Origin of the sequence: Asticcacaulis sp. EMRT-3 (assembly GCF_030027245.1) — a bacterium.
GTDB lineage: Bacteria > Pseudomonadota > Alphaproteobacteria > Caulobacterales > Caulobacteraceae > Asticcacaulis.
The window spans coordinates 226,348-452,500 of the sequence record NZ_JASERT010000001.1; the positions used below are offsets into that span (position 1 = coordinate 226,348).

At 59.7% G+C, this 226,153-nt stretch carries 220 protein-coding genes, 1 tRNA gene, 1 pseudogene and 1 riboswitch (1 of these 223 cut by a window edge); of the genes and pseudogenes, 102 read left to right on the forward strand and 120 right to left on the reverse strand.

Annotated elements, in window-relative coordinates; all coding sequences use genetic code 11:
• Window positions 1-1,297, reverse strand: the 5' portion of a protein-coding gene (gene cydD / locus QB905_RS01100; protein ID WP_282972727.1) for a thiol reductant ABC exporter subunit CydD. Its footprint begins 344 nt before the window's first position; only the first 1,297 of its 1,641 coding nucleotides appear in the window; the start codon lies at window positions 1,295-1,297; its stop codon lies off the left edge, out of view.
• 207 nt (window positions 1,298-1,504) lie between these two features.
• Between cydD and QB905_RS01105 the strand changes: the two genes are divergently transcribed.
• Genes QB905_RS01105 through cydX form a run of 3 tightly spaced genes read left to right on the forward strand, consistent with a single transcriptional unit; the run spans window position 1,505 to window position 4,430 of the window.
• Window positions 1,505-3,097: a cytochrome ubiquinol oxidase subunit I gene (locus tag QB905_RS01105; protein ID WP_282972728.1), complete on the forward strand. Its 1,593-nt coding sequence runs from the start codon at window positions 1,505-1,507 to the stop codon at window positions 3,095-3,097.
• A gap of 12 nt (window positions 3,098-3,109) precedes the next feature.
• Window positions 3,110-4,270, forward strand: a complete 1,161-nt coding sequence (gene cydB / locus QB905_RS01110) for a cytochrome d ubiquinol oxidase subunit II (protein WP_282972730.1) — start codon at window positions 3,110-3,112, stop codon at window positions 4,268-4,270.
• A gap of 37 nt (window positions 4,271-4,307) precedes the next feature.
• Window positions 4,308-4,430 carry a cytochrome bd-I oxidase subunit CydX gene (cydX, locus tag QB905_RS01115; RefSeq protein WP_282972731.1) on the forward strand — a complete coding sequence of 41 codons (123 nt, stop codon included), beginning with the start codon at window positions 4,308-4,310 and terminating at the stop codon, window positions 4,428-4,430.
• Window positions 4,431-4,463: 33 nt separating this feature from the next.
• On the opposite strand, the gene QB905_RS01120 is transcribed toward cydX, so the two are convergent.
• On the reverse strand, window positions 4,464-5,660 hold the full coding sequence (locus QB905_RS01120) for an SDR family NAD(P)-dependent oxidoreductase (RefSeq protein WP_282972732.1): 1,197 nt from the start codon (window positions 5,658-5,660) through the stop codon (window positions 4,464-4,466).
• A gap of 151 nt (window positions 5,661-5,811) precedes the next feature.
• Here QB905_RS01120 and QB905_RS01125 point away from each other — a divergent pair, with 151 nt between their 5' ends.
• Genes QB905_RS01125 through moaC form a run of 3 tightly spaced genes read left to right on the forward strand, consistent with a single transcriptional unit; the run spans window position 5,812 to window position 6,993 of the window.
• Window positions 5,812-6,054, forward strand: coding sequence for a MoaD/ThiS family protein (locus tag QB905_RS01125; RefSeq protein ID WP_282972733.1), 243 nt, complete (start codon window positions 5,812-5,814; stop codon window positions 6,052-6,054).
• Window position 6,055: 1 nt separating this feature from the next.
• Window positions 6,056-6,520: a molybdenum cofactor biosynthesis protein MoaE gene (locus QB905_RS01130; RefSeq protein WP_282972734.1), complete on the forward strand. Its 465-nt coding sequence runs from the start codon at window positions 6,056-6,058 to the stop codon at window positions 6,518-6,520.
• Window positions 6,517-6,993 carry a cyclic pyranopterin monophosphate synthase MoaC gene (moaC, locus tag QB905_RS01135; RefSeq protein ID WP_282972735.1) on the forward strand — a complete coding sequence of 159 codons (477 nt, stop codon included), beginning with the start codon at window positions 6,517-6,519 and terminating at the stop codon, window positions 6,991-6,993. The genes QB905_RS01130 and moaC overlap by 4 nt, the downstream gene beginning before the upstream one ends.
• Before the next feature lie 468 nt (window positions 6,994-7,461).
• Here the strand turns inward: moaC and QB905_RS01140 are convergent, their stop codons facing one another.
• The 3 genes from QB905_RS01140 to QB905_RS01150 form a co-directional block, all read right to left on the reverse strand.
• Window positions 7,462-9,324, reverse strand: a complete 1,863-nt coding sequence (locus tag QB905_RS01140; protein WP_282972736.1) for a TonB-dependent receptor plug domain-containing protein — start codon at window positions 9,322-9,324, stop codon at window positions 7,462-7,464.
• Window positions 9,325-9,439: 115 nt separating this feature from the next.
• A riboswitch (cobalamin riboswitch) is annotated at window positions 9,440-9,633 on the reverse strand.
• 245 nt (window positions 9,634-9,878) lie between these two features.
• Window positions 9,879-11,189, reverse strand: a complete 1,311-nt coding sequence (locus QB905_RS01145) for a TadE/TadG family type IV pilus assembly protein (RefSeq protein WP_461781792.1) — start codon at window positions 11,187-11,189, stop codon at window positions 9,879-9,881.
• Between the two features lie 74 nt (window positions 11,190-11,263).
• Entirely contained in the window at window positions 11,264-11,545 is a 282-nt protein-coding gene (locus tag QB905_RS01150; protein ID WP_282972738.1) for a BolA family protein, read from the reverse strand.
• Between the two features lie 68 nt (window positions 11,546-11,613).
• On the opposite strand from QB905_RS01150, the gene QB905_RS01155 reads away from it, so the two are divergent.
• The 4 genes from QB905_RS01155 (at window position 11,614) to cobT (ending at window position 15,921) form a co-directional block, all read left to right on the forward strand.
• Window positions 11,614-12,276, forward strand: a complete 663-nt coding sequence (locus QB905_RS01155) for a J domain-containing protein (protein ID WP_282972739.1) — start codon at window positions 11,614-11,616, stop codon at window positions 12,274-12,276.
• Between the two features lie 122 nt (window positions 12,277-12,398).
• Window positions 12,399-12,848, forward strand: coding sequence for a GFA family protein (locus QB905_RS01160; protein ID WP_282972740.1), 450 nt, complete (start codon window positions 12,399-12,401; stop codon window positions 12,846-12,848).
• 106 nt (window positions 12,849-12,954) lie between these two features.
• Window positions 12,955-13,956 (forward strand): cobaltochelatase subunit CobS, encoded by a 1,002-nt coding sequence (cobS, locus tag QB905_RS01165; protein ID WP_282972741.1) that lies wholly within the window; start codon window positions 12,955-12,957, stop codon window positions 13,954-13,956.
• Between the two features lie 114 nt (window positions 13,957-14,070).
• A complete protein-coding gene (cobT, locus tag QB905_RS01170) occupies window positions 14,071-15,921 on the forward strand; it encodes a cobaltochelatase subunit CobT (RefSeq protein ID WP_282972742.1) in 1,851 nt (616 codons plus the stop codon).
• A 79-nt stretch (window positions 15,922-16,000) separates the two neighbouring features.
• Here cobT and rpmB read toward each other — a convergent pair whose 3' ends face one another.
• From rpmB to QB905_RS01190, 4 genes are all read right to left on the reverse strand, one after another.
• Window positions 16,001-16,294, reverse strand: coding sequence for a 50S ribosomal protein L28 (gene rpmB / locus QB905_RS01175; protein ID WP_282972743.1), 294 nt, complete (start codon window positions 16,292-16,294; stop codon window positions 16,001-16,003).
• Between the two features lie 265 nt (window positions 16,295-16,559).
• Window positions 16,560-17,078 (reverse strand): CarD family transcriptional regulator, encoded by a 519-nt coding sequence (locus QB905_RS01180; protein ID WP_282972744.1) that lies wholly within the window; start codon window positions 17,076-17,078, stop codon window positions 16,560-16,562.
• A gap of 435 nt (window positions 17,079-17,513) precedes the next feature.
• Window positions 17,514-17,852, reverse strand: coding sequence for a ferredoxin FdxA (gene fdxA, locus QB905_RS01185; RefSeq protein WP_282972745.1), 339 nt, complete (start codon window positions 17,850-17,852; stop codon window positions 17,514-17,516).
• Window positions 17,853-17,973: 121 nt separating this feature from the next.
• Window positions 17,974-18,273: an RNA-binding S4 domain-containing protein gene (locus QB905_RS01190; protein ID WP_282972746.1), complete on the reverse strand. Its 300-nt coding sequence runs from the start codon at window positions 18,271-18,273 to the stop codon at window positions 17,974-17,976.
• 126 nt (window positions 18,274-18,399) lie between these two features.
• Between QB905_RS01190 and QB905_RS01195 the strand changes: the two genes are divergently transcribed.
• Window positions 18,400-20,904 (forward strand): glycoside hydrolase family 9 protein, encoded by a 2,505-nt coding sequence (locus QB905_RS01195; RefSeq protein ID WP_282972747.1) that lies wholly within the window; start codon window positions 18,400-18,402, stop codon window positions 20,902-20,904.
• Between the two features lie 27 nt (window positions 20,905-20,931).
• Window positions 20,932-22,446 carry a glucuronyl esterase domain-containing protein gene (locus tag QB905_RS01200; protein ID WP_282972748.1) on the forward strand — a complete coding sequence of 505 codons (1,515 nt, stop codon included), beginning with the start codon at window positions 20,932-20,934 and terminating at the stop codon, window positions 22,444-22,446.
• 137 nt (window positions 22,447-22,583) lie between these two features.
• On the opposite strand, the gene QB905_RS01205 is transcribed toward QB905_RS01200, so the two are convergent.
• Entirely contained in the window at window positions 22,584-22,910 is a 327-nt protein-coding gene (locus tag QB905_RS01205) for a hypothetical protein (RefSeq protein WP_282972749.1), read from the reverse strand.
• A gap of 430 nt (window positions 22,911-23,340) precedes the next feature.
• Here QB905_RS01205 and QB905_RS01210 point away from each other — a divergent pair, with 430 nt between their 5' ends.
• The 5 genes from QB905_RS01210 (at window position 23,341) to QB905_RS01230 (ending at window position 27,653) form a co-directional block, all read left to right on the forward strand.
• Window positions 23,341-23,829 carry a Panacea domain-containing protein gene (locus QB905_RS01210; protein WP_282972750.1) on the forward strand — a complete coding sequence of 163 codons (489 nt, stop codon included), beginning with the start codon at window positions 23,341-23,343 and terminating at the stop codon, window positions 23,827-23,829.
• On the forward strand, window positions 23,829-24,614 hold the full coding sequence (locus tag QB905_RS01215) for a hypothetical protein (protein ID WP_282972751.1): 786 nt from the start codon (window positions 23,829-23,831) through the stop codon (window positions 24,612-24,614). The genes QB905_RS01210 and QB905_RS01215 overlap by 1 nt, the downstream gene beginning before the upstream one ends.
• Before the next feature lie 272 nt (window positions 24,615-24,886).
• Window positions 24,887-26,725 (forward strand): translational GTPase TypA, encoded by a 1,839-nt coding sequence (typA, locus tag QB905_RS01220; protein ID WP_282972752.1) that lies wholly within the window; start codon window positions 24,887-24,889, stop codon window positions 26,723-26,725.
• A 170-nt stretch (window positions 26,726-26,895) separates the two neighbouring features.
• Window positions 26,896-27,261, forward strand: coding sequence for a hypothetical protein (locus tag QB905_RS01225; RefSeq protein WP_282972753.1), 366 nt, complete (start codon window positions 26,896-26,898; stop codon window positions 27,259-27,261).
• Between the two features lie 32 nt (window positions 27,262-27,293).
• On the forward strand, window positions 27,294-27,653 hold the full coding sequence (locus QB905_RS01230; RefSeq protein WP_282972754.1) for a hypothetical protein: 360 nt from the start codon (window positions 27,294-27,296) through the stop codon (window positions 27,651-27,653).
• A gap of 253 nt (window positions 27,654-27,906) precedes the next feature.
• Here the strand turns inward: QB905_RS01230 and sodC are convergent, their stop codons facing one another.
• From sodC to QB905_RS01250, 4 genes are all read right to left on the reverse strand, one after another.
• Window positions 27,907-28,518 (reverse strand): superoxide dismutase[Cu-Zn], encoded by a 612-nt coding sequence (sodC, locus tag QB905_RS01235; RefSeq protein WP_282972755.1) that lies wholly within the window; start codon window positions 28,516-28,518, stop codon window positions 27,907-27,909.
• Window positions 28,519-28,610: 92 nt separating this feature from the next.
• Window positions 28,611-30,032: a hypothetical protein gene (locus QB905_RS01240; protein WP_282972756.1), complete on the reverse strand. Its 1,422-nt coding sequence runs from the start codon at window positions 30,030-30,032 to the stop codon at window positions 28,611-28,613.
• A 273-nt stretch (window positions 30,033-30,305) separates the two neighbouring features.
• On the reverse strand, window positions 30,306-31,046 hold the full coding sequence (locus QB905_RS01245) for an SDR family oxidoreductase (protein WP_282972757.1): 741 nt from the start codon (window positions 31,044-31,046) through the stop codon (window positions 30,306-30,308).
• A 60-nt stretch (window positions 31,047-31,106) separates the two neighbouring features.
• A complete protein-coding gene (locus tag QB905_RS01250) occupies window positions 31,107-32,699 on the reverse strand; it encodes an FMN-binding glutamate synthase family protein (protein WP_282972758.1) in 1,593 nt (530 codons plus the stop codon).
• Between the two features lie 146 nt (window positions 32,700-32,845).
• On the opposite strand from QB905_RS01250, the gene QB905_RS01255 reads away from it, so the two are divergent.
• The 3 genes from QB905_RS01255 to QB905_RS01265 are packed head-to-tail and all read left to right on the forward strand — an operon-like array spanning window position 32,846 to window position 35,935.
• Window positions 32,846-34,807: a DUF885 domain-containing protein gene (locus QB905_RS01255; protein WP_282972759.1), complete on the forward strand. Its 1,962-nt coding sequence runs from the start codon at window positions 32,846-32,848 to the stop codon at window positions 34,805-34,807.
• A 28-nt stretch (window positions 34,808-34,835) separates the two neighbouring features.
• Window positions 34,836-35,054 carry a hypothetical protein gene (locus QB905_RS01260; protein ID WP_282972760.1) on the forward strand — a complete coding sequence of 73 codons (219 nt, stop codon included), beginning with the start codon at window positions 34,836-34,838 and terminating at the stop codon, window positions 35,052-35,054.
• On the forward strand, window positions 35,051-35,935 hold the full coding sequence (locus QB905_RS01265) for an aldose 1-epimerase family protein (protein ID WP_282972761.1): 885 nt from the start codon (window positions 35,051-35,053) through the stop codon (window positions 35,933-35,935). The genes QB905_RS01260 and QB905_RS01265 overlap by 4 nt, the downstream gene beginning before the upstream one ends.
• Before the next feature lie 6 nt (window positions 35,936-35,941).
• Here QB905_RS01265 and QB905_RS01270 read toward each other — a convergent pair whose 3' ends face one another.
• Window positions 35,942-36,898: an NAD(P)H-dependent flavin oxidoreductase gene (locus tag QB905_RS01270; protein ID WP_282972762.1), complete on the reverse strand. Its 957-nt coding sequence runs from the start codon at window positions 36,896-36,898 to the stop codon at window positions 35,942-35,944.
• A 298-nt stretch (window positions 36,899-37,196) separates the two neighbouring features.
• Between QB905_RS01270 and queF the strand changes: the two genes are divergently transcribed.
• Entirely contained in the window at window positions 37,197-37,658 is a 462-nt protein-coding gene (gene queF / locus QB905_RS01275; RefSeq protein ID WP_282972763.1) for a preQ(1) synthase, read from the forward strand.
• Window positions 37,659-37,761: 103 nt separating this feature from the next.
• Here queF and QB905_RS01280 read toward each other — a convergent pair whose 3' ends face one another.
• From QB905_RS01280 to QB905_RS01290, 3 genes are read right to left on the reverse strand one after another with little or no spacing between them, the layout of a single operon-like run.
• Window positions 37,762-38,109 (reverse strand): HepT-like ribonuclease domain-containing protein, encoded by a 348-nt coding sequence (locus QB905_RS01280; protein WP_282972764.1) that lies wholly within the window; start codon window positions 38,107-38,109, stop codon window positions 37,762-37,764.
• Window positions 38,106-38,396 carry a nucleotidyltransferase family protein gene (locus QB905_RS01285; RefSeq protein WP_282972765.1) on the reverse strand — a complete coding sequence of 97 codons (291 nt, stop codon included), beginning with the start codon at window positions 38,394-38,396 and terminating at the stop codon, window positions 38,106-38,108. Before QB905_RS01285 ends, QB905_RS01280 begins: the two co-directional genes overlap by 4 nt.
• 38 nt (window positions 38,397-38,434) lie before the next feature.
• Window positions 38,435-39,049, reverse strand: coding sequence for a nitroreductase family protein (locus QB905_RS01290; RefSeq protein ID WP_282972766.1), 615 nt, complete (start codon window positions 39,047-39,049; stop codon window positions 38,435-38,437).
• Between the two features lie 70 nt (window positions 39,050-39,119).
• On the opposite strand from QB905_RS01290, the gene QB905_RS01295 reads away from it, so the two are divergent.
• The 3 genes from QB905_RS01295 to QB905_RS01305 all read left to right on the forward strand — a co-directional run bounded on the left by QB905_RS01295 (window position 39,120) and on the right by QB905_RS01305 (window position 41,013).
• Window positions 39,120-39,755 carry an NUDIX hydrolase gene (locus tag QB905_RS01295; protein WP_282972767.1) on the forward strand — a complete coding sequence of 212 codons (636 nt, stop codon included), beginning with the start codon at window positions 39,120-39,122 and terminating at the stop codon, window positions 39,753-39,755.
• A 9-nt stretch (window positions 39,756-39,764) separates the two neighbouring features.
• Complete coding sequence (gene cysE, locus QB905_RS01300) at window positions 39,765-40,604, forward strand: serine O-acetyltransferase (RefSeq protein ID WP_282972768.1); 840 nt, start codon at window positions 39,765-39,767, stop codon at window positions 40,602-40,604.
• A 208-nt stretch (window positions 40,605-40,812) separates the two neighbouring features.
• Complete coding sequence (locus QB905_RS01305; RefSeq protein WP_282972769.1) at window positions 40,813-41,013, forward strand: DUF3126 family protein; 201 nt, start codon at window positions 40,813-40,815, stop codon at window positions 41,011-41,013.
• A 246-nt stretch (window positions 41,014-41,259) separates the two neighbouring features.
• Here QB905_RS01305 and QB905_RS01310 read toward each other — a convergent pair whose 3' ends face one another.
• Entirely contained in the window at window positions 41,260-41,820 is a 561-nt protein-coding gene (locus QB905_RS01310; RefSeq protein ID WP_282972770.1) for a hypothetical protein, read from the reverse strand.
• A 142-nt stretch (window positions 41,821-41,962) separates the two neighbouring features.
• On the opposite strand from QB905_RS01310, the gene QB905_RS01315 reads away from it, so the two are divergent.
• Entirely contained in the window at window positions 41,963-42,241 is a 279-nt protein-coding gene (locus QB905_RS01315) for a hypothetical protein (RefSeq protein WP_282972771.1), read from the forward strand.
• Here QB905_RS01315 and aptA read toward each other — a convergent pair.
• Window positions 42,238-43,554 (reverse strand): omega-aminotransferase AptA, encoded by a 1,317-nt coding sequence (gene aptA / locus QB905_RS01320; protein ID WP_282972772.1) that lies wholly within the window; start codon window positions 43,552-43,554, stop codon window positions 42,238-42,240. The genes QB905_RS01315 and aptA overlap by 4 nt on opposite strands.
• A 138-nt stretch (window positions 43,555-43,692) precedes the next feature.
• On the opposite strand from aptA, the gene QB905_RS01325 reads away from it, so the two are divergent.
• From QB905_RS01325 to QB905_RS01375, 11 genes are all read left to right on the forward strand, one after another.
• Entirely contained in the window at window positions 43,693-44,418 is a 726-nt protein-coding gene (locus QB905_RS01325) for a GntR family transcriptional regulator (protein WP_282972773.1), read from the forward strand.
• Between the two features lie 146 nt (window positions 44,419-44,564).
• A complete protein-coding gene (locus QB905_RS01330) occupies window positions 44,565-46,019 on the forward strand; it encodes an aldehyde dehydrogenase (protein WP_282975544.1) in 1,455 nt (484 codons plus the stop codon).
• A gap of 3 nt (window positions 46,020-46,022) precedes the next feature.
• The gene (locus QB905_RS01335) at window positions 46,023-47,474 is read left to right on the forward strand and encodes an NAD-dependent succinate-semialdehyde dehydrogenase (protein WP_282972774.1); all 1,452 of its coding nucleotides are present in this window, start codon (window positions 46,023-46,025) and stop codon (window positions 47,472-47,474) included.
• A 215-nt stretch (window positions 47,475-47,689) separates the two neighbouring features.
• On the forward strand, window positions 47,690-49,051 hold the full coding sequence (locus QB905_RS01340) for an aspartate aminotransferase family protein (protein ID WP_282972775.1): 1,362 nt from the start codon (window positions 47,690-47,692) through the stop codon (window positions 49,049-49,051).
• A complete protein-coding gene (locus tag QB905_RS01345; protein ID WP_461781757.1) occupies window positions 49,048-50,502 on the forward strand; it encodes a glutamine synthetase family protein in 1,455 nt (484 codons plus the stop codon). Before QB905_RS01340 ends, QB905_RS01345 begins: the two co-directional genes overlap by 4 nt.
• Window positions 50,503-50,649: 147 nt before the next feature.
• On the forward strand, window positions 50,650-51,765 hold the full coding sequence (locus QB905_RS01350) for an ABC transporter substrate-binding protein (protein WP_282972776.1): 1,116 nt from the start codon (window positions 50,650-50,652) through the stop codon (window positions 51,763-51,765).
• Window positions 51,766-51,824: 59 nt separating this feature from the next.
• On the forward strand, window positions 51,825-52,721 hold the full coding sequence (locus tag QB905_RS01355; protein ID WP_282972777.1) for an ABC transporter permease: 897 nt from the start codon (window positions 51,825-51,827) through the stop codon (window positions 52,719-52,721).
• On the forward strand, window positions 52,718-53,602 hold the full coding sequence (locus tag QB905_RS01360; protein WP_282972778.1) for an ABC transporter permease: 885 nt from the start codon (window positions 52,718-52,720) through the stop codon (window positions 53,600-53,602). Before QB905_RS01355 ends, QB905_RS01360 begins: the two co-directional genes overlap by 4 nt.
• 4 nt (window positions 53,603-53,606) lie before the next feature.
• A complete protein-coding gene (locus QB905_RS01365) occupies window positions 53,607-54,725 on the forward strand; it encodes an ABC transporter ATP-binding protein (protein WP_282972779.1) in 1,119 nt (372 codons plus the stop codon).
• Between the two features lie 141 nt (window positions 54,726-54,866).
• Complete coding sequence (locus QB905_RS01370; RefSeq protein ID WP_282972780.1) at window positions 54,867-55,682, forward strand: gamma-glutamyl-gamma-aminobutyrate hydrolase family protein; 816 nt, start codon at window positions 54,867-54,869, stop codon at window positions 55,680-55,682.
• Between the two features lie 156 nt (window positions 55,683-55,838).
• Window positions 55,839-57,245, forward strand: coding sequence for an aspartate aminotransferase family protein (locus tag QB905_RS01375; protein ID WP_282972781.1), 1,407 nt, complete (start codon window positions 55,839-55,841; stop codon window positions 57,243-57,245).
• A gap of 337 nt (window positions 57,246-57,582) precedes the next feature.
• Here QB905_RS01375 and QB905_RS01380 read toward each other — a convergent pair whose 3' ends face one another.
• From QB905_RS01380 to QB905_RS01390, 3 genes are all read right to left on the reverse strand, one after another.
• Window positions 57,583-58,659, reverse strand: coding sequence for a methyl-accepting chemotaxis protein (locus tag QB905_RS01380; RefSeq protein WP_282972782.1), 1,077 nt, complete (start codon window positions 58,657-58,659; stop codon window positions 57,583-57,585).
• A 275-nt stretch (window positions 58,660-58,934) separates the two neighbouring features.
• Window positions 58,935-60,212 carry an NAD(P)/FAD-dependent oxidoreductase gene (locus tag QB905_RS01385; RefSeq protein ID WP_282972783.1) on the reverse strand — a complete coding sequence of 426 codons (1,278 nt, stop codon included), beginning with the start codon at window positions 60,210-60,212 and terminating at the stop codon, window positions 58,935-58,937.
• A gap of 141 nt (window positions 60,213-60,353) precedes the next feature.
• Window positions 60,354-61,754 (reverse strand): glutamine synthetase family protein, encoded by a 1,401-nt coding sequence (locus tag QB905_RS01390; RefSeq protein ID WP_282975546.1) that lies wholly within the window; start codon window positions 61,752-61,754, stop codon window positions 60,354-60,356.
• Between the two features lie 325 nt (window positions 61,755-62,079).
• Here QB905_RS01390 and QB905_RS01395 point away from each other — a divergent pair, with 325 nt between their 5' ends.
• From QB905_RS01395 to QB905_RS01405, 4 genes are read left to right on the forward strand one after another with little or no spacing between them, the layout of a single operon-like run.
• Window positions 62,080-63,183 carry a mechanosensitive ion channel family protein gene (locus QB905_RS01395; RefSeq protein ID WP_282972784.1) on the forward strand — a complete coding sequence of 368 codons (1,104 nt, stop codon included), beginning with the start codon at window positions 62,080-62,082 and terminating at the stop codon, window positions 63,181-63,183.
• Window positions 63,170-63,766 (forward strand): TrmH family RNA methyltransferase, encoded by a 597-nt coding sequence (locus QB905_RS01400; RefSeq protein WP_349252553.1) that lies wholly within the window; start codon window positions 63,170-63,172, stop codon window positions 63,764-63,766. Before QB905_RS01395 ends, QB905_RS01400 begins: the two co-directional genes overlap by 14 nt.
• Window positions 63,732-63,938, forward strand: coding sequence for a TrmH family RNA methyltransferase (locus QB905_RS15235; RefSeq protein ID WP_349252554.1), 207 nt, complete (start codon window positions 63,732-63,734; stop codon window positions 63,936-63,938). The genes QB905_RS01400 and QB905_RS15235 overlap by 35 nt, the downstream gene beginning before the upstream one ends.
• A 58-nt stretch (window positions 63,939-63,996) precedes the next feature.
• Window positions 63,997-66,012, forward strand: coding sequence for a M1 family metallopeptidase (locus QB905_RS01405; RefSeq protein WP_282972785.1), 2,016 nt, complete (start codon window positions 63,997-63,999; stop codon window positions 66,010-66,012).
• A 52-nt stretch (window positions 66,013-66,064) separates the two neighbouring features.
• Here the strand turns inward: QB905_RS01405 and QB905_RS01410 are convergent, their stop codons facing one another.
• Both QB905_RS01410 and QB905_RS01415 read right to left on the reverse strand, forming a co-directional pair.
• Window positions 66,065-67,567, reverse strand: a complete 1,503-nt coding sequence (locus QB905_RS01410; protein WP_282972786.1) for a phosphomannomutase/phosphoglucomutase — start codon at window positions 67,565-67,567, stop codon at window positions 66,065-66,067.
• Between the two features lie 76 nt (window positions 67,568-67,643).
• Complete coding sequence (locus tag QB905_RS01415; protein WP_282972787.1) at window positions 67,644-68,516, reverse strand: UTP--glucose-1-phosphate uridylyltransferase; 873 nt, start codon at window positions 68,514-68,516, stop codon at window positions 67,644-67,646.
• A 271-nt stretch (window positions 68,517-68,787) separates the two neighbouring features.
• Here QB905_RS01415 and QB905_RS01420 point away from each other — a divergent pair, with 271 nt between their 5' ends.
• Window positions 68,788-70,005 (forward strand): glycoside hydrolase family 27 protein, encoded by a 1,218-nt coding sequence (locus QB905_RS01420; protein WP_282972788.1) that lies wholly within the window; start codon window positions 68,788-68,790, stop codon window positions 70,003-70,005.
• 91 nt (window positions 70,006-70,096) lie between these two features.
• On the opposite strand, the gene QB905_RS01425 is transcribed toward QB905_RS01420, so the two are convergent.
• Entirely contained in the window at window positions 70,097-70,801 is a 705-nt protein-coding gene (locus QB905_RS01425) for a FadR/GntR family transcriptional regulator (protein ID WP_282972789.1), read from the reverse strand.
• Between the two features lie 200 nt (window positions 70,802-71,001).
• Between QB905_RS01425 and QB905_RS01430 the strand changes: the two genes are divergently transcribed.
• From QB905_RS01430 to QB905_RS01445, 4 genes are all read left to right on the forward strand, one after another.
• Window positions 71,002-72,660, forward strand: a complete 1,659-nt coding sequence (locus QB905_RS01430) for a DUF5597 domain-containing protein (protein ID WP_282972790.1) — start codon at window positions 71,002-71,004, stop codon at window positions 72,658-72,660.
• A 189-nt stretch (window positions 72,661-72,849) separates the two neighbouring features.
• Window positions 72,850-75,723, forward strand: coding sequence for a glycoside hydrolase family 31 protein (locus QB905_RS01435; RefSeq protein WP_282972791.1), 2,874 nt, complete (start codon window positions 72,850-72,852; stop codon window positions 75,721-75,723).
• 279 nt (window positions 75,724-76,002) lie between these two features.
• Window positions 76,003-77,229 (forward strand): cyclopropane-fatty-acyl-phospholipid synthase family protein, encoded by a 1,227-nt coding sequence (locus QB905_RS01440; protein WP_282972792.1) that lies wholly within the window; start codon window positions 76,003-76,005, stop codon window positions 77,227-77,229.
• A 131-nt stretch (window positions 77,230-77,360) separates the two neighbouring features.
• The gene (locus QB905_RS01445; protein ID WP_282972793.1) at window positions 77,361-77,723 is read left to right on the forward strand and encodes a hypothetical protein; all 363 of its coding nucleotides are present in this window, start codon (window positions 77,361-77,363) and stop codon (window positions 77,721-77,723) included.
• Here the strand turns inward: QB905_RS01445 and QB905_RS01450 are convergent.
• Entirely contained in the window at window positions 77,720-77,917 is a 198-nt protein-coding gene (locus QB905_RS01450) for a hypothetical protein (RefSeq protein ID WP_282972794.1), read from the reverse strand. The two genes, QB905_RS01445 and QB905_RS01450, sit on opposite strands and share 4 nt — an antisense overlap.
• 111 nt (window positions 77,918-78,028) lie before the next feature.
• Here QB905_RS01450 and QB905_RS01455 point away from each other — a divergent pair, with 111 nt between their 5' ends.
• Genes QB905_RS01455 through dxs form a run of 4 tightly spaced genes read left to right on the forward strand, consistent with a single transcriptional unit; the run spans window position 78,029 to window position 81,814 of the window.
• The gene (locus tag QB905_RS01455) at window positions 78,029-78,664 is read left to right on the forward strand and encodes a phosphoglycerate mutase family protein (RefSeq protein ID WP_282972795.1); all 636 of its coding nucleotides are present in this window, start codon (window positions 78,029-78,031) and stop codon (window positions 78,662-78,664) included.
• A complete protein-coding gene (locus QB905_RS01460) occupies window positions 78,661-78,906 on the forward strand; it encodes an exodeoxyribonuclease VII small subunit (protein WP_282972796.1) in 246 nt (81 codons plus the stop codon). The genes QB905_RS01455 and QB905_RS01460 overlap by 4 nt, the downstream gene beginning before the upstream one ends.
• Before the next feature lie 17 nt (window positions 78,907-78,923).
• Window positions 78,924-79,835: a polyprenyl synthetase family protein gene (locus QB905_RS01465; protein WP_282972797.1), complete on the forward strand. Its 912-nt coding sequence runs from the start codon at window positions 78,924-78,926 to the stop codon at window positions 79,833-79,835.
• 41 nt (window positions 79,836-79,876) lie between these two features.
• The gene (gene dxs / locus QB905_RS01470; protein WP_282972798.1) at window positions 79,877-81,814 is read left to right on the forward strand and encodes a 1-deoxy-D-xylulose-5-phosphate synthase; all 1,938 of its coding nucleotides are present in this window, start codon (window positions 79,877-79,879) and stop codon (window positions 81,812-81,814) included.
• Between the two features lie 133 nt (window positions 81,815-81,947).
• On the opposite strand, the gene QB905_RS01475 is transcribed toward dxs, so the two are convergent.
• Window positions 81,948-82,376, reverse strand: coding sequence for an RcnB family protein (locus tag QB905_RS01475; protein ID WP_282972799.1), 429 nt, complete (start codon window positions 82,374-82,376; stop codon window positions 81,948-81,950).
• Window positions 82,377-82,512: 136 nt separating this feature from the next.
• Window positions 82,513-83,595, reverse strand: a complete 1,083-nt coding sequence (locus QB905_RS01480; protein WP_282972800.1) for an alpha/beta hydrolase — start codon at window positions 83,593-83,595, stop codon at window positions 82,513-82,515.
• Between the two features lie 364 nt (window positions 83,596-83,959).
• On the opposite strand from QB905_RS01480, the gene QB905_RS01485 reads away from it, so the two are divergent.
• On the forward strand, window positions 83,960-84,163 hold the full coding sequence (locus QB905_RS01485) for a cold-shock protein (protein WP_282972801.1): 204 nt from the start codon (window positions 83,960-83,962) through the stop codon (window positions 84,161-84,163).
• Between the two features lie 66 nt (window positions 84,164-84,229).
• Here the strand turns inward: QB905_RS01485 and gluQRS are convergent, their stop codons facing one another.
• Entirely contained in the window at window positions 84,230-85,033 is an 804-nt protein-coding gene (gene gluQRS / locus QB905_RS01490; RefSeq protein WP_282972802.1) for a tRNA glutamyl-Q(34) synthetase GluQRS, read from the reverse strand.
• A 159-nt stretch (window positions 85,034-85,192) separates the two neighbouring features.
• On the opposite strand from gluQRS, the gene QB905_RS01495 reads away from it, so the two are divergent.
• Together QB905_RS01495 and QB905_RS01500 are read left to right on the forward strand one after the other, a co-directional pair.
• Window positions 85,193-85,753: an HNH endonuclease gene (locus tag QB905_RS01495; RefSeq protein WP_282972804.1), complete on the forward strand. Its 561-nt coding sequence runs from the start codon at window positions 85,193-85,195 to the stop codon at window positions 85,751-85,753.
• Between the two features lie 34 nt (window positions 85,754-85,787).
• A complete protein-coding gene (locus QB905_RS01500) occupies window positions 85,788-86,102 on the forward strand; it encodes a hypothetical protein (protein ID WP_282972805.1) in 315 nt (104 codons plus the stop codon).
• A gap of 22 nt (window positions 86,103-86,124) precedes the next feature.
• Here the strand turns inward: QB905_RS01500 and QB905_RS01505 are convergent, their stop codons facing one another.
• The 5 genes from QB905_RS01505 to QB905_RS01525 all read right to left on the reverse strand — a co-directional run bounded on the left by QB905_RS01505 (window position 86,125) and on the right by QB905_RS01525 (window position 89,551).
• Window positions 86,125-86,481: a nuclear transport factor 2 family protein gene (locus QB905_RS01505; protein WP_282972806.1), complete on the reverse strand. Its 357-nt coding sequence runs from the start codon at window positions 86,479-86,481 to the stop codon at window positions 86,125-86,127.
• 77 nt (window positions 86,482-86,558) lie between these two features.
• On the reverse strand, window positions 86,559-87,827 hold the full coding sequence (locus QB905_RS01510) for an Nramp family divalent metal transporter (protein WP_282972807.1): 1,269 nt from the start codon (window positions 87,825-87,827) through the stop codon (window positions 86,559-86,561).
• 19 nt (window positions 87,828-87,846) lie between these two features.
• Window positions 87,847-88,401: a demethoxyubiquinone hydroxylase family protein gene (locus tag QB905_RS01515; protein ID WP_282972808.1), complete on the reverse strand. Its 555-nt coding sequence runs from the start codon at window positions 88,399-88,401 to the stop codon at window positions 87,847-87,849.
• Window positions 88,398-88,952 (reverse strand): disulfide bond formation protein B, encoded by a 555-nt coding sequence (locus QB905_RS01520; protein WP_282972809.1) that lies wholly within the window; start codon window positions 88,950-88,952, stop codon window positions 88,398-88,400. The genes QB905_RS01515 and QB905_RS01520 overlap by 4 nt, the downstream gene beginning before the upstream one ends.
• Before the next feature lie 17 nt (window positions 88,953-88,969).
• Window positions 88,970-89,551 carry a YqaA family protein gene (locus QB905_RS01525; protein ID WP_282972810.1) on the reverse strand — a complete coding sequence of 194 codons (582 nt, stop codon included), beginning with the start codon at window positions 89,549-89,551 and terminating at the stop codon, window positions 88,970-88,972.
• 251 nt (window positions 89,552-89,802) lie between these two features.
• On the opposite strand from QB905_RS01525, the gene QB905_RS01530 reads away from it, so the two are divergent.
• The 4 genes from QB905_RS01530 to QB905_RS01545 all read left to right on the forward strand — a co-directional run bounded on the left by QB905_RS01530 (window position 89,803) and on the right by QB905_RS01545 (window position 92,647).
• Entirely contained in the window at window positions 89,803-90,264 is a 462-nt protein-coding gene (locus tag QB905_RS01530) for a MarR family winged helix-turn-helix transcriptional regulator (protein ID WP_282972811.1), read from the forward strand.
• 107 nt (window positions 90,265-90,371) lie between these two features.
• Entirely contained in the window at window positions 90,372-91,154 is a 783-nt protein-coding gene (locus QB905_RS01535; RefSeq protein WP_282972812.1) for a hypothetical protein, read from the forward strand.
• Window positions 91,151-91,966: a hypothetical protein gene (locus QB905_RS01540; protein WP_282972813.1), complete on the forward strand. Its 816-nt coding sequence runs from the start codon at window positions 91,151-91,153 to the stop codon at window positions 91,964-91,966. The genes QB905_RS01535 and QB905_RS01540 overlap by 4 nt, the downstream gene beginning before the upstream one ends.
• Window positions 91,967-91,999: 33 nt before the next feature.
• Window positions 92,000-92,647 carry a YoaK family protein gene (locus QB905_RS01545; RefSeq protein WP_282972814.1) on the forward strand — a complete coding sequence of 216 codons (648 nt, stop codon included), beginning with the start codon at window positions 92,000-92,002 and terminating at the stop codon, window positions 92,645-92,647.
• Here QB905_RS01545 and QB905_RS01550 read toward each other — a convergent pair.
• From QB905_RS01550 to QB905_RS01590, 9 genes are all read right to left on the reverse strand, one after another.
• Complete coding sequence (locus QB905_RS01550; RefSeq protein ID WP_282972816.1) at window positions 92,644-94,137, reverse strand: tryptophan halogenase family protein; 1,494 nt, start codon at window positions 94,135-94,137, stop codon at window positions 92,644-92,646. The two genes, QB905_RS01545 and QB905_RS01550, sit on opposite strands and share 4 nt — an antisense overlap.
• 15 nt (window positions 94,138-94,152) lie before the next feature.
• Complete coding sequence (locus tag QB905_RS01555) at window positions 94,153-95,184, reverse strand: cupin-like domain-containing protein (RefSeq protein WP_282972817.1); 1,032 nt, start codon at window positions 95,182-95,184, stop codon at window positions 94,153-94,155.
• Window positions 95,185-95,217: 33 nt separating this feature from the next.
• Window positions 95,218-95,961, reverse strand: a complete 744-nt coding sequence (locus QB905_RS01560; protein ID WP_282972818.1) for a SapC family protein — start codon at window positions 95,959-95,961, stop codon at window positions 95,218-95,220.
• Window positions 95,962-96,174: 213 nt separating this feature from the next.
• On the reverse strand, window positions 96,175-99,372 hold the full coding sequence (locus tag QB905_RS01565) for a TonB-dependent receptor (RefSeq protein ID WP_282972819.1): 3,198 nt from the start codon (window positions 99,370-99,372) through the stop codon (window positions 96,175-96,177).
• An 865-nt stretch (window positions 99,373-100,237) separates the two neighbouring features.
• Entirely contained in the window at window positions 100,238-100,393 is a 156-nt protein-coding gene (locus QB905_RS15255) for a helix-turn-helix domain-containing protein (RefSeq protein WP_461781758.1), read from the reverse strand.
• A 50-nt stretch (window positions 100,394-100,443) separates the two neighbouring features.
• The gene (locus QB905_RS01575) at window positions 100,444-100,857 is read right to left on the reverse strand and encodes a hypothetical protein (protein ID WP_282972820.1); all 414 of its coding nucleotides are present in this window, start codon (window positions 100,855-100,857) and stop codon (window positions 100,444-100,446) included.
• 265 nt (window positions 100,858-101,122) lie between these two features.
• Complete coding sequence (locus QB905_RS01580) at window positions 101,123-101,575, reverse strand: hypothetical protein (RefSeq protein ID WP_282972821.1); 453 nt, start codon at window positions 101,573-101,575, stop codon at window positions 101,123-101,125.
• 171 nt (window positions 101,576-101,746) lie between these two features.
• Entirely contained in the window at window positions 101,747-103,093 is a 1,347-nt protein-coding gene (locus tag QB905_RS01585) for an IS1380 family transposase (protein WP_282972822.1), read from the reverse strand.
• Between the two features lie 77 nt (window positions 103,094-103,170).
• Window positions 103,171-103,404, reverse strand: coding sequence for a hypothetical protein (locus tag QB905_RS01590; RefSeq protein ID WP_282972823.1), 234 nt, complete (start codon window positions 103,402-103,404; stop codon window positions 103,171-103,173).
• 188 nt (window positions 103,405-103,592) lie between these two features.
• Between QB905_RS01590 and QB905_RS01595 the strand changes: the two genes are divergently transcribed.
• Genes QB905_RS01595 through QB905_RS01605 form a run of 3 tightly spaced genes read left to right on the forward strand, consistent with a single transcriptional unit; the run spans window position 103,593 to window position 107,674 of the window.
• The gene (locus tag QB905_RS01595; protein WP_282972824.1) at window positions 103,593-105,866 is read left to right on the forward strand and encodes a sensor histidine kinase; all 2,274 of its coding nucleotides are present in this window, start codon (window positions 103,593-103,595) and stop codon (window positions 105,864-105,866) included.
• A 6-nt stretch (window positions 105,867-105,872) separates the two neighbouring features.
• Window positions 105,873-107,003 (forward strand): hypothetical protein, encoded by a 1,131-nt coding sequence (locus QB905_RS01600; protein WP_282972825.1) that lies wholly within the window; start codon window positions 105,873-105,875, stop codon window positions 107,001-107,003.
• Window positions 107,004-107,026: 23 nt separating this feature from the next.
• On the forward strand, window positions 107,027-107,674 hold the full coding sequence (locus QB905_RS01605) for a hypothetical protein (RefSeq protein ID WP_282972826.1): 648 nt from the start codon (window positions 107,027-107,029) through the stop codon (window positions 107,672-107,674).
• 3 nt (window positions 107,675-107,677) lie between these two features.
• On the opposite strand, the gene QB905_RS01610 is transcribed toward QB905_RS01605, so the two are convergent.
• The 8 genes from QB905_RS01610 to QB905_RS01645 all read right to left on the reverse strand — a co-directional run bounded on the left by QB905_RS01610 (window position 107,678) and on the right by QB905_RS01645 (window position 114,578).
• On the reverse strand, window positions 107,678-109,501 hold the full coding sequence (locus QB905_RS01610) for an N-6 DNA methylase (protein WP_282972827.1): 1,824 nt from the start codon (window positions 109,499-109,501) through the stop codon (window positions 107,678-107,680).
• Window position 109,502: 1 nt separating this feature from the next.
• Window positions 109,503-110,402 carry a nucleotidyltransferase and HEPN domain-containing protein gene (locus QB905_RS01615; protein WP_282972828.1) on the reverse strand — a complete coding sequence of 300 codons (900 nt, stop codon included), beginning with the start codon at window positions 110,400-110,402 and terminating at the stop codon, window positions 109,503-109,505.
• Window positions 110,403-110,490: 88 nt separating this feature from the next.
• Entirely contained in the window at window positions 110,491-110,781 is a 291-nt protein-coding gene (locus QB905_RS01620; RefSeq protein WP_282972829.1) for an excisionase family DNA-binding protein, read from the reverse strand.
• Window positions 110,782-111,247: 466 nt separating this feature from the next.
• A complete protein-coding gene (locus QB905_RS01625) occupies window positions 111,248-112,558 on the reverse strand; it encodes a tyrosine-type recombinase/integrase (protein WP_282972830.1) in 1,311 nt (436 codons plus the stop codon).
• Window positions 112,559-112,739: 181 nt separating this feature from the next.
• Window positions 112,740-112,824: transfer RNA gene (locus QB905_RS01630), tRNA-Leu, on the reverse strand.
• Window positions 112,825-112,873: 49 nt separating this feature from the next.
• The gene (locus tag QB905_RS01635; protein WP_282972831.1) at window positions 112,874-113,305 is read right to left on the reverse strand and encodes a GNAT family N-acetyltransferase; all 432 of its coding nucleotides are present in this window, start codon (window positions 113,303-113,305) and stop codon (window positions 112,874-112,876) included.
• A 209-nt stretch (window positions 113,306-113,514) separates the two neighbouring features.
• A complete protein-coding gene (locus tag QB905_RS01640) occupies window positions 113,515-114,141 on the reverse strand; it encodes a histidine phosphatase family protein (protein ID WP_282972832.1) in 627 nt (208 codons plus the stop codon).
• Window positions 114,138-114,578, reverse strand: coding sequence for an HIT family protein (locus tag QB905_RS01645; RefSeq protein WP_282972833.1), 441 nt, complete (start codon window positions 114,576-114,578; stop codon window positions 114,138-114,140). Before QB905_RS01645 ends, QB905_RS01640 begins: the two co-directional genes overlap by 4 nt.
• Window positions 114,579-114,738: 160 nt before the next feature.
• Between QB905_RS01645 and QB905_RS01650 the strand changes: the two genes are divergently transcribed.
• From QB905_RS01650 to QB905_RS01660, 3 genes are read left to right on the forward strand one after another with little or no spacing between them, the layout of a single operon-like run.
• On the forward strand, window positions 114,739-115,755 hold the full coding sequence (locus tag QB905_RS01650) for an RluA family pseudouridine synthase (RefSeq protein WP_282972834.1): 1,017 nt from the start codon (window positions 114,739-114,741) through the stop codon (window positions 115,753-115,755).
• Complete coding sequence (locus QB905_RS01655) at window positions 115,752-116,450, forward strand: HAD-IA family hydrolase (protein ID WP_282972835.1); 699 nt, start codon at window positions 115,752-115,754, stop codon at window positions 116,448-116,450. The genes QB905_RS01650 and QB905_RS01655 overlap by 4 nt, the downstream gene beginning before the upstream one ends.
• A gap of 24 nt (window positions 116,451-116,474) precedes the next feature.
• Window positions 116,475-117,221 carry an ATP12 family protein gene (locus tag QB905_RS01660; protein ID WP_282972836.1) on the forward strand — a complete coding sequence of 249 codons (747 nt, stop codon included), beginning with the start codon at window positions 116,475-116,477 and terminating at the stop codon, window positions 117,219-117,221.
• Window positions 117,222-117,278: 57 nt separating this feature from the next.
• On the opposite strand, the gene QB905_RS01665 is transcribed toward QB905_RS01660, so the two are convergent.
• From QB905_RS01665 to QB905_RS01695, 7 genes are all read right to left on the reverse strand, one after another.
• Window positions 117,279-117,770, reverse strand: a complete 492-nt coding sequence (locus tag QB905_RS01665; RefSeq protein WP_282972837.1) for a F0F1 ATP synthase subunit B family protein — start codon at window positions 117,768-117,770, stop codon at window positions 117,279-117,281.
• A gap of 4 nt (window positions 117,771-117,774) precedes the next feature.
• Window positions 117,775-118,452 carry a F0F1 ATP synthase subunit B family protein gene (locus QB905_RS01670; RefSeq protein WP_349252555.1) on the reverse strand — a complete coding sequence of 226 codons (678 nt, stop codon included), beginning with the start codon at window positions 118,450-118,452 and terminating at the stop codon, window positions 117,775-117,777.
• A gap of 85 nt (window positions 118,453-118,537) precedes the next feature.
• A complete protein-coding gene (locus QB905_RS01675) occupies window positions 118,538-118,780 on the reverse strand; it encodes a F0F1 ATP synthase subunit C (RefSeq protein WP_282972838.1) in 243 nt (80 codons plus the stop codon).
• Between the two features lie 42 nt (window positions 118,781-118,822).
• Window positions 118,823-119,584, reverse strand: coding sequence for a F0F1 ATP synthase subunit A (locus tag QB905_RS01680; RefSeq protein ID WP_282972839.1), 762 nt, complete (start codon window positions 119,582-119,584; stop codon window positions 118,823-118,825).
• 92 nt (window positions 119,585-119,676) lie between these two features.
• Entirely contained in the window at window positions 119,677-119,973 is a 297-nt protein-coding gene (locus QB905_RS01685; RefSeq protein ID WP_282972840.1) for an AtpZ/AtpI family protein, read from the reverse strand.
• A 294-nt stretch (window positions 119,974-120,267) separates the two neighbouring features.
• A complete protein-coding gene (gene smc / locus QB905_RS01690; protein ID WP_282972841.1) occupies window positions 120,268-123,741 on the reverse strand; it encodes a chromosome segregation protein SMC in 3,474 nt (1,157 codons plus the stop codon).
• A 279-nt stretch (window positions 123,742-124,020) separates the two neighbouring features.
• Window positions 124,021-125,136, reverse strand: a complete 1,116-nt coding sequence (locus QB905_RS01695; RefSeq protein WP_282975550.1) for an A/G-specific adenine glycosylase — start codon at window positions 125,134-125,136, stop codon at window positions 124,021-124,023.
• Window positions 125,137-125,149: 13 nt separating this feature from the next.
• Here QB905_RS01695 and QB905_RS01700 point away from each other — a divergent pair, with 13 nt between their 5' ends.
• The 4 genes from QB905_RS01700 (at window position 125,150) to QB905_RS01715 (ending at window position 127,822) form a co-directional block, all read left to right on the forward strand.
• The gene (locus QB905_RS01700; protein WP_282972842.1) at window positions 125,150-125,701 is read left to right on the forward strand and encodes a DUF721 domain-containing protein; all 552 of its coding nucleotides are present in this window, start codon (window positions 125,150-125,152) and stop codon (window positions 125,699-125,701) included.
• A gap of 125 nt (window positions 125,702-125,826) precedes the next feature.
• Window positions 125,827-126,498 (forward strand): thioredoxin domain-containing protein, encoded by a 672-nt coding sequence (locus tag QB905_RS01705; RefSeq protein WP_282972843.1) that lies wholly within the window; start codon window positions 125,827-125,829, stop codon window positions 126,496-126,498.
• A gap of 9 nt (window positions 126,499-126,507) precedes the next feature.
• Window positions 126,508-127,152 (forward strand): DsbA family protein, encoded by a 645-nt coding sequence (locus QB905_RS01710; RefSeq protein WP_282972844.1) that lies wholly within the window; start codon window positions 126,508-126,510, stop codon window positions 127,150-127,152.
• A 1-nt stretch (window position 127,153) separates the two neighbouring features.
• Window positions 127,154-127,822 (forward strand): thioredoxin domain-containing protein, encoded by a 669-nt coding sequence (locus QB905_RS01715; RefSeq protein ID WP_282972845.1) that lies wholly within the window; start codon window positions 127,154-127,156, stop codon window positions 127,820-127,822.
• A 17-nt stretch (window positions 127,823-127,839) separates the two neighbouring features.
• Here the strand turns inward: QB905_RS01715 and QB905_RS01720 are convergent, their stop codons facing one another.
• The gene (locus QB905_RS01720; protein ID WP_282972846.1) at window positions 127,840-128,232 is read right to left on the reverse strand and encodes a hypothetical protein; all 393 of its coding nucleotides are present in this window, start codon (window positions 128,230-128,232) and stop codon (window positions 127,840-127,842) included.
• 129 nt (window positions 128,233-128,361) lie between these two features.
• Complete coding sequence (locus QB905_RS01725; RefSeq protein ID WP_282972847.1) at window positions 128,362-128,643, reverse strand: hypothetical protein; 282 nt, start codon at window positions 128,641-128,643, stop codon at window positions 128,362-128,364.
• 134 nt (window positions 128,644-128,777) lie between these two features.
• Between QB905_RS01725 and QB905_RS01730 the strand changes: the two genes are divergently transcribed.
• Both QB905_RS01730 and QB905_RS01735 read left to right on the forward strand, forming a co-directional pair.
• Window positions 128,778-129,716 (forward strand): ABC transporter ATP-binding protein, encoded by a 939-nt coding sequence (locus QB905_RS01730; RefSeq protein WP_282972848.1) that lies wholly within the window; start codon window positions 128,778-128,780, stop codon window positions 129,714-129,716.
• A 28-nt stretch (window positions 129,717-129,744) separates the two neighbouring features.
• Window positions 129,745-131,085 carry an ABC transporter permease gene (locus QB905_RS01735; RefSeq protein WP_282972849.1) on the forward strand — a complete coding sequence of 447 codons (1,341 nt, stop codon included), beginning with the start codon at window positions 129,745-129,747 and terminating at the stop codon, window positions 131,083-131,085.
• A 192-nt stretch (window positions 131,086-131,277) separates the two neighbouring features.
• Here the strand turns inward: QB905_RS01735 and QB905_RS01740 are convergent, their stop codons facing one another.
• The 3 genes from QB905_RS01740 to QB905_RS01750 form a co-directional block, all read right to left on the reverse strand.
• Window positions 131,278-131,505, reverse strand: coding sequence for a hypothetical protein (locus tag QB905_RS01740; protein WP_282972850.1), 228 nt, complete (start codon window positions 131,503-131,505; stop codon window positions 131,278-131,280).
• A 315-nt stretch (window positions 131,506-131,820) separates the two neighbouring features.
• Window positions 131,821-132,252, reverse strand: a complete 432-nt coding sequence (locus QB905_RS01745; protein ID WP_282972851.1) for a hypothetical protein — start codon at window positions 132,250-132,252, stop codon at window positions 131,821-131,823.
• 331 nt (window positions 132,253-132,583) lie between these two features.
• Window positions 132,584-133,501 carry an RcnB family protein gene (locus QB905_RS01750; RefSeq protein WP_282972852.1) on the reverse strand — a complete coding sequence of 306 codons (918 nt, stop codon included), beginning with the start codon at window positions 133,499-133,501 and terminating at the stop codon, window positions 132,584-132,586.
• A gap of 661 nt (window positions 133,502-134,162) precedes the next feature.
• On the opposite strand from QB905_RS01750, the gene QB905_RS01755 reads away from it, so the two are divergent.
• Both QB905_RS01755 and QB905_RS01760 read left to right on the forward strand, forming a co-directional pair.
• Complete coding sequence (locus QB905_RS01755) at window positions 134,163-134,447, forward strand: sel1 repeat family protein (protein WP_282972853.1); 285 nt, start codon at window positions 134,163-134,165, stop codon at window positions 134,445-134,447.
• Window positions 134,448-134,579: 132 nt separating this feature from the next.
• Window positions 134,580-134,830 (forward strand): annotated as a pseudogene (locus QB905_RS01760) (Asd/ArgC dimerization domain-containing protein); the annotation flags it as partial.
• Here QB905_RS01760 and QB905_RS01765 read toward each other — a convergent pair.
• Window positions 134,812-135,543: a polysaccharide biosynthesis/export family protein gene (locus QB905_RS01765; protein ID WP_282972854.1), complete on the reverse strand. Its 732-nt coding sequence runs from the start codon at window positions 135,541-135,543 to the stop codon at window positions 134,812-134,814. The pseudogene QB905_RS01760 and the gene QB905_RS01765 overlap by 19 nt on opposite strands.
• 252 nt (window positions 135,544-135,795) lie before the next feature.
• Between QB905_RS01765 and QB905_RS01770 the strand changes: the two genes are divergently transcribed.
• The 3 genes from QB905_RS01770 to QB905_RS01780 all read left to right on the forward strand — a co-directional run bounded on the left by QB905_RS01770 (window position 135,796) and on the right by QB905_RS01780 (window position 139,501).
• Window positions 135,796-137,415 (forward strand): GumC family protein, encoded by a 1,620-nt coding sequence (locus tag QB905_RS01770; protein WP_282972855.1) that lies wholly within the window; start codon window positions 135,796-135,798, stop codon window positions 137,413-137,415.
• Between the two features lie 90 nt (window positions 137,416-137,505).
• Entirely contained in the window at window positions 137,506-138,225 is a 720-nt protein-coding gene (locus QB905_RS01775; protein ID WP_282972856.1) for a P-loop NTPase family protein, read from the forward strand.
• A gap of 7 nt (window positions 138,226-138,232) precedes the next feature.
• Entirely contained in the window at window positions 138,233-139,501 is a 1,269-nt protein-coding gene (locus QB905_RS01780; RefSeq protein ID WP_282972857.1) for an O-antigen ligase family protein, read from the forward strand.
• 3 nt (window positions 139,502-139,504) lie between these two features.
• Here QB905_RS01780 and QB905_RS01785 read toward each other — a convergent pair whose 3' ends face one another.
• Entirely contained in the window at window positions 139,505-141,052 is a 1,548-nt protein-coding gene (locus QB905_RS01785) for a UbiD family decarboxylase (RefSeq protein WP_282972858.1), read from the reverse strand.
• Between the two features lie 297 nt (window positions 141,053-141,349).
• On the opposite strand from QB905_RS01785, the gene QB905_RS01790 reads away from it, so the two are divergent.
• Complete coding sequence (locus tag QB905_RS01790) at window positions 141,350-142,210, forward strand: NAD-dependent epimerase/dehydratase family protein (protein WP_282975551.1); 861 nt, start codon at window positions 141,350-141,352, stop codon at window positions 142,208-142,210.
• 206 nt (window positions 142,211-142,416) lie between these two features.
• Here the strand turns inward: QB905_RS01790 and QB905_RS01795 are convergent, their stop codons facing one another.
• The 7 genes from QB905_RS01795 to QB905_RS01825 all read right to left on the reverse strand — a co-directional run bounded on the left by QB905_RS01795 (window position 142,417) and on the right by QB905_RS01825 (window position 148,474).
• Window positions 142,417-143,637: a tetratricopeptide repeat protein gene (locus QB905_RS01795; protein ID WP_282972859.1), complete on the reverse strand. Its 1,221-nt coding sequence runs from the start codon at window positions 143,635-143,637 to the stop codon at window positions 142,417-142,419.
• A gap of 53 nt (window positions 143,638-143,690) precedes the next feature.
• Window positions 143,691-144,380 carry a class I SAM-dependent methyltransferase gene (locus QB905_RS01800; protein ID WP_282972860.1) on the reverse strand — a complete coding sequence of 230 codons (690 nt, stop codon included), beginning with the start codon at window positions 144,378-144,380 and terminating at the stop codon, window positions 143,691-143,693.
• Window positions 144,381-145,226, reverse strand: coding sequence for a DUF3298 and DUF4163 domain-containing protein (locus QB905_RS01805; protein ID WP_282972861.1), 846 nt, complete (start codon window positions 145,224-145,226; stop codon window positions 144,381-144,383).
• Window positions 145,219-146,238, reverse strand: a complete 1,020-nt coding sequence (ubiA, locus tag QB905_RS01810; protein WP_282972862.1) for a 4-hydroxybenzoate octaprenyltransferase — start codon at window positions 146,236-146,238, stop codon at window positions 145,219-145,221. The genes QB905_RS01805 and ubiA overlap by 8 nt, the downstream gene beginning before the upstream one ends.
• Window positions 146,239-146,287: 49 nt before the next feature.
• Window positions 146,288-146,890: a hypothetical protein gene (locus tag QB905_RS01815; RefSeq protein WP_282972863.1), complete on the reverse strand. Its 603-nt coding sequence runs from the start codon at window positions 146,888-146,890 to the stop codon at window positions 146,288-146,290.
• Between the two features lie 151 nt (window positions 146,891-147,041).
• On the reverse strand, window positions 147,042-147,815 hold the full coding sequence (locus QB905_RS01820; protein WP_282972864.1) for a polyphosphate kinase 2 family protein: 774 nt from the start codon (window positions 147,813-147,815) through the stop codon (window positions 147,042-147,044).
• Window positions 147,816-147,880: 65 nt separating this feature from the next.
• A complete protein-coding gene (locus QB905_RS01825; RefSeq protein WP_282972865.1) occupies window positions 147,881-148,474 on the reverse strand; it encodes a PAS domain-containing protein in 594 nt (197 codons plus the stop codon).
• A 186-nt stretch (window positions 148,475-148,660) separates the two neighbouring features.
• Between QB905_RS01825 and QB905_RS01830 the strand changes: the two genes are divergently transcribed.
• Window positions 148,661-149,479 carry a hypothetical protein gene (locus QB905_RS01830; RefSeq protein ID WP_282972866.1) on the forward strand — a complete coding sequence of 273 codons (819 nt, stop codon included), beginning with the start codon at window positions 148,661-148,663 and terminating at the stop codon, window positions 149,477-149,479.
• A gap of 449 nt (window positions 149,480-149,928) precedes the next feature.
• Here QB905_RS01830 and QB905_RS01835 read toward each other — a convergent pair whose 3' ends face one another.
• From QB905_RS01835 to QB905_RS01855, 5 genes are all read right to left on the reverse strand, one after another.
• Window positions 149,929-151,152, reverse strand: coding sequence for a glycoside hydrolase family 5 protein (locus tag QB905_RS01835; protein ID WP_282972867.1), 1,224 nt, complete (start codon window positions 151,150-151,152; stop codon window positions 149,929-149,931).
• Window positions 151,153-151,336: 184 nt separating this feature from the next.
• Window positions 151,337-152,344, reverse strand: a complete 1,008-nt coding sequence (gene lpxK / locus QB905_RS01840; protein ID WP_282972868.1) for a tetraacyldisaccharide 4'-kinase — start codon at window positions 152,342-152,344, stop codon at window positions 151,337-151,339.
• Window positions 152,344-153,642, reverse strand: coding sequence for a 3-deoxy-D-manno-octulosonic acid transferase (locus QB905_RS01845; protein ID WP_282972869.1), 1,299 nt, complete (start codon window positions 153,640-153,642; stop codon window positions 152,344-152,346). Before QB905_RS01845 ends, lpxK begins: the two co-directional genes overlap by 1 nt.
• Window positions 153,639-154,355: a lysophospholipid acyltransferase family protein gene (locus tag QB905_RS01850; protein WP_282972870.1), complete on the reverse strand. Its 717-nt coding sequence runs from the start codon at window positions 154,353-154,355 to the stop codon at window positions 153,639-153,641. Before QB905_RS01850 ends, QB905_RS01845 begins: the two co-directional genes overlap by 4 nt.
• Window positions 154,352-156,190, reverse strand: coding sequence for an ABC transporter ATP-binding protein (locus QB905_RS01855; RefSeq protein ID WP_282972871.1), 1,839 nt, complete (start codon window positions 156,188-156,190; stop codon window positions 154,352-154,354). Before QB905_RS01855 ends, QB905_RS01850 begins: the two co-directional genes overlap by 4 nt.
• Window positions 156,191-156,325: 135 nt before the next feature.
• On the opposite strand from QB905_RS01855, the gene QB905_RS01860 reads away from it, so the two are divergent.
• Entirely contained in the window at window positions 156,326-157,015 is a 690-nt protein-coding gene (locus tag QB905_RS01860; protein ID WP_282972872.1) for a fused DSP-PTPase phosphatase/NAD kinase-like protein, read from the forward strand.
• A 100-nt stretch (window positions 157,016-157,115) separates the two neighbouring features.
• The gene (locus tag QB905_RS01865) at window positions 157,116-157,373 is read left to right on the forward strand and encodes a hypothetical protein (RefSeq protein WP_282972873.1); all 258 of its coding nucleotides are present in this window, start codon (window positions 157,116-157,118) and stop codon (window positions 157,371-157,373) included.
• Between the two features lie 328 nt (window positions 157,374-157,701).
• Here QB905_RS01865 and QB905_RS01870 read toward each other — a convergent pair whose 3' ends face one another.
• From QB905_RS01870 to QB905_RS01880, 3 genes are read right to left on the reverse strand one after another with little or no spacing between them, the layout of a single operon-like run.
• Window positions 157,702-157,932, reverse strand: a complete 231-nt coding sequence (locus QB905_RS01870) for a DUF4170 domain-containing protein (protein ID WP_282972874.1) — start codon at window positions 157,930-157,932, stop codon at window positions 157,702-157,704.
• A 57-nt stretch (window positions 157,933-157,989) separates the two neighbouring features.
• Window positions 157,990-158,787 carry a 3'(2'),5'-bisphosphate nucleotidase CysQ gene (locus QB905_RS01875; protein WP_282972875.1) on the reverse strand — a complete coding sequence of 266 codons (798 nt, stop codon included), beginning with the start codon at window positions 158,785-158,787 and terminating at the stop codon, window positions 157,990-157,992.
• Complete coding sequence (locus QB905_RS01880; protein ID WP_282972877.1) at window positions 158,784-160,187, reverse strand: TldD/PmbA family protein; 1,404 nt, start codon at window positions 160,185-160,187, stop codon at window positions 158,784-158,786. Before QB905_RS01880 ends, QB905_RS01875 begins: the two co-directional genes overlap by 4 nt.
• Before the next feature lie 236 nt (window positions 160,188-160,423).
• On the opposite strand from QB905_RS01880, the gene QB905_RS01885 reads away from it, so the two are divergent.
• Window positions 160,424-162,271: a putative bifunctional diguanylate cyclase/phosphodiesterase gene (locus tag QB905_RS01885; RefSeq protein ID WP_282972878.1), complete on the forward strand. Its 1,848-nt coding sequence runs from the start codon at window positions 160,424-160,426 to the stop codon at window positions 162,269-162,271.
• Here QB905_RS01885 and QB905_RS01890 read toward each other — a convergent pair.
• Window positions 162,268-163,086: a GGDEF domain-containing protein gene (locus QB905_RS01890; protein WP_282972879.1), complete on the reverse strand. Its 819-nt coding sequence runs from the start codon at window positions 163,084-163,086 to the stop codon at window positions 162,268-162,270. The two genes, QB905_RS01885 and QB905_RS01890, sit on opposite strands and share 4 nt — an antisense overlap.
• A 225-nt stretch (window positions 163,087-163,311) precedes the next feature.
• Between QB905_RS01890 and purE the strand changes: the two genes are divergently transcribed.
• The 3 genes from purE to QB905_RS01905 are packed head-to-tail and all read left to right on the forward strand — an operon-like array spanning window position 163,312 to window position 165,160.
• Window positions 163,312-163,803: a 5-(carboxyamino)imidazole ribonucleotide mutase gene (purE, locus tag QB905_RS01895; protein WP_282972880.1), complete on the forward strand. Its 492-nt coding sequence runs from the start codon at window positions 163,312-163,314 to the stop codon at window positions 163,801-163,803.
• Window positions 163,803-164,876, forward strand: a complete 1,074-nt coding sequence (locus tag QB905_RS01900) for a 5-(carboxyamino)imidazole ribonucleotide synthase (RefSeq protein ID WP_282972881.1) — start codon at window positions 163,803-163,805, stop codon at window positions 164,874-164,876. Before purE ends, QB905_RS01900 begins: the two co-directional genes overlap by 1 nt.
• Window positions 164,876-165,160, forward strand: a complete 285-nt coding sequence (locus QB905_RS01905) for a YciI family protein (RefSeq protein ID WP_282972882.1) — start codon at window positions 164,876-164,878, stop codon at window positions 165,158-165,160. Before QB905_RS01900 ends, QB905_RS01905 begins: the two co-directional genes overlap by 1 nt.
• 20 nt (window positions 165,161-165,180) lie before the next feature.
• On the opposite strand, the gene QB905_RS01910 is transcribed toward QB905_RS01905, so the two are convergent.
• Window positions 165,181-166,854, reverse strand: a complete 1,674-nt coding sequence (locus QB905_RS01910; RefSeq protein ID WP_282972883.1) for a methyl-accepting chemotaxis protein — start codon at window positions 166,852-166,854, stop codon at window positions 165,181-165,183.
• Window positions 166,855-167,015: 161 nt separating this feature from the next.
• On the opposite strand from QB905_RS01910, the gene QB905_RS01915 reads away from it, so the two are divergent.
• The 3 genes from QB905_RS01915 (at window position 167,016) to rpsD (ending at window position 169,925) form a co-directional block, all read left to right on the forward strand.
• Window positions 167,016-168,125 carry an S-(hydroxymethyl)glutathione dehydrogenase/class III alcohol dehydrogenase gene (locus QB905_RS01915; RefSeq protein WP_282972884.1) on the forward strand — a complete coding sequence of 370 codons (1,110 nt, stop codon included), beginning with the start codon at window positions 167,016-167,018 and terminating at the stop codon, window positions 168,123-168,125.
• A 154-nt stretch (window positions 168,126-168,279) separates the two neighbouring features.
• Window positions 168,280-169,143, forward strand: coding sequence for an S-formylglutathione hydrolase (gene fghA, locus QB905_RS01920; RefSeq protein ID WP_282972885.1), 864 nt, complete (start codon window positions 168,280-168,282; stop codon window positions 169,141-169,143).
• A 164-nt stretch (window positions 169,144-169,307) separates the two neighbouring features.
• Entirely contained in the window at window positions 169,308-169,925 is a 618-nt protein-coding gene (rpsD, locus tag QB905_RS01925) for a 30S ribosomal protein S4 (protein ID WP_282972886.1), read from the forward strand.
• 178 nt (window positions 169,926-170,103) lie between these two features.
• On the opposite strand, the gene grxD is transcribed toward rpsD, so the two are convergent.
• The 8 genes from grxD to purC all read right to left on the reverse strand — a co-directional run bounded on the left by grxD (window position 170,104) and on the right by purC (window position 176,695).
• Window positions 170,104-170,439, reverse strand: coding sequence for a Grx4 family monothiol glutaredoxin (grxD, locus tag QB905_RS01930; protein WP_282972887.1), 336 nt, complete (start codon window positions 170,437-170,439; stop codon window positions 170,104-170,106).
• Between the two features lie 84 nt (window positions 170,440-170,523).
• Entirely contained in the window at window positions 170,524-171,420 is an 897-nt protein-coding gene (locus QB905_RS01935) for an aldo/keto reductase (RefSeq protein ID WP_282972888.1), read from the reverse strand.
• A 389-nt stretch (window positions 171,421-171,809) separates the two neighbouring features.
• On the reverse strand, window positions 171,810-174,032 hold the full coding sequence (purL, locus tag QB905_RS01940; RefSeq protein WP_282972889.1) for a phosphoribosylformylglycinamidine synthase subunit PurL: 2,223 nt from the start codon (window positions 174,030-174,032) through the stop codon (window positions 171,810-171,812).
• A 218-nt stretch (window positions 174,033-174,250) separates the two neighbouring features.
• Window positions 174,251-174,535: a BrnA antitoxin family protein gene (locus tag QB905_RS01945; protein ID WP_282972890.1), complete on the reverse strand. Its 285-nt coding sequence runs from the start codon at window positions 174,533-174,535 to the stop codon at window positions 174,251-174,253.
• A complete protein-coding gene (locus QB905_RS01950; protein WP_282972891.1) occupies window positions 174,516-174,797 on the reverse strand; it encodes a BrnT family toxin in 282 nt (93 codons plus the stop codon). The genes QB905_RS01945 and QB905_RS01950 overlap by 20 nt, the downstream gene beginning before the upstream one ends.
• A 165-nt stretch (window positions 174,798-174,962) precedes the next feature.
• Window positions 174,963-175,640 carry a phosphoribosylformylglycinamidine synthase subunit PurQ gene (purQ, locus tag QB905_RS01955; RefSeq protein WP_282972892.1) on the reverse strand — a complete coding sequence of 226 codons (678 nt, stop codon included), beginning with the start codon at window positions 175,638-175,640 and terminating at the stop codon, window positions 174,963-174,965.
• 1 nt (window position 175,641) lies between these two features.
• Window positions 175,642-175,881, reverse strand: coding sequence for a phosphoribosylformylglycinamidine synthase subunit PurS (gene purS / locus QB905_RS01960; RefSeq protein ID WP_282972893.1), 240 nt, complete (start codon window positions 175,879-175,881; stop codon window positions 175,642-175,644).
• Window positions 175,882-175,936: 55 nt separating this feature from the next.
• Entirely contained in the window at window positions 175,937-176,695 is a 759-nt protein-coding gene (gene purC / locus QB905_RS01965; RefSeq protein ID WP_282972894.1) for a phosphoribosylaminoimidazolesuccinocarboxamide synthase, read from the reverse strand.
• Between the two features lie 291 nt (window positions 176,696-176,986).
• Here purC and QB905_RS01970 point away from each other — a divergent pair, with 291 nt between their 5' ends.
• Entirely contained in the window at window positions 176,987-177,313 is a 327-nt protein-coding gene (locus QB905_RS01970) for a DUF1476 domain-containing protein (protein WP_282972895.1), read from the forward strand.
• A gap of 4 nt (window positions 177,314-177,317) precedes the next feature.
• Window positions 177,318-177,530, forward strand: coding sequence for a hypothetical protein (locus tag QB905_RS01975; protein ID WP_282972896.1), 213 nt, complete (start codon window positions 177,318-177,320; stop codon window positions 177,528-177,530).
• On the opposite strand, the gene QB905_RS01980 is transcribed toward QB905_RS01975, so the two are convergent.
• Window positions 177,527-178,207 carry a 2OG-Fe(II) oxygenase family protein gene (locus tag QB905_RS01980; protein ID WP_282972897.1) on the reverse strand — a complete coding sequence of 227 codons (681 nt, stop codon included), beginning with the start codon at window positions 178,205-178,207 and terminating at the stop codon, window positions 177,527-177,529. The two genes, QB905_RS01975 and QB905_RS01980, sit on opposite strands and share 4 nt — an antisense overlap.
• Before the next feature lie 123 nt (window positions 178,208-178,330).
• Window positions 178,331-179,635: an adenylosuccinate lyase gene (gene purB / locus QB905_RS01985; RefSeq protein ID WP_282972898.1), complete on the reverse strand. Its 1,305-nt coding sequence runs from the start codon at window positions 179,633-179,635 to the stop codon at window positions 178,331-178,333.
• Window positions 179,636-179,847: 212 nt separating this feature from the next.
• Between purB and QB905_RS01990 the strand changes: the two genes are divergently transcribed.
• The gene (locus QB905_RS01990) at window positions 179,848-181,167 is read left to right on the forward strand and encodes a peptidoglycan-binding domain-containing protein (RefSeq protein WP_282972899.1); all 1,320 of its coding nucleotides are present in this window, start codon (window positions 179,848-179,850) and stop codon (window positions 181,165-181,167) included.
• Window positions 181,168-181,413: 246 nt separating this feature from the next.
• Window positions 181,414-183,858: a beta-galactosidase GalA gene (gene galA / locus QB905_RS01995; RefSeq protein WP_282972900.1), complete on the forward strand. Its 2,445-nt coding sequence runs from the start codon at window positions 181,414-181,416 to the stop codon at window positions 183,856-183,858.
• On the opposite strand, the gene QB905_RS02000 is transcribed toward galA, so the two are convergent.
• The 4 genes from QB905_RS02000 to QB905_RS02015 form a co-directional block, all read right to left on the reverse strand.
• Complete coding sequence (locus QB905_RS02000) at window positions 183,848-184,201, reverse strand: Mpo1-like protein (RefSeq protein ID WP_282972901.1); 354 nt, start codon at window positions 184,199-184,201, stop codon at window positions 183,848-183,850. The two genes, galA and QB905_RS02000, sit on opposite strands and share 11 nt — an antisense overlap.
• Before the next feature lie 314 nt (window positions 184,202-184,515).
• Complete coding sequence (locus QB905_RS02005; protein WP_282972903.1) at window positions 184,516-185,652, reverse strand: GNAT family N-acetyltransferase; 1,137 nt, start codon at window positions 185,650-185,652, stop codon at window positions 184,516-184,518.
• A gap of 39 nt (window positions 185,653-185,691) precedes the next feature.
• Window positions 185,692-187,080: a peptide MFS transporter gene (locus QB905_RS02010; protein WP_282972904.1), complete on the reverse strand. Its 1,389-nt coding sequence runs from the start codon at window positions 187,078-187,080 to the stop codon at window positions 185,692-185,694.
• Between the two features lie 68 nt (window positions 187,081-187,148).
• A complete protein-coding gene (locus QB905_RS02015; protein WP_282972905.1) occupies window positions 187,149-187,619 on the reverse strand; it encodes a RidA family protein in 471 nt (156 codons plus the stop codon).
• 242 nt (window positions 187,620-187,861) lie between these two features.
• Here QB905_RS02015 and QB905_RS02020 point away from each other — a divergent pair, with 242 nt between their 5' ends.
• Window positions 187,862-188,230 carry a response regulator gene (locus QB905_RS02020; protein WP_282972906.1) on the forward strand — a complete coding sequence of 123 codons (369 nt, stop codon included), beginning with the start codon at window positions 187,862-187,864 and terminating at the stop codon, window positions 188,228-188,230.
• A 66-nt stretch (window positions 188,231-188,296) separates the two neighbouring features.
• A complete protein-coding gene (locus QB905_RS02025; protein WP_282972907.1) occupies window positions 188,297-189,664 on the forward strand; it encodes a PleD family two-component system response regulator in 1,368 nt (455 codons plus the stop codon).
• Here QB905_RS02025 and QB905_RS02030 read toward each other — a convergent pair.
• The 4 genes from QB905_RS02030 to topA form a co-directional block, all read right to left on the reverse strand.
• Window positions 189,661-190,137: a hypothetical protein gene (locus QB905_RS02030; protein ID WP_282972909.1), complete on the reverse strand. Its 477-nt coding sequence runs from the start codon at window positions 190,135-190,137 to the stop codon at window positions 189,661-189,663. The two genes, QB905_RS02025 and QB905_RS02030, sit on opposite strands and share 4 nt — an antisense overlap.
• A gap of 127 nt (window positions 190,138-190,264) precedes the next feature.
• Complete coding sequence (gene rpmG / locus QB905_RS02035; protein WP_282972910.1) at window positions 190,265-190,432, reverse strand: 50S ribosomal protein L33; 168 nt, start codon at window positions 190,430-190,432, stop codon at window positions 190,265-190,267.
• Between the two features lie 251 nt (window positions 190,433-190,683).
• Entirely contained in the window at window positions 190,684-193,122 is a 2,439-nt protein-coding gene (rnr, locus tag QB905_RS02040; RefSeq protein WP_282972911.1) for a ribonuclease R, read from the reverse strand.
• 93 nt (window positions 193,123-193,215) lie between these two features.
• Window positions 193,216-195,852 carry a type I DNA topoisomerase gene (gene topA, locus QB905_RS02045; protein ID WP_282972912.1) on the reverse strand — a complete coding sequence of 879 codons (2,637 nt, stop codon included), beginning with the start codon at window positions 195,850-195,852 and terminating at the stop codon, window positions 193,216-193,218.
• Between the two features lie 240 nt (window positions 195,853-196,092).
• Between topA and QB905_RS02050 the strand changes: the two genes are divergently transcribed.
• A complete protein-coding gene (locus tag QB905_RS02050; protein WP_282972913.1) occupies window positions 196,093-196,311 on the forward strand; it encodes a hypothetical protein in 219 nt (72 codons plus the stop codon).
• Here the strand turns inward: QB905_RS02050 and dprA are convergent.
• The 9 genes from dprA to QB905_RS02095 all read right to left on the reverse strand — a co-directional run bounded on the left by dprA (window position 196,306) and on the right by QB905_RS02095 (window position 204,004).
• Entirely contained in the window at window positions 196,306-197,418 is a 1,113-nt protein-coding gene (gene dprA, locus QB905_RS02055) for a DNA-processing protein DprA (RefSeq protein ID WP_282972914.1), read from the reverse strand. The two genes, QB905_RS02050 and dprA, sit on opposite strands and share 6 nt — an antisense overlap.
• 243 nt (window positions 197,419-197,661) lie before the next feature.
• Window positions 197,662-197,889, reverse strand: coding sequence for a hypothetical protein (locus QB905_RS02060; RefSeq protein ID WP_282972915.1), 228 nt, complete (start codon window positions 197,887-197,889; stop codon window positions 197,662-197,664).
• A 24-nt stretch (window positions 197,890-197,913) separates the two neighbouring features.
• Window positions 197,914-198,546 (reverse strand): glycerol-3-phosphate 1-O-acyltransferase PlsY, encoded by a 633-nt coding sequence (gene plsY / locus QB905_RS02065; RefSeq protein ID WP_282972917.1) that lies wholly within the window; start codon window positions 198,544-198,546, stop codon window positions 197,914-197,916.
• A 208-nt stretch (window positions 198,547-198,754) separates the two neighbouring features.
• Window positions 198,755-200,053 carry a dihydroorotase gene (gene pyrC, locus QB905_RS02070; protein WP_282972918.1) on the reverse strand — a complete coding sequence of 433 codons (1,299 nt, stop codon included), beginning with the start codon at window positions 200,051-200,053 and terminating at the stop codon, window positions 198,755-198,757.
• 181 nt (window positions 200,054-200,234) lie between these two features.
• A complete protein-coding gene (locus QB905_RS02075) occupies window positions 200,235-201,206 on the reverse strand; it encodes an aspartate carbamoyltransferase catalytic subunit (protein WP_282972919.1) in 972 nt (323 codons plus the stop codon).
• A 286-nt stretch (window positions 201,207-201,492) separates the two neighbouring features.
• On the reverse strand, window positions 201,493-202,431 hold the full coding sequence (locus tag QB905_RS02080; RefSeq protein WP_282972920.1) for an AEC family transporter: 939 nt from the start codon (window positions 202,429-202,431) through the stop codon (window positions 201,493-201,495).
• Window positions 202,432-202,781: 350 nt separating this feature from the next.
• Window positions 202,782-203,252: a Holliday junction resolvase RuvX gene (gene ruvX, locus QB905_RS02085; RefSeq protein WP_282972921.1), complete on the reverse strand. Its 471-nt coding sequence runs from the start codon at window positions 203,250-203,252 to the stop codon at window positions 202,782-202,784.
• 49 nt (window positions 203,253-203,301) lie between these two features.
• Window positions 203,302-203,712, reverse strand: a complete 411-nt coding sequence (locus QB905_RS02090; RefSeq protein WP_282972922.1) for a type II toxin-antitoxin system PemK/MazF family toxin — start codon at window positions 203,710-203,712, stop codon at window positions 203,302-203,304.
• Window position 203,713: 1 nt separating this feature from the next.
• Window positions 203,714-204,004, reverse strand: a complete 291-nt coding sequence (locus QB905_RS02095) for a type II toxin-antitoxin system Phd/YefM family antitoxin (protein ID WP_282972923.1) — start codon at window positions 204,002-204,004, stop codon at window positions 203,714-203,716.
• A gap of 212 nt (window positions 204,005-204,216) precedes the next feature.
• Between QB905_RS02095 and gatC the strand changes: the two genes are divergently transcribed.
• The 6 genes from gatC (at window position 204,217) to QB905_RS02125 (ending at window position 209,689) form a co-directional block, all read left to right on the forward strand.
• Complete coding sequence (gene gatC, locus QB905_RS02100; RefSeq protein ID WP_282972924.1) at window positions 204,217-204,504, forward strand: Asp-tRNA(Asn)/Glu-tRNA(Gln) amidotransferase subunit GatC; 288 nt, start codon at window positions 204,217-204,219, stop codon at window positions 204,502-204,504.
• Between the two features lie 2 nt (window positions 204,505-204,506).
• Window positions 204,507-205,991, forward strand: coding sequence for an Asp-tRNA(Asn)/Glu-tRNA(Gln) amidotransferase subunit GatA (gene gatA / locus QB905_RS02105; protein WP_282972925.1), 1,485 nt, complete (start codon window positions 204,507-204,509; stop codon window positions 205,989-205,991).
• 87 nt (window positions 205,992-206,078) lie between these two features.
• A complete protein-coding gene (locus tag QB905_RS02110) occupies window positions 206,079-206,498 on the forward strand; it encodes a hypothetical protein (protein ID WP_282972926.1) in 420 nt (139 codons plus the stop codon).
• Between the two features lie 54 nt (window positions 206,499-206,552).
• Entirely contained in the window at window positions 206,553-208,565 is a 2,013-nt protein-coding gene (locus QB905_RS02115; protein WP_282972927.1) for an OPT family oligopeptide transporter, read from the forward strand.
• A gap of 87 nt (window positions 208,566-208,652) precedes the next feature.
• The gene (locus QB905_RS02120; RefSeq protein WP_282972928.1) at window positions 208,653-209,198 is read left to right on the forward strand and encodes a DUF4405 domain-containing protein; all 546 of its coding nucleotides are present in this window, start codon (window positions 208,653-208,655) and stop codon (window positions 209,196-209,198) included.
• A gap of 65 nt (window positions 209,199-209,263) precedes the next feature.
• Complete coding sequence (locus QB905_RS02125) at window positions 209,264-209,689, forward strand: RidA family protein (RefSeq protein WP_282972929.1); 426 nt, start codon at window positions 209,264-209,266, stop codon at window positions 209,687-209,689.
• Window positions 209,690-209,693: 4 nt separating this feature from the next.
• Here the strand turns inward: QB905_RS02125 and QB905_RS02130 are convergent, their stop codons facing one another.
• Entirely contained in the window at window positions 209,694-210,809 is a 1,116-nt protein-coding gene (locus QB905_RS02130) for a DNA topoisomerase IB (RefSeq protein WP_282972930.1), read from the reverse strand.
• Between the two features lie 132 nt (window positions 210,810-210,941).
• Here QB905_RS02130 and QB905_RS02135 point away from each other — a divergent pair, with 132 nt between their 5' ends.
• Together QB905_RS02135 and QB905_RS02140 are read left to right on the forward strand one after the other, a co-directional pair.
• Complete coding sequence (locus QB905_RS02135) at window positions 210,942-212,108, forward strand: Gfo/Idh/MocA family protein (protein ID WP_282972931.1); 1,167 nt, start codon at window positions 210,942-210,944, stop codon at window positions 212,106-212,108.
• Between the two features lie 68 nt (window positions 212,109-212,176).
• The gene (locus QB905_RS02140) at window positions 212,177-212,626 is read left to right on the forward strand and encodes a glycine zipper domain-containing protein (protein ID WP_282972932.1); all 450 of its coding nucleotides are present in this window, start codon (window positions 212,177-212,179) and stop codon (window positions 212,624-212,626) included.
• Window positions 212,627-212,701: 75 nt separating this feature from the next.
• Here the strand turns inward: QB905_RS02140 and QB905_RS02145 are convergent, their stop codons facing one another.
• From QB905_RS02145 to QB905_RS02165, 5 genes are all read right to left on the reverse strand, one after another.
• The gene (locus QB905_RS02145) at window positions 212,702-213,034 is read right to left on the reverse strand and encodes a hypothetical protein (RefSeq protein ID WP_282972933.1); all 333 of its coding nucleotides are present in this window, start codon (window positions 213,032-213,034) and stop codon (window positions 212,702-212,704) included.
• Between the two features lie 427 nt (window positions 213,035-213,461).
• On the reverse strand, window positions 213,462-213,950 hold the full coding sequence (locus tag QB905_RS02150) for a GNAT family N-acetyltransferase (protein ID WP_282972934.1): 489 nt from the start codon (window positions 213,948-213,950) through the stop codon (window positions 213,462-213,464).
• Between the two features lies 1 nt (window position 213,951).
• A complete protein-coding gene (locus QB905_RS02155) occupies window positions 213,952-214,233 on the reverse strand; it encodes a type II toxin-antitoxin system TacA family antitoxin (protein ID WP_282972935.1) in 282 nt (93 codons plus the stop codon).
• Between the two features lie 317 nt (window positions 214,234-214,550).
• Window positions 214,551-215,264 (reverse strand): GIY-YIG nuclease family protein, encoded by a 714-nt coding sequence (locus QB905_RS02160; protein ID WP_282972936.1) that lies wholly within the window; start codon window positions 215,262-215,264, stop codon window positions 214,551-214,553.
• Between the two features lie 4 nt (window positions 215,265-215,268).
• Entirely contained in the window at window positions 215,269-216,414 is a 1,146-nt protein-coding gene (locus QB905_RS02165) for a DNA cytosine methyltransferase (RefSeq protein WP_282972937.1), read from the reverse strand.
• Between the two features lie 172 nt (window positions 216,415-216,586).
• Here QB905_RS02165 and gatB point away from each other — a divergent pair, with 172 nt between their 5' ends.
• Window positions 216,587-218,089 (forward strand): Asp-tRNA(Asn)/Glu-tRNA(Gln) amidotransferase subunit GatB, encoded by a 1,503-nt coding sequence (gene gatB / locus QB905_RS02170; RefSeq protein ID WP_461781759.1) that lies wholly within the window; start codon window positions 216,587-216,589, stop codon window positions 218,087-218,089.
• A gap of 54 nt (window positions 218,090-218,143) precedes the next feature.
• Here gatB and QB905_RS02175 read toward each other — a convergent pair whose 3' ends face one another.
• The 4 genes from QB905_RS02175 to hfaA all read right to left on the reverse strand — a co-directional run bounded on the left by QB905_RS02175 (window position 218,144) and on the right by hfaA (window position 224,149).
• Window positions 218,144-221,083, reverse strand: a complete 2,940-nt coding sequence (locus QB905_RS02175; RefSeq protein ID WP_282972939.1) for a M16 family metallopeptidase — start codon at window positions 221,081-221,083, stop codon at window positions 218,144-218,146.
• 262 nt (window positions 221,084-221,345) lie between these two features.
• Window positions 221,346-222,587, reverse strand: coding sequence for a holdfast anchor protein HfaD (hfaD, locus tag QB905_RS02180; RefSeq protein ID WP_282972940.1), 1,242 nt, complete (start codon window positions 222,585-222,587; stop codon window positions 221,346-221,348).
• Window positions 222,520-223,551 (reverse strand): holdfast anchoring protein HfaB, encoded by a 1,032-nt coding sequence (hfaB, locus tag QB905_RS02185; protein ID WP_282975552.1) that lies wholly within the window; start codon window positions 223,549-223,551, stop codon window positions 222,520-222,522. The genes hfaD and hfaB overlap by 68 nt, the downstream gene beginning before the upstream one ends.
• 91 nt (window positions 223,552-223,642) lie before the next feature.
• Entirely contained in the window at window positions 223,643-224,149 is a 507-nt protein-coding gene (gene hfaA / locus QB905_RS02190; protein ID WP_282972941.1) for a holdfast anchoring protein HfaA, read from the reverse strand.
• A gap of 251 nt (window positions 224,150-224,400) precedes the next feature.
• Between hfaA and QB905_RS02195 the strand changes: the two genes are divergently transcribed.
• Both QB905_RS02195 and QB905_RS02200 read left to right on the forward strand, forming a co-directional pair.
• Window positions 224,401-225,135, forward strand: coding sequence for a rhomboid family intramembrane serine protease (locus QB905_RS02195; protein WP_282972942.1), 735 nt, complete (start codon window positions 224,401-224,403; stop codon window positions 225,133-225,135).
• A gap of 119 nt (window positions 225,136-225,254) precedes the next feature.
• The gene (locus QB905_RS02200; protein ID WP_282972943.1) at window positions 225,255-225,683 is read left to right on the forward strand and encodes a CBS domain-containing protein; all 429 of its coding nucleotides are present in this window, start codon (window positions 225,255-225,257) and stop codon (window positions 225,681-225,683) included.
• The last annotated feature ends 470 nt before the right edge of the window (window positions 225,684-226,153 follow it).

Sequence of the window (226,153 nt, forward strand, 5' to 3'; positions counted from 1 at the left end):
GATTATCGGCAAGGCTGCCGGCCAGAATCGGCGGGTGCTGCGATACCCAGGCAAGGCTGGCCGCCAGATCGTTCAGCGGCTGGCCGTTGACGGTGATCCGCCCGGACAGGATGTGGCCCTGACCGAGAAACAGCCGCAACAAGGTGGTCTTGCCCGCGCCGGTCGGGCCGGTCAGGGCGGTCACCGAACCGGGGCGCGCCGTGAAGCTGACCGGGCCGATGCGAAACCCGGGATCGTCGGGAAAACCGCACACCACTTCGTCAAACACGATTTCCGGCGCGTCGATCAGCGCTGCGGCGGGCAAGGCTTGCGGTATGAGGCTGATGGCCATCAGGCGCTGGGTGGCGGCCACCGCCGTCTGGCGGTCATGATAGGCGGCGGCGAGACGGCGCATCGGGGCATAGACTTCGGGGGCCAGGGCCAGAACGAAGAAAGCCTTGGCCAGATTGAGATGTTCGGGCACGGAAAACGGCAACTGGCCGAGCAGATAAAAGCCGCAATAGACGGCGATCAGGGCGATGCTGAGGGCGCTGAAAAATTCCAGCACGGCGGAGGTCAGGAAGGCCAGTTTGAGCACGCGCAAGGTGCGCTCGGCCACATCATGCGCCGCCGCATCCACCGCCTTCGCCTGACGCGGCCCGGCGTCGAAGGCGAGAATCAGCGGCAGGCTCTTGATGCGATCGACGAACAGGTTGGACAGACGCGACAGGGCGTCGAGCTGGCGCTTCGATTCCTGACCCGTGCCGATACCGAGCACCGCCATCAGTGCGACAAACGGTAGCAGGGTAAGCAGCAGCAACCCTGCGCCCACAGGGCTGGCGCAGGCGATCAGGGCGATGATGACGAGCGGCAGGAGGCGGGCCTGAACATCGCTCTGCACAAAGCGCGCATAATAGCCTTCTAGCGCTTCGGTATCCTCGAACAGGGCATTGAGACGGTTCTGGTGACGCGCCGTATCGATGCGACCCGCCAGCGCCTTGTCCATCAGGTCGAGCCGGACATCGCGCACGATACGCCGCGCCAGCTTCTGGTTAGTGCGTTGTAAGATAATGAAAATAACAGCGCGCGCCACCACCGCCACCAGTAGGGCAACGATGGGCAGGGCGTCGGCACCCAGCAGGTGGCGGTGGCCTTGCAGATCGCTGACCGCGTGGCTCAGTCCCCAGGCAAACAACACCAGAAAGCCTGCATCGATCAGGCCGAGGCCGTGAGCAAGGCGCAAACCGGAGGCCGCGTTTTTCGACCATATCCGCAATTGCGCGCGCGCCGCCTTGACCGGGATTTCAATGTCAGGCATGCCGGTTTTCTCGGCTACATCCTGGGGTGCGACAGGTGGGTGCGACACTGGCGACGTTGTGCGTTGCAAAACTTAGCCGTACTCTTTCTATGGGTTTTGTGCGTCCGCTTGTCAGGCTGTGCGCCGCATACCCTTGTATAATGCTGCATTCAGGTGTCTAATTCGCGCTCTGCGCCAATTCCGACACCAACTAAAGGGGAGAGTCCGATGGACCTCAGTACCGTAGAACTGTCGAGGCTGCAATTCGCCCTGACAGCGCTGTATCATTTTCTTTTCGTGCCGCTGACCCTGGGCTTGAGTTTCATGCTGGTCATCATGGAAAGCGTCTATGTCCTGACCGGCCGTGAAATCTGGCGCACGATCACGCGCTTCTGGGGCCTTCTGTTCGGTATCAATTTCGTGCTCGGCGTCGCTACCGGCCTGACCATGGAATTCGAATTCGGCATGAACTGGTCGTATTATTCGCACTATGTCGGCGATATTTTTGGTGCCCCCCTGGCCATCGAAGGCCTGATGGCCTTCTTCCTCGAAGCGACCTTTGTGGGGCTGATGTTCTTCGGCTGGGAAAAACTGTCCAGGCCCGCTCACCTGATGGTCACCTTCATGGTGGCGCTCGGCACCAATCTGTCGGCCCTGTGGATCCTGATCGCCAATGGCTGGATGCAGCACCCGGCCGGCGCGGTCTTCAATCCGGCCACCATGCGCATGGAAGTGACCGACTTCATGCAGGTTTTGTTCAATCCGGTGGCTCAGGCCAAGTTCGTCCATACGGTCAGCGCCGGCTATGTGCTGGCGGCGGTGTTTGTGCTCGGCGTGTCGGCCATCTATCTGTTGCAAGGCAAATATATCAGCGTGGCCAAGCGCTCGATGGCGGTGGCGGCGGCCTTTGGTCTGGCCTCTGCCTTATCTGTCGTCGTGCTGGGTGATGAGTCGGGCTACATGCTGACCGACAACCAGAAGATGAAACTGGCCGCGATCGAATCGATGTGGCACACCGAGCCGGCACCCGCCGGGATCGCCATTTTCGGTCTGCCCAATGTCAAAGAACAGCGCACCGATGATGAGGTGAAAATCCCCTATGTGCTGGGCCTGATCGCCACGCGCAGCCTCGATCAGCCGGTGGTGGGCATTCTCGAACTGGTCGATAAGGCCAATGAACGCATCCGTTCCGGCATCATCGCCTATGATGGGGTGGAGCGGCTGAAGGTCAATCCCGATGACATGCAGGGCCGCGCCGAATTCGAGGCGCACAAGGCTGATCTCGGCTACAGCTACCTGCTCAAGAAGTACGTTGCCGATCCGCGTCAGGCCAGCGACGCCCTGATTGCAAAAGCGGCGATGGATACGGTGCCCAATGTGCCGCTGATGTTCTGGGTCTTCCGGCTGATGGCGGCGCTGGGCTTTGCCTTTATCGGCCTGTTCATCACCGCCTTCTTCATGGTGACGTTCAACAGGCACAGGAACCGGCTGTTTCTGTGGGTCTGCGTTCTGGCCATTCCCCTGCCGTGGATCGCCATCGAAGGCGGCTGGATTCTGTCCGAGGTGGGCCGTCAGCCCTGGGCGGTGGATGGCGTCCTGCCCACCTTCATGGGGGCTTCCAGCCTGACCGCGACGCAGATTTGGCTGACCATTGCCGGCTTCACCCTGATGTATGGTGTGATGGCGGTGATCGAGGTGAAGCTGATGATCCGCACGATCAAAAAAGGCCCTTACGAAGCCAAATTAGGCCGGATGCACGACGATCCCGAAGTCAGCCCCACCAGCGATCCGGCCCTGCCCGTCATTGGCCCCGCCGAATAGGAGTATCAGATCATGGAATTACCCCTCGACTATATGACCCTGCGCACGATCTGGTGGCTGCTGGTCGGCGTGCTGCTGGCCGGTTTTGCGCTCACCGACGGTTTTGACATGGGCGTGACGGCGTTACTGCCCTTCGTGGCGCGCACCGATCAAGAACGTCGCGCCGTCATCAATACGGTTTCGGCCACCTGGGAAGGTAATCAGGTGTGGTTTATCCTGGGCGGCGGCGCCATCTTCGCCGCCTGGCCGTTTGTATATGCGGCCAGTTTTTCGGGCTTTTACCTGGCCATGTTTTTGGTGCTGATGGCGATGATCCTGCGTCCGGTCGGTTTCAAATACCGCTCGAAGCGGCCCGGCAAGGCCTGGCGGCGCAACTGGGACTGGGCGCTTTTCACGGGCGGCTTCGTCCCGGCGCTGGTCTTCGGCGTGGCCGTCGGCAATGTGCTGCAAGGCGTGTCGTTCAGCCTCGATTCCGATCTGCGCATCAGCTATCACGCGCCGTTTCTGGGCGGCCTGTGGGCCCTGTTCACACCGTTTACCCTGCTGTGCGGCCTGACCTCGGTGGCCATGCTGGTGCTGCATGGCGCGGGCTGGCTGGCGCTCAAGCTGGAACGTGGCGAGGCGCGCGACCGGGCCATGAATTATGGTTTTGTAGCGGGTGGCCTGCTGATCGTGCTCTTCGCCATCGGCTATGTGTTCGTGCGCTTTTCCGGCATTGGCTTTGCCGTGCTGGGCGATGTGGCGACGAACGGCCCGTCCAATCCGACGCGCGACGAAGTGGTGCCGATGGCCGGTGCGTGGCTGGCCAATTACGGTAAGCATCCGTGGATGCTGGTCGCGCCCGTGCTCGGATTTGTCGGCCCCGTTCTGGCTATGATCGGGCTGAAGCTGCGGCAACATATTGTGGCGTTTGGCGGCTCGTCTCTGGCTGTCCTCGGCATTATAGGCACCGTCGGGTTTTCGATGTTCCCGATCATCCTGCCGTCCAATGCCGACATCCATTCCAGCCTGCTCGTCTGGAATGCGTCAAGCTCGCAGCTCACCCTGTTTATCATGCTGCTGGTGACGGTGGTCTTCCTGCCCCTCATCCTGTTCTACACAAGCTGGGTCTATAAGGTGCTGTTTGGCCGTATCGGCACGGGCCAGGTGGCCTCAAACCCTGATATGTATTGATATATGCGCCGGATAAAACCGGTAAGGAGTTGATGATATGTGGTATTTTTCGTGGATACTGGGCGTAGGTCTGGCCGTGGCCGTCGGCATCCTCAATGGCATCTGGTATGAGTTTCACACGACCGATGACCCCGACGCCGAAGACCCGCATAAGGGTTAGTTAGGCCTTTGGCGACGCGGCTGAGCCTTAGGCTCAGCCGTTGGCGGCCAGAGCCGGTTCGGGCTGGTTGCGCAGCGATTTCACGAGGTTGAACACCATCGTCTTGGCCTGTTCGTCGTGGCCTTCCTGAGCCAGAGCATACAAGGTCTGCATGATTTCAGAAGCAATCGGTGCCACATAGGTCTGATTGGCCACCTCAAAAATACCAGGCAGCAGGGGGTGGCGCATTTCGTTATCGTCAATCAGGGCCTCGGTGATCTTCTCACCGGCGCGCAGGCCCGTAAACGTAATGGCGATGTCCTTTTCAGGGCGCAGGCCATACAGACGGATCATGCGGGTGGCCAGATCAAAAATGCGGATCGGCGCGCCCATTTCGAGGATATACAGGCCGGACTTATGCTCCGGCGTTTCAGCATTATGCATGGCGGCGGTCAGCACCAGTTGCACGGCCTCGAAAATGGTCATGAAATAGCGTTCGGCGTCCTTGTCGGTCAGGGTGATCGGCCCGCCGCGCTCGATCTGCGACTTGAACAAAGGCACCACTGAACCGGTGGAACCCAAAACATTGCCGAAACGCACGACGCAGGCCTGATGTTCCTGGGTAATCTGGGTGCTGATCAGGTGTTCGGCCAGCCGCTTGGTGGCCCCCATCAGCGAAGACGGCGCCACGGCCTTATCGGATGAGATCAGCACGAGCTGGCTGACGCCCGCCGCCTTGGCCGCGTCGATCACATATTGCGTGCCCAGCACATTGGTCAGCACGCTTTCGGACGGGTTCAGCTCCACCATCGGTACGTGCTTGAGCGCCGCCGCATGGAAGATCACGTCGGGCTTGGCCTCAGCCACCACGGCGGCGAAACGCTCCTTGCGACGAACACTGCACAGAACCGGACGGGCGCGCGCCCCTTCAAAACCTTCGCGGATGGCGCGGTCTATCTCGTACAGCGCCAGTTCGGAATGGTCAACCAGGGTGACGTGCGCCGCGCCCAGACCCAGCACCTGCTTGGCGATTTCCGAGCCAATGGACCCACCGGCGCCGGTGACCATGATGCGCTTGCCGGCATAAAAATGGCGCATGCGCTCGGTGTCGAGCCTGACCTGCGGTCGGTGCAGCAGCACCTTGAAGGAGTCGGGATCGCTGGGATCGGGCAGGGGCAGGGCGCTGACCTTGCGGCCTGGGGCGACCAGTCGGGCAAGAAAACGCAGCAGCCGGTAATTGGACAGACTCATGGATGTTCCGAAAATAGTGACCACGGGTTGTGACGCTGCCCCATAGTCGTCATGGCTATCAAGCTTGATCCGCTTTTTTTTAGCAAGGCCTTATGCTCCTCACTATGTATTTTTTTGCAATAACAGAGGTCATCTGATTTAAGATGGTGGCATGATTGAGGTGTTTTTCTTTGGCCGGATCGCCGATGTCGCCGGTGCGCGCAGCCAGACCTATGCGGGCGTGACCACAAGTCTGTATGCCCTGCGCGATGAGATATTCGCTGCCGCCCTGGCGGACGGACGGCTGGACAGGGCCGCCCTCCGCATGAGCGTTAACCGCCAGCAGGTACGCGATGACCGGGTGATTGCGCCCGGTGACGAGGTGGCCTTCTTCCCTGTTTTTTCGGGAGGCTGAGATGACCGTGCGCGACATCCGGGTAGGCGAAGCGGCCATAGATCCGGCAGGGCTTCATGCGGCTTTCCTGAGCGCGCATGGCGCGGCGGGGGCGGTGGTCAGCTTCAGCGGCCTCGTGCGCGGCCAAACAAAAGCCGGCGCGGTCGAGCATCTGTGGCTCGACTGGTATCCCGGCATGACGGAAGATTCGGTAACCGCCATCGTGGCGGCGGCGGCAGACAGATTCGCGGTGACGGCGCTGCTGGTGCATCATCGCTGCGGTGAAATTCATGCAGGGGAGCCGATCGTTTTCGTAGCGGCGGCCAGCGCCCATCGCCGCGCCGCCTTCGAGGCCGCCGATTATCTGATGGACCGGCTGAAATCCGAGGCCGCCTTCTGGAAACGTGAAACAACAGCGGGCGGCGCACACTGGGTCGAGCCGACCGCCGATGACCAGCGCGACCTCGATAGATGGAGCCAGACATGAGCGAACTCTCGCATCTCGACGCCTCAGGTCGGGCCCATATGGTCGATGTATCGGCCAAGCCGGAAACGGCGCGGACGGCAAAGGCGCGCGGACGGCTGGCCTGTGCGCAGGCCACGCTCGATCTGGTGCGCGAAGGCCGCACGCCGAAGGGTGCGGTGATCTCGACCGCCGAACTGGCGGGGATTATGGCGGCCAAACAGACGGCGGGGCTGATCCCGCTCTGTCACCCCTTGCCTTTGTCGCAGGTGGTGGTGCGCATCGCTATGAACACGGACCTGCCCGGTTTCGACATTGAGTCCGAGGTGCGCACCACTGGCCGCACCGGCGTGGAAATGGAGGCGCTGACGGCGGTCAGCGTGGCGGCGCTGACCCTCTATGACATGCTCAAGGCCGTCGATAAGGCGATGCGGATTGAAGGCGTAGAGGTGGTCTTAAAGACTGGCGGCAAGTCCGATTGGGGCGCGGCGGGTTAGGATGGATCACCATTCAGCCACTTGATAAAGAAAGTGACCCCTCCGTCTCGACGCGCTTCGCTTGCTCGACACATCCCCACGCTTACGCGCAGGGAGGAGGGATGTGCCGCCTGCCTACCTCCTGCCTGTTGCGCAGAAATGGGGTTTGGCAAAGCAAAACTATAGCTTTTGCAAAGCCATGAGCATCGATTAGAGCGGTTTGCATTCTGATTGAATCGGTCAAAGGCATGCAACCCGCTCTACATTTTACGTTTTTCCGCATCTCGCATTCAATTTGTAAGTCAAATTAAACGCTCGTTGCTTTAGTCCCAGGAGTCCCGAAGAGAAAATGCGGTGTTCGTTTTAAAAAAGAAACCGCAGAGGACGAACCCCTGCGGCGCTTTGAAAACGGCGGCGAAGCCGTGCTTGAACACAAACCAATATAGGCCGGATGTTGCGCCGCACAATCTCTATCGCTGCGTTTTGAACTCAAAACAGCCGGGTGTGGACGCCAAGCCACAGTCGGCGGCCGAGCTGACCATAGCCAGCGGCGGTCTGATAGCGGGTGTCGCCGGCGTTTTCGATCCGCCCGAACAGGCTGACGCGGTCGGTCAGGGCGTAGTCGGCGCGCAGATCGGCCAGGCTATAGGCCTTGAGCGGGGTTGCATTATAGACATCGTCGAAGCTGGCGCCGACATGGCGGACGCCGAGGCCGAGACTGAGTTTTTGCGTCGCCTGATAGCTCAGATCGGCGCTGCCCATCTGGTCGGGGGTGCGCGGCAGGCGATTGCCCCTGACTCCCGCCGATTCGTTGCGCGTATGCAGGAAGCTGTAATTGGCTTTCAGACGCCATTTTTCGCCGAAGGCTTTCGTCAGTTCCAGTTCAAGGCCGCTGGCGCGGGTGCGGTCGATATTGGCGTAATAGCCGTAGGGCTGGCTGGTGCAGCGATCGCCCGCGCAAGCGACGAAATCGATCTGGTCGCGCACGGTGCGCGAAAACACCGTAGCCCCGACCGTGCCGCTGGCGAAGCTGTAATCAAGGCCGCCGTCAAGCGTCACGCCCTTTTCCGGCACCAGATCGGCGGAGCCGTAGTCGCTGTAAAGCTGGTAAAGACTGGGCACCTTGACGCCAAGCCCGGCACTGGCGTGCAGACGCCAAGCCGTGCCCAGCGGCGCAACGAGACTGGCCTGGGCGATGTCCTGACCGCCGAAACTGGACGAATCGTCGTGGCGTGCGCTGATGGCCATGTCCACGATGCCGAAATCATGGCGCACCTGACCATAGACACTGGCCTGCGTCATGGCTGCCCGCAGCGGCACGGGATCGGGATCATACGAAGACGGCGAGGCATTGCGCATCCAGTCGCGCTCATAGGCCAGACCGCCGAGCAGGCGGGTGCCCGACCAGTCATAGCTGATATGGTAATCGGCGGCTGTAATCTGTCCGCGCGCCAGAAAAGACGGTGTGCCATCGGCATTATAGTCGTCTCTTTTGGTGTCGGTGGCGCTGAGCGATAGAGCCTGTTCGCCGTGCGCCAAAGCTTGCGTCAGGCCAAGCCCTGCGAGATTGGTATCGGTCTTGCCGAAATCGCCCGTGTCGGCGAACACATAATCAGGGGCGGGATAGCCGTCATAATCATTGCGGCTGTGGGTGCGGTCATAGACGGCGTTGAGTTTCAGCGTGTCGCTGAACGCATAGCCAGCGCGCGCGCTGACATCGCTCTGGGCAAACCCGTCCTTTTCGTTGCCACCGGCAAAGGCCGACACACCCTGATCATTCTGACCACCGGCGCTTAAGCGCCAGTTCAGCTTGCCTGCAATGCCGCCAAGGCCAAGCCGCGCTGCACCGTAATGATCAAGACCCTCCAGCGTCAGATCGCCCTCCAGCGGGGCCTGGGCCGTGCGGCTGACAATATTGACCACGCCGCCCAGCGCGCCGGAGCCCCACAGGGTGGACAGCGGGCCGCGCAGCACCTCGATGCGGGCGGCGTCGCCTGTATCGATCAGGCCGAGATTGGTGCCGCCGCCCACTTGAGACGGGTCGTTGAGGCGGATGCCATCGAGAATATAAAGCGTGTGATCGGCGCCCGCGCCGCGGATCGAGGCCGAGGCCGCTTCGCCGGGGCCGCCATTGCGGGTAAGGCTGAGATCGGTGGTGTGGGTGAGCAGATCAGCCACGAACAGCGACTGATAGCTCTGGATGTCGGCGGCGGTCAGCACGTCGAGGCTCTGGCCAATGCGCGAAATCGGCAGGGGCTGGCGCATGATGGTGACAACCGTATCCTGCGCATGGGCAAGGGGGCTGGCCAGTAACAGGGTGAGGGGCAGAAGGGCCGGGCGGAATCCGGGCATAGCTGTGGGCTCTTTCGCTCAAACAGACGAAAACCGCACGCAAAACGCGCACGGCTGACAAAACATCGTCTCTCAGGGTCGAAATTACCTGCTCGTCCGGCACGTCCCGGCCGGGCAAAGGACGACAGCCAAGGCAGGTCTCCTGACTTGCGCCTCAAGGGTCTGGCCGCTGTCTTCTCCCGGTTGCGGAATGACGTCAGTTAGCGGTCAGGCTCGGCGCTTACAGTTGCGGGCACAGTCCGGGATTTTCACCCGGTTCCCTATTCTCCCATCTTTTAAGGACAGGCACCATTGGCACGCGGCGGGCATTAAGGCTTTCCGGCGCTTCCGTCAAGATGCGGATGATAAGACGTGGAATCGCTTTCCTTCCCCTCTCCCCTCCACGAGGGGAGAGGACGGGAGCCGAGCCTTCCGGCGAAGGCGACCGGGTGAGGGGCATTCTTTGTGTAGCTGCCCAGCCCCTCATCCGGCCTTCACTGCGTTCAGGCCACCTTCTCCCCGCAAGCAGAGAGAGGGGAAGAGTCTTGATGCAAGCTCATATCATCAGGCTCTGGCTAGCTGCGGATGCGCACCACCGACACCACCTTGTTGAACAGGGCGGTCATGGCCTCGCTGATACCCTGATCGGGGCCGACAGCGAAGAACAATCCCGGCGAGGCGCAGGCCTGCATACTGGTGGCAATCTGATCCGTTGGGGTCAGATACTTACGCACATTGGAATCAAAGAAGCTGTTTTGATTTTGCGGCAGCAGCAAATAGGTCGTGTAAAGCATGGCTATACGAACACCACGGTTCTTCAGGGCCGTGCACTGGCTGGCATCCAGCGGGGCAATACGGCGGCACCCGCTGGCACTGCAATCATATCCGTCATTAAGGCCGTCAGATACCATGAACAGCACTTTCTGCGTTGAAACTGCGGATGTGCCGTCACCGGAAGCCGGTATGATCGAATTCATACTGGCCAGCATGGACGTGAAATTGGTTTGACGATCAGAATTGTAATTTTGCGCGGGAACCGTCATCAGATCGATCTTGCCGGCATCGCTGGCAGATTGGGTCAGATTGCTGTTCAAGGCGCTGATCATATAAGCGGTTGGAGCCGTTTGACTGATCGCATCGGCGGCTGTGCCGAAATCATACAGCGCCATGCGATACTGACCCGGCAGGGTTTCCGTATTGCTGGCGGTCGTCATCAGGTTTTGCGTAGCTTCGCGGACGACATCGATACGCATGGTGACCCCCAGTGACTTGGCCAGGGTATAATAATCGCTGCTGGCGCCGGGGCCACTCAGGTGGCAGGCGAAGGCGCAATTTTGGTCGCTGCTCTTGTTGGCCGTGGCGGCGACAAGCTTATTAATGTCCGCCGTTGTTGCGCCCAGCCCCATCGAGGGCGTGTTGTCGAGCAGCAGGTAGAAATCGATATAGGGCGGGATGGTCGATGACGATTTTGACGTTACGCTGAGCGGCAGGCTATTAAAGCCGAACAGACCGATAATATAGGGCTTATAATTGGCGCTGACCGTAACGAGCGAGGTGATAACGGTGGCCGCCTTGCTCACCGTCGCATTCAATGTGATGTTGGACAGTTCCGGGGCCGGATGCAGATCGGACTCAAAAATACTGGCGGCCTGCTGCGAGCCCTGGCTGATTTCGCCGTCACCCTGAGTCAGGGCGAGCTTGAAAGCTTTGGAATTGACGGCCACCGAGCCGACACTGGCCACATCGGCGGCGTCCTGCAATTCACCGCGCAATTGCAGCACACGGCTGAAATCAATGGCCCCACCCACGGCAAGGAAGATAACCGGCAGGGCCAGAGCAACCATGATGATGGTGCTGCCCGCGCGATTGCGCAGCAAATTCCGCACTGTTTTGAACACGATGAAGCCCCGACCTTCTGTAGAGTCAGGGCGCATCCTGTCATAACAAGCTTAATTGCTGGCTAACCGGGCGAAAATTCTTCCGGTGCCAGGGTTTTCAGGCTGAGGGCGTGAACCGGCCCGGCCAGATACTCGGCCAGAACCTGATTGACCAGACGTTGACGCGCCACGCGATTCAGCCCCCTGAAGCGTTCTGAAACAATGATGATGGAAAAATGACTTTCTCCCTCTTTCCGAGCGCCCGCGTGTCCACTATGTTTGGCGCTGTCGTCGTGAATCTCCAGATGCTGGGGCTGCAAAGCCTCATCGAGCCTGGATTTCAGGCGGTCGGCCACGATTCCCATAGTTTCGTCTCACTTTGTCTGTCTGGCGTTTTGTCAAAAATTAAACATCGAGGTTCATATCTTAGCATATGAGTGAAGGATTTAAGTACAAGCCCAAATTCATGGATATGCGCATCCGTCCGCCCAAGGAAGGCGAGGAGCAGACGCGCAGGCCCGAAGACGACGTGCTGCACCTGAAGCCGGGTGAGAAGCGCTGTGAATGGCCGGAATGCCATAAGGCCGCCACGGCGCGCGCGCCGAAATCGCGCGAAATGATGAACGAATACTATAATTTCTGCATGGGCCATGCCGCAGAATATAACAAAAACTGGAACTATTTCGCCGGCATGAGCGAAGGCGAGGCGCGCCGTCAGCGCGAATCGATCATCACCGGCGACCGCCCCACCTGGGCCTTCCGCGCCTCGCGCGTCAGCCGTGAAGCCGCCAATTTCGCCGCCAAGGGCACGACCAGCGGCGGGCGCTACGATCCGCACAGCGTCTTTGGTGCAGGTGCAGCCCCCTTGCGTGACAAGAGCGCGCCCGCCCAGCGCACCTTCGGCAAGATCGAAATTCAGGCCTTCGCCGATCTCGATCTCGAAACCGGCGCCACCGCCGAAGAGATCCGTGTCCGCTACACCGAAATGCTCAAGCGCTGCCACCCCGATAATAATGGCGGTGATCGCTCGGCCGAGGACAAGTTGCAGCGCGTGATCAAGGCTTATAAAGTCCTCAAAAAAATGAACCTCGCGTGATGATGAGATATTTGGCCGATTAGGGCGTCAGCATCGCTTGCCCGTATTCATATACGGGCGGCGCTCGCTTCCTGCTACTCGACTCAAATCTCTCATCATCGCTGTGCGTAAGGGCGGCGATCATGCGTAAAATCCACAAAGGCGGTTGCAGTTGCGGGGCGGTGCGGTTTGTGATCACCGGGCCGCTGGGCCGCGCCTCGGTCTGCCATTGCCGCATGTGCCAAAAGGCGTTCGGCAATGTGTTCGCACCGCTGGTCAGTATTATCGACGGCTCTCTGGTCTGGACGAAGGCCGAACCGGCGCGGTTTCAAAGCTCCAATCTGGTCAAACGCGGCTTCTGCCCGGCCTGCGGCACACCTCTGAGCTATGAAGCGCCCGACGGGCTGGCCGTGGCCATCGGCGCCTTTGATCATCCCGCCGACATCGTGCCCGACATCCAGTTCGGCACCGAAGCGCGCATTGGCTGGCTCGACCATCTCAATGACTGGCCCGCCCGCGATACGCTCGACGACATCGAGGCCGCGCCTTTCTTAAGCGACCTGATCAGCTATCAGTACCCGGACGAAGCATAAAAAAACACAACGGAACCTATAATCAGGGTTGTTTCGGCTGCGCTAAAGTCTTAGCTGATCATGAGAAATCCCTATACGCTGCCAGTACGCCGAAAGACTTTTGATCATGTCCGCCGAACTTGAATATGCCGATCCCCTGCTCAACCACACGCCCGACAAAAAGGTCAGTATCCGTGAGGTGTTCGGCGTCGATTCCGACATGATGGTACCGGCCTTTTCAACGCGCGACCAGCATGTGCCGGACATTGATGAGGCCTATCGTTTCGACCCGCAAACCACTCTGGCCATCTGCGCCGGCTTTGCCTATGACCGCCGCGTCATGGTGCAGGGCTTTCACGGCACCGGCAAATCGACCCATATCGAACAGATCGCCGCGCGGCTCAACTGGCCTCTGGTGCGCGTCAATCTCGACAGCCATGTCAGCCGGATCGACCTGATCGGCAAGGACGCCATCGTGCTGAAGGACGGCAAGCAGGTCACCGAATTCCGCGAAGGCATCCTGCCGTGGGCCCTGCAACGCCCGGTGGCCCTGGTGTTCGACGAATATGATGCCGGCCGCCCCGATGTGATGTTCGTCATCCAGCGCGTACTGGAAGCGCAGGGCCGCCTGACCCTGCTAGACCAGAATAAGGTGATCAAGCCCAACCCCTTCTTCCGCCTGTTCTCGACCACCAACACCATCGGTCTGGGCGACACGTCGGGCCTTTACCACGGTACGCAGCAGATCAATCAGGGCCAGATGGACCGCTGGTCACTGGTCACCACGCTCAACTATCTCAGCCATGAGGCCGAGATGGCGATCGTGCTGGCGCGTGTGCCGGAATTTGATACCCCAGAAGGCCGCCCGGTGATCGACGCTATGGTGCGCGTGGCCGATATGTCGCGTTCGGCCTTCGCCAATGGCGATATTTCCACCGTCATGTCGCCGCGCACCGTCATCACCTGGGCGCAGAATACGCTGATCTTCGGCAATGACCCCGAACAGGCCTTCCGCCTCAGCTTCCTCAACAAGTCCGATGAGCTGGAACGTCATACCCTGGCCGAATTTTACCAGCGCGCCTTCGGCACCGATGTGCGTGAAAGCGCGCTCAGAGTGAAAGTGATCTAATACAGGAGAAAAAGTCCTTCGCTGCGCTCAGTGTACTTTTCCCCTGGGCCATCAGGACAGATCGCGGCTCGGGGCGGCCCTTCGCCTTGATCTGGCATTTTTAAGCAGGCAGGCGTGACTCAGAAACCGACCATCCTTTCCGAACCGTTCAAAAGAGCGCTGGTGCATTCCACCCGCGCGCTGGCGGAGGATTCTGAGCTGGAAGTGGTGTTCGGCTCGGATGGCCCGCGCCTTGATGGCAACAAGCTGGTTCTGCCGCATCCGCCGCGCGATCTGGCGCCGAAACTGGCCCAGCGTGTGCGCGGGCAGGCCGACCGGCTGGCCCTGCGCAAGGCCCACCACGACATCGCCCAGCACAACCGCGCCCGTCCGCGTGATGATGAGTCGGGCGATGCCTTCGACGCGATGGAAGCGGCCCGGCTCGACGCTATCGGGGCGCGCGCCATGCAGGGCGTCAGGCGCAATCTGCTGGCGGCGCAGGAAAACGACATCGAGCGCTCCGGCCTGATGCGCAAGGAAGAGCGCGCCGAACTGAACGTGCCCGAAATCCTCGGCCTGATGGCGCGCGAAACCCTGACCGGTGATCCCGTGTCTGCCAGCGTCGAGCGACTGGTTAATATGCTGCGCGCCGAGATTGCGTCCAAAACCGGCGATGGACTGGAAAAACTGGCCGGACTGGTTCACGATCAGAAGGCTTTCGACAAACAGGCCCGCACCATCCTGACGGCGCTCGACCTCAAGGATGATAGCCTTGATGCCGAGCAGGAGGAAAAGGAGCAGGGCGAGGACAGCGAAAGCGAGGGCGACAGCCCGAAAGATCAGGCGCAGGACAAGGAACAGCCCGACGAAGGCGAGCAGAAGCCCGACGAGGCCGATCAGGAGTTGGCCGGCGAGGAACAGGCGCAGGCTTCGGAAGACGACTACACCCAGATGTCCGGTGATCCGCAGGCCGCATCCGATACGGCCACCGACGAAGTGCCGGATGGCGAGGCGGGCGAGGCCGAACGCCGCGAAGACGGTCTGCCCGAAGCCAGCGCCAAAAAGGACTACGAAGTCTTCACCCGCCAGTTCGACGAGGTGATCACCGCCGAGGAATTGTGCGATCCCGAAGAACTGGAGCGCCTGCGCGGCTTCCTCAATGCCCAGCTCGCCAATCTGGCCAATGTGGTGTCGCGCCTCGCCAACCGCCTGCAACGCAAGCTGATGGCCCAGCAAAACCGTTCCTGGTCGTTTGACCTCGAAGAGGGCGTGCTGGATGCGTCGCGGCTGACGCGGGTGATCGTCGATCCCAGTGCGCCTCTGTCCTTCAAGCAGGAAAAGGACACCGAGTTCCGCGACACGGTGGTGACTCTGCTGCTCGATAATTCCGGCTCTATGCGGGGCCGTCCGATCATGGTGGCGGCGATCTGCGCCGATATTCTGGCCCGCACGCTGGAGCGGGTGGGGGTCAAGGTCGAGATCTTAGGCTTCACCACCAAGGCGTGGAAGGGCGGACAATCGCGTGAAGCCTGGGTGCGGGCGGGCAAGCCGGCCAATCCGGGACGGCTCAATGACCTGCGCCACATCATCTACAAGGCTGCCGATAATCCGTGGCGGCGCACTCACCGCAATCTCGGCCTGATGATGCGCGAAGGGCTGCTCAAGGAAAACATCGACGGTGAGGCCCTGGCCTGGGCCAATAGCCGCCTCGTGGCGCGACACGAACAGCGCAAGATTCTGATGGTGATTTCCGATGGCGCGCCGGTCGATGATTCTACACTATCGGTCAATAGCGGGCATTATCTCGAAAACCACCTGCGCCGGGTGATCAGCGATATTGAAAATGCGGGCCATGTCGAGCTGGTGGCCATCGGTATCGGCCATGATGTGACGCGCTACTATAAACACGCGCTCACCCTGATCGATGTCGAGCATCTGGCGGGTGGGCTAATGGAACAGCTCACGGCGCTTTTTGACGTGAAATAGCCCGGCTGCCATACCTCATCCAGACAACAAAAAACCCGGCACGAAGCCGGGCTCTTTGCATCATGGGGCCTGGAAAGGCTTAAGCCTTGGTCTCTTCGAGCTTGGCCTTGATCTGCTTCTTCAGGCGACGGGCGCGCAAGGACAGGTCGTCGTCATTGGCCTTGACGAGGAAGGCATCGAGCCCGCCACGGAAGTCGAGCGTGCGCAGGGCAGCGTTCGAGATTTTCAGGCGGAAAGACTGGCCGAGCGCTTCCGATTGCAGAGCGATCTGGCTCAGGCTCGGCAGGAAGCGGCGCTTCGTCTTGACATTAGAGTGGCTCACGGAATGGCCGACCATGGGGCCGACACCGGTGAGTTCGCAACGACGCGACATGGGATCTACCTTTAATAAGCTGCAATAACGAGGTGCGCGTCCGAACACCTGTCCGTCGCGCGAGAGGTGGGTCTATAGGCAAAGCGGGCGATGAGGTCAAGGGAAAAACGGCATTTTCTGCCGGGATGCGCCACCGGAGGCGGCTATACGGGATGGCTTACCTTAAGATAGGCGGGTTGAATGCACAGGAGGATAGAGGGTTGCACAAAAAAAGCCTTCCGGCGAACCGGAAGGCTTTTTGTCACCGACAAAGCGCGCTTTGTTTTTAAGCGGCCTTGGTCAGGTTCTTGTTGAGAATGGCCACGGCGGCGTCGCGGTCGATCTTTTCGATGGCCGCCACTTCGCGGGCCATGCGGTCCAGCGCCGATTCATAGAGCTGACGCTCCGAATAGGACTGTTCCGGCTGGTTGTCGGCGCGGTGCAGGTCGCGCACCACCTCGGCCAGGGAAACCAGGCAACCGGAGTTGATCTTGGCTTCATATTCCTGGGCGCGTCGTGACCACATGGTGCGCTTGATGCGCGCGCGGCCTTTCAGCGTGACCAGGGCCTGCGACATGACGGCATCGGCGGCCAGATGGCGCAGACCGGCGGTCTTGGCCTTCTTGGTCGGCACGCGCAGGGTCATTTTTTCATGGTCGAAGGTAACGACATAGACTTCCAGACTGTAACCGGCCACTTCCTGTGTTTCGACCCCGGCAACGGCACCGACGCCGTGGGCCGGATAGACGACCTTGTCGCCTACATTGAAGTCATGACGGGAAAGGGTGAGGGTGTCTGCGGACATAGGCGAACCTTTCGCGGGTTGTGACGACGGGCGGCGGTCAGCCTGGCCTGCGGCGTCAGGGTAGCGCTACCAGCGCGCAAGGCGCGGGCAAAACCACAGGGCACACGAAATCCTCAACCCGGAGAGTTTTTCTCAAGGACTGAGGTTTATGTGCCGATTCCTGACTAAGACAAGGCTATCATCCGACCTGCGTCGAGGGGCATAACAGGTTCAAAAAGGGCGAACCCGAACGCTCAAAAACAAACAAAGATATGCGCGCGTCATCGGGTTTTCAGCCCATGCGGAGAAAGTCTCCTATAGGCGTGCGGAACCCCTGCGACTCTTGCAATACATGTACATATATCACAAATTTACGACAAAATAAAGCGGGGATAAGTCGGCGGCCGGACAAATGTTAAAAAATTACAGCCGGGCCGCCTTCGCATGACCGGTCGCCTACTTGCCGTCGCCGGGCTTTTCGGAAAAATACTTCTCGAACTTGCCGGTTTCACGCTCAAACTCTTCGCGGTCGGCAGGCGGCGTACCCTTTTCGGCGATATTCGGCCAGATGGCGGCGTATTTGGTGTTGATTTCCAGCCACTTGGTGCCTTCGTCCTCGGTGTCGGGCTTGATCGCATCGACCGGGCATTCCGGCTCGCAGACGCCGCAATCAATGCACTCGTCGGGATTGATGGCCAGGAAGTTTTCGCCCTCATAGAAGCAATCGACCGGACACACTTCCACGCAGTCCATGAACTTGCACTTCACGCAAGGATCCATAACAATATAGGTCATGTCGGTCTTCCAGTCTCTGTCTTCGGGTTTCGCATCTGCGTCATGCTCAGATAAGGCGCGTGTGTCAAGAGTCTGGCCCGTTTGCGGGCCGCATTTGTTCTAATCACTGGCATTAGCGCTGTTAAGCTGGTGAATTTCCGTAAGCTTTATAAAGGCTTTGCGCCTCGCTGGCCGGGCCGCGCCGCTCACCGGCGGCGCAGATTTCGATGTCGATCAGGCGGGCGCCCAGCGCGAAGATCAGCCGGTCGCCGGGTTTAACCATAGCCGAGGCTTTTTCGACCCGGCCGATCTGACCGAAGCGTTCCAGCCGGATATGGCCCGACTCGCACGTCTTCGCCGCCAGACCGCGCGTCTTGAAAAAACGGGCGCGCCACAGCCAGACATCGAGACGGACAGAGGGCGGAGGGGATGGATCGGGCATGTCTGATGATATTGGAATCGAGTCGGAAAAAGTCAATTCGTCCTTGTGGCGGCGCAGGCTTCGGCTATAAAACTTGTAACCGATTACAATAAGGCCGCTCAAAGGCTGTGCATCAGGGATGATACAATGAGAAGATTGACACTGGCCGCTTCGGCGGTGACGGTTCTGGCGGCGATTTTCGCAACGGCGGCGGGGCCCGCCTTGGCCGAGCCCCTGCTTAAACTGAATGATAAGGGCTATTTCGAAGCGCCGGGGCTCAATGTCACCGTGTTTGCCGACATCTATCCCGATGGCCACCAGACGGGGGTGACGGTCATTCAGCACGGTACGCGCGTCGCCGCCAATGGTGATTTGCGGCTGGAGCCTTCGCCCGGGCAATGGTCGCCCATGCCGGCGGGCGATGGCCCGCCCAGCGTCGATGCCGCCACCGACACGGTCAGCCAGACCCTGCATTACCCGGACGAGTCGAAAAACCGCAAGGGTTTCAACCCGATCGACTATCCCGATCTCAATTTTACCTATCATGTGCGCGTCACCCCGCTGGAGGGCGATTCCTTTCGCGTGACGGTCGATCTCGACAAGCCGCTGCCCGCTGACTGGGAGGGCAAGGTCGGCTTCAATTTCGAACTCTTCCCGACCGATCTGTTCGGCAAGACCTGGCTGATGGATCAGCCCGACGGGCAAGGTAAAGGCGGCATCTTCCCGCGTCAGGCCGATGGCCCGGTGCTTGATGATCACGGTCAGACCATCACCGCGCCGATGGCCGAGGGCAAGACCCTGGTGGTGGCTCCGGAAAGCGATCTGCAACGCCTGAAGATCGTAAGCCAGACCGGCGAGCTGGAACTGCTCGACGGGCGCGGCAATATGAATAATGGCTGGTACATTGTACGCGAAATCACCCGGCCGGGGGCAACCAGCAACGCGATTTCCTGGGTCATCACCCCGCATGTCGATCCCGACTGGCGTTCCGCCCCGGTGGTGCAGGTGTCGCAGGTCGGTTATCGTTCCGATCAGGCCAAGACGGTGGTGATCGAGCAGGATAAGCGCGATGATCGGGTCGATCCGCTGACCCTCTATAAGCTGACCGATGACGGGCCGAAACAGGTCGGGGTCTATACGCCGAAGCCGTGGGGCCAGTTCCTGCGTTATCATTACCTGACTGCCGATCTCAGCGCCGTCCGTGATCCCGGCATGTATGAGCTGAGCTATCGCGGCCAGATGGGTCATGCTTTCAAGATCGGCAATGATGTCTTCGACCGCGGCGTCTGGCAGCCGACGCTCGAATATTTCCTGCCGGTGCAGATGTCGCACATGAAGGTGGTCGAAAACTACCGCACATGGCATGGTCTGGACCATCAGGACGATGCGCGCATGGCCTTTCCCGGCGACCATTTCGACGGTTATGAACAGGGCCCGGACACCCTCACCAAATACAAGCCCGGCGAACATGTGCCCGACCTCAACGCTGGTGGCTGGCACGATGCCGGTGATTATGACCTGCGCGTTGAAAGCCAGATGGGCACGGTATGGCTGCTGGCCAAGATGGTCGAGGAATTCGGCCTGAACTATGACGCCACCACCATCAATGAAACGACGAAAGAAACCGACATCCACAAGCCGGACGGGGTCAATGACGCCATCCAGCAGATGGAACACGGCCTGCTCAGCGTGCTGGGCGGCTATAAGGCGATGGGGCGCACCTATCGCGGCATTATTGTGCCGACACTGAAGCAATATACCCTGCTCGGCGATGTTTCGACCGTCACCGATGGGCTCGATTATGACCCGGCCCTGAAGCCGGGGGAAAAGACCGCCACCACCTCATCCATCCCTGACGACCGCTGGGTGTTCACCGAAGACAATCCCAACCGCGAACTGGGTACGGCGGCGCAACTGGCGACGGCGGCGCGTGTGCTGAAAACGGCCAATCCGCAGATGTCAGCCGATGCGCTGGCCGCCGCCGAGGATCTGTACGGCAAGGCCATCGACCGCGCCGACGATCTGGGGCCTAAGGTCTTTGCCCTGTCGGAACTGGCCAGGACGACCGGCGATCCGGCCTATATCCAGCGTCTGATCGCCATGAAGGCCGACATTGTGGCCCATATCGACAAGACGGGCGCATCGCTGGCCGAGGCCATGCCTTTGATCAGCGATACATCCTTTATAGCTGATGTCGGCGCGGCGGTGAAAACCTATCAGGCGAAGCTGGCCGATGACGCCACCAAAACCCCTTACGGCGTGCCTTACGTGCCCTATATCTGGGGCGCGGGCTGGGACATTCAGAAGTTCGGCGTCGATCAGTATTTCTTCCGCAAGGCCTGGCCGCAATATACGCCCGACACCTTGCAGATGGACGCGCTCAATTTCGTTCTGGGCGTCCATCCCGGCGACAACCCCGAATCGTTCGCGTCGGGCGTCGGCGTGAAATCGGCCACCGTGGCCTATGGCGGCAACCGCGCCGACTGGAGCTACATTCCCGGCGGCGTGATCTCCGGCACCGCCCTGATCCGGCCCGACCTGCCGGAGCTGAAAATATGGCCTTATTTCTGGCAGCAGCGCGAATATGTGATGGGCGGCGGAGCCACCAATTTCATGTTCCTGGCGCTGGCGGCGGAGCACGAAAAGAAATAGGCTGGCGCAAAACACCCGGAGGATGCCATGAAATACCTTCCCGCCGCCCTGCTGGGGCTGGGCATGATCGCGTTGCCCGCCGTGGCGCAGGCCCCCGTCCATTTCACCGCCGAGCAGGACCATCAGAATATGATGGATCAGCTTGGCATCAAGACGCTGAGGCCGGGGCCAAGCGGCGATCCGGCTGCGCCCGACCACGCCAATTATGACGAGGCGAAGGCCAATCCTTACCCCGATTGGCCCCTGCCACTGGTCATGGCGGATGGAACCAGGGTGACCACGGCTGATCAGTGGTGGCACACGCGCCGTCCGCAGATCGCCGCCGATTTCGAGCGCGAGGTGGTGGGGCGCATCCCCGACAATGTGCCTGGCGTCACCTGGCATGAGGTGGCGACGGAAAACGAGTTCTACATGGCGGGCGGCCAGTTTCACCAGATCACCGCCACGCAATTGCAGGGCCATGTCGATAATGCGGCCTACCCGGCCCTGAGCGTTAATATCAACGCCATGCTCATTCTGCCACAGACGGCCAGTGCGGGGGACAAGGTGCCGGTGCTGATCATGTTCGGCCCGGCTGATTTCCCGGTGCCGACCGGGCCTGCGGGGGCTGATCTCGACCGGGTGAATGAGGCGCTGAAGGCCGATCTGGTGGCGCGCGATCCCGGTCTGGCGGCCATATTTGCCCAACATCCCGGCTACCGGATCGCGCCTGCCACGGCCTTTCCGCCAGCGCCGCCCGAACAGCGGGTGCAAGACCTGATAGCTGATGGCTGGGGCGTGGTGCTGCTCGATACCGCCTCCTATCAGGCCGATAATGGGGCAGGCCTGACCGAGGGGATTATCGGCCTGACCAATCACGGTCAGCCGCGCAAACCCGATCAGTGGGGGGCCTTGCGGGCCTGGGGCTGGGGCGCGTCACGGGTGCTGGACTATCTGCAAACCCGCCCCGAAGTCGATGCGAAACATGTGGGGATAGAAGGGGTTTCGCGCTGGGGCAAGGCCGCCCTGATCACCGCCGCCTTCGATCCGCGCTTTTACATGGTGCTGGTGGGGTCTTCGGGTGAGGGCGGGGCCAAACCGCACCGGCGCAATTTCGGCGAGGCGGTGGAGAGCCTGACCGGCAGCGGCGAATATCACTGGATGGCGGGCAATTTTCTCAAATATGGCGGGCCATTGACGGCGAAGGATCTGCCGGTCGAATCGGACGAACTGATCGCCCTGTGTGCGCCGCGTCTGACCTTTATCTCTTATGGCAATCCGGCGGCGGGCGATGCCAGTTGGCTGGACCAGCAGGGCAGCTATATGGCCACTGTGGCGGCCAGCCCGGTCTGGCCCTTGCTGGGCGGCAAGGGGCTTTCTGGGGGCGGCTGGCCCGTGGCGGCGGATTATCGCACCGCCAAAATGCCGCCGATCGGCACGGGGATGCTGGAGGGCGATCTGGCCTGGCGTCAGCATGAGGGCGGCCATACGGATCAACCCAATATGCCGTATTTTATCAAATGGGCCGATGCGAAGATGGGGCGGGCGTCAAAACTGCCTTAAGGTAAGGATACTTCTCCGTCTGTTCGCTGCGCTCACATCCCATGATTTTAGCACAGGAAGGCGGGTGACAGACGGCACATCCCTCCTCCCCATTTATGGGGAGGTGTCGGCGCAGCCGATGGAGGGGTCATGTCGCTTCACGGCGGATCGGTAGGGTCGCCGTCCGGGTCTTCGTCGTCTTCGTCTTCGTCGTCGTCGTCTTCAACTTCCGGCTCTTGCGGGCCGGGACCATAGGGCGGATAGCCCTTGGATTTGGCCAGCTTGTCGAGCTTGGTCATGATGATGTCGATATATTCATCCTTATGGGCCTCGGCATAGGCCTCGTCGTCCTGATCTTCGTCACAGTCGTCGTCATACGGGGTTGAACGTCCGCCGGAACCCCCGCCTGAGCGGCGCTCACGCAGGCGATCCCGGCTTGTCGGGGCCGGGCTTATCGCTTCGTCGTGCGTCGGGTTTGCGTCCATGCCGACAGGATAGACGCGGATGGCGGGGCGGGGGATTATTCCGGCGGCGGTGCGCTCTTATCCTCCCCTGCACAGCGGGGGAGGTGGCGGGCGAAGTCCCGCCGGAGGGGGCATTCCCCTTATCCGGCGGTGGCCCCCTCCGGCTCGACTCAGGCCTTCGGCCTTGCTCGCCACCTCCCCCGCCTTGCAGGGGAGGATTATTTCCTATATCTCCCCGACTTGTCGGGGTTTGGCGTCGGCGAAGGCATGTCCTCGCCAGCCATGGGACCGCGCCCGCAGGGCGTGGTGGGGGGTGCTTACTAAAGTAGTCGCGTCCGAAGCGGGGGCTTGCGTGCGTTAAGACAGCCAGAACCCTATCGCTTGAAGCTTATTAACAGATTTATAACTATTTGAGTTGTGAACAAATCAAGAATGTTCTAGTTTCGCATGTATGTCATTTGATGTAAGAGCAGTTGCCAACTTTGTGCTTGATCTAGCTGACAAGTTAGAGCAACCCGTGACCAATATGCACATCAATAAGATAGTCTATTTTTTACATGCGGATTATCTTGTTGCCTTTGATGCCCCCCTTGTCACAGCTAAAATTGAAGCGTGGACGCATGGGCCAGTATTCCGAGAGCTATATCGAGAATTTAAAGACTCCGGAGAGTCGAAGATCACAAAAAGAGCTACTTATCTCGACCCTATTACGGGTGAAAAGAGGAAGGCTGAATGTAGCTTTCATGAAGAGGAAGAGAAATTTCTAGTAGACTTAGTGAAGAGGTATGTGTTGCTATCGGCTAGCGCATTGCGTTCTCACTCACATATCGAGAATGGCCCTTGGGATAAGGTTTGGAACCACGAGGGACGCGCAAACGCATCGATGCGCATTTCGGATCAATCAATCAAAGATTGGTATGGAAGGACGGTAAGGCACTAATGGACAGAGATTATAATAAGCTGCTCGCTAAACTGGACAGGCCGCCATCGGGCCATAACTGGTCACGTTTTGTGCACGACGGGGATGTCACTCGTACGACAAAAGAGATTGTAGCATTCGTAAAAGGGGTGCCGAAGATCACATATGTCACCGGAAGCTCTGCGATAAGGGATCGCATTCAATTTGGCATTGATCTTGAGACTGCTATCAACGTCACTAGACGCGGTGGTGCTCCCGCCGGACGAATTCAGAACGAAAATTTAGTGCGAGCATTCTTTGAATATGACGCGATAAGGCGATATACCTCTTGCAGTTACATTGAGGCTGAGCGTGAATGGTTCCGTGTTTCGCGTGAGGTGAGTGTGCCCGTGTCTCCGCTCGCTGTCGTTAGAGAAAAGGGGCAATTCGTTCCCGTCTTTTTATGCGGGTGGAGCGAACTAAAGCTCACACATTTTCAAAGAAGGCTGCTGGTGACAATTTATGAAGATGCATTTCTTTCATTGACTGATTTTCAGTCTTCACCTGCGGAATTTCTGTTTTTCCCTAACTTGCTGGAAGCTGGAAAAAAGAAGCGTGTTGCGGAAGTGTGGCAGCGCGGAGACTATCAGCTATTGACAGGTGCTGAACTAAATCGCGCTATCGAGGTTTTTTTAGATGCCAGAGAATTGGCGCGAGTTATTTTGCTTGAGGAGATGGCGAAGGCGAAGCAACCGGAAATGGTTGCAACTTCCACGTCAACATCGTTATCCACGTCACTGGATATTTTTGATAGTAGCGACAAATAACCATAAACATGTTTCTAAACGTACTTTCATGTTTGTTCCCTGCGAAGCAGAAAATCTAATATTTAATTAGATAAACCTGTATAGTTTGTTTTGGATGTGACCTAGCGTCGATATTTTTAGCAAAGCCTCCCATTTCGCACCCGCGAAAAATAATCCACCGGGGGCTATGGCTTTTGTCCCCGGTTTCGGTTATAAGCCGCCCAAATTTCAATGACTGAACATCCCTCGGCCTCTCTGTACCTTGAGAGGCTTTTGTGCGTTTAAGGGCTAAAATGAACCTTCGTAATATCGCCATCATCGCTCACGTTGACCACGGCAAGACCACACTGGTGGACCAGCTTCTGGCGCAGTCGGGCGTTTTCCGGGCCAATGAGGCCACGGTGGAACGCGCCATGGACTCCAATGATCAGGAGCGCGAGCGCGGCATCACCATCCTGGCCAAGTGTACCTCGGTTCTGTGGCACGGCAAGGCGGGCGAAACCCGAATCAATATCATCGACACGCCGGGTCACGCCGACTTCGGCGGCGAAGTGGAACGTATTCTCGGCATGGTGGATGGCTGCGTCATCCTGATCGACGCCGAAGAAGGCGTGATGCCGCAAACCAAGTTCGTGCTGGGCAAGGCGCTGAAGCTGGGCCTGCGTCCGATCCTGTGCATCAACAAGGTGGACCGCCCGCACGCCGATCCCGACCGCGTGCATAACGAAGCCTTCGACCTGTTCGCCATCATGGGCGCGACCGAAGAGCAGCTTGATTTCCCGCACATCTACGCCTCCGGCAAGAACGGCTGGGCGACGATGGACATGAACGAGCCGAACGACACGCTGGCTCCTTTGTTCGACCTGATCGTCGATCACGTTCCGTCGCCGAAGGTGGTGGAAAAGAAGGACGAGCCGTTCCAGATGCTGTCGGTGCTGATCGAATCCGATCCGTTCCTCGGCCGTCTGCTGACCGGGCGCATCGAATCGGGCAAGGCCGTGCCGGGTCTGGCCATCAAGGCGCTGGATCGCAACGGCAATGAAATCGAGCGCGGCCGCATCACCAAGGTGCTGGCTTTCCGCGGACTGAAGCGTCAGCCGGTGGACGAGGGCGCCGAAGCCGGCGACATCGTGGCCATTGCCGGTCTTTCGAAAGCCACCGTGGCCGACACCCTGTGCGCCATGGAACTGACCGAAGCCCTGCCGGCCCAGCCGATCGACCCGCCCACCATCTCGATGACCGTGTCGGTCAACGATTCGCCCCTGGCTGGCCGCGAAGGCACCAAGGTGCAGAGCCGCGTGATCCGCGAACGCCTGCTGAAAGAAGCCGAATCGAACGTGGCCATCCGCGTCACCGAAACCGCCGAGAAGGACGCTTATGAAGTGGCCGGTCGCGGCGAACTGCAACTGGGCGTGCTGATCGAAAACATGCGCCGCGAAGGCTTTGAAGTGGCCATTTCGCGTCCGCGCGTGGTGTACCAGACCGATCCCGAAACCGGCGAGCGTCTGGAGCCGATCGAAGACGTGATGATCGACGTGGACGACGAATATACCGGCGTGGTGATCGAAAAGCTGTCGGCGCGCAAGGCCGAGCTGAAGGATATGGGGCCCTCGGGCGCTGGCAAGACGCGCATCACGCTGAAGGCGCCGTCGCGCTCGCTGATCGGTTATCAGGGCGAGTTCCTGACCGATACGCGCGGTTCGGGCGTGCTGAACCGCGTGTTCTCGCACTATGAGAGCCACAAGGGCATTATCGACCAGAACCGCAAGGGCGTGCTGATCTCGAACGGCGACGGCGAAACCTCGGCCTTTGCTTTGTGGAAGCTGGAAGAACGCGGCACCATGTTCGTGGGCGGCAATGAAAAGACCTATATGGGCATGATCATTGGCGAAAATTCGCGTCTCGATGACCTCGATGTCAATCCGATGAAGACCAAGCAGCTCACCAACATCCGCGCATCGGGCACCGACGAAGCGATTCGCCTGACCCCGCCGCGCCGCCCGACCCTGGAACAGGCCATCGCCTATATCGCCGACGACGAGCTGGTGGAGGTGACGCCGAAGAATATCCGTCTGCGCAAGAAGGAACTGAACCCGTCCTTCCGCAAGAAGCGCGTGCGCGAAGACGCATAGGCTATTCATGGGGGAAACGATCTTGTTTCCTTTTTGGCCTCCATCTACACCCTTTGAGAATAGAAACGGCTCCGGTGACGGGGCCGTTTTTTTTATGGCTCTTGACATTTATCCACAGATGGAACATATGGAGAACAATCGCTGAGGGCGTAACCTTAGAGGAGATTGTCATGACCAGAACCATTCCGCCGCAACTGAAGGATTTGCCGCGTCATATCGTGATCAATGTCACCTGCCGTTCGTGCGCCGCGCAGTGGAGCGAAAGCGTGGGCGACATGGTGGAGCAGCGCGGATTTGGCGCGGAATATGTCGATCTGCTCGAATGGAAGTTCCGCTGCGATTGCGACGGGCTGGTGCGGCTGGAGTTTCCGGCCGAGGCTGGGCTCAACGCGCCCGAAAAACCGGCGGTCAGCTCCTATCTGGCGGCGGCGGAGCGAATGCCCTATCCGGTCAAGGCCGTGGTCAAGCCCAGACTACCGGTAGCGGGCGGCGGGCCGGCCGTGATCCGGCCTCCGATCGCCGCTTTTCCACATTGAGTCTTTAGATGCTGAAGCGATAAAAGTGTCGTATGAAACCTTTGTCCTACATGACGAAACTGGCCGGTTCGCGCAAAGCACGCCATCGCTTCTATATTGCGGCGGCGATTTTCGAAGCCCTGCCCGTGACGGCGATGATCACCTTTACGGGCTGGCTGGCCTATGTCCGACCGGCTGAGGCCAATGGGCTGGCGGGCTATAGCGAACGCCACATGCTGGGCCAGATGGTGCGTTATTTCAGCCTGGGTGACGAAGCCGTCATCAATGGCCTGATGGTGTGGCTGATGCTGGCTTCGATGGCCGTGGTCATCCTTTTGGGCTGGCTGTGGATGCGCCCGCTGGAAAAGGCGCTGCGGCCCGAAGATGAGGCCGGAATCGCGCGACCTAATTAGGCCGTAAACTCATAAATTTTACCACATTGGTGTGAGGGCAGTTGTGCGGATACAAGGCGCATAATCGCAGGAAATGCCTGCATTTTCAAGATTTTGCAACGTCGTATTCCGTGCAACTGAACCACATCCTTCGGACGGCGAACCGACGTTATCCGGCGGCATCTATCGATTTGAACAGGGGCTACCCTGTTCGGCATCGATAGATTGGCCGGATTTAGCCGGTTTCGCCGCCAATGTAGTAAAATTTATGAGTTTAGGGCCTGGCGCTGGCGACGAGCGGGGCCGCCGGGGTGATGACCGCGCAGGCCATGCGCACACCCGCGCCGCCGATCGGCTGGCTGGTATAGTCATCGGGCATGGCATGGATGATCACGGCTGAACCATCATCATCCATGAGATAAGGCTTGTCGCCGGTCTTGGTGGCCGTCACCAGATTGGAGAACAGTTCGACCGTGGCCGTGCCATCGGCGGCAACATAGAGATTGGGCAGGTCGCCCGCATCATTATGGCCGCTGTTGAGAAAGCCGTGGATCACCGGGGTGACATTATGGACATGCCCGCCCGCCGAGGCGAACTTGTCATCGGTGCAGGCACCCTTTTCATGGAAGTGCATACCATGCCAACCGGGCGTCAGGCCATGCGCCTCGATGCGCAGAATCACGCCATCGGGGCCAGGCCTGAGCGTGACGGTGCCGAGATCGGCACCGCTGGGCGATTTGAGATGGCCCTCATAGCTGGTTGGAGTGGCGGGTGCGGCGGCAGGGGCGGCGTCCTGCGCGAAAGCCGGGGCGGCGAAAAGCAGGGCAAGGGCGGAGACGCAAAGCGTATGACGCGGCAAAACACAAGGCGGGACACACAGGCGCATGGCGGAAATCTCCTCGGTTGTGGCAGAACCCTACCTTTCCGCGCGAATGTGACCGTGGCATGGCGAGAAAATAAGGATGCGATAAGGGAGCCTTACTGGCGGTAGCCCCACGTCACCATCCAGCGATCCACAGCGGTCAGCGAGGTCAGATCCTGACCGCGGTCATATTCCAGTCCGAAGGCAAAATGGCTGTTGCTGGTCGGATAATAGGCGGCGCGCGTGGTCAGGCGATTGGCGGTGGCCTGTCCATCGCTGAAATCCTCACGCTCGCTGTATTTGACGTCCAGCCCAAAGGTCGGCTGATCACGGGGACGTTTGAGGCGTAGCCCCCACTGAGCATCAAAGCCGAGACGGGCATATTGTGGCAGGTCGAACAGGGCGGCCTTGTCGCCCGGATTGGCGACATTGACATAATCGGCGACCAAGGTGAGATCGGTTGTCTGACACCACACGCAGGGCGCGGTGGCATCGAAGCGAACCGTGCGTTTCAGCCAGGCATACCACGGCGGCTGCACCGAAGCTTCGAAACGGGTCAGTGACGATAGCCCGCGGTCGTCCGTTTCAAAGGCCGCCGTCAGGCTGCCGATATAGGCTTCGCCGCCATCATTGCGCGCGAAGCGAAAATGGCTGCGCACGCCCAGATCGACATTATTGATCTCGTTGCTTTTTGACAGGCTGGAAATGCGTTCATAACCGACAAACGGACGGATATCGCCATAGCTTTCGGTTTTCACATTCTCATGGCCCCAACTGACGACAGGCGGGGTGACCGCCACGGCCTTGACCGACAAGACCGCATCGCTGTCGGCGGCATTATCGACAAAAGACAACTGCGCCGGATCCCGTTTGGCATAGGAGTCCTTTTCCGTTTCCGACAGGGATGAGGCCACCCGCCATTGGGAAATATAGCCCCACAGGCCATGTTTGGGTGCGGCAGCGAGTTCGGTTTTGCGATGGGCTTCCGCGTGGATTGGCAGCCCTGACCTATCTGCTGTCGCAGCGCTTTCGGGTACGTTCGCCGCCATGACCGGTGCCGGCTTTTCGCCGCCCAGACATTGCACCTGATAGCCGGTCTGATCGAGATTGTAGAAGGCGGCAATCGCGGCAACCCTGTCGTGCGGTTCCGGCCCCTTACCAGCCCAGATCAGGCGAAACCGGGCGTTTGCACGGGCGCTCAGCATCCGGCCTGCCGCCGCATTCAGGGCGCTATAGGCGTCGGCTTTGGCGGCACCGGTTTTTGGGGTACATCCCGTTTCGGCGCAGGCTTTGGCGATACGCTGTGGCAAGGGCACCTGGTTGCCGCCAAACGAAGAGACATCAATCTTCAGCGGATAGGCGTTGAGAAGGCTGGCAATCACCGCCTGCTGCGAAAGGGCAAGGCCCTGCGGCCCAGGCTTGCATTCGCCCGGATCAAGCTCGGCAAAGGCCGCCGGTGCCGTCTGCACCGGGATCGCCTTTGCTTGCGCATCGGCCGCAATCGCTGCCCCCATAACCAGACTTGCTATCAAGCTCAAAACTACAGAGTCTCCGGCTCAGGCTAATGATGTCAACAGCCGTCCGGCAATGACAGGCATGGCCCATGATGGCTTACAGTGACATGCTGCTGGGCATCACGGCAAATCGGGGAATCCGTATCGTCACCGCATGTGTGTAAAAATATCTGCTGTTGGTTTTAAAGACTGTTCTATCCATTTCAAGGCCGTAAAGCGGTTATAATGTATGAAAATTTATCAAAACCGTCCCGGGATGAAAATGCCTCGTCGAAAAGCGCCTCATTTTTGCCAGTCTCAATATTCCTGAACCGTAGGGCGGAAGAGAATTTCATTGATGTCCACCTCGTCTGGCTGACTGATGGCGAAGGCCACGCAGCGTGCGAAGGAATCGGCCGGAATGGCCCAGCGGCTGTAGCGTTCGCGCACATCGGCAGCCACATCGGCTTCGGTGACGCTGGCGGGCAGTTCGGTATCGACCGCGCCGGGCGAGATGATGGTGGAGCGGATATTGTAGGGCTTCACCTCCTGGCGCAGGCCTTCGGAAATGACGCGCACGGCGTGTTTGGTGGCGGCATAGACCGCGCCGCCGGGGCCGACCTTATGGCCCGCGACGGATGATACATTGATGATGTGGCCGCTCATCTGCGCCTGCATATGCGGCAAGGCGGCGGCGATACCATAGAGCACGCCCTTGATATTGACGTCGATCATGCGATCCCAGTCGTCGATTTTCAGGCGTTGCAGCGGCGAATGCGGCATCAGACCGGCATTATTGAGCATGACATCGATGCGACCATGCAGGCTGATGGCGCGATCCACCAGCGACTTGACCTGTAGCGCGTCGGTGACATCGGTTTGCACGACCGCCGTACTGGGCAGGTTCAGTTCGGCGGCCAGCTTTTTCAACCGGTCGAGGCGGCGCGCCCCCAGAACCACCTTCGCACCTTCCCGGCTAAGCCGCCGGGCCGCCGCCTCGCCAAGTCCGCTGGAGGCACCGGTGATGACGACGATCTTGCCCTCGATACCTTGTGTCATGGCTTTTTCCTTCAGAGTTTAACGCTCGACGCGCTCTTGTGCCGACGGAGGCGCTTACCGTTAAAACCGGGGTGCGAAGCTGTGCGGGTCGGCGCGATCCCATTCGCGGGTCAGGCGCGCATCGGCATGGCCGCTCAACAGCGCCCCTTGCGCCACCCGTGGATAGGCGTCGTCGCCGCGCACGATCTCGCCCATCGTATTGCGGATATGGACGTGCCACGGGCGAAGCTGATCCGGGTGGGTCAAGCCCGCCGCGCCGATGACCTGAGCGATGGCCCCCAAGGTGTTGCGGTGGAAACTGGCGACGCGCGGCGCCTTATCTTCGACGACAAGTGCGCGCTGGCGGCCCTTGTCCTGGGTGGTGATGCCGGTCGGGCACTTGTTGGTATGGCAGGCGCGGGCCTGAACGCAGCCGAGCGAAAACATGAAGGCGCGCGCCGCCATGACATAATCGGCCCCCAGCGCATGGATGCGGCAAAAATCGAAGGCCGACACCATCTTGCCCGAAGCGCCGAGCTTAATATCGTCGCGCAGGCCCGCGCCGGTCAGAACCGTATTCATAAAGCTCAGGCCCTCGACCAGCGGCAGGCCGACATGATCGGACAGTTCCATTGGCGCGGCTCCGGTGCCGCCCTCGGCCCCATCGACCACGATGAAATCGGGCAGGATTTCGGTCAGCAGCATGGCCTTGATGATGGCCAGCACCTCAAACCTGTGACCGACGCACAGTTTGAAACCGACCGGCTTGCCGCCGGACAGTTCGCGTAAACTTTGCAGGAACTGCATCATCTCGACCGGCGTGGAAAAGGCTGAATGGCGGGCGGGTGAGATGCAGTCGTGCGTGGTGTCGATCAGGCGTGTGGCGGCGATTTCAGGCGTGATCTTGGCCTTGGGCAGCACGCCGCCATGACCGGGCTTGGCGCCTTGTGACAGCTTGATCTCGATCATCTTGACCTGTTCGGCCTGCGCCATTTTTGTGAAGAGGGCGGGGTCAAATTTGCCGTCGGGCGTGCGGCAGCCGAAATAGCCGGTGGCCACCTGCCAGATGATGTCGCCGCCGCCTTGCAAATGGTAGGGGCTGATCGAGCCTTCGCCGGTATCCTGAGCGAAATTGCCCTGTTTTGCGCCCTGATTGAGCGCCAGAACGGCATGGGCGCCGATGGCGCCGAAGCTCATGCCGGAAATATTGAGCACCGAGGCGCTGTAGGGTTTGGCGCAGGTCGCGCCGCCGATAGTGATGCGAAAATCGGCGTTCTTGATTTCGGCGGGCATGATCGAATGCGACAGCCAGCCATAGCCGATGGCGTCGGGATTGAGCACGGTGCCGAAGGGGCGCATGTCGGAGGCGTTCTTGGCGCGCTGATAGACGATGGCGCGCTGGTCACGCGAAAAGGGCAGGGGATCGCGTTCGTCCTCAAAGAAATACTGGCGGATTTCCGGGCGAATATATTCGAAAATATAACGAAAATGTCCCATCAGCGGATAGTTGCGCAAGATGGCGTGATGCGTCTGGTTCAGATCGTAAACACCGAGCGCAATCAGCGGCACCAGCACGATCAGGGCGAGGTAAAAATCAGGATGCACCCACAGGCCGAGCAAAACAGCCACCGCGGCCAGCAGGATAACGAGGCGGAAGACGAAGAAACGCGACATAGGGTACCTGCTGGATCAAGAGACGAGGCGGGATCGGGACGGGGATTGCCTATCACTTGTGCGTCCATACCGCAATCGGGCTGGAACGGCTTGCAGGCGCTGACGGTTTCGGCCTAGATTTGCGCCACCTGGTAGGGAGTGGGTTTATGTTTGATCGCCGTCATCTTTTGGCTGCCTTGATGTCCGTGCTTGGTCTGGGGGCTTCCGAGGCGCTGGCGGCACCGAAAAAGAAGAAGCGGCCTGTCCATAAAAAGACGGTGAGGAGAAGGAAAACGGTGAAACGCAAGATCACCCACCACAGGGCTGCCGTGCACCACACGCCTGCGCCGCCGCCCGTGCCCGATGAAACCGCACCGGCCACCAGGGCGGCGCTGAAGGCGGCGTTTGCCACCATCCTCAACGACCTGATCGCCCAGTCGCCGACGGCGGCCACCTCGTTCGGCATGGACAAGGGCGATTTCGCCTATCAGAAAAGCCGCCTCGATGACCGCAGCGCCGCCGGTCTGGCGGCCAATCTGGCGCGGCTGAAAAAGGCCGTGGCCCTGCTGGAAGGGATCGACCGCGACGCCATGAATCTGTCTGACCGCGTCAGCTATGATACGGTGGTGTGGGATCTGGAAGCGCAGATGGAGGGGGCGCAAAACTTCCCGTTCGGCGACAACGGCACGGCGATGAATCTCGTCTTCTATGCGGTGACGCCCTATGTGGTCAGCCAGTTGAACGGCTATGCCTGCATGATTCCCGATTTTCTGGCCAGCCAGCACACCATCGCTACGGTCGCCGATGCGCAAAGCTATCTGGCGCGGCTGACGGCCTTCGCCACCGGCCTCGATCAGGAAACCGACCGGCTGAGACAGGATGCGGCGCGCGGTATTGTTCCGCCCGATTTCATCCTGAAGGCGGCAATCACCCAGATCAGCATCTTGCGCGACACGCCTATTGATAACAACAGCCTGATCACCTCACTGACGACGCGGGCGACAGCGGCGGGACTGGCGGGCGACTGGCAGACGCCTGCCGTGACGGTGGTGACGGGGCCGCTGAAGGCTGCGCTTGACCGGCAGATTGACGCGCTGAACGGACTGCTGGCCACGGCGCGGCACGAGGCCGGGGTGCGCGACCTGCCGGGCGGGGCGGCCTATTATGCCTATGCGGCGCGCATCGGCACCTCGACGCGCAAAACGCCGAAGGATATTCATACGCTCGGCCTGCAAAAGGTCAGCGAGATCAATGACGAGCTGAATGCGCGTTTTCAGGCCCTTGGCACGACGCAGGGTACAGCGGGGGCGCGGATGCACGCCCTCTATACCGATCCGGCCCAGCTCTACCCCAATACGGATGCGGGCAAGGCGCAACTGATCGATGATCTGAATAAAAAGGTCGATCAGGTCTATGCCCGCCTGCCGCAATATTTCGGTGTATTGCCCAGGACGAAGGTGGTGATCCGGCGTGTGCCGCCCTCGATCGAAGCCACGCAGGCCGGGGGTTATTACCTGCCGCCAGCGCTCGATGGTTCGCGGCCCGGCATCTATTACATCAATCTGCGCGATACGGCCGAGACGCCGAAATTCCTGCTGCCCACACTGACCTATCATGAATCGGTGCCCGGCCACCATTTGCAGCTTTCCATCCAGCAGGAGGTGGAAGACATGCCGACCTTGCGCAAGGTGGCCAGTTTCAATGCCTATGTCGAGGGCTGGGCGTTGTATGCCGAGCAACTGGCGGGCGAGATGGGGCTGTACGACAATGATCCTTACGGTCGCATCGGCTATCTGCATGATGCTTTGCTGCGCGCCGTGCGGCTGGTGGTCGATACGGGGATGCACCATCTCGGCTGGAGCCGCGAACAGGCGATCAGCTATATGCAGGCCGAACTGGGCGATGTCGAAAACGCCTGCGCCACCGAGATCGAGCGCTACTGCGTCTGGCCCGGTCAGGCGCTGGGCTATATGGTAGGCAAGCTGACCTGGCTCGATCTGCGCGCCGCCATGCAGGCCAAACAGGGGGCGCGTTTCGACATCAAAGCGTTCCACGATAGCGGCCTGACGCACGGCTCGATGCCGCTCGACGTGCTGCAAGGGCTCTATGACGGGCTGGGCCTGACCTGATTACAGCCGGAGTTCCACAGGCTCGACATTGACGCCCGTCAAGCACAAGCCCGATACCGACCAGAACCAGATTGGCAATGAAAGCCTTGCGGGTGTCGCGGAACACCGACAGCAAAGACAGAGCGAGCAGAACGATGACCTCGATCGGGATCAGGGCAATACGGGGCTGCGAACCGGAAAGAAGGCTTTGCGCGCATCAGGATGGGCGGTAAGCTTTGCAACTCCGCAAAAGGAAATGACACCATGACCGGCCTGACCCGCATCGCCAATTCGTATCTGACCCTCGATATTGCCGCGCTCGGCGCGGAAATGCAGAGCCTGACCAGCGCCGATGGCCGGTCATGGCTGTGGGACGGCGATCCGGCCTGGTGGAGCGGACGCGCGCCGATCCTGTTTCCGATGGTCGGCAAGGCGCCTGACGATAAGATCAGCCTGGACGGCCAGACCTATGCGATGGGGCAGCACGGCTTTGCCCGCCGCAGTCTGTTCGGGCTGGCGACGGCGGAGGCGGCCATGTGCCGGTTCGAACTGATGGATTCAGACGCCACGCGCGCCAGCTATCCGTTCGCCTTCCGGCTGGCGATCACCTATGCCCTGAAGGGCCGCACGCTCATCGTCACCGCCGAGGTCGAAAACCGCGACGCCCGGCCCATGCCGTTTGGCTTCGGCTTTCATCCGGCCTTTCTCTGGCCCTTGCCGGGTGCGGATGGATGCGCGCACACCATCCAGCTCGATAACGGGGCCGAACCGGCGCTTGTCCGGCTGAAGGACGGGCTCATAGATCCGCACAAACTGCCTTCACCCTTTGACGCCGGGCGGCTCACCCTCGATCCGGCTCAGTTCGCAGCGGATGCGATGATCTTTCTGCAAGGGGCGGGGACGGGTCTTACCTATTCGGCGCAAGGTGGGGCGGCGCAAGGCGGGCCCGCTCTGAAATTCACCTTTGAGAACCTGCCCAATCTGGCCCTGTGGCAAAAGCCCGGCGCGCCCTATATCTGCATCGAGCCCTGGCACGGCACTGCCGCCGAATGGGGCGGCTCGAACGATCTGGCGCAACGCCCCTATAGCCTGATCCTGGCACCGGGCGGGACGGCGCGTTTTGCCCTGACGGTCGAGGTGCCAGCGTGACCGGGCCTACAGGCCGTAAAGGTCGCTTTTGCTGGTAAAGCGCGTGCGGGCGGCGCTGAATTCGGTCTTCAGCCGCGCCACCAGATCGGCGACAGGCAGCACATCATGGATTGCGCCGACGCCTTGGCCCGCCGACCAGATGGTTTTCCAGGCCTTGGCCTCGGCGTTCAGTTCGTGGGCCATGTCGATCCTGTGCTTCGGGTCTTTAACGGCGTTCGCATCAAGGCCGTTAGCGATCAGCGAAGGCGTCAGGAAGTTGGCATTGATGCCGGAAATGGCGTCGGTATAGGTGATGTCCTTCGCCGCCGTATCGATCAGCATCTGCTTGTAGGCGGGGTCAGCGCGCGATTCTGCCGTGGCGATAAAGCGCGTGCCCATATAGGCGAGGTCGGCCCCGGCCATCAAAGCCGCTGCCACATCCGAGCCGGTGGAGATAGAGCCCGACAAAAGGATGGTGCCGCTGAAAAACTGGCGGATTTCGTTGATCAGGCTGAACGGGTGCTGGGTGCCGGCATGACCGCCTGCGCCCGCCGCCACCAGGATCAGCCCGTCCACCCCGGCCTCGGCGGCTTTTTGGGCATGGCGGGCATTGATGACATCGTGAAACACCACGCCGCCATAGGCATGGACGCCATCGACAATATCTTTTACTGCGCCGAGCGAGGTGATGACCAGCGGCACCTTGTGGGCAGCGGTGACGGCCAGATCGGCCATCAGGCGCGTATTGGTATTGTGGACGATCAGGTTGACGCCATATTGCGCATCATCAGGCCCCAGCGCCGCCTCGATCTGATCGAGCCATTCGCCATAGCCTTCGGTCGTGCGCTGATTCAGCGCCGGAAAGGTGCCGATCACGCCCGACTGGCAGGTGGCGATCACCAGTTCCGGGCCGGAGACGAGGAACATCGGCGCGGCGATGGCCGGAAAGCGCAGATTGCGGCTCAGCGAGGCGGGGATCGGCATGGCGGTTTCCTCTGAGTATTTTCGCGGAGGAGACTAGCGCTAAATTGACGCGCGCGTAAAGTTGAAAAGTGTGCATGAGGCAGGAGGATTGTTCTTTTCCTCCCCTGCGAAGCGGGGGAGGTGGCGCGGCGCTCGCGGCAAAATTTATTTTGGCGCGAAGTCCGTGACGGAGGGGGCACTCATCAGGTCGCCATGCCCCTCCGTCTCGACGCGCTTCGCTTGCTCGACACCTCCCCCGCTTCACAGGGGAGGATGAAGCGGTCTTGCCAAAACCGCGCTTGCGTCTATATCGGAACCTATGAGCCATTATACCGATAATCTGACCCAGCTTGGCGGCCACATCGTGCAAGCCAGCGATCCCGCCGAAGCCGTGCTGGAGCGCGTGGCCAATCCGCACAGCGATGTTGATTATGTCGCGCGCTTCACCGCGCCGGAATTCACTTCGCTATGCCCGGTGACCGGCCAGCCCGATTTCGCCCATCTGGTGATCGACTACGTGCCGGGCGACTGGCTGGTCGAATCGAAATCGCTGAAGCTGTTCCTGACCGCGTTCCGCAATCACGGCGCGTTCCACGAGGACTGCACCATCTATATCGCCAAGCGCCTGAAAGACCTGCTCGCCCCGCGCTGGCTGCGTATTGGCGGCTTCTGGTATCCGCGCGGCGGCATCCCCATCGACGTCTTCTGGCAAACGGGTGAGCCGCCCAAGGGCGTCTATGTGCCGGAGTTTGGCGTGCCGACCTATCGCGGGCGGGGATAGTCCAGAATAGAGCGGTCTGCATTCTGATTGAATCGGTCAAAGGCATGCAACCCGCTCTACATTTTACATTTTTCCGCATCTCGCATTCAATTTGTAAGTCAAATTAAACGCTCGTTGCTCTAGCCAGACTCGTTTCGAGTTCTGGCAAGGCTGTTCTTGCTGTTTCCCAGACCAGGGCCAGATCAATATCGAAATAGCCGTGTGCGATGCGATTGCGCATGCCGCGCATGCTACGCCACGGAATGTCCGGGTGGTTATGGGTAAAGTCGGGGAAATCAGCCATCAGGCGGGTGGCCGCTTCGCCGATAATGATGAGGTTCATAATGACAGCCTGCTGGGTGCGTTTGTCCTCAACAAAGGCCGCATAGTTCATTCTTGCGATATAGGTGGCGACCTGTGCAATGGCTTCGCGCATGTGGCGCACATAGTCATCGCGCTTTTCCACCGTCATATCGGACGCGCTTCGTTCAGCACCTTGGCGCGAAAGGATACTGGCAGGTCGTGCGGCGTCAGAAGATCAACGGGCACGCCCAGTCTCTCTTCCAGTTCGGCCTGTAATCCGCCGAGATCGAACAGGGTTGCGCCGGGCAGAGGATCGACCAGCAGATCAAGATCGCTGCCAACCTTGTCTTCCCCGCGCGCGACTGAGCCAAAGACGCGCAGGTTCTCGACCCGATACTGAGAGAGCAGGGCAGGCAAGGTCAGCTTTTGACGGGCGAGGGCGAGCGAGGGTTTCATGGTGTCAGCTTATCGCAGATTGCGATCATCGAACAGCCCTATCCCTGCCACCAACTGACGCGGCTGTCATAGTCCGGGCGCTCGCGCTCCAGCGGCGGTTCGGTCGGTGTGCCAAGCATGATCCAGCCGGCGACGTTTTCGCCTTCGGTCAGGCCGAGGATCGCTTTGGCCTCATCATCATAGGAATACCAGTCGGTGATCCAGTTGGCACCATAGCCCATCGCGCCCGCCGCAATCAGCAGGTTCTGGCAGATGGCGGCGGCGGAAAGCTGCTGTTCCCACAGCGGCTTTTTATACGGAACCACCGGGCTGGAAATCACCAGCAGGGCTTCGGGCGGGGTCGAGAGTTTGAGCAGGGCCCCGGCTTCTTTTTTGTCACCATGCGAATCCGCCAAAGCCTTTAGCCTGTCCACCAGCGCCGCCTTGGCCTCCGGCGTGAAGCGCACAATCCGCCACGGCCCCAGCTTGCCGTGATCGGGCACGCGAAAGCCGATGCGGATCAAAAGCTCCATCTCGGCGGGCGAAGGGGCGGGCAGGCCGAGCAGGGGTGCCGACGCGCTGCGCCGGTCGAGCAGGGCTTGCAATACCGCATCTGAGCGCTGTTGCGGCAGGGGCTGGCCGAAATCGTGCGGTTTTGGGTCGGGCAGGGGCATGAAAAGGCCTTTCGCGGGGGGAATCATCCTGACTATATAGGGGGCTGGCCACAAAACCAAAGGTGCCCTGATGCGTAAACCCTCCACCAACCTGCCGCCCTGGGATGATGCGGCGCGTGCCGAGCGTCGCCCCAGATGGCAGGGCTTCACCAACCATACGGTGTTTGAAAATCCGTGGATACGGGTAGAGGCGCATGAAGCCCTGGCCCCGACCGGCAAGCCTGCCCATTACGGCATGGTGCGCTTTAAAAACCGCGCCATCGCCGTTTTGCCCCTGCATGATGACGGCACGGTGTCGCTGGTTGGGCAATCGCGCTTCGCCATCGACGCCTATAGCTGGGAACTGCCCGAAGGCGGCGCGCCGCTGGACGAAGACCCGCTGGAGGGGGGCAGGCGCGAACTGCGCGAGGAAACGGGCTTAAGCGCCGAAAACTGGCGGGAAATCCTCAGCTTCGACATGTCCAATTCGGTGACCGATGAGGTGGCGGTCTGCTATCTGGCCACGGGGCTTTCGGGCGGCGAGGTGGCGCCTGATGAGACGGAAGTGTTCGATTATGCGCGTGTTCGCTTCAAAGACCTGCTCGAAGCTGTTATAATGGGGCAGGTTCGTGACGCCTTAACGGTTGCGTGTGTATTGCGCGTGTACCATATGGCAAAGAGCGGCGAACTGGCGGCATCGCTGAACGCCGCGCTCGCACTGGATTAGGAGACTGGCATGGCACAACATGAAGCGAAGGCTTTCGAGGTGATCCACCCCGATGACAAGCCGATCTGGCTGTGCCTGCGTCAGGAAGCGCAGGACGCTTCGGCCAAAGAACCGGCCCTGGCCTCCATGCTGCATTCCACCATCCTGTCGCATGGCGATCTGGCTTCGGCCCTGTCCTATCATATTGCGCGCAAGCTGGGCGACGATTCGATGTCGAGCATCACCCTGCGCGAACTGGCTCAGGCCTGCTTTGCCAGCGATGCTTTGCTGGTCGATTATGCCGAGGCCGATTTGCAGGCGGTATATGAGCGCGATCCGGCGGCCAAGGGCTATATGCAGGCCTTCATGTATTTCAAAGGCTTTTTGTCGCTGCAAATCTATCGCGTGTCGCATTGCCTGTGGACGCAGGGGCGCACCACGATGGCCCATTACCTGCAAAGCCGGGTGTCGGAGCTTTTCCAGATCGACATCAATCCGGCGGCGCGCATCGGCAAGGGCGTCTTCCTTGACCACGGCACCGGCATTGTTATCGGCGAAACGGCCGTGGTCGGCGATGACTGCTCGATTTTGCAAGGCGTGACCCTGGGCGGCACCGGCGCGGAACGCGGCGACCGTCACCCCAAGATTGGCAAGGGTGTTTTGCTGGGGGCCGGGGCCAATGTGCTCGGCAATATCCAGATCGGCGACTATGCCAAGATCGCGTCAGGCTCGGTGGTGCTGCGCCCCGTGCCCGCCCATTGCACGGCGGCGGGCGTACCGGCCAAAATCGTCAACTGCAAGACGTGCGAAGATCCGGCCCGGCAGATGGACCACACCATGCCTGAAATCGATCTCGACTATTCGATCTGAGATAGCTGCCTGAGATAGCTGCCTGAGATACCTGATTGTGGAAAAAGACGCTTTGGGGTTTGCGCTGTCGTGCGGCAGGCCGTAAACGGGCCTCACAACAAAGTTTATCCCCGTCGCCGGTAATTGCGGCTATGTTGGCCGTCCTTTTTGGGGGCTGCGCTGATGAAGGCGGATAGGCACCCTTTTTGCTCATTTGCCGAGGCCAGACATGACACCCGCCGAAATCACCAAGGTTCAGGACTACCTTTTCAACACCTTCAAGACCAAGGGGCTTGAGGTCAAGGCCCGCAAGCAGAAGGATTCCGCCGAAGTGTTTATCGGCGAGGAATTCGTCGGCGTCGTCTATGTCGATGAGGACGAGGCCGGTTCCTACATGTTTGAAATGGCCATTCTCAAGGAAGACCTCTAATGTACTTGCACCACAGTCGGGCGAAGGGCTTGGTGGGTAAATAAGAGCCCCTCACCCGGTCACCTTCGCTACGCTTGGCTCCCGTCCTCTCCCCTTTATTAAGGGGAGAGGGAATAAGCAACGCCTCCGGAAACGGGGGCGTTTTTTTATCAGAGCACGGGTCTGATTCAATCAAACCTGTGCTCTCATTCTTTGTTTTGTCGCTCTTCCTTATCCGAAAAGTGAAGCCACTTTTCGGGGAAACGCTTAGTACATATCAGGGGTTTTGCGGCGGCGCTTATTGACCGGTTCGACATCGGGCGGGCTGGGATTATTGACCGTGCGTTCGTAATCGGCCTTGGCCTGACGGGCCTTCTTTTCGGTGCGGCGCACCTTGTGCAATTGCAGTTCCTCGCCGAAGGCCAGCACGATCTGCGAAAACATCGGCAGGAATTGCGGGAAGCGCGTTGCCACGAAGCCGGCGGCGATGGCCGCCACCGTGGCCAGGACGGGCGAGGTGGCGGACAAGGTATCGATCAGGCGCGAAATGCTGCCGACGGTCGAATTATTGAACGCCTCGTCAATGGCCGATTGTTTGCGCTTGCGTCTGTTCTGCGGCAGCAGGCGCAGGCCGAAATAGATGAGGATCGGCAGGAGGAACAGGCCGCCCAGCGCAATCGGCCCCCAAATCGGCCCGATGGTGTGCACCACCAGGGCGAAAAGGCCGATACTGATCCAGATGAAGCCGAGAATCGTGCTCGCCAAAATCAGCGTAATGCCGATAATGAAGGTTTTCATCGCGTCGATCTGGCTGGAGAAGTTGAACATGATCTTCCCTGATTTGCGGGCCTGATTTGCCCAAGTCTGATCTTTGAGTAACCAGCCCAATATAAAAGCGCAATGATTAAGGCTCTCTTTTTTCAAGATGACTCGCTATGTTAAGCGTTTGTGATTGCCGGGAGGGGTTTGGATGAGCGTGATTTACGGGCTGTGGCATGGATTGAAAGTGCTGGGCGCGGGACTGTATGGCTTGCTGACCCTGGGCCTGGTCTGGGCAGGTCTGGCACAGCTTGGCCGCGCGCCGCGCTGGGGATGGGCCTGTTTTGCCGTGGTGCTGGGCGTGTTTGCCGTGCGCGGCTTGCTGGTCAATCGCGGCGTGGCCAAGGGGGCCAGTTATGTGATCGCCACCGGGCTTTATATAGTGTTTTTCGTAGCTGCGGCCCTGATCACCGGCTATCAGGGCGTTTAAGCCGTCTCGGCCAAGGCCTGACGGATCGTTTCGACCATGCGGTCGATCTGGCTTTTTTCGACGATCAGGGGCGGCGACAGGGCGATGATGTCGCCGGTGACGCGCACCAGCAGCCCCTTGTCGAAGCAGCGGTCGAACACCTCCAGCGCGCGGGCCGTGGGCGCGCCTGCGCGCGGCTCCAGCTCGATGCCGCCGATCAGGCCCAGGTTGCGGATGTCGATGACGTGATGGGCGTCGCGCAAACTGTGCATGGCCTCCTGCCAGTAGGGGGCCAGACCGGCTGCGCGGGCAAACAACCCGTCTTCTTCATAAACCTCCAGCGTGGCGATGCCGGCGGCGCAGGCCAGCGGATGGCCGGAATAGGTATAGCCGTGGAACAGCTCGATCGGCGTTTCCGATGCCTGCATGAAGGTGTCATAGATGCGGTTGGAAACGGCCACGGCCCCCATCGGCACGGCGGCATTGGTCAGCCCCTTGGCCATGCAGATCATATCGGGGCGGACGCCGAAATAATCGGCGGCGAAGGCTGCGCCCAGCCGTCCGAAACCGGTGATCACCTCATCGAAGATCAGCAAAATATCGTGTTTGTCGCAGATGGCGCGCAGGCGTTCGAGATAGCCTTTGGGCGGCACCAGAACACCGGTGGAACCGGCGACCGGCTCAATGATGACGGCGGCGATGGTGGAGGCGTCATGCAGGGCCACGATGCTTTCTAGGTCATTGGCCAGCGCATCGGCGAGGCCCGCCCCAAGCTCCGGCTGGCCCTTGGCGAACAGATTACCGGTATGCGTATGCGGCAGGTGATCGACGCCGGTCAGCAGGCTGCCAAACGTCATGCGGTTGCGCACAATGCCGCCGACGCTGATGCCGCCGAAGCCGACGCCATGATAGGCGCGTTCGCGGCCGATCAGGCGGGTGCGCGTGCCCTGACCGCGCATCCTCTGGTAGGCCAGGGCGATTTTCAGGGCGGTATCGGCCGATTCCGAGCCGGAATTGGTGTAGAAAATGCGCTTGAGATCATAGGGCATGATCGCGGCCAGCTTTTCGGCAAACTGAAACGCCAGCGGGTGGGCCATATTGAAGGTGGGGGCGAAATCCATCTCCGCCGCCTGTTGTTGAATCGCGGCGGTGATGGCTTCGCGGCCATGACCGGCATTGACACACCACAGGCCCGCCGTGCCATCCAGAATCTCGCGGCCATCCACGTCGGTGTAATACATGCCTTTGGCGCGGGTCAGCAGCTTGGGTTTCGCTTTGAAGGCGCGATTGGGCGTGAAGGGCATCCAGAAATTTTCGAGAGACGCTGGTGGCATGGAGGTTCCGGTGGTGCAAAAACCCGCAGTTTGATGAGGACAGGGGCGGGAACTGTGATAAGTTGTCACAGGGCTTTGAGTGAGTGTGATCACAAAATGCGGTTATGCGCAAGCGTGCGCCCGGAAGGTAAGAAAAGAATGGTCGTGGCCAGACTGGAGGCATCAGCGGGCGGCATCGGGGCGGAGGCCCGGATACATGATCAGGTCTATGACCGCTTGGCCGAGGCGCTGATTCAGGGGCAGATTCCGCCGGGCAAGTCGGTCAGCTTGCGCGGGCTGGCTGAAAATCTCGGCGTGTCGCCCATGCCGGTGCGTGAAGCCGTGCGCCGCCTGATTGCCGAAAGGGCGCTGGAGGTGCAGCCGTCGAACAAGCGTTTGCGTGTGCCGGACTTAAGCGAACATCGCCTGATGCAACTGGCCAAGGCGCGCCAGTGGGTGGAACCGGAACTGGCCTTTTTGGCCACCGCCCACGCCACGAAGGACACCACCCGGCGTCTGCGTGACGACGATGCGGCGGTGATGGCGGCGCTGGCCAAGGGCGATGTGTCGGCCTATATGCAGTCCAATCAGGATTTCCACTTTTCGATCTATCGTCTGGCCGGGGCCGAGCTGTTTTTCGACATGGCGCGCACCCTGTGGCTACAGGCAGGGCCCTTCATGCGCGTGGTGTTTGGCCGCATGGGCACGGTGCACCTGCCGCGCGACCACCATCAGGACATGATTGCGGCGCTGGAACGCGGCGATGCCGAGGCCGTGCGGGTGTCGATGGCCGCCGATATTCACGAGGGCATGGATCTGATGATGGAGGCCATCAAGGCGCAGGCGGAGCCGGAACCCAAACGCCGCAAGCGACCATCAAAATAGCGTGCAGCCGGTTGCCCGGCCCTTGACTTTTTATCGGCTCCCGGTGTGTAATTGTGATCACAAAACCGGAGTTTGCCGTCATGAGCCTGCCTGAGCCGATCAAGCCCGCCGACACGTTGCAAGGCATTCTGGCCGCCGTGGAGGCTATGGATAAGCCCGGTACGGCGATCATCGACGGCAAGGCGGTGGCCTCTTTGTCGTGGCGCACCTTCGATAATTACGCATCGCGCGATGGCAGGCTGATCAACAGTATCGCGGCCTGTGATGCCGGGGATGTGGATCGGGCGGTGATCGCGGCGCGAGCGGCTTTTGAGGACGGGCGCTGGCGCGGACTGGCCCCGAAACAGCGCAAGGCGATCCTGTTCCGGCTGGCCGAGTTGATGGGCGAACACGCCGAAACCCTGGCCCTGCTGGAATGTCTCGATACCGGCAAGCCGATTGCTCAGGCGCGCGGTTTCGATATTCCCGCCGCCATCAATACCACGCGCTATTATGGTGAGGCGCTCGACAAGATCTATGGCGAGGTGGCCCCGACGCCGGAAGACCGGCTATCCTATGTGGTGCATGAACCGCTGGGCGTGGTCGGCGCCATCGTGCCGTGGAATTTCCCGCTGCATATGGCGATGTGGAAGGTGGCTCCGGCCCTGGCAATGGGCAATTCGGTGGTGCTGAAACCGGCTGAAAATTCTTCGATGACGGCCATTTTCGCGGCGCAACTGGCGCTGGAGGCCGGTGTGCCGCCGGGGGTATGGAATGTCGTGCCGGGTCTTGGCGCAGAGGCCGGTGACGCTTTGGCCAGGCATATGGATGTCGATATGATCACCTTTACCGGCTCCGGGCCGGTGGGGCGACAACTGATGCGCGCCTCGGCGGATTCGAACCTGAAGCGCGTGTCGCTCGAACTGGGCGGCAAGTCACCGCAGATTGTCTTTGCCGATTGCGATGATCTGGATGCGGCGGCGGAAGCCGCGGCCTGGGGTGTGTTTTACAATCAGGGTCAGGTCTGCACGGCGGCGTCGCGCCTGCTGGTGGAAGACAGTATCCGTGATGATTTTGTCAAGCGCGTCGCCGAGGTGGCGAAGACGATCCGGGTCGGCGATCCGTTCGATCCGGCCACCCAGTTCGGCGCGATGATTTCCGAACGGCAGATGTTTACGACGCTCGACTATATCGAAAAAGGTCAGGCCGAGGGCGGGCGCGTGGTGCTGGGCGGGCGGCGGCTGATGGCCGAAACGGGCGGCTATTATGTCGGCCCCACGGTGATCGACGGCATCGCGCCCGGCAATGTGCTGGCGCAGGAAGAGGTGTTCGGGCCGGTTCTGTCGGTGATGAGCTTCAAGGATGAGGCCGACGCCTATAAAATCGCCAATGACACCATCTATGGGCTGGCGTCGGGGGTGTGGACCGCCAATATCAGTAAGGCCATGCGGGCGGCGAAAGCCTTGCGGGCGGGTCTGGTCTGGATCAATGGCTGGGACGCCTGCGACATCACCTCGCCGTTCGGTGGCGTCAAACAGTCGGGCTTCGGGCGTGATCGCTCGTTGCACGCCCTCTATAAATACGCCGATCTGAAAGCGGTCAGCATCAGTTACAAGGCCTGAATCATGAAACTTTCCGATAGCCAGCGCGCCCTGCTGGGCGACCTGATCTTTAGCGAGGCGGCGTCTGACCGTTTCGCTGTGCTTAATCCCGCCGACGGCTCAACCTTGTGTTACGTCAAGGCGCAAGGTGCGGTGGAAACGACGCAGGGCATCGCCGCCGCCGATACGGCGTTTGCCGCGTGGTCGGGTATGACGGCCAAGGCGCGCTGCCAGATCCTGCGTACATGGAACGACCTCGTGCTTCAGCACAGCGAAGATCTGGCCATGCTGGTGACGCTGGAACAGGGCCGTCCGATCCGCGAAACGCGCGGCGAAGTGACCTATGGCGCATCGTTTTTGGAATGGTTTTCCGAAGAGGGCAAGCGCGCCTATGGCCGCACCATTCCGGCCACGGCACCGGGCAAGCATTTGCAGGTGATCAAGCAACCGATTGGGGTGTGCGTGGCGATTACGCCGTGGAATTTCCCGATCTCGATGATCACGCGCAAAGTGGCTCCGGCTTTGGCGGCGGGCTGCACGGTGGTGATCAAGCCTTCGGAAGAAACGCCTCTGTCGGCGCTGGCTCTGTATGCCCTGGCGCGTCAGGCGGGCCTGCCCGAAGGCGTGGTGACCGTCATTACCAGCCTGCACGCCAAAGAGGTGGGCGAGGCCATGACCAGCGATCCGCGCGTCAAAAAGCTGTCCTTCACCGGCTCGACCCCGGTGGGCAAGCTGCTCTATGCCCAGTGCGCGCCGACCATGAAAAAGGTGTCGATGGAGCTGGGCGGCAATGCGCCGTTTATCGTGTTTGACGACGCCGAACTTGAGGCCGCGGTCGAAGGGGCGATGGCCTCGAAATACCGTAATTCCGGCCAGACCTGCGTCTGCGCCAACCGCATTCTGGTGCAGGCGGGCATCTATGATCGTTTCGCCGCCGCCCTGACGGAAAAGGTCAAGGCGCTGAAACTGGAAGCGGGCTGGCATGAAGAAACGACCCTGGGGCCGCTGATCAATCGGAAGGCCATCGACAAGGTGAAACATCTGGTCGATGACGCCGTGGCGCACGGCGCGAAGGTGGAAAGCGGCGGCGGCGTCGATGGGCAGGGTGCGCTGTTTTATCAGGGCACGGTGCTGACCCATGTGACGCGCCAGATGGAGATTTTCGATACCGAAATCTTCGGGCCGGTGGCGCCGCTTTTCAAATTCGAAACGGAAGAAGAAGCGATCCAGCTTGCCAATGACACGCCGTTCGGCTTGGCGGCCTATGCCTATACGCGCGACATTGGCCGCGCCATGCGCGTGGCGGCGCATTTGCAGTATGGCATGGTCGGCATGAATGACGGGCTGATCTCGACCGAGGTGACGCCGTTTGGCGGTGTCAAGGAATCGGGCATTGGCCGTGAGGGCGCGCTGGAGGGTTTGGAAGAGTATCTGAATATCAAATACATCTCCTATGGCGGGCTGGGAGAGATTTGAGATGGGGAAGATTTGAACCCTTTCGCACAAACACCCCTCTCCCCTCGTGAGGGGAGAGGACGGGAAACAAGCTGCGTCAGCAGCGTCGTTGACCGGGTGAGGGGCTGCCCGACGATTGCGCTTCGTCAGCGGACAGCCCCTCACCCGATCACCTTCGCATGGCTCGGCTCTCGTCCTCTCCCCATGTGCATGGGGAGAGGGGGGAGAGTGATGTTTTGAACTGGCAAGGCTTCCTGAGCGCTGAACGCGAGGCCTTCGTGGCGACGCATCCGCGTTCGCGCGCCCTGGCCGATCAGGCGCGGGCCCACTGGCGCGGCGGCGTGGCCTTTCACTGGATGCGCGACTGGGCCTCGCCCTTTCCGATCTATGTCGAACAGGCGAAGGGGGCACAGCTCACCGACGCCGATGGCCTGGTTTACGATGATTTCTGCCTTGGCGACACGCCCTCGATGTTTGGCCATGCCCGTTCGGAAATAGGGGCGGCTCTGGCCGAACAGGCGGGCGAGGGGGCGGGCTTTATGCTGCCGACGCGCTGGACAAATAGGGCGGGCGAGCTTTTAAGCCAGCGCTTCGGCGGACTGGGCCTTAGCCAATGGCAGGTGGCGACCACGGCGTCGGATGCCAATCGCGCCGCTATCCGCTGGGCGCGGGCGGTGACGCAGAAACCGAAAATCCTTGTGTTCGACGGCTGTTATCACGGCATGGTCGAGGACGCCTTTGTGGCGCTGTATGAGGGCGTGGCGGCCAACAAAAAGGGCCTGATCGGTCAGGTGACCGACCAGACCCTGACCACCAAAGTCATCGCCTTCAATGATGTGGCGGCTCTGGAAAAGGCTCTGGCCGAAGGCGATGTGGCGGCGGTGCTGGCCGAGCCGGTCATGACCAATTGCGGTATGATCCAGCCGCAGGAGGGCTTTCATGAGGCCTTGCGCCGTCTGACCCAGCGTTATGGCAGCCTGCTGATCCTCGATGAAACCCACACCCTGTCGTCAGGCCCTTCGGGCTATGCGGGCCTGCACGATGTGCGGCCGGACATGCTGGTGATCGGCAAGGCGATTGCCGGTGGCGTGCCCGGCGCGGTGTGGGGCATGACGAAGGATGTCGCGTCGCGCATGGAGGATGCGCAGGCGCGCGCTGGTTCCGGTTCATCGGGTATCGGCACCACCCTGTCGGGCAATGCTTTGGTGATGCGCGCCATCGCCGTGATGCTGGACGAGGTGATGACCGAGGCGGCCTATGCCCACATGCTGCGCGGGGCGCAGAAGCTGGTGGCGGGCTTACGCGGCGTGATTGCGGCGCATGACCTGCCGTGGTCGGTGGTGCATGTCGGTGCGCGGGCCGAACTGATCTTCGCCGCCCAACCGCCCAGGGACGCTGCCGCCATGCGCGCCGTGCTCGATCCTGACGCGCTGGAAGCCTATCATCTCTATCTGATCAATCAGGCCATTCTGATTGCGCCCTTTCACAATATGATGCTTATCTCACCGCAAACCGATGATGCGGCCATCGAACGGCTGGTGGCGGCCACCCGACGTTTCGCGGCCATCTGGCAAACCCTGCAAGGCAGAAAACCATGACCCCTTTCGGCAAATCCAAGGCCAAGAGCGACACACCGGCCAAGGCCGTCAAAACGACCGCCAGGCCTGCGCCGGTGACGCGCGTGGCGGCGGTGGAGGAGTGTCAGGCCTTTCTCGACGCCCATCCGCATATCCAGTATTTCGAGATATTCTTCACCTCGATGACCGGTGTGCCGCGCGGCAAGCGCCTGCGCCGCCATGAGCTGTTGCCGATCTACGAATATGCCCGCTTCCTGCCGGGCTCGATTCTGGTGGTCGATACGCTGGGGGCCGATGTCGAGGAGACGGGGCTGGTCTGGGAAGATGGCGACGCCGACCGGCTGGCCCGCCCGGTGCCGGGCACCTTGGTGGCCGCGCCCTGGCTGGGTGATGATGTTGGTCAGGTGATGTTGTCGCTGTATGAGCTGGATGGCACGCCCAATGATCTCGATCCGCGCCATGTGCTGCAAAATGTGCTCGATCGCTATGCGGCTGACGGGTTGATCCCGGTGGTGGCGTGCGAGCTGGAATATTATCTGGTCGATATTGCCCGCAAGGACGGCAGGCTGATGCCCGCCTCGTCGTTCAATACCGGTGAGACGCCGAGCGGCACGCAGGTTTACGGCCTGCCGGAAATCGAGGCGCATGGTGATTTCTTCCGCCAGCTCTGGGAGACGGCCGATATTCAGGGCGTGCCGCTGGAGGGCGCGATCTCGGAATTCGCGCCAGGGCAGGTGGAACTGACGCTCAAGCACAAGCCCGACGCCCTGCGCGCCGCCGATGACGCCATCATCTATAAGCGTGCCGCCAAGGGGGTGGCCCTGTCGCTCGGTATCGAAGCCACCTTCATGGCCAAGCCGTGGAGCGACCGGGCCGGTTCGGGCTTCCATGTCCATGTGTCGGTGACCGACAAGAGCGGCAAGAATCTGTGCGCCGCCGAAGACCCCGAAGGTGCGCCGCTGTTGAAAAACATGATCGGTGGCATGAAAGACCATCTCGCCGATTGCATGGCCATTCTGGCCCCCGGCGCCAATAGCTATAAGCGCTTCAAGGCCAATAGTTACGCGCCGGTCGGCCTGACCTGGGGGGTGAATAACCGCACGGTATCCTTGCGCGTCACGGCAGGGCCTGCCCCTACCCGCCATGTCGAGCATCGCGTGGCCGGGGCTGACGCCAATCCCTATCTGGTGCTGGCGGCGGTGCTGGCCTGCGCCCATCATGGTCTGACGAACAAGACCGATCCGGGGGCCGCCGTGGTCGGTAATGGCTATGCGGTGGCAGCCGAAACGGGGGCCACGCTTCCGACCAACTGGTATGCTGCGGTCGATTATCTCGATAAGTCGGAGGTGCTGCGCGACTATCTCGGCGACCGTTTCATCGACATGTATGTCAAGGTCAAGCGCGCCGAACAGGCCCGCTTCTTCGAGGAGGTGACCGAACTCGATTACGCCTGGTATCTGCGCAACGCATAAGGCCAAAGGATGCGGATCGGCAACGGCGCTGCAAAAACTTAACGATGATGCCACTTGTGATCACATTTTCGGGTTGACAGAAGCGCGCTACCGTATTCCCCTCTCATTTCGGGGTTATTCCACCGCCATCGAGAAGGAGACAGGCTTATGGGTTCGAGAACTTCACGACGCTCACTTTTGACCGCACTTGGCGCTGCCGCCATCGGCATCAGCTTCACCGGGCTTGAGGCCTGCTCCAAGCCGGGCGCCCCCAAGGGCGCGGCTTCCGGCGAGGAACCGAAGCTCAACTTCTATAACTGGGACGAATATATCGGCGACACCACCTTGTCGGACTTCAAGAAGGCGACCGGGATCGACGTCAATATGAGCCTGTTCGCCTCGAATGATGAGCTGTTCAACAAGCTGAAGGCCGGAAATCCCGGCTTTGACGTGATCGTGCCGACCAATGACTATGTGCCGCGCTTAAGTGACGCCGGCCTGCTGATGCCGCTCGATCACAGCAAGATCCCCAATATCAAGAATATCGATGCCAGCTTCATGAACCCGGTCTATGATCCGGGCCGCAAATATTCACTGCCCTATACCTGGCTGGTGATTGGCCTCGGTTACCGCAAGTCGAAGATGAAGCCGGGCCATATTCCCGATTCCTATTCGTATGTGTTCGAGCCGACCATGTACAAGAAGCGCCTGACCATTCTTGGCGATTCCGCCGATCTGATCCGCCTGTCCGGTAAGTATCTCGGCTATCCGCTCAACAATATTCCTGACGATGGTCTGGTCAAGATCGAGGCCATGCTGACCAAGCTGGTCAAGTCGGGCTATCTGCTCAAATTCACCGGCGACGAGGGCGATCAGATGCTGGCTGACGGCGATGCCGACATCGTGATCGAATATAATGGCGACATCGCCCAGAAGGCTTCGGAAGACCCTGATCTGACCTTCGTTATCCCCAAGGAGGGATCCGAACTCAGTTCCGATACCCTGGCTATTCCGGCGGGCGCGCCGCGTCCCGATAATGCTCACAAGTTCATCAACTTCATTCTTGATGGCAAGAATGGCGCGGAAATCACCAAGACCATCCTGTACCCGACGCCGAACGACGCCGCCAAGGCGCTGATGCCCGCCAGTTACCAAAACAATCCCATCATCTTCCCGCCCGCCGACCTGCTGGCCAAATGCGAATACGGCCAGTATCCGGGCGATGAACGCGCGCGCAAATACGAGGAAATGGCCACCCGCATCAAGGCGGCCGCGGGCAGCTAATCATACCGGCCCGGCCGTCATCAGTGACGCGCCGGGCTTTTTTAACCCGGGAGGCTTCATTGGAGCAGAGCTGGCGGCAGGCCAAGACCATATTCGCAGCCCTGATTGCGGCCCCGCTGTTCTGGCTGGTCGCCTTCTTTCTCGTGCCGATGGCGGTGGTCTGGGTCTATTCCTTCGGTGAAAACAAAGGGCTGATCGATATTGCCTTCACCGGCACATGGAGCAATTACCGCCACGCCTTCGATCCGCTCTATCTCGGCATCTTCTGGAAATCGATCGTGGTGGCGGCCATCACCACCTTTCTGTGCCTGGTGGTCGGTTTTCCGGTGGCGATGGCCATCACCTTCGCCAGCGAAAAATCAAAAAACTGGCTGCTGATGCTGATCATGCTGCCCTTCTGGACGAACCTGCTGATCCGCACCTATGCCCTGATCGCGGTGCTGCGCACTGAGGGCTATGTCAATATGATCTACCACTTCTTCTGGAACCAGTTGAATGCGCTGGGTTTTCATCTCGGTGACTTTCATCCCCTGACCCTGCTCTATAATAATTTCGCCGTGGTGTTCGGTCTGGTCTTCGTCAACCTGCCCTTTATGGTGCTGCCGCTCTATTCGACGCTCGACCGCATGGATCGCTCTTTGCTCGAAGCCTCGCTCGATCTGGGTGCCGGTCATCTGCGCACCATCTGGCACGTTATGGTGCCGCTGGCCGGGCCGGGCATCGCCTCCGGGATTCTGATCACCTTCATCCCGGCGCTGGGGGCCTATCTGACGCCCGACCTTCTGGGCGGGCCGGACAGCCAGATGATCGCCAATGTCATCGAGAGCCAGTTCAAACAGGCCAATAACTGGCCGTTCGGCGCGGCCTTGAGCTTCATCCTGATCTATATGACCTTTATCGGCATCATCGTGCAGGGGCTGATTGAGCGCGCCAATAAGAGGAAGGTGGCACAATGAACGAAGCCGTTGCCAGCGCGCCTGCAAAAACGCGCCGCCTGCCGCCTGCGCCGCTCGAATATCTGCGCCGCTGGCCGATCCGCCTGAGCGTGGGGGCCGTGCTCGTGTTTTTGTACGCCCCGCTGATCAGCCTGATGGCCTTCAGCTTCAACAATTCGCGCGCCAATGTGGTGTGGCGCGGCTTCACCTGGAAATATTACGATAAGGCGATCCATGACAGCAGCCTGATCACGGCCTTTGGCAATTCGCTGACCATCGCCGCCTGCTCGACCGCGATTTCGCTGGTGCTGGGGGCGATGATCGCCATCGTTTTGTGGCGGTTCCGCTTTCCCGGCAAGTCGGTTCTGGATGGCGCCCTGGCCATACCGATCGTCGTGCCGGAAATCTGCATGGGGGTGGGGATGCTGGTCTTCTTCGCCAAGATATTGCCCTGGCCGCACGAACTGCCCTGGCCGTTTTCGCTGGGCGCGATCATCATCAGCCACGTCTCGTTTTCGTTTCCGTTTGTGGCGGTGGTGGTGCGGGCGCGCCTCGGTTCATTCAACCGCGAACTGGAGGAGGCGGCCAAGGATCTGGGGGCCAGCGAAATGCGCGCCTTGTGGGACGTGGTGGTGCCGCACTTGCAGCCCTCGCTGATCGCCGGGGCGCTGCTGGCCTTTACCCTGTCGCTCGATGATTTCGTCATCACCTTCTTCACCGCCGGGCCTGATACCCTGACCTTCCCGGTCAAGGTCTATTCGATGGTACGCTTTTCGGTGACGCCGGAAGTCAATGCGGCCTCGACCATCCTGATCCTTGTTACCGTCTTCCTCACCTTCATCGCCCTCAAATTCCAGGGATCGTCGGCGATGGCCGCCGGTCATGCCTCAGAACAGCAGTAAAGACATGCCTGACCCAAAACCGATTATCAGTTTCGAAAATGTCACCAAACGCTTCGGCAAGGTGGCGGCGGTCGATAATGTGTCGCTGACCGTACATGAGGGCGAGTTCTTCTCGCTGCTCGGCCCTTCGGGCTGCGGCAAGACCACGCTTCTGCGGATGCTGGCCGGGTTTGAAATGCCAACCGAGGGGCGCATCCTGATCGACGGGCAGGATGTCTCGACCACTCCGCCCAATCATCGCCCGGTCAATATGGTGTTCCAGTCCTATGCCGTGTTTCCGCATATGAGCGTGCTGGAAAACGTTGCCTACGGCCTGAAGATGGACGGCGTGGCCCGGGCGGACCGTTTGCAGCGCGCCGAGGAGGCGCTGGCTTTGGTGCAGCTTGATGGTTATGGCACGCGCAAGCCCGACCAGCTTTCGGGCGGGCAGAGGCAGCGCGTGGCGCTGGCGCGGGCTCTGGTGAAAAAGCCGCGCGTGCTGCTGCTCGATGAGCCCCTGTCGGCGCTTGACGCCAAGCTGCGCGACCAGATGCGTTCGGAACTGTCCGATCTTCAGGAAAAGGTCGGGATCACCTTCATCATGGTGACGCACGATCAGGACGAGGCTCTGGCGATGGCCACGCGCTGCGCGGTGATGAATCGCGGCCTGTTGCAGCAGGTGGCGACGCCGCTCGACCTGTATGAATTTCCCAATTCGCGCTTCGTGGCCGACTTCATCGGCAGCGTCAATATGTTCGAGGGCACGCTCGATATCGATGAACCCGACCATGCCATTATCTCAACGCGCGATGTCGGGCCGATCTATATTGATCACGGCGTCACCGGTGCGACGGGGGGCACGGTCTGGGCGGCGGTGCGGCCCGAAAAGATCGAGATGCGCAAGCGTATCGACGTGGCGCCCAAGGTGGATGATGCCCCGGAGGGTTATAATGTCATCGCCGGCGTGATCAAGAACATGGTCTATCTCGGCTCGGAAACCAATTACGAGGTTGAAATTAACGGCGGCCGCCTGATCAAGGTGGTGCGCTCCAACCTGACGCGCTGGGATCAGGAAGACTTTACCTGGGATGAGAAGGTGTGGCTGACCTTCCACGCCTGTTCGCCCGCGGTATTGCTGAGCTGAAATGATGGCTCTGCATCGTGAAGTCCCCCCCTCCGTCAGCTTCGCTGACACCTCCCCCGTAAACAGGGGAGGATGGTGCATTCTTATCCCTCCCTGCGAAGCGGGGAGGGGGGACCGCGAAGCGGTGGGAGGGGGACATCCTTGAAACCCGTCGTCGGCATCATCGCCTGTAACCGTACAGTCGGCGTTGAAAACGCCCATGCGGTGATGGAGCGTTACACCCGCGCGGCGATGACCTATGGCGATTGCCATGCCCTGCTGATACCGCCGCTGGAGACGCATTTTTCGGCTATGGCGCTAACGGCGCGGCTCGACGGGCTGATGCTGACCGGCTCGCCGTCAAATGTGCAGCCGGGGCTTTATGGCGATACGGATAGCGGTGAGGGGCCGTTCGATACGGGCCGCGATTTGGTGTCGATGGCGATGATCGAGGCCATGATCACGGTGGGTAAGCCGGTTTTCGGCATCTGCCGTGGTTTTCAGGAGATCAATGTCGTGCTGGGCGGGTCTTTGCGCCGCGATGTGGGTTCCGCGCTCAAGGAGCGAAGCGTTAGCGCAAATGAAAAACCCGCGCTCAAGGAGCGAAGCGTTAGCGCAACTCAAAAAACTTCACTGGCCCACCACGCCGCCGATGATACGCCTTTTGATGCGCTGTTCGATCACGAACATGCGGTGACGCTCACACCGCAGGGCCTGCTGCATCATGCCTATGGCCGTGATCAGTTGCGCGTCAATTCCGTCCATTATCAGGGCGTTGACCGGCTCGGTGACGGCCTGAGCATTGAGGCCTTGGCCGCCGATGGTCTGATCGAGGCCTTCAGCGCCAATATCAGCGGATCCCAGGTGCTGGCCGTGCAATGGCATCCCGAATGGCAGACGGAGCGCCGTCCCGACAGTCAGGTCTTTTTCGCCCTGATGGGGCAGGCGCTGCGCGGGCGCGATCTGGGTGGGCAATAGCTGGGCGGCCATAGGCCTGCCACAAAATAGGTATACCAAAAAATAGGTATAATTGTGATCACAATATTTGACTTTCGCGGCGAGATCGCGGAATTATACCCTTAGATTGCCGGGTCAGCCGTGAATGCGCATGGCCCGGACAGAGGATTTTTGCCCATGAACGCCCCTTCCCAACACACGCTGCGCAATTACGACATGGCTGAGCTGAAGCGCCTCGACATGGCGCATCACCTGCCGGCACAATCGGATTACAAGCTTCAGCACGAACTGGGCGGTTCACGCATCATCACCCGCGCCGAGGGCTGCACGATCACCGACGCCGAGGGCCATTCGCTGCTCGACGGCATGGCGGGGCTATGGTGCGTCAATGTCGGCTATGGCCGCGAGGAACTGGCGCGCGTTGCCTATGAGCAGATGCTGGAACTGCCCTATTACAACACCTTCTTCAAGACGGCGACGCCGCCGCCGGTGCGGCTGGCCGCCAAAATCGCCGAGAAGATGCAGCTCAGTAACCCTGACCTGACGCATGTGTTTTTTAATACGTCCGGGTCGGAAGCCAATGACACCATCTTCCGGCTGGTGCGTCATTACTGGGATCTGAAGGGCGAGCCTGAACGCAAAACCTTTATTTCGCGCCATAATGCCTATCATGGCTCGACGGTCGCCGGAGCGTCTCTGGGCGGTATGGGCTTCATGCACAGACAGGGCGATCTGCCGATTGCCGGGATCGAGCATGTGGCCCAGCCCTATCTGTTCGGCGAAGGCTTTGGGCAAGACCCGGATGCTTTTGCGCAAGCCTGCGTCGATGAGATCGAGGCGCGTATCCTTAAAGTGGGGCCTGAAAAGGTCGCCGCCTTTATCGGCGAGCCGGTGCAGGGTGCGGGCGGGGTGATCATTCCGCCCGACAGCTACTGGCCGAAGGTCGAGGCCCTGTGCCGCAAATACGGCATTCTGCTGGTGTGCGACGAGGTGATCTGCGGCTTTGGCCGCCTCGGCCACTGGTTCGGCCATCAGCACTGGGGCATCAAGCCCGATCTGATCGCTATGGCCAAGGGCATGTCGTCGGGTTATTTGCCGATTTCAGCGGTGGGGGTATCGAAGCAAATCGTTGATGTCATGCTGGAAAAAGGCGGGGATTTCGTCCACGGCTATACCTATTCCGGCCACCCGACCTGCGCCGCCGTGGCGCTTGCCAATATCGAAATTCTGGAAAACGAAGGCCTGATCGAGCGGACGCGCGATGTGACCGGCCCTTATCTGGCTAAAGCGTTGAAACGGCTCGACGCCCATCCGCTGGTCGGCGAGGCGCGCAGTCTGGGCCTGATCGGTGCGGTCGAGATCGTGGCCGAAAAGGGCACGAATAAGCGCTTCAAGGGCGAGGAAGGCCATGCCGGGCCGGTGGTGCGCGATCTGTGCATCAAGAACGGCCTGATGGTGCGCGGCATCCGCGATTCCATCGTCATGTGCCCGCCGCTGATCGTTACCGAAGCGCAGATTGACGAACTGGTCGGCATCATTGAGCAATCGCTCAATGAAGCCGAGCCGATCCTGCGAGCGCTTTAGATAAGAGAACTGCAGATTATATTGTAGTTCAAATGACCGACTTAAGGGTGAAAAGTGCATTCAAGCATAATGACCAGACTTGAAATGGCTTTTCCTTCCCTCTCCCCTCCGTGAGGGGAGAGGACGGGAGCCGAGCGTAGCGAAGACGACCGGGTGAGGGGCATTTCTTCATGCGCTAATGTGGCTGCCAAGCCCCTCATCCGGCCCTCACTGCGTTCAGGCCACCTTCTCCCCTTTAAGCTAAGGGGAGAAGGGAAGTTCAGGCACTGTAATCTCCCTGCCTGGCAGGGCAGAGACTTATAAAATTTGCGAAATCTGTGTCATCTGTGGAGTCTTTTTATTCCATCGCCTTCTGCACGATCACGCCATACCAGCCGAGGCCGGCATAGGTTTCGTAGCCGGGGGTGCGGTGAAAGGCGACCATGCGGTTGTCGTGGGCGTCGAGATAATGGCCGGACTTCTGACCTGAGGTGCGCAGGCGGACATGCTCGCTCAGCACGCCCTTGCCATCGGACGCGGCAATCACCAGACCTTGCGCATCGGTCAGCAGCACGCGCGTGCGCGCCTTTTCATCATCGGTCAGGCGCACGCCTTCGACAATGGTTTGAGCCTGAGGCTGCCAGTCGAAATGAATGCCTAAGATGCCGATCAGTTCACCATCGGCGCGGCCATCGCGGCGCACGCCCGTGGCATAGGTGGCGATCTGCGCACCGCCTAACAGCGGTTCGGTGGTGACATCGGCGACGGCGAAATCCTGACCGCTGCGTAAGTTGAGCGCGCGCGAAAACCACAGGCGGTCGCGCACATCGGTGCCGATGACGCGGTGCTGGTTGGGGCGGCCATTGGCGATGACGCGGCCTTCGAGATCGCACAGCCACAGATCGATATAGACGGTGTAGGAATCGAGGATCACGCCCAGCCGTTCGCAGGCATAGTCGGCACGTTTAGGGGATGGCTCCGCGGCCTGATCGACCAGCGCGGCGTCGGTAGCCCACCAGCGCACGTCACAGGTACGTTCATACAGGTTGCGGTCGATGATCTCGATGGCATTGAGCGCCAGATCGGTCATGCGCGTGCCCTGACTTTGCTGCGCCAGATCCTGGGTCAGATTATCGAGCGTGACGATCTCGTGGCCGAGATCGCGCGCCAGGGTCTCGACCTCGCCGGAAATGCCGCGCACCTCATCGGCCACGACGGAAAAGCCATGACCGGCTTCACCGGCGTGCTTGGCTTCGATCAGGGCATTGAGCGCCAGAATGCGCAGTTTCGAGGTGACCTGACGAATATCGCGCACCTTGTTAGCGGTAACATTTTTGGCCCGCGCGGTCTGGGCAATGATGTCGGCCAGGGATACATTTTGGGAAACAGAACCGGATACGCTACGCTGTACACTTAATGGGGAGGGAGCGTTCATGGGGAGAGCCTTTTGCTGCACTGCAAGGGATTTCGACCGGCAAGGTTTAATGATGTCTTAAAAATCGCGTCGTTTCGCTGAAATCCCTGTGCAACTGGTCTTATGCGCAGCCGGGTGTCGCTAAATTGAGACGTTAAGGCCGCCAGCGCCAAACGCTTTAAGCGCAAGGCTTTGCGGATTCACGGCCCGGTTGCGCAAGGTAAAATGAGCCGGAAATGCGAAAATGATCATGATGACCACGCATCGGCTTATTTCGTATCGCGCCTGCGTAAAATTTAAAGCCGGTCGCGCAGGGCGTAATAGCTGAGCCCCGCCACCAGGGCCGGCCAGCGCAAGCCCCTGCCGCCGAAAAAGGCGGGGGTGGGCAGGCGGGCCAGAAGATCGAGATCGCGGCCATCACCGGTGACGGCGCGCGCCAGCAGCTTGCCGAAATAGGGCGCCAGCACCACGCCCTGACCGCTGTAACCGGCGCTGACCAGCACGTTTGGAGCCAGACGGCGCACAAACGGGGCGCGGCTCATAGTGATGGCCAGTGTGCCGCCCCAGCCGTGTGTGATGCGCACGTCCGCCAGTTGCGGATAGATTTTCAGCATATTGCGTCGCACAAAGGCCTTGATGTCCTTCGGGAACCACGGCGTATAGTTTTCGCCGCCGCCAAACAACAGCCGGTTGTCGGGCGTCTTGCGCCAGTAATTGACGACAAAGCGCGAATCCGACGCGGCGAAATGACGGGGCAGAATATCGGGATCGTCGAGCGGTTCTGTGGTCAGGATAAAGTTGTTGATCGGCATGACATGGGCATCAATGGCTTCCGACAGGCCTTCCATATAGCCATTGCCGCAGATCAGCAGGGTTTTGGCGGCCAGTTGCGCGCCGGTGGTCAGTGTCAGGGTGACGCCGTCGCTGGCCGCCTGATAGCGGGTGACGCGGCTTTGTTCGTAAAGCTGCGCGCCGTGCGCTTCGGCGGCCTTCGCCAGGCCGAGCGCCAGCTTCAGCGGATGAAGGTGGCCGCCGCCCGCATCGAACGATCCGCCGTGATAAACGGCCGTGCCCAGTTCGGCAGCGACCTCCGCTTTCGATAAGAGGCGGTAATCTGTATAACCATAGTGTCGGGCGATGAAATCCGCATGGGCGCGGTCTTCGGCGGCGAAATGCGGCCTGTGCCAGGCGTGGATCAGGCCGGGGCGCAGGTCGCAATCGATGTGATGCTCGGCAATGAGGGCGTGGAGATGCGCTCTTGCATCAAGGGCCATGTCCCAGAGCTGGCGGACGGCATCGGGGCCGAGCAGGTTTGTGAGGGTTTCGGGGTCTTGTCGCTGGCCGGTATGGATCTGGCCGCCATTGCGCCCCGACGCGCCGGAGCCGATCTGCGCGCCTTCGAGCAGGGTGACCCGGATACCGGCCTGCGCCAAGGCGAGAGCCGCGCCGAGGCCCGTATAGCCGCCGCCGATAATGGCGACATCGGTATCGGCGTCGGCCAGCAGCGCCGGGCGCGGCGTGATGTTGGCCGTATCAGCGTACCAGGAATGATCGGGATGGCCGGTGTTTTTCATAGGGCTTCAAAACAAGAACCCCCACCACCACATCTCAGCCGCTTCGCGGCTTCGTGCGGTTCCCCTCCCCAACGAGTTGGGGAGGTATAAGATGTCTTATGCCTCCCTGTCTCTGATAGGTGGTGGTGGGTTATCTTCGTCCTATACATTGAGCAGCAGGAATTCGCGTTCCCACGGGCTGATGGTGCGCATGAAGGTTTCGTATTCGTACAGCTTGACGCGCGAATAGGCGGTGACGAATTGCGGCCCTAAAATATCGATGATCGGCTGGGCGCGCTCCAGCTTGATAATGGCCTGCACCAGCGAATAGGGCAGGTCGCCCTGCGGCAGGGTGGCGGCGTCTCTATCAATTGGATCGGATGGTTTGAGTTTGTCCACCATGCCAAGATAACCCGAAGCCAGTACGGCGGCGATGGCCAGATAGGGGTTGGCGTCGGACGATGGAATGCGGTTTTCAAGGCGGCGGTTATCAGGATCGGCGGGCGGCACACGCAGGCCCGCCGTGCGGTTATCATAACCCCATTGCGTATTGACGGGCGCGCCGGAGCCCTTCGCCAGGCGGCGATAGGAGTTGACGTAAGGGGCCAGCAGCGAGGTGATGGCCGGCATATATTTCTGCTGACCGGCAATGAAGGCGAAGAAGGCCTCGGTCGGCTGGCCGCTGTCGGGATCGGAAAACAGGTTCTGGCCGGTCTTGGCGTCAACGATTGACTGGTGGATGTGCATGGCCGAACCCGGTTCCTGCGCCATCGGCTTGGCCATGAAGGTGGCGTAGATGTCGTGTTCGAGCGCCGTTTCCTTGATCGTGCGCTTGAACATCAGAACCTGATCGGCCAGTTCGAGCGGATCGCCGTGGCGCAGGTTGATCTCCATCTGGGCCACGCCCGATTCATGGATCAGGGTGTCGATTTCCAGACCCTGGCTTTCCGAATATTCGTACATGTCCTCGAAAAGCGCGTCGAACTCATTGACCGCCGCAATCGAATAGCCCTGACGGCCGGTTTCCGGACGGCCTGAGCGGCCAATCGGCGGTTTCAGCGGATAGTCAGGATCGACATTTTTTTCGACGAGATAGAATTCCAGCTCGGGCGCGATGACCGGCTTCCAGCCTTTCGCCGCGTAATAGCCCAGCACACGGCGCAGTACCTGACGCGGGCTTTCCTCGACCGGCCGGCCATCGGGATGGAAGGCGTCGTGGATCACCTGTGCCGTCGGGTCATGCGCCCAGGGCACGGCGGCCAGTGTGGCGAAATCGGGCTTGAGAAAAATGTCGGTATCCGACTGTACCGTGCCGACCACGCCTTCGAGATCGGGATAGTCGCCGGTGATCGTCTGGTAGAAAACGGCCAGCGGCAGGTTCATATAGGGGGCGCTGAGGAATTTCTTCGATGGCATGATCTTGCCGCGCGCCACCCCGGCCAGATCGGGCACCAGACACTCGATTTCTTCGATATTCTGATTGCCCAGCCAGGCGCGCGCCTCATCCAGATCACGAACGCCGCGCCGGGCAAAGCTTTTGTGGCGTTTGTTTTTCGATTTCATATAGCTGTCGGCGGACATGAGGGGCCCCTGAACTCATTGACGCGTCATGGTGCGGAGTCCACGACGAATTGTGATCACGATATGGCATAATCGTCTTTCCGGCAAGGCGGGGCGGCGCGGCTTTTCCCTCATCACGCTATTGTCAGACGCTGTGCCGGGAAGAGGGCATTTTGGCATTGCAATTTTACCGCCGGACGGGGTTTGTGAAAACCTCGCCGCGTGGAGATGTTTCGTCTTCGCGCCCTCCAATCGCCCCGCAGACTTCCCTCAACGGAAGCGCACGTCTCCTTTCACAGGAGCGGCGGCACAGCCATATGGAGCGCCTATGCCCTCTTTCGCCTATCTCAAAACCACCATGCCCGAAGCGGTGCTGGTGGCGATCATCGTTTTCATCACCTTCCTGATCGGGCTGGCCGCCGCCCGCGCCGTGCTGGGCCTGCTGACGCGCATTGTTAACCGCAGTACGCACCTGACGGCTTTGGTGCATGTGCAGCGCCTGCGTCCGCCCGTCTATACGGTCGTGCCGGTGCTGCTGATCTTCCTGGCCCTGCGCCTGACCTTTCCCGAGGAATTGCAACGCCCCTTTTTCTCCGGCCTCGTCAAGATCAGTTCGGTCAGCCTGCTGTACTGGCTGGCCATCCGCATCGTTGATGTGGTCAGTCTGGCGATCTCAAAGCGCTATGATATGACGGTCAAGGACAATCTGGTGGCGCGGCAGGTGCATACCCAGATCGTGGTGGTGCGGCGCATCGTGTCGTTCCTGATCTTTCTGGTGGCGCTGGCCGCCATCTTCCTGCTGTTTTCGCAATTGCGCGCCATCGGGGTCAGTTTGCTGGCCTCGGCGGGGGTGGCGGGCATCATCCTCGGCTTTGCGGCGCAAAAGACGCTCGGCAATCTGTTCGCCGGCATCGTCATTGCGCTGACCCAGCCGATCCGCCTCGAAGACGCCGTGGTGGTGGAGGGCGAATGGGGCTGGGTGGAAGAAATCACGCTGGCCTATGTGGTGATCCGCCTGTGGGATCTGCGCCGCCTCATCCTGCCCATCGGTTATCTGCTCGAAAATCCGTTTCAGAACTGGACACGCACCTCGGCCAATATTATCGGCACGGTCATGCTCTATGCCGATTACACCATGCCCATCGATCCGCTGCGCAAAAAGCTGGAGGAGATCGTCAAGGCCACGCCCCTGTGGGACAAGAAGGTGCAGGTGGTGCAGGTGACCGATGTGACCGATCAGGTGATGAGCATCCGTGCCCTGGTTTCAGCGACCGATTCGTCGTTGGCCTGGGATCTGCGCTGTCTGGTGCGCGAACAATTGCTCAGTTTCATGCAGACCGAATATCCGCACTGCCTGCCCAAGCGTCGCGGCGTGCTGGAAGGCATGGGCGATACGGGCCGTCCGCAACAGGAGCCTCATGCCGCACATTGACATCAAAGACGCTGACGATCCGCGCCTTGAGCCCTATCGTGATATTAAAGACCGCGATCTGGCCGGGCGTGGCGGGCTGTTCATGGCCGAGGGCAAGGTGGTGCTGGAGCGCCTGTTCGCCTCAAAGCTTTATGAAACGGTCAGTGTGCTGACCACGGAGGCCAGACTGGCCACGCTCGATGTGTCCGGCCTTGATGCGCCGGTTTATGTGGTGCCGCAAACAGTGATGGATCAGGTGGCCGGGTTTCCGATCCATCGCGGCTATCTGGCGCTGGGCCGGGCGCGTAAGGCCCTGAGCCTTGCCGATGTCGTGCCGCCGGGCCGGACGCGGCTGCTGGGCTTAAGCGGCATAGCCAATACCGACAATATGGGCGGGCTGATGCGCAATGCGGCGGCGTTTGGCGTCGATGCCGTGTTGCTCGATGCTACCTGCTGCGATCCTCTGTATCGCAAGGCGATCCGCGTGTCTGTGGGCGGTGTGCTGGCAGTGCCGTTCGTGCGGGTAGGGGATATGGTCGGCGCCTTGCGCGATCTCGGCATTACGCCCTATGCGCTCAGTCCTTCGGGGGGCGCTGCGGCTTGATGAGGTGGTGCCTGATGCGCGTTCGGCCTTTCTGTTCGGCGCCGAGGGGCCGGGGCTGACGGCGCAGATGATGGCCGCCTGCAAGAGCGTGCGCATCGATATGCACGCGGGCTTTGATAGTTTGAATGTGGCGACCACCAGCGGTATCGTACTTTATCATATGTGCCGTTGACAGGTGAGGCTTAGCGTGAAAGCAATTACGGCTGAAACCATTCAGATGGGCGCGCGCGATGAAAACTGTCAGGCCTTTGATCGTCGTGGCCTCTATACTGGTGATGTTTCTGATGACGTTTCCGGCAGGTGCAGTGATGGCGCAAACATCCTACAATCCGCGTGAGGCCTTCGCACCGCGCCCCTTGACGCAGGCCGTCAATCTTTATCGCTCGGCCAATGGCCTGCCGGGGCCCGATTACTGGCAGAACCGCGCCGACTATGTGATCCACGCCCGGCTCGATACGACAACGCCATCGCTCAGCGGTGAAGAGGTGATCACCTACACCAATAACAGCCCGGATGTGCTGGATATTTTATGGATGCAGCTCGATCAGAATCTGTATCGCAAAAACAGCCGGGGCGCGCTGGCCGGGAATGATCTGCGCGATCCCGGCCAGCACAGCACGGATGGTTTCGTGCTCGATTCGGTCGAGATACTGGATGGCGACAAGGCGGTGAAGGCCGAAACCCTCGTCAATGACACGCGCCTGCGCATCAGCCTGCCTGAGGCGCTGAAGGGCGGCGGCGCGCAGGTTCGCTTACGCATCCGGTGGCATTTCACCATTCCCGGCGAATGGGGCGGGCGCATGGCCTGGGGCATGGCCAAGGATGGCCCCATCTATGATATGGCGCAATGGTATCCGCGCATGGCGGTGTATGATGATGTGCGTGGCTGGGACACGCTGCCCTATCTGGCGCAGGAATTTTATCTCGAATATGGCGATTTCGACTATTATGTCGATGTGCCTGCCGACATGCTGGTGGCCGGTTCGGGCGAGCTGGTTAACCCGCAGGATGTGCTGACGCCAGAGGAACAAAAGCGTTTTGCGCAGGCGAAGACGAACGACGCCACGGTGATGATCCGTGCGCCCGGCGAGATCGGCGATCCGGCTTCGCGGCCCGTGTCCAAAGATGCCAAAGAACCGGGAAGACTGACCTGGCATTTCCATATGAACAACACCCGCGATGTCGCTTTTTCGGCCTCGGCGGTGTTCGCCTGGGATGCAGCGCGCATCAACCTGCCTGATGGCAAGAGCGCCGTGGCCATGTCGTTTTATCCAGCCGAAAGCGCGGGTGAGGCGCGCTGGGGCCGTTCCACTGAATATGTGAAGAATGCCGTCGAAAACTATTCAAAGCGCTGGCACAGCTATCCGTGGCCGGCGGCCATCAATATTGCCGGGCCCGCCACCGGTATGGAATATCCGGGCATTGTGTTTGACGGCATCGACGATGCGGGTAAAGACCTGTTCTGGATCACGGCGCACGAGATCGGCCACGGCTGGTTTCCGATGTTGGTCGGTTTTGATGAACGGCGTGACGCATGGATGGATGAGAGCTTCAACACCTTCATCGACACCTACGAATCCGATGATTTCAACCACGCAGAATATGGGCCAAAGCGCGATTCCGAATTTGCGCCGGGCGGCGGCAATCCGGTCGATGAAATCCTGCCGCTCCTCGCAGACCCCAATGCCCCGCCCATCTTGTCGCGCGCCGATACGGTGATCGAAAAATACCGCCATCCGGTCACCTATTTCAAATCGGCGCTGGGGCTAAAGCTGCTGCGTGAGGAGATTCTGGGGCCGGAGCGTTTCGACCCGGCGTTCAAGCATTTCATCGCCGCCTGGGCCTATAAGCACCCGAAGCCCGACGACTTCTTCCGGGCGATGGAGAGCGAGTCGGGCGAGGATTTGTCGTGGTGGTGGCGCGGCTGGTACGACAACAACTGGATGCTTGATCTGGGCGTCGATTCCATCGGGCCGGTGACCGACAAGGACGGCCAGCCTGATCCGGCAAAAGGCACGGCGATTGTGGTGGGGGTGCATGACAAGCTGGTCATGCCCGCCACTCTGCGCGTCCGTTTTGCCGATGGCTCGACGCAGGATGTGCGGCTTGAGGCCGACGCCTGGATCCGTAACCCGACCGCGACCGTTTTTATCGCACCGGGCAAGGCGGTGGTGTCGGCGGAGATCGATCCCGATCATCGCCTGCCGGACAAGGATCGCAGCAATAATCTGCTGAAGGTGAAGTAAAAAAAGCGCGGAGTCAAAACCCCGCGCTTTGATTTCGGCCTGTATCGTCGCCTCAGATTTCCTGATTATAGGCGCCGATTTCGGGATATTGGGCGAGGCGCGGCTTGACCTCCTTGCGGAAGAGATCGCGCATATCGTCTGCGGAGCGCAAGGATTCGACCACGACCACCAGCTCCGGCTTGTTGGAGGAGGCGCGCACCAGCACCCACGAGCCGTCGTCCAGATGGACGCGCGCGCCATTGACCGTGATGACCTCCTTGATCTTGCGGCCCAGGATTTCGCCACCCGATTTCGCCAGATCTTCATACGCTTTGACGATCCGTTCCAGCACCCCATACTTCACCTCATCGCCGCAATGGGGCGACATGGTCAGCGAGGTATAGGCCACCGGCAGGGCGTTTTTCAGATCGGCGAGGCTCTTGCCCGGATTGCGGTCGAGCATGGCCAGAATAGCCTCGGCGGCCTTCAGCCCGTCGTCGTAGCCGCGGCCAATCGGCGGGGCCAGAAAGAAGTGGCCCGATTTTTCAAAGCCCGCCAGCGCCTTCAGTTCGGCGGTCTTGCGCTTGATATAGGAGTGGCCGGTCTTCCAATAGACGGTCTTCGCGCCGTTCTTTTTCAGCACCTCGTCGGTGGCGTAGAGCCCGGTCGATTTGACATCGACGACGAAGGTGGCGTCTTTGTAAATTTCCGACAGATCGCGCGCCAGCATCAGGCCGATCTTGTCGGCGAAGATTTCGTTGCCCTCATTATCGACCACGCCGCAGCGGTCGCCGTCGCCATCGAAGCCCAGCGCCACGTCGGCACCGTGTTCTTTCACGGCCCTGGCCATATCGACCAGCATTTCGTGGTCTTCGGGATTGGGATTATATTTGGGGAAGGTCGAGTCGAGGTTGGTGTCGAGTTCGATGACCTCAGCGCCCATCGCACGCAGGGTCTGCGGGGCGAAAGCGCCCGCCGTGCCATTGCCGCAGGCGCAGACGACTTTCAATTTACGTTTCAGGTGCAGCTTGGACGAAATATCGTCCATATAACGCTGCTGCACGCCTTCGACGCGCTTCAGGCTGCCGCCGGGACGCTCAACGCCGAGGCCGCCCAGCACGATGTCTTTCAGACGGCCCATCTCCTCCGGCCCGAAGGTCAGCGGCGCCTGGCAGCCCATCTTCACGCCAGTCCAGCCATTATCATTATGCGAGGCGGTGACCATAGCGACGCACGGCGCATCCTGGTCGAACTGGGCGAAATAGGCGATGGGTGACAGACACAGGCCAATATCAATCACCTCGATCCCCGCCTGCATCAGGCCGAGAATCAGGGCGTTCTTGATATTGGTCGAGTACGAACGAAAATCATGACCGGTGACCAGTTTCGGCGTCACACCACGCTCATGGATATAGGTGCCCAGCCCAAGACCCAGGGCCTGAATGCCCAGAAGGTTGATTTCCTTGCCAAAAATCCAGCGCGCATCATATTCGCGGAAACCGGTGGCCTTGACCAGCGCCTCCGTCTCGAAGGCGTAGGTGTTTTCAGCAATTTCGGCGCGTGGTTTCAGGCTCATCAAAGTCCCCCGGAGGTCAGGTCGTGGAAGAGGGCTCCTCTTGCCACAGCGGAATGTAAAAAAACAAGCAGTCGCGTTATAAAAGTGCGCTGATGGCGGTGCGCGCCGCTTCGCCCAGTTCGGGATGTTTGAGCGCCAGAGCGACATTGGCACGTAAAAGGCCGATCTTGTCACCGCAATCATAGGTGACGCCGTCATATTCGAGCGCGTGGAAGGTCTGGCTCTGCATCAGGCGCGCCATCGAATCGGTGAGCTGGATCTCATTGCCCGCGCCGCGTTCCTGATCGGCCAGCAGGGCAAAAATTTCCGGCTGGAGAATATAGCGGCCCGAAACGATCAGATTGGAGGGCGCGGTGCCCGGTTTCGGTTTCTCGACCATGCCGGTCATGCGGTTGAGGCGGCCCGATTGGCCATCCAGCGCCACCACGCCATATTTGTGCGTCTCATCGTGCGGCACGGCTTCGGTGACGATAATATTGCCGCCAACCGCGTGATAGGCGTCGATGGCCTGCTTCATGGCGGGCACGTTTGCGTCCATCACCATGTCGGGCAGGATGACGGCGAAGGGTTCATCGCCCACCACATCGCGGGCGCACCAGACGGCGTGACCCAGCCCGTGCGGCTGCATCTGGCGCACAAAGCTCATCTCGCCCGCCTTCGGCAGTTCGGCCAGAAGCGCATTGAGTATGTCGGTCTTGCCCTTGGCGGCCAGTTGCGCCTCCAGCTCGACCTGATGATCGAAATAGTCTTCGATCGCGCCCTTGGAGCGGCCGGTGACGAAGACGAAATGCTCAATCCCCGCCGCGCGCGCTTCCTCGACCACATAGGACAGGATCGGGCGATCGACCACATTCAGCAGTTCCTTGGGAACGACCTTGGTGCCGGGCAGGACGCGGGTGCCCAGACCCGCTACCGGGATGACCGCCTTGCGAATGCGCTTATCAGACAAAACCTACCTCTGAATTTTTCGGCCGTGTTTGGATGACCCGACCGTTTCATGAACAGGCCGAACATAGAGCATGAACGACAAAAAGAAACCCCATTGGCGGTATGCAGCGGGTAAGAACGAAGCCATTTCCGCTAAAATCGATACGGGCCAGTATCCATTACCCGCCGAGAGGCATCATGAATTCGAATAAAGCAATTTACATTATTTAAGTTTCCCTTCAAATAAGTCGATAAAATTTATATTATTTATAAAAACAAACAGGGAGAGTCGTATGAAAAATTTATGGAAACACCTGGCCATCCTCGCGATGGCTGTCGGCGGATTGATCGCTATGTCGGCCCATGCCGATGAACCCGCCGTCTATAGGCTGGAGGCCCCCAAGCCCGAAGTGGCCATGACGCCACCGATGGGCTGGAATTCGTGGAACCATTTCAACTGTAATATCGATGAGGCCAAGATCCGTGGCGCAGCCGATGCGATGGCGGCTTCAGGCATGAAAGAGGCTGGCTATCAATATATCATCATCGATGATTGCTGGCAGGTCGGGCGTGATGCGCAGGGCAATATCGTGGCCGATCCGGTCAAGTTTCCCTCAGGCATCAAGGCTTTGGCCGATTATATTCACAGTAAAGGCCTGAAGTTCGGCATCTATTCCGATGCGGGTATCAAGACCTGTGGCGGGCGTCCCGGTTCGCGTGGCCATGAGTTTCAGGATGCGAAGCAATATGCCGCCTGGGGGGTCGATTACCTGAAATATGACTGGTGCAGCACGGGCGGGGACGACGCGCAATCCGATTATCGCATCATGGCGATGGCCTTGCGCGCTTCGGGCCGCGACATCGTGTTTTCCATTTGCGAATGGGGTAATCACAAGCCGTGGGAATGGGCCGGTGATGTCGGTCATCTGTGGCGCACCACCGGCGACATCAGCGACGCCTGGGTCAAGAATGACAAGAGCAAGCCCTGGGAAAGCGGCGTGCTTGACCTGCTCGACAAGCAGGTCGGCCTTGAAAAATACGCCGGGCCCAATCACTGGAACGACCCCGACATGCTCGAAGTCGGCAATGGCGGCATGACCGATAATGAATACCGCGCCCATTTCAGCCTGTGGGCCATGCTGGCCGCGCCCCTGATTGCGGGCAATGATCTGTCAAACATGAGCGAGGCCACCAAAACCATCCTGCTCAACAAGGATGTGATCGCCGTCGATCAGGACACGCTCGGCCGCGAAGGCCATCGCGTCTCAAAGGATGGCGATTTCGAGGTCTGGGCACGTCCTCTGGCGAATGGCGACACGGCGGTCATCCTGCTCAATCGCTCAGCCGCCCCGCACAGCATGACCGCCGACTGGAAGGCGCTGGGTCTGCCTGCGAAAAAAGACGTGAAGGATCTGTGGTCGAAGGCGGTCAAAAAGAACGTCCAGACCGGTTATACAGCGGATGTGCCGTCGCACGCCGTGGTGATGATCCGCGTCACGCCGAGGCCATAAAAGCAAACGAGAGCACCGGTGGCAGACACCGGCGCTCTCGTTTCTTGTTATCAAGACCGGGGGCTTATCAGGCTGGGCTTCAGGCTGGGCTTCAGGCCGCTGCCGTCTCGATGGCGTTTTCGATCAGCTTGAGCGATTCGCGCAGAATCGCTTCCGAATGATGTTTCGCCGCCTCGACATCGCCCTTTTCGATGGCGACCAGAATGGCTTCGTGCTGGGCCAGGTCGGCTGTATGACCGGCGATCTTGTTGGTGAGCTGGATCGACAGATTGAGCGCATTGGTGATCATCGGCTTCAGTCGCCAGAAAAACGGATTGCCCGAGGCTTTCAGAATGGCGACGTGGAAATCGATGTCGGCTTGCAAGGAGGCTTCGGGATCGCGGGCCTCACTCATGGCTTGCAGACCCTCGCGGATACCGGCAATGGCCATCTTGTCCTGCACGGTGGCGGCCAGCGCCGCCGCCGTCGGTTCGATGGCCAGGCGCATCTGGGTAAATTCGAGGAAGATCTTGTTGGAATAGGGGCGTTCCATCAGCCAGCGCAGCACATCGGGATCGAGCAGGTTCCAGTTTTCGACCGGCTCGACGCGCGTGCCCTGACGCTGGCGCGACGACAGCAATCCCTTGGCCGACAGCATCTTGACGGCTTCGCGCATGACGGTGCGGCTGGCACCGAATCGCGTACACAGTTCGGCTTCGGTGGGGAAACCGGTTTTCTCGAATTCACCGGTAACGATAGATTGGCCGAGCGTTCTGAGAAGCCCGTAAGCGAGGCTGACGCCGAGTTCGGAGCGCATGGGCGGTCCCTGTACTTAATCGAATCGTCCGGCCGAAGTGACCGGTATCCGTGTAGATTACACAAAAAGCGCCGTCTGCAACACCATTCCTCGTTTTGCAGGGTTGCAGGCGCGGGATTTTTATATGATAATTTCACAAGTGATAATCGTCGTCACATATAAAGAAGTCGGCGGCTATATAAGCGATATGGGAGAGATGCATGGGATTGTGGAAAAACGCCTTATTGGCCACGGCATTGATAGCGTTGTCATCGGCGCCTGCCCTGGCGGCGGATCAGATGCCGCAACTGGTATCGAAGGACGGCCGTTTCGCCCTGATGGTGGATGGCGCGCCCTATCTGATGCTGGCCGGGCAGGCCAATAATTCCTCCAACTATCCGGCTGTCCTGCCCAAGGTCTGGCCGGCCATCGAAGATATGAAGGCCAATACGCTGGTCATGCCGGTGGCCTGGGAACAGATCGAGCCGAAGGAAGGCCAGTTCGATTTCTCATTCGTCGATACCCTGGTCGATCAGGCGCGCCAGCACCATGTCCACCTCGTCATCCTGTGGTTTGGCACCTGGAAGAATACCGGCCCCAGCTATACGCCTTCATGGGTCAAGACCGACAATAAGCGCTTTCCGCGCCTGACCAATAAGGACGGCTCGACCTCCTATGCCCTGTCGCCACTGTATGATTCGACGCGCGAGGCCGACAAACGCGCCTATGTCGAACTGGTCAAACACATCAAGGCCATTGATGGCGAACAGCACACGATCCTGATGTTGCAGGTCGAGAACGAAACCGGCGTTTACAGAACCGCGCGCGACTATTCCAAAAAGGCCGACGCCCTGATGGACAAGCCCGTGCCGCCCGCCCTGATCAAGGCGATGGGCAAGCGGGCGCTGAAAGCTTCGGGTAACTGGCATGAGGTGTTCGGCGATGATGCCGACGAATATTTTCAGGCCTGGTCGGTGGCCACCTATTGCGATGACATCGCTGCGGCGGGCAAGGCGATCTATCCGCTGCCCACCTATATGAACGATGCGCTGAAAGACCCGCTTAACCCTGCGCAGACGCCGGGTTCCTATGCGTCGGGCGGGCCCAGCTATAATGTGCTCGACATCTATAAGGTGGCGGCGCCGCATATCGATATTCTGGCCCCCGATCTCTATTCGCCGGGTTCGGATTCGTATGAGGCGACGCTTAATCTCTATGCGCGCCCGGACAATGCCCTGCTGGTGGCCGAAAGCGGCAATACGGCTCTCTATGCGCGCTATCTTTTTACCGCCCTCGGTCATAGGGCTATCGGTTTCGATCCGTTCGGCTTTGATTATACCGGCTATTCCAACTATCCGCTCGGCGCGAAGGCGACCGATAAGAGCATGGTTGAGCCGTTTGCCAATCTGTACGGCGTGTTTGCGCCGATGGCGCGTATCTGGGCGAAGCTAAGCTTTTCAGGCCAGGTCTGGGGCGTGTCAGAACCCGATGACCATGCTGCGCAAAGCCTCGATCTCGGCCCGGAGTGGTCGGCCAAGGTCACCTATCGCCAGTGGCAGTTCGGTCTGCCGGAATGGGACCCGGAACATAAGAGCGGCTATCCTGAAGGTTCGGATGTACCGTCAGGCGGCGTGGCCGTGGCGAAGCTGGCCGACAATCAGTACCTTGTCATCGGCCATAATGCCCGCATCACGTTCGATAACGGGCCAAAGAACGCCGACAAGGGCTTCCTGATGTCGCGCGTCGAGGAAGGCCATTTCGACGATCAGGGCAATTGGGTTTTTGAGCGGGTGTGGAACGGCGACGAAACCGATTACGGCCTGAATTTCGTCGGCAAGCCGGTGATCCTGAAGGTCACGCTGGCGACGTATGAGAAGTAGGATTTAAGATAGCAAGAGCCCCCACCACCACATCTCAGCCGCTTTGCGGCTTCGTGCGGTTCCCCTCCCCAGTAAACTGGGGAGGTATAGGGTGTTTATGCCTCCCCAACTTGTTGGGGAGGGGGACCGCGCCCGCAGGGCGTGGTGGTGGGGTATCTTCATCTAATAACAAAACAGCGAGTTGAGAAGATGAAAACCTTGATGATTTCGGCGTCGATGCTGGCGCTTATGATGACGGCGGGGGCTGCGACAGCCGGTACGTTCGACAAGACCCCGACCGGTGTGGTGGTGCATCCTGACAGCGGCCCCGCCAAAGAGGTGCGGCTTGAGGTGATGGCCCCCAATATCATCCATGTGCTGGCGCTCGATGATCCCGACCGCGTGCAGGTCAAGTCGCTGATGACGGTGGCAAAGCCCGTGGCGGGGGATTACAGCGTGACGCAGGATGGCAAAACGGTCATTCTGAATGCCGGTCAGGCCACGGCGCGCGTGTCGCTTGCCACCGGTCTTGTTACCTTTGATAATGCCGAGGGCCAGACGGTTCTGACCCAGGCCGCCGAACAGATCAAGCCGGTCACCGTCGAGGGCAAGTCCTTCGTCGCCGTCGCCGCCCAGTTCAATACGGGCACGGACGAAGGCTTTTACGGCATGGGCCAGCACCAGAACGCCCAGATGAACCTCAATGGCGAAGACATTTTGCTGTCGCAGCACAATATGGATGTGGCCGTGCCGTTCGTCGTTTCGACGAAGAATTACGGCCTGTTGTGGGACAATGACTCGATCACGCGCTGGGGCAATCCGACGCCCTATGCGCTGATGAGCCGCGACCTCAAACTGACCACGCCGGACGGCCAGCCCGGCCTGACCGCCAGATACTATGTCGATGGCAAGCTGGTTCTGACGCGCACCGAAAGCGACATCCGCTATCAGTACTTAAAGGACGTGGCCGAGAACTGGCCCGATACGCCCGCCCTCAGCAAGCAGGCGACGCAGGGCAAGACAGTCAAGGTGGTGTGGGACGGCACCCTGACCTCTGACATTTCCGGCGTCCATAAGATGCAGCTCTATGCCTCCGACTATGCCGATCTGACGATTGACGGCAAGCCGGTGATGGATGTGTGGCGGCAGGGCTGGAACCCGTGGTATCACAATTTCACCGTCAATTTCCTGGCGGGCCAGCCGGTCAAATTCCACCTCGAATGGCAGCCTTCGGGCGGCATGGTGGCCGTGACCCACGACAATCCGCAAAGCCCCGCCGACACCCATTCGCTGCAATTGTCATCCGAAGTCGGCACCGGGCTCAACTATTACTTCATCGCCTCGGATTCGATCGACGGCTCGATCGCCGGTTACCGCACCCTGACGGGTCAGGCGCCCCTGATGCCGAAATGGGCCTATGGCTTCTGGCAATCGCGGCAACGCTATGAGACGCAAGACCAGCTTCTCGGCGTCGTGGCCGAATATCGCAAGCGCGGCTGGCCGCTCGATAATATCGTGCAGGACTGGTTCTACTGGCCGGAAGACCAGTGGGGCAGCCACACCTTCGATAAGACGCGCTTCCCCGATCCGAAGGCGATGGTCGATGAGGTGCATAAGGAACACGCCCACATCATGATTTCGATCTGGGGCAAGTTCTACGCCAATACCGCCAATTACAAGGAGCTGGATGCCAAGGGCTATATGTTCGAGCAGAACGTGAAAAATGGCACGCGCGACTGGGTGGGCAAAGGCTATCTCAACAGCCACTATTCGCCCTATAATCAGGAAGCGCGCGACATCTATTACCGCCAGCTAAAGGACACGCTGATCCCGCTTGGCTTCGACGCCTGGTGGATGGACAATACCGAGCCGGACATCAATTCCAACGAACGTCCCGCCGACTTCGCCAAACTGATCACCCCGACCCAGATGGGGCCGGGCGCCCTGGTGCATAACCCCTACGCCCTGATGAACACCGAGGCCATGTATGATGGCTTAAAGCGCGACGAGCCGGACACACGCCAGTTCATCCTGACCCGTTCGGGCTTTGCCGGTATTCAGCGCAATGCGGCGGCGGTCTGGTCGGGCGATACGGCCGGACGCTGGAACAATCTGTACGATCAGATCGCGGCGGGCGTGAACTTCTCCATGTCGGGTATTCCCAACTGGACGCACGACATCGGCGGCTATGCGCAGGAGACGCGCTATCAGGGGCCGGGGGCGGGCGAGGCGCAGGAAAACCGCGCCACCGGCACCCACGCCGTCAAGCCGGAGGACATGGCGGAATGGCAGGAACTGAACCTGCGCTGGTTCGAGTTCGGCGCGCTGTCGCCCTTGTTCCGCAGCCACGGCGAGGTGGTTAAGCGCGAGATTTACAATATCGCGCCGGACGGCTCGGACATGCAAAAGGCGATGGTCTGGTATGACGACCTGCGCTACCGGCTGATGCCCTATATCTACACGGTCGCGTCCAACACCTATTACCATTCCGGCACGATCATGCGCGGTCTGGTGATGGATTTCGAGAACGACGAAAAGGCGCGTGACATCAAGGACGAATATCTGTTCGGCCATGCCCTGCTGGTGGCACCGGTGACGCAATACAAGGCGCGCAACCGCGATGTCTATTTCCCGGCAGGGGCCAACTGGTATGATTTTTATACCGGTCAGAAGATCACCGGCGGGCAGACGGTCAATATGGTGGCACCGGTGACGCAGATTCCGCTCTATGTGCGCGCCGGATCGATCCTGCCGATGGGGCCGGTGACGCAATATGTCGATGAAAAGCCCGATGCGCCTTTGACGATCAATGTCTATACCGGGGCGGACGGCACCTTCAGCCTCTATGAGGATGACGGCGTGACCAATGGCTATACGCGCGGCCAGTATAGCCGCATTCCGTTCGCTTACGATGATCGCACCGGCAGGCTGACCATTGGTGCGCGCACCGGCAGCTATCCGGGCATGGTGGCGACACGAACCTTGCATGTGCGCTTCATCACGCCGGGGCAGGCCACCACCGACTTCGACAAGGCCGACCAGACCGTCACCTATAATGGCGCAGAACTGACGGTGACGCGGTAACTAAGAAAAACCCCTCTCCCCATGAATATGGGGAGAGGACGAGAGCCGAACGCAGTGAAGGCGATCGGGTGAGGGGCTGTCCGCCGACCGAGCGCAAACGTCTGACAGCCCCTCATCCGACCTCCGCTACGCGGCGGCCACCTTCTCCCCACAGGTGGGGAGAAGGGATTCCTCCCTTGCCAACGGTAAAATCGGGGTCATATTGAAGGGGGCCTTGCGATCCGCATGGCTTCTCCAAACGTATATCATGCGTGTCACCTTCTTTCATGAGGCCGCCCGATGACGACCCCCCAACCCGTTTCCGTCGATCTGAAATCCCTGCCGTTTGCGGCGCGCAAAGGCGTTCAGACCCTGCAAAAGGTCTGGGCCTTCGGCACGCTGCATATCGTCTTTCCCGATGGCCGTTCCTTAAGCCTGACCGGCGATCAGCCGGGGCCTGCGGGCACCTTGCTGGTCAAGGATTTCCACTTCATGAAGCGGGTTTTGACCTCAGGCGATATTGGCTTTTGCGACGGCTATAAGGAAGGCGAATGGGATACGCCCGACCTCGCCACTTTGCTGGAGGTGCTGACGCTCAATTCGGAAAAACTGGGTCAGTTGTTTACCGGCAATATCGTCACGCGCACGATCAATAACTGGCTGCATGGTTTACGTAAAAATACCAAAAAGGGCTCGCAGCGCAATATTTTCGCCCATTATGATCTCGGCAACAGCTTTTATGATCAGTGGCTCGATCAGAGCATGACCTATTCGTCGGCCCTGTTTGACGGCGATAAGTTTCAGACATCGCAGGATCTGAGCGCGGCCCAGACGGCCAAATATGCGCGTCTGGCGCAACTGGTTGATCTCAAGCCCGGTCAGCATGTGCTGGAAATCGGCTGCGGATGGGGTGGTTTCGCCCAGTACGCGGCTGAAATGGGCGCGCACGTCACCGGCGTCACCATTTCGCCCGCCCAGGCCGATTACGCCATCGCGCGCATGGCCAAACTGGGCCTCAGCGACCGGGTCGATATTCGCCTGATGGATTACCGCGACATCGAGGGCCAGTTTGACGCCGTGGTGTCGATCGAGATGTTCGAGGCGGTCGGGGAAACCTATTGGGGCGCCTATTTCGACAAGCTGCGCGACGTGCTGAAAAAGGGCGGCAAGGCGGGCTTGCAAATCATCACCATCGCTGACGATATGTTCGAGGATTACAAGTCACGCGCCGATTTCATCCAGAAATATGTCTTCCCCGGCGGCATGTTGCCCTCGGCGCAAAAGCTGGTGGAGCAGACGCAAAGGGCGGGCTTAAATCTCGTCTCCAATTTCCGTTTTGGGCAGGACTATGCCGAAACGCTCAAGCAATGGGGCCAGCGCTTCGAGGCAGCGTGGAAAGAGGGCCGCATCCAGGGCTTCGACGCGCAGTTCCGCAAGCTGTGGCTGTTTTACCTGGCCTATTGCGAGGCCGGTTTTCGCACCGAACGCACCAATGTCGTGCATCTGCAATTGCAAAGGGCCGATTGAGGTGGCAATCTATGATCCGTGCAAACCCAGTTGAGTTATAGGCGCTGGGATTTAATGCATTTGGTGCGCGTTGGATTATAGAGAATATACAGAATTTTTCCAGATGATTGCTTGTAGGTGTTTAATCCAACATGAAATCCGAAATATTAAAAAAGATAGCTACCGGAGTTGCAATACTATTTTTATCCATTGCATTCTATGTAATATTTCCAAATAAAGGATTCATTATATTTGCATTTTGTGGTGCTTTTTATGTCTCAGTTCCACTTTTAATGAATTATAGTAGGAGTATTTTGTTTTGGTTTGCCGCAATTGTATTGGCAATAATTCATGCATATATTATTTCGATATGCAATTTCATACAGCCACCTCGTATTATGTTGTATTTTATGATGACGGTTATTCCTATTGATGCATTTGTAATTTACTATCTGCTGCTTTGGTCAATGCGCCTGTTGCATGTCTCGCCTGCCAATAAAAATAATAAATCTTAAAAACTTTGATAATAATGACACCTATATACATGCGCCATGAAGTTGACGGTCACTGTCACCGGTTGAGCAGGAAATTCGGCAATGCCAGCCTCTATGCCTTGCTGCATGACTCGGCCTATTGCGAGGTCGGTTTTCGCATCGAACGCGTCCATCTTGTGCATCGGTAATTGCAGCGCGCCAATTGAGGCAGCCATAAAAAACTTGTCTCCCTGCGTCAGGGACGTTACCAACGGCCCTCACTTATCGATCTGATGCGAATCCGGTGGCTAAAGCCTGTGGTATTTGCCTGATCCAGGGGGCCTTGTTTGCGCGACGACACCAGCCAGAAACCGGACGCACAGGCCGCGAAGCGCCGCATGGGGGCGATCACCCTTGTGCGGCATGGCGAGCCGGCCTTGTCGCGCCGGGTCAAGCTGGACTGGCGCGGCTATGTCGACTGGTGGGCCCGATATGACGAGGCAGGGTTGCTGGCAGGCCAGACGCCGCCGCCGATCCTGCATCAGTTCGCCCGCGACGCCAAATATATCTATTCGTCCACCCTGCCGCGTTCGATAGAGACGGCGCGGGCCATCTGCGGCCAGCGCCCGTTTGTGCAACTGCCTGAACTGATCGAAGCGCCCCTGCCGCCGCCGCATCTGCCATCCTTTATCAAGCTGACGCCCAACAGCTATGCCTGGGGGTTTCTGGCGCGGGTGTGCTGGTGGTATCTCAATATCCACGGCGATGTGGAGGGCCGCGAACCGGCCAAGATTCGCGCCCGCAAGATGGCGAAATTTCTGTACGATAAGGCCAGCGAAGGCGGCGATGTGCTGGTGCTGGCCCACGGTTTTTTCAATCTGATGATCAGTATTGAACTGAAAAAGATGGGCTATATAAAGACTCTGGAAGAGGGCTTCAGATACTGGGGCTGCCGCCGCTACGAACTGAGGAAGACGCGATGAGCGAAGCCAATCCCACTGCCGAACTGTCTTTTGAAGCTGCGCTGGCCCAGCTTGAAAAGATCGTGGCCGAACTGGAATCCGGGCAGGCCCCGCTCGAAAAGTCATTGGCTCTTTATCAAAAAGGCGCTGAACTGAAGGCTCTGTGCGAGGCGCGGCTGGAAGCGGCGCGTTTGCAGGTCGAAAAGATTTCGCTCAATAGCGCTGGCGGCGTCGAAGGTGTTGCGCCTGCGTCCTTTGAGTAAAATGTAAGGATTTGTCCTTGACCCCCATCGCCGCCAATTCCGATCTGCCGCCTCTGGCCGTGCGCATGAACGAAACCGCCGATCTGGTGACGATGGCGCTCGATCAGTTGCTGCCGCACGGCGAAGGCCCGGAAAGCCGCCTCACCGAAGCCATGCGCTATGCCGCGCTTGGGCCGGGCAAGCGTCTGCGGCCGTTTTTCGCGCTGGAAGCGGCGCGTCTGTTCGATGCCGACGAAAATACCGTGCTGCGCGCCGCCTGTGCGCTGGAATGTATCCACGCCTATTCTTTGATCCACGATGATCTGCCGTGCATGGATGATGACGATCTGCGTCGTGGCCAGTTGACCGTGCACCGCGCCTATGACGAGGCCACCGCCGTGCTGGCGGGTGATGCGCTGCAAAGTGTGGCCTTTGAAATTCTGGCCCATGAAGACACCCACGAAGACCCGCTGGTGCGCTGCGAACTGGTGCAGCTTCTGGCGCGGGCTTCGGGCGCGCAGGGCATGGCGGGCGGTCAGATGATCGACCTTCTGGGCGTGCAGGACGATCTGGGCGGGGTGGCGCGGATGCAGCGCCTGAAAACCGGCGCCCTGATCGTCTATGCCTTTCAGATTCCGCTGGTGGTGGCCAATGCCTCTGATCGTGATGGTCTGGCCCTCAGCCATTTCGCGCAGGACTTGGGATTGGCCTATCAGATTGCCGATGACCTGCTTGATGTCGAGGGCGATCCCGATCTGCTTGGCAAGGGGGCGGGCGGCAAGGATGCGGCCAAGGGCAAGACCAATTTCGTCACCCTGCTCGGCCTCGAAGAAGCCAAGGCGCGCGTGCGGATTTTGAGCGATCAGGCCAAATCACGGCTTGATATTTTCGGTCACGACGCGCGATACTTGCGCGATAGTGTTGACTTCGTTCTTAATCGGCGCAAATGAGCCGCATCCGGGGACGAACCCCGGTGGGTGCCCCTTTTTAAATGTCCGATAGTCCTATTCCAGAAACACCTGTTCTCGACCGTCTTGCCAACCCTGCCGATATTCGGGGCTTAAGCCTGGCTGATGTCAGGGCGCTGGCCGATGATGTGCGCGCCGAAACCATTGGCGTGGTATCGAAGACCGGCGGCCATCTGGGTTCGGCGCTCGGCGTGGTGGAACTGACCGTGGCCCTGCATCATGTGTTTGAGACGCCGCGCGATATTCTGATCTGGGATGTCGGCCACCAGACCTATCCGCACAAGATCCTGACCGGGCGGCGCGACCGGATGCGATCCTTACGTCAGGGCGGCGGGTTGTCGGGCTTTACGCGCCGCTCGGAAAGCCCTTACGATCCGTTCGGCGCGGCCCACGCCGCCACCTCGATCTCGGCGGCGCTTGGCTTTTGCGCGGCGCGCGACCATAAGGGCGACGATTATAATGTGGTGGCGGTGATTGGTGATGGCTCGCTGTCGGCGGGCATGGCCTATGAGGCGATGAACAATGCCGCCGAAACCACCAAGAACCTGACCGTCATCCTCAACGATAATGATATGTCGATTGCCCCGCCTGTGGGCGGGATGAGTGCCTATCTGGCCAATCTGGTATCGGGCGGGGCCTATCAGAAGCTGCGCCGTTTCGGCAAGAGCGTGGCCGAACGCCTGCCGCGCGGTCTGTTCGAGATGGTGCGCAAGGGCGAGGAGTTTTCGCGCACCTATGTGACCGGCGGCACCTTTTTCGAGGAACTGGGCTTCTACTATGTCGGGCCGATCGACGGCCATAATATCGAGCATCTGGTGACGGTGCTGAAGCGGGTGCGTGAGATCAATGACCGCCCGGTGCTGGTGCATGTGGTGACGCAGAAGGGCAAGGGCTATACGCCTGCCGAAACCGCCGCCGACAAATATCATGGCGTGGCGAAATTCGACGTGATCACCGGCGAACAGGCGAAACCCAAGGCCAATGCGCCCAGCTATACCGATGTCTTCGCCTCCGAACTGATCAAACAGGCGCGCGCCGATGACCGCATCGTGGCCATCACCGCCGCCATGCCTTCGGGCACGGGGCTCGACCGTTTCGCCGAGGTCTTCCCGACGCGCACCTATGATGTCGGTATTGCCGAACAACACGCCGTCACCTTCGCCGCCGGACTGGCCGCCGACGGCATGAAGCCGTTCTGCGCGCTGTATTCAACCTTTTTGCAGCGCGGCTATGATCAGGTGGCGCATGATGTTTCACTGCAAAACCTGCCGGTGCGTTTTGCTATCGACCGGGCCGGTCTGGTGGGGGCTGATGGCGCCACCCATGCCGGGGCGTTCGACATCGGCTATCTTGGGGCCCTGCCCAATATGGTGGTGATGGCCGCGTCGGATGAGGCGGAGCTGGCCGCCATGATCGCCACCGCCGCCACCTATGATGACGGCCCCAGCGCCTTCCGCTATCCACGCGGCGAGGCCACCGGCATTGCCATGCCCGAACACGCGCAGGCCTTAACCATCGGCAAGGGACGGATCGTGCGCGAAGGTTCCAAGGTGGCCATCCTGTCGCTGGGCACACGGCTCGGTGAGGCGTTGAAGGCCGCCGATCTGCTGGCGGCGCGCGGGCTTTCGGCCACGGTGGCTGATGCACGCTTCGCCAAGCCGCTCGATACCGAACTGGTTTTGCAACTGGCGCGCCATCATGAATGCCTGATTACGGTGGAAGAGGGCGCGATGGGTGGCTTCGGTGCCTTTGTGCTGCACTATCTGGCGGGCGAGGGCGCGCTGGATGCGGGCCTGAAAATCCGCACCCTGACCCTGCCGGATGTCTATCAGGATCAGGATTCGCAAAGCCGTCAATATGCCGATGCGGGCCTTGATGCACACGGTATCGTGCTGACAGCGCTGAAAGCGCTGGGCCTCGACGAAGCGCAGGCCGCGCGGCAGCTCAAGTCGTCATCATGAAAAACGGCCTCCCGTGAGAGAGGCCGTTTTTTGCTTATAGCGCCGATCTGATGGAATCAAATCGGCGCTATAAGTCTTTGTTTTATCGCTCTTCCTTATCCAAAAAGTGGATCCACTTTTTTGGGGAAACGCTCTAATTGCCAAGGATGATCGAGGCGATCAGGCCGGAGGTGATGCCAGCCAGCACATAATCGCCATCGACATAGCGCCATTCATAGCCGCGCGGCGGGCGGCTCAGATGGTAGCGGTGATAATCGACGCGGTAGCCGTGGTTCCAGTAGTCGCGCGGCATATAGCCACCGCGCCGCCAGCCGGAATGATCATAGTGACGCACATAATGATGGCCGCGATCATGGCCGCCACGGTCGTGGCCGCCGCGATCATAGCCGCGGTCATTGTGGCCCCGATCATGGCCGCCGCGGTCATTGTGGTCACGATCATAGCCGCGTTCGCTATGGCCGCGATCATGGCCGGAAGAGTAGGGCGCGGCTTCCGCCGCCGTGCCGATGGCCAGACTACCTGCGAGAACACAGATGGCGGCGGTTGTCAGGATACGTTTCATCTCATTACCTTTCCTCATTGCCCCTATGGTTCACAAGGTAAACCCCGTGCCCTGAACCTGCGATGAATGCGCTAAGCAGGCAATCCGTCAGGTTTCGGCAATAAGTAAGGTGGTGATGTGCGGACTGATCAGGCCGTCAGGCGGATTTATCCGTATCGTCGCGCAGCAGGTCACGCCACAGGGCGGCGATGTCGATCACAGCGGCGCGGGCGGCATCGACTTGGGTGACGAACAGGTCGAAGCCGAGCGGCAGGGTGTCGTAGCGGCGATAGATGACCGGACTGCGCGCGGCCAGCAGACGGCGGGCATAGGCCTCGGCCTGTGGGGCCAGCGGATCGAGTCCGGCCGACACGATCAGGGTTTTGGGCTGACCCACGATCAGGCTTTCGCGCAGCGGCGACAGAAGCGGGTCGGACAGATCGCTGCCGCCGCCCGTATAATGGCCGATCATCTCGACCAGATCGGCGCTGGTGAGCGGCCAGACGCCGGCGGATGGCGCATCGCCACGCAATGCCGGATCGGCGAAATCGAGCAGGGGGGTGAACAGCAATTGCGCCACCGGCATGGGTTTGAACGCGCGCTTGAGTTCGAAACACAGGCGGGCGGCCAGGCCTGCGCCGGTCAGGGCGCCGCCCACGGCGATACGGCCTGAAACCGAGCCGAGCGAATAGGCATTGGCCTGCGCCCAGTCGATGGCGGCGCGGGCGTCTTCCAGGGCGGCGGGAAAGCGATGATCGGGCGCCAGGCGCAAGGCGGGCAGAAAGACCGGACAGCCCGCCTCATGGGCCAGCAGGGCGCAGAAGGCGCGGCTCAGTTCGGGCCCGCCCAGCACATGGCCGCCCTGGGCAAAGAAGACCAGCAGGGGCATGTCGTCGGCGATGCGCGCGGGCCGGATCAGCAGGCCGGTATTCAGGCCTGAACTGCCTGTCGTTTCAAAACGCACCCGCAAGCTGGGGGGCGGGCTCAAAAATGCGGCAATCTCATGCCAGTCTTGATGCGCCTGATCGAGCGGTCGGCCCGCTACGCCAAGACGCGGCTGGCCGCGTTGATCCGTCAGCCATGTCTGCCAGAGAAACTGCATCTGCGGGTCGAGCGTCTGACCGTCCACATGCACCACCCTGCCGCCCGACGCGGCGCGTAACAAGGGGGCGGGCAGGGACAGCACCACCTTCAGCAGGAAAGACTTCAGAAATGCGGGATTGATGGCGGAGATGCGCATGGGGTTCAGCAAGATTGGCGCAAACGCCGCATGGCGTTTCGCTTGGAGGGGGGATTGAGCCGGGTCGGATCGTTAAAATCAAGGAGATTCGGCGCAAGGTTGCGCCATTTCCGCCAGCGTGCTGGTAAAATGCGCGCGAGCCGTCGTCATGACGCTGTATTTTCATTTGACCAAAACCGGAACCGCTGTCTTAATGTTGGCGACAATCCGTTACTCTGGCTGCCTATGCTAAAGGGATTTGAGGATGACCGGGCCCATTACCCGGTGCTTTGATCCCGATCTGCTGCTACCGAGACGCATGATTGTTTGCGGAAGTTTTCGCTTCCGCGCCTCGATAACGGCTCGATGCATAAGGAGAGCGCACATGGCCGAAGGTACGGTCAAATGGTTCAACACCACCAAAGGCTACGGCTTCATCCAACCCGCTGACGGCGGTAATGATGTTTTTGTTCACATCTCGGCTGTTCAGCACGCCGGCCTGCAAGGTCTGGCCGATGGCCAGAAGGTCGCTTATGAACTGCAAAACGAACGCGGCAAGACCGCTGCGGTCGATCTCAGACTGATCTGATTTTCGTCGGCGAAGTTTAAAAGAAACGCGGTTCGGTTTCCGGGCCGCGTTTTTTTATGCGCTATTTCAGGCCCTGGGCGTGTGTTCGATCATCGCCTTGATGTCCTGCGGTGTCAGCCCGTCGGCGCGGTAATCGCGCAGGGCTTTTGATCCCTTGCGCTTGGCGAGACGCCGCCCCTGATCGTCGAGCAGCAGGGCGTGGTGGGCATAGATCGGCGTTGGCAGGCCGAGCAGGGCTTGCAGCAGCACCTGGGTGTGGGTGGCGTCATACAGATCGTGGCCGCGATGGATATGGGTAATCGCTTGCCGCGCATCGTCGATCACCACGCACAGATGATAGGCCACACCGATGTCCTTGCGGCCCAGGATCACATCGCCATTGATCGCCGGATCGGCCTTTTGCAAGCCGCGCCCGGCCTCGTTAAAGCTCAGATCGTCAAAGCGTGCGCCCAGATAGCGGCGGCAGGCGTCCAGTGACAGACGCCAGGCGGGCGGAGCGGTGCCTGCACCGGCGACCCCCGCATCCTCACCTTGCGGCGCGCTCAAGGCCGCTTCGGCCTCGCCTGAGCGCGGGCGGGCATCGGCATAGAGGACGCCCATTTCACGCAGGCGATCAAGCGCGGCGCGATAATCTTTCATGTGTGCGCTTTGGCGCAAAACGGGCTGCGGCCAGTCCAGCCCCAGCCCGTGCAGATCGTCATACATCGCCTGCTCATAATCAGGTCGGCAGCGCGTATGGTCGATGTCTTCGATGCGCAGAAGGAACTCGCCACCGTGCGCCTGCGCCGCCTCAAAAGCCGTCAGGGCGCTGAAGGCGTGGCCGAGATGCAGAAAGCCGGTGGGCGAGGGGGCGAAGCGGGTGCGATACATGCAGGGCAGCATAACGTCACTGACGGAAAAAATTCACAAAGATTCGCATTTCTTTTCCACAGAATCGGGTTCACTCTTAGCCTGGAACTGAACCGCGTGGAGAAGGAGATACGTCTTCAAAACATGTTGTTTAAAGCGCCTGACATATCGGAGGCCGATATGCAGATCCTGAAAAGCCCGCCTTCCGACTGGCGCGCCCTGGTGCTGAACGCCGATTTCCGGCCCCTGTCCTATTATCCGCTGTCAACCAAGCCGTGGCAGGAGGTCGTCAAGGCCGTGTTCGAAGGCCGCGTCGATGTGGTTTCGACCTATGATGTCGAAATACACTCGCCTTCGATGCGGATGCGCCTGCCCAGTGTGGTGTCGCTCAAAACCTATATCGACCAGAACCGCCCGCCCGCCTTCACGCGCTATAATGTATTCCTGCGCGACCGTTTCGTCTGCCAGTATTGTGGCGTGGGCCATGACCTGACCTTCGATCATGTCGTGCCGGTGTCGCAGGGCGGCAAAAGCACCTGGACCAATATCCTGACGGCCTGTGCGCCGTGCAATCTGCGCAAAGGGGGAAAAACACCCCGGCAGGCAGGCATGATGCCGACACAGAATCCACACCGCCCGACAATGTATCAGTTGCAGGAGCGCGGCCGGTCGTTTCCCCCTCACTATCTGCACGAAAGTTGGATAGATTACCTCTATTGGGATACGCCGCTCGAACCCTGAGGGCCTATCCGCAGCAAGAGGGGGCTTGCGGGGCATGTCGCCTGTCAGGTTTGAAACGGATCAGGGCGGCTTTGGCAGGGTGCGCTTCCCGCGCCCGAAGGGGTGTTCGCGCCTGCCGCTGGAGCCCTTGCAGGCGGCGTTGGAAGCCACGCTCCATGTCCGGTTTGAAACGCGCCGTGAACGGCTGTTCGGCCCGCCTGTCCTAAGCTTCGTCTATATGGGCGAGCGCGTGAAACTGCGGATGCTCGATACGGGCGATGCGCAGATCGATCTGTCGGCCGCCGATGACGAGATGCGCGAAACCCTTATTGAGCATCTCCGCCAGAGTGACGATTTCGAGCAGATTTGAGGCGCGCCTCATGCCGCTGGCTTCAGGTTTGCGGCGGATAGGTTCCGTGTCCCTCGATGACCAGATCGCCGTCGAATTTCAACACTTCGCTGACGCGCACGCCGCCCTGATTACGATACAGGATCACCACATGATCAATACCGGAAAACACGGTTTCTATCGTAAAATGCAGGTCAGGCAGGGCCTGTAATCCGGCGCGCCAGTAGTCACGAATCCGCGCCTTGCCCTGAAGCTTTCCCCCGCTGTCGGGGAGCAGGCGCACGGCAAATGGTGAGGTGAAGATGGCGTCGTCGTGGAAGTGCGCCAGCACGCGCTCTATGTCGCGCGTATTCCAGGCGTCGGCCCAGTCACGGGCAAAGAGGGCAGGGTCACCTATCATGCGAGGCTCTTTTCACATCAGTGCTTTGGGCAAATCCTAACGTCATGGTGATGCGCTGACAAGTAGCTGGTTGATCCTTAACTGAACTGCAACCACAGCATCACAACAGCCGCAACCGTCATCAGCAGAAAGGCCAGTCCGCCAAACAGGTTCGACCAGACGCCATTGGTATAGTCGCCCATCACCTTCTTGTTGTTGGAAATATGCAGCACGATGGCGATGATGACCGGCGCGGTCAGGCCATAGAGGGTGGCCGACCAGATCAGGGCGCGAACCGCACCGATCTCGGTATAGTTGATGCCCAGCCCGATCAGCATGGCCACAACGAGAATGGCGTAGAAGGCCGGGGCCTCGTGCATCTTGCGATCCAGCCCCTCCTGCCAGTCGAAGGCCTCGGCCACCAGATAGGATAAGGAACCGGCCAGCACCGGTATGGCCAGGAAGCCCGTGCCGATAATGCCGATGGCAAACAGGTAATAGGCCGCCGGGCCCGCCAGCGGTTTCAGAGCCTGTGCCGCCTGTTCCACCGTGTCGATGCGGTGGATGCCGGCATTGAACAGAACCGTACCGGCGGTCAGGATGATGAAGAACATGACGATATTGGAAAACAACATGCCGAAATCGACATCGAAGCCCATCCTTTCTATATCGTGCTTATCGATGCGCACCCGCTTTTGCGTCTTCGATGCTTCGACCTCCATCGTGGCCTGCCAGAAGAACAGATAGGGCGAAATCGTCGTGCCGAGAATGGCCACCAGCATGGCGACGAAAGGGGCGTCGAAATGCAGGGTGGGCACGAATGTGTGGTGCAGCACCAAGGGCCAGTCGGTTTTGACCAGAAACGGCACCACCAGATAGACCAGCAGCACCGCGCATAGCCATTTCAACACGGCGGCGAACTTCGCATAGGGCAGCCAGATGATCGCCAGCAGGGTGACGCCGGTAAAACCGACGCTATAGGTGAGGGCGGGTATTTGCGGCGCCACCAGATGCGCCACCGCGCCCATGCCGGCAATATCAGCACCGATATTGAGCACAATGGCCGGAAAGCTGAAAATCACCATCAGCCACAGGACGGGCCGGGGGTAATGGCGGCGCAGAATGCCGGTCAGGCCCTGCTGCGTCACCAGCCCGATGCGCGCACACATTTCCTGCACCGCCGCCATCAGCGGAAAGGTGACCAGCGCCGTCCACAGAGTCAGCAGGCCGAACTGCGCCCCGGCCTGACTGTAGGTGGCGATACCGGAGGGATCGTCATCGGACGCACCGGTGACAAGACCGGGGCCGAAGCTTTTCAGCAAGGCCATGAAGCCCTTGGCGGGCGGAGATTTTGGTGAATCGCTCATTCCCCCCCCTTCATGCGACCTAAATTTTTTCGCTGATTTTTATAGCGAGCCGGCAACCGGTCTTGATCACCGCCGACAACAGCGGATAGGCTAGGGCTTCGTGCGCCCCCTGATCGACGGCGTGATCGTGATGGCCCAGTTCGTCATCGCGGAACCCGGCCAGCCTGCGTGACAGGTCGGGATCGCTGTCGGCCAGTTCCGCCACCTGTTCGGCATAGTGATCGCCGATCACGCTTTCCACCGCCTCGGTGCAGGCGTGGGCGGCCTTTTCACCGAGCAGGGCCGTGCCAATGCCTAAGCCTGTGGCGGCCACGCGCCATAATGGCGTCATCAGGGTGGGGCGCACCGCTTTTTCGCGCAGCAGGGCCTCGAAGGCGTCGAGATGCACCTGTTCCTCGCCCTGCATCCGGCTGAAGGTTTCGCTCAAATCTTTCAGCGGCGTTTCGGAAAAGACGAGGCTCTGGCCCCTGTAGATATGCACGGCAGCCAGTTCACCGGCGTGATCGACGCGCAGGATTTCCTCAAGGCGGCGGCGCTGTTCGCCCGCGCCGGGATGCGGTGGGGCGGCGCTCATAACATCCTCCGGCGGCCGGGACGCAGGCGCAGCGAAGCCAGCAGGCTTAAGCAGGCCAGAATCGTGGAGATGATCGCGTTATAACCCGCCATCGACAGGCCGAACTTGCGCCATTGCGCCACATCGCACATCGGCGCCTTGGTGACGGCGCCCGCCAGGAAGGCGGCCATCTGGTCGAGGCTGACTTCGCCGCCCGACGCCGTGCAGCTTTGCGGGCCGCGCCACCACTTGACCTCGACCCCGGCATGGAAAAAGGCCAGAGCCGCACCGGTCAGAAAGATGGCGAACAGCACGAAGGAAAAGGCGCGCGGCGGCCCCTTGGCTCCGGTAAACAGCGCCCAGACGCTGGCCACCAGCGCCACGGCGGAGGCCATCCAGTAGATGTCGCGCTGTTTCAGGCAGAGATGGCAGGGGGCGAGATGACCAAAGAGCTGGAACGACCAGGCTGTGGCCAGCATGGCTAGCGACACGATCAGAGCCGTGATGCTCCACCAGCGGCCAAAAGCGAGCATCAGCTTTTTGCCGACCTTGTTCGATTTGGGAGCCTGCATTGCGATCCTGTTTTGGCCTATTTCGCCATGAGTTTGACGATGACGAAGCCTAGCACGGTTACCGCCAGAACAATAGCGCTGACAAGATAGATACGTTTTTCGATGACGGCGGTGATTTCCGGCCCGAAGCGTTTGAAAAGGAAAGCGACGAGGAAAAAGCGCGTGGTGCGGGTAATGGCCGAGGAGATGGCAAACCATAAAAGCGAAAACTGCGCCAGCCCCGCCGCAATGGTGACCAGCTTATAGGGAATCGGCGTCAAGCCCTTGATCAGGATGACCCAGACGCCCCATTTGTTAAAAAAGCGATGAAATTCGGCCAGACCATTGGGGTGGCCGAACAAGGCCAGTATCCAGTGGCCGAGCGGCTGGACATAATAGCCGATAGCATAGCCCAGGAAGCCGCCGAGCACGGAAAAGACCGAGCAGATGGCCGCCAGTCGCCAGGCTTTTTCGGGCTTGGCCAGCACCAGCGGCGCCAGCATGACATCGGGCGGCAGGGGGAAAAACGAGGCTTCGGCAAAGGCGATAACGGCGAGCGCCGTCTCGGCATAGGGCCCGCGGGCCAGGCGGATCATCCAGTTATACAGGGGACGCAGCACGTCAGTCTCGCTTTTGCAACAGAAGCCTCCCCCTTAACAGGTGCGGCGGCGCTTGTCGCGGGTCTTGTCACAAATGCGTAAAACGCATTGAAAAAGTTTTACTCTATCCCTATTCCGGCCCTTGACCCTCTTGCCATTTGCGTAGCGGAATCGCATTAGACGGAGGTATCGGGTCAGCACCAGACCCGATCTGTCACAGGCGCAGGGGCGCAGCCATACAAGAACAAGCCTCATTATTTAGGAAACGCTTCATGACCCAGACCCTGCCCATTCTGGACGACTATATGCCCTACCGGCTTGCCGTTGCGTCAAGCGCGGTCAGCACCCTGATCGCCACGGCTTATGAAAGCCTGTATGGCCTGAAAATCCCCGAATGGCGGCTGATCTTCGTGCTGCACGAAGACGGCCCCACCACCCAGCAGGCGCTGGTCAAGCGCTCCGGCATGGACAAGGTGACGATTTCGCGCGCCGCACAAGGGCTGGCCAAGCGCCGCCTGATCACCCGCGCCCCGCATGAGCATGATGGCCGTTCGCATCACCTGATTCTCACCGCCGAGGGCGAGCGCCTCTATGCCGATGTCGCCCCGGCGGCGGCCGAGCATGAGCGCATCATGCTGGCCGATTTCACGCCGGACGAGGTGGCGCAGTTCAAGAAACTGCTGCGCCGTGTCGAGGATGCCGCGCTGAAAGCCCAAAATGACGGTGCGCGCTGATCATGGCCTTTTGCGATCCGCCAAATACGGGTTGCGCGCTGGTGCAGAGCTTGACAATCTGTTAACCTTTGCCGAAGGCCGGTGGTGATGAGCGGAAGGGGGGCGACATGCAGGATAATTTCGATGTGCCCGCCGCAGCGAACGATTTCCCCGTCGATCCGGTCATAAATCACCATTTTCTGGCCTGGCTGGTGCTGATCGCCATAGTTGTGATCGCCACCGCCACCCTGACGCTTATTTATAAATGGGCGGAATGGCAGGTGCGCAAAGGTCTGGGCGAGGGCATCGATGCGCGCGCCGCCCTGATCGGCAAGGCCCTGGCCTGCGCCGCCGAAGCGCGTCAGGAACAGCAGGTGGCGCTGGCCAAGGAGGCGCGCGGCGTGATAGGCGAACAGTTTGGCCGGACTTTGGCCCTCAGCGGCGATCTCAACAAGGTGGTCGATAAGCTGAACAAGGCGCTGGAAGGCACGCGCGAGGAAGAGGCTGTGCCTGGGCCGGGCCTGCCGCATGGCGCGGTGATCAGCGGCGGCACGGTGATCAATATCGCCGTGGCCAATGGCGCGGTGAGCCCCGCGCCCGCCGCTCAGGTCAGCCCTTTGGTCAGCCCCGTGGCTGTGGCCCCCGTAACTCCGGCAGAAGGCGATGAGCGGATGAGCGCCGATGAACAGAGCGAGGCCCTGTGGCGCGCCATCCAGAAACTGTTCAGCTTCTGGCGCAATCTCAGCGTGGTCAGCGCGGCCTTCCGGGCGGCGCAACAGCAATTGCTGTACTCTCCGGCATGGGAAGCTCCCGAAGAGAGCCATCACGACACGCCGCCGGCCGGTTTCTGGTCACGCTTTAAAAGCGGTTCTGCTAAGCCCGTGCCGCACCCTGGCGGGCACAGGCGATGAACAGCGATTTCGGGGATAGCTTCGGCGGGCCAGCCAGCGATTACGCCACCTATCATCAGGGCGTGGATCCCCTGCTGATCATGCTGCTGGTCGTCTTCGCCATCGTGCTGGCCGGGTTTATCGGCCTGATCGTTTATATGGGGCGACAGCGCGGCTACCGGCGGCTGCTGACCGAGCGCAGGGCGGCGGCGGTCGCCATTTACGACAGCGTGCGCTTCCATCTCGATCAGGCGCTCAAATCGCCGGGCGGGGCGGTGCTGGAGCGCGGGCGCGAGGTGGCCGAGGTGATCGAGGCGCGGCTGGGTTACGTGCTGGCGCTGAAAAACCGGCCGGGCAAGCTGATCGAGGAACTCGACAAGGCGCTGGCCGGTGAAAAGCCGAAGCCGGTGGCCGATCCGGCCCCGCTCAAGGTCAAGGTGCCCCTGCCGACCGAAACCCACTATCTCGAAGTGTGGAAAGCCTTGCAGGAACTGAACCGGCTTTGGGACGACAGGCCGCGCATCATGGCCATGATCGAGGCGGCGCAGGCCGAACTGGCGCAGCGTCCGCCAAAAGAGAAGGCGCATGAGGCTCATAAGGTGGCGCAGGCTCCGGTCGCCGAAACGGTGGTGGCGGCCATCGACGCGGCGCTGGCTGATAAGCAGGCGGGGCAGGCAGGGCAGGCAGGGCAGGCGGGTAATGCGCCCGATCCCGATCCCGATCCGCCCAAACCGCGCAAAAAACGGCGCGACAAAAGCGATGATGATGGTAAGAACGCTGGCGGCAAGCGCAAATCGGGCCTGCCGCCGCATAAACGCAATATGCTGGCCTGACGGGCAGCTTTAAGCGGGAGTACCAGATTTATCATGCATACCCTTAATCGCCGGGCCATCGCATTTGCGGTCTGTCTGTCCGCACTGGCCGGCTGCGTTGATGTGATCGGTTTTCTGCATCTTGGTGGCTATTTCGTTGCCTTTATGAGCGGCAATTCCACGCAACTGGCCGCCGGTCTGGCACGCGGCGACACGCTGCATGTGGTGCAACTGGCCAGCCTGATCCTGCTGTTTGTGGTGGGCACCATGATGGGGGCGCTGACCGGTCATGGTGCATCGTCCCGGCGAGGCCTGCGCGTGCTGCGTCTGGTGACATGGTGCCTGTTTCTGGCGGCGGCGGCGCAGTTTTTCGGCTGGAACTTCATCGCCATTGTTCTGCTGGTGCTGGCGATGGGGGCGGAAAACAGCGTATTCCAGCGCGATGGCGATGTGGTGATCGGCCTGACCTATATGACCGGAACCCTGGTCAAGATGGGGCAGAAAATGGCCGCAGCCCTGCTGGGTGGCCCAGCCCTGGCCTGGCTGCCCTATGGGCTGTTATGGGCGGGGCTGCTGGCGGGCGGCGTGGCGGGAGCCGTGCTCTATCAGCATTTTGCGCTGAACAGCCTGTGGGCGGCGGCCGCCGCGGCCGCCCTGGCCAGCCTCTATGCCACGCTTGATCGCAGGGTTTTGCCGGATTAGGCTATAACCGACGGACAATACTGTTTCAGGAAGGCCTCGTGCGGCATCATCTGCGCCACCGTATGATCGATCGTCGCCTTTAGTCCGCCAAAGGCCTGGGTGGTGTCTTCCCGGCTCATCAGCGCGCCCAATTTGTGCCAGCCCTTCGGTTCCAGCCTCTGGCCCAGCATGACCTGCACCCAGGAATCGACGCGGAACAGTTCGCCCGGTTCCTGATAGGCGAGGGCGAAATCGCGGAAAAGTTCGATGCGCGCTTGCAGGGAATCCGGAACCTCCATTTGGGCGCGATCCTGCCAGAAGGGGCTGTCGCTGCGTTCGTTCAGCTTGTAGTGCAGGATCACGAAGTCGCGGGCATATTCCAGTTCCTTGTGCGCCATGTCATTATAATGCTTCATGCGCGCTTCGCTGATGCCGGAAAATGGAAAATTCTGGACGAGGGTCAGAACGCTTTTCTGGAACAGATGGATGCTGGTCGATTCCAGCGGCTCGATAAAGCCGCTCGACAGACCGATGGCCACGCAGTTTTTCTGCCAGAACTGACGGCGGCGGCCGGTCACAAAACGCAGAAGCCTCGGCTCGCCCAGCGCCTTGCCGCCGAGATGCGATGTCAGGTTTGCGCAGGCCTCGTCATCGCTGATATAGTCGCTGGAATAGACATAGCCATTGCCCGTGCGGTGTTGCAGCGGAATGCGCCAGCGCCAGCCAGCCTGCATGGAGGTGCAGGTGACATAGGGCGTCAGGCCGTCTTTCGGGTTTTCGCACGGCATGGCGGCGGCGCGATTGCAGGGCAGCCAATGTGTCCAGTCCTCATAACCGGTATGCAGGGTCTGCTCGATCAGCAGGCCGCGAAAACCGGTGCAATCGATGAACAGGTCGCCCTCGATGACCTGTCCGCTCTTCAGCGTTACGGAGGTAATATAGCCGCTCTCGGCGTTTTGCTGAACGCTGACGATTTCGCCTTCAATGCGCTTGGCCCCCGATGCCTCGCTGAGCTGGCGCAGATACTGGCCATAAAGACCGGCGTCAAAATGATAGGCGTAGTTCAGGGGCAGGTTCTTGTGCAGAAGGAACTTGCCCGCCTGCGCCGCCTGCAATTCGAGGCAGTAATCATCCAAAGAGCCGCCAAAGCCCTGCGACTTCGCTTCCAGCCACATATGATGGAAAGGTGCCATCCAGGTGGATTTACCGATGGTGCCAAAGGCGTGGAAATAGCGGTCGCCCAGTCGCGCCCAGTCGTCGAACTCGATGCCCAGTTTGAAGGTGGCGCTGGTGGCGCGCATGAACTCGGCTTCGTCGATGCCGAGCAGGTGGTGAAAAGCTCTGATGGTGGGAATAGTGGCTTCGCCGACGCCGACAATGCCAATATCGGCCGATTCAATCAGCGTAACATCGAGCAGGCTGCCCAGCGAACGCGACAGGGCCGCCGCCGCGCACCAGCCTGCGGTTCCGCCGCCGGCGATGACAACTTTTTTGATGACCTGTGCATTCATCTGCTGGTGCTTTCTTTAGCGGTTGAAACGGTTGAGGAGCATGGCGCGCAACCGGCGCGCCGTGGATGCGTCAAGCGGTGCCAGATCGCCTTGGGCGTGGGGCGGTATATGGGCGCGCGCCGTGTCTTCGGGGCCGAACAGATAATAGTCGAAGACCGCTCGCCAGGCCGCCTTTTCGGCCGCCGGGCGTTCGCGCAGGCTCAGCAGGCCATGCAGCAGCGTATTCATCGGCGTATCGACATAGGCCGGAGTCGTGTTCCACCAGTAATTGATCAGGATATTGAAGGAATCGAGGGCCTCGACCTGATGCCACCACATCGACGGATAAAACAGCACGTCGCCCGGTTCAAGCTCGGCCACCTGAGCCGAAGCCAGCGCCTCTTTGAAACGCGGGAAGGCTTCGAAATCGGGTTGGGTAAAATCGACCAGACTGATGACCTGACCGCCCGGTGTCGGTTCCAGCGGGCCCGGATAGAGGTTGGCAATCTGATCGGGCTTGAACAGGGTAAAGCGCCGGTGGCCTGCCATGCAGACCGCCAGATTATGCGAAATATCGAAATGGGCGCAGGCCGTCGTCCGATTGCCGAGCCAGATGCTTTTCAGCACCGCATTTTGCGTGAACATGTCGCCGGTGAGCGGCAGGCCGTCGCTGGCCAGCAGGCCCGGAAAAAAAGTGTCGAGGTCGGTGGAGCCCATATAGAAGGATGGCGCGTCCCTGTCGTCGGCGCACTGGCCCACCAGATCCAGGAAACGATCAAGCGACATGCGCTCGGAGCTGAAATTGAACCCGTCAAACCCGCCATTATAAGAAAAGCGCCCCCTGATCGACGGCTCCCCCCTGAAAACGAGCAGGGGCTTGCCCTGATAATAGGGACGCAGGTAGTCCATAACCGCCTGACGAGAGGCCAGCCCCGCCTGAACCATCGGCAGGTTCACAGCCAGTCCCTTGAAGATCATCGGCGTCTGACGGGCGATCAGTTCGGCGAAATTGATCTCCTCAAGGCTTGTGGCTTTCACAGCCATGACTTTTGTGGCGGGAGCTGTCATTGTTGGGGGCGGGCTCTTTAATAGATTTTCAGATCAGGCAAAACGCTGGGCGGCAAGCCGTTTGTTCTTGCGGGTGATCAGGTGGCTCATATTGGCCATCGACGATACCACAATGAATGCCAAGGCCAGAAAGCCCTTTTCGTTCAGTGACTTCAGGCTCTGCGCACTGAGGTCGCGCAGGGCCTCGCGGCTGATGGTCAACAGGTCATTCAGAACATAGGATGTCGTGTCGTCGATCTGCACTTCGATTTCGACGGGTGCCAGGAGGCCAGCTTCATAAAAGGCGGCAAACATGGCCGGGCTGATCTGCTCACCCATATAGACCTGTTGCAGAAGCTGCGTCACATGCACGAGATTGGGTGCCTGGCCGCCATGCGGCAGGAACAGGGATTCGCCTTCGCTTGTGCTGATGCGCGGATGTTCGGGATCGACCAGAATCATGGCTTCGGCATCGGCAGGCAACTCTTCGCCTTCGGCCGGTGTGGGCTGGCCGATCAGGAAGGGACTGATCCTCTGCATGGCCGGCACATAAAGCGCATCCCAGCGATCCTCGTCGAGGAACAGGTTCTCGTCCTTGTCAAAACCCAGAAGCGCTACGGATTTAAAACCGCCGCTTTCGGTGCGGCGAAAGAAAATCGGATAGTGACGCTGTATCTCGTCATATTCCGACGGGAAGACGAGCACCTGATTGATATTGTCGCCGAAAGACGCCCCGTGACGTGTAATCAGGCGCAGGTCATGATGATCAACATTGTTCAGTAAGACGTGTTGTCCCAAGGTCTTATGCCTCATTTTATGGAATTCAAATGGATTATTTGCTGCGTCCATGATGGCGCGGTGGCCTGAAAAACACAAGTTCATCATGTCATGAAAGCCGGGCGTCACCCGCCGAATTGCAGGGCATATTGCCGCAGTCAGCAGGGCCGCCATGAAGACAGAAAGGCCGCGGAAAACCGCGGCCTTTCCTCAAATCCTCAACCCTTACGGGATTTAGAACTTGTAACGAATGCCGAACTCATAACGCGAGTCAAGCTCCTGGTAGTTCACAACATCGGTCGGTACGCGGATGTACTGAACGATATGGCCCTTGTTGATGTTCAGCGCTTCGAACGTCAGGCTGATATTGTCACGCAGGGCATAGCTGAACGAAGCGTCCCACTGGCCATAGGCCGCTGCGTACAGACCGCCGTTTTGCGAAGCATTGGCCTGTTGCAGGTACTTGTCGCGCCAGTTGTAGAGGATACGGCCTTCGAAGCCGTACTTTTCATAGATACCGGTCACGTTGTACGTGTTGCTGAGGCCTTCCAGAGCGAACTGGCTGCTGCCGAGCGGATCGGCGGCATTATCGAGGGCCACGTCACCATTCACCGTGGTGGCGCTGGCGGCGATACCAAAGCCAGTGTCACCGAAGAAGTGCTGGATAGCGAATTCGAAGCCGTCAATATTGGCCGTGTGGTTATTGATCGGTTGCGACAGGGTGAAGGTGGCCAGAGGATCGCTGCTGTTGCTGACGACCTTCCAGTTCGGATTACCCCACAGATAAAGCGAAAGCTGATCCGTATCTGGCGACACATGGCCGTCAGGCGCGGTTTTGGTGCTCCATTCGGTTTTCGCTGTCGCCACATTACCGCCAGCCTGATCGATGAGGATCGTCATGGCGGACAGGTTATTGGTGTTGGTCGAGACACCCAGAGATGTAAGAGCCGCCACCGCGTCACCCGAGCGGGTGTTCGCTGCGCCGGAAGCCGGGTCGGTTATACCGAACAGATGGGTCTGGGTCGTACCATTGCCGATGAAGTTTTGCACGGCCTTGCGGTAGTAACCCAGCGAGACGTAGCTGTTCCGGCCATAATACCATTCCGCCGACAGGTCGAAGTTTTCCGACACCAGCGGCTTCAGGTCGGGGTTGCCCGACGAAGCTGTATAGACGCCGCCATTATAGCTGGCATCACCCGGAGCATTCACGCCGGTCGTTGCGTACATCGAGCTGTATTGCGGACGCGCATCGGTCACCGAGAAGGACATACGGCCGATGAAATCATCGGTGATGTTCATCGCCATGTCGATGCTGGGCAGCAGGTTGGAGTAGTGAGACTTCACAGCATAGGGCTGAACGTCCGTTCCCTGAACAACCGAGAAGTTGTTCTTCTGATCCCAGCGCAGGCCGGTCGGGATGTTCTGGAAGGCGGTCACCGTGACGTCGGTGGTTTCATAACGCACACCGGCCAGGATCTTCACCGGACGGGTGAGGAACTCGCCCTTCATGGCAAACTGCGCATAGGCCGCCTTGACCTGTTCTTCAACTTCGTTGTGGCTGAAGCCATTGAGGTGCGGCGTATTGGCTTTGGCGGTGCCGACCGGCAGGACGTTCTGGAAGTTGGGGCTGGCGTAATAGGCTTCCAGACCATGATAGGCAGTCACAGCGTTAAAGCGGTACGCGGTGCCATCACCATTATTCAGATCGACCGAATTGAACTGGCAGGCCAGGCAGAAGGTCTTGATGTCGGTATTGCCGTACTTTTGCAGGTCGCCGGGGTTCAGGCCACCCCAGTCACCGTATTGCGCCTGATACGAATAGGCCGCTTCCGTGTTGACATTCTTATAGGCGTCAACGCCGAAGCTCAGACGGCTGCTATCGTCCACCGCATAGGTGGCGTCAAACTTGGCCTGCTGAATCTTGTCGGTTTGACGCGAGAAGAACTGATTGCTGTAGCCGGAGCCGAGCGAGCCGATGTCCTGCTTGCCGGTCGCTGACTTGGCCGGGTTGAGCGTGACGTGCTGAACGGGCGCCGCCAGATTGCCATAGGTGGTCGTGTTGGAGGCGACATAGGTCTGCGACACGGAAACGGTCGTGGACGAGGTGCCGTCAGGATTGTTGCCGCCCGAGCTGGATTGCGACGAGGACAGATCAGCCGTCAGGATCCAGTGGTCGTTCAGATTGTACTTAACATTCAGGCCGGTCGATTCGATGCTGCTTTCCACGGAACGCAGTTCGTTTTCGTAACCCTGATCCTTGTTAGGCGGAACCGTGTCGGTGGCTGAAATCGCCGAGTCAATGGTCGAGTTGCCGTCAAACGTGATCGCCGCATAGGGCGAGCGCGAAAACCAGTTGGTCAGTTCGGAGCGGGCTTCTGTTTCCTTGGTATTGGCGAACAGGGTATTGGCCGTGATGGCCAGGTCTTCGGTCGGCTTCCAACGGAACGAGATGGCGGCATTGGTGCGCTTCAGATCGTTTTCAGCATAGGTCAGGCGGCTGTCGGTCGGTACGGCGATCAACTGCTTCATGTTGGTCGGCGCATTGGTGATATTCGCCGCAGCAGGTGCCTGGCCGGTCGTCAGCCAGTTAGCATAGGTCTGGACGTTCCAGGCATTGACCGTGTCCGAACGGGTCGAACCGGTTTTTTCCTGATACGAACCAAAGGCGGCGATGCCGAACTTGCCGCTGTCATTGGTCCACTGATAGGCACCGGAGATTTCCGGCGTGACGCTCTTCTTGGACAGAACCGTGCCGAGGCCCGGATGATCCGAGGTCAGGCCCTTAACCGTGATGCTGCCTTCCGAACCCGCATGGGCGAGCGGTTGCAGGGTCTGGAGATTGATCGTGGCGCCGATGCCGCCGGCGGGCATGTCGGCGCGGCCGGTCTTGTAAACCTGAACCGCCGAGACGCCGTCCGAAGCGATATTGCTGAAATCGAAGGCGCGCGAATTGCCCTGATTGCTGTCAGCACCCTGGCCGCCGCCAATAACGCCGATGGTCGAGGCCGGCATGATGCGGCCGTCAACGGTCGTCATATTATAACCGGGGCCGAAACCACGAACCGTGATCTGTTCGCCTTCGCCGTTGACGCGGTTGATCGACACGCCGGTGACGCGCTGCAACGAATCCGCGAGGTTGGTGTCGGGGTACTTGCCGATGTCTTCAGCCGAGATGCCGTCAACGACGCCGTCCGAGTTCTTCTTGAGCAGCATCGAGCGCTGAAGCGAACCACGGATGCCGGTGACGACGACGACGGTCGAGTCATCGCCGGCCGCAGCCGGAGCCGGTGCAGGGGCCGCCGCCGGAGCCGCAGCGGCGTCCTGGGCGAAGGTGGGCGCGGCGAAGGCGCACAGCGCCATCGTTGACGCGCCGCCGAGGAAGGCTGCGCGCAGCAGGCTCCCTCTGGATTTAGTCTTTACAGGATTGGTCATGTAGATCCTCCCAACATGGTTTCAGTTGAATGTTTCAACTGCTGCTTAATTATTGCGCCGTTTTTCATGACGGTCGCCAAACGGCTTGCTTTAAGCCGCAGTTACACGCGAGTATCTTCGCGGCCGTTTCCGGTCACGTCCCGATATCGGGTGTTTCGGTTGTCGTCCTGGAATTTTAAAATTCCCCTGACGTTCATTCTCCCTAAGACGCAGGCCTGACGCCGTTGGATGGCACTTTTGTCCTGCTTCCCAATTTATACTCATGAATCGCATTGGCGGGCGGTGACGTCGCCCATCAATCGGCTGTCGGATAGTGTGTTTGCCTTGCCTTGGCCCGCTATCATGACGGTTGCGGCGGATATAAGCAAAATCCGGGCGCTTAGGGAATGGGGTGATTGCTGTTAGCTGTGGCTCATTCATCGAATGCAGCGCGGGAGAGGCGACTTAAGGAAGTGGTTTCAATTTGCAATGCAATAATAAAAAAGTATGTAATTCATTGTTATATAACGCATAAAAATATTGCGAAATATTTAATTTGTGCAGCGCAAAATTTCACTGGTCAAAAAAACAAGACCTCCGCACATAAAATAATATAATATGAGGGTTTGCATGAAGGCCCCAATACGACAGGATTGCAAGAACTTGTCATCAAGGTGCGGCAATTTTGCATCATAAATGTTTTGAAAACTGAGCCAAATGAGGCGGATACGCCGCATGGAGCGAGCGGTGAAGGCCTTTTGCAGGGTCTCATCGTCGATTCGCACGCCTGGCATTGCGGGACATATTTTCAGCTATGGAAACCTTTATACCAGGCTGAGACGACTTTGACTCATCGCAGCCTGGCAAGGCCGACGGGCCGTCCGGTTTATGCGGTCATGTCTTCAAGGACATCCCAGCGCAGGACATCGAGGTGACGCGCTGAATCGAGGCGAATAATGCGTGCAATCTTGAGCTTTGTCAGAACACGCGACACCGTCTCGATGGTCAGGCCGAGATAGTCGGCAATATCGGCGCGTGACATCGGCAGCTCGATGATATTGTCGTCGCGCGAGTTCTGGCGGGCGGCTATTTCTATCGGCCATCGTCCTTGGATGCTGTATGGCGGTGACTGCCAGCACTTCTGAACGATCCCTTTTGAACACTTACTGATGGTTGTGGGGATTTTGACTCAAGACGATCTTGAACCGCTTGATGGTACAGTTTGATGCTACAGTCGTTTTCGGCATTACCTATTGAAACTGTTGAGGTAATTGGCTGTTTGAAACTGTCGAAATGATACAGTCCGCTGCTACAGTGCGCAGAGACGCTCGCTGAGAAAGCGTTTAAAGTACTGTATTTTAATGGAAAATCGTCTTGAAAAACAGTGCTGGTGCCCCCGGTCGGACGAGATAGCTCGCTTTTGCTATCGGTTTGATTGAGTCCCGTTGAGCGGATTTTCGAGCCATTGATCTTGTTGGCTTTTTCTCGCTTAATACCGAAGTTCATTGTGAGTCCCCCGGTCGGACGGTAGTTATAAGAATAACCGGCTGACATCTGGCATCGAATGCATGAGGGGTATTTGCGCATCCCCCCGTCCATACCCCAAGCAATGTTGGGGACTCGAACTGGCGATAGTCTCAGATTATTTTTGCAGTGTGTCAAGCGTTACGGACTGCTATGGCCGAAAGAGAAGGTAAGGCCTACGGTTGCAGCTTTGGAAGCTGGTTAGCGGTAATTCCGGCTGGTCTTGCCAAGCCATAGCAAAACCCTCCTATTTTCCTCCAAACTCACGGCTCCAAGCAGCCAGAGAAGGAAGTTCAATTTGAGGAAATGTTTTCCAATCGGGGAAGTAGAGCATGCTATCGGCTATTACTTCCGTAACGCCAATCGGCACTTTATCTTGCTCATAGCTGCCCCAGTAACTTAGGGCATTTTCTTCGGTTAAATCGCCTTTCGCGGCGGCTTCAAAATCTCGGACGTCCGCGTAATGGTACCTGCCACTCGAAAGAACCAAATAGCATGGGGTGATCATACGGTTGTTAAAAAGCCAATACTTCATTCGCTCCTCAGCGGTGGCCCGATCAAGAGACAGGAAAAATGAACGTAGCCGACTTGGTAGATGTGGAAATTGTTCTTTCCGAATTTTTTCAAAGAGATCTTCCGCTGCGCCTGGAGTGCCGAACTTCATATGCGACGGTGAAATGCCTACCAGCAAATCGTCCATTGCCGTCACTAGCCCGATCCATTCATGGTTCCTGTGACCGGGTTGCCGTTTAGGTTGGCCTATGCCGAGACGCGTTTTTCCGCTTCGTGTTTTTCGCCACGCGCTGGACCAGATTTTTCTCCGATGGGGTTGATGGTGATGGCGGCGGCTTTTGGGGCATAGCCCCATTTTTCATGCAGGTGCGGGCTTGAGCGCGGCCATGATGTGACGGAAGAGACTGGCCTCTGGGCAAGCGGCGGCGAAGGCGATCCTGATGCGATGAGACGTCTCGGTGATCCGGGCGCCGATCTTCAGTAAGCGCAACCGGATGGTATTGAACTCTGCGGTCGCCAGCTTGTGGGCCTTTGGGATTTGATCCCTGACGGTGAGCATGAGCCAATAGGCGGCGGTGTGGAGGATCAGACGCATCTGGTTGGCCAGGGGGCAACGGCAGGAGGTGCGGTCGCTTTTAAGCTGGGTCTTGTGCAGCTTGATCAAGTTCTCCGCATTGCCCCGGGCGCAATAGAGCTTGGCGTATAGGGTCTCAGGATCGGGATCGCCCAGGGACGTCACGACGAAACGGTTGTCGAGACCAAGCGGCGTGGCTTCGATACGAGCAATGACGCGGCGCTCGCGCCCCCAGGATTGGGCGCCATGGCGGACTTCGGTGTAGCCGCGAACGGCGGCGGCTTGCTGTTCGGCGCGAACGACACGGATATGATCGGCAAAGGCTTCGACCTTGGCATGCAAGGGCTTGGAGCCGGGCAGTCCGAAGATATAGTCGACGCCCTTGCGCTCGGCCCAGGCCATGACCTCGGGTCTGGCGTAATGCCCGTCGCCGCGCAGGGTAATGTGAGTTTTGGGCCAGTGTTTGCGGATCCGGCGCACGATCTTGCGGACCCAGCTACGCACCTCTTTGCCGGAAGGTGTTTTACCTGGCCGCAGAATGACCACGACCGGCCGACCCGTGGCCACGTCGTAGACGTGGATAGGCTTGAAGCAATACTCGCCTTCATGGGCGTTGAAGAACGACAACTGCTGGCGGCCATGGACGACGTCGACCGTGTCGTCGATATCGAGCGTGATCTCAGCCGGGATGGCCGAGCCAAAGCTATGGCAATACTGATCGACCAGGGCGTAGGTCAGCCGGATCAGGCTACGAAGATCTGGGGCATTCTCCCAACGCGACAGCGTGGGTTGCGAGCACAGATCCTTGCCTTCCTCGGGAAGACGGCCGCAGGCGAGCTTGAACGCAGGGTCGGTGCGCAGAGAGCCCAGGTCATTGCCATCTTCATACCCGCAGGCGATGGCGAAGATCCGAGCCTTCAAGATTGACGCCACCGAGTGTGTCACCAGCAACGGATTGCGACGGTCTGGAATGAGCCGCCAAAGCCGGTCGATGATCCCGATCTGGCGTTCCGCGGCAGACAAAAGCATGACGCCGCCGTCGGAACTGATACGACCGCCATCGAAAGCAGCCGTGACTTTCTTGCGCGAAACGCTTGGCAAATCGAACGGAAGATCGGTAATCTGGTCCATGGCGGGTGTGGCACCGGCGGTGTTGGAAATGATTTAGGATTCGACACCCATAATCTATGCCAAAACAAAGCCTTACGCTACACCCGCTGCATCATTTTGCCGCTACCATGAATAAGAGCGGCTAGGCCTTGTCCTATCGACGCATTGTGCAAAGCGAAGGCGAACTCAGTGGGTTTCTTCGGAATATCTGCTCTGCTCCATGTGGTGCGCGTGGGAGCGATGTACCACATTAGGTGATCGAACAGTTCATGCAGATTGCCTTCATTGTCTCGAACAGTCAGTTTTTCACTATCGAAGATCACTTTCTGCAATGTTTAATTCCTAAATACCTGATAGTGATACATATATTGGCGCGAATTTAAATCACTCAAGTGATTTGGTAAGTGACTGAAATTCGGCAGAGAATCAAACCATCGCCTCAGTGTTGAACTGATGCAGGGCTTGGAATGCGATAACAGGTGATCAAAACGCGATGCCTGCGATTTAAAAGGGGGTTATTATGGCTAATGTAAAGGCCGACCTGCAAGCAGAGTTGGCAAAGGACTCGCCTGACCCCTCCATTGTGGCCAGGCTGACTGATGAGCTTTTAGATCAATCCACCAACTCAGTGCGGTTCACGGTTGATGCCGGACATATCAATCGCTTGGGGTATGAGCTAGTCGGAAAGCAGGAAACCGCCCTCTCCGAACTCATAAAAAATGCCTATGACGCCGACGCCACTGGTGTTGAAATTCGTTTTCAAAACTACGACCGTCCCGGTGGAACGCTTATCATAGCAGATACCGGGACTGGGATGAGCGCGGATACAATTCGCAATACGTGGATGCGATTGTCCACACGGGACAAAATCGACCATCCTAAGTCTCCAATTTTTGACCGGCCGCGAGCCGGCCGAAAGGGTATCGGTCGTTTTGCTGTTCAACGATTGGGCCAGAAGCTTACCCTCGAAACAAGTCAGATAGGACAAGCGAAAGGGATTCGCGTTAAATTCGACTGGGATGCGTCATATCGGTCTGGGATGGATCTCGGACATGTCTGGAACGACATCACGACTTTTGATAAAGCGCCGGACTCTCAGGGCACCAAGCTTATCATTGAGGATCTGAGAGACAGTTGGCGAGACGAATATTTCGAAAGGGTATGGCGATCAGTATTGTTTTTGCAGCCGCCATTCCCTTTGGGCGGTGCGGCCGATCACGCTTCCGGGCTGACAAATGCGTCAATCAAAGACCCTGGCTTTGAAGTTACGATTAATGGCCTGCAGGATGGAAAGCGAAAAGCGCGATTTGATCTCCAAAATAGCTTCCTCAATTTAGCACTTGCCGAGATCACTGGCTCCATTGATTCTAACGGTCGAGGGAAGGCGCGGATTATTTCTAAGAGGCTTGGGTTTGATGAGACTGTGGAATTCGAAGAGCACTATGATAAGGTCGGGGTCGTATATCTTGAGAGCCGATACTTCATCTACCACACCGACTTTTTGTCCGGGATTTCCCAGAAAACCGCTGCCGCGATGGGGACGCAGTATGGTGGCGTAAGAGTTTATCGAAATGGGTTCCGGGTAGCGCCGTATGGTGAGCCCTCAGACGATTGGTTGCGATTATCTGATAGGCAAGCCCGTCGCGTGCTTCTTGCCGCGATGAACAACAATAATTTTTTTGGACATGTGACACTATCTGCGAAGGACAACCCTAACCTCGAAGAGACTAGTTCTCGTGAAGGTCTTGTCGAAAATGACGCTTACAAGGAACTTGTGAATTTCACTTTTGAATGTCTTTACGCGGCTGTAAAACTTGTCGCTGAGCGTCGACAAAAGAAGGTTCAAGCGTCGCAAACTACGGGTTACACTCCCGCGCGTAAGGCGTCTGCCGAAGCTGCGCTCGAAAGCTTAGCCGCAGCGCAAGAGAAGATTGAAGAGGCGGCAACCCAAACAGGCCCCGAACGCGATGCCGCTTTGGCCGAAGCTGTAGCTCAAGTTAGTCTCGCAGTAAAAATCCAGGAGGGTGTTGTCAGTGACGAGAATAACTATCTCGAATACGAGAACATGTTGCGAATCTTGGCCTCCCTTGGTGCCTCAATGAGCATTTTTGGTCACGAGATTAAAGCCATGAACAATTCTGTAAATGGACAAATCACTTTACTTCAGGCGGGAATTGGAAGCTTAAGGGATCAATTGGAGCGTGATGCTTTATTATCTAGGATAGAATTATTAAGAACCGCAGTTGGAAGAGTATTCAATCTTGGTGGGTACATAGAAAATCTAACTTCCTATACTCAATCGCGCGTTTTAAAAAAGGTACATGTGCTTCACTCTATTGAATCCTTTTTTGAGCAATTTCGAACTTATCTTCTTAGGAACGAGATAAAAGTAAAAATTGAGGTTCAGCCCCGAGATTTGCGTACTATTGAAATGCACGCATCAGAGTTAGAAGCAGCATTGTTTAATTTCACCACCAACGCTGTAAAAGCCCTGAGAAAACATAACTCACCCGGCAATCACCTTATTAAGGTCTCTGCAAAAGAGGACGGTAATTTTGTTCTTATCAATTTCGAAGATAATGGTCCTGGCATCCATGATAGTATCAGGGATCGGATTTTCGATGCCTTTTTCACTACTACTCAAGGGCGCGTAGATGATTTTAGCGGTGCCGGAACTGGACTCGGACTTAGAATCGTTTCCGACATAGCAAGTGCCTACGGTGGTTCGGTAGAATTGACGACGCCAAGTGATGGCTACTCGACCAATTTCGCCTTTAGAATTTTGAGAGGTTAGGTCAAGATGTTCAAAGGTGTCTACATTGATGATGACCAAGCGGACTTAAGTCTATATGGCGATTTGCTCAATAGTTTCTACGCCCAGGCCGAAGAAAACGAATCGATAAAATTTACACCGTTAGAGCCGGCAAGCATAAGTTGGCTATATGATTTAGTTCAAAAAGAACAGCCGGAAATAGTTGCACTAGATTACCGATTAGACGGCATCGCCAGAACAGATGGCCAAAACAAATATAGGGCAGGCACTATCGCGCAAACAGTGCGAGAGCTGGCCGTTGAGGCCCCGCATTTAGACATGCCAATCGTGCTGATCTCGACAGAAGACAATATCAAGAGCCTCTACGGTCCAGATAAAACTTCTCACGATTTGTTTGATCATAAAATCTTAAAGGGCGATATTGCAGGCGGAAATCCTGGTACTATCCCAGCACGCCTCTTAGATCTTTGTGTTGCCTACGACGCCATTAAACGAATGGGAAATGACGTTGCTTTTATTCCGAACATCCTTGGCTTAGCCCCAGACGAATGGGATGATATTCAGCCAGCGCGATTTTCAAATGCACTGAAAGAAGCTGGCAACCTACCTCATCAAGTGGCTCGATTTTTTAAGCGCCAAATCATAGAGCGTGCCGGTTTGCTGGTTGGGGCGAATGATGTTGCCGCGTTATTGGGCATTGCTCAAGCTCATGCGGGTGATGCCTTTGAACGACTCCATTCGCATGAAGAGCTTGCGTACAAAGGAATTTTGTCCTCAGGTTGGCCCAGGATTTGGAACCATAAGCTTCGAGATTTTCTAAAGGAAGTCTTTGGGAAGACTTCGTTGGACGTTTCGAACGAGGACAGATCAACCAAAATTAACGGTGTACTAGGCACTGAGTTCGCCCCAGCACCCTCACCTTGGACGGGCGAGACAAATGTGCGTTCCTCGTTCGCGTGTTCAAGCTGCGGACGGCCCACCGAGTTGACTAATTCTATCGCTGCTTTCGATCCTTGGGCACCAACGTTTAGCCAACGTCAACGTATTTGTTTCGACTGTGTATCTACAGGATTGTTCGAGCAACGCCACTTACATGTCGACCAGCTCGATGAAAGGATCGCCGAAGACATACGAGACGGAAAGGTGGAGCGGAAATGACAACTTTTCCGCCAGCCCGTGACATGGCAACAGCACTGACAGGTACAGTGGGCAAATTGGTTGACGCTGGAATTTTAACTGCCGATAGCAATGCTTGGATCGAGGCCGCTGTCTCCCCCTTACGGCGGCAACGCACAAGCAACGATTGGGAATACACAATATCGCGTGAAAACCCGCTAAGATTCAACGCAGTTTTGGATGAGGCTGGTGATGCGTACTCCCCGGAGATCAGCGTCGACCATATTAGAGTTACAGGAGATACGGAGGGCTTCCCTTTTCAAGCATGGGATATTTCCCTGACTCTCAGGTATCAAACAGAAGGGATCGTTTGCCCACGTTGGCATTTTGACCTTGGAAACAGCACCCAAGACGGCCCCAAAATGCACTTGCAGTATGGCGGTCATGTTCACGCCGATCGAAGCCTAGATGCAAAAATTAAAGTGCCACGCTGGAATGCGTTGCTAATGGACACGGTTCTGCTCTGCGAGGCGGTCGCTGCGAATTTCTACGGAGACATCTGGCGAGAGAGCCTTCGAGAGGATCGCGTATTGGCAAGTTATATCAAAGCCAGCGAAAAGCTTTGCTACCCATATTTAATTGAAAAGATGCGAAACGCAGTGGAGGCTTCAGGGTCTGGCACCATTCTTAGCCAATGCTGGAATGACCGTTAAGGTCTAGGTTGTCTTCTTTTTGCGATCCGGAACGCGGCTTTCACGGAGCATAGTTAGTTGATCCGAAAGTAGCCGGATTTCTTGATTGTGTGATGCGCCAAAAATCGGTCTGAAAATAAAGTCATCCGCCAATTCACGCGCTTGGACTGGGTCACCAGCTCGCAGAGCTTGGTCTATATCTGCATATCGATCAATAATCGCTGACAGTGAAATGCCTTTCGGAAGTACCACGCTTATTTTTTCTGCATCTCGGGGCTCGTGTTTCAGAACTCCTGACCCATATTTTCGACCAACAATTTCTGCGGAAATTTGCGAATACGATGTCAAAAGTGAGATGGAAATAAGCTCAGCCTGACCTTCGGACAGCTTCATCTTAAAAAATACACGATGTAGCGTGTTAGTGCAATTCGAGCCAAAGCGGTTTAGAATTAGCCTTGGGCCGTGGTGGTGCATTACAGGGAAAAATGCGTCGGGAATATTGCCGTCTTGCGGACAGCACCACACCCTACGTTTCCGAAAAGTTCCTATCGATTTTTTTTTCGATTCTGGATAGCTATCTAGGTAAGCCTGTAACCCTGGTGGATTGCTCGTGTCTATTTTAGCGCTGACCATAAGGGCCTTTGCCCCCTTGCCTAGAAGTGCTTCATAATCTCTTTGATGGAATTCAAGGCCATCGAAATATCCGAATTTTGCAAGAATAGGCTCCAAATCTTTTTCGGCGATCCCTAGCTCTTGCGCTTTTGGTCGGGACAGAAGGAAATGGGGATTGTCACCTGTAACAACTCCAATGCGAACGTTCAGGTAATCGCCCAGCATACCGCAATCCTCACGGTCAGCTACTTCTCCAATCAAATTGCGGGTGACATTACTTAAGCGCCCACCAACGGGAGATAAACACGAGGCTTCAGAGATGTCGTGGCCCGCGTTCCACTGCCACACTGCGGTTTTGAAAGCTTCCAAATCGTGGCAATAGGTGAGCGGAATGTCGGATTGGAAAACTTGCCTAGGCGTAACACTAAATCCCTCGGCCAACAAAATTGCAGTCTCTTCATCGGTTCCTTCATTCAAGAACAAACGTTCGTGAATGGAAAACGCTCTTACGCGATGGAAGTGGCTGACAAGGTAGCGACGAAGATCGGTGGCATAGTCCGCCTGTAGTAGGCTACCTGGCAAGACCCACGCCATACGTCCGTTAGCACTCAGATATTGGACGGAAAGCAGGACAAAATAAGCCCAAAGGCTTGCCCGATTATTCATTCGGACGCCTAACGAGCGGATAACCTCCACAGCTTTCGCACGAATCTGAGGATCTACCTTATGGTAAGAAAGATATGGCGGGTTGCCGATTACCACACCAAATTTCGAGACCCAGTCGACTTTAGTTGGCGGCACTAAGAAGTCTTCATTCAAAAAATGAGCAGTGTCAAAGTCCACCCCAATGAGGTCGCTCAAGTGGCTAAATGCCACCGGATCAATGTCGCAACCGTGGATATTGTCTTGAGGGCGTATATTGCCGTGGTTTGTCAGTCTATCGATGGAAGACTTGATAAACCCGCAACCGCCAAAGCTTGGCTCTAATACTAGGTCCGATGGCGAACGTATTGCCCATTCGGACAGGACTTCGCTCACACCCACTGGCGTATAAAAAGCAGCAAGCTCTCGTTGTTTTAGTGCTACTTTCTGCATAAACCCCAACTGGTGCTTCAAAAAAATCATCATAAGTGATTTCTCAGAAATTAGTAAGGCAGTGATTTCATGAACAGATTGTTGTTTTCCACCTATTTTTTTCAGGGAATTCTTTAAAAGCTGAGGCATAGATGCGAACAAACTAAGTGCCGAGGCGCTCCCGGCAGACTGCTTGGACTATATCTCGGAGAATGGTGATCCGCTCGTTGAGCCATTCGAGTTCGTCCTCGGAGACCGCATACTCAGCGGAGTAGCGTGCCTCTACATACGCTCTGCGAAGCCGGTCAAAGGCTTGCCTATGTAGTTTGGTGTCATTGGGCCAGACGGCCTTGAGGCGGTCATCTAGGGCCTCTGCTTGCGACCGGAGCAAAGTGATGCGATGGCTTTTAGGGCTGTACAATGTCAGCACGAGCAAGAGACAATGATATAGTCTCTCTGCCGCTTGGTGCAGGTTGAATGCGGCGAGCTTGAGATTGTTCCGTTCTATGCAATAGCCAGCAATGTTTTGAAACTCGACCGCGTCTGGAAACCATTGATCGAAGTTGGCTTGAGCCTCAGCCTTGATCTCCGCCGCCGTGAGCGGCTTCGGCTTGATCAGGGGATGACCAGGCGCTTCGTAAAGCATGATGCCGTCACGGGCGATGTCAGTGAAAAAAGGGCGGCCCTTGGCAAGCTGGTCGTTTACATCGGCGAGATCGTGGACAATGAAGTTGACAGGGGTTTTGATATGCTGAGTGACAGTCACTTCGCGGATGAAATGCTCATCTGCCTTGCCCCAATATTCATGCAAATCGGTAAACTGATGGCTGTTGACCACGATCAGCAGATCGTAGTCGGATCGATAGCCTGAAAGCCGGTCTTCCACCCAGTCGCCGCGCGCATAGGAGCCGAACAGGATCACCTTCAAAATACGACCGAGTTTCCGCTTGTCCGACAGCTTGGTTTTAGTGACATCCTCGAACTCATCGAACAGCACCTTGACCACGCGCTCAAGCTCGCGGCGTTTCGTATCCGGTAAGTGAGAGAGCTGATCGGCCAGCATCGGGATTCCTGTCAGGTGGAAATCCGAGTCTAGCACCGCTGCCGGGCGTGGGCTACCGCTTTTGCAGCGGCCCTATTACGAGTGCGGCCTACCTACGCTTCTTCAATGGCAATTCGAGCTGTGTCCATTGTGGAAGCCCGTTGGCGTCGGGCTTCGGCGCCGGCACAATTGCTGACACTGGCGGCGCGGGCGCTTTCTCTGAATTCCCGCCGTCGATGAACTCCAACAGGTCACGGCGCATGATCAGACGCCGCCCGCCAACCTTTACCGACCGCAAGGCCCCTTCGGCGATCCTTTCGTAAAGGAATGACCGGCCCAGGCCTGACGCCTTCACAGCCTCGTCTATCCGATATGAAATCTTGTCGTTGGTATCTGGCATGTGGAAGCCCTCCAGACCGAATAATACCATGCTGACCCGGTTTAACTGATAGCCCTAGGAGGGACAGGCAGCGCCAAATGAGGTCACGGAGCACAACAAACAAGAGCGGTCGAAATTTCATTGAGGGTCTAAACATCGTGCCGTGCGGGCTCTTGACAGGTCCGGCCAACCATAGGCCAGGGACCTGCTAAGAGCCCTTTTGGGAGACATTTTTTGTGCGGAGCGCAAAATGTCGATTAAATTAACAAAAACAATTGATTACAGCGAAATAACTCCCAGTTTTCAAAAGAAGTCACCAAAAACGATGTGCAGACAAGAACTTAGGCGAAACGGGAGTTGAGCTTTATCTTGCCTTCACTGCGTACCTTTTTTGTTCTATTTTTCACAAGGTAAAGTAAGGCCGCATTTTGTGCGATGCACACTAAAGAGCAAAAGGCCGTAAACGTGACTAGCTCGGATGGTGCTTCTAACCATAATTTTGACCTGGGAAACGCACTGTCATGGTCACATTTGACGTATAGCCAGTCTTTGGCTCGATAGATCGGGAGGCCACTTTCAGCCGCTGCGCAAACTGCTTGGGAGAAAGGATATCTACGCCCGCTCGTAAGTGATCGAGATAGTCGGACCACCATTGCGCCATTTCTACCCGCTCATCCCAAAACTGGCTACGCTGATAGATACCACGTACACTGTCGTCCACATGTGACAGGGCCAGTTCAATGGTCTCCGGTGTCCAAAGCCTTGATTCGTTGAGAAGCGTGCTGGCTGTGCTGCGGAAGCCGTGCGACACCATCTCGTCGTTGCCATAACCCATTCTCCGAAGCGCTAGGTTTAGAGTGTTGTCGGACATGGGCTTTCGCCAATCCTTATGCGCCGGGAACATCAGTTTGTAATTGCCGAACCTGACATGTGCTTCATTGATAATTGCCAACGACTGTCGAGATAGGGGCACGGAATGAGGTTCCCGCATTTTCATTTTCTCAGACGGTATTTTCCAGACGCAGTTGCCACGGTCCACTTCCGTCCATTCGGCGCTGCGAAGCTCTCCGGGGCGAACGAATATATGAGGTAGGAGCCTTAAAGCCAGCCGCGTGCCGATGTAGCCGTGGTAGGCTTCAATATCTCGCAAGAGCTGGCCGAACGCACCCGGATCAATAATGGCCGCGTGGTGCCGCACTTTTGGTTTTATGAGCGCTTCCCCCAGTTCGGCGGCGGGATTTGTCGCAGCTCGTCCCGTCAGGATGCCGTAGCGGCAGACCCTAGAGATAAACGCTCTGATGCGGTTTGCCGTCTCATGATGTCCGTTGGCTTCCACCTTACGGATGGCCTGGAGAATCTCGTAGGGCATCAGATCAACGAGTGCTTGGTCTCCAAGGTCTTTTTCGATCAGGGAAAAGAACCAGGCCATCTTGTAGAGCGTTTTCTCTGAAAAGCCGTCCTTGCGCTTTTTCTCGATAAATTCGTGCGCGACGACACGCAAGGTGCTGCTCTTCTCCAGAATTCTTGCCTTCTCCTCACGCTTCCGTTCCTCGTAGGGATCGACCGCGTTGGCAAGCAGGACACGGGCGTCGTCGCGCCTCTGCCGCGCATCTTTAAGGCTTATCTCTGGATAAGAACCGACCGACAGCACTTTCTCAGCGCCTTGCCATCGATACTTCACCCGCCAAAATTTTCCACCCGACGGCGTGACAAAAAGATAGAGACCGCCCTCATCGTAGAGCTTGAAGGGCTTAGTTGTCGGCTTCGCGTTGCGCGCCGTCATTTCCGATAGAGCCATGTTCCCTCCTGGAACTTAATAGCAACATACCGTGTGACAGCTTTTGGGCTATACCCCCAATTCTACCCCAAAATCGCGTGGATGCGGGTGGAAACGGGTGGACGGCCGTGGCCTGCGACACGTATAACCTACCAGATTTTAAGGGATTTTTCAAGTAGTCCACAGGGCCTGTGGATAACCTTGGTGCCCCCGGTCGGACTCGAACCGACACTCCTCTCGGAACCGGATTTTGAATCCGGCGCGTCTACCAATTCCACCACAGGGGCCTGTAGTCGGGAGCGGGTCTGATACTGGCATTTAGGGCGGCTGGCAAGTCTATATTGCGCGCGACATCAGGATGTGGGGCAGGGTGACTTCGGTGAAAATGCCGCCTTGCGCAGCATAGCCGTGGCGTTGGTAAAAGCCCTGTGCGTCAAGGCGCGCCGCCAGCACGATGCGGTACTTGCCTTGTCGTCTCGCCTCGGCTTCGGCGGCGGTCAGCAGGGCGGAGCCCAGGCCCTGACCGCGCCTGTTGTCCGCCGTGGCCATCTGGCGCAGTTTCACGGTCTGCCCGTCATAAGGCGACAGGATCACCGTGCCCGTCAGTTCGCCATCGGTAAAGGCGCAAATATGGGTGTCGGCGGCTTCGGCGGCCAGTTGTTCAGGCGTGAAATCAAGGTCCAAAGGCGCGCGCAGTACGGCGCGGCGTACAGCGACAGCGGCGGGATATTCCGGGCCAACCCAGGCGATGATGCGTATCTCAGACATATGGCTCCTGATCGTGATTATACAAAACAGCCTTATCGCCGGACATGGTTCTGTAAAGCGTGATGGATCAGGCTGGGATTGCGTCTGTCTTATGCAAAGGTTTCACCCTGAGCCCGGCGCTTGTGGCGCTTTTCAGCCTGAGGCTAAGCCTTTGTCTTATAGCTCTTCCTTATCCAAAAAGTGGATCCGCTTTTTGGGGGAGCGCTCTGCTAAATCGGCCCCATCGTCGTCTGGGCGTTAAACACCTGACGGATCGGCGCATTATCAGGATCGAGCGCGATCATCCGCCATGTCCCACCATCCGCCTCGAACCTGACTGGTGCGGCATTGGGGCTGGAATACATATCATCGAGAAATTTGCGTGAAATGGCGCGAAACGGAATGCCGTGACAGACGAACAGGCAGGTTTCGTCCTCGCGGTACGCATTGACGCAATCAAAAACGCGATCGATCACCTCGCCCAGCGGCTCGGCATTATCGGGGTAATGCTTGCCGTCAATATCGGCCTTCGGGTTCATGAAGGCGCGCATCTCCTGACGGTGCTGACGCACCTCGTCGAGCGTCATGCCTTCGAACAGGCCGAAATTGCGCTCGATCAGTCGCCCATCGGTGACCGGTTCGATGCCGAGGCGTTCGCCCACGATGCGGGCCGTTTCCAGCGCGCGCGACAGGGGACTGGCGATAATGCGCGTCACCCCCTGACCGGCCAGAAAACCGGCCGCCGTCTTCGCCTGTTCGCGGCCTGTGGCATTGAGCGGAATGTCGGTCGAGCCCTGCAAACGCATCTGCTGATTCCAGTCGGTCTGGCCGTGGCGCAAAACGAGAAAGGCACTCATGATCGGGCAAGCTTTTCGGCGATGCGCGCCGCCGTGGCCTTCAGCACCTCGATATCGGCCATGCCACTTTCGCCGTGGCGGGCGGGTGTCTGGCCTTCCCAGATCGGCAGGATGTGGAAATGGAGATGGAAGACGGTCTGGCCGGCGGCTTCGCCATTGAACTGAATAATGCGCAGCCCATCAGGCGCCAGGGCGTCGCGCACGGCACGCGCGATGCGGCGGGTGTGCACGATCAGGTTTTGCAGATCGTCATCACCGATGTCGAACAGGTTGCAGGCCGCCACCTTGGGGATGACCAGCGTGTGGCCCTTGCTTTGCGGAAAGGCGTCCATAAAGCTTAAAATCCGCTCGTCTTCGTAAACCCTGGCGCACGGAATGTCGCCGCTGATGATCTTGGCGAAGATATTGCCGGGATTATAGGTGGCGTCGAGGGTCATGGGCGTGAGTCCAGTGGGGTTTTGCGGTATCGTCAAGTTTAGAGGACTATACCTGGCGCGCCAAGAGGGGTAAGAGCACGAGGATGATCCTCAATACACGTCTTGTCATGTCGGGCGGGCTTGCCGAGGCTATGGGCTTTAATATCCGCAAGGTATCCGCGTGAACACATCCGAACCGAAACAGGTCAAGACCCTCTATGTGGCGGAGGGCGAAGACGGTATCCGCGTCGATCGCTTCTTCAAGCGCCGCTGGCCGCACCTCAACCACGTCCAGTTCAACAAGCTGCTGCGCTCCGGTCAGGTGCGCGTCGATGGCGGGCGGGTCAAGGCCGAGACACGGCTGACGACGGGCCAGACGGTGCGTGTGCCGCCCCTGCCGGATGCGCCCGATGTCGATGAGCAAAAGCGCGAACGCGCCACGCTCAGCCCGCAGGAAATCCGTTTTGTCAGATCACTGGTTCTGTATGAGGACGAAGACGTGATCGCCATTAACAAGCCTGCGGGGCTGGCGGTGCAGGGCGGCACCAAGACGAAGAACCATGTGGACCGCCTGCTGTCGGCCTGGGGCGAGGGGCTGGAACGACCGCGCCTCGTTCACCGTCTCGACCGCGATACATCGGGCGTGCTGCTGCTCGGCAAGAGCCCTTCGGCGGCGGCGCGTCTGGCTGGGTCTTTCGCCAAGCGACGCGCCCACAAGACCTATTGGGCGCTGGTGGTCGGCAACCCGAAGCCGGAAGAGGGCTATATCGATACGCCGCTGATCAAGAAGGGTTTTCACGACCGCGAGATCGTCCAGCCCGCCGACATCAAGGAGCCGGGCGCGGAGCCCGCCGAAACCGAATATGTCACCATCAGCCGCGCCGGGCCGCGCGTCACATGGCTGGGCTTACGCCCGCATACCGGCCGCACCCACCAGCTTCGCGCCCATATGCAGGCTATCGGTCACTCCATTCTGGGCGATCCGAAATACGGAAATGACGCCAGCCGCGATCTGTCGGAAGGTTTGGGCCTGCAACTGCATCACCGCCGCATCGAACTGCCGCACCCGACCCAGGGCACGCTGATCGTGGAAGCGCCGCTCGATCCGGTCATCAAGGCCGGGTTTGAGCGCTTCGGCTTCGATGCCCACGAGGCCGAGCCCGATCCGTTTGTGAATATGAAAAAGAAGAAGCGTTGAGTACTGGCGTGGCGATTAAAGGGTTAAAATTAGCCGTCTGGGATGTCGATGGCACGCTGGTGGACAGCCGCGCCTCGATCCTGCTCGCGCTGCAAGAAGGGGCCGCCGCCATCGGGGTTGAACCGCCGACCTATGAGGAGGCCCGCCATATTGTCGGCCTGTCCCTGCTGGAGGCGGTGCAGACCCTGCGGCCCGAACTGCCGCTCGATAAGGCCGAAGCCTATGCCCATCAGTATAAACGCAGTTTCGTGCGTTTCCACGAAGACCCTGATTTCCGCGAGGGCCTCTATGCCGGAGCCGATGATACCCTGCGCCGCCTGAAACGCGAAGGCTGGTTGCTCGGCATGGCCACGGGTAAGTCACGACGCGGTGTTTCGCGCAATGAGACGCTGTATGGCTGGCAGGGACTGTTCGATGTCACCTTCTGCGCCGATGATGGCCCCTCCAAACCGAACCCGCACATGCTGCAACGCAATCTTGATGCGCTCGGCGTCGCCACCCATGAGGCGGTGATGATCGGCGATACAGCGCATGATATTGGCATGGGCCGCGCAGCCGGTGTCTATACGGTCGGCGTGTCGTGGGGCTTCCATACGGTCGCCGAACTGCAACAGGCCGGGGCGCATGATATTGTGCATAGTTTCGCTGAGTTGAAGGCCTTGCTGGATGCGTTTGAACCTCAGTCTGTGGCTTAACATATTCGTCCAAGAGCTTGAAACATGACCTATAAGGCCGAAGCCCCTTCCAAAGCCTCCGATCAGTTGGGTTTTCGTCCCAAGCGTTTTTGGCAAGTGGCCTGCGCTGTTGCGGATGGCGGCATCTATGAGGTGCACCTTGATGGCCGTCCGGTCAAAACCCCGACGGGTAAGGTTTTGCGTCTGCCCGGCGCGGCCCTGGCCGAAGCGGTAGCGGCTGAATGGGCGGCGGTGGACAAGCATGTCGAGTTTGCCGACATGCCGCTGACACGCCTCGGTTTCGCCGCCAGCGATCGTATGGACGAACGGCATGAGGACACCGTGGCCGAGGTGCTGCGCTATGCCGAAACCGATCTTTTGTGCTATCCGTCCGACTACCCCGAAGCCCTGAAGGCGCGCGAGGCGGCGGCCTGGCTGCCGCTGCTCGACTGGGCGCGAACGGAACTGGATTTGGATTTTCATCAGAACAAAACTCTTATCCATCAGCCGCAACCGGCTGAGACAACACAGAAAATTTCTGAACTGCTGACAGCCATGAACGCCTTTGAGCGTGCTGGCCTGATGGCGGCGATTCCGTTGTTCGGCTCGGTGGTGCTGGCGCTAGCCGTATGGCGCGGCCATCTGACGGGTGAGCAGGCCTTTGCCGCGTCGCGCATCGGTGAGGATTTCCAGACCGAACAGTGGGGCCATGATGCCGAAGCTGATCAGCGCGCCGCCGGTCATCGCGCTCAGGCGGCCAGTTGCGATGTCTGGTTCCGGGGGTTGTCTTAAATAAAAAAGCCCGGCGTTGATATGCGCCGGGCCTTTTGATTGTATCACAGAAAGCGTTTAGTTGAAGCGGCCTTCGAGCTGGCCGATGGCCTTATCGACCAGCGGATCGGAAGTTGTCTTGGCCAAACGCTCGCTCAACACGGTTTCGGCCAGTTGCGCGGCCAGATCGGCGGCGGCCGACTTGACATCGGCGGTGGCCCTGGCCTCGGCCTGAGCAATCTTGCGCTCGGCCTGAGCTTCGCGGCGCTGGATGCTGGCTTCCAGATTCGCGTGTGCCTCCTGGGTGAGGCGTTGAGCCTCTTCTTCGGCCAGCGCAATCAGTTCGCGGGCCTTTTTCTCGGAAGCCAGACGCTGGGCCTTGATCGTAGTGAGCAGGTCGGTCGCTTCCTGACGGATGCGCACGGCCTCATCGAGCTCGGCGCGCACGGCTTCACCCTTTTCGCCGAGCGTCTTCCACAGTGAGCCGGGCACCTTCATGACGAGCAGAATCACGAAGAAGATGCCAAGCGCCAGACGGACCCAGAATTCGAGGTCTTGCATCATGTCCATGAGCCTACACCTTTGCCATAGCGGATTTGAGCGCAGCGGCGGTGGCCGCCTTGCCGGTCAGTTTGGCCACCAGTTCCGCAGCCGTTTCGCTGGCGATGTCGCTGACATGGCTCATCGCCTCGTCACGCGCCGCCCGAATGCGGGCTTCGGCCTCACCGAGACGCTTGTTGAGCTTCACGTCTTCCTCGGCCTGAACGGCGGCGCTTTCCGCATTGGAACGCGCCAGCGATTCCGCGGCCATGCGGCGCGCGGCGGCATGGGCTTCGGCGATGTCGGCTTCGGCCTGCTTCGCCTGAGCCTCAGCCTCATCACGGTTGGCGCGGGCATTGGCCAGGTCTTCGGCGATGGTGGAGCCGCGGTTCGAGATCACCTTGCGCAGACGCGGGGCGAAAATCCGACCGATCAGCAGATAAAAGACGCCGAAGATGACCAAAAGCCAGACGATCTGGCCCGGCCATTGCGCCATGTCGAGCTGAGGCATACCGCCTTCGTCCTTAGCGGGATGTTCCGTCGTTGCCGAGGTGGCGGAGACGGTCTGCGGCATGGCCGAAACGGAGGCCACGGCCTGACCCGGCACCAGGGTGGCGACCGTGGTGACGCTGGGCGTCGCGGAAAACGACGCCTGCGCGCTCATTGAAGCGCTGACGGAAGAAGGAGCCTCAGGAGAGGTGGCTACGGTCATTATCTATCCTTGCGATTCGCTTTCGCGCCCTGGGCCTGCCTGCCATCGCGGACATGCGGCGGTCAGGGCGCGGAATCGCGGCTGCTTACTTAAGAACGAACAGGATCATCAGGGCGATAACGAAGGCGAAGATGCCGAGGGCTTCGGTCAGCGCCATGCCGATGAACAGGTTGGTTTGCTGGGTCTTGGCCGCCGACGGGTTACGCAGGGCGCCCAGATAATAGTTGCCGAACAGGATGCCGAGGCCGATACCGGCGCCGATCATGCCGAGGGTCGCCAGACCAGCGCCGATAGCGCGAAGGCCGGTTTCGATGAGTTGAGAATCCATCAGTTAAGCTCCGTATGGGAAAGAGAGAAAGAAGAAAAAAGATTAGTGGTGGCCGATATTGACCACGTCACTGAGGTAAACACAGGCCAGAACCGCGAACACGAAGGCTTGCAGGTAAGCGACCAGGAATTCGAGGGTAGTCAGCGCCACCATGGTGCTGAGGGTCAGGACACCGATCGCCCAACCGGCCACGCCGATGCTGGCGGCCATGAGGATAAAGCTGGCGAAGACCTTCAGCACGATATGACCACCGACCATATTGCCGAACAGACGCAGGGTGAGGGTGACCGGGCGCACCATGAAGGAGATGACTTCGATGAGGATGATCAGCGGGGCCAGATACCAGGGCACGCCCGACGGCAGGAACATCTTGAAGAAGCCAAAGCCGTGGCGGATAAAGCCGACCAGCAGCACGATGGCGAAGGTCAGCAGGGCCAGGGTCAGGGTCACCGCCACCTGCGAGGTGGGGGTGAAGATGGTGAACATGCCGACCAGATTACAGCTCAGGATGAACAGGAACAGGGTGAAGACGTAAGGGAAGAAATGACGGCCATCGTGGCCGATGATCGATTCGGTCAGATCATCGACCAGGCTGAACAGCCCTTCGGCCATCACCTGCATCCGGCCCGGAATAATGCTGGCGCGCGCCGTGGACAGGGTGAAGAAAATAAGCGTCAGGCCGACGGCGATCATCATGGCCAGCACCGAATTGGTGATGGAGAGGTCGAAATGCACGCCCGCTACGTCAAAGGCCGGCCCCGGCAAGACGGTCTCGATTTTAAACTGGTGTAACGGATCGGCCATAAGCCCTTATAACCTCTTTTAACAAGAACGGCCCGTCATCAAGGCGGACCGCCAAACATTTGAATTTCGCGGCAGAAGCCCCGCGGATGCTTTTAGCTCTGGCTCGTCTTGGCGATCAGATAGACCGACAACACCATGCCGAATATGGCCCCGATGATCATGCCCCACGGAAGCGTGTGGAGATAATGATCGCTGACCCAGCCCAGCCCCAGTCCGCCCACAATGCCTCCCAGCAACTGGCCAAGCGCCTGATAGCCCTTGCTGGCACCCACCTCGGCGCCGGAGTCGGGCTTCTCTTTCCGCTCGCGCGTTTCGATGGCCGTCAGCCGTTTATCGAGATCGCTCAGCTTGTTTTTTGCCGAGCTTTCGTCTGGAAGTTCATCTGTCACGTTCAGCACCCAACAGGCGGAACAACGGGGTCGTTATTCCGGCTTCGAACGGCGCGGAACCTACTCAAGAGATATGCAAAGGTCAAGCAGTGACATGGAGCAAAAGCAAGCTGTTTGAAAATAAATGGGAAACAGCGCTGTCATGTCGGTTTTACTGCAAGTTTATAACAGCGTAAAATCACCGGAATCGCAGGCGCTGCGGCGCGTTTCATCATGACAGAACCGGCTTTGTTATGCACAGGGCCAAGATCAGGCGATTTTTTTTGATTCAGACCAAGCATAGTGGCTGAAAATCTAGGCCACGTTTTCGGCCACCAGCGCCTCGGCCTGCGACAGATCGACGCTGACCAGTTGCGACACGCCGCGCTCGCTCATGGTGACGCCAAACAGGCGGTCCATGCGCGACATGGTGACCGGATTGTGGGTGATGGCGATGAAGCGGGTGCGCGTGCGCTGGCGCATCTCGGCCAGCAGACGGCAATAGCGATCGACATTGGCGTCATCGAGCGGCGCATCGACCTCATCGAGTACGCAGACCGGTGCAGGATTGGCCAGAAACACGCCGAAGATCAGGGCCGTAGCGGTCAGGGCCTGTTCGCCGCCCGACATCAGGCTCATGGTCGAGAGCCGTTTGCCCGGCGGGCAGGCGAAGATTTCCAGCCCGGCTTCGAGCGGATCGTCCGATTCGATCAGGCGCAGTTCGGCCGATCCGCCGTCGAACAGGGTGACGAACAGGGTTTTGAAGTGTTCGTTGATGATCTCAAAAGCGGCCAGCAGGCGTTCGCGGCCCTCGGCATTCAGTTCATCAATGCCGTCGCGCAATTTGGCGATGGCGGTGGTCAGGTCGCCGCGTTCCTTGGACAGGGTATCGAGGCGCGCCTCGTATTCGCTGGCCTCTTCCTCGGCGCGTAAATTGACCGCACCCAACTGGTCGCGCTCCTTTTCCAGACCGGACAGCAGCGATTCGGCGCCGGAAGCATCGGCAGGCGTAGCGATGGCTTCTTCCTTCAGCCGCTTGCCCAGCTCATCGGGCGAGCCGCCGGTCTGATCAAGGATCAGGGCTTCAATGTCGCGCGCCTTGTCCTGAATGGCTTCGAGACGGGCCTGCGCCCCGGCGCGTTCCTCGCGGGCGGCGGAGGCGGCCTGTTCGTGGCCGCGCACATCGATGTCGGCGTCGCGGCGGGCCTGCTCGGCGGCATTCAGCTTGTCGCGGCCTTCATTCAGGCGTTTTTCGGCGGTGCTGAGCGAATCGACCAGAGAGAGCCGCTTGGCCTCAAAGGCGTGGGGCGCGGATTGCGCGGCTTCCAGCGTGGCGCGCGTGGCCTGCTGATCCTTTTCGAGCTTGCCCGTGCGCGCCGCCGAATCCTGCGTGCGGCGGCTCCATTCGGCCAGTTCGCGGCTCAAGGTGCGTTCGCGGCCTTCGCGGGCGCTGCGGTCGCGGGCCTCCTGATCGAGATCGGCACGGGCGCGCATCACCGCCTGACGGTGCTGACCGGCCTCGGCGCGGGCGGCATCGAGCGCGGCCTTCATGGCGTCCGTATCGAGGCCTGCGGTTTGCGCCGCCTCAACGGCGCGGAAGGCGGCTTCGGCCTCGGCGTGGTCGGCGCTGAGGCGGGCGAGACTGGCCTCCAGCGCCTCGACACGGGCCTCGAACTGGGTCTGGGCGCGTAAGCTCTCTTCGGCGGCCATCTGCTTCAGGCGTACCTGACGCTCCAGTTCCGGCAGGCGGCCCCGCGCCTGACGCAAGGACTCTTCGTGCGTCCTGACGGCCTGCGCGGCGGCGGCCTGCTGACCTTGCACCTCGGCCAGTCTGGGCTTCAGGCCGTCGATTTCGGTTTCGAGTTCGTCATGGCGCGTGCGCTGGGCCAGCCGCACGGCGGCGGGCTTGGGCGCTTTGGCGCGCACGATCAATCCGTCCCAGCGCCACAGATCGCCTTCGCGCGACACGAGCCGCGCCCCGGCGGGCAGGAGGCCTTGCAGGCGGTCGCCATCGGCGGCGGCGGCCACGCCGACCGTGGACAGGCGCAAGGAAAGCGCAGCGGGGGCGCGGACATGGGCGCTTAAGGGGGCTACGCCCAGCGCGGCCAGATCGATGCCGGACGCCTTCGATTCGAAATCCTCGCTCCAGAAGGCCAGGGCGGCGCTGCCCGTGCGTTTCGACAGGCTGAGATTGAGGTCATCGCCCAGCGCCGCCGCCAGCGCCAGTTCATAGCCTTTTTCGGGCCGAACCTGATCAAGCACCGGCGCGCCGTCCTTGCGGTTACCGGCCAGTATCTGGCTGAGGCCCCGCGCTTCAGCCACCAGTCGGCCAAGCTGGTCTTCCAGTTCGCGCACGGTTTTTCGGCTTTGCGCCTCGGTATTGACGAGCGCCGGACGGCCACTTTCCAGCGCATCGGCGGCCTGACGGGCGGCGTCTAGCCGGTCTTGCGCTTCGGCGGCTTCGGCCTTCAGGCACTCGACAGCGGCGTGATCGAAGACGCCCAGCGCCTGACGTTCGTTTTGCGCCGTCTGCCATTGGGCGGTCAGGCGCTCATAACGGGTTTTGGCCTCATTGAGGCGCGCGCTTTCCAGCCTCTGGCGTTCGGTAAGCGCCGCCTGTTCGGCGGCCAGAACCTCGATGGCGTTATCGGCCTTGACGCGCATGGCTTCGGCCTGTTCGAGTGCTTTTCTCAGCTCCGGTTCCTGCGAAGGGGCGTTGGCGATCTCCTCGCGCACCCTTGCCAATGACGCGGTTAGCCGTTCGACCTGCGCCCCGCCATCGGCCGACAGATCCTGTTCGCGCTGGAAATCATCCTGCAAGCGTTTCAGCTCGCTTTTCAGCCGTTCGATCTCGCTGGCCACCTGCTTTTCTTCGAGATCGAGGCGTTCCTTTTCGATATTGAGCCGGTGCATGATGGTGGCGGCCACGGCCTCTTCTTCGCGCAAAGGGCCAATGGCTTCGGCGGCCTTCAGGGCGGCGGTCTGGGCCACAGATGCAGCGCGCGTAGTGGCCTCGACACGCGCCGTTTGCGCCTGCATGTCGCTGACCGCACTTTCGAGGAGGTGGCGCACCTCCAGCCATTTGGCGTGGAGAATGGCCTTTTGCAGGGCACGGATCTCGGCGGAAATCTTTTTGTACTTATCGGCCTGACGTGCTTCGCGTTTGAGCCGCGACAGGGCGGAATCGAGTTCGCGGGCGATGTCATCAAGCCGTGACAGATTGGTTTCGGCGGCGGAAAGGCGCAGTTCGGCCTCATGGCGGCGGGTGTGCAGGCCCGACACGCCACCCGCTTCTTCCAGCACGCGGCGGCGGTTTTGCGGCTTGGCGGCGATCAGCTCGGAAATCTGGCCCTGGCGGACGAGAGCGGGCGAATTCGCGCCGGTCGAAGCATCGGCGAACAGAAGCTGCACATCGCGGGCGCGCACCTCCTTGCCATTGATTTTGTAGGATGAGCCCGCGCCGCGATCAATGCGCCGCGCCACATCCAGCATGGGCTGATCGGTGAAGGGCTGCGGGGCCATGCGGTCGGCATTATCGATGGTCAGCGTCACCTCGGCCCAGTTGCGCGACGGGCGCTTATCCGAACCGGCGAAGATGACATCGTCCATGCCGGCGCCGCGCATCGCCTTGGCCGAGGTAGCCCCCATCACCCAGCGCAGGGCCTCAAGCAGGTTCGACTTGCCGCAGCCATTGGGCCCGACAATGCCGGTCAGGCCCGGATCGATGCGAAACTCAGTCGCATCGACAAAGGACTTGAAACCCGAAAGCTTGATCTTCTGAAACTGCAAGGATTGTTTCCATAAACTATTCCTTAACACTCATAGCATGGCAAAGGCGGTCAAGAAACTTACGCGACGGGGCGTGTGATTCCTGTGGAAGATTGCGGCGTTTGTCGACGCTAAAGCATGATGATATGAGTTTGGGTCGCTAAACTTTCCCTTCTCCCCATGACAATGGGGAGAAGGTGGCCTGAACGCAGTGAAGGCCGGATGAGGGGCTGGGCAGGTACATAAAGAATGCCCCTCACCCGGTCGCCTTCGCTTTGCTTAGGCTCCCGCCCTCTCCCCTCATGAGGGGAGAGGGGAAGGAAAAGCGATTCCAGGTAAAGTCATCCCGTCCTGATCCAGCTTGCGCAGGGCTTTGGCGAAGACGGTCGGCAGGCTGCTGGCCTGATCGAGCGGCAGCCATTGCCAGCCATTATGCTGGCGTAACAGGCTGGCCGCTTCGGCGGGCGGCACATCGAGTAGCTTCACAGACTGGCTAAGGGCGAAATGGGTGAAGACATGCTCATAATCGCCAAGATCGCGCCAGACCCCTTCAAGCGGCGGGGCGGGGGGCGTTTCATCCGCGCCCCAGTCGCTGTGCGGCAGGCCCAGCATACCGCCGAGCAGGCCCTTATCAGGTCGCCGCTCGACGATCACGGCATCGCCCGCGCGCATCACGAACACCGTGCCGAAGCGGCGCGGCCTGACCGGTTTGGCGGCCTTAATGGGGAAGCGTTCAGGCTGACCTTGCGCGCGGGCGGCGCAAGCCTCGGCAACAGGGCAGGCCAAAGGATCAGTAAGACATAAGGGCGATTTGGGGCGGCAGACCAGAGCGGCCAGATCCATCAGGGCCTGCGGCCAGTCGGCGGGCCGCGCCTCGCTCAGCCACTGTGCGCCGGCTTCGCGTATCTCAGGCTTGGCGGCGGGCAGGGGGGTGGTGATGGCGTACAGGCGGCTCATAATGCGCTCAATATTGCCGTCGATGACATTGGCGGGCAGGTGATAAGCCAGCGCCGCCACTGCCGCCGCCGTATAGGGACCGAAACCGGGCAGGGCCAGCAGACCGGCTTCGGTATGCGGAAACCGGCCGCCATGCTCGCGCACCACGGTGCGGGCGCATTCCAGCAACCGGCGCGCGCGGGCATAATAGCCAAGCCCCGCCCATTCGGCCATGACGCGCCCGTCTTCGGCGGCGGCCAGATCGCCAACTGTCGGCCACAGCCTGAGGAATTTGTCATAATAGGGGGCGGCGTGGCCCACCGTGGTCTGTTGCAGCATGACTTCGGACAGCCAGATGCGATAGGGATCGGCGGTGGCGTGGCCTTGGCCGCTGTTGCGCCACGGCAGCTTGCGGCCATGCCGGTCGTACCAGTCGAGCAGGGCCGCTCTTAAGCGCGCGACAAGCGCCGCATCCTTCATTATAATCGTCACGATGAAACGCTCTTTGCCATCCGTCGAGGACTCGGTACGCATCTTACGCACGCTGCGCACCAAACGCGCGCCCAAACCGAGGCCGCCCGTACAAAAACAGGTTCAGCCCCTGCTGAAAAGCCTGCAAAAGAAATTCGAGGCGATGGATGACGGCACATCGGCGCTGAAATCGCGCTGGAACGAGATCGTCGGCGAATCATTGGGCCGTTTGTGCGAGCCGGTGCGCATTATTCGCGGCCGCACCGGCGGGGCGCTCGAAATCCGCGTGGCCGGGGCCTATGCGCCGCTGATCCAGCACCAGTCGGCGGTGCTGATCGACCGCATCAACCTGTATCTCGGCGGGCGCAAGGTGGAACGCCTGCGCCTGATTCAGGGGCCGCTCACCCGTCAGGCCGCCGCGCCGAAACCCGCGCCCCCCCGGCCCTTGAGCCCGCAGGACGAACTGGCCCTGCAAAGACAGGTGGCCGATGTCAGCGATGAAAAGCTGCGGGCGCAACTGCTCAAGCTGGGGCGCGGGGTGCTGCGACGGCAGAAGAACGCGCCTCAGGGCTGACGCCCGACCATTTCGCGCCTTATTTCCAGCGTATTTTGCTCTTTAAAAAAGACGGCAAAACTATAAAAGGTTGGTACGCGGCTGAAAGGCCGCGATTCCGATGTGCGCTTTTTCAGGGAAACCCCATGATATTGTCCAAGCTGCAATCTTCCGGTGCTGGCAAGCCGGGGTTCTTCGCCGGGTTGGCCGCCAAAATCCTGCTGGTGGGGGCTATCGCCTCGCTCGGCCTGATGACCGCCTGCGCCAAAAAGGCCGATCCAACCGCCGGTGAGATGACGATGGGCAATCCCAATGCCAAGGTGACTCTGGTCGAATATGCCTCTGTGGCCTGTCCGATCTGCGCCCAGGTCAATGCCACCGTCATCCCTGAGGTCAGGGCGAAATATATCGACACCGGCAAGGTGCTTTATGTCTATAAGCCGATGATGACCGGCAATCCTTCGGTGGCCACGGCGGGCCACCTGCTGGCGCAGTGCGCGGGCAAGGACAAGTATTTCGACGTGATCGACGCCATCATGCGCTCACAGAAGGAAATGGGCGGCGAAGAAACCGGCTACAGCAACGCCCGTCCCGTCCTGTGGGGGATTGCCCAGTCGGTGGGCATGACGCAGGCCCAGTTCAATGCCTGCATCACAGACAAGAAGGCCATCGACACGCTGAAGCAAAAAATGGACACCTATATGCGGGTCGATAAGGTGGACGCCACGCCGACCTTCTTCGTCAATGGCAAGCGCATGACGATGGTCAAGGGCGACATCAGCGATTTCGACAATGCCATCCAGCCCCTGCTTAAGTAAGTGAAACTGATGAAACATCCGATCAACGCCTTTTTCCGTCTGGTCAGTTTTGGCGGCCTGATGGGTGCCGCCCTGCTGATGGCGGCCTGCGGCAAGCCCGCCCCCACACCGGTCGGCAGCGGCGACATGGATCTCGGCAATCCCAATGCCAAGGTGACCGTTATCGAATATGCCTCGGTGACCTGTCCGCACTGTGCCGAATTCCAGAAGGACGTGATGCCGCAACTGACGGCGAAATACATCACGCCGGGCAAGATTCACTATATCTACCGCGAATTCCTGACTCCGCCGCAGGATGTTTCCGCCGCCGGTATCCTGCTGGCGCGCTGTGCGGGCAAGGATAATTATTTCAAGGTCATCGACCAGATCATGGCTTCGCAGGACGAGATGTTCTCCGATGGCACGGGCAAGAACGCCATCCCGGTTCTCCGCCGCATCGGCGCTTCGGTCGGCGTCACCGGCAAGGCCTTCGACAAGTGCATTACCGATCCGGCGGGCCTGACGCGCATTCAGGATAATATCGACACCTATATGAAGAAGGACGGCGTCAATTCGACCCCGACCTTCTTTATCAATGGCAAGGTGCTTGAGCGCCATACCGGCACCCTGTCGGATTTCGACGATGCGATTCAGCCGCTGTTGCAGGGTAAATAAAATGGCCAGACTGATGCGCGGTTTCGCCGGTGTTTTGATAACAGGCATGATGGTGCTGGGCCTGCCCGCTTCGGCGGCGGATCATGCAGCCGCCATTCCGGCTCTCGTCATGCCATCTTCCGATCCGAAGCTCCTGCCCGACATGACGCTCGGCAATCCGAAAGCGCCGGTGACGGTGATCGAATATGCCTCCGCTGCCTGTCCGCATTGCGCGGCCTGGAAGAAAGAGAACTGGGCGAATTTCCAGGCGAAATACCTGGCCACCGGAAAGGTGCACTATATTTTTCGCGAAGTGCTGACCAGCCCGCAGCAATATGCGCTGTCGGCCTTTCTGATCGGGCGCTGCGCCGTGAACCAGAGCGCCAATCCGAAAGATTCGACGCCCTATTTCAAGGTGGTGGATACCTTCTTCAAAGATCAGGACGATTATTACCAGACAGGCCAGGTCGGCACGGTTCTGGCCGATGTCACCAAGGCGGTCGGCATCAGTCATCAGGCGGAATTGGACTGCGTGGCCGACGGGCCGAGCTTCTCGGCCTTCATGGATACGATGAATGCCCACATGGCAGCCGACCATGTCAATTCGACCCCGACCTTCTTCGTCAATGGCAAGCGGCTGGAAAGCCATGAGATGAGCGATATCGAGGCGGCGATCGCGGCGGCAAAATAGCTTTCATGATTGGGCATCTATTGGGCCGCACTGTAGGGCGGCGGCAGGACGCCGGTATTGTTCATCGGCACGTCGTCGCTGTTGACAGCCGCAGGCGGACTGGCCGCCGGGGGCTGCGCTTTCGCTTTATCAGGTGTGCGATAGGTGTCGTCCCGCACGCCGGGGCCATTGCCCATAGCCCGTGCGCGTTCGAGCTGGCGACGGTTGAGGTCGTTGGCGCTATGCGGATTATACGGGTCGTTGGCCGGATCGTGAGCGGCCAGAGCGCGTGCGTGCTCGCGCTGGAGTTGGGCCGGGTCATGAAGATGGGCGGCGGGCGAAGCGGCCGACTGGGCCAGCGCCCCGACGGGCAGCCCTGCTAGGATGAGGGCGGCGGCAAGGGCCGCGGCGGAAGCTAGTGTGCGGATCATAATGCGTCATCCTTCGGTTTTCTACGGTAACTTTAAACCGGAGAACGTAAGGATGAGATCTGGAAGGCGCACCTGCATGTTCAAAAGCGGTTAAGGCAGGCGGAGGGGAGCCGCCTGCCTTTGCCTTCATCAGTGGCTCATGGTGTCGCCCGACGACATGGTGCCAGACGGGGCACCAGACATGGCACCAGACATGGCACCAGACGGGGCCATCGCATCCGATGACATGCCGGACGAGGACGACATGGCCATAGTGTCGCTGCCCGCCATAGGTGCCATCGCATCGGACGAAGACGATGACATTTCAGACATGGCGTTGTCGCTTTTGTGTGGGGCGGAGCAGGCGGTGACGGCGGTGAAGGTCAGGGCGAGGGCGGCGAAGGCCAAACTATGTTGCAGCGTGCGTTGCATAGAGGTTTCCTCAGATGGGGTTGGGACAGGCGGCGCTGTCTGAAAAGGGGATACGCCGCGGCGCGCCGTTCGGTTACACGGGCGCTTCCCTTTGCAGAGATAACGCATTAGGTTGCCGCAAAACGGGGGTGACGATGAGCGATCTGGCCTTGAGTCTGGAAGGGGTCGGCAAGACCTACGACGATTTTCAGGCCGTGCGTGATCTGAGCTTTCGCGTCAAGCGCGGCACGATCTGCGGATTTTTGGGCCCGAATGGCGCGGGCAAGACGACCAGCGTGCGCATGATGCTGGGCCTGACGGCTCCCACGACGGGGCAGATCAGCGTGCTGGGCGGCTCATCGGCGCGGGCGCTCGACCGGATCGGTTTCATGCCGGAGGAGCGCGGACTTTATCGTAAGATGAAGGCCATTGATGTCATCGTGTTTCTGGCCGAGATGAAGGGCATGAAGGCCGCCGAGGCGCGCCGCCGTGGCCGTGAGATGCTGGAGGCGCAGGGGCTGGGGGCCTTTGCCCATACGCAGATACGTTCGCTCAGCAAAGGCATGTCGCAAAAGGTGCAACTGATCTCGTGCCTGGTGCATGAGCCGGAGCTGGTGATCCTTGATGAGCCGTTTTCCGGGCTTGATCCGGTCAATCAGCAGGGGCTGGAAGAGGTGATCCGCGGGCTGGCCAAACGCGGGGCGACAGTTTTGTTCTCCACCCACGTCATGCAGCACGCCGAGCGCCTGTGCGAAAAAGTGGTGCTGATGGGGCGCGGGCGAAAGGTGTTCGAGGGCACGCTGAAGGAGGCGCGCGCTGCGGCACCGCGCCATCTCGATCTGGAAGGTGCGCTCGATGAAGCCGATTGTCTGGCCCTGCCGGGGGTCGAGACGGCGAGCGAGATGGAAACGGACGAGGGGCGGCTGTGGCATTGCCGTCTGGCGGCCTGGGCCAGTCCGCATGAGGCGCTGAAGGCGGCTTTTCTGAAAGGGCTGGATGTGCGGCGTTTTGAGGCGCGCGAGCCCAGCCTGCATGACGCTTTCATTGTTTTGACCGAAGCGGCGGCCCAAACGGCAGGAGACGATCATACTTAAGACGCTGCTGATCGCGCGCCGCGAATATATGGCCTTTGTGCGCACCACGGGCTTCTGGCTGTCGCTGGTGACCCTGCCTTTGCTGATCACGGCGATCATCTTCGTGCCGGTGCTGCTGCGCCAGAGCGCGCCGGTGACGGTGTTGTCGGTGGCCGTGCTCGATCTCAGCCATGATCATATAGGTGGTGATTTGCGCGATCTGGTGCAGGCGAAGGCCGCGCCACCTGCCGGAAGCGACGCCCTGCAAGGGCTGGCGGCGAAAATGGCGCATGGCGATGTGGTGCGGCTGGCAGCCTTGCCGCCGTCGCTTGATCCGGCCAGTCACCCCGGGCTGAGTGTCGCGCAGGCCGAGGCGCTGATCCCGAAACTGCTGGCCGCGCCCGATGCCAAGGTATCGAACATCATCCTCGCCTATGATGATGGCGATGTGTTGCAGTTTCACCTGTGGTCCACCCACGCGCAAAAAGGCAAGTTGCAGGACATGCTGCAATGGGATCTGCACGGCCTGCAATATTACAAACTGGCGCGCGAACACGGCATTGACCATCAACTGGCGCACGATATGCGCGAATCGCGCGCCACGCTGGTCAGCCTGTCGCCCGGCACTTTGAGGGCGGGCGGGGCGCTGGGCGATATGCTGCGTGATAATGCGCCGCGCATTATCGGCATGATGAGCGGCTATCTGGCCTGGATGACGATCGTGTCGTCGTCGATGATCCTGTTGTCGGGCGTGATCGAGGAAAAATCGAGCAAGGTGCTGGAGGTTGTGCTGGCCTCGACCTCGGCGGAAAGCCTGCTGATCGGCAAGGTGCTGGGCGTGGCCTGCGTCATGTTGACCGTCGGTGCTATCTGGTCGCTGGGTGGCTGGGTGCTGCTTAGTTCGGGCCTGAGCTTCTTGCCGCCCAATATGCTGGCGGCGGTGCAGGCGGGGCTGGCGGGGCTGTTTTCGCCGCTTCATCTGTTGCTGCTGGCGGCCTATTTCGCCTGTGGCTATCTGATGTTCGGCGTGTCCTTCGCGGCGATTGGCGCCTTTTGCGAAACCCAGAAGGACGCCCAGGCGATCATGGGGCCGGTGATGATGGTGCTGATGGTGCCGATGCTGTGCATGCAGTCGGCTTTCATCGCGCCGGAATCGCCGATTCTGCGCTGGCTGTCCTTCGTGCCCATCTTTACACCGTTTCTGATGCCGCTGAGGCTGGCTGAGCCGCTGCCGTGGTGGGAGATCGCGCTTAGCCTGACCCTGATGGTGGTGCTGATGGTGTTCATGATCGGCGTCGGGCGGCGCGCCTTCCGGCAGGGGGCGCTGACTGGCGGCAAGCTGAGCTGGGGCCTGCTGGCGCGCATCGCCATCCGGCGAGGGGCTGACTGATCGTCGCGCATAAAAAACGCGCCGGATGAGGGCGCGTGCGTGGCGGACTGTGTAAAAAAGGCGGCCTCTCCTGATGGGGAGAGGCCGCTTTTTTTTAGAGCGCCGATCTGATGGAATCAGATCGACGCTCTAAGTTTTTGTTTTATCGCTCTTCCTTATCCAAAAAGTGGATCCACTTTTTGGGGAAACGCTCTAGTTCGAAGCCGCCGCGCTCGACGAATCCGCCGAGGCGCTGGCCGAAGACGAATCGCTGGCCGAAGAATCCGACGAAGACGACGACGAGGCGCTGTCGCTCGAAGCGGCGGCGGTGGTGTCCGTGGTGGCGGGAGCAGCGGCATCCTGAGCCGCCGACATCATCGGAACGAGGGCGAGGCCGGCGACGAGGGCAGCGGCGGCAGTGATGTGCAGGACGTTTTTCATGATCTATGGACTTTCTCTGGAGGTTTTCATTTTATACAGGTTTCATTTGCGTATTTCGCAAATAAGTCTTTTAAGTTCTTGACGTATATCTTTCACGTCGAACCTGATTGTTAGTTTTTATTCAAATTAAGGCGCAAATTTGACTATAAAACGCTATTGTTACAAAAAATAAAGGCATTTTCATCTGAAAAAGTATTATATTTATGGATTTTTTATTTTATAAAAATTGTAATTTATATGAATTTTGCATTTATTACACAGACGGAAAAGCCGACCCCCGGCAGGGGTCGGCTTTTCCGTGACAAAATTCTTCAGCTATTGCGGTGTGGTGCCCGTATTCATGCCGCCATTGGCCCCGCTATCCGTACCCGCAGGGGGATTGGCAGGAGACGACATAGTGGAGGCCGGCGGCGGTGGCGCGGAGGCATCAGGCGGGGCGGCGGCGGGGCCACCCGCATCGGCTGTGGTGCCGTCCGGCAAGGGCGTGCCCTGTAGCTGTGCCTGATTGAGCGCATTGCTGCTGGCGGGATTCATCGGGTCATTGGCGGTATCGCCCGCCTTCACAGCGCGGTTGTGCTCGCGCTGCAACTGGGCGGGGCTGGCGCCCTGAAGCGGATTGGCGGCGGCGGGCGCGGCCTGACCGGCAGCCTGACTTGTCGTCTGGGCGTGGGCGAGGGCCGGAGCCAGGGCGAGCGTCGCCACGGCGGAAGCGGTCAGGAAGGTCGTTCTAAGAGAAGGGTTTTTCATGTGAATCCTCATCGGTGTACGTACGGATGCCTGCAACTATGAACTGTGGCTGGATATTTCGGCCTAGAGCAACGCGCGTTTCATTTGACTTACAAATTGAATGCGAGATGCGGAAAAACGTAAAATGTAGAGCGGGTTGCATGCCTTTGACCGATTCAATCAGAATGCAAACCGCTCTGGTGAGAAGTTTGGGATTCCGTCCCGGCAAAAATTTGTTCCAAAAATAAGGGAAGCATATGTTTGTCAGCGGCGGAAAATCAGGACGGCGATCATGAAAAAAGCCCCGAAGCGCTGAGGCTTCGGGGCTTTTCCAGGATGGCGACATTGGTATTCAGTAAAAATCGTAGATCACATCGAGAATGCGCCCCGTATCGACATCGGCAAGGACGGCGTCTTCGCCGAGGAAGTACCACGCGCAGCCATAGGGAGGAATGGGCAGGTCGTAGGCTTGCCAGTCGTAGATGCGGTAGCTGTCGAAAAAGTCCGGCAGATATTCGCCTTCCAGCCAGCGATGGCCATACCATTGCGACGGCACATTGTAATAGCCGACGCCGGGGAAGAAATAGTAGCCATAGCGCACGCCCGAATAGCCACGGAAGTGCTGGTTGTCATGCCAGTCGAAATGGGTGCGGCCACGACTGTAGCCGCCGTAACTGTAGCCGCCACGATTATAACCACCGTAACCGCCATTGCCATAATGGTTGTTGCGGTCGCCACCGCCGTAGCGGTCACCCCGATCACCGCCGCCGTTCCAGTTGTGATCACCACGGTCATTATTTCCGTCATTATGGCCGCCGTTCCAGTTGTGATCACCACGGGCTGAACGATCTCTATCATCGTGATCAGGGCCACGGCCACGCGCATTGTCATAGTGGGTTGTGGACTGCGTGGTGGTCTGCGTCTGGGTCTGAGGGGGGCGGCCATTGAGCGGGGCATGATTATTACTGCCCCACCACGGGCGGTTCGAATTCCCCGTACTATTGGTCGCGGGGGTACGGCTGTCGCGGCGCGGACTTGTGGCGGGCGCGGCGGGGCGCACATAGTCGCGGCTGGTGCTGCTGCTGGTCGCGTTGTTCCAGCCACCCCGACCGCCGCCTCGCTCGCCCTGATAACCACCGCCTTCGTGACCGCCGCCATCGTGGCCGCCGTGCGGGGCGGCAAGGCTTGGCATGGCGGCCAGGGCCAGGATCAGGCCAAGCGCCAGACCGGAAACCGTGGCTGATACCAAGCTGCGATGATTTTGGCTCATCGCAGCTTGGCAAGCGCGACTGCGCGTCGCCGCGGATGCGGCGAGCCATGCGGCGCTTGAGCTGAAAAAATGCGAATACCAACTTGCGCCCAAATAGGTTCTGGGCTGCGCAAGTTGGTATGAGGCCGCTTTTTTTGCAAACTTGCTGTTCATAGGCTCCTCACTGTCTTTGCAGGTCGAACTCATCGCGGCTTACAGCAGGGGTAACCTTGCCAAAGACCCATGAGGACCTGATACATGGGGCGATAAAATTATCGTCTTGCCACCTTTATGACAGAACCAAGCTGAACCGAAGCTGAATGAGATCATGGCATAAGGCGGCGTGAAAAGCCATCCGTAGGGGCAGGCGACAGGCTTGGTGAGGCTGGTCTGGCGAGTTTAACTGGAATTGGGGCGGCGTCATCATTGGCGTTAACCGATTCTATCAGTACTTATTCTTGAATATGTTCTATATTTACGATTTATAAGCAATGTAAACTACAATATTATGGAAATATAAATCATTATGTACAAAAATATGAATGTATATTTTAATATTATTCATTTCTTTACATAAAAAATTCAGAGTAAACTTATGTGTTAACTTTAATTTCACGAGCCGGTGTTGAAATCATCTCATCAGACCTCAACGGAGACGCGCAAGAAGGCGCGGCATCAGAAGATGACGACGATGATAGAAACGCTGACCCTGCCTTTGCCGACCCCGGATATGGGCGGCGATGACCTGTTTCGCCTCGGCATGATGTATTCGACCGGTCAGGGCGGCGCACCGCTCGATCTGATCTCGGCCCACATGATGTTCAATCTGGCCGCCATGCGCGGTTCGATGGAAGCCAGTGTCTATCGCCGCGAACTGTCGCGCGAAATGGGCCGCGAAGAGATCGCCGAAGCCCAGAAGGCCGCCCGCCAGTGGCTTGATCAGGGCCGCGTCGGTTACGCAGCCTAAGAGAGCTTTTTTGGCGTTCAGTCGCCACGCAGGCTTTTCCTCGCATAGGCTCGGGCGCGCACTTGCGCTTGCCTCGGCTCGAAAGCCTCGGAGGTTGGCGTTCAGTCGCCACGCAGGCTTTTCCTCGCATAGGCTCGGGCGCTGGAGATGTTAAGCCGTGCGCCCGGCGTGTCTGCCTGAGTGATGTGCCCAATCCCTTGCAGGCCACGGGACGCGATCCGGTTTTTGTCGGGCGCGTGCGCAATGACCCGACGGTGGCGCATGGTCTGGGCCTGTTCGTCAGCGGCGATAATCTGCGCAAAGGGGCGGCGCTCAATGCCACCCAGATCGCGGAGGTCTGGCTGGGCCGTAAATCGCATGAGCCTTATTTGAAGGTTTTGTAGGTGAAATAGTTGATCACCGGGCTGGGGATCAGGTTGTTGACCCATTGTTCGACGAAAACGCCCGCTTCGGCAATATTGGTGCGCGGCACATAGATGATGTCGAAGCGGCGCAGGGCTTCGAGGCGGTCGGAGCGGCCCGACAGCGGGTCTTGCAGATCGAGGATCCGGCGCATGGCGTGACCGTCACGCGAGCGCCGGATCAGCACCACCTGATGGGTTTTCGCCCCGTGGGTAAAACCGCCCGCCGCCAGCACGGCCTGTAAAGCATCCATATCGCCGGTCATTTCGACGAAGCCGGGATTTTTGACCTCGCCACCCACCAGAATGCGCATCGGCGCGGTTTCGCCCGGATAGACGGTGACCTTTGGGTCGCGCAGCACGCTGCTGTAAGCCTGTTCGATGTCGCTTTGCAGTTGCGGCACGGTTTTGAAGGCCGCCATCATCTGGCCGATCAGGCCAAGCGTGACGCGGCCATCGGGGCCAACTTGCGTCTGACGGCTCAGTTCGGGGGCGCCGGCCACGTCGATCTCCAGCTTGTCGCCCGGATAGAAGAGGTAAAGCGGTTCTTCGTCGCTCCAGGTGGCGAAGGCGATTTCGTGCGGCTTATCCGGCTTTTCGTGATCCTCGGCCAGAGCCTGTATTGCACCCAGGCCCACGCTCAGGCCCGTCAGCGAGGCCAGCATCGTATGAAAGAAGAATCTGCGTGTGAGCATGGGCGGCTTACCGAAGGCTGTGGAACGAAACAGTGAAGGGATGCGGGCCTCTGCCGGAAAATGCGGGGCCGTTGAAGAATCTTTAAGCTTCTGCTGATTAAGCCCGAAAATGGTAAACATTCATTAACGCCCGCTGGCCTAGTTTGGCATACGGGCGACTCAAATTTGCAACCTATGCTATATTCATGCACGCTGAGCATGAGACTTGAAGCCCGGAACTGTGTGAAAACCCTGGCGGGACGGAACGACTCCATGCAAGCTGATAAAGCCTGGATTGATGACGCGGAATCGGTGGTGCGGATGCCAGAGCGCAGGACTGCGCCAGGTCAGGCGGGCTTTAGCCAGGCGGAAAAGAATAGATCGGGACATGTGATGGGATTCGCCGCCAGACCGGCCGGAAACACGGTTTCGCAACTGGAGTTGGGCGATATTCTCAGGCTGTTATGGCGTGAAGTCTGGCTGATCCTGATTGTGTTTTGCGCCATTTTCGCCATCGGTCTGGCTGCGGCTTTCTCCATGCCGTCCAACTATACGGCCGGGGCCAGTCTGCTGATGCAGCTATCGCAAAACTACGTCTATGATCCGGCGACGGGCGGAGCCGCCAGCGGTGTGGCGGCCACAATTGATCAGATCGTACAATCTGAAGTTGAAATTCTTAACTCCACCGAGTTGAAAAAGCGCGTCATCGCCAAGCTGGGCTATAAAGTGATCCTGCCCGACTCTCCGCAATACTGGAACCCGAAGAGCGAGGCTGAGCGCGCCGAGGCCGAACAGGCGGCGCTGAAGGTGATGCAGGGGGGACTCGATATTTCCACCGCGCCGCAAAATAATGTCGTGCATCTGACGTTCAAGCATTCCAACGCCATGTCGGCAGCTTTGATTCTCAATACGCTGATCGACGAATATCAGGTCTATCGCCGCGAGGTCTTCACCGATACCACCGGCCCTCTGCTGGAACAGCAGAAAGAGGATTTCGACGCGCGTCTGGCGGTGGCCGATCAGGCCTATCAGCGTTTTCTGGCGCAAAACGGCGTCGGCGATTTTCAGGCCGCCAAGGCCACCTACGCCAAGATTTACGACACGGTGACCAGCGGGCTTTATGATGCGCGTTCGCAACGGGCCACTGATCAGGCCAAGCTGACCGAAATCGAAGTCAATCTGAAAACCCTGTCACCGGAAATGTCGACCGAGCGCGATCTCGACCTTTCGGTGCCCAACAAAATCTTTGCCTTAAAGCAACAGCGTCAGGAGCTTTTGTCGCGCTATCTGCCAAGCGCCCAGCCCGTCAAGGACATCGATGCCCAGATTGCCGCCTATCAGGGCATGATGAATACCGGTAACGGCGTCGGCGAACAGGCGCACAAGATGGGGGTCAATCCGATCTATCAGGACGCGATGACGCAGAAGCTTGATCTCGAAGCCGACATCGCTTCCCTGCATGGCCGTATTCAGCAGCTTGAGGATCAGGCCGGTCAGGTGACGCAGAAGATGCAGGGTTTGCTCAGTATTGAGGCGCAATATAATAATCTCAGCGCCGACCGTGATGCCCTGCAAAACAATATCCGTGCCTTTACCCAGCGCATTCAGGAAAACGACGCCCAGCAGGCCTTGGCCAAGGGGTCGGACGATACGGTGCGCGTGGTCGAAAAAGCCTCCATGCCCGACAAGCCCAAAAGCCTGAAGCGCGTCATTCTGATCCTGTCCTTCCTGTTCGCCGGCTTTACCGCCCTGTGCGCAGGCCTGTTGCGGGTCTATACGCGCAAGGGTTTTTCCAGCGCTTCCATGGCCGCAAAGGCGCTCGATCTGCCGGTTCTGGCGCAGGCAGGCATGAAGAGTGGGGCTGGCATGAAGACCGAGGCAAGGGCGGCCTGATGATGCGCCTTGATCGCAGCAACGGGCTTTGCGACAGTGGAGCGGGCGATTCGCGGCAGGCGCTGAGTCGCAGTACGGTATGGCGTGCTCATGGTTGATCTCACCCGCGAAATGGCCGATCTGATGACGGCGTTAGGTCGCGCTCATGGGGGGCCGGCTCAAACGGGGCGGGGGCGCGCCCTGATGTTCGTGGCCGCCTATGCCGGTGAGGGCACCTCGACCGTGGCGCGCGAATATGCGCGTTGCGAGGCAGCCTACGCCAAAAAGCCGGTCTGGCTGATCGATGCCGACCTGAAACGCCAGACCCAGATGCAGGCCGTAACCGATGCGGCCAGCCGTTTTGGGCCGCCGGGGGCGCTGAGCCAGGCCTCGCCGGATGGTTCGGCCTTCTTCCACCTGTCGCCGCCGGGCGTGGCGCGCGATGGTCAGGCTGTGCCCGATGCGCGCTATCTGGTGGCGCGTCCTTTTCTTGATCGCCGCCTGTGGGTGACGCGCCTCCTGAGCGACAAGCTGCCGCCGGGCTGCCGCCCCAAATTGTTCGAGCAAACCACCTACTGGCGATCTTTACGCGGCCACGCCCAGACGATTGTGGTCGATGCACCGGCTATGGAGCGTGGTACAGCCGCCCTGCAACTGGCTCCCCTGATGGATGGTGTTATTCTCGTGGTCAGCGAAGGTGACGGCGATGTGCAGGCACGTCTGACCTTGCGTAATGCCATCGAGCGGGCGGGCGGACGATTGATGGGCATGGTCTATAACCGCGCCCGCCATGTGGCGAAATCCGCGCCCGGCCGCTTCGCCGCCCTGTGATGCGCCGATGAACAGCCTGGTACAGACCTGGCGCGACCTATGTCAGGGCTGGCGTCGGGACTGGAGCACCGGCTGGCTGTCCCTGTTGTGCGGGGTCGGTTTGCTGCTGGCTTTTTCGCAAGCCTGGGAAGCGCCGCTGTTCGGCTATAACGGTACGCCGCAAAGCGAAGGCGGGCTGGCGCGGGCCATCTATTATCCCTTTTATCTGTGCGGCCTGTTCGTGGCCGTGATGAGCTGGCGCAGGCTGGCCAGCGCCGTATGGCGTACGCCGCTGCTGGTGGTTCTGACGCTTTTGTGCGGGCTGTCGTTTATCTGGTCGATCGATCCTTCCGGCACGCTGCGCCGCTTCATCGCGCTGTTGATGACGGTGCTGGGCGGCTATGCGCTGGCCGTGCGGTTTTCGTGGCCGCGCCTGAGCGAGGTGGTGGGGCTGGCCTTCGTGGTGATGATGGTGCTCTCTTATGTGCTGGCCATCGCCTTTCCGCATATGGGGCGCATGCAGGAACTGTTCGTGGGCGCGTGGCGCGGGCCGTGGGTGGAAAAGAACAGCCTCGGCGCCATGATGGCCATCGGCTTCGTGGCGGCGGCGGCGGCGGCGCTCAATAATCCGTCACGGCGCGGGGTGTGGTGGATCATGGCGGCGGGCATGGCGGGGCTGGTCTTTCTCTCGACCTCGAAAACCTCGCTGGTGGCGCTGGCGGTCGGCATGGCCGGGGTTGGCGCGATCATTCTGGCGCGGCGCGGGCCGATCATCGCCATTATGCTGACCTGGCTGAGCCTGAGCGTCTTGCTGATCATCACCACCTTCCTTTTGATGGAGCCGGGCATGGTGTTCGGCCTGCTTGGCAAGGACGCCACCCTGACCGGGCGCACCTATATCTGGGAAGGGATTTCGTCGGTCATGCAGGGCCATCAGAAGCTCGGCTATGGCTATGGCGTGGTGTGGGACGATGAGGCCAGCTATGCGCCCCTGGCCAAGATCACCCAGGTGGCCGGGTTTCGCGCCTATCACGCCCATTCATGCTGGTACGAGACATGGCTGGGTCTTGGCGTAGGTGGATTTGTGCTGTGGGCATTGGTGTTTGCCGAGACGTGGCTGAAGGCGCTTTACCGCACGGCGCGCGGCGAGGGCGGTTATTTCGCCCTGCCGTTCCTCGCTATTTACAGCCTGTCGAGCGTGACCGAAAGCATGGCCATGATCTGGAACGACATCCGCTGGTGTCTGTTCGTGATGGTGCTGGTCAAGCTGTCCATGCCGGGCGACGAGGATGCTTGAAATTTAACGTTTCCAGATCGGTTTGCCGGAACCGGGCAGGCCCATTTCAGCCCATTTCTGCGAGACGCGATCAATGATGGATTGATCCATTTCGAGCTTTTCGCCCCATTCGCGGTGCGTTTCCGGCTCCCACTTATTGGTGGCGTCGAGGCCGATCTTGCTCCCTAAGCCCGATTCCGGCGAGGCGAAGTCGAGATAGTCAATCGGCGTGTTTTCGACCACGGTGATGTCGCGCGCCGGGTCCATGCGGGTGGACAGCGCCCACATCACGTCCTTCCAGTCACGCGCATTGATGTCGTCATCAACCACGATAATCCATTTGGTGTACATGAATTGGCGAAGATATGACCACGCCCCCATCATGACGCGCTTGGCATGGCCGGGATAGGCCTTCTTCATGCTGATCACGGCGATGCGGTAGGAACAGCCCTCCGGCGGCAGCCAGAAATCGACGATTTCCGGAAACTGCTGCTGAATCAGCGGGATAAAGACTTCATTTAAAGCTTCGCCCAGCACGGACGGCTCATCGGGCGGGCGGCCGGTAAAGGTGGACAGATAGATGGGTTTTTTCCGCATCGTGATGGCGGAGATTTCAAATATCGGAAATTTTTCGACCGAATTATAATAGCCGGTATGGTCGCCATACGGGCCTTCATCGGCATAGTCGTCGAGCAGGACATGGCCTTCCAGCACGATTTCGGCATGGGCGGGCACCAGCAGCGGCACGGTTTTGGCGGCCACCAGTTCGGCCTTCTGGCCGCGCAAAAGCCCGGCGAACTGGTATTCCGACAGGGTATCGGGCACGGGGGTGACGGCGGCCAGGATCAGGCCGGGATCAGCGCCCAATACGGCGCAGGCGGGCAGGGGCTCGCGTTTGCCGCCTTTGTCTTTGGCGGCCTTCCAGCGGCGGTGGTGCTGGGCACCGCCGCGATGGGCCAGCCAGCGCATGATGGTGCGGTTTTTACCGAGCACCTGCATCCGGTAAATGCCCAGATTATAGTCGTCTTCGCGCGAATCCGACGGGCCTTTGGTGACGATCAGCGGCCAGGTGATCAGCGGAGCGGGCTCGCCGGGCCAGCAGCCCTGAATCGGCAATTTGGTTAAATCAATGTCTTCACCGGTCAGGACAACCTCCTGAACCGGTGCGGTTTTCACCGTTTTGGGCCGCATCGATAAAACGGTCTGCATCAGCGGCAGCATGTCGAAGGCGTCTTTCAGGCCGCGCGGTGGTTCGGGCTGGCGCAGGAAGGCCAGCAGTTCGCCGACCTCGCGCAGTTCCTCGCCCGTGGTGCGTTCCCTGCCTTCCAGTGTGACGCCCATCGCCACGCGCCTGACCGTGCCAAACAGATTGACCAGAACCGGCATGGGCGAGGGCGAGCCATCTTCCAGCGTGACGTTTTCGAACAGAACCGCCGGGCCTTTTTCAGCCAGCAGGCGGGTCTGGATCTCGGTCATTTCGAGATGGGTCGAAACCGGCGTGGTGACGCGCACCAGTTCGCCGGCCGCTTCCAGCTTGGCGATGAAATCCCGCAGGCTTTTATAGGCGCTCATCTTTTTCTCTATTCTTCAGCTCAAACGCCGCATGGCTCCTCGCATAAGCTCGGGCGGCCCGTCGGCCTTGCCCAAAGTGCGAAACCGCCCTTTGGGATGATGTTCTTCAGCTCAAACGTCGCATGTTTACAGGAAGGCGGGTGCCTCGCATAAGCTCGGGCGGCCATTTCTTAAAACAAAGTGGCGGCCTTGCCCAAAGTGCGAAAAATGCACTCCGGGAGGATTTGAGTATAGCTTGCTGACATAGGCCAGAGCGGGCAATATGACCAGATGGAAAAGACGCAAGACTTGGTTCTCGTGATCGGGGCGCGCTCACTGGTGGGGCGCAGGATGCATGACGCCCTGATCAAGGCGGGCTGGCCGCAGGAGGCTATCTGGCGCACGGCGCGCAAACCCATAGCCGGTCAGGGTCTGGTGCTGGATGCCACCCGGCCCGAAGCCTTTCAGCCGGACAATCGCTTCAGCCATGTGATCATTTGTGCGCCGGTCTGGCTGGTCAGCGAGGCCCTGCTTCAGCGCTTGCAGGCGCTGGGGATGCAACGTCTGGTGGCTTTTTCGTCAACCAGCCGCCTGACCAAGGGCGAATCGCTGGAACCGGCTGAGCGCGAAGTGGTTGAAAAACTGGCGGCGGGTGAGGCGCGCGTCGCGCAGTTTTGCGCGCAGAACAGCATCGACTGGACGATCCTGCGGCCCACCCTGATCTATGATGAGGGGCACGACGAAAATGTGACCCGCATCGCCGACCTGATCCGCAAGCTCGGTTTTTTCCCGCTATGCGGCAAGGCGTCGGGCCTGCGCCAGCCCGTCCATGCCCGCGATCTGGCGGCGGCGGCAGCGGCGGCGCTACCGGCTGAGGCCAGTTTCGGCAAGAGCTATAATCTGCCCGGTGGTGAGTCTCTTACCTATCATGATATGGTGGCGCGCGTCTTTGCCGCGCTGGGTCGCAGGCCGCTGATTTTAAGCCTGCCCGAAGTCGTGTGGCGCTGGGGATTTGCCGTGCTGGACGTGTTAACGCCAGGGCGCAAACTGAAGCGCAATCTGCAAATGGTTGTGCGCATGAACCGCGACCTGTGGTTCGACCCTGTGCCGCCCGCCCGCGATTTCGGCTATGCTCCGGGGGATTTCAAACCGGATTTCAAGGCCGATTCCAGGGGTTAGCAAGGGTTTCGCATAGATTTTCAGAAGGTGCTCATCTGCCTGAATGCGGCTTTACGCTACCCAACATGCCCCACCACCACATCTCAGCCGCTTAAGCGGCTTCGTGCGGCCCCCCTCCCCATCATAGATGGGGAGGTATAGGGAAAGCGATTTTCTTCATGACGATACCTGTGTGCATCTGTGGATAAAACCTGCTGAGCAGACTTTCAGTTCAGTTTCCAGCGCATCGAGACGCGCAGCACCTTGCCGGAATAGCGGCTGGCCCAGTCGATCTTATTGCCCGAAGCACCGAGATGGTTGAAAATATTCATCAGGGCCGCGCCGAAGCCATGCCCTTTCGGGTTTTCGCTGATCAGCACGCAATCGTCGAAATCGCCCGTGGCGGTAAAGCGGCATTCGGCGGCAGCATTGCCCTCGATCGCATCATTCTGAGCTTCGGCCGGATAGCTGTTCTGGCTGAGATAATCGAAATAACCGGCCATATCGAGGGTCTGGAAGCGCGGGTCGTCGCTGTCCACGGCATAGAAGATGGTGTCCCGCGCCACATCGCTGACCTTGAGGATATTGTCGGCGAATTGCGCCCGCTTGAACTGCGGGTGGGCGGTCAGCCAGGTTTGGGCCGTGGCGCTGTCATCATCATGGCCGCCACGGATCAGCACATCATACAGCCGCGCCGCTTCGTGCGGATCGGCCGCCGTGCCCTGACCGGCATCGATCTGCTGCGCCATATGCAGCACGGCGTCGCGTTTGCCGAGCACAGCGGCCTTACGGAAATAGGTCAAACCTTGCGCGTAGTTTTGCGGCACATACTGGCCTGAGCTGTAGATTTCGCCGAGCGCTTCGAGCGCATCGCCATTGTCCTTGCTGGCGGCGGCGTCGAGATACTTCAGCCCCTGCACCGGATCGGCGGGCGTGGCCTTGCCCTCGACGAGGGCCAGACCCAGGGCGTAAAGGGCGGTGGGCGCGCCGCTGCCCGCCGCCGTGCGGCAATAGGGCAGGGCCTTGCCCCAGTCCGGCGTAACGGCCGGGTTTTGCGTGAAGGTTTCACACATATGCAGGGTGGCACCCACATCGCCCTGATCGGCGGCCTTTTGATACCAGCCGAGCGCCGCGTTGAAATCGGGATTAACGCCCTTGCCGCTTTCCAGACGTCCGGCATAGTCGGCTTCAGCCTTGGCCAGTCCGCCTTGCGCGGCGCGCAGAGTCCATTGCGCCGCCAGTTTCGGGTTTTTCTTCTGGCCGTATATGCCCTCGACATAGACCTGGGCGAGATCATAGGCGGCTTGCGCATCGCCGCCATTGGCGCGCGTCGTCAGGTCAGCCATCACCTGCTGCGGCGTGGGCGGCGGCACCGGCGGCGGATCGGCCAGCGCCGTCGTCGCCCACAAAACGCCCATCAGACAGGCCACGCTCAGACGTATGTTCATGGGGCTACCTGTCCGACCCGACCGCCGGAAGTGCGATATGATAGTCGATCATGTCAGGCCTTGTGGCCATGCGAAGTCTCCATTTGCCAGACACTGGCGGCCTTTTCGTCGCCGTCTTCGATGTCGGCATGAGTCAATATGGTGTAGGCCGCCACCTTTTTCAGGCCCGCATCCACAGATGCATACGGAAAATAGGTGCGATGCGGATCACCGATATAGACGGCGATAGTGTGGCGGGCGGCGCGGCGAAAATATGACAGCATGGCCTCGCTCATCGCTTTTTCATAGCAGATGTCGCCAGCCAGGATCAAATCTATGTCTGCCGGGGGATCGTCGTGCAGCAGGTCGCCGCCCAGAAAGACCGGGGCGACGCCGTTCAGTTGGCCATTCAGCGCCACGGCGACCTCGGCATAGGGGTCGATGTCGTTGCACAGGGCGCTGGCCGCGCCCGCCTTCAGCGCCGCTATGCCGACCAGACCGGAGCCGCAGGCCATATCAAGCACCCGCTTGCCACGCACCAGGGCGGGATTTTCGAGGATATAGCGGGCCAGGGCCTGACCGCCCGACCAGGCAAAGGCCCAGAAGGGCGGCGCAAGCCGGGCCTGATCGAGCGCCTGTTCGGTCATCAGCCACAAAGGCGTCACCTCATCGGCCTGATAGAGCGACACCCCCGGCACCGACGCCACCGGCAAGGAACGTGTATGATCGCGGATAAAGGCCATCCGCGCCGCCAAATCGGGCATTTATTGCGCCTTGTCCTTGTCGGAATCGGGATCGGGCAGGGCGGCTTCCTTGATCGCTTCGCCGTCGAACTGGTCGGCCCATTGCGGAGCGATCACGCTTTTAAGCTGGCTTTGCGGCACCCGGATTTCATAGGGGCCTTCGGCATAGGGGCCGATTTCATAGGGGGCGAACAGGGCGTCGATCGCGCCGATCTTGCCGTCGATGGTGGAGGGAATCAGAATCAGGCGACTGTCGGCCAGATGCGGGCAGGCAAAGCCCGATTGCGCCTGATTGACCGGTTCACCGGTACGGCGCGCCCGCTCGGCTTCGATCTGGTGGCAGAGGTAAGAATCGACCGCCGACATATCGGCGTGGGGCGCAAACAGGCTGCTGACCGGCACGAGGTCATTCTTCGTCTTGTCCCATAACAGGGTATGGAAGGTCGAATTGGGATGGGCCCCGCCCTGATAATCGTCTTCCTCGGCATAGAGCGACACAAAACGGCTGCTCTGGGCGGCGATCTTCCAGTTGATGGCGTGGTAATAGGCGGGCATGGCGATGCCATCGGCGCTCGATTCGGCGCGGTCCTTATGGGCCTGATCGAGAAAAGCCGTCAGCGCCGCCTGACCTTCCTTATACAGCCGGGTATGCAGCTTCGGATAGAGCTTGATCGGGTCGGGCAGGGTGAGGCTGACCTGGGCGTCGTCGGTGGTCTTGGCAAAACCGAGCGGCGCTACCGTGGCGGGCGGTGTGGTCGGCGCCTTCTCAGCGGTGGGCTTCTGATGACAGGCGCTTAAAGCGCACACGGCCAGCAGAGACAGAGCCAGGGCGGCGGGCAGGTAGGCATTTCGCTTCGGACTATACATGAAACCTGCCGCTGACATGCACGAGAACCAGCCCCAGAAACCAGAGCAGGCCCACCGTGCGGTTGGATTTGAAAAGGATGAGGGCACGTTCGCCCGAATCGGGCTGCAAGCGCGTCACCTGCCAGAAAAAATGCCCGCCGACGGCCAGAATTCCAGCGAAAAACAGGAAGGGCAGGTGGGCCAGCGTACCGGCAAGGCCGGTCAGCACCACGGCCAGACCATAGAAGATAGCGACGCCATCAACCGTGTGGCGGCCCAGTGCGCGTGCGCTCGATTTGACGCCGATTAAGATGTCGTCCTCAATGTCCTGAAGCGCATAGATGGTGTCGTAGCCGAGCGTCCAGAACACCAGACCGGCATAGAAGACGAGGGCGGGCACATCGAGGCGGCCCGTCATGGTGGCGTAGCCCATCAGCAGGCCCCAGTTGAAGGTCAGGCCCAGCCAGGCCTGCGGCCACCAGGTGATGCGCTTCATGAACGGATAGGCCGCCACCAGACCGAGCGACGCGACGCCCAAGATGATAGCCAATGTGCCGAGCTGCACCAGTATGGCCAGCGAGATCAGCGAGCAGGCGGCCACGAATAAAAGCGCCTGCTTCGGGCTGATCTGACCGGACGGGATCGGGCGGCCGCGTGTGCGTTCGACCTGGGCGTCGAAATCGCGGTCGATGAAGTCATTATAGGCGCAGCCCGCCGCGCGCATCAGGGCGGCACCGATAAAGAACAGCAGCAGCTTGCCATAGGGGAAGATCGACAGGGCCGCCCGTCCGTTCCATTGCGGATGGGTGATGTCGGGATGCAGGGCGTCGATGGCGAAGATCGGGTGGGCCATGCCGAGCGCCAGCCCCATAGCGCCGGGCAGAAACAGCAGCCAGATGCCGATCGGCCGGTCAAAACGGCCAAGCCGTAACCAGGGCCGTAAGGCTGCGGGCGCGTACCGATCCACCCAGTTCAGGCGGGGCGCGTCAGGCAGGGGGGCGGGCGGGGACTGATCTGGGAGAGAGGCCGTCATGCCGCTTTGATGAACTGCCGCAGCAAAAATGTCGAGCGTTTTTGCGCGTTCAGCCGCGACGGCGAACCAAACCCGAACGGTCTTTGCGCACCTCGCGCGCCGGAATGACACGGGCGAACGGGCGCAGGCCGAACAGGGTCATTTCCATGCCGGTTTCGAGAATGTCGCCGCGTTTGGGCGCTTTCAGGAACAGGTCTTCCATCGGGGTGATGACGAACAGGCCACCGGGCACATAGACGAGCACCAGACCTTCGTTTTTCGGCATGACCTCCGACCACAATTTAAGCTGGTCATAATAATGCTGGGTACGCCAGGCATCGGGGCGGTCGGGATCGACATCGACGGCAAGCGTAGTGCCATTGGGCTCAAGGCGCAGCACAAAACCGCAGACATCGGGCCGCCACAGGGCGTTCATATCATCGTGGCGTATCCACAGGCATTTGAAATCCTGACAGGTTTGCGGATGCAGGCCCCACACGCCGCAGCCGCCTTCTGGCCGGACATGGTGGCAGACATGGCCCATCTTCTTTTCAAGTTCGGGAATGTCATAGACCTTGCAGCACAGGCTACAGTCACCGCAGACCTTCAGATCGGCGCGCTTCGGAGGCGCGGAATCGGTAACGGGCGCTTTGCGCGTCGCGTGCGGGAGCATGGCGGGCTGAACCTTCTGTCCGTAAGCGGGCCGTCCGCCCGCCGTGGTTCGAATCGTGGCAGAATAGAGTCAATAAATCCTTACCGGAGGCGGGTTATCCTCAGGTTCGGCACCTCATTTTCGCAGACAGACGGTTTTTTGAAAGACCGCCTCAGGGCTGCAAAGCGCGGCGGCCTTCGATGATTTCATCGTAGTCGAAAAGGATGTCAGGATCGGGTGCGGCCACCTCATCGCAACCATGCGGACAATCGATGACCTTCAGCACATGACGCAGGATATTTTCGCGCGCCTTTTTCTTGGAGTCGGTGGCGACGCAGATCCAGCGGCCATTGTCGTGGTGGGAGCGCTTCAGCATTTCATCACGCGCCGCCGAATAATCGTCCCAGCGCTCCTGCGCCACCTTGTCGAGATCGGACACTTTCAGACGCTTGCGCGGATCGCTGCGCCGGGCATCGAGGCGCTCTTTTTGTTCTTCCCGCGATATATCGAGCCAGAACTTGATCAGGTTAATGCCGCTGCGCACGATCATGCTCTCGAAATCGGGCACGTCGCGGATGAAAATTTCCTGCTTTTCAGGACTTGAAAAGCCCATCACCTTCTCAACCCCGGCGCGATTATACCAGGAGCGGTTATAGATGGTCCATTCGCCGGTGGTGGGCAGGCGGTTGACATAGCGCTGGAACCACCACTGGCCCTCTTCGGCGTCGGTCGGTTTGGGCAGGGCTACCACATGGGTGTTGCGCACCGACAGACATTCGGTCAGCCGCTTGATCGAGCCGTCCTTGCCCGCCGCATCGCGCCCTTCCATGACGATGCACACCTTGCGGCCGTGGGCCAGAGTCCAGATCTGGGTATCGACCAGCGCGATTTGCAGTTTTTCGATACGGGCCTGACTCTTGAGGGGCTTGGGAGTTTTTTTCGACATGGGCCGCTCTCTTTCGTTGATGCACATACGGCAAGCTCGCGCCGAACGCATAAGAAAGCAAGAGGTTATGCGATGCGTTTGCCCTCTATCACCACCAGTTGCAGATGGGCGGCGCGCACCTGGCGCTCGGGCTCATAAAGGCGCGACGCCACCAGCGTATAGCGGCCAAGCCGGCCATTCGGATTGCGCGGCATGGGCGACAGGGTCTGGTAGATGCCGACCAGCCGATCCACCTTACCCGCCGCATTACGCATCGGGCACAGGCAGATTTCAAACGACACCGTTTCATTTTGAAACAAAGACAGGTCGGCCTGAGGCGTGGCTGAGGGGGCCGTTCGCCACGGTGCCGACAGGGTGAGCAGCAGGGGCTGCTCGCGGCGGCGGCTCAAGGCCAGGGCGGCGGCCACCGTATCGGCGAAGGGGGACAGAAAGCGGTCGAGAAACGGCGTATCCTTCAGCTCATGGCCATGCAGGGCCACGAGAAAGCCGCCCGACAGGCGAAAACCGTGGCGTGCATCAGCGGTGGAGATCATCATCATCTGCGGGATCAGGTGCTTCAGGCGCGACGGATCGAAGCGCTCGCGCAGCGGCGCTTGTCCGGGTTCGGGCTGTAGGCCGCGCCAGTAGCTTAAGAAGGCAACTGTGCTGGAATGGGGCAAGGCGATCTCCTTTCCAGTCAGGAAAGGCAAGAAGCTTGCCGGTATAGGTCGGTTTTTGGCCACTTTTGCCCCGGACAGCGCAGATTTTCTGAATAATTTAAGAAAACGGCAAGTTTGCGCCGGTATGGTTCTTGCTTATCTGGCTGCGAAAGCCACCGTGGCACAATGCCAAAGAGGAAGATTTCGATGCGCGCACTCCTGATCAAGCTTGTCAGCGTCATGATGGGCATAGGTTTGCTGGCCGTTGCCGGTCAGGCTATGGCCTGCAACACCGGCTGCGCCCCGCCGCCGCCGCCCACCCCGCCCCATAATCCGCGTCCGCCGTGCAATGCATGTGGCGGTCACGGCGGCCACGGTGGTGGCGGCAATGTCAATGTCAATGTCAATGTCAACGCTTCGGCCTCAGCCACCGCCTCGGCCGGCTCATCGGCGGGCGGCACCTATTATGGCGGCGGTTACGGCAACTGGTCGCAGACGCCCGGTTATCCTCAGGAGGCCGGTAATCTGAACGTAGTGGGCGGCGATTGCTGCTCCGGTCGTTCGGAATCGTACAGCGAACAGCAGACCATGACCAAGCGCGTCATCATTCAGGCCACCTGCATCGATGATACCGGCGTGCCGCATCCGGCCTCGCAACTGAGCGCCGACCGTGAAGTGGCTTCCGGTTATCGCGGTGAACTCTATCGCTGCATCGCGGGCACCCATATGCAATGGACGGCCGCCGATTATGACGGCAGCCATATCAACTTCAATGGCGGCCAGACCAACATCTGCAAGAAGGATGAGGCCCTGTGGGACGATAATGGCACCTTGAGCTGCCGGGCGCAGATTCCTGAGCGTCAGTGCAATGAACGTTCGCTGCTGCGCCGCTTCGGCGCGGGCATCAAGATCCTGACCATGACCCGTACGGAAACCATCACCAAACAACGCAAGGTCGCCTGTTCGGCCTGCCAGAGCAAGGCGGTCATGACCTTTGACGGCGGCGTCGGCGGCTTCGTTCAGTAGATTTTATCTATGTCTCAACTCAAAAACCCCGGCTGGTGACAGCCGGGGTTTTTGATGGACTCAGCTTGAAGATTTAGAGCGGGTTTCGATCTGATAGAAGTAGATCGGCACTCTACGCTTTTGTTTTATCGCTCTTCCTTATCCAAAAAGTGGATCCACTTTTTGGGGAAACGCTCTAATGAGTCGATGACCTAAAGCAACGAGCGTTTAATTTGACTTACAAATTGAATGCGAGATGCGGAAAAATGTAAAATGTAGAGCGGGTTGCATGCCTTTGACCGATTCAATCAGAATGCAGACCGCTCTAAAGCATCTGCGGCGCTCGCCGCCTGCTATTCGCCGTAAATCTGACGATTTACGCGCCGGTATAAATAGCTGAAACAAAAAAGGACGCCGTTGCCGACGTCCTTTTCCGTTTACCCCCCAATCGAGCTACTGCGCCGCCATTCTTATTGAGCAGCCGGGCTGTCGGGCAGCAGGGCCTTCAGGATCGGCTTGACCCATTGATCCTTTGATGTGTCATAGACACCGAAGCCGCCGTCATCTTCATAGAGCCAGTAGGCCCGGGCGAAGCCGCGTTGATCGGCAGCGGCGGAAACGGCGCGCGTCCAGGCGGCGCGGTCAGCCATATTGTGGTTGAACTTGCCGTAAGAACCATATTCACCGAGGAAGATCGGATGATTATTGGCGGTGCTCCACGCCTTGACCGCATCGAAGGTGGTGTTGAGGGCGCTCATTTGCTCCGGCGTGCCCGTCCAGCGGACATTGCGCAGGCCTTCGTCTTCCTTGACCCAGCTTGCGCCCTGATGGGTGAATTCCATCGGCGTATAATAGTGGAAGGTGACGATGGTATGGGCGTCGGCGGGCAGTTTCAGATTGACGAGCTGATCGGCGCTGTTCCACATCACCGGGCCGATGATGATGTTGCGCGTCGGGTCGAACTGACGCACCGAGGCGACCAGATCGGGTAGCCAGGCGTTCCAGATCTTGGCGTCAATCTGGCCGTTCGGCTCATTGAGCAGTTCGAACATCACAGAATTCGGCGCGGTCTGGTAACGCAGGGCCAGATCGTACCAGACATTCGATAAAAGAATGCCGCAGCCATCGGCGTCCTTGGCGCATTCGTTATAATTGTGCTCGTCGATAATGATATTGAGGTGGTTGGCGATGGCCAGATCGATAATGTGATCGATACGTTTCAGATAGGCCGGATCGAGATTGCCCTGGGTATCAATGATATGGGTGAAAGGCATGATCGGCACGCGGATGGTTTTGAAGCCCGCCTCGGCCACGTTTTTAATGTCCGAATCCTTGAAGGTGGTCGGCTTGCCGTCCCAATAGGGATCCCAGCCCGGAATGATATTGATGCCAGCACCCATCAGCTTGACCTGATCTTCCGGCGAGATGGCCACGAATTTTTCGCCCGGATTGGCATAGACGGTCGGCGCGGCCGGGCTACTGTCGTTGGTGAACGAATTGTAACTCTTGATCTGATTCTGAACCAGGTCGGTTTCACGCCCGGCCGTCACATGTTCAGTATCTGCGGTAGCGCCGTTTGTGGCATAACCACCTTGCGCCAGGGCGGGCGCAGCGGCGGCCAGCATCAGGCTGGCAAGACCGATGGAGACAAGCCGGGCAGGCATAAGGGCGTGCAAGGGCCGATGGGGCTTCATGTAACGTTCACTCCTTTTTTCCGGGCGGAAAGACGCGGCCCCTCGACCGCTCCCGGTATTTTTGTAAATGACGGCAAAGCGATGCTGAAAGGCGGGAGATATATCCCGTCATCATGCGTGTTTTTCCTCGACCGTCTTTTCTTATTTTAATTTGGTTAGAGCCTAGCGCCGCTTTTCACCATAATCAAGCCTCAGGTGCCGGCTTATCGCCAAGAGCGTTCTGTAAGGCTTCAGGTGTGTCAAATCGGGCGCGGATCGGCAGGCACTGGATGCGCTCTCGCCAGCCAGGCGATAAGCGAACCCAGTCTTTTTCAGTGGTTATCAGCATAGCCAGTTGTTTTTCGGCACGCGCATAAAGCGCTTCCAATTGTGCATCGGAGAGTGGCGCATGGTCGGGGAAGCTGGCAAATTCAACCACTTCATAACCGAGGCGGCGCAAGGTAGCTTCGAACTTCCACGGCTTGGCGATGGCGGCGAAACCCAGCACATGCGGCCTGTTCGTCACCGGTTCGGCCACCAGTCGGGCGATAAAAACCGGCTTTTCGGCCAGCTTTGCCAGCAGGTCTGGATCGGGTGTGGCGTCCTCGCTGGGCAGCCAGATGATACTGAGATTGGCGCGTGCGAAGCCCACGGCGAAGGGTTCGCGCATCGGCCCATAGGGGCAGACGCCCTCATCGCCGAACGGCCATGCGTCGTTTTTTGTGTCGCCGTCCACCACCAGTATGTGGATGTCCTTGACGATGGTGGGATTCTGGTGGGCGTCATCCAGCACGACGGTGTCGGTGGCGGTCGCCTCGATGGCGCGCAGGCCCGTGGCGCGGTCGCGCGATACAAAGATGTCGTGGTGGCGGGCCAGCATCAGGGCCTCGTCACCGACATCGGCGGCGCTGTGGCGGGCCGGATCGACCAGCAAGGGGCCACTTAAGCGCCCGCCGTGGCCGCGCGACAGGCCGACGGCACGATCCCCCAGAAAACGCAAAAGCTCAGCCGTAACGGGAGTCTTGCCCGAACCGCCGAGCGTCAGATTGCCGACGCTGATAACCCGCAGCGCCGCGCGATAAGGTTTGGCCGTGGCGCGTTTCAGCGCATTGACCGCCCGCCAGATGAGCGACAGGGGCCACAGAAGGGGCCGCCACCACGGCGCGCCTTGCGCATCCTTGCGATACCACCAGGCGGGGGTGCGCATCGCCATCAGCCCGCCTTTGCCGATAGCTGAGAGGTGGGCAGCAGAGGTTCGAGCGCCGTCATCACCACCTCCAGCGCCCCGCCTTCGCGCTGGCTGAAAGCCAGGGCGCGGGCATCCATCGCGCGCACGATGTCGGGGTGCTGACGCCAGTGGCGCAGCAGCGAAGCCAGTTCGCCTGCGGTGCCGACGCGCCGGGCCGCATCTTCGCGGATGAGGTCTTCGTAAATGCCGCGCCAGTTGGCGGTGTCGGGGCCGGTGATGACGCTGCGGTCAAGGCGGGCCGCTTCGAGCGGATTGTGACCGCCAATGCCTTCCGCGAAACTGCCGCCCATGATGGTGATGTCGGCCACGCCGAACAAAAGTCCCAGTTCGCCCAGCGTATCGGCCAGATAGACCTGGGTGCGGTCGCTGATCCGTTCGCCCTTCGAGCGCTGCGCCACCTTCAGCCCCATCGCCTCGATGGTGCGCCGGATGTCGGCGGCCCGCATCGGGTGGCGCGGCGCCAGAATGAGCAGATCACCACCCAGCAGGCCCGCATCCAGCGCTTCGGCGATCAGCACCTCTTCGCCGGTATGGGTGCTGGCGGCCAGATAGACGAAGCGGCGACCGATCATGATGCGCAGGGTCTTGCGCGCGGCGGCATCGACCGGCAGAGGCGCGCCCAGCGTCTTCAGATTGGCGCGCGGGCCCAGCCTGGCCGCCACATCACCGCCCATAGCCCGCAGCCGCGTTTCGCTGGCCGCGTCCTGAGCGATGATCACGGCATAGTTGGTCAGCAGGACACGCATCGAAGCGCGGAAGCGTCGCCAGCCGCGAAAAGTCTTTTCGGTAATGCGGGCGCTGATCAGGGCGTGCGGTGTGCGCCGCCGCGTCAGTTCGCCCAGCATCACCGGCCAGATGTCGCTTTCGATAAAGACGGCCAGACCGGGCCGCCAGCGATCAAGAAAGGCGGTGACGGCCTGCGGCGTATCGACGGGGGCAAACTGGTGGATCACCCCTTCGGGCAGGCGCTGCGCCAGAATTTCCGCCGAGGTGGTGGTGGCGGTGGTGATCAGCACGGTCAGATCGGGCCGATCATGGCGCAAACGCTCGATGACCGGCAGGGCCGACAGGCTTTCGCCGACACTGACGCCGTGAAACCAGACGAGCGGGCCTTGCGGTCGCAGGACGGGGCTTTCCCCAAGCCGCTCGCGCCAGCGCGTCGCGTCCTCCTTGCCTTCCTTGATTCGTCGGCGCAGCACGCCGGGCGCGAAACCATTGAAGCCGCGCATGAATTGCCGATAGAGTGTGAGGGCCAATGTCATGACAGGGCGGGATCCGGTGTCAGCCCCACCAGCACATCGGCCCGGTCGGTGACGGCGCTCAACACCGTCTCGGCCTCGCCGCGCAGGCGCTCGAATTCGGCCTCATCGGCATCGGCGGGCACGACCGGCAGCACCTGCCAGACCATCGCGCCCTTACCGAAGGGCAGGGGCAGGCGCATATGATCCCACGAATTGAAGCGCAGATAATGGTTGGTTGACTGGCCAAGGCAGACCAGCTTCGCCTTGCACATCTGCGATAATTTCAGCGAACCGTCGGCCATGTGGCGGCGCGGCCCGCGCGGCCCGTCGGGCGTGGTGGCGGCGCAATTGCCCTGGCGAATCCAGCGCAGCAGATCGCGGAAGGCCTGAGCGCCCCCCTTGTTTTTTGAAGGATCGGATTTCTTGGCCGAGGAACCGCGGATCGTATGGTGGGCGAAATGCTTGTTGATTTCAGCGATCACGTCGCCAAACTTCGACAGTGAGGTCAGCACGGCCACCGGCTGGGCGCGCCCGATCGGCCAACTGGCATGGCCGAGATGCAGGCGTTCGTGCCAGAACATCAGCACCACCGGCCCGCCTTCGGCCCAGACGGCCTCAACCTCGGCCTGACCCTCGGTGCGCCAGCGCGTTGTGGCGTAACAGAATTTCAAATAACCCGACACCAGGGCGGCGATGAGGACACGGGAAAAATGGGTATCGAGGGCGGTCTTCATACGGTCTTGTCCTGAATGGGCAGATCGAACTGGCTGGCCGCCAGACGTGCATAGAGGCCGCCTGCGGCCAGTAACTGGTCATGCGTGCCGCGCTCGACGATTTCACCGGCGCTCAAGACCAGAATCTGGTCGGCATGGCGAACCGTCGACAACCGGTGCGCCACCACGAAGGTGGTGCGGCCGTGCATCAGCCGCTCCAGCGCTGACTGCACCTTGATTTCCGATTCGGTATCGAGCGCCGAGGTGGCTTCATCGAGCAGCAGCAGCGGCGCGTTTTTGAGAAAGGCGCGGGCGATGGCGATGCGCTGTTTCTGACCGCCTGACAGGCGCGAACCAGCCTCACCGGCGCGGGTGTCATAGCCTTGCGGCAATTCCATGATGAAATCGTGGGCGGCAGCATCCTTCGCGGCCTGTTCGATCTCGTCTTGGCTGGGGTTGCCATTGCCATAGGCGATATTGGCGCGGATCGTGTCGTCGAACAGGAAAGGATCCTGCGTCACCAGGGCGATGCGAGAACGCAAAGCGCTCAGTGCAATCTGGCGGTGATCAAGATCGCCAAAGCGTATTGCGCCTGAGGTCAGGTCGAAGAAACGCGGGATCAGATTGAGCAGGGTCGATTTGCCCGACCCCGAAGGGCCGACCAGCGCTACGGTTTCACCCGGTTTGGCCGACAGGCTGACATTTTTCAAAACCGCCGCATCGCCATAGGCAAAGCTGACATCTTCAAAGCTGACCGTCTTGAAATCGCGCGGCAGATCAAGCGCACCTTCCGCATCGGTGATTTCCGGCTGGACATCGAGCGCCGCAAACAGACGCCGCGCCGCCACCATGCCTTGGCTAAACGTGCCTTGCAGACCGGAAAGCTGGCGCAGGCCCTGACTGGCCGTGCCGAGCGCCATGATAAAGGCGAACAGGCTGCCCGCCGTCATGGCGCCGCTTTCAGCGCGCCAGCCGGCATAGGCCAGCAGACCGGCCATCAGAAAGGCGGTCAAAACCTCCGTGGCGGGCGCGGCCATCGAACGGGCATTGGCGCCCCTGATCATATGATGCAGGCGGCGCGCGATCACCTCACCGACGCGGGCCTCCTCGAAAGCCTCCTGATGGCTGATCTTGATGATCTTGACGCCGTCCAGGCTTTCCATCACCGCCGTTGACAGGCTGGAGGTTTCGGCCATCGCCCCCTTGGCGGCTTTGGCGGTCAGGCGCAGATAGCGGCCCATGACCACGGCGATCAGCGGCCCGGCCAAAAGCACGATCAGGCTCATCGTCCAGTCATAGACAAACATGGTGATAAGCCCGCCAATGACGATCAGGGCGCTTTGCACATATTGCACAACGCCGGTCGAGGCCGCGTCGCGCACCAGATCGGCATCATACAGTACCGACGACAGATATTGCCCCGAATGGGCCGTTTGCAGGCGGCCAAGATCGGCGTGGACAAGACGCGAAAACAACTGCTGCTGGATCGTGGCCACCAACTGGTTGCCGAGTTGATTGAGCGATACGGTCAGGACGCGCTGACCGATGAAGCGAATCGCCGCCGCCACGATGATCACCAGCGGCACGATCAGCATCGGATGGGCGCGCATCCAGTCGCGCGCCGCTGCCGAAAACAGGCGCAGAGCCGTGTCGGCGGCGGCGGTATGAAACAGAAGGTCGATCGACGGCCCCAGCCACCAGGCCAGCAGCGAGGTGGTGATGGCCACCACCACCGCGCCGGTAAGCGCCAAGCCCAGCAGGCCTTTGTGCGGCGACAGATAGTTGCGCCAGACGCGCGCGATCAGGACGCTGCGCGGCATATCGGGGGGCTGGGTTTCGGTTACGGGCAGGGGCATATCGTCCGGGGATGGGATGCTTTAGTCTCTGGCAAAAGTTGTGGCAGCCGTTATATAGGCATTTCGTTTCGCCTGTCGCGCCTTTATGCGTTTACAGCGCCTGTTTTGCCCGCCCCACACTACCGGATTCGTCGTTTGAAACTGCTGAAAAAGAAAGTCCATAACCGGCCCTTCCGCACCGATACGCCGTGGACGCTTTTCACCACCTATCTGCATTATCTGTGGGCGGATCATGCCTATCTGCGCCTCGGCTTCACCAATGCCCACTGGATCGGCACCCAGATGGTGCGCACCAACCAGCCGTGGCCGTTCCAGCTTAAGTGGTGGCGCGATCACGGCGTCAGGACGGTGATCAACTTACGCGGCGGCAAGGGCTCCTTCTATTATCTCGAAAAATACGCCTGCGACCGACTGGGGATCACGCTGGAGGATTTCGGCCTGACCTCGCGCTCCCTGCCGACCGCCGCCGAGATTCTGGCCGCCAAGGCTTTGTTTGAGCGCATTGCCTATCCAGCGCTTTTGCACTGCAAATCGGGCGCTGACCGGGCGGGCATGATGAGCGTGCTCTACCGTCATCTGCATCTCGGCGAACCGATCCGCGAGGCGGCGAAGGAGTTGGGGCTGCGCACCCTGCATATGAAGGCGGGCATGACCGGCGTGCTCGATTATCTGTTTGAGGTTTATCTGCGCGACATCGAACCGCAAGGCATCAGCTTCCTCGACTGGGTGACGGGGCCCGACTATGATCCTGAGCGCCTCAAGGCCGATTTCAAGGCCTCATGGTGGGGCAGGCTGGTCACTGACCGGCTGTTGCAGCGCGAATAGTTCCTGATCAAGGCCTTATAATCGCGCGGACATCCGGTACGGCGAACTTGCACCGTCTCTGTTAGGCAAGACATGACTTTATCCAATACGGAGATACCTCATGGCCGCAACCACCTCTTCCGGCAAAAACGCATTGATCGTCGTGCTTGCCGTCATCATCATCGCCATTCTGGCCGTGGGTGCCGTCTATCTGATGCAGGATCATCGCGGCCCGGCCGAGCGGGTCGGCGATGCCGTCAGCACCCTGCCGAAAGGCGTCGATAAGGCCGCCAACAAGCTGGGCGACCAGTCACCTGCGCAGAATGTGAAAAACAATCTCGACAATGCCGCCGATGACGTGACCGATCACGGCAAGTAGAACGCGCACAGGGCTGAGGGCGGATCGACATTCACCCTCCTCCCCTGTAGCGCAGCGTACGGGGGAGGTGTCAGCGCCCAGACCGGGGCGAAGCCCGAAGGGCTGGTGTCGCTGACGGGGGGCCGGTTCGTTACCCGCATAATCCCTATCAAACCTCCGGGCCATTATTCAGGAAAAGTGACCCCTCCGTCGGCTTTCGCCGACCATGGCTTTGCAAAAGCTATACTTTTGCTTTGCCAAACCCCATCTTCACTTCGCTCGACAGAGAGGAGAGAGGTGTCGTCTGCAACTCTTTCCCTGTGCCGAAGGCATGGTTATAATTCTCCGCCTACTTAGCCTCGCTGTCCGGGTCGAGCAGCTTGTGGGCGTGGATGACGAAATAGCGCATCAGGGCATTATCAACGGTTGATTGCGCCTTGGATCGCCAGGCGCGCGCCGCCTCTTCGTAGCTGGCATAGGCGCCGACGAACTCGACCGCTTTCAGATCCTTGAAGGTGGTGCCGTTCAGATCGGTCAATTCCCCGCCGATCACGATATGGAGAAGTTGTTTATCACTCATGGTTTTGGGCTCTGCTCTTTTTTACGGGTCGATGTATAGGGGATTATTATTGATGTTTTATGATTGCAGGGTTTCGAGATGGGCGCAGCGCCGGATGATGTCGTCAAACAGCGCGGGCCCCGAACAGACCAGACTCAGTTTGAGGCTGTCGGGCGCATTGAAACCGTAAGGCTGGCCCATATGATCGCTGACCACGGCCCCGGCCTCCTGGGCGATCAGGGTGGCGGCGGCCACGTCCCAGTCGCGCTTGGGGGTCAGCGCCATCGTGAAATCGGCCGTCCCCGCCGCCACGCAGGCCATGCGATAGGCCACAGATGGCCGCGAATGGACGCTTAAGCGCGGCCAGGGGATTTGCCAGATGTCCTTGCCGAACAGGCGCGAATCGCCCAGCGCCTCGGCGCCTTCCAGTTCGCTGCGCTGGCTGGCCTCAATCGGACTGTCATTGAGGCGCGCACCTTCGCCTAAGGCCGCGCTGTAAAGCTCATTCGAATCGGGCGCATAGACCACGGCGGATATGGGCTGGCCGTCTTCGACGATGGCCAGGGCGATCGTCCAGTACGGGCTGCCCTTGGAAAGCCCCATCGTGCCGTCGATCGGATCGAGCACAAAGGTGCGCCGCGCGCTCAGGCGATGGGCGTTGTCGGCCTCTTCCTCGCTTTGCCAGCCATAATCGGGCCGCTCGCTGAGCAGGGCTTCTTTCAGCCACAGATTGACCTCGGTATCGGCATTGGTGACGATGGAACCATCGGCCTTGTAACGGGTGATCAGGCCGTGGGCCTTGAGATGCTGGGCCAGAGCGCCCGCGCGGCGAACCTTGTCGATGATCAGGTCAAGGTCGGAACCGCCGCGCATCATTTTCCCCCGACGCTCATCGTCTCGATCAGCAGGCTGGGGGCATCGAGCGTGCCGCGAATCTCCAGATCGCTGGCCGGAACGAGCCGTGTGAACATGTCGATCAGATTGCCCGCCACGGTGATTTCATTGACTGGATAGGCGATCTCGCCATTTTCGAACCAGAAGCCCGAAGCGCCCGCCGACCAGTCGCCGGTGTCGCTGTTGACGCTGGGGCCGAACATCGAGGTGATCAGCACACCTTGTCCGACTGAACGCATCAGGCTTTGCGGCGTTTCCGCACCGGCACTCAGCGTCACATTATGCGTGGCAATGCCGGGGGCACCGGCCAGTCCGCGCGAGGCGTGGCCGGTGGTGGTCATGCCAAGCTGGCGGGCACTCGCCGTATTCAGCAACCAGGTCGTCAGCACGCCGTCACGCACCAGATCAAGGCGCTGCGCCGTCACGCCTTCATCATCGAACAGGCAGGCCCCCAGACCGCGCACGCGGCGCGGATCATCGATGATCTGCACCGACGAATCGAATAGTTTCTGGCCCAGCCGGTCCTTAAGAAAGCTGGAACCGCGCGCGATCATGCCGCCGGAAATCGCGGCGAGAAACTGACCGATCAGCGAACGCGACACCTGACGGTCGAACATGACCGCCGTCTTCTGCGTGGCGATTTTACGCGCGCCCAGCGCCTTCAGAGCGCGTTCGGCGGCGATGCGACCGGTCTCGGCCAGATCGGGCAGGTCGGACGCATGGCGCACGCTGCGGCCTTCGCCGTCGCGTTCCATCTGACCCGCCGCGTCCGTGGCGATAAAGCGCCCCGACTGGAAAAAGAGGCTGGTGCGGTGCGCGCCCTGAAAGCCGTCGGATGTCACGAACTGCCACGCATTGCGCGCAAACCCGGCGCTGGCGGCGTCGCTTTGCAGGCTGCCGGGCGTCGAACCGGCGGGGGCAGGCGTGGCCAGCCCGGCGGCCTCGATGGCCAGCGCCTGGTCTTGCAGGCTTTGCGCGCTCGGCTCGGTGGCGTCGAAAAGCTCCAGATCGGGCGCAGCGCTCTCGGCCCTGTACAGGCGATCAGGATCGGCCAGACCGGCATAGGGATCATCGGGGGCCAGCCGTGCCATAGCCACGGCGCGTTCGACCAGACGCTCCAGCGTGGCCGGAGAAAATTCGGACACCGAGGCTACGGCCTGTTTGCGGCCAACAAAGACGCGCAGGCCCAGATCGCCGGTTTCATCGCGCTCAACCGTTTCGACCGCGCCCTTGCGCACACCCACCGACAGGGCGCTGCTTTCGGCGAACACTGCCTCGGCGGCATCGGCTCCGGCGGCGCGGGCGGCGCGGATCAGATCGTGCAGGCGCTCGAAGCCTGCCTGGTCCGCTTCGGATATTGGATTGTTTCGCGTTTGCAGCATAGAAAATCTATAGGCCCGCCACGTCGTGAAAGGCAAGTCTCGTTTGTGACAAATTGATGAGCGCACCGCGGCGTCCCGTCGTGGCGCGTAAAATAAAACCACGGAAATTAGGTATTTTTTTAGGGGTCACATCTAAGGATGCGGTGCGGTAACAAAGCGAGGCGGCACGTGTGATCAGGTTTTCAGGTAAGGTAAATCCGGATCCTCAATCCGCGTCCAGCGTGCAGGCCCGCACCTTGAGCGAAGTCGAAGAAACCGCCGCGATGAAACCGATCGTCTTCGGTTACGCCTTCGTGGTCAGCCTCTATTATACCACGGTCATCATCTATCGCTGCATGACGGAAAACGGGATCGACCGCCTGTTGCTGACGGAGCTGTCGGTCGTCACCCTTCTGGTGGCGCTGGCGGCGGTGATCTATTTTCTGCCACGCGCCCGACGGATGTATCAGCTCGACGGGATCGGTCTGGTCCTCAATATGCTGCTGCTGGCCAATCCCGTCATGTTCCAGCTCATGCATTTCAATGCGCAAAGGCTGGTCTATTTCGTCTTCCTGATCCTGATGTTTGCCACCACGGGCGCGTCTTTACGTGTCATCGTGCCCAGCGTGCTGGCCGCCCTGGCCGCTGGCCTGTGGCTGGCCTACGGGCACTCCGGCACCTCGCCGCCGCTGGAAAATACGATGATGGTTCTGGTCATCATTACCACGGCTATGGTGCTCACCCTGTCGGTACGCAAAACCCTGTTGCGCGCGGTGTCGGCGCGTCTTCAGGCCGAGACTTTGCGCAGCGAAGCCCAGGCCCTGGCCGATGGCGACGCCCTGACCGGCCTGCCCAACCGGCGCAATTTTTTCAGAACCTTCGAGGCCAGCCGCGCTAAAGGCACACCGTTCAGTCTGGCCCTGGTCGATCTCGATGGCTTCAAGCCGATCAACGACATCTACGGCCACAGCGTCGGCGACGCCCTGCTGATCGAGGTGGCCGAACGGCTGCGCCATATCTGTGGCGAGCGTGCCTTTCCGGCGCGCATGGGTGGCGATGAATTTGCCATCATCATCCACGACGCCATGCCCGACGCACAGCTTAGCGCCTTTGGCGACGAACTGTGCGAGCGTTTGCGCGAAACCTACAGCCTGAGCGGCATCACGGCCAATATCTCGGCCTCCATCGGCATCGTGCGCGCCGCCGACCGGGAAATGAACGCCTCGCAATGGCTGGAGCGCGCCGATTACGCCCTCTACTACGCCAAGCAAAACTTACGCGGCGCGGCGGTCATCTTTTCGGAACGCCACGAAACCGATATGCGCGATTTTAATCTGGTCGATCAGACCCTGCGCTCCAGCGACCTGAATCGCGAACTGTCGATCGTCTTCCAGCCGCAGGTCGATGTGGTTGAGCACCGCACGATCAGTTTTGAGGCTCTGGCGCGCTGGGACAGCGCCAGGCTCGGTGCGGTGCGGCCCGATATTTTCATCAAGGCCGCTGAACGTTCGGGCCTGATCACCGAAATCACCCTGCTTTTGCTGGAAAAGGCCCTGCGCAAGGTGCGGGAATGGCCGCATAATACCCGTGTGTCGTTCAATCTGTCGGCGCGTGATCTGCGTTCAGGCCTGTCGATCAATAATGTCATCCGCACGGTGCGCGACTCCGGCATTGATCCACACCGCATCGAATTCGAGATCACCGAAACGGCCATGCTGTCCGATTTCGAGCAGGCCTGCGAGGCGCTGGCGCGGCTGAAAGCGATGGGCTGCCGCATCGCCGTCGATGATTTCGGCGCGGGCTATTCCAGTTTCAGCTATATTCACCGCCTGCCGATTGACAAGATCAAGATTGATCGCAGTTTTGTCATTCAGCTTGTCAAGCATGGCTCGGCTTTGAAAATCGTCAAGACAATCATCGATCTGGCGCGCAATCTTAATCTGGAATGCGTGATCGAGGGCGTGGAGACTGAAGCCGAAATGGCCCTGTTGCGTCAGGTGCGCGCCCGCCATGTGCAGGGTTATCTGTTCGCCCGCCCCATGCCCGCCGAAGCGGTTCTGCCCTATCTGGCCGCCGAACAGGAACGGCTGGCTTTACAGGCTTAACGCGACGCCTTCTTGACCAGGAACATGGCGGCATCGGCCTCGGAAAGCCAGGCTTCGGCGGAAGGCTGTCCGGCATAGGCGCGCACGCCGAACGAACCGCCGGTTTTCAGATAAAGGCCATTGTGCTCGAACGTACCCATCATCAGTTCGGCTTCCAGTTTCATTGCCTTGATCCGCGCCGATTTGAGATCGGCATGGCGCAGCATGATGGCGAATTCGTCACCACCCATGCGGCCCACACTGTCGCCTTCGCGCACGCTGGCATTGAGCGTGTCGGCCACATAGATCAGGGCGGCGTCGCCCGCCGCATGGCCATAGGCGTCATTGATGGATTTGAAACTGTCCATGTCGATATAGATGACGCAGGCCTCTTCGCCATAACGGCGGCAATCGGCCATAGCGCGCTGCACTTCGCGCAGGAAGGCGCGGCGGTTGAGGGTGGGGGTCAGAACGTCGCTGTCGGCCTGACCTTGCGCGGCCTGCAAATGCAGGGCCTGCTGAGCCAGTTGGGCGCGCAGATCCGTCAGTTCGGCGCGCAGGGCCTCCACGGTCGCGCGCGCCTCATCAGGCCAGACGTTTTCCGGCGCAGGCATGGGGGACTGCCTGACCACGGCCTGCGGCGCGGCTTCGGTGAGCACGACCAGATTGCCCTGCGTACCATGATCGGCGAAATACTGGGCCAGCAGGCTCTGCATCGAAGCCGTGGTGGCAGGCGCAATCCGGGGCGCGCCCTCATCTGCGAAAGAAGAGGCGGGTGCGGCAGAAGATGCGGGCCGGTCAGGCATGGCCGTATGGAGGTGTGAGTCGAGTCCCATTGATCCCGAATACTGGCTGGGCGCGCATCGCAGGAAGCGCGTCAGCCCTTATGAAAGCATGGAAGATGTCATGGCGCAATGCGGCATGGGTGGCTTCTGCACAGTCTTTTTCATTCGGCGAATTATGTCATCGGCTGTGAATCGGCTTGCAGACAAAGACTTCGCCGCTATACTCCGCGCCTTTCCAAAAGGGCGGGTTTCGCCTGATGTCAAAAGGATTATGCGATGCCGGAGCCGGTACCCGTCGCCATCATCATGGGCTCGCGCTCGGACTGGGCCGTGATGAAGGCCGCTGCCGCAGCGCTCGACCAGCTTGGTGTGGCCTATCACGCCCAGGTGGTGTCGGCCCATCGCACGCCTAAGCGTATGGTGGAATTTGCCGAGGGCGCCAAGGCGGCAGGCTATCAGGTGATCATCGCCGGGGCGGGCGGGGCGGCCCATCTGCCCGGCATGACGGCGGCCTTGACCCCCCTGCCGGTGCTGGGTGTGCCGGTGCCGGTGCGCGACGGGCTGAAAGGCATTGATTCGCTGCTCAGCATCGTGCAGATGCCGGGCGGCGTGCCGGTCGGCACACTGGCGGTCGGTGAGGCGGGCGCGAAAAACGCCGGTCTGCTGGCGGCGCAGATACTGGCGCTAGGCGATCCCGCCCTGGCGGCGCGCGTCGAGGCTTTCCGCACGGCCCAGACCGATTCTGTGCCGGAGACGGTCGAAGACTGATGACGAACATACTTCCTTTAGGTGCCACAATCGGCATTCTCGGCGATGGTCAGCTTGGCCGCATGTTGAGTCAGGCCGCCTCGCGCCTCGGTTTTAAGGTGGCCATTTTTGGCCCAGAAACGGATGCACCCGCAGCTTTGGTTTCGGCCAGCGCCACCGTCGCCGCCTATGACGACAAGACCGCGCTGTCGGCTTTTGCTGCCGCTTGCGATGTCGTTACCTTCGAGTTTGAAAATGTACCGGCCGACAGCCTCGATTTCCTGACCGGGCAGGGAGATGTCGTGGCGCCTTCGTCGCGGGCCCTGCGCATCACCCAGGACCGGGTGTTCGAAAAGCGTTTCGCCCGTGAGCACGGCGTCGCTACCGTCGATTTCCGCGCCATCGACAGTCTGGCCGATCTGCAAGCGGCCCTGACCGAACTGGGCGCGCCCGCCTTGCTGAAAACGCGCCGCGAAGGCTATGACGGCAAGGGGCAGGTCTGGGTGCGCGGCGCAGGCGATGCGGCGGCGGCCTTTGCATCTCTGGGCGGGCGCGCGGCCATTCTGGAAGCGAAGGCCAGCTTCAGCCGCGAAATCTCGGTGGTGGCGGCGCGCGGCTGGAACGGCGAGATCAAGACCTTTCCGATCGGCGAAAATCACCATGTCGGCGGCATTCTGGCCACCACACTGGCCCCGGCCAGGATCAGCGCCAAATTGGCCGCCGAGGCTGAAACCATCGCCCGCAAGGTGCTGGAAGGGCTTGATTATGTTGGCGTTCTGGCCGTCGAGCTGTTTGTGCTGGAAGGCGACCGGCTGGTGCTCAATGAGATCGCGCCGCGCGTTCATAATTCCGGCCACTGGACGCAAACTGGGTGCTGGTGCGATCAGTTCGAACAGCATATCCGCGCCGTAGCGGGCTGGCCGCTCGGCGATACGCAGGCACGCTGCACGGTGGAAATGACCAATCTGCTCGGCGATGACATACTGGCCTGGCCGCAACTGGCCGCCGAGCCGAATGCGCAACTGCACGTCTATGGCAAGGCCGAACCGCGTCCCGGCCGCAAGATGGGCCATATCAACCGCGTGAAAGCCTGATGTTCATACTCTCCCTGACCTATAAGGTGCCGCTCGATGTCGTCGATCAGCATCTCGAAGCCCATGTGAACTGGCTGAAGGCCGGTTATGCGGCGGGGATGTTCCTCGCTTCGGGCCGCAAGGTGCCGCGCTCCGGCGGGATGATCTTCGCCAAAGGCACGCGCGCCGAGGTCGAGGCCTGTGTCCGCCTTGATCCGTTTGCGCTCAATGGTGTGGCCGACTACACCCTGATCGAGGTCAATCTGACCATGACCGCCGACGGTCTGGAAGGGCTGAAGGACTAAACAATAAGAGCCGTGTGACTTTACGCCGCGCGCAGGCGTTCGACGAAACCGGCCACTTCGGTATGCAGGTCTTCCGAGCGCTGTTCGAGATCGCCCGACAGGGTGAGCAGGGCCTTGGCAGACGTGCCCGCCTCGGCGGCGGCACCCTCGACACTGGCCATGTGACTGGTGACCTCGCGCGTGCCGTCGGCGGCACGGTTGGTATTGTTGGCGATTTCCTGCGTGGCCGCGCCCTGTTGTTCGACGGAAGCCGCGATGGCGGTTGTCAGTTCGCCGATAGTCTCGATGGTCTTCACAATGGTGTTGATGCTGCCGACTGTGGTGTGGGTGGCCGACTGGATTTCTGAAATCTTGGAACGGATGTCGTCGGTAGCCTTGGCGGTTTGCTGAGCCAGTTGCTTGACCTCGGAGGCCACGACGGCGAAACCCTTGCCGGCCTCACCGGCACGCGCCGATTCGATGGTGGCGTTGAGCGCCAGCAGATTGGTCTGGGCGGCGATGGCCTGAATCAGATTGACGACCTCGCCGATCTGGGCGGCAGCGGCGCTAAGGGTCTGGATGGCTTCCTCGCTCCGGGCGGCTTCGGCCACGGCGGTCTGCGTTACCTGCGAGGTGCGCGATACCTGCTCGTTGATCTCATGGACGCTGGCCGACAATTCCTCGGTGGCGGCGGCCACGCTCTGCACATTATTGGCGGCGTCGATGGCGGCGTGGTTGACCGATTCGATGCGTCCGGCGGCGGCATCGGCATTGCTGGTCAGGGTGCGCGCCGATTCGGCGACGGTACGTGACGACAGCGAGAAGCGCCGGGCCAGTTCGCCCATTGATTGCTCAAATTCCCCGGCGATACGGTTGCGTTCGGCACGCATATTGGCGGCGATGCGTTCGTCTTCTTCGGCCTGATGGGCTTTCAGGGTTTCGCCTTCCAGCGCCCGGTCGCGCAGGGTGCGGATCGAGCGCCACAGCGAGGCGATTTCGTCACGGCCGCGGCTTTCAGCAATTTGCGTATCGTAAGCGCCTTCGGAAATGCGCATCACCTTCTCGGTCACCTGTTGCAGCGGGCGCGAAATCGACTTGATGGCCACCCACAAGGAGGCGGCGATCAGCATCAGGATACCGGCGGCGGCGATGGACAGAAACTGCACCGAGCGCTCGGATTTGTAACGCGCCATATCGGCCTGTGACTGGTCGAGATTGCTGCGGATATGGTTGACCATCGCATCGATACTGGCCTGAAACGCCTTGCGGTTGGTGCGATTGGCGCTGTTATTGCCCTGCACATTGGCAGCCGCCGGTGAGACTTCGGTGCCCAGGCGTGCCAGATCACGGCGGAAGGCGATAAATTCGTTCGCCTTGTCCTGCACAGCACCGAATTCCGGCAATTCACCCGGTTTGAGATCGGCTTTCCAGTCGCTCAGCAAGGCCTGAATCTCATCCAGTTGCTTGTTCATACCCTCAGCAAACGGTGCGGCGGCGCTGGTGTCGGCCGCCATATAAACGCCGCGCGAATCCATGACCACGCCGGTGACGAGCCGGTTGAGATGCTCGCCGCGATAGGCGTTTTCGTGCGCCCGATCCGCCGAGAGCAGCATATTGTTGTAATCATTGATGGTGAGGAGGCCGAGGCCGGTAATGGCGGACGCCATGATGGCAAAACCGGCGACGAGGGCCAGGATGCGGAATTTGATGGTCATGGAAAAACTCCGGGTACGCAAAAACTATGCGACTGACCTTAGGGCAGCAGGGTTAAGGCTTTATGATTTTCAACCCAGAGTTAGATGCAAATTGTCTTTTCGCTTGTCAAATCCGTGCCGTGACCGCACAAACAACAGGTTCGTTAAGTGAGAGAAACGCCATGAAAACCCGCGCCGCCGTTGCTTTTGAGGCGAAAAAACCGCTTGAAATCGTCGAAGTCGATCTGGCAGGGCCTAAGGCGTTCGAGGTGCTGGTCGAAATCAGGGCCACAGGCGTCTGCCATACCGACGCCTACACGCTGGACGGGCTTGATTCGGAAGGGCTGTTCCCCTCCATTCTCGGCCACGAAGGCGCCGGCATCGTGCTGGAGGTCGGGCCCGGCGTCACCTCGCTCAAGCCCGGCGATCACGTGATTCCGCTCTACACGCCCGAATGCCGCCAGTGCAAATCGTGCCTGAGCCGCAAGACCAATCTGTGTACCGCCATCCGCGCCACGCAAGGGCGGGGGCTGATGCCCGATGGCACAACGCGCTTTTCCTATAAGGGGCAGGCGATCCATCACTATATGGGCTGTTCCACCTTCGCCAACCATACGGTGCTGCCCGAAATCGCCCTGGCCAAAATCCGCGACGATGCGCCGTTCGACAAGGCCTGTTATATCGGTTGCGGCGTCACGACCGGCGTGGGGGCCGTGGTCAATACGGCCAGGGTCGAACCGGGGGCCAATGCCATTGTCTTTGGCCTCGGCGGGATCGGGCTGAATGTCATTCAGGGGCTGAAACTGGCCGGTGCCGATAAAATCGTCGGCGTCGATCTCAATGACGGCAAGGCGGAATGGGGCCGACGCTTCGGCATGACCGATTTCGTCAATCCGTCGCGTGTACCGGGCGATCTGGTGGCGCATCTGGTGGCCCTGACCGATGGCGGTGCCGATTATACCTTTGACTGCACCGGCAATACCGATGTTATGCGCACGGCGCTGGAAGCCTGCCATCGCGGCTGGGGCGAGAGCATCATTATCGGCGTGGCCGAAGCGGGCAAGGAGATCGCCACGCGGCCCTTCCAACTGGTCACCGGACGGGTGTGGAAAGGCTCGGCTTTCGGCGGGGCGCGCGGCCGCACCGACGTGCCGAAAATTGTTGACTGGTATATGGACGGCAAGATCGAAATCGACCCGATGATCACCCACACCTTCCCGCTGGAACGCATCAATGAGGCTTTCGACCTGATGCACGCAGGCGAAAGCATCCGCTCGGTCATCCTGTTCTGAGCGGGTCTAAACCCATCAATATGCGGTATCTGGCTGCATATACTTATCGAAAATTTGCGCACGACACTTCAGATTCATGTGAAATTCCGTAAACGTCAACTGTAAGCTGCGAGGTGGGACGGTGTCTGATTCAGGACGTCTAAAAAGGAAGAGCATGTTCTCAATTGATTTTCTTTCACAGCATCGCATTCACGACGGAATCCTCTATTTTATCCGTCACGACAGTGTCGCCACCGGTGTGCCCATGCAGGCCTCCGTCTTTATTCCCGATGTCGCCGAACAGCGCACCGACGCGCCTTTTCCCACCCTCTACTGGCTGTCGGGCCTGACCTGCACAGCCGCCAATTTCACCGAAAAAGCCGGCGCCTATCGTAAGGCGTCCGAACTGGGCCTGATCATCGTCGCCCCCGATACCAGCCCGCGCGGGCCTGAGGTGGCCGACGATCCGGCCAGCGATCTCGGCCAGGGGGCCGGGTTTTACCTCGACGCCACGCAAGGCCCGTGGAGCGCGCATTTCCAGATGGAATCCTATATCATCAAGGATCTGATCGCGGCCATCGAGAGCAATTTTCCGGCTGATCCGGCGCGGCGTGGCATTTTCGGCCATTCGATGGGCGGGCACGGCGCGCTCACCCTGGCCATGAACTATCCGCACCTGTTTCGCTCGGTATCGGCCTTTGCGCCGATTGCCTCGGCCATGCACGCGCCGTGGGGCGAAAAGGCGCTGGCCGCCTATCTCGGCTCCGACCATGCCCGTTGGGAACGCTATGACGCGGCGCTGCGTCTGGCGCAGGGCGGGGGCAAGCCGTTTGACGACATCCTGATCGATCAGGGTCTGGCCGATCCGTTTCTGGAAAACCAGCTCATGCCCGAAAGGCTGGAACAGGCCGCCGCCACGGCGGGGCAGAAGATCAGCCTGCGCTATCAGGATGGCTATGATCACAGCTACTATTTCATCCGCAGCTTTATCGACGACCATCTGGCCTTCCATGCGGATCGGCTGAAAGCAGGCAACTAGGCCGCCTGCCTTTTGGCAGTCAGCGACTTGACTTTGACCGGCAAAACCCGTAAACGCGCCGCTTCCGGTTTTTGACTGGATATAACGGGTGATCCTGACGCCGCCGTTGCAATTGCCTTCCGCAGAGTGCGGGAAGCCGGCCGGGATGATTAAGAAGGTACGATATGTCAAAGCGCCATAGCGCCAAGTACAAACTCGACCGCGTCATGGGTGAAAACCTGTGGGGCCGTCCCAAGTCCCCCGTCAACAAGCGCTCTTACGGCCCCGGCCAGCATGGTCAGCGCCGCAAGCAGAAGACCTCGGACTTCGGCCTGCAACTGAAGGCCAAGCAAAAGCTGAAGGGCTATTACGGTAACATCACCGAAAAGCAATTCCTGCGCACCTATGAAGAGGCTGATCGCCGCAAGGGCAATACCTCGGAAAACCTGATCTCGCTGCTCGAATCGCGCCTCGATGCGCTCGTTTACCGCGCCAAGTTCGTGCCGACCGTGTGGGCGGCCCGTCAGTTCGTCAACCACGGCCACGTTCTGGTCAATGGCAAGCGCGTCAACATCCCTTCTTATCGCGTCAAGCCGGACGATGTTGTCGAGGTGCGTGAGCGTTCGCGCAATATGGCGCTGGTGCTCGAAGCCCTGCAATCGCCCGAGCGCGACGTGCCGGATTATATCGAACTCGACGCCAAGGCCATGAAGGCCCGCTACATCCGTATGCCCGAACTGGCCGAAGTGCCGTATCCGGTCAAGATGGAACCGAACCTGGTCGTCGAATATTATTCGTCGTAAGCGGTAAGCATTATTTGCAGCTCAAACGCCGCATGGCTCCTCGCATAAGCTCGGACGGCCAGTCGGCCTTGCCAAGTTGCGATGAGTCAAAGTCATCGCAACTTGGTATTAGCTACAATAAAAACCCCGGAAGCTCAGGCTTCCGGGGTTTTTCTATTGCTGGAATGGCAACTGCCGATCAGGCGCTGATCACGCCCTGTTCGGTGAGCGCGGTCTTCAGTTCGCCCGACTGGAACATTTCGCGCACGATGTCGGCACCGCCGATGAATTCGCCCTTGATATAGAGTTGCGGAATGGTCGGCCAGTCGCTGAAAGCCTTGATGCCTTCGCGCAGATCGGCGTCCTGGAGCACATCGACGCCAATATATTCAGCACCCAGATGATCGAGCACCTGCACCACCAGACCGGAGAAGCCGCAGCGCGGCTGTTCGGGGGTGCCCTTCATGAACAGAACCACATCATGGCCCTTGATGGTGCTGTCGATAAAGCTGTTAACGTCGGATTCGCTGCTCACGCGGAACGCTCCTTGCAAAGGATAAAATGACTATTGCCCTGCATATAGGATAGGGGCGGGGCTAAATCCAGCCCCCCTGTTCCGTCAGCGTCCGCTATTGGCCAGCGGTTCGTTGAAGCGCGCCATCTCGATCTGGGCGGGCACTGAGGAGGGCAGGTGGCGTTCGGGCACCTCGGCCAGGGCCTCGACCTGTTCGGGCGTATCGGCGTCGATGAAGACGCAGGACAGGGTGGGTTGCGACAGGGCGTAGCCGAGGCACAGGGCTTCGGGCGTCCAGTCGGCCGTCTGGTGCAGGAAAGAATGCGTGCCCATGCCGGCCAAAGGATTTTTCGGCTTGGCGAACCAGCCACCACGCGCCGCCTTGGGCACCACATCCGTGGCCTTGCGATAGGCTTCGGGAAAGAAGTCGGAGGCGATGACATTCATCTCATGCTGCACGGCGCGGTCGATCTGGCGGCGCTTGTCCCAGCTTGAATCGATGTCGAAGCTCGTTTCGATGACGCTGAACCGGCCGCTTTCGATCAGGGCGGGAATATCGCCCGTAGCCCCGCGCGCCCCGATATGGCGCAGCATACGCGCCTTTTGCAGGCTTTTCAGGAAGTCGAAGCTTTCGGGCGGAATATCCAGCGCGCCCGGTGAGGCGAACATCAGAAGATCGAGCCAGTGCAGGCCTGAATCCTTGATCGCGGAGCGCAGGCGTTCTTTCAGGGGCGCCAGGCTGTAATCGGCGGCCTGGCCCGGATCATGGGCATTGACGCTGATAAACAGGAGCTTGCGTTCGACCACGCCAAACACATCAGCCGCCATGCGCAGAAATTCAGGCGAGGTAGAATCGAAATGATAGGTATTGATGCCGTTTTCGAGCGCCGCCACCACCAGTTTCTGCATCAGGTTGCGGTTTTGACCAAGCCGTTCCTGCGACAGGCGCAGGCCGACCGTCGAAAGTGCGATGCCGGATCGTCCGAAAGGGCGATAGCGCATAGCTCAGCGCGCTCCCACGAGAAGATGGGGCCATCTTGAATTCAGGCTTGCCGGGTATCGCATTCCGATGCAACTTTTGATGGAAATCGTTGAAATAACACGCTTTGAGGAATACAGGGTTGCGGTTAACACTTATGTCAAATCTTGCGGGCGAACCGGTTAAGAGAGGTTTAAAACCTGTCCCAAGAGGTCAATTTGGCAGCCGGTTTGGCCTGCGCTATAGTCGTGTCCGCAGTTTCGCGGGAAAAAGGGAGCGCAAGGCAAGCCTATGGATAAGCTTAACCGGGCCGGGCCTGCCATCGTCATGGCCCTTAAACCGTCGATGTCAAACACGGACTGGGCGGCCTCTATATCAGCGCCCTCTGGCAACTGACCGGAATCGGCGCGCCTTAAGCCTTGCCGGCCATGTAATTAGGCAGCCAGGCTTCATGCGCCGAACGCAACTGCTCAAGGTTCAGGCTGAGATGCGAGAAGCTGAGATCCGTGCCGCCCGCCACGCCGACCACCGCCGCCGGCACATCGGCTTCCGCCGCCTGGGCGATGACCAGATGCGCCGAAGCCTCATCGACCGCGATCAGATAACGCGCCTGATCCTCGGCAAAGCCAAACACATGATCGTCGAGGTCGGTGGTGTTTTTCAACTTGAGGCCGATCTGCGAGGCCAGAACCACATCCACAGCCGCGCACAAAAGCCCGCCATCGGAAAGATCGTGGACGCCTTTCGCCACGCCCGTTTTGATCAGACGGCGCACCAGCGTGCCATTGGCCTTTTCGGCGTCGAGATCAACCTTCGGCGGCGCACCGGCCTCGATGCCGCACACTTCGCGCAGGTAAAGCGTCGAGCCCATTTCACCTTTGGTTTCGCCGATCAGGATCAGCACCTGTCCGGCGATCACCTTGTTGAAGCCGACACGCTGGTCGTAATCTTTCAGCAGCCCCACCGCGCCGACCGTGGGCGTGGGTGGGATCGAGACGCCATTGGTTTCGTTATACAGCGACACATTGCCGGAAACGACCGGGAAATCGAGGGCGCGGCAGGCCTCGGCCATGCCATCGATGGCGCGCACGATCTGGCCCATGGTTTCGGGCTTTTCCGGGCTGCCGAAATTGAGATTGTCGGTGATGGCGATCGGCTCGGCACCCACGGCGGTCAGGTTGCGCCACGCCTCGGCCACGGCCTGCTTGCCGCCTTCGTAAGGATCGGCCTGCACATAGCGCGGCGTGCAGTCCGAGGTGACGGCCAGCGCCTTTTTCGTGCCATGCACACGCACCATGCCCGCATCGTGGCCGGTTGAACTGTCCGATAGGGTATCGGCCATGACGTGACGGTCATACTGTTCCCACAGCCAGCGCTTGGAGGCTTCATCGGGGCAGGAGATGATTTTCAGCAGGGCGTCATTGAGATCGTGAGCGGGTGTGTCGCCATAGGGGGCCTGCGTCACCGGCTCGACCCATGGGCGGTCATACAGCGGCGCGTCGTCGCTGAGCGGGCCCAGCGGCAGGTCGCAGACCACCTCGCCCTTGTGCGTCAGCACGATATGGCCAGACGTGTTGGTTTCGCCGATCACGGCGGCGTCGAGGCCCCATTTTTTGAAGATGCGATAGCCGTCTTCCTCGCGGCCCGGCTTGAGGATGGCCAGCATCCGCTCCTGCGATTCCGACAGCATCATCTCATAGGCCGACATATTTTCTTCGCGCTGCGGCACCTTGTCGAGGTTGAGCGTGATGCCAAGCCCGCCCTTACCCGCCATTTCCACGGAACTGGAGGTCAGGCCCGCAGCGCCCATATCCTGAATGGCGGCCACGGCACCCGAAGCCATCAGCTCCAGCGTGGCCTCGATCAAAAGCTTTTCAGCAAACGGATCGCCGACCTGCACGGTGGGGCGCTTTTCTTCCGAATCTTCGGAAAACTCGACGCTGGCCATGGTGGCGCCGTGAATGCCGTCGCGGCCCGTCTTCGAGCCGAAATAGACGACCGGTAGGCCGGGTTCGGGGGCGGCGGAATAGAAGATCTTGTCGGCATCGGCAATGCCGACGCACATGGCATTGACCAGGATATTGCCGTTATAACCGGCGTGGAAATTGGTTTCGCCCGCCACGGTCGGCACGCCGACGCAATTGCCGTAACCGCCGATACCCGACACCACGCCCTCGACGAGGCGGCGCGTCTTCGGATGGCCGGGTTCGCCGAAACGCAGGGCGTTGAGCAGGGCCACGGGGCGCGCGCCCATCGTAAAGACATCGCGCATAATGCCGCCGACGCCGGTGGCCGCGCCCTGATAGGGCTCGATGAACGACGGGTGGTTGTGCGATTCCATCTTGAAGATGCAGGCCTGACCGTCATCAATATCGATGACGCCAGCGTTCTCGCCGGGGCCGCAGATGACGCGCGGGCCGGTCACCGGGAATTTGCGCAGGTGCAGGCGCGAGGATTTATAGGAGCAATGCTCCGACCACATGACGGAAAAGACGCCCAGCTCGACATCATTGGGCTCACGGCCAAGACGGTCGAGAATAACCTGATATTCCTCAGGTTTGAGGCCATATTCGGCGGCCTTGTCGGCCAGTGACTTTTCAGTGCTTTTTTGGGGGGCGGGGGCTGTGCTGCTCATGTCCGCGCATATAGGGGATTTAAGGGTCGATGTCAGCCATTAAACGCGCCTTCACGCTCATCATTGAACCATTTTTCACAGTCACTATACCGTTTCACGCCCTGTCGTGGCTACCGGGCATTCCGCCGCCTATGCTGACCTCTACGCTTTCAGTTTAGCAGGGTTTGCCCATGTCCAACGCCTTGAACAAGGCTGTTCACGTTGAGCCGAGGGCGGTTTCACGCGCTCTTTTTGCTGTGGGTGAGTACATATTCGCGTAAGGCAGCGTTGATCCGCGTCTGATAGCCGTCACCGGAGGCCTTGAACCAGGCCACGACATCGGCATCCAGACGTAAGGAATAAGGTTTCTTGACCGGGCGATAGAACTTGCCGCGCTCGGCCCTGGACCAGTCGCTCACTTCCGGTATGTCATTTGTATCAATCGCGTCGTCAGGCATGGCTTCAAGAATTTTCAAATGGTCCAGAAGCTCAGGTGACAGAGTCTCACCGGATCGCGTTTTCATAGGCTTTCCTTTCATGCGGTGTCGCCTTGCGGGCGCTGATGATACGGCCATCTTCGCTATCATTATCGGTATGGAGAACAAACAATAGCAGTGGATGATGCGGCAGGGGACTGCCAATTGTACGCCAACGCGCCTCGCCTTCATGCGGATCGGGCTCGGAGAGTTGGAACGGGTCTGTAAACACCTGCACCGCCAATTCAAACGGCACCTTGTGTTTTACCAGATTGGCAGCGGCCTTTTTCTCATCCCACGTCCACAGCAAAAATTCACCCCCTGCGTATATACCATACTGTATATACAAAATTGCAAATTGTCAAGGTAACGGTTCGGCGATCAGGGCAGCCAGACAGTCGGCAGGCCACAGATTCTGCATAAAAAAGCCGCTGTCCCGTGAGGGCAGCGGCTTTTTATCATCAGAGATGAACGATCAGGCGCTTTGCAGCACGCCAACCAGACTCCTGAACAGTGGCGCGCCGTCTGCCGAGCCCAGCGCCGGTTCGAACGCCCGGTCGGGGTGGGGCATCATGCCCAGCACATTGCCCGCTTCATTGACGATACCGGCAATGCCGTTTTGCGAGCCATTGGGGTTTTCGACGTAACGGAAAACCACCTGATCCTTGTCCTCGATGCGTTTCAGCGTATCGGCGTCGGCGAAGAAGTTCCCATCGGCATTGCCCTGCGTCATCCAGATGGATGCTTGGCTGCCATAGGCTTTGGTGAAGCGCGTATGGCGGTTCTCGATCTTCAGTTCGATGGGTTTGCAGATATATTTCAGCGCCTCATTACGCAAAAGCGCGCCGGGCAGCAGGCCACTTTCGCACAGGGTCTGGAAGCCGTTGCAGATGCCTAAGACCGACACGCCGCGCGCGGCCTGCGCCTTCACCGCCGCCATCACCGGCGATTGCGAGGCTATAGCGCCGCAGCGCAGGTAATCGCCGTAGGAAAAGCCGCCGGGAATGATGATCAGGTCGAGATTGGCGGGCAGGGCGCTCTCTTCGTGCCACACCATATCGACGTGACCGCCCACCGTGGTTTCCACCGCCGTCTTGCAGTCGCGGTCGCAATTGGAACCGGGGAAGACGAGAACGGCTGCCTTAAACGTCATGTTACGCGACCTCAACCTTGTAGGATTCGATGACCGTATTGGCCAGCAGCTTTTCACACATGGCTTTCAGCTCGGTTCTGGCTGCGTCCTCAGAATCGGCGGCCAGATCGAATTCCAGCACCTTGCCGACGCGGACATTGGCGACGCTGTCCCAGCCCAGGCCATGCAGCGCGTTTTCAACGGCCTTGCCCTGCACATCCAGAACGCCGGGCTTCAGGAAAACGTGAACTTTTGCTTTCATTGTCAATTCATGCCCCCTTCAATCACCCATTTTGTTTTTTTCATGATTGAACGGGTCACTGCGCGCCCCCTTCAATCACTCGGGGCATATCGCCCATGATGCCGAGACGCTTGGCGACCTCGGTGTAGCTCTCGATCACATTGCCCATGTCGCGGCGGAAGCGATCCTTGTCGAGCTTTTCATTGGTGGTGGAATCCCACAGGCGACACGAATCGGGGCTGATTTCGTCGGCCAGGATGACGCGCGAGAACTCGCCCTCGAACAGGCGGCCATATTCGATCTTGAAATCGACCAGCGTAATGCCGACGGCGGCGAACATGCCCGACAGGAAATCGTTGACGCGCAGGGTGGTGGCCAGAATATCGTCGATCTCCTGGGTATTGGCCCAGTTGAACGCCGTGATGTGCTCTTCGGTAATCATCGGATCATTGAGCGCGTCGTTCTTATAGTAGAATTCGACGATCGAGCGCGGCAAGGCTTGCCCTTCCGGCAGGCCGAAACGCTTGGCCATTGAGCCCGCCACCACATTGCGGCACACAACTTCGAGCGGAATGATCTCGACTTCGCGGATCAGTTGCTCGCGCAGGTTCAGGCGCTTGATGAAGTGGTTCTGCACGCCGATATTGGTCAGCTTGGTCATGACGAATTCGGAAATGCGGTTATTGATGACGCCCTTGCCTTCAAGCTGCGCCTTCTTTTCGCCGTTGAAGGCGGTGGCGTCGTCCTTGAAATACTGCACCAGCGTGCCGGGCTCAGGGCCTTCGTAAAGGATCTTGGCCTTGCCTTCGTAAATCTTCTTGCGGCGGGTGGTCATGAACTTATGTCCCGAAATGAGCTTCCGGCAGGGCGCGAGGGGCGCGCAGGGCGAAGGGAAGCGTGGGTTTGCAGGCTCGCACCGGCAGATGATGCGCGTTGCCGCCGCAAATATACAAAATCATATGAAAAGTACAGTGCGCGTGTCCGACAAATCGTGCCGCTCATGGCTTTTTTGCCGCAAGGCTGAGCCGCCTGCCGGTATGTCAAGAAAACGGCGTATAAAGAACGGTTCCGGTTGCCTAAATCGCCAAGGAGAATTACAACTAAACCTCCAAGAGGTTCTCCTGACATGTCATTACCAAACGAGCAGTCATCCAGTTTTCAAGCTTCCGATCCCCTGACTGATGCCCTGGACGCTCAGGAATTTCAGGCTGCGGCCCTGCGCAATCGCATGATGGCCTTATGGGCCGCCGAAAAAATGGGCCTGAACGGCGCTTCCAGCGAATCCTATGCCGAGGCCGTGGTGCGGGCGGGCGGCGAACAGCCCTCCGAAGAGGACGTGATTCGCAAGGTGCTGGGCGATCTGACCGCATCAAACTTGCGCGTGCGCGAATCCGAAGTGCGCAGCAAGGCTGAGGAGTTTCTGGCTCAGGCGCGCGCCTCTTTGAAAGATTAGACGGATGAAGGGCGCGATATGCTGTCTGGTGCTGATGGGCGGACTGGCTCTCTTATCGGCCTGCGCCACCACCCGGCCGGAACTTGATCCCCTGCCGACGCAATCCATCGACGCCCCGCCGCCACCGCCACCGGGTGAAGCTCCGGTCAAGACTACAGGCACCTTGCCGACCCAGCCTATCGACGCGCCGCCACCGCCGCCGCCTGCCTCTAATTAAGCAAATCGTCCACTGATGGAAAAACGCGGGCCGCCAGCATAGGGGGCCACGCTGGCAATCGAGCGCGGCTGGTCGCCAGCATAAAGCGCCAGATCGTTCATGCGCGGCATGATGCCGCCTTCGATGTCGCCTGACGGGGCATGAAACAGCACCTGACCGCCCCAGTCGGAGCGCCAGCCTTGCGTGAAATTCCATTCAAAACACAGGCGCGCCGAAGCATCGGTATGGCGCGTGAAGAAGTCACCATTGCGATAACAGACCGCTTCAAGCTGGGTGAGGACAAGCCCGGACAGGCCGGTCAACTGGCCGCAAAACTGCGCGAAGGCGTCCGATTTCAACAGATCGCTCACATCGCGCAAACCCGGTTCGGTGTGGCTCATCAGGTCGAGGCCGAGGCGCAAATAAGCAAGGCCGGTCTGGGCGCGGGTGGCGGCGTCCTGCAAACGGGTCTGGATAATGTCGGGCGACAACATGTCGAGTTCGTGACGCGACAGAACTTCGGGACGGCCTTCGGCGCTGACCAGTTGCAATTCCCACGGCGTCTGGCGTTCCAGCGTCTGGTGTACAGCCAGGGCATCGGCCTCAGCCAGCGCGCCTTCGAGACGGACGCGGCCCTTGCCGGCAAAACGGCTGACATAGCCGTCGAAATCGAACTCAGTATTGAGGGCAAAAGGCATGGTTCGCGTCCCGAAAAAGGAAACAAGAACCCCCACCATCATCCTATACCTCCCCACCTCTGGTGGGGAGGGGGACCGCGCCCAGTCTTCATGGGCGTGGTGGTGGGGGTTCTTACTTAAAAATTACGCGCCAAACACCCGTGCGAAAATCGTATCGACGTGCTTGGTGTGGTAGTCGAGGTTGAAGAAGGGCTCAAGCTGTTCGCGGGTGAAGAACTTCGACACGTCTTCGTCGGCGGCCAGGAAGTCGAGGAAATTGCCCTCGCCGCGCCACACCTTCATGGCATTGCGCTGCACGGCGGAATAGCTGTCCTCGCGCGACATGCCCTTTTGCGTCATGGCCAGCATGACGCGCTGGCTATGCACCAGACCGCCGAGACGGTCGATATTCTTCTGCATATTGTCCGGATAGATGAGCAGATTGTCGATTACGCCCGCCAGACGGCGCAGGGCGAAATCGAGATGGACGGTGGCGTCGGGCGCGATGCCGCGTTCGACGGACGAGTGCGAAATGTCGCGCTCATGCCACAGGGCCACGTCTTCCATCGCGGGCACAACAGCCGAGCGCACAAGGCGGGCGAGGCCGGTCAGGTTTTCGGTCAGCACCGGATTGCGCTTGTGCGGCATGGCCGACGAGCCTTTTTGCCCCGCCGAGAAAAATTCCTCGACCTCCAGCACTTCGGTGCGTTGCAGATGGCGGATTTCTGTCGCCAGACGCTCGATGCTCGACGCCACCACGCCCAGAGCGGCGAAGAAGGCGGCATGGCGGTCGCGCGGGATCACCTGAGTCGAGACGGGCTCGACGGCCAGCCCCATCTTGTCGGCCACATAGGCTTCGACTTCGGGCGAGACATTGGCAAAGGTGCCGACCGCGCCGGAAATAGCGCAGGTGCTGATTTCTTCGCGTGCCGTGACCAGACGTTTACGGGCGCGGGTGAACTCGGCGTAATAGCCCGCCAGTTTCAAGCCAAACGTCACCGGCTCGGCATGGATGCCGTGCGAACGCCCGACCATCGGGGTGAATTTATGTTCGAGCGCGCGTTTTTTCAGGGCGGCCAGCAGCAGATCGACATCCTCGATCAGCAGGTCGCTGGAGCGCTGGAGCTGGACGGCGAAGCAGGTGTCGAGTACGTCCGATGAGGTCATGCCCTGATGCAGGAAGCGCGCTTCGGGGCCGACGATTTCGGACACATGGGTCAGGAAGGCGATGACATCGTGCTTGACCGTGCGTTCGATCTCGTCGATCCGGTCGGCGTCGAATTCGGCGTCCTTGCCCTTTTCCCAAAGGGTTTCAGCGGCTTCTTTGGGGATGACGCCCAGTTCGGCCATCTTGGTCGCGGCATGGGCCTCGATCTCGAACCATATCCTGTATTTCATCGCCGCGTCCCAGATGGCGGCGGCTTCTTTACGGGCGTAACGGGCGATCATGACGGGATACCTTTAGACAGTGACGGGAGGTTTGCGCTGGCAATGGAAAGTGCGGGCCGCAATGTCAAGCTTAAAAGACGCCGCCTCTTGCCGCGCGGCCTGTGTGGATATGGTTAATTTACCCGTTTCAGGTGTGAAGGCTTGGCTAAAAGGTTTATAAAGGGTTAATTTTACGCGATCCGTTCGTTTCCAAAAGCCTGAGGTTTCCTGTCGTGCAAAAGCTGTTTCTGAATTCCCGAAAGCTGTTTCTGGAATCTAATGTCGCTGTGATCGCCCTGATGGGGCTGAGCCTTGGCTTGCCCGCCAGCGCCCATGATCGTCATGACCGTCCGGTCGTGGTGCCGATGTCGGCGGATTTCACGCAAAGCTCGCAGGTCACGGCGCGCCAGACGGTGCAGGTGGTGCAGACCGGTTCGTCGTCGGCGGGCATGGATGGCGAAGGCGATGCCCAGGTATGGGCGCAGGGCACGCCGGTCGTCGATTGCCCCGATGGCCCGACCAACTCGGATAACTGGCACGCCATTCCGGCCGATCTGCGCAAGATCGCCGTGCCGGGCCAATGCTATTCTCGCCTTTTGATCGCGCCTCAGGTCGAGAACTTCCGCGAGCACGTGCTGGTGGCCGAAGCCCATACTGAAACCCGCACCGTGCCGGAAGTGTCGCGCATGGTCGATAGAGACGTGGTGGTGCAGCCCGAACATACGGTGCGCCGCCTTGTACCTGCCGTCACCCATACCGAAATGGTCACCGAGGTGATCACTCCGGCCAGCGAACACGATGAGCGCATTCCAGCGCAATACGAAACCCGCACTGAGCATGTGATGGTCAAGGCGGCCCGCCGGGAATGGACGCGCGCCCCCGGCATCCCGACAGGCGCGGCCCTGGTGACGCCCGATGATCACCAGCCGGTGGCCTATAGCCGTGACGGCACGCTGCAATGGCCGGGCAAGGACGGTTACGATTCGCAGTCCGTGCCGGTCGATGGCCAGACCGCCGATTATCTGGCGCAGGGCTCGGCTCAGGACATCTGGTGCCTGAACCAGACGCAAGGCGAATATGCCGACCGTCGGACGCGCGTCGAGGTGTCGCCGGAATCGGTGCGCCATGTCGTGGTGCCCGCTGTCACCCGTCAGGTCGAACACGTCGTGGTCGATGTGCCAGAACATCAGATCGAGGAGGTGGTGCCGGCTGTGGTCGAGCATCGTCAGGTGCGCGAAGTGGTGACGCCTGAGCATACGGAATCCTATGAGGTGCCGGCTGTTTACCGCGATGTTGATCGCCAGCGCGTGGTGGGCCAGCCGAAAACGGTATGGCGCGAAGTGCTGTGCTCGAAGAATGCCACGCCGCAGGTGGTGATGGCCATTCAGCGCGCTTTGGCGGCCAGGGGCTATCAGCCGGGCGCCATCGATGGTCATCTCGGTTCGCAAACCGTCTCGGCCATGCAGAAATTCCAGGCCGACAGCGGTCTGCCGCAGGGCCAGGTGTCGGTGGAAGCCGTGCAGGCGCTGGGTATCGACCTTCGCCACCGTTAAATCATACAAATATGCGATGACGGCGCGTTTTGGGCTTCAAAACGCGCCGTTTCCATGTCTAATATCAACTTGCACAGGCCGGAGGCCTATTTTTGTGCAAGTTGGTATTAGCATTTTTGTAGCTCAGACGCCGCGTGGCTCCTCGCATATGCTCGGGCGCGCAGTCGCGCTTGCCAGGTTGCGATAATCGCAGTCATCGCAACCTGGAATAACTCCCGACAAAATACATATAACAGGAGCAGGGGCATGAATCGCCGCGAACTTTTCAAAACCATCAGCGCCACGGCTTTCGTGGCCGGATTTGCCGGTGTGGCCAGGGCGCAGACCGTCAGGCCCGCCGTTTCGCCGCGTCAGGTCTTGTCGCTTGATAAGGGCTGGCGTTTCCATGAAGGCGACATTCCTATGCCGCCGATCACCAACGCCTATGATGCCTCCAAGGCAGGCAATGCGATGGGCGCGGCCGCCGTCAAATATGATGACAGTGCATGGCCGCAAGTCACCCTGCCGCACGATTTTGCCAGCGCCCAGCCGTTTGATAAAGACGCCCAGCCCGCTCAGGGATACCGCAAGCGCGGCAACGCCTGGTATCGCAATACGCTTTTGTTTACCGGGGCCGATCACGGCAAACATATCGAATTGCAACTGGACGGCATGGCCACCTTCGCTACTGTCTGGTTCAACGGCATACTGGTGGATCGCAACTGGTCGGGCTATACCTCGGCCTATATCGACCTGACGCCCTATGTCTATTACGACAAGCCCAATCAGCTCGCCATCCGCGTTGACGCCACGGCAATGGAGGGCTGGTGGTACGAAGGGGCGGGGCTTTACCGTCACGCCTGGATCGTCAAGCGCGACCCGCTGCATATCGTCACCGACGGCGTCTTCGCCAATCCGGTGAAGGACGGCGACACATGGATCATACCGGTCGAGGTAACGCTCAATAATTCTGGCACGAAGACGGCGCAGGTGTCGGTGATCAGCGAATTGCGCGATCCGGCGGGCAAGGTGATGGGCGCGATCAACGCACAGGCCGCCTGCGATCCATTGGGTCAAAGCGTGATAAGGATGAGCCTGCCGGTTGGTTTTGCGCCCGATCTGTGGTCGCCTGAAACGCCGGTGGTGTATAGCGTCGCCACGCGGGTTGAGCAGGGCGGGCGCGTGCTGGATGCCGTCACCACGCCCTGCGGCTTCCGCACAACGCGCTGGGACGCCGATCAGGGCTTCTTCCTCAATGACCGGCACGTCAAGATCAAGGGCGTGTGCCTGCATCAGGATCATGCCGGCGTTGGCACGGCCATACCGGAAAATGTCATCGATTACCGGCTGAAGCGGCTGAAATCGCTGGGCTGCAACGCCATCCGCTTTTCGCACAACGCCCAGAACACCTATCTGATGCACGCCTGCGACCGGATGGGCTTTCTGGTCATGGCCGAGAACCGTAATTTTGACGCCTCGCCCGACTATATAGCGCAGTTGCAATGGCTGGTGCGGCGCGACCGCAACCACCCCAGCATCTATCTGTGGTCGGTGTTCAACGAAGAGCCGATGCAGGCCACCGAGCAGGGCTATGAGATGGTCAGGCGCATGAGCGCGGCGGTCAAGACGCTCGATACCACGCGCCCGGTCACGGCGGCGATGAGCGGCGGCCTCGACGCGGCGATCAGCGTGGCCGAGGCGGTCGATGTGGTCGGCATCAATTACCAGCAGGACAAGTACGACCTGTTCCACAAGGCGCACCCGGAAAAGCCGGTCTTCTCGTCGGAAGATACCTCCGCCTTCATGACGCGCGGCGAATACAAGACCGACAAGGACAGGCACATCATGGCCTCCTATGACGATGAGGCAGCGGGTTGGGGCGAAACCCAGCGCGACGCCTGGCAGGCGGTGGTGGAGCGACCCTATGTCGGCGGCCAGTTCGTCTGGACGGGGCTTGATTATCACGGCGAGCCGACGCCTTTTCTGTGGCCGTCCAACTCATCCTATTTCGGTATTCTTGACCTGTGCGGCTTTGATAAGGCCGCCGCCTATATCCACCGCGCCCAGTGGATCGACGCCACGCCGCAGCTCGATCTGGTGCCGCACTGGAACTGGCAGGCGGGCGAAAAAGTGCGCGTCATGGCCTGCACCAATGCCGACGAGGTGGAACTGTTCGTCAATGGCCAGTCGGCGGGCAAGCAAAAGGGTGACCGGTTGCGCATGAATTACTGGACGGTCGATTACGCGCCGGGTTTCATCGAGGCGCGCGGCTTTAACGGCGGCAAGCTGGTATCAAAGGTGCGCCATGAGACGACCGGCAAGGCGGTGGCTTTACGGCTGACGGCCGATCTCAACGCCCTGACCGCCAATGGCCGCGACGCCACGCCGGTGAAGGTCGAGGCCATCGACGCCAAGGGCCGCAATGTGCCTTTGGCGCAGGACATGGTTCATTTTACGGTGACGGGCGGCGCGATCATCGGGCTTGGCAATGGTGATCCGACCTCGCTGGAAGCGGAAAAAGGCAGCCAGCGCTCGCTGTTCAACGGTTTGGCGCAGGTGATCGTGCAGACGGGCGCGGCGGCGGGCAGCCTGACCCTGACCGCCTCGGCAGACGGGCTGAAACCGGCCAGCGTGGCGATCAAACTGACGCCCGGCGGCTTCACCGCCCCGTGGCGCGCCCCCGGCGACATCGCTGATCAGCCTACGGCGTAAGGCGCGGATCAGCCAAGTGCTCGGCAGCCACGGCGCGCCGTCTGCCGAGCCGTCCGGTCAGCCACAGGACATACATGTGGTAATCGCCCATAAATGACCACAGCGGATATTTGAAGGTGGCGGGCCGGTTATGCTCGACAAAAAAGTGCCCGACCCAGGCGCAACCATAACCGGCGGCCAGCCCGGCCAGAATCCACAGGGGATGGCGCGTCAGGATCGTCATGATCAGCGCCGCCACGCCGCAGGTCGAGCCGATATAGTGCAGGGCGCGGGTCAGCGGACGGCTGTGCTCGCTCAGGTAAAAATCGAAAAAGGCCGAATAGGTCTTGTAGCGCTCGCTCATGGTGCGCCTCCTGCTTTCTTCGCCATTATAGCACGGCATCAGAAAAAAGGATGAGCGACGAAAAGCACGAAAATTTGCGCTTGATTTCGCAAGTTGTGTGTTTTGGGATCTATGTTCGAAAGCGCCGCAGGCGTAATGATGTCATGTGTAAAATGATCCGAATAAGCATCGGAATTTTCGTGTCTTTTGTGCCTTTCGTGGCTAGAGCGGTCTGCATTCTGATTGAATCGGTCAAAGGAATGCAATCCGCTCTTTATTTTACGTTTTTCCGCATCTCGCATTCAATTTGTAAGTCAAATTAAACGCTCGTTGCTCTAGGCTTTACGAAACGGCGACGCCTCGGCCACCAGCATCTCCATCTGTTCGCTGACCGCTTCGCGCTCGGCGGCCAGAAAGCGTTCCACGGGGATGCGCAGGCGTTTGTCGCGGATATAGTGGGCCGAATAGACGGGGTGCGGCAGGTAGCCACGCGACAGCTTATGCTCGCCCTGCGTGCCCGCCTCAACGCGCTTCAGGCCACGCGCAATAGCGAAGTCGATGGCCTGATAATAGCAGACCTCGAAATGCAGAAAGGGCACGTCGATCAGCGTACCCCACTGGCGGCCATATAACGTGTCGTTGCCGATGAAATTGATGGCGCCCGCCACCGCCTCGCCATGCTGATAAGCGAAGACAAGCGCGATGCGGTCGCGCATCGTATGCAGGATGCGCGAAAAGAAAGCGCGCGTCAGATAGGGGCTGCCCCATTTGCGGTCATAGGTGCTTTCGATAAAGGCATAGATATGATCCATGTGGCGCTCATTCAGCTCATCGCCGGTCACCCACCTTAAATCAACGATTGACTGAACATCGCGCCGTTCACGTCGGATCACCTTGCGGCGGTTGGAAGAGAGCTGGGCCAGAAACGCATCAAAGCTGGCATAACCGGGATTATCGAACCAGAACTGCTGATCCTGCCGCAGCAGCATCCCCATCTCGCCCATCATCTGCCATTCGCCTTCCGTCGGGAAGGTGATGTGCAGCGAAGACAGTGTGTTGCTGTCACACAGTTTGATCGCCGCCTGCGCCAGGGCCTGCCGCACCTCCGGATCGGGCGAGAGAAGACGCGGGCCGGTCACCGGCGTGAACGGGATGGCGCCTTGCAGCTTGGGATAATAATCGCCGCCCGCCTGTTCATAGGCGCGCGCCCAGGCATGGTCGAAGACATATTCGCCCATCGAATGATATTTGACATAGAGCGGCATGACCCCGCGCACCACACCGCCTTCATCCTTCAGCGACAGATGCACGGGCTGCCAGCCACTTTGCTGATCAACGCAATGCGTCGCTTCAAGTGCTTCCAGAAAGGCGTATGATGTAAAGGGGTTATCGTCGTCTCTTAAACCATCCCATACAGTTTCGCCGATCTCGTCGATACGGTTGTGCAGGGTCAGGCTCAGAGCTGTGTTCATAACGGATGAGATAGGTTGGCGGGCATAAAAATCAAGCGATTAAAACGCCTTGCCCGCCGGTTCATCACTGAGCAGGCGGTGATTGAACAGCTTCCAGAAGACCAGCAGCCCCACCGCCGCCGCCGCCACGATTCCGGCGTGCATCAGCCAGAACCGAACCCCGCCCAGATCATCGAGCAGACCGGCCAGATAACCGACCAGCATTCCGGCGATAAAGAATTGCAGCAGATAGACGCCGATCATGGTGGCGTTGATCGAAGGCGGGGCGCAGCGCGCATACAGCGCCATACTGACCGGAACCAGATTGGCGAATCCTATATCATTGAGAAATTCAAACAGGATGGCCCACCACAGCGAGGCCTTGTGCGTTGGCGTCACCGTGGCCGCCGCCGCCGCCAGGGCCAGCAGGCCCAAAGCGGGCAGGAAGGCGGCAAAGGCGATCTTGGTCAGTTCATCGGGTTCGCGCCAGCGCGTGGCCCACCATTTCCAGAAGGCGACCGAACCGGCCAGCGTGATCATCGACACCACCGAATCAAGCGCCATCAGCCAGCTTGACGGAACCTCGAAGCCATAAAAATTCAGATTGAAGGCGTCATTGCCCCAGGTCAGGTAACCGTTGAAGATTTCTTCATTGCCGACCAGTGACACGGCCAGCAGCGGCAGCAGAACCACCAGCAGAGCCACCTTGACCCAGTCGTCCTTGGTCAACCTGACCTTGGGCGTGGCGGCCTTTTCGGCGCGGCTTTTCTCAGGCGGCAGCCATTTGCGACCGCTCAAATAGACGATCAGGCCGATCACCATCGACACGCCTGCCGCGCCGAAGCCCCATTCCCAGCCGACCTTCTGGCCCAGCGTGCCGCAGACCAGTGGTGAGGCGATGACGGCGGTATTGAAGACGAAATAGAAGATCTGAAAGGCCGTGCCACGCCTCTCGTCGCCGGGGCCGTAAAGCTCGCCGACCTGCGACGAGATATTGCCCTTGAACAGGCCGACGCCGAGCAGGATGCAGGTTAGCGCCGGCAGGAAGGACTGCTCGAAGGCCATCAGGAAGTGGCCGATGGTGGCGATGATCGCCCCCAGCGCCACGGTGCGGGTGCGGCCCAAAAACCGGTCGGCGATGAAGCCGCCCAGGATCGGCGTCATATAGGAGAGGGCGCCGTAAAAACCGGTAATCGCCGCCGCCAACTTCAGCGTGTTCATCGGGCCGTAAATATGCTCCAGACCTGCACGGAAGACGGTGAAACCCGTCACATGCTCGATATGGCCGGGCAGGAAAAGCTGCTGGGCGATATACAGCACCAGCAGGGACTGCATACCGTAATAGGCGACCCGCTCCCAGGCTTCGGTAAAAACGAGATAGAGAAGCCCCCACGGATGACCGATAAAGGCCCGGTCGCGGGCAGCGATGGCGGCGGCGTCACGCGGCATGAGGCATTCCCATAGGTGCTATCCGGCGGGAGCTTGTCTGCTGGGCTCCCGCTTGTCAACTGAACCGGTCAGCGCCTGTCCATGACCTCGATCAGGGCGTCGATCTCAACGGCGAAACCGAGCGGGATCTTGTACATGCCGACCGCCGAACGCGCGTGCTTGCCGGCTTCGCCCAGCACCTCGACCATCAGGTCGGAGCATCCATTGATCACCTGCGGGATATTGTAGAAATCGGGCCCGGCCTGCACGAAGGCATTGAGCTTGATCACCCGCACCACATTATCGAGATCGCCACCGGCGGCGGCCTTCATCTGGGCCAGCAGGTTGAGCCCGCACCAGCGCGCGCCTTCTACCGCCTCTTCCAGGCTGACATCGACGCCGACCGTGCCCTTGATGCCGCCCTTGCCGTCATTGGAAAGCTGGCCGGAAATATGGACGTGGTTGCCGGTGCGCACGAAGGGCACATAATTGGCCACGGGCGCGGTGGGGGTGGGCAGGGTGTGGCCAAGCGCCCTCAGGCGGTCTTCGCTGTTCGACATGAGGATAACCTTTCCGTTTGCGGTCTCTTGCCTATAAACGAAAGCGGCGTGGCCTCGCCAGACGTTTTTACCTTTTCACGCCTGTTCATCTTTCAATAACCTCCCCTTCACCTCGGCTTAAGAGAGTTGGGCTAGATTGCAGGCCAACGGCCAGATGGCCGGGCCCGTGCCCGGCGTCACATGGCGAACAAGGTCTGCGGCTGCCGTGCGCGGCCAAGGGTAAGCTGCCAAGGGTAAGCTGAATGACGCAAAAAAAGGTTCTCATTGTTGAGGATAACGTCCTCAACATGAAGCTGTTCCATGATCTGCTCGATGCGCAAGGGTATGCTACCCTGCAAACGGGTGAGGGGCTGTCGGCCCTGACCCTGGCGCGCCAGCACCGGCCCGACCTGATTCTGATGGACATCCAGCTCCCCGAAATTTCCGGCCTCGAAGTCACCAAATGGCTGAAGGAAGATGATGAGCTTTCGCATATTCCGGTGGTGGCGGTGACGGCGTTCGCCATGAAGGGCGATGAGGAGCGTATCCGCGAAGGCGGCTGCGAGGCCTATATTTCCAAGCCGATTTCCGTCACCCACTTTCTCGAAACGGTTCGCCGGTATCTCGGATAGCGGGGCTTTTGTTGTGTCGCTCTTCCTTATCCAAAAGTGGAACCACTTTTTGGGGAAACGCTCTAAATGACCGCGCGTATTCTTATTGTTGATGATGTTCCGGCCAATGTGCGCCTGTTGCAGGCCAAGCTTGAGGCCGATTATCATGAGGTCTTAAGCGCTGCCAATGGCCGCGAAGCCCTGACGCGCGCTGTCGAGAGCCAGCCCGACATCATCCTGCTCGATGTCATGATGCCGGAAATTGACGGCTATGAGGTCTGCCGCCAGCTCAAAAACAATCCCGACACGCGCCATATTCCGATCATCCTTGTCACCGCGCTCGATGGCCGCGAAGATCGCCTGTCGGGGCTGGAAGCCGGTGCCGACGATTTCATGACCAAGCCGCTCGACGACATCATGCTGATGGCGCGTTTGCAGGCCCTGGTGCGGCTCAAGCAGATGGCCGATGACCTGCGCGTGCGTGAGGCCAATTCGCGCCGCGCCGGTCTGATCGACAATGACCAGTATCAGCGCCAGATCTCGGCCACCGGCAATGTGCTGATTCTCGACGACAATGAACGTCAGGCCGAGCGCCTGATGCGTGTGCTGGGGCAGGATCACCGCACCGCCTATCTGACCGACCCGGTTCAGGCCCTGCGTATCGCGGCGGGGCGCGTCGATCTGATCGTGCTCAACCTGATGGCCAGCGCCTTCGATCCGCTGCGCTGGGTGGCGCAATTGCGCACCCAGGACGCCACGCGCCAGCGTCCGGTGCTGGTGATCGCCAATCCCGACGACCGCTCAAGCCTGCTCAAGGCGCTCGAACTGGGCGTCAATGACGCCGTGCCGCGCCCGGTTGACAGCCACGAACTGCTGGCGCGCGCCCGCACCCAGATCCGCCGCAAGCGCTATGGCGATTTTTTGCGCAACACGCTCGATCGTTCGCTCGAACTGGCCGTCACTGATCCGCTGACCCGGCTCAATAATCGCCGTTTCCTCGATAATCAGTTAGGCGCGCATCTGGCACGCCATATCCGGGGCGGGGCGGCTTTGTCGTTGCTGATGGTCGATATTGATTATTTCAAACGCATCAATGACGGCTATGGCCATGATGCGGGTGACGAGGTGTTGCGCGAATTTGCCCGTCGCCTCAGCCTCAATGTGCGCGCCATCGACCTGCCGTGCCGCTTCGGCGGTGAGGAATTTGTGGTGCTGATGCCCGAAACCGACGCCTCGGACGCGCTCAATATCGCCGAACGGGTACGGTCGCAGGTGGCTGAAAAACCGTTCGTACTGGCCAATGGCGCATCGCTTCAGGTGACGGTATCGGTGGGCGTGGCGACATCGCTGGGCCTTGGCGATTCGCGCGAAGCCCTGCTGAAACGCGCCGATGAGGCCGTTTACGAAGCCAAACAGGCGGGCCGCAACCGGGTGATCGTGCGCAGCGCGGCTTAATTCTGACTTTCAGGGCTTTCCGACCGGCTGTCGCCACTCGCGCCGGTGACCAGATCGGCGACCATGCTGGCGGCGCTGGCGCTGTAGCTCTGGCAGGCCGCCTTGCCATTGTCAGGTGTGGCCGCTTCGCCCGCATCGAGCAGTTCGTGCCAGCAGGTGGTCGTGTCGGGACAGGCGGTTTCGGCATGGTCTTCGGCTGTCTTCATGAACTGGGCGGTGATATTGACATCACCGGTCATGCGCAGCGTCACCTGGCGCGCCAGATCATCGGCCTGGCTATAGAGCTGCGGCCCGCTCACCGCCTGACAGGCATAGGTGATCATCACAAGGCTCGACAGGGCTTCGGGCAGGGTGGGGGCAGCGGTGTGCGGGGCGGCATCAGGTGTCTGCGCCAGGGCCGGATTCGGGGCTGAAGCGGCGACAGTCAGGCCGGACAGCACAGCCAGCAAGGCGGCAAGACGAACAGTTTTCATGATAAGCCCCGAACGGATGTACAGCTTTAACACGGACAGCAAAAAGCCGCGCCGGGATGCAAAAAAATCCCCCGGCGCGGCTTTCAAATTTCAGCGCAGGACTCACCTGCCGCAGCGAAACGCAAGCCTACTTGATCTTGCCTTCGCGGAATTCCACGTGCTTGCGCACGACCGGATCGTACTTCTTGACGACCATTTTTTCGGTCTTGGTGCGGGCATTCTTCTTGGTGACGTAGAAGAAGCCGGTGTCAGCCGTCGAATTCAGACGGATCTTGATGGAGGCGGGCTTGGCCATGACCAGTAGTCCTTGATTGTCAGGCGCACCACTTCAGAACCGCATCGGCGGGCGCGAATAAACGAGAGGGGCGGAAAATACTCAGGAACGCGGCGAAGTCAAGGGGCGCAGGGCGAGATTTCCGGTTTTAGAGCGCATCTAGAGCGGTCTGCATTCTGATTGAATCGGTCAAAGGCATGCAACCCGCTCTACATTTTACGTTTTTCCGCATCTCGCATTCAATTTGTAAGTCAAATTAAACGCTCGTTGCTCTAGCGCTTCTTCTTCTTTTTGCGCAGGTTCTTTTCACCGAATTTGGCACCGCCGGGTTTCGGTCGGCCTTGTGAAGGCGGGCCATTTTTACCCAGCGGGCCTGAGCGCGCCTGATGGCCAAGCGCGCGCTTGCGTGCGCCCAGCCGTGTACGCGGCGCGGTGGGATCGGGCGCTTCGGGTTCGCTGATCGCCTTGAACACCAGCCCGCCGGTGACCGGCATGGCCTCCATCAGCTCGACCTCGATCTTTGAGCCCAGCCGCCAGCGCAGACCGTGGCGCTCACCGATCAGGGCGTGCTGCACATCATCATGCACATAATAATCGTCCTTCAGCGACGAGACGGGGATAATGCCGTCAGCCCCCGTTTCGGCCAGCTTGACGAACAGGCCAAAGCGCGTGACGCCAACGATACGGCCTTCAAACGTCGCCCCCACCTTGTCGTGCAGGAAGGCGGCGATATAGCGCTCGATCGCCTCGCGCTCGGCCTGCATCGACCGGCGCTCGGTGGCGGTGATGTGCTCGGCCGTGTCGCCCAGAGTCTTGATTTCGTAATCGGTCAGGCCGTCATCACCCAGCTTCAGCGCGCGAATCAGCGCCCGGTGCACCACCAGGTCGGCATAGCGCCGGATCGGTGAGGTAAAATGGCCGTAATGGTTGAGATTCAGCCCGAAATGGCCGAAATTCTTCGGCGAATAATGGGCCTGCATCTGGGTGCGCAACACCACCTCATTGATGATTTCGGCGTTCGCCCCGTCCTTTTGCCCGTCGAGCAAGCGGTTGAAACGCGCCGTGGTCGGCGGCTCGCCCTTGTTCCACGGCAGGCCGAGCGTGGCCAGAAAATCGGCCAGATTGCCGACCTTTTCCATGCTGGGCGTTTCATGGACGCGATAGATCAGCGGCGTCTTGTGCTTTTCCAGCTCCTCGGCGGCGCTGACATTGGCCTGAATCATCATCTCTTCGATCAGACCGTGCGCATCCAGCGACACGCGCCGTTCGATCTTTTCGACATTGCCCTCGGCATCGAGATAGACGCGGCGCTCCGGCGAATTGATGTGCAGGGGCTGGCGGATGTTGCGTCCGCGCGTCAGGCAGGCATGGGCGGCCCACAGGGGCTTCAGCAGGCTGTCGAGGATCGGGCCGGTCTTGTCGTCGGGCTGACCATCAATGGCGGCCTGCGCCTGTTCGTAGCTCAGCTTGGCCGCCGAACGCAGCAGACCGCGCACGAACTTGTGGCCGATCTTTTTACCCTCGGCATCGAACACCATGCGCACGGCCATCGTGGCGCGGTTCTCGCCTTCCTGTAACGAACAGAGGCCTGAAGACAGCACATGCGGCAGCATCGGCTCCACCCGGTCGGGGAAATAGGTCGAATTGCCCTTGTCGCGCGCCTCGCGGTCGAGGCTGGAGCCGGGCGTCACATAGTGGGCCACATCGGCAATCGCCACCCACACCACCCAGCCGCCGGGATTTTTCGGGTCGTCATCGGCATGGGCATAGACGGCGTCGTCGTGATCCTTGGCGTCGGCGGGATCGATGGTGACGAAGGGCAGGTCGCGCAGGTCCGTGCGCTTGCCAAGACCGGGAGCCTTGGCGGCTTTCGCCTCGTCCTCGGTGCTGGTCTGGAAACCGACCGGCAGGCCATGACTGTGGATAGCCATGACCGAGGCGATGCGCGGGCTGTCTTCCTTACCGATCACCTCAACGACGCGGGCCGGGCGCGGGCCATAGCGGTGCAGGCCGCCAACCGGTGCCGCCAGCACCACATCGCCGTCTTCCAGCGCTTCCAGACCCGGCCCGGTCAGGGAAAAGCTGTTCTTTTCCTTGCGATTGACCGATTCGAGGCGGATTTCACGCTTGCTCTTGCGCACCACGCCGACTATGCGCGGCGCGTCCTGATCGAGGATCTTGATCAGCCTGGCCACCCAGCCATCGCTGGTTTTTTCAAAGCGCACATAGAGGCGGTCGCACATGCCGGGCGGCTTTTGCTGGTCGCTTGTCTTCAGTGGGGCCAGACGGGCCAGTGGCGCGGGGCTGTCATTGTTATGTGCGCTAACGCTTCGCTCCTTGAGCGCGTCTTTGCTTGCGCTAACGCTTCGCTCCTTGAGCGCGTCAGGCCTCCCCCAGCGTACCCACAGCTCGCCATCGACATCGCGCTCCACCACTTCGGCCACGCCGGTTTCGGGCAGGGCGCCCAGTGCGCCAAAGGTCTTGCGACCGCTTTTCATTAGCTGGCCGCTTTCGGCCAGCGCCTTCAGCCTTTGGCGCAGCAGGCGGCGATCATCGCCCTTCAGCCCGAACTGGCGGGCCAGATCGCCGACATCGAGTTCACGCATGGCCCCAATGGCGTCGAGCAGGGTCTGGTCGTCGGGCAGGCCGCGCGAATTATGCTTTGAAGCGGTTTCGGGGATGGCTTTGGGCTTGCGCGGTAATTTGATCATGCAGTCAATGTAGGCGAATCGAGGCTCCGCCGCCATCCTGCCCATATAATATTTAGAGCTTAACTTTTACCGCCCACGAGTGGACGGTAGAAGTTAAGTTTCGGCGGGTGTCTTTTCCGCAGACGTCTTTTTGGCGGCAGGCTTTTTGGCCGGAGCTTTCTTCGCCGCCGGTTTTTTGGCGGCAGCCTTCTTTGCCGGGGCCTTTTTCGCGCCCGAAGCCTTCAGCCCGCCCTTGGCATTAATCAGTTCCACCGCCTGTTCCAGCGTCACCGTTTCGGGCGTCATCTCCTTGGGCAGGGTGGCATTGACCTTGCCGCATTTGACATAGGGGCCATAGCGCCCGTTCATCACGGCGATCTTTTCTTCGCTGTCGGGGAAGACGCCCAGTTCCTTGAGCGGCGCTGCCGCAGCTCCACGTCCGCCCTTGCCGCCACCGGCGCGCTTCTGCGCGATCAGATCGACGGCGCGATTGATGCCGACTTCAAAAATCTCATCGAAATTCGACAGATTGGCATAGGTGCCGCCCGTTTCGACAAACGGCCCAAAGCGGCCAAGACCGGCCACAATCGGCTTCTGGTCTTCCGGGTGGATGCCGATGGTGCGCGGCAGGCTCAACAGCTTGAGCGCGCGGTTCAGATCAATCGTGGCGGGCGGCCAGGCCTTGGGCAGGGATGAGCGTTTGGGCTTGTCCTCTTTCGAGGCCGCTTCACCCAGTTGCACATAGGGGCCGAAACGGCCGATCTTGAGGCTGACCGTCTGGCCGCTGTCGGGATCGACACCCAGTTCCTGATCGCCGGAGGGGGCTGCCTCGCCATCGGCTGAGGGGGCGCCGACCGGCCGGGTAAAGCTGCATTCAGGATAGTTGGAACAGCCGACAAAGGCCCCGAAGCGCGAGGTTTTCAGCGACAAAAGCCCATTGCCGCAGGCCGGACAGGCGCGTGGATTGGTGCCATCGCCCTTGTCAGGGAAGATCAATGGCCCCAGCGCCTCATTCAGCGTGTCCAGCACCTGCGATACGCGCAACTCGGTCATGCCTTCGGCGGCGGCGTGGAAATCGACCCAGAAATCGCGCAGCAACTGCTTCCAGTCGAGCTTGCCATCGGACACCAGATCGAGCTTTTCCTCCAGATCCGCCGTGAAATCATACTGCACATAGCGGTGGAAGAACTGGTCGAGGAAGGCGGTGACCAGACGGCCCTTGTCTTCGGGGATGAAGCGGTTCTTGTCCATACGCACATAGGCGCGGTCGCGCAGCACGCCGAGGATGGAGGCGTAGGTGGACGGGCGGCCAATACCCAGCTCTTCCAGCTTCTTGACGAGCGTGGCTTCCGAATAGCGCGGCGGCGGCTCAGTGAAGTGCTGGTCGGGTGAAACCTTGTGGATGTCGGTCTTCGCGCCGACCTTGACCATCGGCAGGCGGCCGCCATCCTCATCCGCATCGTCGTCGCGGCCTTCTTCGTACACGGCCATATAGCCGTCAAAGGTCACCACCTGACCGGTGGCGCGCAGAACGATCTGCTGGTCCGCGCTGGTCATGTCGATGGCCGTTTTCTCGACGCGCGCCGCCTCCATCTGCGAGGCCATAGTGCGCTTCCAGATCAGTTCATAAAGCCGCGCCTGATCGCCTTCGAGGCGCAGGGTTTCCGGGCGACGATAGAAGGAGGTCGGGCGGATGGCTTCGTGGGCTTCCTGGGCGTTCTTGGCCTTGACCTTATAAAGACGCGGCGTTTCAGGCACGTAAGCGCCGCCGAAACGTTCGCCGATCAGCTTGCGCATTTCGCCAATCGCCGCCGGTTCGACATAGACACCGTCGGTCCGCATATAGGTGATCAGACCGGTGGTTTCGCCGCCAATATCAACGCCTTCATAAAGTTTTTGCGCCGTCTGCATGGTGCGGGTGGCCGAAAAGCCTAATTTGCGCGCCGCCTCCTGTTGCAGGGTCGAGGTGGTGAAGGGCGGCGGCGGGGTGCGTTTGCCGGGCTTCTGATCGACCTCGCTGACCGTGAAGCTGGCGTGCTGGATCGCATCGCGCGCCGCATGGGCCAGAACCGCGTTCGACAGGTCGAACTTGGCCAGTTTTTTGCCGCCAAGCTGGGTCAAACGGGCGGAAAACGGGGGCGAATCGGCGGAAACCTCGGCATCGACCGTCCAATATTCTTCGGTTTTGAACTTTTCGATTTCGATTTCGCGGTCCACGACGATTTTCAGCGCCACCGACTGCACGCGGCCCGCCGAGCGCGCGCCCGGCAGCTTGCGCCACAAAACCGGCGACAGGGTGAAGCCGACCAGATAATCCAGCGCGCGGCGCGCCAGATAGGCATCGACCAGTTCCATATCGATGTCGCGCGGCGCCGCCATCGCGGTCTGCACCGCGCTTTGGGTGATGGCGTTGAAGGTGACGCGCTGCACCTGCTTGTCCTTCATCAGGCCGCGCTTTTTATTGAGCACTTCCAGAACGTGCCACGAAATCGCTTCCCCTTCGCGGTCGGGGTCGGTGGCCAGAATAACGCGGTCAGACGATTTGATGGCCTCGGCAATGTCGTTCATGCGCTTCTGCGACTTGGGATCGAGTTCCCAGGTCATGGCGAAGTCGTCATCCGGCTTGACCGAACCGTCTTTCGAGGGCAGGTCGCGGATATGGCCGTAAGAGGCCAGCACCGTAAAACCCTTGCCGAGATATTTGTTGATGGTTTTGGCCTTGGCCGGGCTTTCTACGATAACGACGGTCATAAAATCTCTTATCAGGCGAAAAAGCGCGCCGGCTTGAAAAATGCGGCAAATAGCCCTGAACACGCAAGGTTGAGCGCGCCGGGGCTGTCGGCAGTGCCCGCATACATGCTAATCGATTACGCTCGTGTCAACGGCCTTGCCGGATCGCTGTGGATTTTTAGCCGAAACAACCAAAAAGTTAGTGTAATTTAAATACAACGCATGGTATGCTTAACGCGATGATTACAATGGAGTCTTCGCATGGCCTCTTCCTCCTTACGCACGACGCACGATCTCCGCCACCAGCAGAATGACATACTCGACTATATCCACGAAATCGTTCAGGAACTGGCCGATATGGCTATGCGCGCCGGTCATGAAGACCTGGCCGACAATCTGCGCAGCGACATTGCCCGCGCCCGTGACAGCCATGAGGATTCGCCTGACAAGGGTAATCCAGAACAACATCATGTCCTATAGGCGGGTGTAAAAACCGCCATCTGTCATCTGGATGCGGCCGGAAATTTCCAGTTCGCTTAAGGATGCCAGCCCGACAGGCACCGACGCGCCGCACAGCCGCAGCAGGTCATCACGGTGGCTGGGCGTGTCGCTGATCAGTTCCAGCAGGCGACGCGAAGTTCGCTCGATGTCGATTTCGGCGGCAGGGCCTGACGCCTTATCATAGGGCCGCCAAGGCGATTCCGGTGCGCTGAAACCCATCTGGCCTTCCAGAACGCGCAGCACGTCATCGGCGTTTTCGCATAGGTTAGCCCCCTGACGCAGCAGGTCATTGGTGCCTTTGGCGCGCGGATCAAGCGGCGAGCCCGGCACGGCGAAGACCTCGCGGTTCTGCTCGGCGGCGAGGCGGGCGGTGATCAGCGAGCCGGAGCGCAGTTCGGCCTCAACCACGATGGTGGCCAGACAAAGCCCGGAAATAATGCGATTGCGGCGCGGAAAATCCTGCGCCTGGGCGCGGTGGCCGACCGGGCTTTCCGACACGATCAGCCCTTCTGAGCGCAGCCGTTCGTACAGCGGCTGATTCTCCGGCGGATAGACATCATCAACGCCGCCGCCCAGTACGGCCACGGTGCCCGTTTTCAGGCTCATCTCATGGGCGCGGGTGTCGATACCGCGCGCCATGCCGGAAACAATTTGAAAACCAGCCTCGCCCAAGTCGTGAGCCAGCATCTGCGCCATCTTCTGACCGGCAGCCGAGGCATTGCGCGCCCCCACCATGCCGATGGCCCGGCGGCTGATATTGAGCGGCCCCAATGTCCACAGAATCGGCGGGGCGGCGTCGGCCTGAGCCAGCAGGGGCGGGTAATCGGCATCACCCATCACCAGCAGGTGCGCGCCCACGGCCTCGCCACGCGCCATTTCGGCCTCGACCTTATCGATGGGCGGCGGGGTGAGCGCGCCACCATTGCGGCGGACGAGATTGGGGATTTCTTCGAGCGCCCGCTGTGCCGTGCCGAAACGCAGCATCAGTTGCGCGAAATTGACCGGCCCGACGCGCGATGTGCGCGATAGCCTGAGCCGTGCGAAACGCTCGGCCTGATCCTGTGCTGGCTGTATATGATCGAACATCCGTGCCCCCTTAGTGGAAGGCTAACAGGGTTTCATGCGACAGGGAAGGCAAGTTTTTATCCACAGATGAACACAGATATTCCGGATAACCGCACGCTACCGCTATCGGACATGACATCCCCGCCATTGATGGGCGCGAAGCGCCCGTATTGGCGCATGGCGCTCACATTAGCGGTAGCGTGAAATCGCTATGAACATCTGTGTTCATCTGTGGATTCAAAGACCTTCCAAAGTCGCAAACTCTTAGGCTTTGAGTTTTACCACGTCGATTACAAGTTCATGGAATTCTTCGGAGAGTACAGCCTCCCAAGCTTCATTTCTTCCATCCATTCTTTCGAGCCGCAGACGAATAATGTCACCAGCACGTCGGGATGCAATGTCAGGGTAAGTGTCTTTGACAGCTTCAAATAGCCAACCTTGCGGGTTGCTTTTTCTCAGCTCCACAATTCGCGTATCACCCGCGTAGCTCATGCTGTATCTAAAAAGTGGCACGGCTTACGCTTCTTTCTTCTTGCCGATCTTCGGTTCCTCGCCTTTCAGCAGGCGGGCGATATTGGAACGGTGGCGGATATAGATCAGCACCGCCATGAACAGCGCCATGCCGACAAACGGATAGGCCGGATCGACAAAGGGCAGCAACAGGCTGACCGGCACGACCAGAGCCGCCGCGATCAGGGCGCTCAAAGACGAAATGCGCAAGGTGAAGGCGCTTAAAAGCCACAGCACAGCGGCGATCAGCCCCATCGGCCAGCAGGCGGCCAGAAGTGTGCCCATAAAGGTGGCGACGCCCTTGCCGCCCTTGAATTTCAGCCATACCGGATAGAGATGGCCGAGAAAGGCCGCCGCGCCCGCCAGTGCCATGCCGGTGTCGCGGTGTTCATTGCCGAGCAACAGCAGACAGGCCAGCCCCACCGCCGCCGCACCCTTGCCGGTGTCGCCGACAAAGGTCATCAGCGCCAGATCCTTACGACCGGTGCGCAGCACATTGGTGGCCCCGATATTGCCCGAACCGACGCTGCGGATGTCGATGCCCGCCGACTTCGCGGCGATATAGCCAAACGGGATCGAACCGAGCAGATAGCCGCCGATAAGGGCCAAAGCATAGATCAGGGGAGGGGGAAGGGACATCAATGCGTTCGTTTCGAAATGTGCGAGAAGAAGTATAACCTTCCCCTCGCCCCGTTCACGGGGAGAGGGTGGCAGGCTTCAGCCTGCCGGGTGAGGGGCTAATTAGCGGTGAATGCCCCTCATCCGGCTTTTGTTGCACTCAAGCCACCTTCTCCCCGTACACGGGGCGAAGGGAAGGTACGCCAGTTCAACCTATGTTCACTACAGTCTATCCCCCATGAACGATTCGTCCGTCCACGAGCGTCTTCAGCACCTTGCCTTGCAATGTGCGGTTTTCAAAGGGTGAGTTCTTCGATTTCGACAGGATGTCGCGTTCGCGCAACGCAAACGGCGCTTCTATGTCAACCAGAATGAGGTCGGCGGGCGCGCCCTTTTCCAGCCGTCCGGCCTCCAGACCCAGCAATTGCGCCGGGTTGATGGTGACGGCGCGGATCAGGTCGATCAGCGGAATATCGTTTTCGAAATGCAGACCGATCAGGGCGGGCAGGAGGGTTTGCAGGCCGATGGCCCCGGGCGCGCTCTCCGAAAACGGCAGGCGCTTGTCCTCGGCGGGGCGCGGCGTGTGGTTGGACACCACCACGTCGATCACCCCTTGCGCCAGCGCATCGATGAGGGCCAGCCGGTCGCGCTCGGCGCGCAAGGGCGGGTCGAGCCGGTAAAAGGTGCGGTAATCGCCGATGTCGATTTCGTTGAACATCAGATGGTTGATCGACACAGACGCCGAAACCTCCAGCCCGCGCGCCTTGGCGCGTTCCAGCGAGGCCAGACCCTCAGCGGTCGAGATCAGATCGACCAGAAACCGCGCCCCGGTCAGTTCCACCAGCCCCAGATCGCGCTCCATCATGATGCGCTCGGCCAGAGCGGGCACGCCGCTAAGCCCCATGCGCGCCGCCATCTCGCCCGATGTGGCCACGGCCCCTTCCGAAAGCCACGGTTCTTTCGGGCGATGGGCGATCAGGGCGTTGAACCCGCCCGCATAGGTCAGCACGCGGCTGAGGATTTTGGAATTGACGATCACATGGTCGGCGTCGGTAAAATAAAGCGCGCCCGCCTCGTCCATCAGGCCGATCTCGGCCATCGTCTTGCCGCCGCAGCCCTTGGTGGCCGCGCCCGCCGGATAGACATGCACCAGCTCAATGTCGCGCGCCCGGCGCAGGATGAAATCGACCATGGCCGGCTCATCGATCACCGGATCGGTATCAGGCAGCACCACGAACGAGGTGACGCCACCGGCGGCCGCGGCGCGGCTGGCCGATTTCAAGGTTTCGGCCGGTTCATTGCCCGGTTCGCCGGTGCGCACGCGCATGTCGATCAGGCCGGGCATGATGGCGTTTTCGTCGCAGTCGATGACCTGAATACCGGCATGGCCGTTGATGGCGTCATGGCCGTGGATGACATCGGCGATCACGCCATCGGCCACGATCAGCGAGCCGGGGCCATCATAATCGCTGGCCGGATCGATCAGGCGGGCATTGACGAAGGCGATGGCGGTTGTGTCTTTGATCATTGGAGCTTCCTTCTCCTCCCTGTCGAGCCTCTTGGCGACGATGGGGAGGGGGACCACGAAGTGGTGGAGGGGTAACTTGCAAACGGCGCGAAGGCCCCTCCGTCATCTTCGCCAAAAGGCTCGATGCCACCTCCCCGCGTGACCGCAGGGAGGTGGGAGGTTATTCGGTGCATGGCGGGGCTCATCGCTCGTTCTCCAGACGCGCCGCCAGGCTGGCCAGCACCGCCATGCGCGCAGCCACACCCATCTCGACCTGATCCTGAATCAGCGATACGCTCAGATCATCGGCCACTTCCGAATCGATCTCGACGCCGCGATTCATCGGGCCGGGGTGCATGACGCGCACATCCTTCGCAGCCACGGCCAGTTTTTCGCGGTCGAGGCCATAGAAGCGGTAATATTCGCGCGTCGAAGGGATAAAGGCCCCGTCCATACGCTCAAGCTGAAGGCGCAGCATCATCACCACATTGGCGCCCGCTATGCCTTCGCGCATATCGTGATAAACGTCGGCACCCCATTGATCGGCATCGCCGGGGATCAGAGTCGGCGGCCCGACGAGCCGCACATTGGCCCCCATCGCATTGAGCAGGATCACGTTGGAGCGCGCCACGCGCGAATGCAGCACATCACCGCAGATGGCGATGGTAAGCCCATCGACATGGCCAAAGGCGCGGCGGATGGAGAGCATGTCGAGCAAGCCTTGCGTCGGGTGCTGGTGCTGGCCATCGCCCGCATTGACCACTGAACAGCCGACCTTTTGCGCCAGCAAAGCCGCTGCACCCGAAGCCGAATGGCGCACCACCAAGAGGTCGGGCTTCATGGCATTGAGCGTTACCGCCGTGTCGATCAGGGTTTCACCCTTGGCGACCGACGAGGTTTTCATGCTCATATTGATCGTGTCGGCACCGAGGCGTTTGCCCGCCAGTTCAAAGCTCGATTGCGTGCGCGTCGAGTTCTCAAAGAACATATTGACCAGGGTCTTGCCCTTGAGCAGGTCGAGTTTTTTCGACGGCTGGCGGTTGAGGTCAACAAACACGTCGGCCAGATCGAGCAGGGCCAGGATGTCGGGCGGATCGAGATCCTGCGCCGCCAGAAAATGCGCCTTGGGGAAGGGCGTCAGGCGGGCTCGGATCAGGTCGTTGACGTCGGTCATGTGGAACTCAATTGCAGAACGGGGCCTTTATGTCTCAAGACCACAGCTTGGGCGGTTTTGGCAAGAGCCGCAGGAATGAAGTCAGGCCAATATCTTCCCCTCTCCCTGCGAAGCGGGGAGAGGACGGAAGCCAAGCGCAGCGAAGGCGACCGGGTGAGGGGCCTTTGCACGACCGGCAGACCACCCCTCACCCGAGGATCGGCGGCTTTGCCTTGCTCCTCGTCCTCTCCCCATTGTCATGGGGAGAGGGGAATTAAAGAGTTATTCCAATCCATACCCTTGTAGCTTAGCTCAGATGAAACGCATAAAGCAGCACCGGCACGGCCACGGCGCTCATCACGGTGGTCAGTGCGATCACCCCGGCCATCAGAGGCGCATCGCCGCCCATATGGCGGGCCAGCACATAGCCGGCCGCCGCCGTCGGGGCCGCGCCGCAACACAGGGCCACGCCCTGCGCGAGGCGGTCGCCGCCCAGCCGGAAGCAGATATACCAGCAGATGACCGGCATGATCAGCACTTTGAAAACCGCGATGGCCCCGACCAGCAACGGTCGCGCCGCCACATAGCCGAAGCTTAAGCCCGCACCGGCCAGAATCAGACCGGTCGGGATGGCGGCCTCGCCCAGCATGGTCAGCGCCTTCTCAATCGGCGGCAATCCGGGCACATGCAGGAAGTTGAGTGCCAGCCCCAGCAAACAGGCGGCGAAGATCGGATTGGTGACCACGGTGCGCGCCAGTTGGGCGGGTGTGCGCCGCACCGCTTCGCCCTCCGGTTCACCCCAATGGGCCAGCACCAGAATGCTCAGCAGATTGGTGGTCGGGATCAGGGCGCTGACCGCAACGGCGGCGATCCCCAGCGCCTTCGGGCCAAAAAGGGCGGCAGCCACGGGGATAAAGACGAAGGAATTGAAGCGGATCAACCCCTGAAATACGCTGGAATAGGTGGGGCCGGACAGCTTCAGTACCGGTTTCAGCGCCAGTCCGAGCAGGGCGGCGATGGCGATGGTGATCAGCACCGCCAGCCCCACCGGCCCGGCGGATGGGCCGGACAGGTCGGCGTGCCAGATGGCGGGCACCAGAAAGCCGGGATACAGCACATAGACGGCGAAGGTTTCGACAGGCCGCCAGGCAGGCAGGGGCAGGAAAGCCGACTTTTTCAGGACATAGCCGAGCGCGATCAGCAGGAAGATCGGCAGAAGGCCCGCAAGGATCGTCATCAAGGGCATATGGAGCTGTCCTTGTGCAAGACGGACAAGGCAGAAAAGCAAGAACCCCCACCACCACGCCTCAAGTGAGGCGCGGTCCCCCTCCCCATCATAGATGGGGAGGTATAATAGGGTCGTTTTTTCTGTACCTCCCCATCTATGATGGGGAGGGGGACCATCCGGCCAAGCCGTAAGGCGAAGGCGGATGGTGGTGGGGGTTCTTGCTGACTTAATTCACTCATAGGCGGCATCCCGCATCCGGTCGAGCGCGGTGTTTTTTTCGCTCACGGCAGTTCGCCGGGCGAACGCCTCCGCGGGGGCGGCGAAGGGTCGCCGACGTCCAGTCGGACGTTTCAGGGCGCTCAAGATATTCATTCCGCATCCCGCATCCGGTCGAGCGCGCCCTGTAGAATATAGGCGGCGGCGTTGCGGTCGATCACTTCGGCACGCTTGGCGCGGGTCAGGTCGGCCTCTTCGATCAGGAAGCGGTTCATCACGCTCGATGACCAGCGCTCGTCCCAGAAGGCGATGGGCAGGTCACGCAAACGCAATAGATTACGCGCGAAAGCCCGAACCGACTGGCAGCGCGGGCCTTCTGTGCCATCCATATTCATTGGCAGGCCGATCACCAGCCCTGCGGCTTCGCGCTGCTCCATCAGCCTGAACAGGCGCTCGGCCTCCAGGGTGAACTTGCTCTTGCGGATCAGTTCGAGCGGCGAGGCGAGGGTGAGCGAAATATCCGACACGGCCACGCCGATGGTTTTTTCGCCGAGATCGAGGCCCAGCAGGGCGCGGCGCGGCGGCAGGGCGGCTTTCAGGTCGGTAATGTCGAGTATGGCCATATCGCGTCCAGTGACTCAGTCATGCCGCCAAGTCAATCTGTGCGGTTCTTTAAGTTGAACGGCTTGTCGCGGCGTGGCGATGCGCCCGGATATTGTCGATCAGGCTGTTTCTGACGATGTCGAACAATTTTGCTGGTATCTGGCCATGGAAAATATCCATGCGTCCATTACGCTCAAAGGGGCGTATATCCGGCCCCGGCCACACAAAACGGTTGATTTCCGTCGTGACGATATAGCTGGCCGGACGATCGGTCAGGCCGAGATGATTTTTGACCTGCGGCGGCATCTGGACTGCGGTACGCATGTCTTCGGGCGTTTGGCTGGTGACGGGGCAGACCGATATGACGGTTTCGCCATTCTGGCTCTCCACGCTCAGAACGACCACGGCGGGCCGGTCTTTGACGCCGTCTTCCTGACCAAGCGCGGCTTCGTGTGCCCACAGATAGGCGTAGTTTAACACATCACCCGGCTGAGGAGTCGTCCATGAGGTGATCGAGCGACCGACTGCTTTCCGAGGGGGCGCTGGTCTTGAGGGCTTCGATGAAGGCATCGTCAAGATCCTTTGCGTGAATGGCTTGACGGTCGCGGCGTTTGAGGCGTTCGTATTCAGAGGCTGAAATCATGACCAGCCGCGTCGTGCCGTGACGCTGAATGCCCACGGGCTGGAGCATGGCTTCGTCAGTATAATAGCCGAATTTTCTTTGCACCTCGGCGGCAGGGACAGTCAGAATGGTTTCGGATTGGATACTCATGAAGATCGCTCCAAAAAAGCGGTATTTCGCCAAAAGGCGAGGCATTGATGATGGCGAATTATAAATACACCTGATTTTCAATTTATACAAATAATATGTAAAATATGTAATTGTGGATACCGACTCTTGTTAGGCTTGCCTCTTGCCAAAACCGTCACCAGCCTTTAACCGGAACGCCCTGAAGAAACGCCTTGAATTAAAGGAGTCCTGTCATGGCCATTGATGTGGCAACGGTGAAGAAGGTGGCCAGTCTGTCGCGTCTGCGCGAAGGCGATGAGCGCCTTGAAGCGCTGGCCGGTGAACTGAACAGTATTCTGGGCTGGATCGAGCAGTTGAATGAGGTCGATGTGGCGGGTGTTGAGCCCATGACCACCGCCATCCACATGCCGACCCCGATGCGCGACGATGTGGTCAGCGATGGCGACAAGGTGGCCGACATCGTCGCCAATGCGCCGAAAACCGTGGACGGCTTCTTCATCGTGCCGAAGGTGGTGGAATAGTCATGAGCAAGCTGACGCAACTGACGCTTAAAGGCGCACTCGATGGCCTGAAAGCCAGGCAATTTTCCTCGGTCGAGCTGACCGAAGCCTTTATCGGCGCGATTGAAGCTGCCAATCCGGCGCTCAATGCCTATGTCGAAACGACGTTTGACAAGGCGCGTGGGCAGGCTGCCGCGTCGGACGCCAGACTGGCGAAAGGCGAGGGCGGACGGCTGGAAGGCGCGCCGCTCGGCATCAAGGATCTGTACTGCACGAAGGATGTGCGCACCACGGCCTGTTCGGGCATTCTGGAAAACTTCGTGCCGACCTACGAATCGACCGTGACGCAGAATCTGTGGGACGATGGCGCGGTCATGCTCGGCAAGCTCAACATGGACGAGTTCGCTATGGGCTCGTCGAACGAAACCTCGAAATGGGGCGCGGTCACCAATCCGTGGAAGGCGTCCGGCTCCGATGCGGCCCTGACCCCCGGCGGTTCTTCGGGCGGTTCGGCCTCGGCGGTGGCCGCCGATCTGTGTCTGGCCGCCACGGCGTCCGATACCGGCGGTTCGATCCGCCAGCCCGCCGCCTTTACCGGCACTGTGGGCATCAAGCCGACCTATGGCCGCTGCTCGCGCTATGGCATGGTGGCCTTCGCCTCGTCGCTTGATCAGGCGGGGCCGATCACCAAGACGGTGGCAGACGCCGCCCTTCTGTTGCAATCCATGTGTTCGCATGATGCGAAGGATTCGACCTCGCTTGACCTGCCCGTGCCCGATTTTTCGGCCTTTCTCGGCCAGTCGCTGAAAGGCTTGCGCGTTGGTATCCCCGATGAATACCGCCTCGATGGCATCCCGGCCGAAATCGACGCCCTGTGGGAGCAGGGGATCAACTGGCTGAAGGACGAAGGCGCTGAGATTGTGCGCATTTCCCTGCCGCACACCAAATACGCCCTGCCGTGCTACTATATTATCGCCCCCGCCGAGGCCTCGTCCAATCTCGCGCGCTATGACGGTATGCGTTTCGGCCACCGCACCGATGCGGCGCAATCCCTGACCGATGTGTATGAGCTGTCGCGCTCGGAAGGTTTTGGCCGCGAGGTCAAGCGCCGCATCATGATCGGCACCTATGTGCTGTCGGCGGGCTTTTACGACGCCTATTACGTCAAGGCGCTCAAGGTGCGTCGTCGCATCGCCGAGGATTTCACCGCCGCCTATGAAAAATGCGACGTGATCCTGACCCCGGCCACGCCGTCGGCGGCCTTTGCGCTCGGCGATCAGGCCAAGGCCGCCGATCCGGTGCAGATGTACCTCAATGACGTGTTTACCGTCACCACCAATCTGGCCGGTCTGCCCGGCATGAGCGTGCCCGCCGGTCTGGACAAAAACGGCCTGCCGCTTGGTCTTCAGGTCATCGGCAAGGCACTTGATGAAGGCACGGTTCTCAAGGTCGGTCAGGCCATCGAACGCGCGGCGGGCTTTACGGCGCGTCCGGCGCAATGGTGGTAAGTTAACAGCCGTCTTGCCGGATGGGCGACTTCGGGTTACGCCTGATGTCGCATCGTAAGGGAGTCGTGTGAAACGAACGCCATGACCATGAGTATATTGCGCCTTATTCCCGCCGTGGCGGCTGTGGCCTGTCTGCTGGCGGCACCTGTGGCTTTGGCTCAGGATGATGGCAGCCCCGATACGGGCGCCAGCCCGGAAGACAGTGCCAGCAATGAAGATGTCATGACGGCGGCCATCGGCTGCGTGGCCACCTATGACCTGATTCTGACGCGCGGACTGGCGGGTACGCACACAGTACAGGTGCAGAAACAGCGCGATCAGGCGCGCGAAATCTACAAGGAAGCCGCCGGTCTTGACGATGCCGATACGGATGCCGACATCGCCCAGGCCGATTCGCGCCTGCCGGGCCTGCTCGAAAATGGCCATGCCGACTTGCAAAAATACCGCGTCACCTGTGACGAACTGCTCAGCGACGACCCCGACCTGCCGCAGGCCAGCGGCACCTAAACGGAGCGGGCGCAGGCCTGTTTTCCGGTCAATCTTCAGGCAGCAGAGAAACATATGACGGCCGTTCGCCACCTCAAAGAATTTACGATACGCGGCGTGGTCATCGGTATTCTGATCACCCTCGTTTTCACGGCGGCGCAGGTCTATCTCGGCCTCAAGGTGGGGCTGACCTTTGCCACCTCCATTCCGGCGGCGGTCATTTCGATGGCGCTGTTGCAGGCCTTTCGCAACGCCTCGATTCAGGAAAACAACATCGTCCAGACCATCGCCTCGTCGGCGGGGGCGCTGGCGGCGGTGATCTTCGTGCTGCCCGGCCTGATGATCATCGGCTGGTGGCAGCACGTCCATCTGGTGACCGCCTTTGCGGCCTGCGCCATCGGCGGCGTGCTGGGCGTGATGTACACCATGCCGTTGCGTCGCGCTCTGGTGACGCAATCCGACCTGCCCTATCCCGAAGGGGTGGCGGCAGCCGAAGTCTTGCGCGTCGGCACTGCGTCGCGTGAGGGCGGCGAAGAAGGCCGGCTGGGCCTGTGGGCGGTGGTGTGGGGCGCTCTGGCCTCGGCGCTGTATGCCGCAGCGGCGGGTGCGAAACTGCTGGCGGGGGAAATCTCGGCCTATTTTAAAGTGGGTGCCAAGGGTGCCACCGGGATTGGCGGCTCTGCGTCCCTGGCCCTGATCGGGGCAGGCCACCTGATGGGGATTACGGTCGGCATCGCCATGCTGGCCGGACTGGTGATCGCCTGGGGCATTCTGGTGCCGGTCATGACCCATCTCAATCCCATGCCTGCCCTGTCTCTGGCCGATCATGCCGGAACCATCTGGAGTACGGATGTGCGCTTTATCGGCGCAGGGGCCATCGGCACGGCGGCCATCTGGACGCTGGGCAAGCTGGCCGTGCCGGTCTGGTCGGGCCTGATGTCGGCGCTGAAAACCCGTGACAACCGGCTGGAAGGCTCGGTCATTCCGCGCATCGAACAGGATCTGCCGGTCTGGGTGGTGGGTGTGGTGGTGCTGATCAGCATGGTGCCGGCGGGTTGGCTTTTGGCCAGTTTTCTGTCGGGCGGGCCGCTCAGTGCGATGGCCCTGCCGCTGGTGGTGGGCGGTGTCCTCTATATTCTGATCGCCGGTCTGCTGGCGGCGGCGGTATGCGGCTATATGGCCGGTTTGATCGGTTCGTCCAATTCGCCGGTGTCGGGCGTGGCGATTTTGACGGTTCTGGGTGCGGCCTTTCTGGCCGGACTGATCGGCTTTCACCTGACAGGCCCCGATACGGCCACGGCCCTGATCGCCTTCGCCCTGCTGGTGACGACGGTCGTGCTGGCCGTATCGGTGATCGGCAATGACAATCTGCAAGACCTCAAGACCGGTCAACTGGTCGATGCGACACCGTGGAAACAGCAGGTGGCGCTGATCATCGGCACTCTGGCCGGGTCGCTGGTGGTGCCGCCGGTTCTGGAATTGCTCAATAATTCCTATGGCTTTGCCGGTGATCCCCATTATCACGGCATCACCCACCAGCCCTTGCCCGCGCCGCAGGCTACCCTGATCACCACCCTGGCCAAAGGCGTGATCAGCGGCGGGCTCGACTGGGGCCTGATCGGCATCGGCGCGCTGATCGGGCTTGGGCTTGTGGTGATGGATCTGGTGTTGCGTAAATTGAGCCGCGACCGCTTCAGCCTGCCGCCGCTCGGCGTCGGGCTGGCCATCTATCTGCCCAGCGTCGTTACCGCGCCGGTGGTGATCGGCGCTTTCGGAGGCTGGCTGTTCAACCGGCTGGTCAGGGGGCGCACGGTGGGCGGTCATGACTGGGGCGAGGCGGCCCAGAGGCTGGGCGTGCTGATTGCGTCGGGCTTCATCGTCGGCGAAAGCCTGCTCAATGTGGCTTTGGCGGCGATTATCGTGGTCAGCAAAAATCCGGCCCCTTTTGCAGGCCCATTCGCGGCATTTGCGCCATCGGGGGCGTTGTCGATGTGGATAGCCCTCATATTGGCGGTCATCGGCGTGGTCGGCCTCTATGGCTGGGCGGCAGATCGGGCGAAGAAGCTGGTCGCCAAAACGAGCACATAAAAGTCGTTATTGAGAAGCATTCGCATTTACAAGTGCGATAAAGTCTGGCATGAGGCGGCAAGAGTTGTCTTTCATGCCGGAGTTTTCATGGCTTTTCTGCGTAAATGGGTGACCCCGCTCACCATCGGTGCCTTCATCCTGATGGCGACCACCGGGTTGTTGATGTTTTTTCACAAAAATATCGGCGTCAACCGGCTGGCCCATGAATGGATGTCATGGGCTTTCGTAACCGGGGCCATACTGCATGTGGTGCTCAATATCCGTCCTTTCGTCGTCTATTTCAAACGTCCTTTTCCGCTGGCCGTGATCAGCCTGTTCGTACTCATTCTCGGCCTCAGCTTCATCTCGTGGGGCGGCCCGAAACCACCCAATGCCACGCGCGCCGTTATGGCCAGCCTGACGCGCGCCCCGCTCAGCGATCTGGCCCCGCTGGCCCACGCCACGCCCGACGAACTGGCGGTGCGCCTGCGCGCCAAGGGATATGCGGTCAGTGACGCCTCGCAAAACCTGGCCACCATTGCCGGTGATCCGCGCAAGGCCAATGCCGCCTTAGGCATTGTTTTCGCCAGCGATCCGGGCGCGGGGGGCGATCAGAAAAGCGACCAGAAGGCCGGGCGTAAAAAGAAGTCGTAAAATCTCAGCGCAGGCGCGCGGTTCCGGCTTTTCTCCGCCTGAAAAGCCCGTTACTATTGCGGCTTATGAGCAATGTCGAAAACCGCCCCGCCATCAATCCCATCCCGGCCGATGGCATCACCTATTTCCTGCATCCGCACCCGCGCTCGCCCTTTTCGGAGGCCGTGCAGGTCGGCAATGTGCTGTATCTCTCGGCCATGATCGGCCTTGATGAACAGGGCAAGCTGGCCGAAGGTTTCGATCATGAAGTCAAATTCATCATGTCGAACACGGCCGAAATCCTGAAGAAATACGGGCTGGGCCTTGAGCATATCTTCAAATGCACAGTGATGATGACCGACATCGACAAGTGGGGGGATTTTAACCGCCTCTACAAACCCTATTTCCATCCGGCCCGTCTGCCGGTGCGCACCGCTTTCGGCGTGACCAGCCTGGCCTATGGTGCCACGGTGGAAATCGAATTCTGGGCGCATGTGCCGGAAAACAAGTAGGCTTTCACGATGGGCTGAGCCGCGATTTCAAAAAGGCCAGCACCAGCAGTTCTTCGGGGCTTAATTGCCCGGCCTCGCCTTGCAATGTCGCGTCGATCTCACCGCTAATCTGGCCGGATAGCTGATCCGATAGGCTGCCATCGAGATAGGCCTCGATCACCTGCGGATGGACATAGGATTTGCGGCAGACCGTCGGGGTATTGCCGAGCTTTTTCGCTACTTTTTCAATGGCCTGCACCACATTCTTACGGCCTTGCGCCGCAGAATCGAAGCGCTCGAAATCCCTGAGCGCCAGGGCGGCCAGCACCGTGCCCGTCCAGGTGCGAAAATCCTTGGCTGTGAAATCCTCGCCGGTGATCTCGCGCAAGTAGGCATTGACATCGCCGGACGTGACATCGCGGATTTCGCCCGCTTCATCCTTGTATTTAAACAGCTCCTGACCGTCGATCTCGGCACAGGCCTGAACGATGCGAGCAATGCGCCGGTCGCTCAGCTTCAGGTTCCAGCTTTTGCCCGACTTGCCGGTAAAGCGAAAGCGCAGGGTCTGGCCGCTGACCTCAACATGTTCCGGCAGCAGAGTTGTCAGGCCGAAACTGTTGTTTTTGCGAGCATATTCATCATTACCGACGCGAATCAGTGTGCGCTCCAGCAAGGCCACCACCGTGGCCAGCACCTTTTCACGGCTTAAACCGCGCTGCCGCATATGGCGATCCACGGCGTCACGTATGGCGGGCAAGCGCTCACCAAATGCCAAGATATGATTGAATTTATTCGATTCACGCAAGGCGCGCCAGTCAGGGTGATAGCGGTATTGCTTGCGGCCACGCGCATCAAAACCGGTGGCCTGCATATGGCCATTGGCCTGCGGGCAGATCCAGACATCGCGGTAGGCGGGCGGAATGGCCAGTTTGCGGATGCGTGCAATCGCGGCCTTATCCGTTATGCGTTCGCCTTTTTGATCATAAAAAACAAAATGCTTGCCGAACTTCCTGCGTGAAAAGCCGGGGCGTGTATCGCTGACATAACGCAGGCCGCAGGCGCGCGCCTGAACGACGGGGTCATCTTGATCGAGATCGAGCAGGGCGGCGGTTTTCATGAAGCCAGCGTGCGGCTTGGCCAAGGCGAATGCCATACGGAGGCGTATGGCTGCGAATAAAAAGCGCATATGACCGCATAAACAGGCTTGTAACCGATTTCAATCGGCGCAAATCTCACGGCAATCATAAGCCGATAAAAAACCAGAGAGGACACCATGATCGATCGCCGCAGCCTGTTACTGGGTGCCGGGGCCCTGCCTATCGCCGCCAGCGCCGTTTCCGCCGCCGCCCAAACCGCCGCGCCGCAAACTGCCACACCTCAGGCCGTGGGCCAGCCCCTGATCGGCAATCCCGACCTGCCCGATGCGCCTTCCAGCCGGATGCGCTGGGCGGTGGTTGGCCTTGGCACTTTCGCTATCGGCCAGGTGATTCCCGGTTTTCTGGCTTCCGACGATTCGCGCATCACCGCCTTTGTGTCGGGCAATCCGCAAAAGGCGCATGATCTGGGCGCGCGTTATGGGGTCAGCCGCTTTTACGACTATCATAACTTCGATCAGATCGCTGCGGATAAGGAGATCGATTGCGTCTATATTGTCCTGCCGGTGGGGCTGCACGCCGAATATACGATCCGGGCGCTGAAGGCCGGTAAGCATGTGCTGTGCGAAAAGCCGATGGCCTCAACGCCGGAGGAATGCGCGGCCATGATCGCGGCGTCCAAGGCGGCGGGGCGGCAACTGGGTGTGGCCTACCGCGTGCATTTTGAGCCCAATAATGTCGAAGTGGCCAAGCGCTGTCTGTCGGGCGAACTGGGCGCGCTGCGTTATTTTACCGGTGACGCCGGTTTCAACGCCAATCCCGACTGGCCACCGCATAAATGGCGTCTGCAAAAGGCGCTGGCGGGCGGCGGCTCGATGTATGACATCGGCATCTACGCCATGAACGCCGCCATGATGTGTCTGGGCGAAGACCCGGTTGCGGTGTCGGCGGTCTATTCCTACCCCAAAGACGATCCGCGCTTCAAAGAGGTGGAAGGCGGGGTGGACTGGCGGATGAGCTTTGCTTCGGGCCTCAGTGCGCAGGGGTCTTCCTCCTATTGCTATTCCGGCGGCACGCGCCAGAAGATCTTCGGCGTGACGGGCGCGATTACGATGGATCCGGCGTCCGACTATTACCGCCAGAACGTCACCCTCTCCAATGGCCAGCCGCTCAATGCCGGTAATCCGATCAGCCAGTTCGCTGCCCAGGTGGACGGATTTTCGGGCGCGGCGCGGGCCAACAAACCGCACCTGACGCCGGGTGAGATGGGCCTGCGCGACATCCGGGTGATTCAGGCCATGTATCGCAGCGCCGATCAGGGCGGAGCCTCGGTGAAAATCGCGTAATCCGTGTCATTTTTATACCGTAATTCCGGTGAAAATCAGGGCGGATTTTCAGGCTTAGGAGGGCCGCCATGATTCACACCTCATTCCGCACACTCGTACTCGGCGCTGGTGCCGCTGCGCTCACCCTGGGGGCGCTGGCACCCGTGGCGGCTATGGCTGCGCCCAGCCGCTATGACGGCTATTGCTACGCCAAGAAGACCGACCTGGCCGGTCAGAACGCTGCCATCGGCGCGGCAGCGGGCGCATTGGCAGGTGGCCTGCTCGGCAAGAAGGGCGACAAGACCAAATCGGCCATTATCGGCGGCGCAGTGGGCGGTGCGGCCGGCTATGTGGTCGGCAAGAATTCGCACGAGAAGGTCCGCTGCTCCAAGGGCGTCTATTACGTGTACAAGAACGGTTATTATGAGCCCGGCAATGCGCCGCGCGGTTACCGCGTCGTGTTCTTTGAGGATCGCCCGGCCAATGTGGACGCCTATTACATCTCCAAGGGCAAGACCTACCGCTACAAGGGTCGGTAAGGCTTTGTGAGCGGCCACGGTTTTGGCCCCTTTCGCGGCAACGCGGAAGGGGCCTTTGTTTTTTTTGGGGGGGATTTACATGGCGTCGCTTTTCTTCCTCTTTCCCTTTTTAAGGGGGGGCGGGAGCCAAGCAAAGCGAAGGCGACCGGGTAGGGGGATGTTGCTACCACCTGAGGTTGTCGGCAAAAGTGGAGTGGTGGGGGGTCTTGCGGTCAGGGCGACAGTTCGCTGCACCACCACCCGGTCGCTGCTGGCGATGCAGCGCATGGCGCGTTCGCCTTCCAGCCAGGTTTGCGGTTTGGGCAGGGCGCGGATCGTCTCCATCATCTCGTCGGCAAAGGCGCGCAGACGGACGCGGCGCTGTTCCAGCGGCGAGAGGTCGTCTTCGAGCGCATCTGTCCTGTCCATCGGTCTATGATGCGGGCGTTTCAAATGGCGGGGATAAATCTCTTCTCCTCCCTTGCGAAGCGGGGGAGGTGGCAGCGCGAAGCCCGAAGGGCTGGTGTCGCTGACGGAGGGGGGATGACTTCGTCTATCTCTCCTCCCCATCTGAGATGGGGAGGGGGACAGCGAAGCGGTGGTGGGGTATCTTTCGGACGGTAGAATGCCCCCTTATCCGTCTCGACGCGCTTCGCTTGCTCGACTCCCCCCCATTGTCATGGGGAGGAGGGGGGTATCGGCAATAGGCTGGCGGCGTAAAGGAAACAAGAAGCCCCACCACCACATCTCAGTCGCTGCGCGCCTTCGTGCGGTCCCCCTCCCCGGCAAAGCCGGGGAGGTATAAGAATAGAGTCCTCCTTCCTTTACCTCTCCCAAGGGGAAGGAGGGGAGCAGATTACGAAAATGCTTTTCGCAAATCGGAGAGCGTTGCCATCAGCGTCATGTCATGGGTGGGAGAGCGTTTAAACCCGCAGGTTTCGTAAAATCCGCGGGCGCGTTCGGAAAGCGCGTGAACCATCATGGCGCGAACCCCCAGGGTTTCTGCGGCTGAGATTGTACGGCGCACGGCGTCCTGAAGCATTTCACGCCCCAATCCGTCATTCTGAAAGGCCTTGTCTATGGCCAGACGCGCCAGAATGGCGGCGGGGACAGGATCAGGCATATTGCGGCGAATATTTCCGGCGGCGTCGGCATGGAGAATGGAGCCTGCCGTCAGGGCATAATAGCCGATCACCCTGCCGTCCTGTTCGATGACGAAGGTGCGTGACGCGCCCGCCAGTTCGTTGCCGTAAGCGCGCGCCTTGAGCCAGTGATTCAGGTCGTCAGCGCCGCAATCGAAATCTTCCAGCGCATCATCCGGCGAGATCGGCCGGGGACGGTGCATGTCAGTCTGCCCAGCGCGGCTTGATGGCGGCCAGTTGGCGCAGGCCCGGATTATCCTGCGGCGGGGCGTCGAGCAGGCGGTTGAACTCGGCCCACTGAGCGTCGTCGAGCAGGAAGAGGCGGCGGTCGGCCAGGGTTTCCTCGGCGGCGCTCAGGCTCTGGTCGAGGACAAATTCGCTGACCGTCTTGTGGCGCGCGCGGGCCGCCTGTTCGAGCAGGCTCTTGGCGGCGGGCGACATGCGCAGGTCAATACGGGCGGTCTTGGCGCGGGCATCATCGGGCATGGCTCGGCTCCTTTAGGAGGAGTTTACTGTACGGATGATGTACGGTCAACAATATGGTGCATTTCTGCATTTCGTATGGTGTCACCGTAATACACCCACCGTAATACACCGTAATATCTCCTAATATCTCCTAATATCTCCTCGTAATACCTCCTCACCGTAATACCTCCTCCGCTATAGCGAAGCGTACGGGGTTTAGCGCCAGCAAAAAGTATAGCTTTTGCAAGCTATGGGCGGGCTTGTCCCGCCGGAGGGGGTATTTCCTAAGCTCACGCACTGAAATCTCACGTAGTTTAAGCAACAGAAAGCTGATGTCCTCAGTCTCTGTCAGTGTCTTCTGTTTCCACTGATTTGTCGCCACCCAAGGCTTCGTAGCGCCTGTGTGCAAGCCATTGCAACCGCATTGCTTGTGTCAGTAACACACGGCGCAGACCACCCTGTACCTTACGTTCAGAAATGACTTGAGCCAATCGAGATATAATCAACGCTCTGCGCGCGATCCGAAAATCAGGGTGTGATCGCAATTCATTTACACGATCTGAGACAATACGGGCTCGATATGAAGAGGGAATTTCCACTTTAAGCGGACCAATTGGCGGGTCTTTTTCGTTCAAAATCGCCGAAAATTTGGATTTTTCCACAGCTTCTTGAGTTATTTGTCGTTCTAGTGCGTCGAGGTACTGTCGTGCATCGATATCCTTGCCAGAAGTCAATTGGAATTGAGGAAGTGGCCAGACCTCAATATCAAAAACTTCAAAGGGATCAAGCACTGACATTGCAACCGCGTCAGTACGCTGATTAGTCAGGTGACGTCGGATGCGAGTCCGTAACATTTCATTCGTTTGACCAACGTATATCGGCTCGCCGTCATAATCAAAAAAAGCGTAAACGCCCCATTTGTAATTCCCGACTTTTAACAATTTACCTGACGGGTCTTCAAAAAGCGTATCGAGGTATTTTGCGAGGTTCGCTCGCAAGTCTTCAGTCTCAAATGGGGGAAAGTTGACATAGTCTGGATCGCGTTCTGTCAATGGTTTAAGCCGCTTCCTTAGACGCCTTATTATTTACGTCTAATAATGGTTCGAAGATGTGCAAGGCCAAGTGACGCACAACTGGCACCGCAACGCCATCACCAGTGAGGTGGTAGGCTTCGTTGTAATTTTTGGGTAATCGATACTCATCCGAAAGTCCCATAAGTCTCGCGGTTTCTCGTGTCGAAATTAAACGGGTACGGATATTTTCTCCGTCAACCACGATAATTGTTTGTCGACTTGACCCGCCGGAGGGCGTGCGTAAACAACCCGCTATATCGTCAAAGCGTACTTCTGCGCGTTGAATTTTTACACCGTTTTCACTGCGGGTACGTTTATAAATGCCGCCCACCATTCGCCTACCTGCTCTCTTTGCGGCATTGACTTTGGCAGTATTGATGGGTGACATCATAGCCAGAACACGCTGCGTTTCCTCTTGAGTATGCCAAGGTACACTCATGGGATTTTCTTCAACAAGATCGGCAAATGTCGAAGCGCGATGTTGGGGAGTGGGAATATTCCACCATAGCATTCGCTTTCTTGTTTCATATGGGATTGAATTAATCGCCGTGCATAATCCACGCGTATGGAATGGATCTACGGGGCCGGGTGCAAGCAATGCTTCGTCAATTTGTACGTCCTTATGCACACCGATTACAAAAAGACGTGGACGCGATTGAGGAACGAACAGAGATGCGTTGATGATCAGAGCCCCGTAGCTATATTCCGCATCAGAAAAAGTTTGGCATATAGCGCGGAAATCTTTTCCCTGATGCGATGTTAAAGTACCGACGACGTTCTCTAGTGCGATAATCTTGGGAGGGCGCCCATCCTTGATCAATGCCCGCATGACATCCCAGAATGGATAGAACGTGCCGGACCGTTCTCCTTGCAAACCAGCGCCGCCACCCGCGAGCGACAAGTCTTGGCAAGGAAATGATCCCCATGCCAATTCGGCCACACTGGGGATATCAGCCACGTTAATTTTCTTAATGTCGCCGATTTTTAATTCGCCCGCAGTCCCCCAGTTGGCCTGGTAAGTCATACCTTTTTTATGATCGAAATCATTTGCGAATAAACAGTCCCAACCATCGCCGAGTCCGGCACGTGCCATGCCGCCCCCGGCGAAAAATTCGTAAAATGCTGGCATCTGAGATGTCCTGATTATAATCGTAAACGAGTTGGCCGATTCTGGCTCAAAGTCCACAAGTTCTTTATTTGTTCTTATTGGGTTTTGAATTCTAGGTCAATGCGATCTTTGTATAGGTGGTAACTTCGCCTTTCCGCTTTTCATAACAATCTCCTCCCGCTATATCCACCCTATGACAAACACACCTTCTCCTCTCGATTGCGGCCGCGTGGCCGATCCTGCCAAGCTGATTCAAGGCCGCACCGGGCCGTGGGAACTGGTGATCGGGCTTGAGGTCCATGCCCAGGTGGCCAGCCATACCAAGCTGTTTTCCGGCGCGGCGGTGGGCTTTGGCGCGGGGCCGAATGAGCAAGTCTCACTGGTTGATGCCGCCATGCCCGGCATGTTGCCCGTGCTGAACCGTTTCTGCATCGAGCAGGCGGTGCGGACGGGGCTGGGCCTGAAAGCCTCCATTAACCGCTATTCGCGCTTTGACCGCAAGAATTACTTCTATCCCGACCTGCCGCAGGGGTATCAGATTTCGCAGCTCTTCCATCCGATTGTCGGCGAGGGTGAGGTGCTGGTCGAAAAGGATGACGGCACCAGCATCACCGTGCGCATCGAGCGGCTGCATCTGGAACAGGACGCCGGCAAGTCGATCCACGATCTCGACCCCAATGCCACTTACGTCGATCTCAATCGCGCCGGTACGGCCCTGATGGAAATCGTCTCCAAGCCCGATATTCGCTCAAGCGACGAGGCGGTGGCCTATTTCAAGAAGCTGCGCACCATTCTGGTCTATCTCGGCACCTGCGACGGCGACATGGAAAAGGGCAATATGCGCGCCGACTGTAATGTCAGCGTGCGGCGTCCGGGCGAGGGTTTCGGCACGCGCTGCGAGATCAAGAACGTCAATTCGTTCCGCTTCATGCAGCAGGCCATCGAATATGAAGCGCGCCGCCAGATCGAAATCCTCGAAGACGGCGGCACGATCGATCAGGAAACGCGGTTGTTCGATGCGGTGAAGGTGGAAACGCGCTCGATGCGCAGCAAGGAAGAGGCGCACGATTATCGCTACTTCCCCGATCCCGACCTGCTGCCGGTGGAGCTGGAAGAGGCGTGGATCGAAGACATCCGCCGCCATTTGGTGGAGCTGCCCGACGACAAGAAGGCGCGCTTTATCAGCCAGTATGGCTTATCGGCCTATGATGCCGGGGTGCTGATTTCCGAACAGGCGCGCGCCGACTATTTCGAGGCCGCCGCGAAAGGGCGTGACGCCAAGCTGGTGGCCAACTGGGTGACCAATGCGCTGCTGGCGCGTCTGGCCGAGGCCGGGCAGGAGATTACGCAATCGCCGCTGCCGCCCGCCCAGATCGCCGGTCTGGTGGAGCTGATCGAAACGGACGTGATCTCATCGAAGATCGCCAAGGAGGTTTTCGAGCATATGTGGGCGGCGAAGGGCACGCTGACGCCCGCCCAGATCGTGGAACAGCACGGCCTCAAACAGGTGACCGATACGGACGCTATCGAAGCGGCGGTCGATGCGATCATCGCCGCCAACCCGGACAAGGCTGCCGAAGTGGCCGCCAAGCCGCAGGCGCTGGGCTGGTTCGTCGGTCAGGTGATGAAGGCCACCGGCGGCAAGGCCAATCCGGCGGCGGTCAATGAGCTGCTTAAACGCAAGCTGGGGATTTAGGCAATTCATCCTCCCCCGTAAACAGGGGAGGATGAATGAGCCCCCGGTGGATGCCTATGAAGTCGGGGATGCAGACGGGGCTGGATCGGTGGCCTGCGCATCAGCCGCCGGTTTGATTTGCAGGCGCAGGGCCTTGTCCATATTCAGATAGGTTTGGGCCAGCTTCTGGATGTCGGCGGCGGTGACGGCCTGATACTGGGCGCGGCGATCACGGATATAGTCGAGCTTTTTCGGGTCGCTGGCCGTGCCGGGCAGGACGGTTTCCCAATAGCTGTTGGTTTTCAGCTCGGTGTCCATCTTGTCGAGCACCGGTTTCTGGGCGCGCAGCAATTCGTCAGGCGTAATCGGGTGCGCCTTCAGGTCGGCGACGATGGCGGCCACGGCGTCATAGAATTTCTGGTCGTTTTGCGGTTTCACCTCAGCGGTGACGCTGAGATAGCCATAGCCGGGGAAGGTCTGGGAATTGATATTGCCGGCATAGGGGCTGTAGGCCAGTTGCTCCTTTTCGCGGACAATGTCGATCAGGCGCAGATTGAGCACCTCGGACAGCATGGTCAGGCCGCGGGCGCGGCGGGTGTTGGAGGCGAAATCCGCCCCCGGCCAGGCGATGAAGCTTAAGTCCTGATCGGCGCGGCCATGATGCTCGAAGGTGCGGCGTAAATCCGTGTCGGGGAAGCGAACCTTCAGCCCGTCCGGGGCGATGACCGGCTGGGCCGGGCGGGCGGACAGGGCGGCGAAGGTTTTGGCGATTTCGCTTTCGGCTTCCGCTTCGCTGACATCGCCGACAATGGTGATTTCGACGGGCGCGGTCTGGAGCTGATGCTCGACCAGCGCCTTGACCTGATCATTGCTGGTGGCGAGGAAGCTTGACTCATCGGGCATGGTGAAGCGCGGATCGCCGCTGTGCAGGATGCCCGGCACCTTCATCTGGAACACGCCGCCCGGCGTCGATTGCAGCGACTTGTAATAGTCGGGGATGAAGCCCTTCAGGCGCTGGAAGGCGTCGGCGCGGAAGGCCGCATCGGTGGTGAAGGCCATCAGAACCTGCATCTGGGTGGCGAAATCGGATTTGGTGGTGGCGCCCGACAGGGTGGCGGCGTCCGCGCCGAAGCCGAACTGCACGCCATAGATCTTGCCGCTCAGCGTGTCCTTGATCTGCGAGGCGGTCAGCTTGCCGAGGCCGCCTTCCTGAATATCATCGACATTGGCGGCGAAGACCGGCGGATGGGCGGCGGGCGACAGCGACGCCAGGCCACCGGCAAAGCGCACGGTAACGCCGATCTCATCCTGCTTGAAATCGGTGGTCTTGATCGTCGCCTTCAGGCCATTGGCGTAGGTGAGCTGGGTCAGGCCGAGATCCTTGATCTCTTCGCGCTTGACGATGGCGGCGGGCTGGCCGAAATCGGTATAGGGCCACGGTTTGGCGACGTGGATTTGCGGCGCGCTTAAGGGCGCTGCCTGCACGGCCTGCCAGGTGTCGAGCAGGGCCTGCTTGTCGAGGCCATCCAGATCTTCGCCCTCATGCCACAGGAAGGGGCCGTCGCCGTCGAACAGGTCTTTCGTGCCGGCATTGACCGCGCTCAGGGTGAGTCTGGGCTTGAGCGCTTCGAAATAATCATAGTCCTGCTGCGGCGAGGTGAAGACCTCACCATCGGCCATGCTGTCGGCGAGCTGATCGGCCAGATTGCGGCTGTCGCGCGTTTTGGCCCCTTGCAGGGCGGCCTTGAAACCGGCCTCCTGATCGGCCAGTGCCCGATCCAGTTCATCCTGAGTGACGCCGAACTGGGCGAACTGGCGCACCATCGTGGTGGCCGCCGTCAAGGCCTCCTTGTCGTGGCCGGGCTTGGGGATGATGGTGAGCTGGGTCAGGGTGGCGGTTTCGCCAATGTCGTCATGTCCCACTTGCGCGGCAATGAAGGGGGTATCGGCCAGCTTGGCCTGACGTTCTAAGCGCTCATTGAGGATTTGCAGGCGCAGACCGTTGATGAAGTCTTTCGTTTCCTTGGCGACATCCTGATAATGATCATCGAACGGCCATGTCCAGGTCAGGCTGATCGTGTCGCGCAGGCCTTTTTCGACATAGGTGTCGGCGGTGACACCCTTATTTTTATAGGTGCCGAAATCGGTCATGCGGATGGGCGCGTCTGGGCCCTTCCAGTCGGAGAATTTCGCCTTGATGTCGGCTTCGATGGTGTTGGGATCGATATCGCCGACCACGATCAGCGTGGCCAGTTTGGGGCGATAGAAATTTCTGTAGAAATCCTCAAAACGGGGATGTTTGGCGGTCTGGATAATGTCCACCTTGCCGATGGGCATACGCTCGGCATATTTCTGGCCGGGCAGGGCGTCGTCGGCCCAGTGCTCGTAGGCGTGCAGGCTGGGTGTGTCGCGCGCGCGTTCTTCGCCTAAGATCACATTGCGTTCGCGGTCGATGGCTCCATCGTCGAGGGTGAGGTTGCCGGCTGTTTCGCGCATCAGGAACAGGCCGGTATCGATGTCGTCGGGCTTGACCGTCGGCAGGTCGAGTTCATAAACGGTTTCATCGAAACCGGTATGGGCATTGGTGTCGGCCCCGAAGGCCAGGCCGTGGCGTTCGAGAATTTTCACCATATCGCCCTCGGCCACATTCTTCGAGCCGTTGAAGGCCATGTGTTCGAGGAAGTGGGCCAGACCCTGCTGGTCGTCGTGCTCCATCATCGAGCCGCCATTGATGCGCAGCCGTATCGAGGCATTGCCCGGCGGCGTATCGTTCTTCATGATGATATAGGTCAGGCCATTGGGCAGTTTGCCGAATCGTACATTCGGATCGGCCTTGATGTCGGAGTGATTCTGCGGAAAATCCAGCCCCTTGGACAGGTCGCGCACCTGCGGGGTGAAGGCGGCTGTCGCTGTGGCTGCCGGTTGCGCCTGGGCGAAGCTGGCGACGGGGGTGAGCGCGGTGGAGGTCAGGGCCGCGGCGAGGAAGGCAGACAGCAGGGATTTTTTCAGCAACATGGGGCGCTCCGGTTGTATCTTGCCGGGACAGTGGCGCATGTTTGTGCCGGAATAAAGTCAAAAAAAGCGAAAGTAAGCCACCCCTCCGTCGGCTGCGCCGACACCTCCCCATGCCTTTGGCACAGGGAGGAGGGAGCAGGCGGCACATCCCTCCTCCCCATGAAAATGGGGAGGTGTCGGCGAAGATGACGGAGGGGTATTTGTGCGCGTGAAGATGACGAAGAGATAGGGCCAGGTTGCGATAACTCTGACTTACCGCAATCTAGTGGCTGCCCGACACATAGTAGGTGGCGCTGTTGCCGGTGGCGTGAGCGGTCGAGACGATCGATCGGCCCTGCACCACGCTGGCCGTGGCCGTGGCGTTGACGTCGGAATTATTGGTTTGCGTGGAATCGACGCCGTAATCGGCCTTGCATTCCGAACAGGCATAGGCCAGCGACTGATTGCCGATGGCGTCGGCGCTGACATAGCCGTCATAGCCGTCATTGCCGTTAAATGCGGCGGTGACATCGACGCCGCCCGTCGATAACTGGCTGCTGTCAACACGGACATAGGTGTCATTATTGCCGGCCAGCATCTGGTTGCCGATGCCCGAGGCCGTGGCATAGGCTGCGCCATACTGGTCGGCCTGGGTCACAGCCTGCGCCTGCACCGGGCCGCTTTGTGTTTGCTGGGTGGTGACGATCAGCGATCCGCCCTGATTTTGCAGGTCGATATTATTGGCGACCGTGGTGGCTGTGGTGGAGGCATCCCAGACATTACCGCCGTAAAGTTCGGCGCGCGCAATCGTGCTGCCGCTTTGCGTCTGGGTGACATTATGCTCCTGCGTGCCGCGATCACCGCTATAGGCGCCGTAATAATTATTGGTGGCGCTGGCATTATAGGCGTTGGGTGAGGGCGAATAATGGACTGTGGCATCGACATTGGCCTGCGAATCGCTGGTCGAGGCCTGGGTCATGGTCGAGGTCAGCTTGCCGTCCTCCACCTCGAAGGCGGCATGGTTGACCTCGGTGGTGGCGTCGCCTTCACCGCTGACATAGATGGCATTATTGGGGGCATAGACATCGGTGCGCGCCTGCACCGGGCCGCTGGCCGTCTGGCTGGCCGTGGCGGTCAGATTGGCACCGTTGGCCGTTGAGCCAAGATAATTGCCAACGGCCTGCGTATTGCCATAGACGGGTGTGCCGAGCGAAGTATCTTCCGCGCCGGTATTGACGCCATTGATGGCGGCGGCGGCGCGGATCGTGCCCGCCACATTCTGCGAAGAGTTCAGCGTGGCATCGACCGATTTGTTACCGCCTTGCAGGCTGTTGCCCATGGCTTGCCCCGTGGCCTGGGTCAGGCCGTCATTTTCGACCACGTTCAGCGTCTGGGTCGAAAGCACATCGCCCTGCTGATCCTGCGTGTTGGCAACGTCGCTGCCGCTGACCGTCTGGCTAGTAGCGGGAGTCGTTGACAGCAGCATCGCCGCCGTCATGACCATGATCGCGGCGGTCGCGGTCATCGGCAGGCGGAGGCGATTCGGCGCGGCGGTCGGCAGCCACATTTTCCCAGCGGGTCGGATCGGCGCGTGTGCTGGCATTGTTCGTCTCCAGATTATTATAGGCCGGGGTCAGGCCGCCGGTTGGGCCCATTGTGGCGTTTTCGAGGAAGTCGTTTTTCGGGTCGAGGCAGATGTCGGGGCCCGACACGCCATAGAGATTGGCCATGAATTCGAGCGTGGCGCGTTCGATCATGGCGCGCACCGCCAGTTGCATGGGTTCAAGCGCGCCCTGGCCACCATCGATGTCGAAGATATTGCCGTTGAGAATGTCAAACACGCCCGCCTGAATCTCGCGGCCGACGATCTGCTTCTGATAGGAGATGACATCGACCACTTCGAGCGTGCGCGTATCGACAAGCCGCAGGTCAAGCGCGACATTCATCACATAGGTGCGGCCCGAATAGAGGCCCTTGATGCCGGTATTCTTGGTGTCGCCCGCATAGGCATCGAGCCCCGACGACTGGATATTGTAGTTCAGTTCGGTAATGCCGCCGACGATGAAGAAGTCGGAACCGGCCACCTGACCGGCCATGATCTTGCGATAATCAGCCGGATGGTTGGGATTGGCCACCGCATCATCGGTGATCAGCTTGTTATTGGCGTATTTCAGTTCCAGTTCGCCGACGCTGGTATCGAAGCGTTCGACCTGGCGGGCACCGGCCTTGGCCAGGGCCGTCATCGCCATCAGCGAGGCGCCCTGTGTGATTTCACGCCCGCCTTCGAGCGATACCTTGCCGGTATAGTCGGAGATGCGGCCCACGGCGAGGCGCGGCGAAGCCAGGTGATGCTCGCGGGCATAGGCCCCCAGGCAGACCAGAGCATCGGAATAGGCCGTCGGATTGGCGGTAACCGGCGAACGGCCGATCGGCGTCTTGTAATTGCCGTCAGCATGGACCGAAGGGGTCATGCAGCCGGACAACGCCATGCTGAGGGCAGCGGCGCTGATCAGGCCGATAAGCGCTTTCGGCGAAGCCTTCCTGAGCGAAGAGGAAGCCTTCACCTTCTTGCTGGGGATATCAGAAGCCATTGAGGTTTACCTGTCCGTTAAGAGAAGAGTCGTTGGAGGTGGTGCCAGAGGTGGTGCCAGAGGTCGTGCCCGTTGCCGCTGTGACGGTGGTGCCGTTGGCTGTGGCGCTGACATGGCCGTTATTGGTCTGGGTGGAATTGACGACGACCGTGTTGTAGCTGCCGTTGACGACGACCTGGAGATTATTGCCGATGGCGGTGGCCCCGCCCAAAGCCCCCGCGCCGGAATAGGTGTCGCCCGCGCCCAGGGTTTGGGAAAAGGCGTAAACGCTGTTGTCGGTGCCGGTCATGATCATGCCGTCCTGCATGACGAGATTGCCGTTGGCGTCGCGCATCGAAGGATTGATCGCCGTCTGCATTTCATTGCGCGCCAGGCCGTAGCCGGTTTCGAACGAGGCGACCGTATTACTGGTGCTCAGGCTCTGCGCGCTGGCAGCGCCAGCGAAGGCGCATAGAGGCAGCAGGCTCAGTAAACTCAGGGACTTCGTTAACGACATTGGGCGCTCCAGAGCTTGGGATCAGACGGCCGCATACGCGGCTGTGCCCAGCAAGTTAGAGGCCAATCTCGGTCACAACCTTAAACATTGCGTATATTTTTCACTAAAATTGCGCATGAAATTCAATTTTTTGATTTCTTTGTTGTCATATACAACGTGATTAACCAGTCACGGTTCATATATGTGCCGGATGCAGCGGTATCGAGTCTCAAAATATGACAACGGATTTTACCCAATTGGCGACGGACGCGATGAAAAAAGGGCCGCCGCAGGACGAACCGCCGCACGGCGAGCCGCCCCTTTGGGAGCCGCCCCTGCGTGAACCGCCTGTGCGCGAGCCCATGTTCAACGCGCCGCTGATGGTGCTGCTGATTCCGCTGGTGCTGATCGCCATCTACGCCTTGCAGGCCTCGGCTGATCCCTATGTGCAAGAACAATTGATCGAGAGCTTCGCCCTGACGCCCGTGCTTTTGCGTCACGGGCAGGTGGATCTGCTGCTGACCCACATCTTTCTGCACGGAAGCTGGCTGCACGTCCTGGCCAATGCGGCCTTCTGTCTGGCCTTTTCCGCGCCGGTGATCCGGGCCTGCGGACGCGGTTTTGGCGGGGCCCTGTCGTTCATCGCCTTTTTCCTGTTGTGCGGCATATTGGCGGGGCTGGGCGATGCCATGCTCAACTATACATCCGCCGTGCCGATTCTCGGCGCTTCGGGTGCGATTTCCGGCCTGATCGGGGCGGCCATCCGTATCCGCATCCTTCCCGGCCTTCCCGGAGCCATTGAGCCGCTGCGCCATCCGCGCGTCATCGGCATGACCGTCTTCTGGTGCGGCATTAACAGCGTGGCGGCCTTCGTGCCGATGGTGATGGGCGTCGAAGCCGGGCAGGGCATTGCCTGGCAGGCGCATATTATCGGTTACCTGTTCGGCCTGCTGGCTATCGGGCCGTGGCTCCGGCTGTTCGGGCGGCGTTTCTTCACGACAAGTTGACGCCCAGCCAGCAGGCGTGACCCTCAGACTTATTGCTTTTTTATGGCTGCGGCGCGAACATCGTTATCCGGCGTTTACAAGCTATATAATTGCCATAACGATCCCAAGGGAGGGACACCATGCTGGTAAGCCAATTGCTCACGTCCAAAGGCCGTCAGGTCTTCACCGTAACCCCCGATGATACGCTGTCGTCTGTGGCGGCCCTTCTTTATACGCGCAAGGTCGGCGCCTTTGTGGTGACCGACAGGGTAGGGCGCGTGGTCGGCATCATCTCTGAGCGCGACATCATCCGCGCTATCGCCACGACCGGCGCCGAAGCGCTGGTTCGTCCCGTCAACCAGATCATGACGCGCGATGTGATTTCGGCCAGTATGCACGAAACGGTCGAGGCGCTGCTTGATCGGATGACCGACCGCCGCATTCGTCACCTGCCGGTGATGGAAGGTGCCCGGCTGATCGGCATTGTGTCGATCGGCGATCTGGTCAAGGCGCGCATCGCCGCCAGTGAACACGAGGCGCGTACGCTCAAGGAATATATTGCCGGCTAAGCCGGTAAAACCGTGAAGCTGGGGATAAATCGCATGGCACGCCATTTTGCACTTGCGAACTTATTCGGCAGGTCATAAAAGCCGCTCCTCGCTGTTGAGTTCCTTTGCGGATCGCGACGAAGGCGGATCGGCCGGTTGGCCGGTTTATTGGGTTTGTAAAAATTCAATTAACGCTTGATGCCGATACGGAATAGAGCTATAACACGCAACCTTCTGATTCTGACAGAAACTTGAAGGATTGTCCCGCAAAGATAATCCAGCAGGGTTCTGTTGTCTCCGGTTTTTAGCCTCCCAAACGGGGCTGTGGAAAACGAAGAAAATCAGTTGACATGGTTTGGTGGCTCCGATAAATAGCCGCCTCCTCCGATAACAGGGTAAGTTATCGCACTGGCCGGCTCGGCCGCCAGTGAGGTCTTTGACATTGTAGATACTGGAAAGAGAAACGCAGGCGGCGGTGTTCTGGCGGTACG

Excerpts from the sequence above, each read along its gene's own strand:
- QB905_RS01520 (WP_282972809.1), bottom strand. The coding sequence starts at position 88,952 with ATGCAGGCTCCCAAATCGAACAAGGTCGGCAAAAAGCTGATGCTCGCT.
- gatA (WP_282972925.1), top strand. The coding sequence starts at position 204,507 with ATGAGCAAGCTGACGCAACTGACGCTTAAAGGCGCACTCGATGGCCTG.
- QB905_RS01820 (WP_282972864.1), bottom strand. The coding sequence starts at position 147,815 with ATGTCGAAAAAAACTCCCAAGCCCCTCAAGAGTCAGGCCCGTATCGAA.
- QB905_RS01375 (WP_282972781.1), top strand. The coding sequence starts at position 55,839 with ATGAACGCCCCTTCCCAACACACGCTGCGCAATTACGACATGGCTGAG.
- QB905_RS01845 (WP_282972869.1), bottom strand. The coding sequence starts at position 153,642 with ATGACATTGGCCCTCACACTCTATCGGCAATTCATGCGCGGCTTCAAT.
- gluQRS (WP_282972802.1), bottom strand. The coding sequence starts at position 85,033 with ATGTATCGCACCCGCTTCGCCCCCTCGCCCACCGGCTTTCTGCATCTC.
- QB905_RS01495 (WP_282972804.1), top strand. The coding sequence starts at position 85,193 with ATGCAGATCCTGAAAAGCCCGCCTTCCGACTGGCGCGCCCTGGTGCTG.
- QB905_RS01800 (WP_282972860.1), bottom strand. The coding sequence starts at position 144,380 with ATGCCCGATTTGGCGGCGCGGATGGCCTTTATCCGCGATCATACACGT.
- QB905_RS01345 (WP_461781757.1), top strand. The coding sequence starts at position 49,048 with ATGACCCCTTTCGGCAAATCCAAGGCCAAGAGCGACACACCGGCCAAG.
- QB905_RS02195 (WP_282972942.1), top strand. The coding sequence starts at position 224,401 with ATGAAAAAAGGGCCGCCGCAGGACGAACCGCCGCACGGCGAGCCGCCC.
- QB905_RS01670 (WP_349252555.1), bottom strand. The coding sequence starts at position 118,452 with ATGACCGTAGCCACCTCTCCTGAGGCTCCTTCTTCCGTCAGCGCTTCA.
- QB905_RS01735 (WP_282972849.1), top strand. The coding sequence starts at position 129,745 with ATGGCCTTTGTGCGCACCACGGGCTTCTGGCTGTCGCTGGTGACCCTG.
- QB905_RS01550 (WP_282972816.1), bottom strand. The coding sequence starts at position 94,137 with ATGAATGCACAGGTCATCAAAAAAGTTGTCATCGCCGGCGGCGGAACC.
- QB905_RS01140 (WP_282972736.1), bottom strand. The coding sequence starts at position 9,324 with ATGCCCGGATTCCGCCCGGCCCTTCTGCCCCTCACCCTGTTACTGGCC.
- QB905_RS01890 (WP_282972879.1), bottom strand. The coding sequence starts at position 163,086 with ATGGGACTCGACTCACACCTCCATACGGCCATGCCTGACCGGCCCGCA.
- QB905_RS01335 (WP_282972774.1), top strand. The coding sequence starts at position 46,023 with ATGAAACTTTCCGATAGCCAGCGCGCCCTGCTGGGCGACCTGATCTTT.
- fghA (WP_282972885.1), top strand. The coding sequence starts at position 168,280 with ATGTTCTCAATTGATTTTCTTTCACAGCATCGCATTCACGACGGAATC.
- QB905_RS02030 (WP_282972909.1), bottom strand. The coding sequence starts at position 190,137 with ATGAAAACTGTTCGTCTTGCCGCCTTGCTGGCTGTGCTGTCCGGCCTG.
- QB905_RS01330 (WP_282975544.1), top strand. The coding sequence starts at position 44,565 with ATGGATAAGCCCGGTACGGCGATCATCGACGGCAAGGCGGTGGCCTCT.
- QB905_RS01780 (WP_282972857.1), top strand. The coding sequence starts at position 138,233 with ATGAACAGCCTGGTACAGACCTGGCGCGACCTATGTCAGGGCTGGCGT.
- QB905_RS01215 (WP_282972751.1), top strand. The coding sequence starts at position 23,829 with ATGGACAGAGATTATAATAAGCTGCTCGCTAAACTGGACAGGCCGCCA.
- QB905_RS01285 (WP_282972765.1), bottom strand. The coding sequence starts at position 38,396 with ATGAAACCCTCGCTCGCCCTCGCCCGTCAAAAGCTGACCTTGCCTGCC.
- QB905_RS01395 (WP_282972784.1), top strand. The coding sequence starts at position 62,080 with ATGCCCTCTTTCGCCTATCTCAAAACCACCATGCCCGAAGCGGTGCTG.
- QB905_RS01225 (WP_282972753.1), top strand. The coding sequence starts at position 26,896 with ATGACCAGAACCATTCCGCCGCAACTGAAGGATTTGCCGCGTCATATC.
- QB905_RS02135 (WP_282972931.1), top strand. The coding sequence starts at position 210,942 with ATGATCGATCGCCGCAGCCTGTTACTGGGTGCCGGGGCCCTGCCTATC.
- QB905_RS01180 (WP_282972744.1), bottom strand. The coding sequence starts at position 17,078 with ATGTCCGCAGACACCCTCACCCTTTCCCGTCATGACTTCAATGTAGGC.
- QB905_RS01935 (WP_282972888.1), bottom strand. The coding sequence starts at position 171,420 with ATGCGCTATCGCCCTTTCGGACGATCCGGCATCGCACTTTCGACGGTC.
- QB905_RS01745 (WP_282972851.1), bottom strand. The coding sequence starts at position 132,252 with ATGAAAAACCCTTCTCTTAGAACGACCTTCCTGACCGCTTCCGCCGTG.
- QB905_RS02140 (WP_282972932.1), top strand. The coding sequence starts at position 212,177 with ATGATTCACACCTCATTCCGCACACTCGTACTCGGCGCTGGTGCCGCT.
- QB905_RS01575 (WP_282972820.1), bottom strand. The coding sequence starts at position 100,857 with ATGAACTTCGGTATTAAGCGAGAAAAAGCCAACAAGATCAATGGCTCG.
- QB905_RS01705 (WP_282972843.1), top strand. The coding sequence starts at position 125,827 with ATGATATTGTCCAAGCTGCAATCTTCCGGTGCTGGCAAGCCGGGGTTC.
- QB905_RS01605 (WP_282972826.1), top strand. The coding sequence starts at position 107,027 with ATGGCAACAGCACTGACAGGTACAGTGGGCAAATTGGTTGACGCTGGA.
- QB905_RS01835 (WP_282972867.1), bottom strand. The coding sequence starts at position 151,152 with ATGAAGCCCCATCGGCCCTTGCACGCCCTTATGCCTGCCCGGCTTGTC.
- QB905_RS02050 (WP_282972913.1), top strand. The coding sequence starts at position 196,093 with ATGGCCTCTTCCTCCTTACGCACGACGCACGATCTCCGCCACCAGCAG.
- QB905_RS15235 (WP_349252554.1), top strand. The coding sequence starts at position 63,732 with ATGCGCTCAGTCCTTCGGGGGGCGCTGCGGCTTGATGAGGTGGTGCCT.
- QB905_RS01775 (WP_282972856.1), top strand. The coding sequence starts at position 137,506 with ATGGTTGATCTCACCCGCGAAATGGCCGATCTGATGACGGCGTTAGGT.
- QB905_RS01680 (WP_282972839.1), bottom strand. The coding sequence starts at position 119,584 with ATGGCCGATCCGTTACACCAGTTTAAAATCGAGACCGTCTTGCCGGGG.
- QB905_RS01545 (WP_282972814.1), top strand. The coding sequence starts at position 92,000 with ATGCATACCCTTAATCGCCGGGCCATCGCATTTGCGGTCTGTCTGTCC.
- QB905_RS02110 (WP_282972926.1), top strand. The coding sequence starts at position 206,079 with ATGAGTATATTGCGCCTTATTCCCGCCGTGGCGGCTGTGGCCTGTCTG.
- QB905_RS01440 (WP_282972792.1), top strand. The coding sequence starts at position 76,003 with ATGACGACCCCCCAACCCGTTTCCGTCGATCTGAAATCCCTGCCGTTT.
- purC (WP_282972894.1), bottom strand. The coding sequence starts at position 176,695 with ATGACCACCCGCCGCAAGAAGATTTACGAAGGCAAGGCCAAGATCCTT.
- QB905_RS01850 (WP_282972870.1), bottom strand. The coding sequence starts at position 154,355 with ATGAAGACCGCCCTCGATACCCATTTTTCCCGTGTCCTCATCGCCGCC.
- QB905_RS01360 (WP_282972778.1), top strand. The coding sequence starts at position 52,718 with ATGAACGAAGCCGTTGCCAGCGCGCCTGCAAAAACGCGCCGCCTGCCG.
- QB905_RS01310 (WP_282972770.1), bottom strand. The coding sequence starts at position 41,820 with ATGTTCAACTTCTCCAGCCAGATCGACGCGATGAAAACCTTCATTATC.
- QB905_RS01290 (WP_282972766.1), bottom strand. The coding sequence starts at position 39,049 with ATGCCCCTGCCCGACCCAAAACCGCACGATTTCGGCCAGCCCCTGCCG.
- QB905_RS01770 (WP_282972855.1), top strand. The coding sequence starts at position 135,796 with ATGCAAGCTGATAAAGCCTGGATTGATGACGCGGAATCGGTGGTGCGG.
- cydB (WP_282972730.1), top strand. The coding sequence starts at position 3,110 with ATGGAATTACCCCTCGACTATATGACCCTGCGCACGATCTGGTGGCTG.
- QB905_RS01595 (WP_282972824.1), top strand. The coding sequence starts at position 103,593 with ATGGCTAATGTAAAGGCCGACCTGCAAGCAGAGTTGGCAAAGGACTCG.
- QB905_RS01915 (WP_282972884.1), top strand. The coding sequence starts at position 167,016 with ATGAAAACCCGCGCCGCCGTTGCTTTTGAGGCGAAAAAACCGCTTGAA.
- QB905_RS01740 (WP_282972850.1), bottom strand. The coding sequence starts at position 131,505 with ATGAAAAACGTCCTGCACATCACTGCCGCCGCTGCCCTCGTCGCCGGC.
- QB905_RS01700 (WP_282972842.1), top strand. The coding sequence starts at position 125,150 with ATGAAACGCTCTTTGCCATCCGTCGAGGACTCGGTACGCATCTTACGC.
- rpmG (WP_282972910.1), bottom strand. The coding sequence starts at position 190,432 with ATGGCCAAGCCCGCCTCCATCAAGATCCGTCTGAATTCGACGGCTGAC.
- QB905_RS01200 (WP_282972748.1), top strand. The coding sequence starts at position 20,932 with ATGAAATACCTTCCCGCCGCCCTGCTGGGGCTGGGCATGATCGCGTTG.
- QB905_RS01755 (WP_282972853.1), top strand. The coding sequence starts at position 134,163 with ATGACGACGATGATAGAAACGCTGACCCTGCCTTTGCCGACCCCGGAT.
- QB905_RS01585 (WP_282972822.1), bottom strand. The coding sequence starts at position 103,093 with ATGGACCAGATTACCGATCTTCCGTTCGATTTGCCAAGCGTTTCGCGC.
- QB905_RS01830 (WP_282972866.1), top strand. The coding sequence starts at position 148,661 with ATGCGCGCACTCCTGATCAAGCTTGTCAGCGTCATGATGGGCATAGGT.
- QB905_RS01155 (WP_282972739.1), top strand. The coding sequence starts at position 11,614 with ATGAGTGAAGGATTTAAGTACAAGCCCAAATTCATGGATATGCGCATC.
- QB905_RS01695 (WP_282975550.1), bottom strand. The coding sequence starts at position 125,136 with ATGAAGGATGCGGCGCTTGTCGCGCGCTTAAGAGCGGCCCTGCTCGAC.
- QB905_RS01765 (WP_282972854.1), bottom strand. The coding sequence starts at position 135,543 with ATGCTCACACGCAGATTCTTCTTTCATACGATGCTGGCCTCGCTGACG.
- QB905_RS01505 (WP_282972806.1), bottom strand. The coding sequence starts at position 86,481 with ATGATAGGTGACCCTGCCCTCTTTGCCCGTGACTGGGCCGACGCCTGG.
- QB905_RS01530 (WP_282972811.1), top strand. The coding sequence starts at position 89,803 with ATGACCCAGACCCTGCCCATTCTGGACGACTATATGCCCTACCGGCTT.
- QB905_RS01855 (WP_282972871.1), bottom strand. The coding sequence starts at position 156,190 with ATGCCCCTGCCCGTAACCGAAACCCAGCCCCCCGATATGCCGCGCAGC.
- QB905_RS01875 (WP_282972875.1), bottom strand. The coding sequence starts at position 158,787 with ATGATGCGCGGCGGTTCCGACCTTGACCTGATCATCGACAAGGTTCGC.
- QB905_RS01880 (WP_282972877.1), bottom strand. The coding sequence starts at position 160,187 with ATGCTGCAAACGCGAAACAATCCAATATCCGAAGCGGACCAGGCAGGC.
- QB905_RS01385 (WP_282972783.1), bottom strand. The coding sequence starts at position 60,212 with ATGAAAAACACCGGCCATCCCGATCATTCCTGGTACGCTGATACGGCC.
- QB905_RS02025 (WP_282972907.1), top strand. The coding sequence starts at position 188,297 with ATGACCGCGCGTATTCTTATTGTTGATGATGTTCCGGCCAATGTGCGC.
- cysE (WP_282972768.1), top strand. The coding sequence starts at position 39,765 with ATGGCACAACATGAAGCGAAGGCTTTCGAGGTGATCCACCCCGATGAC.
- QB905_RS02120 (WP_282972928.1), top strand. The coding sequence starts at position 208,653 with ATGGCTTTTCTGCGTAAATGGGTGACCCCGCTCACCATCGGTGCCTTC.
- QB905_RS01970 (WP_282972895.1), top strand. The coding sequence starts at position 176,987 with ATGTCATTACCAAACGAGCAGTCATCCAGTTTTCAAGCTTCCGATCCC.
- QB905_RS02115 (WP_282972927.1), top strand. The coding sequence starts at position 206,553 with ATGACGGCCGTTCGCCACCTCAAAGAATTTACGATACGCGGCGTGGTC.
- QB905_RS02125 (WP_282972929.1), top strand. The coding sequence starts at position 209,264 with ATGAGCAATGTCGAAAACCGCCCCGCCATCAATCCCATCCCGGCCGAT.
- QB905_RS01975 (WP_282972896.1), top strand. The coding sequence starts at position 177,318 with ATGAAGGGCGCGATATGCTGTCTGGTGCTGATGGGCGGACTGGCTCTC.
- QB905_RS01645 (WP_282972833.1), bottom strand. The coding sequence starts at position 114,578 with ATGACCCTCGACGCCACCTATAATCCCGGCAATATCTTCGCCAAGATC.
- QB905_RS01615 (WP_282972828.1), bottom strand. The coding sequence starts at position 110,402 with ATGCTGGCCGATCAGCTCTCTCACTTACCGGATACGAAACGCCGCGAG.
- gatB (WP_461781759.1), top strand. The coding sequence starts at position 216,587 with ATGACAAACACACCTTCTCCTCTCGATTGCGGCCGCGTGGCCGATCCT.
- QB905_RS01515 (WP_282972808.1), bottom strand. The coding sequence starts at position 88,401 with ATGAGCGCCGCCCCACCGCATCCCGGCGCGGGCGAACAGCGCCGCCGC.
- QB905_RS01805 (WP_282972861.1), bottom strand. The coding sequence starts at position 145,226 with ATGTATAGTCCGAAGCGAAATGCCTACCTGCCCGCCGCCCTGGCTCTG.
- QB905_RS01205 (WP_282972749.1), bottom strand. The coding sequence starts at position 22,910 with ATGGACGCAAACCCGACGCACGACGAAGCGATAAGCCCGGCCCCGACA.
- QB905_RS02000 (WP_282972901.1), bottom strand. The coding sequence starts at position 184,201 with ATGAGCGAGCGCTACAAGACCTATTCGGCCTTTTTCGATTTTTACCTG.
- QB905_RS01460 (WP_282972796.1), top strand. The coding sequence starts at position 78,661 with ATGAGCGAAGCCAATCCCACTGCCGAACTGTCTTTTGAAGCTGCGCTG.
- rnr (WP_282972911.1), bottom strand. The coding sequence starts at position 193,122 with ATGATCAAATTACCGCGCAAGCCCAAAGCCATCCCCGAAACCGCTTCA.
- QB905_RS01785 (WP_282972858.1), bottom strand. The coding sequence starts at position 141,052 with ATGAGCGCCTATAAAAGCCTGCGGGATTTCATCGCCAAGCTGGAAGCG.
- QB905_RS01250 (WP_282972758.1), bottom strand. The coding sequence starts at position 32,699 with ATGTCGCGTTTCTTCGTCTTCCGCCTCGTTATCCTGCTGGCCGCGGTG.
- QB905_RS01485 (WP_282972801.1), top strand. The coding sequence starts at position 83,960 with ATGGCCGAAGGTACGGTCAAATGGTTCAACACCACCAAAGGCTACGGC.
- QB905_RS01565 (WP_282972819.1), bottom strand. The coding sequence starts at position 99,372 with ATGACCAATCCTGTAAAGACTAAATCCAGAGGGAGCCTGCTGCGCGCA.
- ubiA (WP_282972862.1), bottom strand. The coding sequence starts at position 146,238 with ATGACGGCCTCTCTCCCAGATCAGTCCCCGCCCGCCCCCCTGCCTGAC.
- QB905_RS01420 (WP_282972788.1), top strand. The coding sequence starts at position 68,788 with ATGAAAAATTTATGGAAACACCTGGCCATCCTCGCGATGGCTGTCGGC.
- QB905_RS01555 (WP_282972817.1), bottom strand. The coding sequence starts at position 95,184 with ATGACAGCTCCCGCCACAAAAGTCATGGCTGTGAAAGCCACAAGCCTT.
- queF (WP_282972763.1), top strand. The coding sequence starts at position 37,197 with ATGAGCCATTATACCGATAATCTGACCCAGCTTGGCGGCCACATCGTG.
- QB905_RS01350 (WP_282972776.1), top strand. The coding sequence starts at position 50,650 with ATGGGTTCGAGAACTTCACGACGCTCACTTTTGACCGCACTTGGCGCT.
- purE (WP_282972880.1), top strand. The coding sequence starts at position 163,312 with ATGCCGGAGCCGGTACCCGTCGCCATCATCATGGGCTCGCGCTCGGAC.
- pyrC (WP_282972918.1), bottom strand. The coding sequence starts at position 200,053 with ATGATCAAAGACACAACCGCCATCGCCTTCGTCAATGCCCGCCTGATC.
- QB905_RS01120 (WP_282972732.1), bottom strand. The coding sequence starts at position 5,660 with ATGAGTCTGTCCAATTACCGGCTGCTGCGTTTTCTTGCCCGACTGGTC.
- QB905_RS01640 (WP_282972832.1), bottom strand. The coding sequence starts at position 114,141 with ATGAGTGCCTTTCTCGTTTTGCGCCACGGCCAGACCGACTGGAATCAG.
- QB905_RS02155 (WP_282972935.1), bottom strand. The coding sequence starts at position 214,233 with ATGCCCGATGATGCCCGCGCCAAGACCGCCCGTATTGACCTGCGCATG.
- QB905_RS01720 (WP_282972846.1), bottom strand. The coding sequence starts at position 128,232 with ATGATCCGCACACTAGCTTCCGCCGCGGCCCTTGCCGCCGCCCTCATC.
- QB905_RS01380 (WP_282972782.1), bottom strand. The coding sequence starts at position 58,659 with ATGAACGCTCCCTCCCCATTAAGTGTACAGCGTAGCGTATCCGGTTCT.
- QB905_RS01255 (WP_282972759.1), top strand. The coding sequence starts at position 32,846 with ATGTTTGATCGCCGTCATCTTTTGGCTGCCTTGATGTCCGTGCTTGGT.
- purL (WP_282972889.1), bottom strand. The coding sequence starts at position 174,032 with ATGAGCAGCACAGCCCCCGCCCCCCAAAAAAGCACTGAAAAGTCACTG.
- QB905_RS01675 (WP_282972838.1), bottom strand. The coding sequence starts at position 118,780 with ATGGATTCTCAACTCATCGAAACCGGCCTTCGCGCTATCGGCGCTGGT.
- rpsD (WP_282972886.1), top strand. The coding sequence starts at position 169,308 with ATGTCAAAGCGCCATAGCGCCAAGTACAAACTCGACCGCGTCATGGGT.
- galA (WP_282972900.1), top strand. The coding sequence starts at position 181,414 with ATGAATCGCCGCGAACTTTTCAAAACCATCAGCGCCACGGCTTTCGTG.
- QB905_RS01430 (WP_282972790.1), top strand. The coding sequence starts at position 71,002 with ATGGGATTGTGGAAAAACGCCTTATTGGCCACGGCATTGATAGCGTTG.
- QB905_RS01635 (WP_282972831.1), bottom strand. The coding sequence starts at position 113,305 with ATGTCTGAGATACGCATCATCGCCTGGGTTGGCCCGGAATATCCCGCC.
- QB905_RS01535 (WP_282972812.1), top strand. The coding sequence starts at position 90,372 with ATGCAGGATAATTTCGATGTGCCCGCCGCAGCGAACGATTTCCCCGTC.
- hfaB (WP_282975552.1), bottom strand. The coding sequence starts at position 223,551 with ATGGCGTTGTCCGGCTGCATGACCCCTTCGGTCCATGCTGACGGCAAT.
- QB905_RS01280 (WP_282972764.1), bottom strand. The coding sequence starts at position 38,109 with ATGACGGTGGAAAAGCGCGATGACTATGTGCGCCACATGCGCGAAGCC.
- QB905_RS02150 (WP_282972934.1), bottom strand. The coding sequence starts at position 213,950 with ATGCACCGTCCCCGGCCGATCTCGCCGGATGATGCGCTGGAAGATTTC.
- QB905_RS02200 (WP_282972943.1), top strand. The coding sequence starts at position 225,255 with ATGCTGGTAAGCCAATTGCTCACGTCCAAAGGCCGTCAGGTCTTCACC.
- QB905_RS01160 (WP_282972740.1), top strand. The coding sequence starts at position 12,399 with ATGCGTAAAATCCACAAAGGCGGTTGCAGTTGCGGGGCGGTGCGGTTT.
- QB905_RS01130 (WP_282972734.1), top strand. The coding sequence starts at position 6,056 with ATGACCGTGCGCGACATCCGGGTAGGCGAAGCGGCCATAGATCCGGCA.
- plsY (WP_282972917.1), bottom strand. The coding sequence starts at position 198,546 with ATGTCCCTTCCCCCTCCCCTGATCTATGCTTTGGCCCTTATCGGCGGC.
- QB905_RS02005 (WP_282972903.1), bottom strand. The coding sequence starts at position 185,652 with ATGAACACAGCTCTGAGCCTGACCCTGCACAACCGTATCGACGAGATC.
- gatC (WP_282972924.1), top strand. The coding sequence starts at position 204,217 with ATGGCCATTGATGTGGCAACGGTGAAGAAGGTGGCCAGTCTGTCGCGT.
- QB905_RS01295 (WP_282972767.1), top strand. The coding sequence starts at position 39,120 with ATGCGTAAACCCTCCACCAACCTGCCGCCCTGGGATGATGCGGCGCGT.
- QB905_RS01245 (WP_282972757.1), bottom strand. The coding sequence starts at position 31,046 with ATGACACAAGGTATCGAGGGCAAGATCGTCGTCATCACCGGTGCCTCC.
- QB905_RS02175 (WP_282972939.1), bottom strand. The coding sequence starts at position 221,083 with ATGTTGCTGAAAAAATCCCTGCTGTCTGCCTTCCTCGCCGCGGCCCTG.
- QB905_RS02080 (WP_282972920.1), bottom strand. The coding sequence starts at position 202,431 with ATGCCCTTGATGACGATCCTTGCGGGCCTTCTGCCGATCTTCCTGCTG.
- QB905_RS01125 (WP_282972733.1), top strand. The coding sequence starts at position 5,812 with ATGATTGAGGTGTTTTTCTTTGGCCGGATCGCCGATGTCGCCGGTGCG.
- QB905_RS01265 (WP_282972761.1), top strand. The coding sequence starts at position 35,051 with ATGACCGGCCTGACCCGCATCGCCAATTCGTATCTGACCCTCGATATT.
- QB905_RS01105 (WP_282972728.1), top strand. The coding sequence starts at position 1,505 with ATGGACCTCAGTACCGTAGAACTGTCGAGGCTGCAATTCGCCCTGACA.
- rpmB (WP_282972743.1), bottom strand. The coding sequence starts at position 16,294 with ATGTCGCGTCGTTGCGAACTCACCGGTGTCGGCCCCATGGTCGGCCAT.
- QB905_RS01510 (WP_282972807.1), bottom strand. The coding sequence starts at position 87,827 with ATGAGCGATTCACCAAAATCTCCGCCCGCCAAGGGCTTCATGGCCTTG.
- purQ (WP_282972892.1), bottom strand. The coding sequence starts at position 175,640 with ATGACGTTTAAGGCAGCCGTTCTCGTCTTCCCCGGTTCCAATTGCGAC.
- purB (WP_282972898.1), bottom strand. The coding sequence starts at position 179,635 with ATGATCGCCCGTTACGCCCGTAAAGAAGCCGCCGCCATCTGGGACGCG.
- QB905_RS01445 (WP_282972793.1), top strand. The coding sequence starts at position 77,361 with ATGAAATCCGAAATATTAAAAAAGATAGCTACCGGAGTTGCAATACTA.
- QB905_RS01600 (WP_282972825.1), top strand. The coding sequence starts at position 105,873 with ATGTTCAAAGGTGTCTACATTGATGATGACCAAGCGGACTTAAGTCTA.
- QB905_RS01725 (WP_282972847.1), bottom strand. The coding sequence starts at position 128,643 with ATGCAACGCACGCTGCAACATAGTTTGGCCTTCGCCGCCCTCGCCCTG.
- moaC (WP_282972735.1), top strand. The coding sequence starts at position 6,517 with ATGAGCGAACTCTCGCATCTCGACGCCTCAGGTCGGGCCCATATGGTC.
- QB905_RS01450 (WP_282972794.1), bottom strand. The coding sequence starts at position 77,917 with ATGGCTGCCTCAATTGGCGCGCTGCAATTACCGATGCACAAGATGGAC.
- QB905_RS01980 (WP_282972897.1), bottom strand. The coding sequence starts at position 178,207 with ATGCCTTTTGCCCTCAATACTGAGTTCGATTTCGACGGCTATGTCAGC.
- QB905_RS01365 (WP_282972779.1), top strand. The coding sequence starts at position 53,607 with ATGCCTGACCCAAAACCGATTATCAGTTTCGAAAATGTCACCAAACGC.
- QB905_RS01730 (WP_282972848.1), top strand. The coding sequence starts at position 128,778 with ATGAGCGATCTGGCCTTGAGTCTGGAAGGGGTCGGCAAGACCTACGAC.
- QB905_RS01315 (WP_282972771.1), top strand. The coding sequence starts at position 41,963 with ATGAGCGTGATTTACGGGCTGTGGCATGGATTGAAAGTGCTGGGCGCG.
- QB905_RS02010 (WP_282972904.1), bottom strand. The coding sequence starts at position 187,080 with ATGCCGCGTGACGCCGCCGCCATCGCTGCCCGCGACCGGGCCTTTATC.
- QB905_RS01270 (WP_282972762.1), bottom strand. The coding sequence starts at position 36,898 with ATGCCGATCCCCGCCTCGCTGAGCCGCAATCTGCGCTTTCCGGCCATC.
- QB905_RS01500 (WP_282972805.1), top strand. The coding sequence starts at position 85,788 with ATGTCGCCTGTCAGGTTTGAAACGGATCAGGGCGGCTTTGGCAGGGTG.
- sodC (WP_282972755.1), bottom strand. The coding sequence starts at position 28,518 with ATGCGCCTGTGTGTCCCGCCTTGTGTTTTGCCGCGTCATACGCTTTGC.
- typA (WP_282972752.1), top strand. The coding sequence starts at position 24,887 with ATGAACCTTCGTAATATCGCCATCATCGCTCACGTTGACCACGGCAAG.
- QB905_RS02075 (WP_282972919.1), bottom strand. The coding sequence starts at position 201,206 with ATGACCGACGTCAACGACCTGATCCGAGCCCGCCTGACGCCCTTCCCC.
- lpxK (WP_282972868.1), bottom strand. The coding sequence starts at position 152,344 with ATGGCGATGCGCACCCCCGCCTGGTGGTATCGCAAGGATGCGCAAGGC.
- QB905_RS01190 (WP_282972746.1), bottom strand. The coding sequence starts at position 18,273 with ATGCCCGATCCATCCCCTCCGCCCTCTGTCCGTCTCGATGTCTGGCTG.
- QB905_RS01390 (WP_282975546.1), bottom strand. The coding sequence starts at position 61,754 with ATGAAATCGAAAAACAAACGCCACAAAAGCTTTGCCCGGCGCGGCGTT.
- cobS (WP_282972741.1), top strand. The coding sequence starts at position 12,955 with ATGTCCGCCGAACTTGAATATGCCGATCCCCTGCTCAACCACACGCCC.
- QB905_RS01475 (WP_282972799.1), bottom strand. The coding sequence starts at position 82,376 with ATGAAACGTATCCTGACAACCGCCGCCATCTGTGTTCTCGCAGGTAGT.
- dprA (WP_282972914.1), bottom strand. The coding sequence starts at position 197,418 with ATGTTCGATCATATACAGCCAGCACAGGATCAGGCCGAGCGTTTCGCA.
- QB905_RS01540 (WP_282972813.1), top strand. The coding sequence starts at position 91,151 with ATGAACAGCGATTTCGGGGATAGCTTCGGCGGGCCAGCCAGCGATTAC.
- QB905_RS01405 (WP_282972785.1), top strand. The coding sequence starts at position 63,997 with ATGAAAACTGTCAGGCCTTTGATCGTCGTGGCCTCTATACTGGTGATG.
- QB905_RS01710 (WP_282972844.1), top strand. The coding sequence starts at position 126,508 with ATGAAACATCCGATCAACGCCTTTTTCCGTCTGGTCAGTTTTGGCGGC.
- QB905_RS02020 (WP_282972906.1), top strand. The coding sequence starts at position 187,862 with ATGACGCAAAAAAAGGTTCTCATTGTTGAGGATAACGTCCTCAACATG.
- QB905_RS01480 (WP_282972800.1), bottom strand. The coding sequence starts at position 83,595 with ATGCGCATCTCCGCCATCAATCCCGCATTTCTGAAGTCTTTCCTGCTG.
- QB905_RS02015 (WP_282972905.1), bottom strand. The coding sequence starts at position 187,619 with ATGTCGAACAGCGAAGACCGCCTGAGGGCGCTTGGCCACACCCTGCCC.
- QB905_RS01865 (WP_282972873.1), top strand. The coding sequence starts at position 157,116 with ATGGCCGCAACCACCTCTTCCGGCAAAAACGCATTGATCGTCGTGCTT.
- QB905_RS01905 (WP_282972882.1), top strand. The coding sequence starts at position 164,876 with ATGTTCATACTCTCCCTGACCTATAAGGTGCCGCTCGATGTCGTCGAT.
- QB905_RS01620 (WP_282972829.1), bottom strand. The coding sequence starts at position 110,781 with ATGCCAGATACCAACGACAAGATTTCATATCGGATAGACGAGGCTGTG.
- ruvX (WP_282972921.1), bottom strand. The coding sequence starts at position 203,252 with ATGGCCATACTCGACATTACCGACCTGAAAGCCGCCCTGCCGCCGCGC.
- QB905_RS01210 (WP_282972750.1), top strand. The coding sequence starts at position 23,341 with ATGTCATTTGATGTAAGAGCAGTTGCCAACTTTGTGCTTGATCTAGCT.
- QB905_RS02165 (WP_282972937.1), bottom strand. The coding sequence starts at position 216,414 with ATGCCAGCATTTTACGAATTTTTCGCCGGGGGCGGCATGGCACGTGCC.
- QB905_RS01945 (WP_282972890.1), bottom strand. The coding sequence starts at position 174,535 with ATGAAAACGCGATCCGGTGAGACTCTGTCACCTGAGCTTCTGGACCAT.
- QB905_RS01195 (WP_282972747.1), top strand. The coding sequence starts at position 18,400 with ATGAGAAGATTGACACTGGCCGCTTCGGCGGTGACGGTTCTGGCGGCG.
- QB905_RS01150 (WP_282972738.1), bottom strand. The coding sequence starts at position 11,545 with ATGGGAATCGTGGCCGACCGCCTGAAATCCAGGCTCGATGAGGCTTTG.
- QB905_RS01665 (WP_282972837.1), bottom strand. The coding sequence starts at position 117,770 with ATGGACATGATGCAAGACCTCGAATTCTGGGTCCGTCTGGCGCTTGGC.
- QB905_RS02060 (WP_282972915.1), bottom strand. The coding sequence starts at position 197,889 with ATGAGCTACGCGGGTGATACGCGAATTGTGGAGCTGAGAAAAAGCAAC.
- topA (WP_282972912.1), bottom strand. The coding sequence starts at position 195,852 with ATGACCGTCGTTATCGTAGAAAGCCCGGCCAAGGCCAAAACCATCAAC.
- QB905_RS01400 (WP_349252553.1), top strand. The coding sequence starts at position 63,170 with ATGCCGCACATTGACATCAAAGACGCTGACGATCCGCGCCTTGAGCCC.
- QB905_RS01425 (WP_282972789.1), bottom strand. The coding sequence starts at position 70,801 with ATGCGCTCCGAACTCGGCGTCAGCCTCGCTTACGGGCTTCTCAGAACG.
- QB905_RS01900 (WP_282972881.1), top strand. The coding sequence starts at position 163,803 with ATGACGAACATACTTCCTTTAGGTGCCACAATCGGCATTCTCGGCGAT.
- hfaD (WP_282972940.1), bottom strand. The coding sequence starts at position 222,587 with ATGACCGCGACCGCCGCGATCATGGTCATGACGGCGGCGATGCTGCTG.
- QB905_RS01715 (WP_282972845.1), top strand. The coding sequence starts at position 127,154 with ATGGCCAGACTGATGCGCGGTTTCGCCGGTGTTTTGATAACAGGCATG.
- QB905_RS01580 (WP_282972821.1), bottom strand. The coding sequence starts at position 101,575 with ATGGACGATTTGCTGGTAGGCATTTCACCGTCGCATATGAAGTTCGGC.
- QB905_RS01870 (WP_282972874.1), bottom strand. The coding sequence starts at position 157,932 with ATGAGTGATAAACAACTTCTCCATATCGTGATCGGCGGGGAATTGACC.
- QB905_RS02095 (WP_282972923.1), bottom strand. The coding sequence starts at position 204,004 with ATGAGTATCCAATCCGAAACCATTCTGACTGTCCCTGCCGCCGAGGTG.
- QB905_RS01230 (WP_282972754.1), top strand. The coding sequence starts at position 27,294 with ATGAAACCTTTGTCCTACATGACGAAACTGGCCGGTTCGCGCAAAGCA.
- aptA (WP_282972772.1), bottom strand. The coding sequence starts at position 43,554 with ATGCCACCAGCGTCTCTCGAAAATTTCTGGATGCCCTTCACGCCCAAT.
- QB905_RS01625 (WP_282972830.1), bottom strand. The coding sequence starts at position 112,558 with ATGGCTCTATCGGAAATGACGGCGCGCAACGCGAAGCCGACAACTAAG.
- QB905_RS01750 (WP_282972852.1), bottom strand. The coding sequence starts at position 133,501 with ATGAGCCAAAATCATCGCAGCTTGGTATCAGCCACGGTTTCCGGTCTG.
- QB905_RS01305 (WP_282972769.1), top strand. The coding sequence starts at position 40,813 with ATGACACCCGCCGAAATCACCAAGGTTCAGGACTACCTTTTCAACACC.
- QB905_RS01795 (WP_282972859.1), bottom strand. The coding sequence starts at position 143,637 with ATGAACATACGTCTGAGCGTGGCCTGTCTGATGGGCGTTTTGTGGGCG.
- hfaA (WP_282972941.1), bottom strand. The coding sequence starts at position 224,149 with ATGTCGTTAACGAAGTCCCTGAGTTTACTGAGCCTGCTGCCTCTATGC.
- QB905_RS01410 (WP_282972786.1), bottom strand. The coding sequence starts at position 67,567 with ATGAGCCTGAAACCACGCGCCGAAATTGCTGAAAACACCTACGCCTTC.
- QB905_RS01435 (WP_282972791.1), top strand. The coding sequence starts at position 72,850 with ATGAAAACCTTGATGATTTCGGCGTCGATGCTGGCGCTTATGATGACG.
- QB905_RS01325 (WP_282972773.1), top strand. The coding sequence starts at position 43,693 with ATGGTCGTGGCCAGACTGGAGGCATCAGCGGGCGGCATCGGGGCGGAG.
- cydX (WP_282972731.1), top strand. The coding sequence starts at position 4,308 with ATGTGGTATTTTTCGTGGATACTGGGCGTAGGTCTGGCCGTGGCCGTC.
- QB905_RS01660 (WP_282972836.1), top strand. The coding sequence starts at position 116,475 with ATGACCTATAAGGCCGAAGCCCCTTCCAAAGCCTCCGATCAGTTGGGT.
- QB905_RS15255 (WP_461781758.1), bottom strand. The coding sequence starts at position 100,393 with ATGTCACGCGCCGATATTGCCGACTATCTCGGCCTGACCATCGAGACG.
- purS (WP_282972893.1), bottom strand. The coding sequence starts at position 175,881 with ATGAAAGCAAAAGTTCACGTTTTCCTGAAGCCCGGCGTTCTGGATGTG.
- QB905_RS01815 (WP_282972863.1), bottom strand. The coding sequence starts at position 146,890 with ATGCTCCCGCACGCGACGCGCAAAGCGCCCGTTACCGATTCCGCGCCT.
- QB905_RS01910 (WP_282972883.1), bottom strand. The coding sequence starts at position 166,854 with ATGACCATCAAATTCCGCATCCTGGCCCTCGTCGCCGGTTTTGCCATC.
- QB905_RS02145 (WP_282972933.1), bottom strand. The coding sequence starts at position 213,034 with ATGGACAGGACAGATGCGCTCGAAGACGACCTCTCGCCGCTGGAACAG.
- fdxA (WP_282972745.1), bottom strand. The coding sequence starts at position 17,852 with ATGACCTATATTGTTATGGATCCTTGCGTGAAGTGCAAGTTCATGGAC.
- dxs (WP_282972798.1), top strand. The coding sequence starts at position 79,877 with ATGTCCGATAGTCCTATTCCAGAAACACCTGTTCTCGACCGTCTTGCC.